The following is a 230,686-nucleotide window of genomic DNA, read 5'->3' as shown; positions in this document are numbered from 1 at the left end:
TATTACACAAGCTGGCTATATGATGCTGGATAACCGCCTTGCCGAAAAATTACGACTAGTTTGGGGTGTTAGGGCCGAGTATTATAAATATACCGAACTGCGTAACGACATTAATGTAAGGGGATTAAGTTCTTTTGCTTTGCCATACGAAAAGAAATGGAGATGGTTACCATCGGCCAACCTTACCTATAGTCCAACCAAACAGATTAATATCAGGGCTGCTTTTTCTAACACAACCATCAGACCCGAATTAATGGATAACAGCCAGTTTTTCAGGTACGATCCTTCGTTCGATGCACAGTTTGGTAACGAAGGTTTAGTGAGTACACAAATTAAAAATTACGATTTTAAAGTAGAATGGTTCCCTGGGTTAGGCGAAATCATTTCTGCAAGTGCCTTTTACAAGCGCTTTGATAAGCCTGTTGAAGTAACCTTTAGTCTTTCTAATGGTGGTGGTGGTTTTTACTATATCCTAAACTCCGACGAGGCGACGGTTTATGGTTTAGAATTCGAGCTTAGAAAAAACCTTGGTTTTATTGCCAGCGCTCCCCTATTATCGCGGTTTACCCTATATGGCAATTTAACACTGCAAAAAGCCGATGTTGTAGGTACTTATAAAGCAGCCGGGCCTGATGGAAACGAAATGGTTGTAAATACCAAAGTAAAAAGAAATATGTACGGGCAATCTCCTTACCTCATCAACGCAGGTTTACAGTATGTGGATGAGCATTTTGGGTTTAATATTGCCTACAATAAATCAGGGCGGAAAACAACACTTGTTAGTGCAGAGCTTAACCGCATCGAATACGAAAACCCGAGAGACCAGATTGACGCACAGGTGAGTTATAAATTTTATAAAAGAAGGTTCGAGGTAAAGGTAAATGCGGGCAATCTGCTTAATAAAGCATCGGTTATTTTCAGAAATACAGGAAGTTATGAGCGTAATCCCGATTACGTTCCCGGAACGGCTGACTATAGTAATTTAAACCGCTTAAAACCCGGCTTTACAAACAAATTGGAAGATGGCGATCAGGTCCTGTTCTCTCAAAAATTCGGCCGTACCTACAGTACCTCTATTACCTATAATTTTTAAAACTACCATGAAAAACAGTATAAATAAGCTTACACCATTAAAAAGGAAAGGAGGAACAAAGTTTCCTGCACGGCCATAAAAAAACGAAAGGTTGTATCAGAACCCTTCGTTTAAACCGATCATTTCTAGTGGAACGGCCAATCCAGGATAAACCTGAAATATTTTAAAAACCTAAGTTAAAAGCCAAGGGCAGCTAACAGATCTGCTTAGTTATCTATAAGAAATACTAAGATATAAAAAACATCCTATTTAGTGATATGTAGGCATTTATTTCCATAAAAAAGTAGGAATTATCTGCCCCCTGCTTCTAAATAACAAAAAAATCAACCTAAAAAACATGGATCCTACCTAAGATCCTATGAAAAACAAAAAACGAAAATGAAAAATTTCAAAAATTTAATCGGTCTTTTATCAATTGTTGCTGTTTCTTTTACAGCTTGTAAAAAAAATGAAGGTGGATCAGCTTCATTCAACAACCGCAGCACTTCAGCAGCAGATTATTCACAATCATCATTACCGGTTGTAACCGTTAGCGGAGACATTACCAGCTCTGTTACCTGGACAGCAGGAAACGTTTATGAATTAAGCGGTATAGTAACCGTTAGAAACGGTGCAACTTTAACCATCCAGGCAGGTACTTATATCAAAGCATCAGTTAATACGCCTGGTGTACAAAACGGTGTATTGGTTGTAGCAAAAGACGGTACCATTAATGCCGTTGGTACAGCTGCTGATCCAATTGTATTTACCAGCCGTTACCTTTTAGATGGTGATGCCAGCACAACAGGCAAACCTGGCGATTTTGGTGGTACAATTATTTTAGGTAATGCAACGATCAACGTTGGTGATAAACTGATTGAAGGCTTAGCAAACGAATCTAAATTCCATTACGGAGGTTCTAACGATGCCGATAACCGTGGTACTTTCCAATATGTACGTATTGAGTATGCTGGTTTCCAGTTGGCTCCAAACGTTGAGGTTAACGGTTTAACTTTAGGCGGTGTTGGTAACGGTACTACTATCGATCACGTACAGGTTTCTTATGGTCTTGATGATGGATTCGAATTTTTCGGTGGTACAGTTAACGCAAGCAATTTAATTGCTTTAGCTTCTGATGACGATCAATTTGATTTCGACAACGGTTTTACAGGTACATTAAGTGATGCAGTAGCCATAGCTGATAAAAACGCTACACACAGTACAAGCGGAGGTGCCAGTGATTCAAACGGTATCGAATCTGATAACAATGCGACTGCAGAAGATGCAACATTTAGCCTAACCCCTAAAACACACCCAACTTTAATTAACGTAAGTATATTCGGAACTGAAAATCCTTCAGGTATTGCCGGTTTAGGTTACCGTAACGGTATCCGCGAGCGTAGAGGTTCGGAAGTTGATTTGATCGATGTAATTGTATCTGGTTACAACACCGGTATTGCATTTGATGCAGATGCTCCAGCCGGTGTTTCAAGCATCAGTACTACATCTGTTCATGGTTTCGTTAACGCAATCACTACAGCATCTGGCACTTACGTTGATGGTGGTGGTAACTCATTAGTTATTAACCCAACCAACGCAAGTTATTTTGGTGTAAGCCAACCATGGTACAACACGCCAGGTTCTCCAGCTACAGTTACTTTACCAACCTGGTCAACTGGCTGGTCTAAACTAGTATTCTAATTTTTTCTCTCTTAACACAAAGAGGCTATACCCTAGGGTATGGTCTCTTTATTATAAAAACAGGCAACTGTTTTAAAATATAATGAACCTTTATATGAAACTAAAAATTTTTACCCTTTTCCTTCTTTCTGCTGTTGTAACCTTAAGTTTATCTTGTCGCAAAGCAGAACTTCTTCAACCAGAACCAGCTAAAATTATCCAGCTAAGCATTAGTGGAACAACCAGTGTTGAGCTCGAATACCTATATAAAGACAGTATAATAGCTACTCCGCCCGCAGGTGGCATCAGTTTAAAAACCTTGCTTGCCGCAAAAGACCAGAATGCCGTTTTAAAAATCAGAAAAAAGGGTACTTCCGAAATATTGCTTACCAGAACCATTATGGCTACTCCATTCGATCAGAATATTAGCCTGTTTTATGATGGGACCAAAATATATAACAACGCCATTTCATTAAGACTTAAAGGCTATGCACTATCTGGCGAACTCGAATTCCTGTTGGATGGGACTGTATTTTCTTCAGGTAACGGCGCCATAGATAAATTATCTTCCGTCCTGATCGATAAAGGTACCACAAGAGAAATCACCGTCCGCAAAAAAGGAGAAACTGCTATTCTCCTAACCAAGACAATCGAATCGGCCACGGCACAACAAAATATTGGTTTCTTTTTTGATGGCATTAAAATAGTCGATAATGTAAAAGTTGATCCCCCTGTTAATCCTGCTAACATGATGCTAACGGCTAAATTTGAAACTACATTTCCAAATCAATTTAAAAATGTTGATGTAGACCTTGTTTTCTATACCAGGCTTAAAACTGCATCGAATACAACTGCCGGAACCAAAGTAACACCCGAGCTTAGATTTACCTTACCTAAAAGCGGGTCTTTTAATTCGATAGAACTACCTCCTTTACCCGGGCCAAATTATATTTACAGTTTTGATATTGTTGAAAAAGGAACCAATACCGAGCCTTACACCCCTGGTACGCCTTTAGTGCTTAATGGTTATACGTTAAAGCCTAATGAGGGTAGAATCACTGCAGCCTTTGCTGAAAACGGGATAAATTTTGAGGCAGGAAAATCAAAGTTATTTGTAATTGCAGATGCCAGAACAGCAGTTACCACACCAACCAGATCTATTTATGTATCAGGTGGAAGATTAACAGATCTTTCTCAATATTTTCAATAGGATTTATATTATGTATAGAAAATGGGGAAAACCAAGCAATTGCACTAGGTGTTCCCTTTTTCTTATTATAATTTGCTTATTTTCCTTATTAACAATCATCATTCAACCTACAACACGATTTAAACCAGCTACCAATTCATTTATTTGAGGTCCTGAACAATCAGTAAAAGCAATACTGGTTTTACATGAATAGATTTTTATCGGCTGATTTGATGTGATTTTCTTCCAAGTATCCAGCGGTTACGCATGCAGCGGTAACACCTATAACGTTTCATGGGTAACCAGAATAACAGGGTTTTCATCATAAATGTCCTTGGAATTCTTTCCATATCCGATTTATCACCCTTACCACATGGGCATGCGCCTTGAAGATGGTCGTTGTCGATTGAATCGATTGCTGCTGTCATGATGCAAAAAATTGAAAACTTATACTAACCATATAGATAACCAAAAATACAGCGCTAATGTTAATATAAAATAACCTGTTCAATACCAAAACAGGTTTATCACCTCAGTACCAGGGAATTTTCGCAGTTATTTCCTGATCCTTCTATAAAACCTGGCTATTTTTTTAGCATCTTTTTTAAATATTTCGAGATAATCCTCTATTTCCTTCTTTGATAATGTTTCGATCTTCGCTTTAACCGCATGTTTGAAACTGCCCACTGCAAGTAGTTGGTTTCTACTATCGCGAAATTTCACATTCGGAAAAAGCTCTGTAATATGACGTTTATTTCTTTCCCTGATTTCGTTCAGTTTGGTAAAAGATTTTGAATTTGTATCGCTATTTAAATCTGTGAGCGAGTTATAATAATCATAATCATTAATGTAATTGATCACGTTAAGGGTAACCATGTTCAAATCCATATTTACTTTTGTTTCAGCTAAATATAACAGTTTGTGTTTAAAATACACAGTGCTGTTTAAAATATGTGACGCAGCAAACAAATCTAGTTCAGCAATTATTTAGGCTGCAAAAATCTAAACCAAAGCGATTTTTTGCCCGCTGATTCCTATAGATGTAATCACATTATTTCATAGCTTTACTAGCAAACAATACAACATGATGAATTTAGTGATGTCAATTATCGGGTGGTCTGGAGTGCTATTTTGTACAATGGGTTATCTTTTTTTAAGCATGAAATTAATCCGTGCCGATTCACTCTCTTTTCAGGCCCTTAACATACTGGGTGGTTTATGTTTAGCTATAACGGCGCTAGACACCCACGATCTACCAAATGCCGCTGCAAATGTACTCTGGATGTCTATTGGTTTGTATGCTTTAAGCAGGCAGTTTAGCAAACGGGAGCAGAAACAGCCTTAAGGGGTGATATAGAAAGGGTATCATATGCCTTTTGTTTATAATAGGCTAAACGATCTAAATATGCTTTTTTATCGCTTTCCATTGAAAGGTAAAAATAAGCACCATCTACCAGTACAAAAATAAAATCAGCGGTAACCTGAGGGTTCTCCACATTTGTGATCTGCTGTTCATTGCACTGTTCAATCATCAGGGCAAGACCATTACGAAGCGCATCTAAAATAAGTTTATACTTCAACTTAATCTTTTTCTCCCTGAATGCCAAAGCATAAAAGGTATAAAACAATCCATCATCAAAAAGCAGGTTCCATTTTTTAGAAAACAGCATTTCAATAGTGGCTTGTAAATCGTCTAGTTTTGCTTTCCCTTTGTTCTTTATCGTATAAATCAGTAAATACCGATCGAGTATATGATCGATCAGTTCATAAGTAAGTCCTTCTTTGGTTTCGAAATAATGAATAATAAGGCTTGGGTTAATATCCATCACCTTAGCAATCTTGGCAATAGAGGTATTTTCGTAACCCTCTTTCTTCGCCACTTGGTAAAATACCTTAATAATTTCCAGTCGCCTTGTCTCTTTTAGGCTTTTACGTCCCATCGTGCAGTTAATTTAATTAGGCAAACTAATCAAAAGTAGTTGTATTCTGCAAATTTATTTTTTTCAATAGATTGAATGAACATTCAATTAATATATTAATTTAGTCTTAACTTAACTTTAACATGATATGCTCAATTTAGCGCCGCTGAAATTGCCTATCATTCCAAATCAAACAACTAAATATTAAGAAAAATGAAAAAAAAGCTATTCTGGATGTTCACGCTGTTGATCCTATCCGCTAGTGGCTTTGCTCAAGGGATTGCCATTAAAGGCGTGGTCTCTGACGCAAAGACGGGTGAAACGCTCCCTGCCGTAAACATTACGGTAAAAGGGACAAACCTACACATCGCTACCAACAGCAGCGGTGTTTACGCCTTAAGCAGTGTAAAACCTGATGCCATCCTTATTTTTTCCTACATCGGCTACAAGCAACAGGAAATTGCCGTTAATGGCAGAACAAAAATCGATGTTTCGCTGTCCCCGGACTTTGCCAACCTCGATGAGGTGGTGGTAGTTGGGTTTGGGACCAAGAAAAAAATCAATGTTGCAGGTGCAATTGATCAGATCTCTGGCAAGCAGCTCGAATCGAGACCGGTAACCAACGTATTGCAGGGTTTACAGGGCATTAGCCCCGGGCTGAATATCACTTATGCAGGTGGTGCACCGGGCAGTGTACCTAACATCAACATCAGGGGATATACTTCCATTAATGGTGGCTCACCATTAATTGTTATTGATGGTATCCCTGCTACAAGCAATGATGATATGTTACGCTTAACCCCGTCTGATATCACTTCGTTTACAGTATTACGCGATGCAGCATCGGCTGCCATTTATGGTGCACGTGCAGCATTTGGGGTAATCCTGATCACCACTAAACAAGGTGCTGCAGGCAATAATGTAATTAGCTACAATACCTTCCAATCGTGGGCAAAACCAACTTTGCTGCCTAAACCGGTAACCGATCCGTATATTTTTTCGAGGGTTTTAGAAACCTCTACCGATAATACACCCTGGGATTATGTAAATTATAATGATGAGTATTATCGATGGGCTAAAGAAAGATCAGATAATCCTTCCATAGCCGACACCCGGTTAAACCCAACCGATCCTACCAAATGGGCTTACATGGGCAGCAACGATTGGTACAATTATTTTTTTAATAACTCAAGTTTATCCAAAAGTCATACCCTTACCTTCTCGGGAGGAGCTACCATAAACGAAAAACCTTTAACCTATTATCTTTCTGCGGATTACTCAAGAGATAATGGCTTAAATAAACTTACCGCCGATTATTGGGACCGTTACGGATTAAGGTCAAAAGTGGGCTTTTCTCCACTCTCATGGCTTAAAGTTGATAATAACCTGAATATTTATCAGACCAAAAGGGCACTTCCAAACGGAAATATTACCGATTTGTATTACCTCATGCCTACCGATGTGGCTACAAACCCCGATGGAACCTGGGCAAATACCGCTGCAGGTAAACTGGCTGCAAAACTTGTTGATGGAGGAAACAACCTTCAAAATATGTTCGGTTTCCAGAATATTACCAGTGCTACAGCTTTATTTTTAAAAGGCGATCTTCAGGTAAATGCTGATGCATCTTTTAAACGTGAGCTTTGGAAAACACATAACGATAGTAAAAAATACAAAATCGGCTATGGTCCAAATGATATCCGCGAAGAAGGTGGAAACGGTTCAGTAACCGAAAACAATGGTTACCTGTATAACAATGCCTTTAACATATATAGCACCTATAAAAAAACGCTAGGCGATCATTTCTTCAGTGCAATGGTAGGTTTTAATAGCGAAGATTATAGCTATTCTACTGTAAACGCGAGTAAAGATATCCTTATTTCTTCTTCTCTGCCATATTTATCACTTACCAGCGGTACGGCTACAGCCAGTGCAGGTTATTCGGCTTATGCAACCAATAGTGCCTTTTCGAGATTAAATTACACGTACAAAAACAGATATATCCTAGAAGCTACCGGAAGGTATGATGGTTCATCGCGTTTCCCGATAGATAGACGTTGGGGATTTTTCCCTTCTGCATCACTTGCCTGGATAGCAAGTGCTGAGGATTTCTTTAAACCATTATTATCTACAGTATCTACCTTCAAACTACGTACCTCATATGGCGACCTTGGGAACCAGAATGTTGGCGATTTTGGTTATATCCAATCTCTTGTACCAGGCACTTCAGGTTATTTAATTGGTGGCAATGGCCAGAATCAGGTAATTAATGGCGCTCCGGGACTAAGCGTTGATCCTCAAACCTATACATGGGAAAGGGTATCTACCTTAAATATGGGTACTGATATTGGATTACTGAACGACAAACTTTCTTTCACATTTGATTATTATATCCGCGAAACTAAAGGCATGCTTACTGCAGGACAGGAACTACCAGGTGTGTTAGGTACCGGTGTACCACGCCAGAATTCAGCTGATCTGCGCACCAAGGGATGGGAACTTTCGGTAACTTATAGAGATAGATTTGATCTCGGTTCGAAACCTTTCAGCTTTGATGCAAAAGTATTCCTGGCCGATTCTAAAGCCAAAATTACAAAGTTCAAAAATGACCAGAACCTATTTTCAAATTACCGTGAAGGACAGGTTCTTGGGGAGATTTGGGGACTACAAAATGATGGCGTTTTTCGCAGTAAGGCAGAGATTGCTGCTTTAGATGAGTCTGCACTTATTCCATGGGGTGCCCTTTCTATTGTTGAGGGATGGCCAAAATACGTAGATCTTGACGGCAACAAGAAAATAGAAAAAGGACTTAGCTCAAACGATCCAAAGGATTTAAAGATTATTGGAAACAGTTCTGACCGTTATACCATTGGTGCCAACCTAAATATGGATTGGGCTGGTTTTGATCTTTCTGTATTTTTACAAGGCGTATTAAAAAGAGATTTTTATCCTCACCATTATCTTTTCTGGGGGCCTTATCAACAACCATATGCCAACGTTTACCCCTGGAACCTTGATTTTTACCGTGGAGCAGCCGATTCGCCAGAGCAAAGGGCTAAACACTCGGCTTCATATATTGCTGCCGGACTTGCTGATGCCAATACCGATTCGCAATACCCGGTATTACAATCGTGGCTTGCTGATGCCAATTATGGCTCAGGGTTAGATATTCCCCAAACCAAATATTTGCTAAATGGTGCTTACTTAAGAATCAAAAATGTATCGCTTGGTTATACGCTACCGGTTCAATGGACCAAAAAATTCCATGTAAACCGTCTTCGTGTATTTGTTACAGGAGAAAACTTATATGAATTTTCTTCGATCAAGAAGTTTATCGACCCTGAAGCAGTTAATCAAGGGCCAAGTGCCTGGGCATATCCTTACCAACGCAGATATGCTTTTGGTTTAAACCTCGATTTTTAACCTAAGCCCTCACATTTAAATCATTTTAAAAATGAAAAAGTATCTATATATCGTATTTATTGCAGCTGCAGGTATGCTCGCAGCCTGTAAAAAAGCTGGGCTGGACCGTTTCCCACAAACATCCATCTCCCCCAACCTGTTCTTTAATACCGAAAGTGATCTTTCGCTTTACGTAAATGGCCTACTCTCTCAGCCAGACCGCAATACTTATCTTAACGATCAGAGTACAGATAACGTAGCCACCACCGCGGCAGTTGAGGTAAAAAATGTCATGACGGGTAACACGAATGCCCAGAATATTACATCTGGCTGGAGTTGGGGCAGATTAAGAAACATTAATTACTTTCTGGAAAACTATGGAAAAGCGCAGGTTTCTGCTGCCGTTAAAAACCACTATGCAGGTTTGGCCAGGTATTACCGTGCCGAATTCTACTTGGATAAAGTAAAGCGTTTTTCTGATGTACCCTGGTATTCAGGCACATTGGAACCAGGCGATGAAGAACTTTACAAAGCTCGTGATTCAAGGACATTGATTGCCGACAGTATAATGGCAGATCTGGATTTTGCCTATAAAAATGTACGGGAAAGCGTTCCGGTGGGTACTCCAGGGAAATGGGCAGTAGCTACTTTGTATGCACGGGCAGCACTTTACGAGGGTACTTATCGTAAATACCATAACGAACTGAATTTAAGCAGTTCAGCAAATGCCTTTTTAGAAACTGCAGCAAGAATTTCTGGTGAGCTCATCGCTGGTAAAAAGTTTAACATTTACAATACAGGAAAACCGGAACAAGATTATGCAACGCTTTTCTCTAGTCAGGATTTAACTGCCAATAGCGAAGTGATTTTGGTTAACATCTTCGACCTGAGTAAGAGCAAAAGCCAGAATGTGAATTCGACTGTATTTGGCGATTATGAGCAGGCACCAGCGAAAGATCTGTTACAAACCTACTTAATGAGAGATGGAAGTAGGTTTACTGATGTAGCAAACTACGCACAACTGGGTTTTGTAGCAGAATTTAAAAACCGTGACCCGCGAATGTCGCAGACCATGGTTTACCCGGGGTGGATAAGAGTACCCGATCCTACACCGTATATTCAGCGCTTAAATAAAAACTTTACAGGTTATCATCAGTTGAAAGGTTATGTAAACAGTACCGATAACTCGATCTTAAATAGTGTAGATTTTCCGGTATACCGTTATGCAGAAGTGCTGTTAACCTATGCTGAAGCACTTGCCGAATTAGGCACATTAACACAGACGCAGCTAGACCAATCGGTAAATTTAATTCGCAAAAGAGCAGGCTTGCCTGATCTTAATCTGGCAACGGCAAACGCCAATCCCGATCCTGCGTTGCAGTTGCAATATCCAAATGTTACCGCTAACGCAGGTGTTATACTCGAAATTAGGAGGGAACGCAGGGTAGAATATGCTTTCGAAAACATGCGCTTTGACGATTTAATGCGCTGGAAGGTGGGTAAACTGCTAACCAAAAGTCCTGAAGGCATGTACTTCGCCGGATTGGGCAAATATGATCTTACGGGTGATGGGGTTGAAGATATTATTCTGATTGACAGAACGGCAACCATACCTGGCGAAGACCAGAAAGAAAAAAACTCACTTGGGGTAAAACTTATTTATTACCGTGCAGGATTAATCGGAACTGATGCAACGGTTTATTTAAAGAACGGCAACACTGGAGGTAATATCGTAACAGAAAATGTGGTTAGAATTTTTGAGGAACCAAAATTCTATTATCGCCCTATTCCGCAACAACAAGTAATCCTAAACCCTAAGCTTAAACAAATTTTTGGTTGGTAATGATGACAGAAATAAAAAGAAGGTCTTTACTAAAGGCCATAGGGATCTCAGCAGGTGCTGCATTTTCAGGTACATTACCAGCGCTGGCTTCAGAAGCATTTTTGGATAAACCAAAAGGTAAAAAACTGATGCTTACTGTCCCACATATTACCGATGTGCACATACGTGCCGGAGAAAATGCTCCTGAGCGATTTAAAGCATGTTTAAAACAGATTATCAGCAAATATAAAGTTGATTTCTTTTTAAACGGAGGAGATTCGATTAACGATGCTTCTTACGATAATGTAGTACGCAATCAGGTAACCGAACAATGGGGTATTTGGGATGATTGCATTAAAACAATTGATAAATACGAAATACACAGCTGTATTGGCAACCATGATACCTGGTGGAAAGCGCCCACAAAAGAGGATGAAATGTATGGGAAGAACTATGTTGTGAAACGGCTGAAAATTTCTAACCGTTATTATAGTTTCTCCAAAAAGAACTGGCATTTTATCATTCTTGATGGAAATAACAGCAAAATTTCGCTTGATGATGAGCAGTATAACTGGCTTGAGCAGGAATTAAAAAACCTGCCCGCTGGCACACCTACCCTGCTCATGTCGCATTATCCAATCCTAGGCACCACCCAGGTATTGGTTGGTGGCGGACATTCGGATTGTAAAAAACTGAAAGATCTTTTCTACAAACACCGCGATAAGGTAAAAATCTGCCTGAGTGGCCATAACCATCTTTCCGATCAAACCGTTTACAATGGTGTTCGATACTGTTGCAATGGAGCCATGAGTGGTTTTTGGTGGGGCAAGGGCGATGCAGAATCGGCAGGCCCAGGTTATTATCTGGAAACGCCACCCGGATATGCAATACTTAAAATGTACGATGATGGAACAGTTGAAAATGAATATTTTCCACACACTTTCTAATACTAGAACTATGTTATTAAAGACAATTATTTTCGCTTGTTGTATTTCTTTATCCCTGTCGGGATTTGCTCAAAATAGGCCTCGTAAAGTGGTTTATGTAATAGCCGACGGCATCCCTGCCGATGTAATGGAACGTCTGGAGTTACCTAATTTCAAAAAGATCATCTCAGCAGGATCCTACTCGCGTATGCATGTGGGTGGTGATAAAGCAAGTTACAATGAAACACCAACCATATCTGCCGTTGGTTATAATAGTTTACTTACTGGAACATGGGTAAACAAACACAATGTACCAGATAACGACATTAAAGCCCCCAATTACAATTATCAACACATTTTCAGGTTGTTTAAAAATCAATACCCTGAGAAAAAAACAGGAATTTTTTCCAGCTGGACCGATAACCGGACGAAGTTGCTTGGCGACGGCCTTTCTGAAACAGGAAACTTTAAGCCTGATTTTGTAGCAGATGGTTTTGAGATAGATACTGTTCGTTTTAAACATGATAAAAATTCGGCCTACATGCACCTTATTGATGAGGAAGTAGTTAAACAGGCTGCAAACACCATTCATGATAAGGCGCCTGATCTTTCCTGGGTATACCTGGAATATACGGATGATATGGGACATCGATACGGTGATAGTCCAGCGTTTTATAATGCTGTTGAGATGCTGGATAAACAAATGGGCCAGATTTGGGATGCCATTACTTACCGTCAACAGAAATTTAAAGAAGATTGGCTGATTATAATTACAACGGATCATGGACGTGATGAAAAAACTGGCCGCGGACATGGTGGACAATCTGAGCGTCAACGTTCTACCTGGATGGTGAGCAATTATAAAAACCTGAATATTTACGCTCAATACTTCGATCTTGGCATAGTAGATATCATGCCTTCCATTGCCGATTATCTTAACGTAAAACTACCAAAAAGTGTAAAACAGGAAATTGACGGTACATCATTCATTGGCCCAGTTTCCATATCAGCACTAAAAGCAAATTATGTACAAGACCACCTCGACATTAGCTGGAAAGCACTGGAAAAGACAGGAAAAGTAAAAATTTTGCTGGCAACTACCAACGCGTTTAAAACAGGAGGAAAAGATGACTATCATTTATTAGGAGAGGTTGACGTTAGTCAGCAACATTATTTTGCAGATCTTAAAAACTACCCATCCTCTTTCTATAAACTCTTACTGGAAGCACCAGATAACATGCTCAACAAATGGATAAGCGTTAAATAATTAGTTTCATTCCTAATTCCAATAAATTATCTCTCTAAGCCCAATGGTTGATCGTGAACGATCAACCATTGGGCTTTTTAATTACTTATGGCACTTATCATATTTCCTGCAAGCTGTTTTAACTTGGTATCAGGTTACTCACAGGCGATACCCATATAAGCTTATTTATAATGTTCATTTAAAATAATCCGAACTTTTTTAACTCATTTAATGTTAGATATTTAGCTATAGCAATCAAATTAACGGCACTAATAATTTGTAAACCTTAATCCCACATAATATGAAATTATTCCGATGCACGCTAATTCTATCACTTATACTGGTTATCCAGCAGCTAAAAGCACAAAACGACAGCAGTTTTGTTAGTCTTTTGAATAAAAAATCGGTTCAGTTAAATGTAGGTACACAAGGTATTGGCGCTGAATTTATTTACGGGGTATTGCCAGAACTTGCTGTAAGAGGAGGCCTTAACTTCATCCCAATTAAAGCAAATGACGTATTCAAAATTTCAGGATTTAATTCCACATCCAATGTAGCAGCCGATTTTTACAATATTCATGCTTTTGCAGATTATGTACCGTTTAAAAATGCTGCATGGTTTCGCATGGTTGGCGGCTTTTCTTACTTTTTTAAAGCAAAGGGCAACCTTAGGGTAATTCCATCTGACGATTATAAATATGGCGACTTGGTACTCACAGAAGACCAAATCGGTTATGTAGACCTTTCAGTTGATTGGAGAGGCCTTGCACCTTACCTCGGGGTAGCTTTTGCGCACACCTTCCCCCGCAAAAAATTTAACATTAATGTAGATGTAGGGACCTATTACCTCAGCAAACCAGAGGCAAAAGTAGTAGGTACAGGTTTATTGGAAGGCAATTCATCTCAAACCTCCCAACTACAAAACAACATAAAAGATTATCGCTGGCTCCCAACTGTTCAAATCAATTTTAATTTTAAACTGTAAAAATTTAAGATCATGTTTAGAATAAATACAATGTGTATGGTACTAATAATGTGCATACTTTCTGCCTGCAAAAAGCCTACTGAAAATATAAAAATTGTAATCGATACTGACGTAATAAAGTACACCGCAATGATAAATGTTACAGATGGGCAAGATGGGAGCCCCGCTCCTGCAAATTCAACCATCACCATATCAGGCAATGCCGCCAGCAATATTTATGAACTTTCAGGTAAAAAGAATATCCAGTTAAGTGCCGGCATGGTTACCATAGGCCTGCACCCGAGTATTGCTCCCACAGCAGATCAGCCGATTAGTGTTATTGCTGAAATTAATGCCCCAGGATACAACAAAGAATCCAGACAGATTACCTTCTCGGCGGAAAAGAAACAACAGGTGGTTAACATCCAATTAACCCGAACAGGCTCAACTGCGCCGCCCGTAGTTACGCCACCACCTCCGGTTTATAATAATGTTTCTTTAACGTTTACCGGCCGATGCCCTAACCGAACGGATGTAGAGATCAGGCCAAGCGTTTATGTTTACTTTCGTGCTGCAGGCAGCAATGCAGCCTTTCAATACCTGGGCTATATGGATAAAGGAAATATCAGTACAAATTTGCTGGCACAAAATGCAAGCTATGATTTCCAGATCGTTTTTGGCGGCGAAACCTATAAGGTAAATCAAAAAATAGATCAAACGGCTTATAATTTAACCATAGATATGCCGGCAGCCTGTAATTTCTAAATCCAGAAGCGTTTAGCTTAATTGAATAACATAGACAAAAAACTATATTTTAACTTCGGAATATTCGTACTTTTTAACCAATTTTTAGGACTTATAGACCTTTTTTAGCAATGGTTCTTGAGCGAAATTTGTAATCTAACTTATCGGCAGAACCATGTTTATTAATTTTTCTAGCTGATGACAATACAAATTCAATAAAAAATGGTCAGTCCCACTATCTCATCAAGCCCCAGCGGTTTAAAAACTGCTATTATCAGATTTCTTATTTATGGTTCAATAATGGTTTTATTGTCTGAATTTCTGAAGTGGAATGTGCAGCATGAAGCAGGAAGTAATAAATTCAATGAACAATCAATTGTAGAATATGTACAGAGCTTGCTACTACTATTAAGTGCCCTTACTTACCTTTATATTTCATTTAAACATAAATCATCATTCCCACTTGCTTTTGCGTTATTTAGCTTCACAATGGCGTCTCTCATCAGGGAGCAAGACGCTTTTCTTGATGAACATGTTTATGATGGAGCGTGGCAAACCGGCGCTTTTGGTCTGCTTTTTCTTGCAGTTATTATTGTATATAGAAATAAAGGACTCTTTTTTTCTAACCTAAACGGTTTTGTAAACAAATTTTCTTTTGGGATACTGTTATCCGGAATTTTAACTACTTATATTTTCGCACGTTTATATGGTAGAAAAGTGTTCTGGATGGCCGTTATGGAAAATCAATATACCCGTGATGTGAAGAATGTATCAGAAGAATCGCTCGAACTTTTTGGCTATACACTCATCCTAATCGCTAGCGTAGAGTTTTACCTGCTTGCGAAAGCAAAAAGCAATAAGCAAGCAGTAACAATGCGCAGCAGCCAAACACCATTTAACCTTTCGGCATAATATACTGAAGGCAGTATTAGACGGATCAATGCCTGATTGCCTAATTACTAATGGCATTGATCAGGTTTTTCACAAAGTGCTTCAAACCTGTATTGCGCATTAAATAATTGAAAGAAATGATACCCAAAAATGCGCAGCTTAATCCGGCTAAAACATCAAGCGTATAATGATGACTGGTATAAACAGCCGAAAACCAGATGCCAATCATCACGGCAGCAAAAAAAATATTGATCTTACCCAACCGGTTTTTTAAGCCATAATAAACAACAATAACGGGATAAGATGAGTGCAGCGATGGCATGGCCGCAAATACATTAGAACCTTTACTGTATATGCCATGAAAAAGTGTAATGTTAAAATAATGGTCAAACCGGGCCAATCCCGCAGTATTGCCAGCAGTTTTCGCAATAAATTCGAAGCCATGTTCCTGCACATACCATGGTGGTGCAGCCGGGAAAGCATAGTACAACACAAAACCTAACAAATTTACCCAAACAAAGGTGAGTGAAAACCGAACAAACTGTTCCTTATTTTTAAAGAAAAGATAAGTAGCAAATGCCAGGGGAACTGGTACCCACATCAGGTAGAAAAACCCGGTCAATACATCCAAAAATGCAGTACTGTTTATTTTCCAATACTCGTTGGGTGTAAGTATTAAGCCATGGTAATTAATGCCGAAAGTATTTTTTTCCAAGTCATATAAATCTTCAATATGTACCGTGTTAAAAAGATAGTTTGGAAAGGCTTTCATGTAATCGAACAGAATCCAGTAGACAATAAAGATTGAAAAGCCGAGGATAAACTGCCTGGTTCCCTTCGAAATAAAAAACAGAGCATTAAAAATAAAAATCAGCACCAGCTGATCGGTTTTAAAGCCAACCAGTAGTACTGATAACAATAGATATCCAACAGATATAGCAACTGTTAGATAAATATTCCGAAGATTATAAAAACTGTTTTTAAGCAATACCTCTTGCTGCATGTTATTTTTTATCAAAATTAGACCTAAAAATATGATCCCAAAAAGTCCAGCTTACCCCATAACCCTTGGTCGAATCGGAATAATGGTGAAGCATATGGTGCTGTTTTAACTGTTTCCAGAAACCGCTTTTAAAATTGGCATGGTGAAGTGCATAATGTACCATATCGTAAAAGAGATAACCGATCATAAAGCCTGAGAAAAATGGGTAAACCACTGTATCGGGCAATAACCAATCGAAAAGAAAATAAAAACCCAAAGCCATAGGAATACTGGCTGAGGGCGGCATGACCAATCTTTTGGCATCGTTGGGATAATCGTGGTGTACACCATGAAAAATAAAATGGATTTTCTTGCCCCATTCCACATCTGGCTCGAAATGAAACACGTAGCGGTGCAAGATATATTCAGTGATTGTCCAAATGCCAAGGCCAAGCAAAAACCAACCTGCAAAGTTCAAAACAGGCATTTCGATTTCCCAAAGCGCTTTCCAAAAAAGAAAGGCAATAACCGGAACATAAACAATTAAAGGCACATAAAACCTAACTTTTGATAGGCTTTCTAAAAAGTCGTTTTTAAACATCCTGATAGATGCTGTCGAATTTGAAACAAAATTCTTTTTCATTGGTAATATTTTTAACTGGTCTTCGACTCCTCATCTAGTCCGTCATCTCGACTGGAGCAAGGCGAAATGGAGAGATCTTTAAACTGTGTTAAAGGGTCTTCGACTCCGCTCAGACTGACATTCAACTCTATTTACATTCGGTCGTCATCTCGACTGAAGCAAGGCGAAATGGAGAGATCTATCTTTTAGATTTCCCGGCTTCGTTGCACTTCGCTCGAAATGACGTGTAGAGCGGACTCCGCTCAGACTGACAAATCGATATAAATTTTAATAAATGGGTCGTCATTGCGAGGCACGAAGCAATCTTAAAGCGATCGCTATAGCCCCCATAGTTTAAGATTGCTTCGTCGGCTGAAAAAGCCTTCTCGCAATGACGAACTTTGTGAGAACGCCCTCCGCTAAACCTTAATCCTTTCAACTAACACTTTTGATGGCTCTGAAGCATCAAAACCTTTTATTTCTACATATTTTACATTCGGAAACCAAAAGGTACCGCCCTCAATCCGAAGGAATATCCGTTCTAGCTGCATTTTTTTATTGTTAATGGTGGCAAAAACATGGTATTTTTTATCTGCACCAGATTTATTTAAATACATCGGCAGTTTTTTATGCGAGGTAAACCGCAGTTCGAACTGGCCGTTACCCAGATTTTTGCTGATAATACCATAAGCAAATTTCCGCTGGATATAACTCAGTTCTTTCTTTTCACCTTTATCTCCGTAGCGCATCCAAAACACATTTACAGGTTGATCCTTATTCACTACGCCATTTTTATCTACATTTAACTGACAGATAATGGTATTGGTATTTGGATCGCGCTGTAAATAAAACAGCTGATTATTAATATCTTTTGGTGTTGGAAAAGTAATCGGAGAAGGATCTGATCCCTGCGCGTTTGCATTAAAAGAAAGCATTCCGGTTAAACTTCCCATTAATACCAAACCGGCAATTAATGCAGCTTTGTTATTTCCTTTTCGCTCATTAAATTCTTGCGCTTCGAGTCCTTTTTTGGCTTCCTGTAACCTTTTAACAGCTGTGATATTGGTTAATACCGCCATTAGGGTAATGGGCATGGTAAAAATCGACATCGTTTCGAAAACATGGAATGAAACACCTGGTACATAAACTTTGTAATTGCCGCCAATAAAATGACCTGCAATACCACAGGCTATGGCAAAAACGCCAATGGTTACTACCCTTTCCGGTCTTTGCATTAAACCGCCTTTACACTCCACACCTAATCCCTCGGCCCTTGCACGGGTATAACTCACCATCATCGAGCCGATCAATGCGATAAATGCGAATAGTGAACTTAAAAAGTAATGATGCGCAACCAGGTAATAACAGATGCCCAAAAACATGATCATTTCGCTATAACGGTCGAGCACCGAATCGTACAAAGCACCAAACTTCGAACTCATGTTGCCTAATCGCGCCACCTGACCGTCGAGCATATCGAACAGGCCTGCAAAAAGCACCAGTGCCCCTCCCCAACCGATGTAAGACATATCGCCGCGGTTCGATTTTTCGGCACCGAGCACAAAAATAACCGCCACACCGATATTCAGGATCAGGCCAATGGTCGTCACCGCATTAGGCGTTAAACCTATTTTTATCAATCCCTTTACAAAAGGGTTAATCACTTTATATATGCCCTGTTGCAGGCTGTCCCTCAGATTTTTTTCCATAGCTTTTTTTCTTATTTCTTAAAAATCAAATTTTACCCTTGCCCTTATTCCCCACTCCGAAACCTCCGGATTATTGAGGTAGTTGAACCGCTTCACCACGTCGACCCTTAATAATTTAAAGATATTGCCTACACCAACACTACCTTCCATATAGGGCTCGTTACCCAATGCATAAGTTCTTTGTGCACCATTTTCGTAAACGGGAAACTGGTACAGCCCCGATTGGAAATTTGGGTTATTTTCATTTCTCAACCCACCATATAGGGCTTTGAATGACACCACTTCCCTCAACTTTAATTTTTTGATCAATGGTACTTTATTAAAAAAGAAGCCGTTAAAATTGTGGTCGATATTGATGCTTACATAGTGATCGCTCACAAATTCAAGAAAGTTCATCAGGTTGTAAGAGTTGAGCTGATAAGCGTAAGTTTGGTTGGCACGGTGTATGGCCAATAAAGGGAAAGGCACTTTTCCGGCGATATAACCACCTTCGAAAGTTACATCGCTATAGCCTAACTGCGATAAATAAAAACGTTTATCGATGCTTCCCATTAAGTTATGGTAATTGTATTCGCCACCGAAAACGCCCTTTAAACCTGCGGTATAACGCAAATTAAATACCGGATAACGATCGGCAATGGGCACACGGTAGATCTTGCCCTGATAAAACTTTTCATTCGGCGCGTACCTTAATTGCAGGGAAATTTCACTGGTACTTAACCGGTTAACAGACTGATTTGCGCCGTTTAGGTAATTGAGTCCGCCGGCAGGCGTTTGGCTCCACTTTTTAAACCCGAGGTTATAAGAAAAGTGATTTTCGAATTCTTTAACATAATCTAAACGATAAAAATCGTTGTAGAGCAACATATCATTTACCCCACGTTTAAACGAGAGCAGGAAATTATCTTCCTGCACAAACTGGAGTTCTTGTCCGGGAATTTTTGTATCGCGCTGAAAACTGGCTCTAACGTAGTTCTGGGGGAATTCGTAGATCGATTTGTTATTCAGCGAATACGTTCCGGAAAGGAAAAACTTCCATTTCTCATCTTTAATCCCATAAGCCAAATAATTTTCGAAATAATAACGTTTACTCAGTTCAGGCGTTGTTCGGCCGCCCACCCGCAGCCTTAAGCCTTCTACATTGTTAAAGCTATAAAATGTATTTACCGGGCCAATTTCATAGGGGCCTAAATTCTGATAACCAGCAAATAAAAGCGTAACGATTTTCATCGTCCGTTTAAAAGACGGCAGGTTTTGCAGGGTATCGATATTGCCGTAAATCTTCAGCTGGTTTTTCGAAATGGTATCCAGTCTGTTTTGCTCCCAGAATTTATCGTCTTTTTTTGCTGCATCGGCCCGCACAACGGTACTTTTCCCTTGAAAAATAGTATCAGGCAGAACCGTATCAAACTGGTAATTCTTATAGGTAACGGTGCGCTCGCCGGTAAAACCTATGCCTTTGGTTTTGCCAATACCAAAATCGGCCAACAGATTACTTTTGCTCAAACTGTATTTGCCTTTGTTGTTGGCTTCAAAATCGAGATCGACTTTTAATGCACGTACAAAATTGAGGTTAATGTTTTTATTTACCCCAAATGAAGCACCCGTAACGGCGTAGTGGCTATCGTTCGTTACATAAATCTTTCCTTCGAACAACATATCGTTTGTATTGCGTGGCGTAAAAGACAGCTCGATGACCTCAGGCTTTTGATTTTTTAACGTATCGGTAATAAAAAACTTATAAAAAGCAGGTGCCCCATCCGAAATCGGACTTAGAAATTCGTTGCTGATTACAGAGATGTTATTTTTATAGATATCAATATCCTGATACATCCTATCGAAATAGGTTTTCATTCCTTTATTATCGATGTACCTGCTATCGAAGTTTACCTGTTTTTCGGCAATAACAACAGTTTTATTTCTTTCCGGATCTTTACTGAGGTAGCTATCGGCTAGTTTCTCCTGAATGTACACCGGCAAGAGGTTTTTTCCGCCAATTAAGGTCGAATCCTGTTCCTGAAATAAAAACTGATAATTTCTGAACATCTTTTTGTTCTTAAACTTTTCCGAAACATTGCTCAACGAGAACAACATCTTCTCATACTGCCTAAAAGACACCGTATTGTAACTCTTAATCCGGTTTTCATCTTTATGGGCAATTACCTGGCGGATCAATTCGACCGCCGGATTATCTTTATTGCGGTATCTCACCTTTTTTCCACCAACAATGACCACTTCATCCAGTGCTTTTGAATCAGGAACCAATGCAATATCGAGTTCCTGCGTTGCAGATGGCATAACATTTTTAAAAACTGCCCGATAACCTACATAGTTAAAAGTGATTTCGCTTTGTGGATCGGGAGAAACCAATGTATACTTTCCGTTCACATCGGTCTGTATGCCTATTTTAGTGTCTTTAAAAAAGACGGAAACATTCGGCAGTGTTTCTTTGGTTACGGCATCGCGCACCGTTCCCGACACTGCGGTTCTTTGGCCAAAAGCATTTACCTGCAAAATAAAACTGAGCACCACGAGGAGAAAAAATGAATAGATCGGTTTCATTTAACTTGAAAAAATAAACTGCTTTTGCATGATATAATTGTAGCTTACCCCGGTTAAAACTGAGCTAAGCACTTTAGCGAGAACATAATTAAGATTAAAAAAATGGGTGAGCACAAACACACCCGCGGTTACGATAATGAGATTGCCTGTCCATACCAAAATGTATTTTAAGATCTGCCATTTAATCGCTGTAGATTCACTTTCGAAAACCCATTTACGGTTCACATAAAAATTAACAGCACCGCCTGTAACCGTACCGGTAATACTTGCTGCCAGATACCACCAGCCAAAAAGATTTGCGGCAATGATGGTCACACCAAAATCTGTTGCCGAGGCCACTAAAGATGATGCCTGTGCTTTTAGATAAGTGAACATCATGGTTAAAACAGTGCTAAAACAACAACCAGTTGCAGTATAACATTTGCATAAATCCCCGCCAGCACATCATCTGCCATTACACCCCAGCCACCAGGTAATTCTTCGAGTTTTCGGATGTAAAGCGGCTTGAGGATATCAAAAAACCTAAAAAGAATAAGTCCTATAAGGGTGTATTCCCACTTTAAAGGCACAAACAAGAGGGTGATGCACATTCCCGCCACTTCATCAATCACCACCCTACCGTGGTCTTTTCCCCAAATCTCTTCTACCCGATCGGTACTCATTACCCCCAAAATCACGATGAGCATAGTGAAGAGCACCGGCCATAAATAAGGGTTGGTATAAGGGCTCTGGAAAAGATGCCAGCAGATGCAGGTTGCTATTGCAGCATAAGTACCTGCGCCCTTGCCGATATACCCGATTCCCAGAGCCGTTGAAAGAAATTTGTGGATAAACACTATACTGTTTCTATCAGTTCTTCTTCGTAATCCTGACCTAAATGGGTGATCAATTCTTCGCCCATAATGTAACGTAAGGTGTTCTGAAGTTTCATTAACTGTTTAAAAATGTCGTTTTCTGCAGGTACACCTGGGATCGTTTGTGGCGATTTCAGGTAGAATGATAACCATTCCTGAATGCCCGATAGGTTTGCACGTTTAGCCAGATCGATAAACAAAGCAAGATCTAATACAATCGGTGCGGCTAAAATCGAATCGCGGCAAAGGAAATTGATTTTAATCTGCATTTTGTAGCCTAACCAACCGAAAATATCGATGTTATCCCAGCTTTCTTTGTTATCACCGTGAGGCGGATAATAGTTGATCCTGATTTTGTGGTACATATCGCCATACAAATCAGGGTTAACCTCTGGTTTAAAGATATCTTCCAGCACACCAAGTTTGGATACTTCTTTTGTTTTAAAATTATCAGGATCGTCTAACACCAAACCATCGCGGTTACCTAAAATGTTATCAGAAAACCAACCGTTTACACCTAACGAACGTGCCGCCAAACCAGGTGCCAAAATGGTTTTCATTAAAGTTTGACCGGTTTTAAAATCTTTACCGGCAATTGGGGTATCGGTTTCTTTAGCCAGTTCGATTAAGGCTGGAATATCTACCGTTAAGTTTGGTGCTCCATTAGCGAAAGGAATTCCTAATTTTAATGCGGCATAAGCATAGATCATACTTGGTGCAATACGCAAATCGTTATCTCTTAAACCTTGCTCAAATGCAGCCAGCGATTCGTGAACTTCTGATGGTTCGAAATAAATTTCGGTAGAACCACACCACACCAATACTATACGATCGCAATTGTTTTCTGCTTTGAAGTTTTTAATATCTTCCATTACGGCTAAAGCCAGTTCGTAACGGTTATCGAGATCTTTTACATATTTACCATCAAGGTTTTTTACATAATTTCTGTCGAAAGCAGCGCGCATCGGTTTAATGGCCTGTAATTCCTCGCGTACATCGCGCAAAAGGTTCGCGTCTAATACCCGGGCATTCATTGCCGCTTCGTAAACATTATCTTCGTAAACATCCCAGCCACCGAAAACTAAGTCTTCAAGACCAGCCAGAGGCACAAAATCTTTAATTTTTGGTTCTCTTTTTTCTGTTCTTTTTCCCAAACGGATGGTACCCATCTGTGTTAACGAACCGATCGGTTTTGATATCCCTTTTTTAATCGCAGCAACTCCGGCAATCATGGTTGTTGCTACAGCGCCTAATCCTGGCATTAATATTCCCAGCTTGCCTTCAGCTGCTTTTACTTGTTGTTTCATTCTATTTTATTTAAAATCTTATAACCAATTGTTTTTACGGTACCAGTTTATGGTTTCATTAAGCCCTTGTTCGAGTCCGAATTCGGGCACAAAACCAAAGTCGTTCTGAATATTTTTAATGTCGCAGCCCCAATTGAGTGCCGTGAGTTCTTTTATCTTATCTACATTTAAAGCAGGAATCTTATTAAACATGCCATACAAACGTTCCATCGACCAGGCAAGGCCCTTAATCATTTGCACAGGTACGTTCACGGTCAACGTTTTTTTGTTTAAGGCCTTGCGCACATGGCTAGCGAGTGCAGAACGGCTATAAACTGCCCCATCAGAAATGTTATAACTTTTGCCAACAACATCAGATGCAAGTGCTTTTATAATAATATTGGCCAAATCGGTGGCGTACACAAAGCTTAGTTCCTGTTCCTGCTTGCCGATATACAGCTCCAGCCCTGCTTTAATGGTTTTAATCAATATGAAAATGTCTTTCTCCCTCGGCCCATATACTGCTGTCGGCCTGAAGGTGATTAGCGGCAGATTCGGAATCTGAGCCAAGTAGGTTTCGGCAAGCGCTTTGCTGATTCCATAATTGGTTACCGGATTTGATGCCCCCTTATCAGTCAGTTTTTCATTCTTTCTATTTAAAGGCCCCAGCGCAGCCAAACTGCTGATAAATACAAATTTCTTTATACTATGTACCGATTTTGAAGCCGCCAAAGCCAGGTTCCGGGTATAAATGGCGTTTACCTGATTGTAATCATCGAGTTTTTTTGCCTTGGTTACCGCAGCTGCATGCACGATGTAGTCATATCTTTTTTCCTCTATATTTTCCTTCAACAGGTATATGGAAGAAAGATCAAGGTCAACATAGTTGATCGGAAAATCTTTAAGATGTGCTGCAGTGGCCGATTGACGTACATTTGCATACACTTCAAGATCATTCGCCAAAGCAGATTTTATCAGGTGATACCCTACAAATCCTGTCGCTCCTGTAATCAACACCCGCTTTTTCATATCGCTTTCTCTAAAATCCTGTATTTACGATATAGTTTTCCACCAATATCTTCAATAGGTTTATTGATCAGATCGTTATGATCTAAAGTCCAGCTGGCCTCTGCATATTTCATGTTTTTAGCCTTGAAATGTTTGATGATACGACCATAAAGACAAGCTTCAATCCCCATTTTACGGTAACCATCTACCACACCAAGCAACAAAATACGAATCCCATCAATTTTCTTTTTATTGGCCAAAAGCTTGATTAAACCTGTTGGGAACAACCTACCGCGTTTAATTTTGATCAGGATCTGATTGATATCAGGAATGGCCAATGCAAAACCCACAATCTTACCGTGCTGCTCGGCCAGGATACAAAACTCTGGGTCGAGGATCAGTTTTAAGTCGTTTGCGGTATAGTCGAATTCTTTATCCGTCATCGGTACAAAACCAAGGTTTTTATCCCATGCTTTATTGTATACCTCCCTCACGGCGTTACACTCCTCCTTGAATTTTTTCATGTTGATTTTACGCAGCACGATTTCGTTACGGAGTAGGCGTTCTTCTATCCTATCCAGCAGTCTAACCGATCTTTCGCTATAATTACCCGCGGTGTAGCGGTACGCTCTTAAATCGACATTTTTCCGAAAGCCGGTTTGCTCTAAGAGCGACAGATAATATGGCGCATTATATGGCATCATGGCCACAGGTGGCCCATCGAAACCTTCAATCAGTAATCCGCATACTTCGTTGGTCGAAAAATTTACCGGACCTAAAACTTTCGTCAGTCCTCTTTCCGATAACCAATCCTGTGCAGCATTTAAAAGCTGCAAGGCAACTTCCGCATCATTTATACAATCGAAAAAACCGAAGAAACCATCATGTCCGCCGTAAACCTTATTGTGGTTTGTATTGTTAATTGCTGCAATGCGCCCAACTACTTTACCTTCGTTGTACAGCAAAAAAAGCTGTATTTCCGAATGTTCGTAAAAAGGATGTTTGCCTGGGGTAAGCAAGTCGCGTTGGGCAATAAAAAGCTCAGGGACATAGTTTACATCAGCCGCATACAATTCGTGTGGGAAATCTACAAATGCCTTTAATGCTTTTTTACCAGAAACCTTTACCAGTTCTCTCATGATTGGCTTCCTACTAATTCTACGTTAACCGCTTTAAAAGCAGCACTTAGTTTGCTTATGGCTGAATCAATTTGTTCGAAAGTATGTGTGGCCATTAAAGAGAACCTGATCAAAGATGAATCGGAAGGCACCGCTGGCGAAACTACCGGGTTTACAAATACCCCATTTTGCTGAAGGATATTCGTAATCATAAAGGTTTTGGTATTATCGCGGATGTAAATGGGAATAATCGGACTATTGCTGTGCCCGATATCGAAACCGGCCTCGAGCAATAGTTTTTTCGCATATTCTGTATTGGCCCAGAGTTTATCAATCCTTTCAGGCTCCGATTCGATGATATCCAATGCAGCAATTACACTTGCTACAGCAGAAGGCGGCATACTCGCGCTGAACATCAGTGAGCGGGCGCGGTGCTTAATATATTCAATGGTTTCGGTACTGCCCGCAATAAAACCACCTAACGAGGCCAGCGATTTGCTAAAAGTGCCCATAATCAGGTCTACATCCTCCGTAAGGTTAAAATGTGATGCCGTTCCTGAACCATTAAAACCGATTACTCCTAAACTGTGTGCATCATCCATCATAATATTGGCGCCAAATTCATTGGCAATATTTACCATTTCAGGAAGATTAACTAAATCGCCTTCCATACTAAAAATCCCATCAGAAACAATCAGTTTAGCGGCATCTTCAGGTAATCTGCTTAGTTTTCGGCGCAGATCCTGCATATCGTTATGTGCATACTTGATGGTTCGCGAGAAGGACAAACGGCTTCCATCAATAATCGAGGCATGGTCGTACTCATCAAGCAACAAATAATCGTTACGATCTAACAAACAGGATATTACCCCTAAGTTGACCTGAAAACCAGTACTAAAAAGCACTGCGGCTTCTTTGCCCACATATTCTGCGAGGCGATTTTCCAATTCGAGGTGAATATCGAGCGAGCCATTCAGAAAGCGCGATCCTGCGCAGCCAGTCCCATATTTTTCGATGGCTGCTTTTGCAGCTTCTTTTATTTTGGGATGATTGGTTAACCCTAAATAGGAATTAGAACCAAACATGAGTACCTTTTTTCCATTGATAACCACCTCGGTATCCTGGCCTGATTCAATCGACCTGAAATAAGGATATAATCCCTTTTCTTTTATTATCGCTGCATCCTTAAAAGAGGCAATTCTATCTTGTAATTTTTTACGCATGCTGAACACTTATATTCTTCAGTTTTTAAAACCCTGTTCTGAAAATTTGGCCTGTACCTGAATGCTACCGTAGCGATCAAAATCACTAGGTAGATTAAGACCGCATTAACCAAACGATTTGATAACACAATTTTAACGCGGAATTGAACCCAAAAAAAGGTTCAAATGTGGGATATATTGGTCAAAAAGTTGGATCGATGAAATGTGACATTCAGATGAATTGACCAATTGACATTCTGACTTTTATTATAAAATAGTAAAAAGTTTAAAAACAAGTACAAAACCACTAAAAACAAGATAAATACCTGTAATTAAACAGGTTAAAATACGTAAAATTCTTAATCAAAAACACCAAAATCAATCAGAAATTAGTCATTTTAAAAAAATGTTCTTGCAAAATTCGTTGCGAACATTACATTTGTCATAGCAAAATCCGACAGATAAAGGGCGAAAAACTATCCGTAAAAGGGTGGCTGAAATTGTAGTGTAAAAGATGATCGAATCTGTTAAGAAATTATTAAAAAACGCTGAACGATTTTATGCAACAAGAGTTACTCAATAAAACTTTTTCAGAAAAAAACCATGAAGAGGCGCTTTCTTTAAATGATGGATTGATGGCAAAAATTCACCATAGCAGTGATCCGCGTTATTGCAGTTCGGAACCTTTCCGGGTATCAAGTTATGCCCTAATTCTGGTCACCAAGGGAAAGATGAACCTTCGGATAAATTTTGTAGAGCACGTATTAAATCACAGAGACATTCTACTCATTTTTCCACATGCAGTTTATGAGATTAAGGACAACAGCGATGTTTCTTTCATTAGTATCCATTTTAACAAAAGTTATTTAAAAAACAAAGGTATATTCTTTAATAGCGGAGAAGCTTACAGAATGTTCCAGAACGATCCTACTCATAAATTTTCATTATCAAAAGAAGAATATACATTCATTTACTACGACATGCTTGCGCTGCACAAAAAGCTGAATGTACCTAAAGATACCCCGCAGATTAAAAATATTGTGCACAATAGCTTTCTGGAACTGCTGTACGACCTCTTTTTGTTAAAGAACAAACAGAAAGATCCAATACCTTTTGCTCATGATAGCAAGACAGAACTCACCAATCGCTTTTTATCGTTGGTATCGGAAAACTTTAAGAAGGAAAAACGTGTAATTTATTATGCCAACTGTTTACGCATCACGCCAAGGCATTTATCGCAGGTTGTTAAACAGGTAACCGATAGAACAGCGGGAGAAGTTATTGACGAAATGGTGATCAGGGAGGCGAAATTACTGTTAACCAGTCATGTTATGAATATTTCGGAGGTAGCTATGGAACTGCGCTTTAGCAACTCCTCTTTTTTCGGTAAGTTTTTTAAAAAACAGACGGGCATTACCCCATCTGAGTATAAATTATCGAATAATATTGCTGTTTAGATCAATCTCATCAGACTGCTAACTACCTTCGGTGAGCTCGGTTTACTTCGCAGCTTTCTGTTTCACTACAGGTCATGGTGACGACCGCAAGCGGGGATAACGCTGCCGGTCATTCGCCCAATATTATTAAGTTAAGCATAAGCGTTGTAAGTCTGAGGGATAATTTATTTTATAAAAATCAATATAAACGACGCATATCCTTTTTTTGTCCAGAGGCTCATTCTTGCCTCGGCTCACCGCCGCCGAAAGACTCTTTCTTTTTGGCATCAAAAAGACCAGCGTAGCTAGCTTGAATGCCATTGAAAGCATAAAAGCCCATGAAAAAACAAAAAATGCCGGCTGAAAATTTTTCTTTAAGGGCCAGTGATGTGGCTGGGTCAGCAGAATCCGAAAAATTTGTTAGGCCGGATTTAAGTGGAACGGGGATGCGGTGCTGTGGCCTAGCTGGGTGGAAATGCATAGTATCGCAAATATCTTATTAGTAAGCAATTGCAAAATAACGTTTCCTCCTTAACTTAACGGCATTGGTTACCCGCCTGCAACGGGGAGGGTTTTATTATGTCAATAGTTAAGTATTCGCCATAAATCAAAATAATTTAACCACAGATAAAAAGGATGCACACAGATATGGAAATCCGTGTTTATCTGTGTGCATCTATGGTTAAAACCCTGTAAACTTAACGATATTGGTTATTTGCGGGGTAGCGGTTTATTATACACATAATAGCAGTACTATTTCTGCCTCCTAAACCTGATCGAAGCGAGATGCCGATTTCCTTCAAATTGGCAGAAGCGGGAGCAGGACTGAACCGCCCTAAATGCTCCTGCAATTGCTTTCCAAAAAACAAATGTTAATGTTATGGATTTACACTAGTCAATTTTTTACCTGCTAGATCTTCCCATCTATAAAAATGAAAGGTTTTATCATCGCTCATAGCCACCAACAAACCGTGTTTAAAATCGGCGTTTAAAGGAACTGAAACCACATCAATACCATCCGTTTGATTGGCTGAATATTTAATGGTGGTTAACAGTGGATGTGGATGAGCAGTATTGGTTTTAGCCACCCGATCGTACACTTTTAACTGCTTAGCCCCCTGATCGGATACCATGATATATCCTTTATTCCCTGAAGTTTTATAAATAGCAATCCCCTCATTGTCGACAGCATAATCGCCCTGCCCAAACAGTGCCAGTTCTTTATTCCCTTTGGCCGGATCGGCATAATACTTGCGTACGCCAACCTGCTCATCGCAATAATAAACATAACCCAGTTCGTTATCAACAGCAATGGCTTCTATTTCCTTTTTACCACTATACTGGCCAAATTTTCGAACCAAATCTGCTTTAACATTGCCTTTTCCGTCGTCAGTTAACAGGTATTGCCAAAGATAACCTCCGTTTTTAGGTCCCGTTTTACGGCCAACAATTGCATAAATTTTTCCACTTGGATCGGTATACATCGAAATCCCCATCAAATCGCGGTACTCTGCCCCTGCTTCGCCAACAAAAACAGGAATTCCGCCATTATCTATTACTTTCATATCAGGAAGGGAAAATATGCGTAGTTTATGCGTATAACGTTCTGTGGTTATGGCAATATCTGTTTTTTTTCCAGCCAACAATAAACCATAGGCTATATCAACGTTGTTTGGGCGCTTTAAGCCTTTTACGGTTTTTGACCTGATGATTTTACCTTTCAGATCGAAAACATATAAACCGCCACTGCTATCTTTATCGGTACCGATTACCAAAGACTGCGCCGGATTATCCGGGTTTACCCAGATAGCAGGATCATCAGTGTCAAAATCGACAGGATCGGATACGTATAAGGGCTTTACTGCTGTACTACTTCCGCTTTGTGCGCCTCCATTACAAGAAATGGTCAGGCTTAGAACCGCAAAAGCGGCAAGTTTTAATATATTATTATGTTTCATTTTATATTTTAGTTCCGTATGCACCAATAAATGTTGATGGTGAAGGTGAGCTATAGGTGATACCATTTTTCATTGTAATTCCGGCCTGGTGATGGCGGGTAAAGTTAGTGATGCCTTTACCCAAAGCCGGTGAGTTACCTTGAAGGTGAAAATCCCATGCGGTATTAAAATCGGCATTGGTAACCGCAGTGTTTAATGGATAATTTACAAATTTAGGATCATTTGCTCCGGCAACATTGCTGATCACATCACTTTTACCACCCACAATATCGCCAGTTGGCTGAAACTGGTTTACAGTCGCCTGATCGAAACCATAATACCAGTTATTGCTATAAGCAGAACGGTTATCTTCAGGCTTTTTTGGATCTCTTTTTACACCAAAACGGGTATTGGCGAAAAGATTATTATACAGATCGGCACGTACTGTGCTCTCCAGCCAGATCGATCCGCCTTTGGCCGTTGGTCTTCTCCAGCCCGTATTCACCATGGTATTGTTATAGGCAATAATATAGGCTTGTGGTGTTTTATCTCCAGTGTTAGATAATTTTAAGGCATTGGTATTGGTGCTATAAACCAGGTTATAGGCCACATCTGCCAAACAGCCCGATTTAAAGTTCATGGCTTCTCCTCCTGTTACGCCAGTGGTATAAAACACATTATTGGCAAAAATAATCTTTCCACCATCAATGTAAGTACAATCTTCCTGGAGGTTTCTGAAGATGCTATTTTGAACCACTAATTTGCCATTAGCATTGGCAAACCAGAGCGCGGGTAAGTTTTCTCCGGCTTTTGCTTTATAAAGTCCCATTTTAACCGATGTTGAAGCATCTGAAGTAGTTGATCCTGCGTATTCGAGAATTACATGATCAAGCACCAGTTCATCACATGTTTGGCCGGCTAAAATACCTCCCCAAAGCTTTCCGAATTTTTTTGATGGGGTTTTATAAAACTCATTTACCGTAAACCTGATCGGATTTTCTGCAGTTCCAAGTGCGTACAGATTACCTTTTATAATAATTTCTGGTTTCGCAACTGTATCCATCAGCACCGTTACCCCCTCTTCAATCGTAAGTGTTTTCCCTTCCGGAATTACAATGTCGCCTTCAATAACCTGCGTACTGCCTTTTGCCCAAACCCCGGAAACCTCGCCAATTGCCGATCCATCAACAGCAGTGGTATCTACATCGATATTGGCTTTCTCGCATCCTGCTAAGGCCAGCACAACAAGGATTAATAATTTAAAAATCTGATTTGATTTCATGTCTTTGTTTCTTTAAATGCTATTAATTAAACTTATATCTGAAGCCAACAAGATAGTTTTGGCCATAATAATCACTTCTGATCAAGGTGTTTCCATTTTTAACCAAATCTTCTTTGATATCGTTATTTGCTGGGTTTGTACCTTTTATAAATAATTTTGTCGGCGTATTTAAGATGTTATTGGCTTTTACAAAAACACTGATGCCGCCTTTAAAACGTTTCTCTGCAGAGGCATCCACCTGAACAAATCCTTCCTGCCACAAATCGTTATTTAAGAATTGCGAAACGGTGTTGATGCGCGGTCCCGTATAGGCACCGGCAACCTGAGCATCCCAGCCTTTTTTTGTGTCTTTAAACAATAACGATAAGTTGGCAATATGCGCTGACTGACCATAAAGCGGACGTTCCTGGTTTACATTGGCAGGCTCGGTATCTCCGGTAGCGCCATTAATAACCCTGGTGGTTTTAGTGGTGTTAATGCGCGAATGGGTGTAGGTATAATTGGCCTTAACACCTATTTTACTGAAATATTTGATGTAATCTACCTCTGCTCCGTAGTTGTTGGCCGTACCAAAGTTTCCTGGACTATAATAAATATCCTGACCACGAACAGCATCGGCCTGAAAAGTATATTCAATTGGATTTTTTATCCTTTTGTAGAATGCACCAACCAATAATTGCTCTGAAGCGCCAGGAAAAAGTTCGTACCTTAAATCAAAATTATCAGCCAGTGCACGTTGCAGGTTAGGGTTACCACGTTCCTGAAATTCTTCGTTTACAACTTTTCCGGGTACAATTTCGTAAAAACCCGGACGGTTAAGTGCTTTGTAGTAAGAAGCATGCAACTGCGCTTTTTCTGTTAAAAAATATTTTGCAGTTAAACTCGGTAGTACGTCGGTATAAATCTGATTTCCTTTTGGAAAAGATTCACCTGCCGGAAAAAGCAGGTTATAGCCCTGATTGGTATGTTCTACCCTGGCACCACCAATTACTTCTAACTTAGCTGAAGTATATTTAAACATTCCATAACCGGAAGTGGTTTGCTCAGTTGCATCGTAGGTAAGGGAATTGGCCACCGCGCCTGTTGGATTGCTGACTACCAGATTCAGGTCGGTATAATTTTGGAAATTCACACCATAAATATCATTTGCATGATCTGCTCCCTGAGCCAAATTATAATTATTAAAGAAGCTGCTCCTTTTTTTATCGCGGTATAACCCTCCTGCCATAAGATCCAGTTTATGGGTCCCTGATAAAACATGGTAAGTCAAATCAAGATAACCAGCTAGATCCTCGTCGGTATTGCGTTCCCATCTGCGCGTAACCGGATTGGTATTGACTAAACTGGTGCGTTTGCGTTGAAAATTCTGCTCCAACCCATTCAGGCTGATACTGGTATTTTCGGGTACATCGTTTTTGGCCGAAGAATAAACAGCCGACCACTGGACTTTAAATTTATCATCAAAAAATTTATGGTCGCCATGCAGCGTAGAATTGTAAATCTGTTGCTCGGTTAAGCGGCTACGGGTATCATAAACCAATTCTGCATTCCCAGCTGTTGGATTATAAACCCCGTTATAAGTAGTGGTTACAGCATCTCTAACCTGTTGGTTTTTCAGATTAACGTACACATTGTAAAAACTGATCTGGTGGTCTTTGTTAAAAACATAATCAATTTTTCCATGTAAGCCTGTACGTTGTTGCTGTTCAGAATACTCGCGGTAACTTTTACTGGTAATTTTAGCATAAGCATCTGTACCAACAACTGCGTTATTGTAAAAAGTACTGTTGCTACCGCGGTAGGTATTCTGATAACTTCCTGCCAACACCACTCCTAACTTATTATCCAAAAAGCGCTTACTTAAGGATAAGCTACCAATTAAATTAGGTGCAGGATTTTTATATTTATAATCGATTGTTCCCTTACTAAAATCGTTTTGTGTAGCATTATAGTTTTTCCCGTTTATTTCGTAAGGCGATTTATAATTAATACCTGAAGCATTGTAGCTGGTAAACTTCCGGTCGAAAAACAATTGGCTATAACCTGTAGAAACATTGGCATTTACCTGCAATAAGCCTGGCGCATTTTTCATCACCATATTAATGGCACCGCCAATGGCATCGCCCTCTAAATTGGGGGTAAGCGTTTTATACACCTCTAAACGGTCGAGTAAATCAGAAGGAAAAAGGTCAAGCGGAACATAACGGTATTTATTATCCGGACTTGGGATTTTCACGCCATTTACCAAAGTATAATTGTATCGTTTATCCATCCCCCTTAAAATGGCGTATTGTCCATCGCCGTTGCTATTGCGCTCTATTGATACACCCGAAATACGTTGCATCACATTGGCTACCGTTAAATCCGGCGAAATCTCAATCGACCTTCCTGATGCGATATTCATCAGCTGTGGCGCATTTTTTTCCAGGCGCCTGGCTCCCTGATCGGTAGAACTCACTGCATTCGATTTAATGGTGATATCATCAAGGCTTTTCGAATCGCTCTCCATATAGAATTTTAAGTGATCGTTATCCTCTTTCAGTATCACTAAGGTTTTCTCGATGGTTTTGTAAGTAATGTAGCTTACACTAATTTTGGCACCACCTGCTTTTACATCCTTAAATTCGAAAGTACCATCTAATCCGGTATTGGTTGTGCGCCTTGGGTTCTCTAAAACCACTGTTGCACCTACAATGGCCTCTCCAGTTTGCTTATCGTAAACGTGGCCTTTCAGTTTTGTGGCATTTGCGGTGCCTGCACAAAAAAGAAGTAAAAACAGAATTTGTAATCGTTTATTCATTGTGTTTAGTCATGTCTTTTTATTATCGACGGGGCAAAGGTGTATACACCATTTTACACAAAGAAATTATTGAGGTTACATAAAGGCAACAGCGTTACAACAAACATATATTAAAAGGCAACACAAATATATAACACATTAATTATCAGTAAATTAAACATACATCAAAACGCCGTTATGCTTTCATTACCGTTACATTAACAAATTGTTAAGCCCGTAAAAACCAAAAAACAGGTAATAATAATATAGCTGATGTAACGGTTATAATGCCTGGATAAATGCTGATAAATTATCGCCTTGCGCCAGATTCAGCTTTTTCCTTAGCCTATATCTCGATACCCTTAAGCTATCAGTAGATATGCCAAGCAAGGTTGCGATATCGCCTGAATCGAGGTTCATTTTTAACAGTGCAATCAAGCGCATATCGCCTGAAGTTAGTTCACTGCTATATTTTTTTAGGCTTTCGAGAAACTGATGGTGAACCTGTTCGAAAGCCACCGTAAATTCTTTCCAGTTGCGCTCGTGATTAAAGCTCTGATTAATCTCCGTGAGGATCTGATTCATCTGCTTTTTCTGATCACGCTTATCCTCTTTTACCATCGCTTGTAAGGTACTCCTAAGATTTTCAAGGAATTGGTTGTGTTTAATCAGATTTAAGGTATGGGTAGACAGTTCTCTGCTTTTAACCTCCAGCAACTGTTTCAGATTTTGCTCTTCGAGCTGAAGATTTTTGAGCGCCAAACTGGTCATATCATGTTCTATCGCTTTCTGCCGCGCCAGCATCTGTTGATCTCTTAATTTTAACCTTTGTCTGCTAAAAATAACAAATCCCAAAATGACCAATAATATCACGACAATTGTGGCAGAAAAAGCAATGATCCTGTTCACCTTCCGGTCGTTTTTCAGTTTAATGATCTCATCTGATTTTTTATTGATATCGTAAAGTACCTGCAAAAAGGCTACCTGCCGGGCGCCATCTTGCGAATACAGATCGATCGTGTATTTATAGCCAAGTTTTACATAATGGTAGGCGCTGTCCATATTGTTCAACAGTTCGTAAGCCTTGCCCAAATCTCTGCAGCAGGAGCTTAACTGATAGACATTACCCATCTTTTCGGCCAGTTTTAACGCAGTTTCAGTTTGCACAATACTTTCCTTATACCGGCCTGTTTTACGGAGGATATCGCCCAAATTATTAATTACCTCTATACTTCCCATGTTATTATGATCTTCCTGATATAAATTTAGCGCTTGTTTAAAATGTACGTGAGCAGAATCGTAACGCTCCAGATCTTCATATATGCTACCCAGATTTTCGTGTATTTTTGCCGCGCCACTTTTATCATTAACCTGTTCGTTTATTTTTAAAGCGAGTTTTTGATAGTAAAATGCACTGTCGTAAAGTTGCCTTTTTTCGTATAACTGCCCAATATTGCCCAAAACGGTTGCCTGTCCGGTTAAATTATTCAATCTTTTATAGATGCCGATGGCTTTGTTATAACTGTGCATGGCCTTTTCTTTCTGCTTCATATAATAGTAGAGCACGCCCGCATCGTTAAGGTTAGCAGCCAATAAAAGCGATTGATTGGCATTGCTGAATATTTTATCGGCTTTTAAAAAGAACTCTAACGATTGACTGAAATGCCCCTGTGTATAACAAACCTTGCCCATTTGCTGTAAACATTTGCCTTCTAAAAGCTCATCATTGTCATCGATAGATTTGGCGTATATTTTTTTTAATTGAGCCAGGGCTGCAGTCGGGTCTTTTTGATTAAGGGCAATAATCGATTCGAATTTTTCTTCCTGAGCAATCGCGTTCGAAATAAAAAGCAGAAAAAGGACAAGAACACTAAAGGGTTTGATCATGTTAAAAGCATCTATATCAGGCAATGCTGAACAAAGAAAGAGCGTATATGTTAACTTAAGGTTAAGTTGAAGAATTAACCGATGGTGATGAGTGCCAAATCTAATTTCAAAACCGATTTTATATTAGTCCATTAAGTGATATTTTGTATTTTAGTAGTAAAACCTATTGATATGACCATTACCTATGAAATAGGTGTTATCCCTGCACCGGAAGAAGTAATTGAACTATTTGTCCAGGCAGGACTTAAAAGGCCAACTGAACCGGAAAGAATAGCGCTGATGTTAAAAAATGCCAACCTATTGGTTACCGCATGGCAAAAGGATAAACTTGTTGGCATTTGCAGAACCATTACCGATTGGGTTTGGTGCGCTTACCTCGCAGACTTGGCCGTATTTACAGGCTATAAAAGCGCCGGTATAGGCAAAGAAATGATTGCTATTACACGCGAAAAGCTCGGTGATCAATGTACGCTTCTTCTTTTATCAGTACCTACTGCTTTTGATTATTACCCTAAAGTGGGTTTTAACAAAGAAGATCGCGCTTTTAGTATCGAACGGATAAAATAATTTCGAAATATGAGAAAGATTATTCTAAACCTTGCTGTTACGCTTGATGGCTACATTGAAGGTCCTAACGGAGAAATTGATTGGTGCATTATGGATGGCGATGCCAATTTTAACGATTTTTTAGATGGCATAGATTCTATTTTTTATGGGCGGATCAGCTATGATCTCTGGGGAAATTACCAACCTGGAGAAGAAGAGGATGAATTGATGAAATCGATCTCCGAAAATATTAACCGCAAGAAAAAATATGTTTTTTCGGAGACCAAAACCAGCGATGATACAGGTGCCACTTTTATTCAGTCGGATATTGTACAAAGGGTTAACGAAATTAAAAACCTTTCAGGCAAAAACATATGGTTATATGGTGGTGCAAAGCTAATATCTACCTTTTTAAATGCCGGTCTGGTTGATGAGTTGCAGCTAGCTGTACATCCCGTAATATTGGGTGAAGGAAAATTACTGTTCAGCGAAATTACCAATCGGGTTTGGTTAACATTAAAAGAAACAAAAAGCGCTCCATCAGGTGTTGTACAGCTGATATATGAGGTGGCTAGATAAGTTTGGAGTTGAGGGTTGATTAGACCAGTTATTGAATGAGTGAATTTTGAATGGGTGAATGACTAATGAACCAATTGTTAGTCTGGGGTTGGGCGTTTGGCGTCCATTAATCAATTATACAAAAAACCAATTAATATTGAAATGTACTAATGACTAGTGACCGAATGAAAATGAACCAATTGTTAGTTTGGAGTTTAGAGGAGATTAACCAGTTATACAATTTAACCGATTAACCTTGAACTATATTAATGACTAGTGAACTAATGGCAAATGAACAAATGAACCTAATTACGCTGGAGTTGAAAAATTCAAAAACATGATTAAACAGTTATTAATGATCACTTTTCTTCTTGGTTTAGGTCTACTTTTTGAGCCCCTCTTTGCTCAAAATAAAGAAGAAATATCATTATCTATTCACCAAAATCCGTCGTGGACCAAAATCGGAACAAATTTTTTCCTTTATTATGAACTTCAATTAAAAAATGCTGGCACAGACACTATTGAACTAAAAATATTGAACATATCAGGAAAAAATAAGTCATACCTTAACCTAAATGGGCCAAAACTTGCCGAGCGTACAAAAAGTAGCGATCAGAAAAACAGAAATCTGATCATTCCTGCTGGCGGCTCGGGATTGATTTACATAGAACTCGAAACCGAGGTGTTAAAAGCCGAAACTATAGTAAACAAACTTGAGTTTTGGATTCACCACCGACCTAAAAATAATACAACTGCATTTATCATAACAGAATTACATCCAACAGTTACTAAACCAACCGTATTGGGCAAACCACTGCAAGCAGGTTTATGGACAGCCATTTACGACCCGGCATGGGTTTCGGGACATAGAAGAGTATTTTATTCAGAAAAGGGAAAGCAATTTCTTCCCGGCCGGTTCGCCATTGATTTTATCCGTGTAGACAGTGTAGGAAAATATGCCTCCAAAAATACAGATTCTATCCAAAACTGGTTTGGCTATCAAAATGCAATAATTGCTGTAGCGGATGGTACGGTATCTTCGGTACTCAATGATTTTAAAGAATCAACAACTGTTTCGCAGCACAAAAGCCCTGCACCCGAGCAAGCCAGCGGCAATTATATTTCCATAAAAATTGCTAACGGGCAGTATGCTTTCTATGAACACCTAAAGCCAAATAGTATTCGAGTTAAACCTGGAGATAAAGTTAAAAAAGGTGATATAATTGCGCAGCTGGGCTTTACCGGACAATCTACAGGCCCTCATCTCCATTTCCATTTAGCCGATCGAGATAACCGCCTATATGCAGAAGGATTACCTTATGTGTTTGAAAACTTTTTTCAGGCAGGTCGATATTCAAACCTTGATAACTTCGGCAATAACCCCTGGCAATACAAGGAACGGCTTAAAGTAAGGCAAGGAAGACCCTTATCAAATTCGGTAATTGAATTTTAGTTTGACTATACAGTTACCTGTATTTTTTTGCCAAAGGGATTTTCCGCAGCAAATAAGCATTTACCTAATTTAATCTTAGCAACAAAACGATTAGAACTAAAGCTCGCAGGTATAAAACAGTTAGGGTTGAGCGCAGATAAGCTATTCATATATTCATTAAAGATTGATTAACCACCATAAATCTCGATTAAAACAATTACATTAATGGTAAATTAATTGCCTTGATAAGATTAAACATCAAAAAAACGATACTATATTTTTATGGAAGAAATAAAAAACGGCGTTAAAGCTTTTTATGCCAAAACCCAGGCCGATTGGCGCCAATGGCTCGCCGAAAACCATGAAAAAGAAGTATCTGTTTGGTTAATTATCTATAAAAAAGATGCATCAGCAAATAGTTTACCACATAGCAACGCAGTTGATGAAGCCCTCTGTTATGGTTGGATTGATAGTTTAACAATGAAACGTGATGAAGAAAGCCGCTATCAATTTTTCTCCAAAAGGAAACCTAAAAGCAATTGGAGCGCAATTAACAAGAATAAGGCTTTACACATGATAGCGCAAGGATTGATGAGCCATGCGGGACTACAGTCGATCGAAATAGCTAAAGCCAATGGCATGTGGGATGCCCTGAACGATGTGGAAAATCTGATTGTACCCGATGATTTAAAAAAAGAATTTGAAGCCAACAAATCAGCACAAGCACATTGGGATAAATTTCCCCGTTCTTCAAAAAAAGCCATATTAAAATGGATATCAGAAGCCAAAAGAACAGAAACAAGAGCAACAAGGATTAATGAAACGGTTAGGTTAGCTGAAGAAAATGTACGGGTGAAGTAGCACTTAGTCCGAAGTCTTTAGCCGGGAGTCCGATTCCAGTTTCAAGTTAACCTTTAACTAAAAAAAACCAATGACCAAACAAGAATGACCAATGACATACCAGGCATTGCCGATATTTTTGGGTTACCACTTACCATTTCTCGGATTACAGGTACCGAGTAGTTTGCCTTTGATATCGATAAACAAGAATTTTCACCATTCACATGCCAGCGGGCATCTTTCCCTAAAATTAAACCTGCTTTATAAAGCACATCTGGATTCCAGATACCCATCTTAGTGTTAAAAAATTACCCCTATCTTATAAATGAATTAAACCATTGCTGATTACCCGACGTATCAATAAAGCCCGGTGCAATACCTATTGTTCTAATACCGGGGCCCGATTCTATAGCCAAACTTCTCACCAAACCCGTCAATGTAGTTTTGGCAATGTTATAAGGCGTACAGCCGGAGATACTGGCAAAAGCATGGTTTGATGCCATTACGATAATTATCCCATTATTTCCATCTAGTAACGACTTGCAGCGTTTGGCCAAACGCCAATGCGCAGAAAGGTTTAAATCCAAATTAAACTGCCAGTCTTTTTCGGTAGTATTTTCTAAACCTGTAATTACATCCTGACCAACGTTGGAAACCAAAATATCCAATCGTCCATAGTCACCGGTGATATCTGATACAAGACCATCAATATCGTCAGTTACCACCATATCAGCTTTAAAATAGTCTGTAAGTACATCAAAAGACTCCATTTCTGCTAAAAACCGTTGGGCAACATCACTCGTTTCACTTTGTTCTGCACAACCTATCACGGTACAGCCCGCTTTGGCCATCATTTTGGCAATCCCCAACCCAATACCCGAAGTAACACCAGTTACCAAAGCTATTTTCCCTTTTAAATCTATTGTTAGTGCCATAAAATCTAATTTAAAGAGGGTATCCAAACTTTTTGGACACCCTCTTAATCATTATTTATTCATTGTGTGTTGTGTATTTTCTAATATCCGCTGTTTTGCTTTAAAACCCCCTTAGAGAGATCTATCTGTGCCTGCGGGATTGGCATTAAGTATAATTTATCAGTCCAGGCTCTTTCTTGAATTGGTTTTGCGGCATCAGCAATGCTATATATCGGTTTCATTACCTGTGGAGCAATTTTCCATCTTCTGACATCCATATAACGTTGTCCTTCTATTGCCAATTCAACACGTCTTTCGTTTCTGATCAATGATCTTAAGGTCTCCTGCGTGGCATATTTAGTCCGATCAACTACAGGCATACCCGCACGCGTTCTGATTTTATCCAAAGCATCGTATACACTTGCATCAGGACCAGTTAATTCGTTCTTAGCTTCGGCATAGGTTAATAAAACCTCAGCATAACGGATTAAAATATTGTTGGCATGGTTATCAATCTGATCTCTATAAATTTTAGGATCGACCATTTTACGCACACTGTAACCAGTTAGGGAGGTGTTACCTGCACCTTCAGTCCATTTAAATGAATAATCATCTTCGATGGCATTCCATGGGTTTCCATCAAATAAAATACTGGCGTAAAAACGCGGGTCTCTGTTTTTAAATTCATTTTTAAATGCCGGATCTTTCGCTTTATACCAAGCAGTTCTTTGTGCTGGCGATGGCGGTGTAATTAAATCGCCTGTTTTATAACTTAGATAGCTGTTTACCAGTTCTTGTGTTGGTGCTATAGAGCCCCAACCACCCAGATCGCCCGAAGGCAACAAGGTATTTAAGAAATTAGCATCTTGTTGCGGGATTCGCTGTCTATCTAATATTACTTCTACATTGCCTTCATTTGCCTGGTAAAACAAAGCTTCATAACTACGGAGGCCTACACGGAATTTTTTCTCATCATCGGCATTTGCAAAATCGACCCATGCGCTATAATTATCTTTGGCATTTAGGGCATCTTCGGCTGTTACTTTAAATAAATCGTAACCCAATGTCATTACCTGGCTTGCCGCGTCAGCAGCTAATTGCCACTGGCCTTCGTACAAGTGGGCACGTGCTTTTAAAGCCAATGCTGCTCCTTTCGTAATGCGACCTTTTTCGTTTGGCTTACCTCCAGCATAACTTTGTGGTAAAATTTTAGCGATGGCATCTAACTCGTCTACCACAAATTTTAATACTTCTGCTTTTGGTGTTCTTGGTATATTTTCTCTGCCAAGCTCAACTGTTTTAGTCGATAATGGCACGTCACCAAACTTGCAAATTAACCAGAAATAAGCATTTGCTCTAATAAAACGTACCTCGGCCTTATATCGGTCTAGTAATGTTTTATCCATGCCGGTCACTTTATCAGCGTTATCTAAAAAATAATTGGCACGGCCAATTGCTGTAAAATCCCAACCTGCATCTAAAGTAGAGTTTACATTACCCGATGATACATCTGTGGCCGAACCCTCCCAGGGATACTGTGCATGGGCATTGTCTGCAGCTGCATCATCATAAACCATATCATCACCGGGTAACTGACTGTATACACCGTTAACGGCTAAGTAAACATCATTGGCGTTCTTCCAAAAGGTAGCTTCCGACACCTGGTTCAAAGGTGGTCTTTCTAAAAAGTCTTTCTTACAAGAAACAATAACACTTAATAAGAGTACACTTGTAATTATATATATCTTTTTCATTTTTAAAATCTTTTATAATCCTGCACTTAAACCAAACGACCATGTTTTAATACCCGGGTAACCTCCGCGGCCCGAAGCAGACTCAGGATCGTAATCTCCCAAACGCTTATCAGCCATAATAGTGAAAGGATTATTGGTTGTGCCATAAATTCTTAGTTTAGACAAGCCGATTTTTTTCACTGCGTTTTGAGGTAAAGTATAACCTAAAGTGATACCTCTTACCCTGAAATAAGAACCGCTAAACAGATAGAATGACGAAAGTTGATCGATATTATGTCCGGCATTTGCAGTTAATAATGTCCTCGGGAAATCGGCATTTGGATCAGGGTTTTCTTGTGTCCAGCGGTTTAATAACTGTACCTTTGCATTTGCGCCGTTAAAGAAGGGTGCTGAAGCTTCCTGGCCTAAATAGGTTTTTACTTTGGCTACGCCATAGGTAAGAATATTAAAATCGAAACCTTTATAAGCTGCGCTTAAATTAAAGCCATAGTTTACAAAAGGCACATCGTTACCAATGATGGTACGGTCGGCAGCATTAATCACATTATCACCATTAATATCTCTGTATTTAATATCTCCGGCTCTGGTACGTGCATCCTGAAAAGCATGCGAAGCAACCTCTTCATTGCTAACAAAAAGACCGTCAGCAATATAACCGTAAAAAGACCCAAGTGATTCTCCAACCCTTTGAATATACTGACCATCAAATCGATCGTTATTATTGTCTCCAATTTTGGTGATTTTGCTTTTGATCAACGATAAGTTACCACCGATGCTAAAAGTAAAATCTTTTCCGATTCTGTTGTTATGGTTTATGGCTAACTCTACACCAGTATTGCGGGTACTTGCCGAATTGGTAAAAGGCACCGTTAACGGATAGGTTTTAAGGGCTGCATTACGTAATAACAAATCTTTTGTATCCTTAATGTAGTAATCTGCGGTAATGTCCAATTTACCTTTTAACAAAGTCATGTCTACGCCAAAATCGGTCATGTATACTTTTTCCCAGGTTGTGGTTGGCCATGATCCATCGGCCTGCCAGATTCCATCTTGTGCTGTACCTTCAAAACTGTACTGAAAGCCAGCATTTAATCTGTTAAAATAGTTGCCTACAGAAACCACATCCTGATTACCTAACGAACCATAAGAGCCACGGATTTTTAAATTATCAACCCAGCTAATATTTTTCATAAAGTCTTCTTTAGAAACTACCCATCCTGCAGAAAACGATGGGAAGAAGGCTCTACGTACATCTTCGTGGAAACGTGAAGAATAATCGATACGGGCATTTACCTCTAACAGGTACTTATCGTTAAAAGCATAGTTAAAACGGCCAAACATCGATCGCATTGACCACTCTTCTGCAGCAGTTCTGTTGGCTAAGCCAAAAACTCCGCCAATAATATCATCATTATTATTATCTGATAAAATATCTTCTCCGTTACCAGAACCATTGATAATGGTACTTAAATCGTTATTGGGAAAGTTTCTTCTACCAAGAAAAGCGCTTCTAAGCACATTGCTTTCTTGCGATGCACCCACAGTTAGCTTACCATAATGTTTACCAAATGTACGCTCGTAATCTGCCGTACCTTGTATCAACAATTCTTTTCTTTTAGACCAGTACTCTCTTAAATCATTCTGTGTGCCTTGTCCGGCAGGCAGTGCAATAGGATTACCGGTTAAAAAGTTATTAATCGGTGTCATGGTATTGTTAAAGGCCGTGCTGTTGTTGTTGGTAAACTTTAACGAAACCAATCCATTTATAGATAAACCTTTTAGAGGTGTTAACGTAGCATTTGCAGCGGTTTGAAGCAAATTGTTCCGGTTACTGCCTTTCGACGATTCGGCTATCATGCGGGCCTGGTTGCGATATGGAATTGAGCTACTGGCTACAGTACCATTATTTACCGAGCCCCATTGTCCATTGCTCTGGCGGAAAACAGTAGTTGGTAGAGAACGGTTTAACTCTGTCCATGATAAATTACCCAAACGATCAAAAGCCTGGTTAATGAAAGAGATATTGGTACCTATCTTTAGTATATTCTCGATAACCTTGGTTTCGGTATTTAATTTTGCATTAAAACGGTCCTGGTCTTTATTAGGAATTAACGATTCTTGAGTTAGATAATTTAAACCCAAATAACTACTGGTTATTTTACCGGGTGCATTGATGTTTAAATTCACATCGGCCTGTGGTGAACTAGGTCTTAAAACTTCTTTATACCAATCTGTATTCGGATATAAATCTGGCTGAGAACCATTTCTGTACAACTCTATCTGAGCTGGCGTGTACATTGGGCTACGGCCAACATTGGTTAGTGCCTCGTTGTAAAGTGTTGCATAATCTACTGATCCTAAATACTTCGCGATACGAGTGGGCGATTGCCAGCCGTAATTGGCATTGAACTCGATGGTTGCTTTTTCTCCACCACCACGTTTTGTGGTTACCATAATTACACCGTTAGCCGCTCTCGAGCCATATAAAGCTGCAGAAGATGCATCTTTTAGTACTGACATGCCCGAAATATCATTTGGATTAAGTGTGGCGAATTCTTGCGAGCTGGCCGGAATACCATCAATAATATATAGTGGAGTACCTGCCCCTGCTAGGCTGCTTCTGCCCCTAATATTAACAGCAGTACCTCCTGTTGCGCTTGCACTTACATCACCAGGGCGTTGCAAAATGGTTAAGCCTGGAGAAATACCTTGTAAGGCATTTTGTATTGAGGTTACAGGTCGTTCTTTTAATTGTTTAGGGGTAATGGTTGCAATAGCTCCGGTCAAGCTCGATTTTTTCTGTGTACCATAAGCCACAACTACCACCTCATTTAAATCGTTGCTTTGCGCTACCAAAGTAACTTTTATTGTTGCTGATGCTTTTACCTCTTTGGTTTGATAACCTAAATAAGAGATTATTAAAATGGCATCATCGGCCACACCAGTCAGTTTAAAGTTTCCGCCTTCATCGCTCATCGTACCTTGCTCTTTTCCTTTTACTTTAATGCTGGCGCCAGGTATGCCTTTGCCAATTTCGTCTAAAATAGTACCAATCACATCGATAACCTTGTTTACAGGTGCGCTTTGTTCTGGCTTATTGGCAGGAACAATGTTTGCAGGCCGCTCTTTAACCACAATGGTATTGGCCTGGATGGAATAAGTTAGGGGCTGATTTTTAAAACATTGGTTTAAAGCTTCGGCCAGGGGCATATCTTTTATATCAATACTTACTGTATTTGCCTTTTTTAAATCGCTCTGGATAAAAAATACATTATAGCCACTTTGATTTTTTATTGCTTTAAGCACTTTTTGCAAAGACGCATTTTTTTCGTTAAGCGTAATGTTCTTTTGCGCAAAACTGCCCGCATTAACGTGTAAAAAGGCTACAAAAAGCAATAAGATGGTTAGCTTCATAGATAACAGAATTTTATTCTTTATACGGCTTGTACCATATAAATTAAAATCGTAAATTTTCATACATTTGTTAGGTTTTAGGTTGAGTTAAATGCCTATAGCAGTTGCTATTACATTTACAATGTTTTAACTATTTGGTTATTTGTTGGGACAATTTTAATCTAAAACTTTAAACGGGTTTCGATTGCACTCGAAATCCGTTTTTTAGATTAAAATTTCATGTGTTATTTTAAAATTTTAATCCTCCTTCCTTCTATTTTAAATTTAAACTTATCAGTAGATTCTAATATTTTTAAGGTTTCCTGCAGGTTGTTGTGTTTGGAAAAAGATCCTCCGAAATAAATCCCTTCAAAATCACCAACATATTCGATATCAACGTCGTACCACCTGGCCAATTTTTGCATAGCTTCTTTAATTCCTTCATTATTGAACATAAAAAAGCCATTTTTCCAGGCGATATATTCTTCTACATCAACATTGCTCACTTTGAAACCTGTACCGTGAAAAACAGCCTGTTGCCCTGGTTTTAGCAAACCTGTGGCCTGTGGATTAAAGTTTTTAACGGCTACCCCACCTTCTACCAGGGTTGTTTTAATTTCGGCATCATCTGCATAGGCACTCACATTAAAATGGGTACCCAAAACGCTTATTTCCTGTTTTGATGTTTTAAGTTTGAAAGGCTTGTTTTTATTCTTAGCTACTTCAAAATAGCCTTCACCAGTAAGCTCGACTATTCTATACTTGCCTGTAAAAGCGATAGGGTATTTTAATGATGATAGGGCGTTTAACCAAACTTTGGTTCCATCGGGCAGGGTAACCTGATACTGACCGCCAGCTGGTGTACTGACGGTGTTAAAACCTGGTTTAGCTAGCACTGATCTATTTTCCAGCATGGTATAAACCAATTGTCCATCAGCTATTTTGGTAATCTGAATTCCCTCCTGTTTGGCTATTGTACCATTTAACGCCTGATCTAAATTAATTTTAGTTCCATCGGCAAGTGTTAAAAAGGCTTTGTTACCGCCGGGTTTGATTAAGCTGGCTGATTTATTTATTTTTTTAAGATTGGTACGTTCACTTAGCATAAACCAACCAAATCCTAAAACGGCAATTAATGAGGCGGCAACAGCTAAACGATAAAAATACCTGCCTGGCCGTTTTTTCTCTTGCTGATCTATTTGTTGATTAATCTTACTAAAAATCTTTTCGCCAACTTCAACTTGCTCCTCTTCATCAATCTGTTTTTCTCCTGCCAAAGTAGTTTGGTTCAATTGATTATTGTACCAAGATTCTAATTTAAGACGCTCTTCTCCACTGGCAGTACCGGCTATGTATTTTTCTGTTAAACTTGTTAATTCTGTTTTTTTCAATTGCTTGTGGTTTGGTGTATGTACCCAAAACGAAGTATACCCCCCAAAAGAAATTTTAAATTTCGCATAACAAGCTATAAAACAGTTATTTAAAATTAAACAAAGTTAAGTGATTGTAAACAATCTGATTGAAATCTGCAGGAGAGAATAAGTACTGATTTATTTATCCCAAATGCCAGCCAGTAATAAAATGGCCCAAAATAAGAATTCGCCCATGTCGGTACGCAGGCGGCGTAATGCAATGGTAATCTGGTTTTCTACCGTTTTTGGTGAAAGGTTTAACCGGTCGGCTATTTCTTTTACACTAAGGTGCTCTTTTCTGCTCAGGATAAAAATTTCTTTACATTTTTGAGGCAGCAGCTCAATACTCTCATCTAAACGTTGCGCGATCTCTTTTTCAGCAAAAGCATTTTCGGCATTATGCGGACTCACCAAAAGGTCGGTATCATGAAGTAAATCGGTGCGCAATTTCCCATCTCTAATGGCTTTAAATACCTGAAAACGAACTGAAGTAAACAGATAATTATTGAGATTATCGACTAAGGTATACTCCCGTTTTAACCAAAGGCTAACAAATATTTCCTGTATAATATCTTCAGCGGCCTCCCTGTTGCGTAAAATATAATAGGCTGATAAATATAACTTGCTCCAATACCTGTTGTAAATTTTTTCGAACGCAGACCGATCATTGCTTTGCATATCGCTAACAAGCAAACTATCAGGCCATAGTTGTAAATCATCAGGTTTCATTAGTATAAGGAATATCTTTGCAATACTAAGCAAAAAAATAACGGTTCAATTTACATATTTTTCGCAAAGCAGCATAAATGTTGCATTATTGAAGAGACACGAGGAGTGAGTTATTGAAGAAATTAGTTTTTCACCACTAAGTCGCGAAGAGGGCAAAGTCAGGAATCTAGGTAGATGAGATTATTAGCCACGGAAGCCCGGAAACACGGAAATGCAACCGGGATTTTTAATCCTTAAGAAGTTAAGGAAATTAAGAATTTATAAGCTAATGATCAATATTCAATAACTAATGATCAAATGTCCTATCACGAATCAAATTGTTAGCCACGAAAGTTAGGAAACACGGAAATGCAAACTGGTTTTTTAATCATTAAGAAGTTAAAAAAATTAAGATTTAATATAAGGAAAAACTAGAAATGCATTGCTTTAATGTCTGCGCATTAGGGACAGTTAACCAATCCCCAAGGCCCTAACTCATCTCTCTAATTAACGCCTCCATTAATTCTTTGGCAGAAGTATATTTTAAGTTTACCGCGTTTTGCCCTGACCAAAAATTGTACATATCTGTTTTGCCCTGTTCAATGGCGGCGGCTCTTAACGGCCCCATTAACCGGGTTTGCAATGGAAAGGGCAATACCTCAGTTTCATAACGGATAGCACCGGATATCCGGTTAGCAATCATCCGGCCCATTCGCCCTGTTAATGATTTAGAAAGTACCGTATTTTTTGATTCTTCAGAGAAAAGTTTTGCCTTGTGCATTGGCGTTGCATTAGATTCGTCGGTTACTAAAAAGGCGGTACCCATTTGAACTGCATCTGCACCAAGCGTTAATGCTGCCCTTATACCTTTCGCATCGGCAATACCACCGGCAGCAATTATAGGTATTTTTGTTTTCGCTTTTACCTGTTGGATCAATGCAAAAGTTCCTGTTAGCGATTCATCTGCTGGTTTAAGGAATGAAGGACGATGTCCGCCCGCTTCAAACCCTGTTGCCACAATAGCATCAACCCGGGCTTCTTCGAGTGCCAAAGCTTCGTCTAATGTGGTTGCTGCCCCCACTGTTTTAATGCCTAACTTTCTTGCTTCGTTTAATATTTCTTTTGAGGGTATGCCGAATATAAAACTAAATACTGCAGGTTTCAGTTCAAAAACGGCTTCAACCTGTTTCAAAAATTTTGAAGGAATATTGGCATCAAGATCTGGCAAGGGAATACTTAACTCGTCGAAAAAAGGTTTGAATAATAGTTTAATTTCCGCTATTTTTTCTGATGGATAATTAAGTAAACGCTCATCTACATCATTTACCAAAAGGTTGATGTTGTAAGGTTTATCTGTTTTTGTTCTTACAATTTTATCGGTTTCGATAATTTCTTCAGGACTTAAGGTATATGCGCCGATGCTGCCCAAACCACCAGCGTTTGATACGGCTGCTAAAAGCTCAGGTGTTGAAAATCCACCGCCCATTGGGCCTAATAAAATCGGGTACTCGATTTTTAAAAGTTCGGTTATTTTAGTTCTGTTCCACATCTTAGTAAATTTTTACGTTGGTCAATAATTTATTCACAATCATCCAACCCTGATCAGTTTTACTTAAAGATAAAAGATCATAATAATTAAAATCAAAAATAGGCAGATGAACTTTGGCAATTGCAATAGAATTGATAATTTCTATAGACAATATTTCCATGCGGAATGTTTCATTGAGTTCCTGCGGACTTTTGCGCTTACTTACACCTTCTAAATATTCATCCAGTGTTTTAAAGTATGGAAGGCCATTTACATCACCAGCCAATATAGACTGTGGGTGAAATATTTTTCTGAGCAGTACTGTATCTCCATTAAAAACTCCCTTAAAATAAGATGACAGTACTTCTGCTATTGCATTTGCGTTTTCAGTGTAATTATTCATGGTTTTAATTTTAAGGTATGCCCGGGGCTAATTATTTCCCTTTGCATACCTGGTTTTTGTTTTAATTTTTTTATCCTTAGCCAATATGATGCCCCGCTACATGGCCCCCATCTAAATTGATGATTTCGCCCGTTACAAAATTACTTTCTGCCAGGTACAGGGCGAGTTGAGCAACATCTTCTGTTTCGCCAATACGGTTTAATAAATGTAAACCCGCAAACGCATCTGCATCACTAATGCCATTTTTGGCCTGCAAAGGACTTCTAATAATCCCAGGAGCGATGCCATTTACCCGGATGTTGTTTTTGCCGAACTCTGCAGCCAGTTGTTTAGTTAAAGCATGGATGCCACCTTTACTTGAAATGGGTGCCGTTGCAGGAAAACCTCCAATGGCATGATCTACCAATACAGTTCCGATATTAATAATAGCACCACCATCTTGTTTCAACATCTGCGTGATGGCTGCCTGAGTAGTGAAAAATGTGCCTTTTAAATTGATATTCAAAAATTTGTCCAGATGTGCTTCATCTACGGCTAAAAAAGGCTTTGGTTCAAAAATACCGGCATTATTGACCAGCACATCTACAGCACCAAAACGCGCTACGGCAGTTTCTACCAATCGTTTACCTGTGTTTATGTTGCTGATATCGCCAGCTACCATCGCCAATTGGTGGTGCGAGCCTAATTCATTGAAAGCAGTTATTAAATTGTTTTCATTTGCAGCGTTGATCACCACATTGTGACCCTGTTTCAAAAATAAAGCTGCAATGGCGCGACCAATACCTGTTGATGCGCCTGTTATAATTACGGTTAGTGTTTTCATAATTTGATTATTACTTGGTTATTTATTGTTTGCTGTTATCCCTTTTTCGCGTAATACCGATACCTGTTCGCCTGCATAGCCCCAATCATCCAATTCGATCTCTTGAATTACTACATGGGTAAGCTTTGGATCTTTATCCAATACTTCGGTAATCAGTTTGGTTATTCCACTAATTAAGGTCTGTTTTTGTTCTCGTGTAACACCTTCACGGGTTACTTCTATTTTTACGTATGGCATGGCTGTTCGATTAAATAGTTAATGATGCGGTTAATTTTACATCAAGTTCAAATTCATTGTAGATCAGGTTATCGCCAAGGTTGGTGAAAAAGTTACCTGATCTGAATTTCATGTTGTACTTCGTACGGTCGATAAAGATTTTGCCAGAAGCTGTTAAGGTATTGCCATTAACCACAACATCTGCCGCAAAAATTACAGCATGTGTAATGCCTTTGATGGTTAAATCGCCAGTAATTACGGTATTGTCTTCATTGGTTTGATCAACAGCTGTAATGACAAATGTGGCTTCAGGGAATTGATCGGTTGCGAAAAAATCTTCAGAAAATAAATGTCCGGCGAATTGTGCATTGGTTGCAGGGTCGGTAACATCTAATATTACTATAGAGGTGGTATCGATAATAAAGTTCCCGTTGCTGAGTTTACCATCGTTTAAGCTTAGTGAACCCGATTTAATCGTGATGGTTCCGTTGTGTGCGCCGGTAACTTTTTTACCAGTCCAGTTGATGCTGCTTTGAGCGCTTACAATTTCAAATTTTGTAGTTTCCATTTCTTTGTTTTATCAATCGTTAGTGATTTGACAACACAAAGTAAAGGAGGATTTTTACAGGGCTTAGGTGATGTACATCACATTCTGCAAGCGTTATTTTTGTCCGTTGTAAAGTCTGCTCAGGGTTTCTCTGGAAACACCCAAATAGGCTGCGATTAAATGTTTGGGCACGAGATTATAGAGTTGAGGATACATAGCCAAAAGTTCCTCGTAGCGGGCTTTGGTATCGTTATTCATAAACGACAACAGCCTTTTCTGCGAAGCCAGGTAGCCCCTGTTTGTTCGCCACCGGAAAAAATGTTCAGCCTGATGGATTTCACCACAGATTTTTTCGCGGTCATCGTTAGAAAGACATAATACTTCTGCATTACTAATGCAATCTACGCTTATGGTTGCGCGAGTGTGGTTGTATAGGGCGCCATAATCAGAAGTCCACCAGGTAGGCATCGCAAACTGCAGAATATACATCTTGATTTCATCGTTGATAAAAAAAGCTTTTAAACAGCCCGAGATAACAAAATATTCGTGATCTACCTTATCTCCCTCGCTAATGATGGCCTGCCCTTTTTTAAAAGACTTTAACTTGAAATGGGAAAATAAATAATCGAACTCTTTGTCGGTTAAAGTAGCGGTTTTTAAAATATGCGCTTTTAGTATTTCTTTAGGATCCATAGCTTGAAATAAAGGTAAGAATTATTGGGGTTAGTACGGAGTTCGGAGTAAAAAGTCGATGTGTCATCCTGAGGGATAATTTATTGTATAAAAATCAATATGAATGACGCATATCTTTTTTTGCCCAGAGGCTCATCCTTGCCTCGGCTCGCCGCCGCCGATGGGGCTCTTTCTTTTTGCTGTCAAAAAGAAACAAAAAACACCGGCTGAAAATTTTTCTTTCAAAGCTAGTGGGTTGGCTGGGTCGGCGGAGCCCGAAAAATTTGTTAGGCCGGATTTAAGTAGAACGGGGATACCGTGCTATGGCCTAGCTGGATGGAAATGCGACAACGGCTAAAATATTGATTAATAGCTGTTTATGAAATAACGTCAATGGTAGCTTGTCGAAGGACAGCAATAACAGAACAACACAGCACTTGATTTATAACTTTTTAAATGTAACTTTGTTGCATTGAAATACTCAGTGTACACATATCGCAAAGAAATTTTTGCCCGCATATGGGCGGTATTGCTATTGGCGGTATTTCTTAATGCAACGCTGATAGAAAGCCTGCACCATCATGGTGCCGAAAAAACCGGTTACAGCAAGCAAAGTTCTCAGATGTATCCACTGAAACAATTGAGTTCGGCAAAGCTAAAATGTAAATTGTGCGAGGTATTGAAACACCGATCGCACTTTTTCGATGTTCCTGCTCCTATTGCATTTGCTTTACCTGTAGTTAAACCAACGATTAAACCTTGCGTTTACCTCATGAGGCATCCTGTTGCTTACATCCTATGCTGCGCCAATAAAGGTCCACCTAGCCTAATGGCTTAATCTTCATACAAGAAGTTTCTTTTTCATAACCTTCAAATTTACTCTGTTTAACGCACATGCCTGTTTGGTATGCGCCAATATTTTATTATGCTTCAAGCCATTTCATTATCCAAAAATTATCAATCTTACCGGGCCTTAAATCAGCTTAATTTAACCGTTAACCCTGGCGAAGTATTTTGCCTGCTGGGCCAAAACGGTGCCGGAAAAACCACTACCATCAATTTATTTTTAGGTTTTATTGAGCCTAGTAGCGGAAAAATCTTAATCGACAACGAAGAAATCTCTGCGCACGATGACGAACGGCGGAAACATCTGGCCTACATTCCTGAGGTGGTTATGCTTTACAGCAATCTTTCGGCGATCGAAAATCTTGATTACTTTTCTAAACTGGCAGGGTTTAACTATGGTACTTCAAGCTTGATCGGTTTTTTAAAGCAATGTGGTTTACAGGAAGCTGCCCACCACAAACATTTATCGGGCTTTAGTAAAGGCATGCGCCAAAAAGTGGGTATCGCTATTGCACTGGCCAAAAACGCAAAGATTATTTTAATGGATGAGCCAACCAGTGGATTAGACCCAAAAGCCACCGCAGAATTTACCCAGCTGGTTAAACAATTAGCAACCGAGGGCAAATCAATTCTGATGGCTACGCACGATATTTTTAATGCGGTAAATGTAGGTTCGCACATTGGCATTATGAAACAAGGCGAATTGATCCATACACTTAAAGCCAGCAACATCACTGCAGCCGACCTTCAGGAATTATACTTACAAACCATTTAAAAACAATCCATTTCATGTACCCAATATATAAAGGTCTTTCTATTTTCCGTTCAATTTGTTTGTTATTGCTCTTCAGCACATTTAGCCTGGTCACTTTTGCTCAGATTAAGGTGAGTGGAAAAGTGATCGATACCCAAAACCAAGCTATCCAAAAAGCCACTATTAAATTTAAGAATGGGAAAGATCAAATGAATACAAGCAGCGATTCGCTCGGTAATTTCTCAGTTGTTCTACCTCAAATGGCCAATTATACCATCACCATTAGTGCCATAGGCTACAGCACTTTTAATCGCATTTACCCCGTTAATGGCATTGGTGATTTAAAACTGGATGCAATTGTGCTACACAGCGCCAACGAAGAATTGCAGACCGTTGAAGTGGTAGGTACCAATGGCAAAAAGTACTATGGCAACTACTCTTTTTCTGCCACTAAAACGGCTACTTTGAACAAGGACATTCCACAGGCTATTTCTTCGGTTTCGAAGGAATTAATTGCCGACAGGCAGGCGGCTGTACTGGCCGATGCGGTTAAAAATGTAACCAGTGTATCACAAAGCAGCTATTACAACCAATTTTCGATCAGAGGAATTAACCAAAACGAAGAGGGTGCTATAATTAATGGCATGCGTACCCGCCAATATTATTTTAACCAGCCTCTAACCAATAATCTGGAGCGGATAGAGGTAATTAAAGGTCCGGCAAGTGCTACATTCTCGAGTGTAGACCCAGGGGGAAGCATTAACCTGGTAACCAAAAAACCACTGACTGAAGACCGTAAAGAGATTAGCCTCTCGGCCGGAAGTTTCAGCACCATTAGAGGCGCTTTAGATTTTACAGGTCCGTTAAATGCTGATAAAACGCTGCTTTACCGGCTTAATGTAGGTTATGAAGACAGTAAAAGCTTCAGAGACCTGCAATACAGAAAGGGTTACCTGATTGCCCCTTCTTTTTCGTACATCCCGAACGATCGAACAAGCTTAAATGTAGAAGTGGTAATGAACAACAGCAATTCGAGGTTAGACCGCGGACAGGCAATTTTTGGAGCAATTGCTGGTAAAACCGATCTAAAAAGTACACCGATCAGTTTTAATATGGGCGCCAGTAACGACCGTTTTAACAGCCAGGATTTAATGTTGATGACTAATTTTTCGCATAGCCTTACACAGGATATTGTATTTAATGTGGCCTATATGAAGCAAAACTGGAACGAAGATCTTTTAGAACATAGAACCACCAATGCTTTTGGCGTTGATGAAAACAATCAACCTATCCCAACGTTAGCGGCCATGCGTGCCGTTCAGCGTCAGCAAAAATGGCGAACCGACAACCTAAGCACCTATTTCAGTATAAACACCAATACTTTTAGCTTAAGCCACAAGCTGGTAATCGGGTACGATAGAATAAACACTCAGAAACTGCGGGGCGGTGGCGAAAACTCGGCTCAGGGCTACCGTTTAAAAGATGGAACCATCGCAGCAAGGTACGATCCCACAAAAAAGGACCTCTACTTATTTAAGGTAATAAATGGTATAAATGCACCTGTGCCAAATGTAGAACACTTTAATCTAGCCAATCCAACCTATACCATTAAAAATTTAAGCGATTATGTTTTTACCAAAACAGAAATTCCGGCCGCATATAATTTGGTTAATGCAGTATACCTGCAAGATCAGATAAAATACCATCAACTTACCTTAACATTGGGTTTACGACAAGAGTGGTATGAGGATTACAGCAATTACAAATTGGCTACCGAAAAGAAAATTTATCAGCATAAGCTTTTGCCAAGGGCCGGAATTACCTATGCCATAAACACAAACATTAACCTTTACGCAACCTATTTACAAGGGTACCAGCCGCAAGGCAATACCTCAACCCTGGTTATTGTTCCACCACCTGCAGGCACCAATTTTAAACCTTTAGAAAGTGATTTAAAAGAGATTGGTGCAAAATCCGAATGGTTGAATAAAAGTTTAATGGTTAACATTTCGGTATTCGAAATCAACCAGGAAAACCTATTGATGAATGCAAATGATCCATTGGATGTAAACCGCCTGATAGAACGCGGTGCCCAACGCAGCCGTGGTGTCGAATTCGAAGCCTCTGGTTTTATCAGGTCTAACTGGCAGTTTAATGCGGGTTATAGTTATGTAGATGCCATTATTAAGGATGATTTTAATCCTGATTTAATTGGTCAAAGGGTGCAGAACACGCCAAAACATAGTGCCAGTTTATGGACACGCTACAACTTTGAAACCCTTAAGCTAAAGGGAATAGGTTTTGGAGCAGGTTTACAGTATAGTGGCACTAAACTTCCGTTGTACATCAGAGATTTTGTATTGCCTGCTTATACCGTGGTAGATGCCGCGCTTTATTATTCGCCTGCTGGTTCTAAAGTGCAACTGGCTGTAAATATGAATAACATTTTAAATAAATCCTATTGGGTTGGCGCACAAAACTATCTACGCCTTTTCCCTGGTACACCAAGAAATGTAATGTTTAACGTAACCTATAGAATATAATGCCAAATAGAATAAGCACTATAGCCAAACAAACTTTTAAAACCGCCCTTAACAACAGGGCCACCTTAGCCTTAACCCTTTTATTAGGTCTATCGCTTTGTTTGGCTACCTATGTAGGCTGGCAGAATTTTAAAACACAAAACAATCAACGCCTGCACTATAAAGAATTGGTTAGGGCACAATGGTTGGCAAAACCAGATAAACACCCACACCGGATGGCGCACTATGGTTACCTCGCCTTTCGCGAGAAACATGAACTGAGTTTCTTCGATTTTGGAATAGAAGGTTTTGCTGGTGTATCGATCTTTTTAGAAGCGCATAAACAAAACACAGTAAATTTTAGTGAAGCAGGTTTTTCTAACGGAATGTTGCGCTTCGGCGAAATCAGTGTGGCCATGGTGCTGCAGCTCCTGGTACCACTTCTCATTTTCTTCTTAGGTTACAACAGCATTTCGGCTGAGCGCGAATCGGGGACATTAAAGATCCTGCTATGCCAAAATGTAAGCTGGAAACAGCTCCTCTGGGGCAAAACATTGGGCATAATTGGTGTTTGTTTGTCGATATTTATCCCCCTTATGCTGCTTACCATTTTGTTATGGGCCTCACTAAGTCATTGGCAGATTAGTGGAGATGCCAGTTTGCGCTTAATGGTATTGATATTTAGCTATGCGATCTATTTCTTCATTGTATCTGCTGTTACGGTTTTGGTCTCGGCTTTTGCACGCAGTTCTAAATCAGCCCTAACTACTTTACTGGCCTGCTGGATATTTTTTATGGTCATTATGCCGAGGATCACCCAGGCAATCGGCGTAAAAATCCACCCCTCCCCATCTAAAATAGCGTTTGCCGATGCCATTGCTACCGACATCCATAAACAGGGCGATAGCCATAATCCAGATGACCCACATTATGCTGCAATTAAAGACTCACTACTCAAAACTTACGGTGTTACCGATGTAAAAAAACTGCCTTTTAACTATGGAGGTTATATTATGGCAGAGGGCGAAAAAATAACTTCAAAAATTTACAGCAACCATCAAAAGGAACTGAATAAAATTTTTGAAAAACAGAACAGCATTACAAAGGTAGCAGGTTTCATGAACCCTTATTTATCCCTCAAGCATATTTCGATGGCCATAACAGCCGCTGATTTTGACACCTTTGTCGATTTTCAGAACCAGGCAGAAGCCTACCGCTATCAGCTGGCTCAAAAGATGAATAAACTACAGATTGATAAGATCAGTAACATTGCCCCAGGAGAAGAAGAAAAACCTTTGGCCATTAGTAAGGCAAACTGGGCAGAACAACCTGATTTCAATTACCACTTTGGCAAATTAAGTTCAGTAATAACAAATGAGTTATTGGCACTGAGTGCTTTAACCTGTTGGTTATTGGCAACGGTTATGTTGCTACAATACACGACCAGGTGGATTAAAACGATATAGCGATTAAGGATGAAAAAAAGTATATATAACCTCGAATTTAAACTGTTTTTTAGAAACAGCTCCTCATGGATAGGCATCATTGTGCTGCTGATTACAGGCTTTGCCGGTTTGTATTTCGGCAAAACATTTATTGCCAACCAACAGGCCGTAATTGAAAAAGCAGCAATGCTACAAAAGAAAAACACCCTTAGCAATATCGATCATTTTGGTAAAGATATTGGCTTATTGTTTTACCACAATAAGTTTTCATTGGCTAATGCGCCCAATGCCTGGGCCGCCTTTGCCAATGGGCAGCGGGATATTAACCCTTATTTAATTTCGGTAACCATGTTGGGTTTAGAAGGTCAGATTTACGATACAGATATTAATAACCCAGTAAGCCTGCTTTTGGGCAACATGGACCTGAGTTTTGTGTTTATCTTTTTATTTCCCCTGGTGATTATTGCCTTTAGCTATAACTTACTTTCGGAGCAAAAAGAAAGTGGGGTTTGGTCGCTTTTAAGCGCACAGACCAATCGGTCTTTTCAGGTAATCTGGCAAAAATTTTTAGTTAGGGTAGCCGTAATTTTCTCTGTTGCTTTATTACTATTATTTGCAGCTATTCTTTATTTGCATTTGCCTGTAGATTTCATTTTCTTTTCAATAACTACACTCGTCATATTTTATCTGGCTTTCTGGTTTGCAGTTTCGTTTTTTATCATTTCTTTAGCAAAATCATCGAACTTTAATGCATCGGCATTGGTTGCCGTTTGGGTACTGATCTGCATTGTAATTCCAGCATCACTTAACCTTTTTCTTACCAGAAAATACCCCATCCCAGAAGCACTGCAAAATGTAATTAACCAACGCGAGGGTTATCACGAAAAATGGGATATGGCCAAAGAAGTTACCATGAAACCATTTTTTGAACATTATCCGGAACTGAAGCAATATCCCTTCCCACAAGAGAAAACTTTTAGCTGGTTCTGGTATTATGCCATGCAACAGATGGGCGACGATCAGGCAATAGCAAGTAGGCGCGCAATTGAGAATAAACTGGCCGCCAGACAGCGATTTACAAATACGCTTGCATTTTTCTTCCCTACGATACAAACCCAGTTGGGGATAAACAATATGGCTGGATCGGATCTTAATGCCCACCTCGATTTCCAGCAAGCGGTTAGAAAATATCATGAGCAGATCCGCTTGCATTTTTATCCCGATATCTTTCTTAATAAAACAGTGGACAGTACAGATGTTAAGGACTATAAATTGGAAAAATATAGTCCACAGCAAACGCCTTCAGTTTGGATTAATTTGCTATCTATATTGACCCTAACCGTAATCATAATTGGAGCAACAGCTTTTAACTTTAAAAGGCAGGAACAATTTTAGGTTTACTGCGACTGAACAATATAAAAATGGTCTGTGTTTTACATGGACCATTTTTTTTATCATAAACGGTTAAGAAGTTATAAATATGGAGTAGGTGATGGCCTGTCGAATAGAAATTAGCCGAAATCAAAAGCAGTAGGAGTTAATTCCACGTTGCAGCCAAATAACCTATAGAACAATGTACTAAAACCTATTAGCCAAAAAAGAAAATCATTACATCTGACTAAACCCTACAGGATGGAACAGGATGGACTAACGAAATAAAAGTTCTAATCTCGTATAACCAAGTATAATCAATTATTTTAATCGATACCTATATGAGCAAGAAAGACCATACATCAAACAATGCAATCGTTTGCACCTAATCACCCCTATACTACCACTTTAAAGCCTTAAGATTAAGAAAAGACTATTGTAGTCAAACATTAAAAACTAACTCATTTTCATTCTATAACAGATAATACATTCAGGAAAGAATGGATTAATTGCTTAATCATATGCCCTCAAAACAGGTAGCACACTCCATCTAGTATGCTATTTGGCTAAATAACCAAATATTTACATAACCAATAAAACTATGGATCTTAATTTTTATCCAGAAAATCTAAAGCGACGAAAAGGCTCTTCGTACAAAAAAATCCTGATTACGGGTATGTCGGCATTGTGCCTACTTTGTGTGGCGAACACTGCAGATGCGACCAACCTTAAAGCAACACCGGAAACTTTGGGTACAAACATTTCAACGAGCAAACGGGATGTTAACCTTAAAGGAAAAATTGTTGATGAAAAAGGTGAAACTTTGGTTGGCGTTAGTATAAAAGTAAAAGGTACAACTATTGTTGCCTCTACCGATGCCAACGGTGCTTTCTCCATCACTATTCCCTCAACGGTGAGCAATCCGGTTTTGGTAGTTTCGTACATCGGATATACGACACAAGAAGTACCTGTCGATGGAAAAACAACAATCAGCATCCAATTAAAAAGTTCCACAAATGATTTAGATGAGGTTGTAGTTGTTGGTTATAACACGGTGAAGAAAAGTGATTTAACCGGAGCGGTTGTAAGCGTGGGTGCAGAACAGATCAGATCGAGGCCGGTACAAAATGCATTACAAGCCATACAGGGTAAGGCAGCCGGGGTTGATGTTACTTCAAACGAGCGCCCAGGTCAGATCGGCTCTATTTTAATCAGAGGCGTACGATCTATAAACGCCAGTAATTCACCACTTTACGTCGTAGACGGCATTCCATTTGCCGCAGGTGGTATCGAAGCCATCAATCCAAACGATATCGAAACCATCGACATTTTAAAAGATGCATCGGCAACTGCAATTTATGGATCGAAAGGAGCAAATGGTGTTGTATTGGTTACCACCAAAAAAGGTAAAGCCGGCAGATTAACTTTAGATTATGTGGGTACGGCAACCATCGAAACCATCCAGAACAGAACACAGATGATGAATGCTGCTGAATACATCGAATTCCGTCGCGATGCTTACCGTCGTGTAGGTTATTTAAATCCTGCGGCACAGGCAAGTACTACTTATCCTGTTATACCAACACAAGCAGATGATAACCGCATATTTCCTAACGATAGTTATGTAACGGCGAACATTGCACAGGGCTGGCAAAATGGCGTTTACGATGGCAGTTTAGTGCCTACAACAAATTGGACCGATTTGGTTACGCGGACTGGTATTACACAAGACCATGTATTAAGCGCCAGTGGCGGTACAGACAAATTAAAAGCCTACGCCTCATTTGGCTACTTAAACCAGATTGGTACAGAACTTGGCCAGGATTATAACCGTTATACTTCTAAGGTAAGTGTAGAACTGAATCCGGTAAAGTGGTTTAAATTCGGGGCTAACATTACCGCATCTTATGGCTTGCAGAACTATGGATTTTCAACAGGTAATGCAACAGGTCCGAGCAGTTTATATGGTGCAGCACTTGGCATGCTTCCTGTTGCTGTACCTTTTGATGTAAACGGTAACAGGATCAATTTACCAGGTGCCGATATCAATATTCAAAATCCCGTGGGTGAAGATCAATACAATATCAACTTACGTAAAGTGTTAAGAACAATCGGCTCTTTTTATGCTGAAGTAAGCCTTTTAAAAGGATTAAAGTATCGTATTAACTTCGGCCCTGATTTTTATAATAACTACAACGGAAGATACCAGGATGCAAAATCAATCAATCGTGGCGCGGGCGAATCAGGTTCTACCAATTATGCTCAGCTTAACCAAAACAACAGATTTGCCTATACACTAGATCACTTGGTTTATTACGATAAAACAATAAAAAAACACAACTTTGGCGTTACTTTATTGCAGAGTTCATCGCTCTTTAAAGAAGAGAGCTCATCCATGACGGGAACTAAAATCCCTTTAAGTAACCCGCTCTGGTACGGCTTAGGCGGTGCCAATATTCCGAGTCTGGATGCTTTTAGTACCGATTTGAGCAGAAACACCCTTGTATCTTACATGGCCAGGGTTAATTACAGCTTTAATAGCAAATACCTGTTAACGGCATCTGCCCGTTGGGATGGTGCATCGCAATTAGCTGAAGGCAACAAATGGGACTTTTTCCCTTCTACTGCAATTGCGTGGCGTATAGATCAGGAAGATTTCATGAAAAACATTAAATGGATCGATCAGATGAAACTTCGCTTAGGTGTAGGTAGTGTAGGTAATTCGGCTATTTCTTATGGAACAACGTTAGGTAAATTACAGCCCTTAACTTATACTTTTGGTGGTTCGGTACAAACCGGATATGTAGCCTCTGATGCATCACTGGCCAGTCCGCCTACCTTACCAAACAAGGCGCTTGGGTGGGAGCATACCTTACAATATAACCTTGGTCTTGATTTTAGCTTAGTTAAAGGAAGAGTTGGCGGTTCCATAGATTTATATAAATCTAAAACCACCGACCTGTTATTGCAAAAAGATATCTCTTCGATAAATGGTTATACTTCATCTTTCGACAACATTGGAGAAACCCATAATAAAGGTGTCGACATTACCCTGAATACTGTAAACTTAAAAAACAAAGATTTTAGCTGGTCTACAACCTTAAGCTTTTCTGCAAGTAAAGATAAAGTGGTTAAACTGGCCAACGGCGATGTGATTGGTAGTTTATTGTTCATCGGTCAAAGGGTTAGAGTAGCCTACGATTTTGTAAAAGATGGCATCTGGCAAAATACGCCTGAAGACTTAGCTGAAATGGCAAAATTTAATGCTAACCTACCGGCAGCAAGCGCTTTTAAACCTGGTAGTATTCGGGTTAGGGACTTAAATAACGATTATAAAATTGATGCCAATAACGATAGAATGATAAGAGGAAGTTACACACCAAGCTGGACCAGCGGGATTACCAATACTTTTAATTACAAAAACTTCGACCTTTCTATTTTTATTATTGCAAGATATAATTTCTTAATTGCCACGGGTGCAGAATCGCTTCAGGGCCGTTTTGCCCAACGCTTGGTTGACTATTGGACACCAACCAACCCAACAAACGATTATCCTGCACCAAATTATGGAAGTGCAGCCGGCGATCCTTACAGAAGTTCTATGAACTACCAGGACGGATCTTTCGTAAAAATCAGAAATATCTCATTGGGCTATTATTTCCCGGAAAAAATTGCCAAAAAATTAGCGTTATCTAAATTAAGGGTATATGCACAAGCCATTAATCCAGGTTTAATTTATTCTAATGTAGGCTGGGTTGATCCTGATTCGGGCATCTCATCCAACAATAGCGTTACCTCAACTTTTAACAGAGGTGTAGTATTTGGTGTTAATGTTAGCCTTTAATCCTTAATCGCTATTTAAAGAAATTGATCATGAAAAAGATTATAAATATATTATCGAGTGCTGCAATATTAGGAGGATTGATGATTTTCCCTACTTCCTGCAAAAAAAGCTTCTTAGATGAAGAGGTTGTTAATGCCCGTACCACTGCAGATTTTATCACAACTGACGGCCTCGACGGTTTAACCATAGGCATGTACCAAAGTTTAAAATTTCATTTTAATTATACCTGGGCATACACTACATCCAACTATGGAGTTGACGAATTTACCGTTGGTGGAGATAGAACTGAACAAATGTGGAACTCTTACGACGCAAGTTTAAATTCCCTTAATTCGGATGTGGCCAGTGTATGGGACAATATGTACGAAAACATAAATTCGGCCAATATTCTTATCAAAAACGTACCATTATACTATCAGGGCGCAAGTAAAAACACACGCCTGGGCGAAGGTTACTTTATGCGCGCTTTCGATTACTTTAAACTAGTAAAACAGTATGGTGGTGTTCCGTTAAGGTTAGAAGCACAGGATTTCATTCAGGAAGAATTTACAAGGAACAGTGCAAAAGAGGTATATGAGCAAGTGATTCAAGATTTTACACAAGCTTATAACTTTTTGCCGCCTACGGTAACAGAAACCGGACGGATTACCAAATGGGCGGCTGCGCACTTTTTGGCAAAAGCATATTTATTCCGTGCAAGTGAAATAAACAATGCATGGAATAGCGATACCAAAACTGCAGATCTTCAGAACGCTGTAAAATATGCAGACCTTGTGATTAATAGCGGTCAGCATACCCTGGCTACCAACTTTAGCGATTTATGGAATTTCACCACCATTGATGGAGCGAACGAAACCAATAAAGAAATCATATTAGCCGCACAGTTTTCTGGCAATACAGCTACTCAGGGCCGTTATGGTAACCAGATACATTTGTATTATCCGTCTATTTACCAAAATTTACCAGGTATGCAACGTGATATCCCGGGCGATCGTGAATTCCAGCGTTTAAGATCTACAGATTATGCCCTGGATGTTTTCGACCGCGTAAACGACTCGAGGTTTTGGAAAAGCTTTAAAACACGTTATTTATGTAATAGACCTGCCGGAGCACCACTTTGGACAGCTGGAACAGCACCAACACCAGATCTTGTGGGTAAAGCAAAATTTGCTGGCGGCGAAGAATCTATTTTATACATCGTTAATAATGCAGGCGATACCAGGTATACACCCGCAGTTGCGAATGCAAACCCTGCACTTCCCACCGATATTGGCCGCCGCAAGCCAAGTATGTATGTAAGGTACTTTGCTGGTCAACCGCAAAGTTATTTGGGTGGACATGGAAATTATGGTGTAAGTCAGTTTGTTGCTTTATCTAAATTTATGGATGGTTCAAGAAATGCTGTAGCCTCACAATTTGGTCAACGAGATGGCATTTTAGCACGCCTGGCGGAAACCTACTTAATTGCGGCTGAAGCTTACGGACGAATGGGCCAGTTTGCGCAGGCCATTCCATACTTAAATAAAGTTAGAGACCGTGCTGCATATAAAGAAGGAGAAGACAGATCAGCATATGTAGATGGTGGTGCGTCATATAAAAACAACCCTGCAGCAAACACAGCGCCATTTGTTTCATACTCTGATAAAAATAGTTATTTCGAATCAAATAACATCACTGCCACAACAGCCACCACGTTAACCAATATGCACTTAAATAATGAAGCCGATATATTTAACTCCAACAAAGAGTTCTATGATAAAATTGGTGCTACCTCACAGGAAAATAAGTTTACCGCTTTTATCTTAAACGAACGCTCGAGAGAGCTAATGGGCGAGCTATTACGCTGGGAAGATTTGGCACGTACCAAAACATTGGTTGCAAGAACAGCTGCCTTTAACGATGAAGCAAAACCATCAGAAAGCAAACATTACCTACGCCCAATTCCTCAAAGTTTCTTAGATGTAATTAAGAGCGGGGGCGCGGCATTAACACCTGAACAAAAACAGGCTATGCAAAACCCTGGCTGGTAAGCCAATTAAGCATTTAAAAAAGAGCAATTTACTTTCGGGTTTATTGCTCTTTTTTATTTGGATATTACTATTTATTGTAGTGAAACCGGCATTGAATCACGGCACATTGTTGATCTTTGCCTTTGGTACCCGATACTTGACAAACCAAACGATGTTCCCCGGTAATCCGCCGTGACCAAAAGCCTTTTAAATTATGCTTTAAAGCTTCAGGTTTTCCTAAACCATGAAATGGTGTTCTTGTTATATCTTTCAGGAGTGCCCTAATTTTTCTTTCCGCTTCATCATCATTATCCATCCAATATTCAAAATCCTCCCAGGCTTCTTCAGTAAACAATATATTCATTGCTTAAAGCTCAACAGACTTTTCGTCTTCTACGGAAAATTGCTTCATTCTACCGTTTTTTAAACTCTCTATAGATTTATCTAATCTTTTGCGATTTGCTTCAGTCGACATTAAATGTGCAGTTTCGGTAAGTGCATTATATTCTTTAATTGAAATCACTACTATAGCATCATCTTCGTTGTTATTTCGCGGAACAATTAAAACATCCTCTGTAGCACTTATTTCATCAAAGTAGCTCTTCATGTTTGTTCTGAGCGAAGAAATGGTTACTGCTTTCATCTTAATCGAATTTGTACAATAAAATGTACATCTTAATGTACAAAAAACCAAATAAAAATAATAACATGATCTATGCTATTATTTCCTCTATCGCAGATTCGGCTCTGTTAAATTGTATTGCTTTTGTTACCCACCCCGCTATATCGGATAAAGTATTATTTCAAACGTTTGAAAAGCGCTAAAAGCTGTTTATCCATATGCAACCTATTTTCTACAGGATAGAGCAGGATGGCCCTCTCAATTTTAAACGCTAAACTCGTTTAAACTATTTAACCAAATATTTCTTTTTATTAGTGGCATTTTTATCCAATGGTATAGAAACGGTCCAATAATGATCAATTTGAGATGAAAAAACTCCTCCTTGCCTTTTTGATATTGTTTTCTATATGTGCTTTTGCTCAAAAAAGCAATAAAACAACACTAGTTCCCAAGCCATTGTACAGCGATCCTGTTTACGATGGCGCTGCCGATCCGGTGGTCATCTGGAATAAAGGAGAAAAGAAGTGGTTTATGTTTTATACCAACCGCAGAGCAAACGTTAAAAACCTTGATGGCGTAAGTTGGGTACATGGCACGCGTATCGGCATTGCCGAGTCGAAAGATGGTGTAAAATGGAAGTACCGCGATACCTGCGATATTCAATACCGGCTAACCGATTATACCCATTGGGCACCAGAAGTAATCGAAAATAAGGGAATTTACCACATGTATTTAACCTATGTGCCTGGCGTTTTTAAAGATTGGCGCCACCCACGGTACATTGTCCATCTTACCAGTAAAAACCTCATCAACTGGAAATTCGAATCCAAACTGAACCTTGCCTCCGATCGCAGCATTGATGCCTGTGTATTGAAATTGCCTGATAACAAAGGCTGGCGCATGTATTACAACAATGAAATGGCCGGCAAATCGATCTATTATGCCGATAGTAAAGATCTGTACAACTGGGAAGATAGTGGCAAAAAATTAATTGGCGATAAAGGCTGCGAAGGTCCAAAAGTTTTCTACTGGAAAAACACTTATTGGATGGTAGTAGACAACTGGAACGGTCTCGGCATATATTCATCTACGGATCTCCTCACCTGGAAACGCCAGCCCAAAAACATTTTACAGGCACCCGGAAAAGGAACCGATGATGGTGTAATGGGCGGTCATGCCGATGTGTTGGTGAATGGCGATAAAGCCTATATCTATTACTTTACCCATCCTGGCCGAATACCCGAAAATAAAGGGATCGATAACTACATGACTAGAAGAAGTGTACTTCAACTGGCAGAATTAGCATACGCCAATGGTGAAATTATTTGCGATCGCGATAAACCTTTATCTATTAGATTAAATCCATAACAAATATGAAGCATATTTACCTCTTTTTAATAGTTACGTTCTTGCCCTTTATCGCTTTTGCGCAACAACCGACTAATCAAAGAAAAACCTACAACTTTAATCCTGGCTGGAAACTCTTTGTAGGTGATTTACCTGGCGCAGAAAGTACCGATTTTGATGATAAGGCATGGGAGCCGATTACCCTACCCTATGCCTGGAACGAAGACGAAGCCTTCAAAAAATCTATAGAAGATTTATCAACCGGTATTGCCTGGTACCGCAAGCATTTTACCATTTCAGAAACCAGCCAAAGGAGCAAAATATTCCTTGAATTTGAGGGCATCAGGCAGGCGGGTGAATTTTACCTGAACGGAAAGTTTATTGGCCGGCATGAAAACGGTGTGATGGCTTTTGGGTTCGACATTAGCAGCTTAATCAACCAGAACAAAGAAAATGTACTAGCAGTTAGAATCGATAATGCCTGGAACTACAAAGAAAAGGCGACCAACTCTGGCTACCAATGGAACGATAAAAATTTTAATGCCAACTATGGGGGGATATCTAAAAACGTTCGCCTGCATGTTACTGGTAATGTATATCAAACACTTCCACTTTATTCTACTTTAAAAACTACGGGTAACTACTGTTACGCTAAAGATTTCAATATTAAAGGTAAATCAGCTTTAGTGGTTTCTGAATCGCAGGTCAAAAATGAAAGTGAAACAGATAAAAAACTGGTTTATGAGGTAGAACTTAAAGACCTTGATGGAAAAATAGTTAAAACCTTTAAATCCGCAGAAACCAATATCAAAGCTGGCGATACTTTAACCTTAAAAGCCGAAGCATTGGTAACCGGCTTAAATTTTTGGAGCTGGGGCTACGGCTACTTATACACGGTTACTTCAAGATTAAAATCTGAAGGCAAACTTATCGACGAGCTCAGCACCAAAACCGGATTTAGAAAAACAGCATTTAAAAATGGGATGGTTTATTTGAACGATCGGGTATTGATGATGAAAGGTTATGCCCAGCGCAGCAGTAACGAGTGGCCGGCAATCGGCTTATCAGTACCACCTTGGCTAAGCGATTATAGCAATCAACTCATGGTAGAAAGCAATGCCAATTTGGTACGCTGGATGCACATTACGCCCTGGAAACAGGATATCGAATCTTGCGACCGTGTAGGTTTGATCCAAGCCATGCCTGCCGGAGATTCGGAAAAAGATGTTACCGGAACCCGTTGGGATCAGCGAAAAGCGGTTATGACAGATGCGATTATTTACAACCGCAACAACCCGAGTATCGTTTTTTACGAATGTGGAAACGAATCGATCAGTACAGCACACATGCAGGAAATGAAAGAGATTAGAAATCTTTACGACCCAAACGGAGGCAGAGCAATCGGATCGAGAGAAATGCTCGATATCCCTGAAGCTGAATATGGTGGCGAAATGTTGTACATCAATAAAAGCGCAACCAAACCATTATGGTCTATGGAGTATTCAAGAGACGAGGCCCTAAGGAAATATTGGGACGAGTTCTCCCCTCCTTTTCATATAAATGGTGCAGGTCCGAAATACAAAGATGCCGATGCCAGCGATTACAACCGCAACCAGGATTCTTTTGCCATTGAAGATGTAATCCGTTGGAACGAATATTATGAAGAACGCCCTGGAACAGGAACCAGGGTAAGTTCTGGTGGGGTAAACATTATATTTTCTGATTCGAATACCCACCACCGCGGCGAAGAAAACTACCGCAGAAGTGGAGAAGTGGATGCGATGCGCATTCCTAAAGATGCCTTTTTTGCACACAAAGTAATGTGGGATGGTTGGGTTGACGCTAAAAAAACAGGCATCCACTTAATCGGGCACTGGAACTACAAAACTGGAGTTAAGAAGAATGTATATGTAGTGGCCAGTGGCGACAAGGTAGAGCTGATTTTGAACAATAAATCGCTTGGTTTTGGCGAAAAAAGTAATGGTTTTCTGTTCACTTTTAAAAACATAACTTACCAGTCAGGCACAATAAAGGCCATCTCTTATTCTTCAGCAGGAAAAAAACTGGCAGAAACACAATTAAAAACAGCAGGCAAACCAGTAGGATTAAAACTTACTGCAATGAAAAACCCAAGCGGTTTTAAGGCTGATGGTGCCGATGTGGTATTGGTGCAGGTTGAAGTAATAGATCAGGATGGAAACCGTTGCCCTACGGCTTCAAATATGATCAAATTTAGTTTAGATGGCCCAGCCGAATGGCGTGGAGGTTTAGCCCAGGGGCCAAATAATTATATTTTGGCCAAAGATCTGCCAGTAGAAAATGGGGTAAACAGAGTGCTCATCAGATCGACAACTACTGCCGGAAAAATTAATGTAACCGCAAAAGCAGAAGACTTACGGCCTGCAAGCCTTTCATTCGAAACTTTACCGGTTAATACTACTCAGGGATTAGCTAACCAATTACCAAGCGATGGTTTGAAACCGAATTTAAGCAAAGGTGCAACACCGCTTGATCCCTCATACACAGTTTCGCGGAAATCGATTAAAATTATTGCTTCCGAAGCAGGTGCAAACAGCGAAAAAGCCAATTTAAGCTTCGATGATAATGAATTGAGTGATTGGGTAAACGATGGAAAGATCGCTACCGCATGGATCAAATATACTTTAGCAAAAGAAAGTACAGTATCAGCAGTCTCTTTAAAATTGAATGGTTTTAGAACCAAAATTTATCCATTAAGGGTCCTGGTTGATGGAAAAGTAGTTTTCGAAGGCAATAGCAAACCTAGCCTGGGTTATTTTACTGCAAACTGCAAACCAGCAAAAGGAAAAACAGTGACCATACAGTTAATGGGTTCAGGAAAAGAAAAAGAAAACTCATATATTGGCGTAGAGGTAAATGGTAAAAAACTTGATGATGGTGTTGACCGTGCAGAAACCAAACTAAAAGGTGGTTTAAGTATTATTGAAGCAGAAATCTACGAGCAGCCATAGGCAGACTTCCGAAGTTTTGCCAGCCCCCCGTTCCGTTGACAGATTCTAATAGAAAGATCGTCATCTCGACTGAAGTGCAACGGAATGGAGAGATCTTTGAACCAAATTATTGAAATGAAATTTAAAAGATTTCTTCCCGAATCTTCAGGATCGAAATGACGACACTTCGAGGAGACAAATTAGCCCTCAGATTGACATTAAAAACACTATATGAAAACATTTAAAAAAGCTTACCTCCTACTCTTTAGCTTAACCGCTTTCATCTATACAGCAAATGCGCAGTCTAAAGCCAACATCGAGGTTAATTTCGACAAGAATATAGCACCCATGAAACCCATTTGGGCCTGGTTTGGCTACGATGAGCCGAATTACACCTATATGAAAGATGGCCAGAAGTTATTGACCGAGATCTCTAAATTAAGTCCGGTTCCGGTATATGTACGTGCGCATAACTTGCTAACCTCTGGCGATGGTACCCCTGCTTTAAAATGGGGATCGACGAATGCCTATACTGAAGATGCCAAAGGTAATCCGGTTTACAACTGGAAAATTGTTGATCAGATTTTCGATACTTACGTAAAAAGAGGCATGAAACCTTTGGCTCAAATAGGCTTTATGCCTGAGGCACTTTCAACCAAACCTCAACCTTATCAACACAAATGGAAACCTGGCGCCCGATATGATGAAATTTTAACCGGCTGGGCGTATCCGCCAAAAGATTACAAAAAATGGGGCAATTTGGTTTACGAATGGGTAAAACATTGTGTAGCACGATATGGTAAGGCTGAGGTAGAAAGCTGGTATTGGGAAGTGTGGAACGAGCCTGATGGCGCTTATTGGAAAGGTACACAGGCCGAATTCTTTAAACTTTACGATTACGCTGCCGATGGACTAAAACGTGCTTTACCTACTGCGAAAATTGGAGGTGCCAACGTAACAGGTGGCGGAACGAAGTACTTGGATGCCTTTATCAAACATTGTTTAAACGATACCAATTATGTAACGGGCAAAATCGGTTCGCCTTTAGATGCTGTTCTTTTTCATGCGAAAGGCTCGCCAAGGGTGGTTAATGGAACCGTAGTGATGAATGTAAGGGCTCAACTCCGCAATATTGATGGAAATTATAAGATCATCAGTAAATATCCTCAACTTAAAAATATCCCTGTAATTATCGGCGAATCCGATCCTGAAGGCTGTGCAGCCTGTGGCATGAGCACCAATCCTGAAAATGCCTACCGAAACGGCACCATGTATTCGAGCTATACCGCAGCCTCTTTTGCCCGGCTTTATGAACTTACAGATAAATATAAAATCAACCTGTTGGGCGCTGTTACCTGGTCGTTCGAATTTGAAAACCAGCCTTGGTTTGCAGGTTTTCGCGATTTAGCCACCAACGGCGTTGATAAACCTGTTTTAAATGTATTCAGGATGTTTGGCCAGATGAAAGGGAACCGTGTTGAAGCCACAAGTAACCGTATGTACAATTTAAATTCTATTTTAGATTCGAGCATCAGAAAACCACAAACAGACATAGGTGTTTTAGCCACTAAAGCCGAGAAAACCGCTGCTGTTATGTTGTGGAATTACCACGATGAGGATAAAGCAGATTCTAAAGATGTTGTTTCCATCTTGTTGAAGAAATTGCCCGCAAAAATGGTAACCATCACAGAATATCGCATTGATACCGAAAATAGCAATTCTTATTCAGAATGGAAAAAAATGGGTTCACCCCAAAATCCAGATGCGAAACAGATTGCAGCATTAGAAAAATCCGGCCAGCTTAAAATGATTGGTAAACCCAGAAAATTTGACACCACAGGTGGTGCTTTTGAAATGGAATTAGCCAGGCAAGGAGTAGCTTTGTTGAAGTTGGATTGGTAGCATTTAGCTTTTTTTTTGCCATGGAAACACTGAAAGCAGGAAAATAAAGAAGTATTTTTCTCTTGGTCGGCGGCTCACAGACCAAAACAATCGTTTATAACGATGTAATCGTAATGCTATTTATGCACTCGTTTGGAAACGAGCGCAAGCAATAGTAAAAGTTGCCGTGGTCTGTGTCTCCACAGACCACCTAAATATATTTTTTTCGTTCTGTGAGGACACAGACCGAGGATAAAGCATACTCATTCTACTTCCGTAGGACCTATTTGTGCTTCGGAACAGTAAATTGATATTCTGTTTAAATGTCATTGAAGTCTGTCACTAAGGTTTAACGACTAATGGCGCTCCATTTACCATTACGTTCTCAATTTTAACATCCTGATACCTGTTTTTCAAAAAAGGTGTTTTTGTAGTTACTTCCAAATCTTTAAAAAGAAAACCAGATACCTTATCTTCAGGGTTCCCATCCATTTCGCCGAATTTTGTTGCTTCTACTTTAATGTTTGAGATCTTGATGTTTCTGATTGTCCCAAATGGCTTCGCCGTGCTACCTGCCAAATCGAAAAACTGTTTCCAAGGATTTAAGTCGATAATTGCGCCGCATTTTCCTGTAATGTTTTCTACCGTAATATTTTCGTAAAGCTGAAAAGTATCTCCACGCATTTTCATTTTTAAAATCGGGCAGTTATTTTCTACCTTACAGTTTCGCATGGTAATATTGCGTGCATGAATACACTCGCTTCCCATGGTTAAAGTAGCATGTGCTTCGCCAATAGTACAGTTTTCAATTAAAATATCTTCAACAGCACCATTTTCTGGCAGTTTTTGTGCATCGGGTCCTTTACCGCCTTTAATACAAATGGCATCGTCATTTACAGAGATATAACAATTCCTGATCGTTACATTTTTACAAAAATCAATGTCAATGCCATCAGTACTTGGTGCTTTTACTGGCCGAAACGGCGAACGGATATCACAATTCTCAATTAATACATGATTAGATTGGTATAGATGGGTGGTCCAGAATCCAGAATTACGCAATTTTACCCCCTTAATATTCACATTATTGCATCCCCAGATAAAAAGTAACCGTGGACGGCTAACTTCAAGGTTTGTAGATTCCCTTCCTAATTTCTTAAGCGAATCGCGATGTGCCCAAAATGTTTTCCAGAATTTAAGGCCATTTCCATCAATAGTTCCCGGACCTGAAATACTAAAACCATCTACTTTTGTCGCATTAATTAATGCCGCAAAGTATTTAAGGCTCCTCCCTTCCATACGCGACGGAATAAAAGGGTAATCTTTTATGTTATCAGATCCTTTAAGCACAGCACCTTCTTGTAACAACAGCTTAGTTTTAGGCTTGAAAAAAAGTGCCCCGCTAAGGTAAACACCTTTAGGGATTACAATCGTTCCTCCTCCTTTTTGATAGGCTTTATCGATTACAGCCTGAATAACTTTCGTGTTTAATTTAGTGCTATCTGATCTGACACCAAATTTTGTAATGATATAATCTTGAGCCATGGCATTTATACCAATGGCGGTAAACAAAGCGAGTATAAGGAGTTTTTTCATGATAAAATACATATTGCGGTGCAAAGCTTTAAGATTCCCGCCTGCGCAGGAATGACAGTGTATGATTAGTTAAAAGCTGTAATGCTTACCGGGCCGATTAAGCCTGAAGGCATTACATTCCAGGTTGATGCATCAAAATCCTTATAGTTAATATTTACGAAATTGATTTCGTGGTAATTCCGCCATTGGTTTTTTTTGATATCCATATCACGGATGCGGTTCGCCATCAGGTTAACCACTTCAATTTTAATGGTATTAGACCCTGCTTTTAAATATTTGCCAACACGGGCCTGAAAAGGGATACTCCATAAAATGCCCACTTCCTGACCATTGATCCATACACGTGCACTCTCATCTACCTGGCTCAGGTTTAACACATATTCTTTGGCTGTTTTCGAACTCAGATTAAAACTCGAGGTGTAAACACCAGTACCAGAAAAGGCCTGTAATTTAGGATCGTTTAAAGTAGTCCAGCTTACCAGTTTAGCTAACTGCTGATCTGCAGGAAGCTCCGGTCCACCTTCGGTAAAATGTAAATTCCATGGTTGGTTAAGATTGATCGTATTAACAGCTTTGTTCAGATAAACCCAAGGTGAGCTGGTTCCATTCTGACCAACCTTTAAAAACAAACTCTCTCCCGATTTAAGCTGTACACGAACCTTTTTATTGCGTACTGCCGCCAAACCCACATTCGAACTTTGTGGATCCATGATTAAAACCTGTCCTTCTTCATTTAAGAAAAGCTCGGTATCAATATCTTTAGCAGTATGGTTAACCAGATAATAATATTTGCCAGTTGTTGTTTTCCTTCTGATAAATTTTAGCCCGTTATCGGTTAAAGTTTCTCTATTAACGCCGATTGCATTTAATGCTTTTTGCACATCGTTAGCCAATAAAATCACTCCTGCCCCAACCTTAAACTGTTTAATACCATCTGCGCCATCTGTAAAAATCAATTTAGCCAAGGTTGCTTTTAGCTGTGCACGCCTTGCTTCCAGATTATTTAATCCTGGAACATCTTTAGGCAATGCCTGAAAAATGACTTTCGCTCCGTTACTGGCCAGTTTGATCATCTGATCCAGCGTTTCCGGGCTCATCATTTCGCATTGCGGAACAATCAACACCTGGTATGGCGCAGCAGTCGCGTTGGTACTGATTAATGTTTGGTTAACCGTTGACTGCTTTAATAATCGATCGGAAGCAAAATCAAAAGAATAACCCGATTTAGAAAGTTCTTTTGATAGTTTATAAAAGGCTGTTGGGTGCAGCCATTCATCAACATCATGTACTTTTAAGGCCATATCTAAACCTTTCGCCTTGTTCCATACATCATAAACTGGCCAATAGATTAAAAGTTCGTTGTCTGGCTTTCCTGATTGAAGAATAGACTGACAACGGGCAATATAATTGTTTAATCCTTGTGCCTGTGGCCACAAACTATTGTTCGGATTCATTTCTACCGAGGCATAAAACAGCCATCCCGGCCAGGAAACATTTGCTGGCGAATTGGTGGTTCCATGATAAAAAATATGGTTGATTCCTGCCAGGAACAATTGCTCTGCTTCTGGTTTACATTGCGAAAATGAAGTTTTAAAATGCTCGGTTAGCCAGGTAAACGTTTCGGAAGACGCCAGTTTTTTGCCACCTGTGTGTGCTGCAGATGATGCAAATTTGCTCATTATCGGATCGGGATCTACGTTGCGGATATCTCCAGCCTCACGCCTAAGGCCTGGAATCGGGAAGTAACTTGAACCAAAGGTTTCCGTTTCAGGAATATCAACTGCTCCATAAAGATCGAGCAGATTGCCTGGCGAACCATGCGACTGATTTTTGGTCACCGATTTAAGCTGATGCGCCCAATTGGTCCAGTTTTGCGTAAAATTATGGAGCAAAAGTTCACTCATGGTTTCGCGATAATCAGATTTTAAACGGGCAATATTTGCATTCGTAGAATCTTTACCGGTTAATTCTTTAATGTGAGTGGACAGATCGTAGCCCCTGTTTTTCTTAAATTCCTGAAAGAAAGTTGGCGTCCATGTTGCACCATAAACTTCATAACTATCGTTAAAAAACGACCGGATACCTTGTGGTTTGCTTCCAAAAGCATCCGAAAATCTTTTCAGGTAAACATCCACTGCATTTTTATCGAGGTGATCTAAAGTAAAACCTTCCCCACCAGGTGCTGCACGTTTAACCATTTGTCTGGTTTTACCTGCAAAAGCAGCATAAATATCCCAACTCCCACTATCAGGCGACCAATTTAAAGTTCCATCAGCCTCAACTTTAGAAAGCAGATTGAGCACCTCACCATTGTTGCCGTAAGCGGTTAAAGCCTGTAACTGCGCGAAATCCTGTTTCGCTTCTTTAACTTTAATGGTTTCGGTTAACTTCTCCCCCGCCTTGAGTTTATATTGTTGGGTAATCAGTTTTGTAGCGGCGTTTTCGGGCTTAATCTGCGGACCACCAAATGGCCAGCCCGTACCAGTGTTCATATCAACACCCAAGCCCAAAGTATTGGCTTTATTAACCGTATGGTGCAATATATTCACCCACTCCGGCGATAAAAACTGTAAATATTGCTTTTCAAAACCCTTTGCGCCATAAATTGGTGTAATTTCTACACCACCAAGGCCAGCATCTGCATATTTCTTTAAAACCAGGTTCAAATTCTGTTCGTCTACAGCATTTCCCATCCACCACCAGCGGGTCCAGGGTTTCATCTGCTTTTCGATGACAGGCCAACTGCTGGTATTTTTAACAGGCTTTTGTGCTTTAGTCAAACTAAAAATTAATGTGCTTAACAGCAGAACAGAACAGAATCGTTGTAATTGCATATTTTTAATCTAAATGGAATACCATTTCTAAAGGAAATGTTTTTGGAGAATTATCGGCGTTGGTTTCCATAATATCGGCCATGTATGCCCACCATTTTTGCACAATCTGGGTACTGCCTAAATCTTGCGAGGAGCTTCCATTTTGTTGCTGCACGGCAAAAAGTGTATTGGTTTCTTCATCTAAAAAGATAGAATAATCGCTGATCCCATTTTCCTTTAACAAAGTAGATAACGCTGGCCAGATCTCATCATGGCGTTTTTTATATTCTGTTTCAAAACCTGGTTTAAGTTTCATTTTGAATGCAATTTTCATGTTTTCAATTTTATTTTTTTAAGGATTTTATCAAGTTAAAACCCGTTTTATTTCTTCCATCTGCCATGGTTCGTGTCCTCACGAACCATTTATTAATTAAATTGTTCAGTTTAAAAGGTCGTCATTCCCGCGCAGGCGGGAACCACGAAGTGCTCAGCGAAGCTAATCTTAATGCAACCTACAAGCCCCGCAGCCCATAAGAGATTCTTCACTGCGTCAGAATGACAAATCTCCGTGGTCCATGTCCCCACGGACCATTTGCTAATTAAATCGTTGTCAGTCTGAGCGTAGTCGAAGACCTATGCATTAAATAATTGAAAAGATTGTCCTTCGACTACGCTCAGGATGACATCTTTTCAATTATTCCTCCACGCCCCCCATTAATTCACTACAAAGCTCAAATCAGCACTGTTATCTCCGGCTGATTTAATCCAAAGCATCTTATTTTTTATATCATAAAACCAGCCATCAGTTTTATCCAATTGATCTGGTGTTTTTAAAACTTTCAATTTAGCACCATTTTCTGAAACACCATTAGGACCTGCCTTTCCTGTCCAATGTATTTTAGCCAGGTATTTATGTTTAGTTGGCTTAAAACTACCTGTTGGTTTAGCCACTTTCAGCGTTAAATCCGATGCTGTTAATGAAGAAGTGATCTTGGTTAAAGCAAAGTTCCCTGTTTTGTATGCAGCGCTTAAATTATCGTCTTCGTACATATCATATTTAGAAGTTCCATAAGGAAAAACATCCAGGGTAATCACATCAACCGGTTTTTCGCCACTGTAGGCCATTTCTGGCTGCATCGGAATAATGCTTCCCGCCTTTACAAACAAAGGAATGGTATCTAAAGGTGCTACCACATGGTGATAACTTTTGCCTTCATATTTTTCGTTCGTCCAATAGTTAAACCAGATACCTTCAGGTAAATAAACCGAACGGGTAATGGCACCTTTGGTGGTTACCGGGGCAACCATTAAATTGTCGCCAAACATATACTGATCGCCAATTTCGTACACATTTTCATCATCCTGATGGTTGAGTACCAAAGCCCTCATCATGGGCAAACCCGTTTCGTATTGCTGATGCATACTGGTGTACATATAAGGAAATAAACGGTAACGCAACAGATCGTATTTTTTGAAATTACGCAAAGCGTCTTCGCCATATTTCCAGGGTTCTTTATAACCGGGATGATCCATCCCAAAAACAAGTGCAATCGGACTGAACATCCCAAATTGCACCCAACGGATATACAGCTCCGGATCGGCCTGATGTTCGAAACCGCCCATACAATGCGCCCATGAACCTACGCCCGAAAGACCAACATTTAATCCAGCTTTAATTACCGGAGCAAAGTATTGCCATTCGCTAGGCCAATCGCCTGCAAAAATATATGGATAACGCTGAATGCCCGAATAACCTTCCCGGGTTTGATTTAATCCCCTAAAACCATTAAACTTTTCAAACTCCAAAAACGGTGCTTTGGCATAAGCTATAGGAAAAAGATTGTGCAAACGTTCTGCATCTTTCCCTGTTGGACCAACCTTCTCACTTTCGTTGGCTAAAGATCCAAACGCACTACCTTCATCCGTTTTTAAGAATTTAGCGCCTAATTTTGCTACCCGCATTACACCATTGTCCCACCACCATTGCGTGGCCTTTTCATCAAAAAAGTTTACAAATTCGCCGGGTTTACCATTTTCTGGATAAGTATAACCCTGCGCTCTGGCCTGATCTAACAGGTTTAACTTTTTGGCATTATCAAACCGTGGACGAAGGTGCAATCCAACCATTTTATAGTTCATGGCGTAAATGCTATCGAACATCGATTTTGGATCTTTAAAGGTTTCTCTCCATTCGAAAGAAGTGGCACCTTTACCACCATTTTCACCAAATAAACGCCAGGTAGAATCTAACCAAAGCAGATCAACTGGAATGCCTAACGACCGGTATTTTTTTGCCAGCTCAACCACATAATGATCGGAAGTTTTTGCCTCATAACCCCATGTACCTCCACTATAGGTACCTGCATGTAAGCCTAAAGCAAACTGTGGCAACATCGGCGATTTGCCTGTAATCCTGGTATAATGATCTAAAATAGCCGGAAAAGTTGGCCCATACATGAAATAGTAATCCAATTCGCCATCAGCAGCTTTAAAACTGTACTGATCTTTTTTAGAAGCGCCCATATCCCATTCGGTAGCAAAAGAATTATGCAGGAAAATGCCATAACCTTTTGTACTCATGAAAAACGGAACCGGACAATAGTTGGCTTCCAATATATTATAAGCACCAATGGCATGCGGCAAACCTTTACCACGCCCAACATTTAAAGTTACTTTTTTAAAGCGGCGATCCATAAAATCCATGCGCTCGCCAAACCCGAAGAAATGTTCATCGGCCTGCAGTTTTTTGGTTACCCCAACCTGCGTATTTTCTTTATTTACTGATCCATTGACTTCACTGCTCAGCAATTTACCTTTGACGTCAAAAACATCAATTCTGAAAGGGGTTTTATATAATTTAACCACCAATTTTGAAGTGGCAAGCAAGAAATGATCTTTTTTATCCGAAACTTTAACCGCTACATTGGCCCAGTTGTAGTTAATCACCATCAGGTTTTCCTTGGCTTCGAATTTCCCATTCCAGCTGGTTCTGATCCTGAAAATTTCTGATGTACAGAACTCCAATTTCACTTCTCCCCTTGTGGTTAAAAATGAAATGGTATTGCCCGTTTTCTTAAAACCAGATTTATAATCGCCAATATTTTGTGCCCTGGCGATGGCAAGCATAAAAATTAAGGATAGGGCAAAAGCCAAAAGTTTCTTCATCATATTTATTGTATTTCCAACTGGTTAATTACCAAGCCCGGATCCAGCATATAAATTTTCACAGTCGATTTACCTGTTTTATTAATCTCGTGTTTGGTTGTGCCCGAAGCGTAACCCTGTAATACATTCTGTTTCCAGATATTATTTTCTGAAGCGGGAGAAATATTAATGATCTGCGGCTTGTCGTTGTTTACCGAAATGGCATAACGCACTTTAATGCCATTATTAACGCCCTGGGTAGGCAAACACTTCACTTCGATCTGGTGTTCGCCCTGTGTTTTAAAATCAACTTCGTAAATAGTGAAGGCAGCATTTTGAAGCGATGTTTCCCCGAATGGCTTAAAAGTAAAAGGGTAAAGAGAAATACCATCGCCACCTAAACCAAGTCCTTTTAGGGTTTGTAAAGATAAACCCTTCGGCACTGATTTCTCGGCATATTTAGCCGCACTTACAATAATTTTATCTTCAGATTTCTCGGTAATGTCTGATGATTTCGCCGTTACAGCATCGGCCACTTTTGGCATTTTAAAAACAGCTAAATCACGTGGCTTCCAGCTCATCATTCCGTTCCACTTGCCGCCTGCAATTTCTTCATTGTATTTTTTGGTAATCAACTGAATCTGATCAAAAGCAGCTGTTGATTTTTTAGAATAAGTTAAAGCCGATTGATCGCCGTTAGCGGCTAAGACCAGACTTTTCTTTGCATATAAAATCTTCTGGTTCATCAGCAAGGCACCTTCAACAGGGTACAGGATTAATTCAAAAAAGGCATCTTTTAAACGTGCTGGCATCTGATTATTTAAACTTTTGGCCTGATCATAAATCTTTTGATATGCAGCCAAACGTTCTTCAGCCTGGGCATCAGTAAAATTAACACTGGCCATATGCTCAGGCTTAGCAGCCTGTGCCAAGCGGTAATAAACAGCTTTTATTTCGGCAATAGGTTTTGCAAATTCAGCTCCGAAAGTCTCAGCAGCCCAACTTTCGGCATATTTATTCGCATTTTCGGGTTTCCACTGGTTTACATTCCAGGCCAAATCCATGGCAAACTGCGTTTCCATTTCGGCAGGCTTAATATCACCCACATTGATAACCCAAAGTCGGTCGGCTTTATACTGGTAAGCTTTGCTTAACTCATACGAAATTAACGATGGAGAAATTGAAGAAAGCCACAAATAATCTTGTGGAGCACCCCAATAAGAGATATGGTAGTACACCCCGCTTCCACCCGAGCGTTTTTGCTCTTCAGGGTTAGAAAGCTGACGGATATAACCGTGGTTATCGTCGGCCCAAACAATGGTCACATCATCAGGTAGTTTTAAACCAGCCTGGTATAAAGATAATACTTCCTTGTAGGGGCAAAAAATCTGTGGGATAGAACTTACGGGTTTAGTAATATTCTTGCTGAGAATGGTACGTTGATCTGCAATTACCTCGCCCAATAATTTCACTTTTTCATTTTTATCTTTCGGTCCGGGCATGCTACCATCGTGAATACCACGCATCCCTACAGTATAAATTGATTCGTAATTTTTTGCTTGTTTTACACGGTCGGTCCAATAGTTTGCAATTTCATTTTTATTCAGATCGTAGCGCCATTCGCCTGGTTTTTTACCATATTCATGCTCGAAATTCTCAGCCCATTCGAAAACATTGTTCCGTAGCATGGGCTCACAATGACTTGAACCTAAAATAATGGCATATTTATCCGCCATTACGGGATTATTGCCATAATGATAAAACGCTTTGGTTGAAGGATGCATGCCTGGCCAGATGTAGTTAGCTTTTAGCCTAAGTAGCAGCTCGAATATTTTAGTATAAGTTTTTGGGCCGATATCTTTCACATCAGTATCCATCATTTTAGCAGCCCAGGGCTGGATGCCCCAATCTTCATCATTAATAAAAATACCGCGGTATTTAACCGATGGCGATTCTACCAAAGGCTGACCAGCTTTTACATATAACGATTTTTTTGTTGCAGGTTTCACATCAGCCCACCAACATAGGGGAGATACACCGAGCATCCTAGACAACTGAAAAACGCCATAAGCAGTCCCACGCCTATCGCTGCCAGCAATTACTAATGCCCTTTTTACGCCTTTTAACGGATTTTCGATTACTGAAACAGAAAAAGTTTCCCATTTACCTGATAAAGCAGTGCGGTTGATTTTCCCAGCTTTGATTAACTGATCGATATAAAACGACTGTCCTATCGTACCAATAATAATGGGATGAGCACTTAAAACGGGATTATTTTTCAAAACCTGACTTGTTGTTCCCGTTAACAAGTGAATATCACCCTTAAAAGCCTCAGCAGCGATTCCAACAACTTCAGCATCTTTTTCATCGATATAAATTGAGGCTGCTTTTCCTCCATCCACAATCGGGAAAGATGAAACACTGTTAATTTCAGAAACAGCGAGGCCCGCCCCTTGCGCCATATTTTGTTTGGGCAGCAGGAATAACAACATCACTACCGATAAGCCAGCTAGATTTCTGAAATTCATTTTAATTACTTTTTAAGCTTGTATACCTCTGTTCCGGCCAATAAGAAACAACCCAAACCATAATCTTCAAAATCGGGAACGCTGGTATAACTTACCGGCTGTCCGTCTTTCGGCTCTTTCCCAGTTCCTTGCATATAACCAATAAAACCGTTTTTTTGAACCGCATCTTTCGCCATGGCGTTCCAGGCTTTGGTGATGATAGGCAGGTAAGTAGCCTTATCTAAAACACCTTGATTTACGCCCCAGGCCATGCCATATACAAACAAAGCAGTGCCCGAAGTTTCTTTACCACCAAAATGTGTCGCATCATGCAAACTTACGTTCCAGAAACCATCAGCACGTTGAATGGGCACCAAGGCTTTGATCATCTCGTGATAGGTTTTTAAATATTCATTGCGGTGAGCTTCATTTTCAGGGATAATTTCCAATACGCGCACCAATGCGGCTACCACCCATCCGTTTCCTCTAGACCAATAACAATCTTCGCCATTAGGTTCTTTATAAGGGGGCACAAAATCTTTATCGCGCCACCAAAGACCATCTTTGACATTGTACAAACCTCCACCCTCAGTATTTTTGGAATGCATATACATTTTGTACATGTAATTGTAGTAGGTGGTATCGTTGTATAATTTACCCAGTCTGGCAAAAACAGGCATTCCCATTTGGATCGCATCAATCCAGGTCCAATCGTTTACCTTGCCCGATTTGATTACCAGATCAATAGAAGCTTTAATGTCTTTAATGCGTTCGGGTTGTTTATCAATAAGGTAAAGATCGATATAAGTCTGCCCACAGGCCTGGTCGTCAGCATTTTTTGTAGTAATACCATTTCTTAAACCCCAATTGTGTTTTTGGCCCCATTGAACGGCATAATCGTAATATTCTTTTTCATGATGGATTTTATAAAGATTCATCAATCCTTCGTAATACACTGCCCTTGTCCAGATATTGCTTGGCCGCTCCCTATTGGTTATGATTGATTTCCCTGCATCAGGCCACTTATTCATAAAATAAGCATTAGTTGATTTTAATACTTTTAAAACCTCTTTTTTATTAGGGATTTTCTGTGCCAAAACTAGTTGGAGAGATATACTGAATATTATTGCAGCGCTGAATATAAATTTCTTCATGTTGGTATTTCGCTTATCTTAATTGGTTTTTGGTTTTACTTTTAACTCATCCGGACTATCTTTCGTAAAGGTATCGAACTGAATTTTCGATGGACTTTCGAAGATATCTTTTACGGTATTAAAAGCCACTTCGTATTTTGGATTAAACTGGGCAGACATCATATACTGCTGTAAACTGAAATAAAGTTGTTGTGCAGCAGGAGCCTCTTTTAAATCAGGTGAGAGGTTGGCACTCGAAACCACTAATTTCCCCTTTCCTATCTTTGCTTCGAAAACCAGCGCCAAACGGCGATTCAAAAACCAGGTATCAATTGGTTGAATAATTGGCTTAAATCCTGAAGGAAAATCTTCGAGATTCATTACCTGCGATTTGTTTACAATTTCCCACCACTGCATATCGCTGTGGAAATCGGTCGGGAAATTGTTAAAAGCGGCGTTTTTTGGATCACATAAAATACCTAAAGTATGTGGCGGGCGCATTTTAAACCACGAAGTATTCCAAAAAACAGGCAGAAAAGTTTGCACCACTTCTTTCCCTTTCACCACTTTGCCTGCTGCATTGAGAAAAACATTGCCTCCTTCGGCCAAAACGGCCTGTGCTTTGTCGTCTAAACTGGTACAGTAGTATACATTGCTTTTAATCTGTGGCAATTGCGCAGGGTAAACCCAAAAACTCCAATCGTTGGCAAATTCAGTTCCATCAATGGTAACCTCCAGTTTGAGTTTTGTTGCTTTTGTAATATTATTTAGGGGAAATTTAATTTCTCCAATCGCAATACAGTTGGTAACAGCTAAAGTTTTAGGATTGAAAATACCTTTTGCCACATTTGTGCCGCTTTCATCTTTGAGTGTCCAGGAGAGTTTTGCATTTTCAATAGGCGCCTTTCCGAAATGTGCTACTTCTACCGCAGCTGTTAAGGTTTCATTATTGGTAAAAACAAACTTTGAAACTTTTAGCAAAGGCACTGTGCTATTAGAAAAACGTTTGAATTCTTTAGCGCTAATATAACCTTTTTCATCCCAAAAGGCATCCAATACGCCTACAAGTGCTGTTCCCTGTCCCGGATAATCATTTAGCGACAATAACTGATAGCCATTGTAATTCGGCGTGCGCAATGCTTTTTCGATTTCATTTTTATAACAAAGGGCTTGTAATTTACCCGAAGCCATTAAAAAGTCATGTCCCTGATCGCCCATATCGTGGTCTTTAAGATCTTCCTGAAACATCTCAAAGTTTTTCGCACGATAAACACCAGTATATTTTTTTATTTCATCGAAATTGGGGAAAGCACAATACTGGCCCATTTCGTGTGCTACAAAAGGCACGGTAAACTGTTCGATCTGTTTGGCATAGGTAGAAATACTTTCTGGTTTTCTGCCCCAATCTAAGCCCCTGGCACCCGCACGTACCATAAATTCGTTATTCGGAATAACTGGCCAGCTACCACCCACTGATGCTCCGGTATATAATCTTCTGGAATCTTTAGCTTTCCAATAATTATTGAATTTGGTAAGGTACTCCACTTGTTTGCCACGTGGTTCATTTCCATAGGCCATCATGCAAAAAGAGGCATAATTGCCATAGTTTTTGGTCATGCGGTTGGTTTCGTCGTAGATAAACTGATCAATCGGTTTTCCATCTCCGATAGATGAACCATGATTGGCCCAGCTTGGTCCTTCTGGCTGAAGATAAAAGCCGATTTGATCTGCAGCAATAAAAGCAGCTTCTGGTGGGCAAAACGAATGGAAACGCATGTGGTTTAACCCGTGAGCCTTTGAAATTTTAAAAATACGTACCCATGCGGCAACGTCCATTGATGGATAACCGGTTAACGGAAATTCGCAATTGTTAACCGTTCCACGTAAAAAAACCGGGCGGCCGTTAATTTCAAAAGTTCTGCCTACGGCTTTAAACTCACGCATGCCAAATTGCACCTTTTTCTCGTCTTTTTTGCCATCTTTCGATAGTAAAGTAGCTGTTAAACGGTATAATGCCGGATCGAACTCATCCCAGGTGGCTATTTTATCGCCCATTGGCAAATTGATTTCCAGAGCACCGTCACCATTAGTAATTTGATAAGCTGCTGTTACAGGCTTAACCTGAAGTGAATTTTTGGTATTGAAAGTTGTAGCAGCAAGCGTAATTTTCCCGGTAGAGGATTGCTTAGCATTAGCTTTAAGCTGGATTTTAATCTTCGCAGATTTGTTCTTTAAATCGGAATAAACCTGAATATCTTCAAAATAAACAGGCGAACCGGCAATTACCTCCATTTTTCCAACTACGCCATTCCAGTTCCCTTGAGTGTGATCGGTTAAACTATGTGAATCCTGCCCCACATTTATCGCTTTGATGCGGTTATCGATCAATAAAGTGATGGTATGTTTTCCCGCTTTTAAATTTGCCGGGAGTTCGAAATTTTGCGCAACCACAAAGGTATACTGCGTTCCGATTTCGATATCATCTATCCAAACCCTTGTTTCTGAATGGGGATATTCTAAAGATAACACCAGTCTTTTTCCCTTCCAATTGGCAGGAATTTCGATATCTTTTTGATACCATGCTGCGCCCGTATAATGTTTGGCTGGCGTTAACCAGAAAGGTATTTTTATATTACCTGGTTTACGGTATTTTTCTAAACGGGGATGAAAAAAGTATGAGCTATCATAAATACTTCCGGTCCATTTTGTTTTGAGGGTAATGTCATCGCCCTTTAAGTTTTCGGCCATTGAGCCTGGCAGATTAACGGATTCGGGAAGAACGGTTGAATACCATTTTCCTTTTACACCTTCATCTTTAGCATCAATTTTGAAACGCCATTTGCCAGCAAGCGAAATGCTCTGGGCATGCATCTGCGTGATGCTTAAGAATATAAAAGCAATGCCCAATATTACTTTGAAAACTCGGTTAATCTGTATCTGCATAAAATTGAACGGTTTATCACCGCCGGTATTTGGTTAGGCGGTTAAAATAACACAATATTGGCAGGAAAGCATCCTGTAGTATCCTGCCCGATGGCTTATTTCAGGTAGCTATTCAGTTTATTGTTTTTTAATTTCTTTAGGCCTTCTACAACAGCGGCAGCATTTAATTTCGCTCCTGCTTCGTTAGTGTGTGTATGATCTTTCTCGGTAAAAAATGCTTTTACCGCAGTCGCGCTTAAAGCAGCATATTTATCTTTAATAATCTGATTCAATGGAATGAAATCGACTTTTTCGGCTTTTGCCACCTCTTCGGCCCAACCTGCGTAACTATCGTTGGCTAAAATTACGGCATTATCTTTAACCGGATTGCGTGGAATCGGTGAACATACAATCGCTGTTGCGCCTTTAGCTTTAATATCGCTGATAAATTTGCGCAGGTACCAACCGTAGGTATACACCACTTCCTGCTTTTTCCTGATCGGGTTGTAAATTTCCTTGCTTTCCGTTCCGATGCCCTTTATGGTACCACGGGCACGGGCGGTATCGTCTAATGGGCTGCTATCGTTATGGCCAAACTGCATCATCACAAAATCGCCTTTCTTCACCTTAGCCAAAACCGCATCCCACAAACCATTGGTTTGAAAAGTACGGCTGCTGGTACCGCCAAGTGCATTGTTTTCGACATTGATTTTTTCGTTATTAAACAAATCTCCGATAAAACTTCCCCAGCCCCATAAAGCGCCATCACCTTTGCCTTTTCCGTTTTTAACAGTCGAATCGCCAATGAGGAATAGAGTGGGTTTTGACTGCTGTTTTAAGATAATGCAGGAAGAAAAAACAATAAAAGCAGTTAAGAGAATGAGGGGTAGGTATTTTGTTGATTTCATGATTATTGCCCTTCGGGGTTGATTATACGGATTAATTTATTGCAGCCTTCGGGATGATTACACCGATTGTGGGATTACACAGATTTATATTGCCTTTGGTCTTTTAGCTTTAGTCTTTCTCCTTTATTAAAGCAGATACTTTTTCAAATTACAATCTTTTAATTCCCTGATTCCTTCCACAACAGATGCGGCGTTAACTTTTGCGCCTTCTAAATTGGTATGGGTATGGTCACCTGGGAAATAGAATTTTACTTTATCTGGACCGAGCATATCATATTTATCAGCCGTTATTTTATTCAGGTCTACAAAATACGCATTTTCTTCTTTGGCTACATCAGCTGCCCATTTCCCGAAATCGTTATTGGCACGTACTACTTTACCATTTTTAAAAACATTTCTGGGGATCATGGAAAGCACAATTGGTGTGGCGCCTTTTGCCTTGGTTTCACGCACAAATTTGCGGATATACCAGCCATAGGTATGTACAGTTTCTACCTTTCCATCTGGCCAGGTTAATACTTTAGTTTCTTCGCCAGTTCCTTTTAACACACCTCTTCTACCTGCTTTTGTAGTATCAGGAACACTTCCATCATTGTGACCGAATTGCATGGTAACGAAATCACCCGGTTTTAATGTCTCCAGAACTTTATCCCACCTGCCCTCCGACAAAAACGTACGGGTACTTCTTCCGGCCATTGCATTGTTTTCTACATGGATTTTTGTGGTATCAAATAAAGAAGCAATCGGTGTTCCCCAGCCCCAGGTTTCTTTGTTCGAGTTGCGGACTGTAGAATCGCCAATGGTATGTAATGCGGGTTTATGCTGAGCGATAAAGGCAAAAGAAGAAATGACGATGATCATTCCCGCCAGGATAAAGCTATATTTTTTCATTCTTGTTCTGTTAAAATTTATTTATGGTGCACATGATTATTTTTTGGATTCAATAAGTACAATGTTAGGTTTTGGTGCTTTCTTCATTCCGAAACCGAAATAAAAACCTGTATGTGGTGGCTGGTTATAACCATCATTTTGCCAGGCAATGCTTAAGCGGTACTGCGGGTCGTGCATTAAGGTAAAGTTGCGGTATTCAGTCGGGATAGTTGTGGTGTAAATTCTAAGGCTTTGGTTATCATAAGACCTTAAAATCAATTCTTCACGCCAATCGCCAAAAATATCAGCACTTAAAGCAGGGGTAGATTTAGTTCCGTTATTAGAAACAGATCCATCTGCCGTAAAAAGCCGTCCTCCGTTGTATTTATCGATGTGGTTACCATCTAAAAGCTCCCTTGATAAATCACCATCCCAATAAATTAAAAAATTGGTTGATCGGGGCTGATTACCGATCCGATTGCCCTTGATATCAAATAATCCATTGGATCCCGACCACCACATTTGTGCACCAAAACGCGTATTATCGATATTATCGGCCACACCTCTGCCCACATCTTCATCTTGCGATCCTTCCCATAATATTTTGCCTGTTTTGGCATCATAAACCGCAACTCCTGGGCCTTTTGTACCTTCTTCTATTTCGTGTACACCAAAAACTTCCAAACCTGGGTGTTCCGGATCAAGGTCTGAAACATGAATGGCATCACCATGCCTTAAGCCCGTAGTGTACAATCCCTTTCCATTATCATCTACACACATCGAACCGTAAATAATTTCATCTTTTCCATCGCCATTTACATCTGCAACCGTAAGATTGTGATTTCCTTGTCCTGAAAATGGATTTTTAGCATCTTTAGTATCAAATACCCATCTTGAAGTTAGTTTGCCATTACGCCAGTCCCAGGCCGCCAAAACCGTTCGGCCGTAATAACCCCTGCACATCACTACACTTGGGTGGATACCATCTAAATAGGCCACGCAGGCATTAAACCGATCTACACGGTTACCCGTATTATCGTTTTTTCCGTTCCCACCTCTACCACCCCAGGCACCAATATTGCCACGGGCAGGAATATAATCTGTTGTGGCTAATGCCTGTCCCGTTTTACCGCTAAATACCGTTAAAAATTCAGGGCCATCCAATATTTTACCGTTGGGATTGCGCCAATCTTTAGTCGCATCGCCAATTACTTTTCCTTTGCCATCTACCGTTCCATCGGCAGTTTTACATACCATTTCGGCAATACCATCACCATCCAGATCGTACACCATAAATTGGGTATAATGAGCGCCTTCGCGGATGTTTTTCCCTAAATTAATCTCCCACAAAAAAGTTCCATCTAATTTATAGGCTTGAAAAATCGGCGGATCGGTAATACCGTTTGATGAATTATCCCTGCTCCGGCCAGTTTGGTGCAACACAATTTCATATTCACCATCTCCATCTAAATCGCCTACCGAAGCATCGTTAGGCGAATAACCAGCTGGTGTTTTCAAAGAAATAGTTAAATATTGCTGAATAGGTGGCTTGGCTGGCAACGTAAAAGATTTACTGGCTTCCAATTCACTGCCTTTTAAAATGGGTTTTACGAAATAGCTGTTCGGAAGATCGAATTTAACCCCTGCATCTACAAAATTGGTGTTCTTGGTAATCGGATCGTGGTTGAGTTTTATGGCTTCATTATTTCCGCTTTTGCGGTATAGGTTAAAAGCAATGTCATCGGCATCGGTACCCAACATTCGCCAGCCTACATAAACAGAATCGCTATTCTGCCGTACGGCAATTACACCACGTCCCAATTTTTCCATTTGGCGCTGAGCGAAAAGCTGTGTAGCAAAGAATAAACTGAAACTGAAGATTATAATGGTTTTGATCATAATAGCTTATCTCTGATTGGTTATTGAACTTTATAGCCTGTTTTCGCCGCTACAGCCACTCCTTTATCGGTAATTCCATCGGCTTTGATCAAAATATCGGCTTTGTTATCTCCATTAAAATAAGTGATAGTTGCTTCACCATTTTCGTTGGTTTTTACAGCTGGTGCCCAGAAAATGGTGGTACGTAAATCTTTATTTGGTGTTGCCGGGCTGCTGTAATTTGGCGAGTAAAAAGTTCTTGCGGCATAATAACCGTTTAAATTGAGGTTCAATAAGTCTAAATTTGGTCCACGTAAAGCTTCATCCTTTAAATTAAGGCTGATGAGGTACACATCTTTTCCGGTACTGTTTAATAAATGCTGAATTCTAACCTGGTTAATCTGATCCATCGTTAAACTGTAGTAATCTAGGCGTTCGGTAAAGAGCTCTTGCCTGTTGTTTACTTTAATAACCGGCCTAACTTTTTTTCCATTGGCGATAAAGGTGACTCCTTCATTACCCAAACTATCGTTATCTTCTGCCGGATAACTTCCTTTAGCCTTTGTTAACAGAAAATGTTCCAATCCCTTGTAAGAATAATCGGCTGCTGTAATGTTGAAAACTTCCTCAGGATACCCAAATGAGGTAAGTACATCCTGAAACAGTACTACCTTGTTATTCTGGGCGGCCTTAATTTCTATATCGTTTAAACTGATCGAATCGCCAAACTTGTAAGTGCGGTTATAATCCATACGTTTACCGATTTCTACGTTCAAGGTGTTCGAAATTCCAGGTGAGATTGTTTTTAACGGCGCTAAATTTAAAGGTTTAATCAGCGTATCGATCTGCAGCCAGCCACCCTTTTTCCCTTTATCATCTTTTGATGAAATTTTTACCTGCTGATTGCCATACCAACTCAACCCATCCAGAAAATAACGTCCGCTCTGATCGGTTTTCGTCGTAAAGATTTTATTACCTGTAAAGTTGGTGCCAAACAGGGTAATATTCATATTCGGAATGGGTTTATCGGCCAGTTTCTCTCTTACCATTCCTTTAATTGTTATGCCAGGTTCGGGCAAATAACTTATTTTAATAGCCGAGTCGGCCAGTTTTCTCCAGATATAATCTCTCCAGCCCTGGGTAAGCAACAATAAGTCGAGCTGTTTTAAACGAGATGGGTTTTTAGCATCAAAATATTGTGCAGCATTTTTAATATCTCCCTTTACTTCCGATTGCAGCATCAAATAAGACACGATATCATTTCCATCATCTGGAATAAGTCCATCAACAGCAGCTAAGGAAAACGCTGTTTTAGCTGGCTGACCAAGAAAATTGGTCGCTTTTACCTTAATAAGCACTTTTTCTCTTGGTTTATAAATGGCTTTGTTTGGGGTTATTGAAAAACTAACCTTATTTTCGTCTTGTATAAAAATAAGCCGTTCACAATTAGGCCTGTTCTGGTCATCTAGCAGGGTTATGCTTGCAATACCGTTCGGAAAACCTTTTGTTGGGATTGATACCGATACTATAGCTTTACTTAATTTGATCGATCCCGAATAAATGTTATCGCCTGCATGTTTAATTACAAGCGAAATGCTTTTATCCTTCAATTCGCCGAACATTAACTCGTTAGCACTAATACTTGCTTTGATATTTAAAGAATCGGTAGTAATATGTAATGAGAGGCCTTTTTTAAGGCTTAAAGGCATTTCCGAAGAAAATTTTTCTTTGCCATAAAGTCCCTCAACCTTATATTTCTCGTCCGTTTTGGGTGTAAAAGCAAAAATGCCCATGCCCGCATCGGTACTTTGAAAAGAAGTTACGGTATCTCCTTTTGATGAGATTACACTTCCTGTGGCTTTAATCCCATTTCCAATGTCATCATTGGTTTTAAAGGCTACAATACTGGTTAATCCTTCAACCAGCGAACCGCCCTCCGGGAAAAAAGCAATCGATTTTTTCGAATTGGAAACATCGTTTTTCTTGACCGGATTTCGGGTAAAATAAGAAGCGTTTTCAATAATATTATTGCTAATGTGGATCCGTTTTTGAAAAACAAAATCATCGCCAAAGTTTCGCATCCAATTGGTATAAGCCCTAATGGCGTACCAACCAGAAGGAATAGAATCTTTCAGTTTAAAATCTCCTTTTCCCAATCCACCATCCAACCTGATCATTTTCCGGTCTAAAACTTCCGATTTTGGCGAAAGCAGCTCCACATATAAATTATTGCTGGTAGCGGTTAAATTGCTACTTTTTCCATTTACCAAATAGGCGCTAAACCATACATCTTCGCCAGTGCTGTAATAACTTCGGTCTACCTGTAGGTATGATTTCTCAAAAAAGAGTTTAACCGATTGTTTATCTGTAGCTTTTTGTTGCGCCGAACCACAAAGTGTTGCTGCACTTAAAAAGCCAAGCAAAGTATATTTTTTAAGATTCATAGTTCTTTTATCAAGCATGTGAACCAGCTATTTTGCACATAAAAGCCTTGCTGAATAAAATAGTCAATATTTGAATATTGAAGAAACGAAGGCTCATCATGTGTTATTGGTTAGCGGATCATAACAGCCGCTGGGTAGCAGCCATTAAATGATTCATGTCGAATGTAAATAGTATATCTTTAAGGTGCATCCTGTAGTATCCTGCTTTTTGACGATGACAATATGTTATAAGAAAGATTTTAAAGGTTTCTGCTCAATAAATTTTAAACATCAAGTAAAAAGTTACTTTACTAAACCCTTTTACTACCTCAATCCATATTTGAGATGCTTGTATCATTTTCCCCGATGCTAAGATTGTAGAATTTACCAACAAAATAGTTGGTGAATAAAAAAATAAATGTTTAGATAACGTTTATTATTTTAAATATTTTACTTTTACCATTAGGATCTTCCAAATATTAAACCGTATGAAATTAAATTACCCTGTAAAAAGTGTGTTTTCGGCATGCCTGGTGTATGTAACAATTGGGATCGGATACATTTCCGAAGTACAGGCACAAACTGCAAAAGTGATCAAAGTTAAAACAGACCACTACATTGCCAAGGTGCAACCCAATATGTGGGGCGTTTTTTTTGAAGACATCAACTTTGGTGCCGATGGTGGCATTTACGCCGAACTGATCAAAAACCGCTCTTTCGAATTTGCAAAACCGCTGATGGGCTGGACCATCTCTAGAAGAAACCCAAGAGAAGGTGAAGTATTAGTGGTAAACCGTAAAGAAGTAAACAGCACCAATCCTAGGTATTTACAGGTAAAAAAACAAACTGATGATTTTGAGTTGATAAATGAAGGATTTAAAGGTATCGGCGTAAAAAAGGGGATGCGATATGATTTTTCTGTCATGTACCGTCAAGCAAAACCTGGTGTTAGGTTGACATTACTCTTAAAGGCGGCAGATAATAAAGTTATCGGACAGGGAAGATTAACCCCAGATCAGACCGGTGGCGATTGGAAAAAGCAATCAGCAAGTTTCACTGCGACAGAAACCGATCCAAAAGCCAGATTTTCGATTGTGTTTCAGGGAAATGGAAACATTGATCTGGATATGATTTCTTTATTCCCAGGCGACACCTGGAAAAACCGCCCACAGGGATTAAGGGCCGATATGGTACAGTTACTGGCTGATATGAAACCCGGTTTTATCCGTTTCCCTGGTGGCTGTATTGTAGAAGGTACCGATCTGGCCAACCGTTATCAATGGAAGAAAACCATCGGCCCGATCGAAAACAGGCAATTGATTATGAACCGCTGGAATACCGAATTTGCACACCGCCCTGCACCTGATTATTACCAGAGTTTTGGTTTAGGTTTTTTCGAATATTTCCAACTGGCAGAAGATATAGGTTCTGATGCACTTCCGATATTAAACTGCGGTATGGCCTGTCAGTTTAACTCGGCAGAAGTAGCTTCACTTGATGAACTCGATCCCTATGTTCAGGATGCATTAGACCTGATCGAATTTGCCAATGGCGATGTAACAACCAAATGGGGAAAAATGAGGGCAGATCTGGGCCATCCAAAACCTTTCAACTTAAAAATGATGGGGGTTGGAAACGAAAACTGGGGACCACAGTACCTGGAAAGGCTGGAGATTTTCACCAAGGCCATAAAAGCCAAATATCCCGATTTTAAACTGATCTACAGCTCTGGTACCGGTCCGGATGGCGACCGTTTTAACTTATTGAATACTACTTTAAGAAGCAATAATGCCGATTTTATCGATGAGCACTATTACCGCCCTGCCGATTGGTTTTTGAAAAATGCCGGCCGTTACGATAACTACCCAAGAAACGGATCAAAGGTTTTTGTTGGCGAATATGCGGTCCATGCAGACAATAGTATAGTTGGAAGCAACCGCAACAACTGGCAGAGTGCTTTAGCTTCAGCTTCGTTGATGACCGGTTTGGAACGCAATGCCGATGTGGTACAGATGGCCTCATATGCCCCGCTTTTCGCCCATATCGATGCCTGGCAATGGGCACCCGATATGATCTGGGTAGATAACCTGAAATCGTACGGAACCCCTGACTATTATGTACAGAAACAGTTTTCTACGAACAAAGGAACCGATGTGGTTTCAATTACGCTTGATGAGAAGAACATTATCGGCCAGGACGGACTTTACGCTTCTGCGGTAACCGATCAGACAAAAAAAGAACTGATCATTAAAATTGCCAACAACTCCGGTCAGGCACAAAACATAGATTTCGACCTGGAAGGGAAAATGAAGCTAAAAAATAAGGCCACCAATGAGGAGATAGCCAGTAGCAACTTAAATCAGTTCAACTCTTTCGAAAATCCTGAAGCGGTAAGCCCTCAAAAAAGTGCTATCAACCTAAAAGGCAAAAAACTCAACATCACTTTAAAACCTTATTCTTTTAACGTTATTAAAATTCCATTTAACCAATAGATTTAACGAGATCATGATGAAAAAACTTATCTTATCTGCGGCTGTATTCTGCAGTTCTATTTTAGTGCATGCACAAAGTGAAACCCAGTTAACCATAAAACCAGCTGGCGATCAGATAGTGAGCAAGCACATTTACGGTCATTTTTCCGAGCATTTGGGCCGCTGTATTTATGATGGTTTTTGGGTGGATGAAAATTCGACTATTCCCAATAAAGGAAGAATCCGTTTAGATATTGTAGATGCTTTAAAAAAGATAAAAGTTCCAAACCTGCGTTGGCCAGGTGGTTGTTTTGCTGATGAATACCATTGGAGAGATGGCATAGGGCCGAGAAATCAACGTCCGAAAATGGTAAACACCAACTGGGGCGGCGTAACTGAAGACAATAGTTTTGGTACACACGAATTTCTAGACCTCTGTCAGATGCTCGATTGTGAACCATACATTGCAGGTAATGTAGGCAGCGGAACCGTTGAAGAAATGGCCAAATGGGTAGAATACCTGAACTTTGATGGTGTAAGTCCGATGACGGCCATCCGCAGTCAAAATGGTAGAGAAAAACCCTGGAAAGTTTCTTTCTGGGGTGTGGGAAACGAAAGCTGGGGTTGCGGAGGAAACATGACACCTGCTTATTATTCTGATTTATACCGCAGGTATGCCACTTATGCACGTAATTATCCTGGCGCTCCGTTAAAAAGAATTGCCAGCGGTGCAAATTCCGACGATTACAACTGGACAGAAACCTGCATGAAAAACATTGGCAACCAGATGTGGGGATTAACTTTACATTATTACACCATCCCAACAGGAAACTGGGGCAAAAAAGGATCGGCTACCAAATTTGATGAGGCACAATACTTTTCGACCATGAAAAACTGTTTAAAAATGGAAGAACTGGTAACCAAACACTCCGCAATAATGGATAAATACGATCCAAAAAAGAAAGTGGCTTTAGTAGTTGACGAATGGGGAATCTGGACGGATGTAGAACCTGGAACAAACCCTGGTTTCTTGTATCAGCAGAACAGTTTACGCGATGCTTTAATTGCTGGTACAACTTTGAATATCTTTAATAACCACTCCGATCGTGTTAAAGTAGCTAACCTGGCACAAACAATTAATGTATTACAGGCCTTAATTTTAACCGAAAAGGATAAAATGATCTTAACCCCTACTTATCATGTTTTTGATCTGTACAAAGTGCATCAGGATGCCAAATATCTACCGATTGCCTTTACCAGTCCTGATTATACTGTGGGCGATCAAAAAATTCCGGCTTTAAATGTTTCTGCCTCTCAGGATGCTAGTGGCGTTATCCATATTTCATTGGTGAATTTAGATCCAAACAAGAAAATTGCCTTAAGCACCGTTTTAGATGGGTTAAAATGGAGCTCGGTTACAGGACAGATTTTAACCTCAGCCAAACTTACCGATGTAAATACGTTTAGCGATTCGAACAAAGTGCACAATGCTAAATTTAGCGGTGCAAAAAAATCAGGAAATTCGCTTAAAGTTGAGTTGCCTGCGCAATCAGTTGTGGTACTCGAATTAAAATAAATGATGAAAAAACTCATATACCTTTCTATAATCTTACTATCGGCTTTTTTTAATGCTCAGGCACAGTCGAAAAAGGAAATTTATCTCTTTGCCTATTTTAAAGGTAATGGGGAAGATGGGTTGCACCTGGCCTATAGTAACGATGCATACAAGTGGACGGCGCTTAAAAATGATCAATCGTTCCTTACGCCTACGGTAAGCAAAGATAAATTGATGAGAGATCCTTGTATTATCCGAGGAGCTGATGGCTTATTTCATATGGTTTGGACCGTAAGCTGGAAAGATAAGGGAATTGGTTATGCCAGCTCGAAAGACCTGATTAACTGGGGCGAGCAGCAGTTTTTACCGGTAATGGCTAAAGAAGATGGTGCGAGAAATACCTGGGCCCCTGAAATCACTTACGATAGCCGCACCAAGACCTATATGATTTATTGGGCTACAACGATTACGGGTAAGTTTAATGAAACGGCCTCAACAGAAGAAAGCGGTTACAATCACCGTATGTATTACGTTACCACCAAAGATTTCAAAACCTATTCGGAAACCAAATTGCTTTACGATCCAGGTTTTAACGTGATTGATGCCACTATTGTAAAAAACGGGAAACAGTTTATCATGTTTTTAAAAGACGAGACCCGTGAGCCCGCTCAAAAGAATATCAAAATGGCTTATGCCGATCAATTGATTGGTCCTTACAGCAAGGCGGGAAATCCAATTACGGGAAATTATTGGGCCGAAGGACCAACAACTTTAAAAACCGGTAATAACTGGATGGTGTATTTTGATAAGTACCGCGATCATAAATATGGCGCAATCCAATCTGCAGATTTAAAAAACTGGATCGATGTTTCTGATAAGATCTCCTTACCAAAAGGTTTACGACACGGAACCATATTAACAATTAAGGAAAAAGAACTGGAACCCTTATTAAAGCAATAGGGATTAAGAAAGCGAAAGTAATACCTGATGCTCTGTGGTCTGTGTCCGCACAGACCACCTATATTCATGAATAAGATCTCCATTCCGCTGCACTTCAGTCGAAATGACGATCTAGATTCATCGTCATTTCGACCGCAGTGGAGAAATCTACTTAGATAAATACTTCCACGCGTATGCTTGGTATAAAGCTTCAAATGGACCCTGAAACAAGTTCAGGAGGACGATCGCCTTTAAACTCATCGTCATTTCGATCAACATTCCTTGGTCTGTGTCCTCACAGACCACATCAGCCTAAGCTTATCTCACCAACCTCACCTCGTATATATTTGCAATAGCGGATCCCTGATCGGCAACAAATTTTACTTCTAAATCTGCTTTTAATAGCGCTTTTGTGATTTGGTATTCCTGTGTATAAAAAGTATCACCTTTGCTTCCATCCAGCTTTACTTTTTCAATTACAACGCCATTAATCAAAATAGAAAAGTTTTTATTCTTTTCTTTTCCGTAATAAGTTAAGCTCAGCTTATTTGCAGATAAATCTTTGTTTTTAAGCACATAACTAAACCATGCTTTTCCATTTCTAAAATGCCTTTCCTGATAAGTTCCGTTATCGGTTTGCTCACCCTTAAAATTGTGATCCGATTCTGGCTGCTGCTCTCCAGTGTTGATCAGATCGACGGTTCGCTGCTCCGTTTTCATTTTTTCTTCTTCTGCCAGCTTAATCGCCTTTGCACGATCTGGCAACGCCTCGACACTGCTGTAGGGGAAATAAACCACATACCGCTTTTCGGCAAGGGTGTAAAAAGGAACCAATTTTAAAGATTTGTATTTTGGCTGATAGATCGCATTTTGAGCACTGAAGGTTAAACTGTTTTTATCAACCAAAGTAATTTCATTTGCTAATGCATTTTTTGCTCCTGTAACGAGTGGTGCGTCACTGATCGGGAATAATGGTCCTGAAGCAATATGCCCCATCCTACTGCCATCAGCTAATAAATTAGGCTGATTTAATGTATCCATCGCTGCAGCGAGCACAACCGGTCCACGAAGAAAGGCCACCCAATCAGAACCGTCGGGCATAAACTCAGTGGTGGTGTGCATTGGCAAGGAAATGTTAATCACATCGCCGGTAGCCCAAACACGATCGATACTGGCATACCCATTCGCATTACTTTTGGTGGTTATTTTTTTTCCATTCACCAACACAGTCATTTTTCCCGCCTCTACCCAAGATGGCCGACGGAAATGTAAAACAAAACGCTGCTTGTTCTTTAACTGAAGTTTGATTGTTGTATTTTCTGCATCAGGAAAAAGTGTTTGTTGTGTAAGCTGAATACCTTTTTCCTTCCAGTTTAAGGTAGAGGGGATGAAAAGATTTACATATATGTCATTCTTGCCATGAGCATAAATCAGCTCTCCATATTTACCATGGTTTTCCAATCCCGAGCCTACACAGCACCAGAAACTCTCCTGCGGACTCGAATAAGTACGGTAATGCCCAGGCCGCATCGGTGTAAAATAGACAAAACCACCTTCTGGCCGCTGCGAAGAGAGGATATGATTATAAAGCGTGCGTTCGTAATAATCGAGATAGGTGTTAGAAGGCGTTGCCAAAAATAGCTGTTTGGTGAGTTTCAGCATGTTGTAGGAATTACAGGTTTCTGGGCCTTCCCGCGATTCGGTCATTGAAGAAAAGTTATTCGCCGGATGAAAATGCTCCCTAACACTATTTCCACCTATGGCCACCGTTCTATGCTCCACTACCGTTTTCCAAAAGAAAGCAGCTGCATTTGCCCAGGAAGGATCTTTATCCAACAAGGCGATCTGCTCAAAACCGATTACCTTAGGAATCTGTGTATTCGCATGTAAACCATTCAGGGAATCAGTATTTTTCAGCAATGGTTTTAGGATAGATTGATCTGAAAACCGCTTCGCCAATTGAAGGTATTTTTGATTACCCGTTATCGCATAAACATGGGCGAAAGTTTCATTCAACCCACCATGTTCGCTTTTTAGAAGTTCCTGTACTTGCTGATCAGATAAATTCGAGACCAGATCTACACACCAGTCGGTGAGTTTTAGGAGCATCTGCTTTGCTTTTACATTACCTGCAACCGCATAAGCATCATATAGACCTGCATAAATTTTGTGGATATTGTACAAAGGAACCCACTTTCCATTCAGCGAAAAACTTGACGATTTGATGTTGCCTGCTTTGATCTCCTTCCAGATTTCTTTTCCACCGGGAATACCTGCCAAATAGCCATCACCATTTTTTACCTGGCATTTATCCAGTTCGGCAATCATGTATTCCATTCGGTCTTTAACCTTAGCATCACCGGTTGAAGCATACATTAAAGCCAGAGCAGATAAATAATGTCCGCCGATGTGCCCATCTAAACCTGTGTTTTCCCAGTTTCCGTAAGATGCTGCTTTAGGTTTTAATCCTGCCTCCCGTAAATAAGGAGCCAAAAGCTTATCCGCATCAAGCGAAAGCATATATTTTTTGTCAGTTTCCTGAGCCTGCTTAAATGGCCCTTCGAGCAAACGTACTTCCGTTAAATTAAATGGCTGTAAGCTCGCCTGTCCGAAAGTAGTTCCATACAGGGCGGTAAACAATACAGCGGTAATTATTTTTTTCATTGTTAAATGATGATCTATTTTAAATGTTTATTTATCTCCTCAGCCATTCTTAATCCCAGGTCCCAAGTCCCCTTGGTACCAAAATGGATGTAATCTTTTGGATAAGGTGTATTTTTATCACCTGCTCTTTGGCTAAGATCATCAGTAAGTATAACATAAGCATTACGGACAGATAATGATGTTTTAGCACTCGACGCTACTTCACGCTGTCCGTTTCGAACTTCATCTATTGCTATACTCTTATTGGGTGGTGGGTACACATACCCATAAACAAACAGCATGTTGGCTGTTTTTAAATCCTGTCTCACCCGAATAATGAATTGCTTCAAGTTTTTACCGTAACTCTTGCTTATCTCCTCCCCTTTATCAGCATCGGATTCGCCCTGCTGCCACAACATCCCCTTAATCACAGGTTGATAACCACGTTTTACCAAACTATCCAACCCAGATTTAACCGTACTCATAAATATCTTATATTGTAACCCTTGGTTTATTGTATCCTCTTGATCCTTCCCTGGATTCCATTGTTTATAAAGATTGGTACCACTATGTGCATGTTTTATAATGCCTATACGAGCTTTTGGACGAAGAATTTGTAATTGTGATCCAAAACCCAGTTCCAGGCCAAAACGGTCGGGCGATTCTGAAGAAGCATGTAATGGAAACCATTGATCAGGTAAAAAATTACTATTAAGATGAGGTTTTCCTGAATGAAAAATCAAAACCCTGCGATCAACTTTCATCGAATCATCCATATTGGACAAGTATCCTTGACCAGTTGCATTCGACTGTCCACCAATTAGATAAACCTCAATTACAGGCTTTTTTTGTCCGAAACAAGAAAAGCAAATAAAAGTTAATATTAAAATTAAGTTACTTCTCATTTTAATTCCCATCTGGCTTAATTATACTGCTTTTAGGGCTCTCTGGCCAGTGCCAATCTGCAGGATTATCTGGTTTTGCCGGATTAAATTTTGGCAGATCATCTACCAGATATTTCGCAATCCCTAATTTCTGTTCTTTAATCCCTAAGATGATGCATTGCGCAATTTCATATGCCCCATACGGATTAAAGTGTGTGTTATCGGCCAATGCCTTATCCTGACCAGGATAACTGTTAGCAGGATAATGAACAAAGGCTTTTTTAGATGGCTCTTCGCCTAATGCATTAAACAAGGTCGATGTCATGGCATTCAGATCAATCAAAGCAACTTTCTCTTCAGCAGCTACCTTACGTGCAGCATCCGGAAAATCGCCAAGAGAGTTCACAATTTTTCCATCGGGGCCAAAAGACCTTCTACTGGTTGAGGTAACCACAACAGGGATTCCTCCTTTTTTCTTCACTTCCGAAATGAATGTTTTTAACCTTTCGGTATACGATTTATAGGCGCCATCGTTGGGCCCTTTATCTTTTTGATCATTATGTCCAAATTCAATAAAAAGGTAATCGCCAGGTTTCATCACACTTAAAACCTTCGCTAATCTTTTACTCCCTAAAAACGAACCCAGCGTTAAGCCAGATTCTGCATGATTGGCAATCGCAATACCAGGTTTAAAAAAACGCGGAATCATCTGTCCCCACGATGCCCATGGCTCATCATCTTGGTTCACCACAGTCGAGTTCCCTGCTAAGAAAACGGTAACCTGATCTTCAACCTTCGTAATTTCGAGCGCCTGTAGAGCGGTTTGATGGTCGAATTCTAATGTAAGCTTATCATCCCAATCGAGCTTGCTAAGTTCGCGTGGCTTCAGCGAAACCAATTGCCCGCCGGCGATATGTTTATCTTTAATATTTACAATAAAAGTTTTAGTTAGCGATTGCCCTGCTGTGGTTTTCACGTTTTCGAGCATCAACCTTCTCGATTCTGCTTTTACTGTACTTAATGCGGGGCCTTTCGGATCGCCAAGTGTAACTGTTATTTTATAATTACCTTCTGGAACGGTCACCGAAAAATAAAATGGTTTATCACTTTTTACCAGATCTGAAGTTAAATAATTCTTCCCACCATAATCTACGCCTACAACTTTCGAATCAAAATCGAAACCATAACCCTTTTCTGTGCTGTAAACATCAGTTGGCAAAACTGGTGTATAACCTTTAGCAATCTTTCCGGTACCAAAATCAAATTTGTAATTGGTTTTTTCCTGGGCCTGGGATAGATTGACAATTAAACCAAGAAAAATGAATGGCTTAATAAACTTTTGAATGCTCATATACTTAAGGTTTGACGTAGGATCTGTTTGATGACTAAATCCATCACTTTCCTAAAATCTGGTTAAATAAACGTCTACTTGACATTTATAAACGAATATATAAAAACAATTCCCAATTAAAACGAGAATGAATCGTGTATTTAAAATTTAAGCATTTTTTTAGTAAAAGCGCGTTGTCGACAAACACGAAAAACAACAAACACCCAATAATCAATACTAATTAATACTACAATCATAAACAATTCACAACGCCGCATAAATTTCTTCAATTTTTAATTAAAAATTTACAAGCCTGAGGAATATTAAGCAATAAGACCAAAAACTCCATTTCACGAACTTAAAACAACAAAAACTTGATAATTTTTAACAAAAAAATCTAAAAAAACTAAATACAAAACGTATTAAATCAATCAATTATAAAAATTAATCCGTAAATTAACCCATTATTAATACTAACTCAATATGGATAGTCTTTTTTTGTATTTGAAATTTAAATACACCACATAAAGAACCATAATTGAAGATATTAATTAGATTTTCGTTCATAAAATTCATTTTTAAATGAAATGATTGCTTAGCTTTCAAGCACTTGTTCAGTTCATTCATTTATGAATTTTTAAAACAATTTGACTTTATCAAGTCGTATATTAGTCTAATTAATCATACACATTAATTGTAGCTCTAAAAAGCTGTGTTATTGCGTATTACAGGCAGGCATAAAGAACCATTATGTTTCGCTTTTAGTCATCCATCAAACAGAAGAAGTAGAAAAATCTAAAGCCATGAACAAATACGCCATTATTGGAGTAACTCCCTTCGAAATCCCTGATAGTAGATTGGTTTCTAATCTACAAAAAGCAGATTGCTTTCCGGTTCTCAGTCTTGGACATAGCATAGCTGATGCTGAAAACGCCCTTCAATCACTTATAGTGGAGGGTATCTCCGATTTCGGTGTAAGCATCAATTCAGCTGCATTAGCTGACATTGATCTACCTACCGAGGTAAGTTTGATTATTACACCGCATGATTTCGTGCTGAAACGTAAAACATCAGCTAAAATTATCTATCAGGTTTTTGATCTTGAGTCGGCACTGGCTGCACAAGCTAATGGCGCGGATGGAATTATCGTAAAAGGAAATGAAGGCGCAGGCCGTGTGGCATACGAATCTTCTTTTGTACTTTTTCAACGGATTATTAAAGAAATTACCACTATTCCAGTTTGGGTTCAGGGTGGTGTAGGTATTCATACAGCGGCCTCTTTAATGGCCCAGGGCGCAGCAGGGATTATTTTAGATAGCCAACTCACCTTATTCCCAGAATGTTCCGCTCCTGAAGATTTAAAAACTGTTTGTGGTAAATTAAGTGGAACAGAAACAAAACTGATCGATAACGGCCGCGTATTGGCCCGTCCAAATTCACCGGCATTGGCAGAAGATATAGATTATAATGGCCTTCAAAAATATTTTAAAGGTTACGACCTGGAAACAAATTATCTTCCAATGGGCCAGGACATTGCCCTATCGATAGATCTGGTTACCAAATACAAAAAACTTGACAAGCTGGTTTTTGGCATAAAAGAAGCCATTTACGGCCATTTAAAACAGGCCAAAGCCATCAATGTGATAAAAGCGGACAACTCGCTTGCTAAAGATTTAAACATCACCTATCCTATTGCGCAGGGCCCAATGACCAGGGTAAGCGACGTAGCGCCATTTGCAGATGCAGTTTCGGAAGCTGGTGCCTTATCGTTTATAGCGTTATCCTTACTAAAAGGTGCATCGGCAAAAAACCTGATTGAAGAAACCAAAAAACTGGCTGGCGAAAAAACCTGGGGCGTAGGTATTTTAGGTTTTGCACCACAAGAGCTTAGAGATGAGCAACAGGAATATATATTAAATGCGAAACCTCCTGTTTTACTAATTGCAGGTGGAAGGCCATCGCAGGCTAAACCCTTCGAAAAAGCAGGGATTAAAACTTTTCTCCATGTACCCTCTGCTTCTCTTTTAGATATGTTCTTAAAAGAAGGCGCTAAACGTTTCGTATTCGAAGGCCGCGAATGCGGTGGTCACGTTGGCCCCCTATCCAGCATGGTATTGTGGGAAAAACAGATTGAACGTTTATTAAAAGAAGAAAATCCGGAAAGCATCAGTGTTTTCTTCGCAGGCGGCATCCACGATTCTTTTTCTGCTGCATTCATTTCAGTAATGGCTGCTCCTTTGGCTGCCAAAGGAATGAAAATCGGTGTATTAATGGGCACAGCTTATTTATATACCAAAGAAGCCGTAAGCAAAGGCGCCATTTTAGATAAGTTCCAACAGGAAGCCATGCAGGCAAACGAAACCGTACTGCTTGAAACCGCTCCAGGACATGAAACCAGGTGTTTAAATTCTTCATTTGCCACTTTCTTTAACGAAGAAAAAAAGAAACTTCAGGCAGAGGGAATGGATAAAAAAGAAATCTGGGCCAAACTTGAAACGCTAAATGTTGGCCGTTTACGTATTGCTGCAAAAGGTATAGAAAGACGCGGCGATGAACTGGTAAAAATCGACGAAGCTGAACAAACTGACCTGGGCATGTATATGATCGGTCAGATTGCACCTATGCATAAAGAGGTGATGTCATTGCTCGATCTTCATCAGGATGTAGCCGACAATAACTATACACATATTTTAGACGCAACACTTTCTTCACCTCCGGAAAATAAAGCCAAAGCACTGGATGTTGCCATTGTGGGTATGGCCTGTATCTTCCCTGGGGCTAAAAACCTCGAAGAATACTGGCGCAATATCATTCTAGGCAAAGATTCGGTAACCGAAGTACCGGATGAAAGATGGAACAAAGAGCTATATTATAATCCAGATTCTACTGCAGGAGATATGTCGCACTCTAAATGGGGCGGTTTTATCCCGAGGATAGATTTTGATCCCTTAGAATTTGGCATTCCACCACAGTCGCTTGCGGCCATAGAGCCTACCCAACTGCTTACCTTAATGGTAGCCAAACAGGCCATGCAGCATGCGGGTTATGCCGATGGCGGTGTGGATAACGAAAATGTTTCGGTAATTATTGGTGCCGAAGGTGGAAACGATCTGGCCAACAGCTACAGCTTTAGAGGTTTTTACAAACAGGTTTTTGGCGAAATGCCGGCCGAAGTAGATGCCGTATTACCAAAAACAACAGAAGATTCTTTCCCGGGTATTTTGGCGAATGTAATTTCGGGCAGGATCACCAACAGGTTAAACCTGGGCGGTCGAAATTATACGGTTGATGCGGCCTGTGCTTCATCTTTGGCAGCAATAGATCTGGCTTGTCAGGAGTTATTTTTAGAGAAATCGGATATGGTTTTGGCCGGTGGAGCAGATCTGCACAACGGCATTAACGATTACCTCATGTTCTCGAGCACACATGCCCTTTCTAAAAAAGGAAGATGTGCCACTTTTGATGCCGAAGCAGATGGAATTGCCCTTGGCGAAGGTATTGCCATGATCGTATTAAAAAGATATGATGATGCTTTACGTGATGGCGATACGATTTATTCTATTATTAAAGGTGTAGGTGGATCGAGCGACGGCAAAAGCCTTGGTTTAACTGCACCACGTAAAAACGGACAGGTAAATGCTTTAGAAAGGGCTTATAGCCAGGCTGGAATTACGCCATCACTGGTTGGCCTGGTAGAAGCACATGGTACAGGCACAGTGGTTGGTGATAAAACTGAAATCAGCGCATTAACCGACATGCTTAATCAATCGGGTGCAACCGCCGGACAAACGCATTTAGGCTCTGTAAAAACGCAGATTGGCCATACCAAATGCGCTGCCGGAATTGCAGGTTTAATTAAAGCATCGCTATCGGTTTACCATGGTATTAAACCACCTACCATCAATTTAAAAACACCAAATAGTTTCTACAATGCCCAAACAAGTCCATTCGCTTTTCATACCGAAGCTGGTTTATGGATGGAAGAAAAAAGATATGCTGGCGTTAGCGCCTTTGGTTTCGGCGGAACAAATTTCCATGCCGTATTGGAAAGTGCTCAGAATACCGAAAATAAAAACTCAATCTTAAAATCGTGGCCATCAGAACTGTTTGTTTTCAGGGGAGATACTTACGAAGAAGCCAAAAAGCGGGTGATTTCGGTAAAAAATCTCTTAGAGCTGAACGATCAGATCGAACTGAAAGATATTGCCTATAGTTTAGCAACTGCTGATACCAAACCTGTTCAATTGAGCATCGTTGCAAATCATGCAGAAGATCTGGTAATGAAAATCGACCTTGTTTTATCTGGCGTAGAAAGCAAAGACACTTACCTTACTCAAAAACAGGAAGGCAAGGTTGCTTTTATGTTCCCAGGGCAAGGCAGCCAAAGGGTAAACATGGCAAGGGATCTTTTTGTGGTTTTCCCTGAGATGAGAAAACTGCTGAAAGCTTATCCTGAATACGAAAAAATCCTTTTCCCAAATACTGTATTTAATGATGCGGATGCGAAAGCACAAAAAGAACGCATAAAAGATACCCGTATGGCACAACCGCTATTGGGTATTGTTGATCTTGCAATCGCTAACTTCTTAAAATCATTGGGCATTATGCCTGATATGGTTGCGGGCCACAGTTATGGCGAATTGCCTGCGCTTTGTTTTGCTGGTGCTTTTGAAGAAGAAGCCCTGGTGCACCTGAGTGCAGAAAGAGCAAAATCTATTTTAAATGCAGTAGAAAACGGCGATCCTGGTACTATGCTTGCTGTGAGTGCAAAACAGGAAGACCTTGCACAATATCTTGGCGACATCAAAGACGTTTATCCTGTAAACTTTAATGCACCAACGCAATGTGTTATTGCAGGCAGTACAGCAGCTATTGGCCAGTTGGCTGCAGTGTTAAAACAAGCCAAAATATCTTTCCGCCCGCTTGAGGTGGCCTGTGCTTTCCATAGTCCTTTGGTGGCCAAATCGAAACAGCTTTACCAACAAGTGCTTTCTGGTGTAAACTTTAATGATCTAAAAATTCCGGTATGGTCTAACACCACGGCAAAAGAATACCCAACTGAAGCTGCCGCTGTAAAAGAACGTTTGACCGACCATTTAATAAAACCTGTCCTTTTTGTTGATGAGCTTAGGGATATGTATGCTGCCGGCGCCAGGGTTTTCGTAGAAGTTGGCCCTGGCAAGGTGCTAAGTGGTTTAACCAAAGCCTGCATCGGTAAAGACGAAGTGATTTTACACACCGAAGATCAAGGTCAGAATAAACTCAGCAATTTGTTGGGTACACTGGCTGGTTACATGGCTACCGGCCGCGAAATCAAACTCGAAAAATTATTCGAAGGCCGTTCTGTAAAAAGCATCAAATTGGATGAACCTTCAATTTATAAAAAAAGTCCCGCTATCTGGTATGTGAACGGTCAACACGCTGTTCCATCAACGGGTAAACTTCCGGCCAATGGTGCATCTCCTATTACTAAACCGATTATCCTTATGAATAATACCTCTACATTAACTGAAAATCAACAGGTTAATGGCTCAGCCAAAGACTTAATGATGCAGGAGTACCTGCACAGCATGAAAATGCTGATTCAGGCACAACGCGATGTGATGCTTTCCTTTTTAGGGCAGGCTCCCGCGATGCCTTCGCAAATCATTAATCAACCTTTAACATCATACCAGGCACCTCAACCTGTCCGTATCGAAAATCAGATCACGGTAAAACAGGAAGTACCACAAGCACAAACCATCGAAGTAATAACACCTGTGGTTGCACAAAAAGATTTAAAACTGGTGCTTTTGCAGCTAGTAAGCGATAAAACCGGCTATCCGCAAGAAATGTTGGGTATGGAAATGGATCTTGAGGCCGATTTAAGTATCGATTCGATCAAACGTGTAGAAATTATTGGTGCTTTACGTACCGAACTAGGTGGTTTCTCTCAACTAAACCTTCCGGAAGATAAAATTATGGAACAGCTTGCCGGACTTAAAACCTTAAACAGCCTGGTAAACTGGCTTATAGAAAACACCGAACAGCCAAAAGCGGTTAGTGCACCTGCTGCAGTAGCTCCAATAATTCAAGCAGAACAAACAAAATTTTCATTAGATCAGTTAAAATCTGCCATTCTTGATGTGGTGAGTGAAAAAACCGGCTATCCAAAAGAAATGCTGGGCATGGATTTAGATCTTGAAGCTGATTTAAGTATCGATTCGATCAAACGCATGGAAATTATCGCCTCTTTAAAAGAAAAAATCGGTTTTGGCGCACAAAGTGAACAAGCTGATGATTTAATGGAGAAACTGGCCGCAATTAAAACCTTAAATGCCCTGGTTAACTGGATTGCCGATGTTGAAGCAGAAAGCTCGGAGGTGCTTACAGAAGCAAAAAAGCTTATTGAGGAGAGCATCGATGATCAAACGGTTAAAGAAAAATTATCCCGTTTAAGATTTGAGCTAACTCCTGCTGCATTGACCATTACCGAAGCAGCCATTTTAAAAGGTCAGCGTTTTGCCTTAACCGATGATGGTGGCGGACAGGCGATCAAAATCAAGAAAGTGCTCGAAAAACATGGTGCCATTGCCAATCTGGTGAGCTTTGAAGACTCATTGGATGGCTATCAAGGCCTCATCATTTTGAACATGTTCGAAGCACAGCAAAAAGTAGGCATTCTCGATCATTTCGCAACCATTAAAAAACTAAATTTTGATACCGTAAAATGGGTGTATCTGATTGCAGATACCAAACAATATTTTAACGATCAATCGGATATCTCTTTCTTAAGAAATTATCAGGGTTACTCGGGCTTCTTTAAAAGTTTAGACCGTGAATACGAACATACCAAATGCCGTTTTATCAGTCTCGAAACCAAAATGTCGCCAGATGAAATCACCAATATTACCTTAAATGAAATCCTGAATCCGGATAAACCCTCAGAGATCATTTACAACGACCATAAAAGACATATTATGGAACTTGTACCGCATCAATTGAGTACCGAAACCGATGCGCACATCCACTTGGATAAAGATGCGGTAGTGATGGTTTTGGGTGGCGCACAAGGCATTACAGCTGAGCTGATGATCCATTTTGCCAAAGATTACCCTTGCAGGTACATTTTGGTAGGCCGCTCTGCAAATCCAATAGCTTCGGCAAATGAAGCCAGTTCTTCGTTAAAAACTAAAGATGAGATCAGACAGTACCTAATTAAACAGGGTGAGATTAAAAAACCTGCCGAAATAGAGCAGGAAACGAATCGGATCTACAAAAACAACCAGATTTTACGCTGCATTGCAACTTTAGAAGAAGGTGGATCGACGGTAGTTTACGAGTCGTTAGACCTTAAAGATGAAGAAGCACTGACCCGTTTGATCAACCAGGTTTACGAAGATTATGGTCGCATAGATGGCGTGGTACATGGTGCAGGTTTATTGGAAGATAAATTGTTCCACAGCAAAACTCCTGAATCTTTCGGACGTGTTTTCGATACCAAAGTAACCCCATTAAGGGTATTGGCTGAGCAATTAAGGCCAGAAACCCAATTTGTGATCCTTTTCTCAAGCATAGCTTCTGTTTATGGAAACCGCGGGCAAACCGATTATGCCGCAGCAAACAGTGTAATGGATAAATATGCTTGGGCCTTAAAACAGAAGATTCAAGGCAAGGTAATGGCCATTAACTGGGGACCATGGAAAGGTGCTGGTATGGTTTCACCAACATTAGAAAAAGAATACCAGCGCAGGGGAATTGCATTAATCCCTTTACAGGATGGAATGGAAACTTTCCTGAACGAACTTAAATATGGTAAAGAAAGCCAGGTATTGATCATGGCCGGAAACACCTGGACATAGAAAATCGCATAACCAAACAGCAGATGAAGAAAAGCGACGTAGCAATTATTGGAATGTCATGCATTTTTCCGGGTGCAAAAGATATGCAGGCCTTTTGGGAGAATATTATCAACCGCGTAGATTCTACACAAGAGGTTCCGGCTGATCGGATTGATCCTGTGCATTTCGACAAAGCAGTTAGCGGGGTAGATCGTTTTTATTGCAATCGAGGAGGTTTTATTCCCGATCATCAATTTGATCCCCAACGCTTCGGAATTTTACCCTTGGCTGTTGAAGGTACCGAACCCGATCATCTGTTGACCTTGGATCTGGTTCACCAGGCATTAGAAGATGCATCAGTATTCGAAAAAAAATATTCCCTCGATAAAACCGGGATCATTATTGGCAAAGGCAATTATGTGGGGCCTGGGGCAACCCGCGCCATCGAAATTGTAAGAACTGGCGAGCAGATTTCGAGTATATTAAAAGACTTGATGCCACAACTTACCGATGTAGAAATTGAAAAGGTAAAACACGAGTTTCAATTGCGCAAAGGCCGTTTTAGTGCTGATACCGCAATGGGATTGATCCCTAATTTAGTAGCCTCACTGGTAGCCAATCGGCTTAATTTAGGCGGACTGGCTTTTACTTTGGACGCTGCCTGTGCCAGTTCGCTCATCGCGGTTGATCATGGCGTGCAGGAGCTGAATAGTGGTCGTTGCGATATGATTATTGCAGGAGGTGTACATTTAGGCCAGAATGCAGCCTTTTGGAGCATTTTTTCTCAGCTGGGCGCTTTATCCAAACAAGAAAAAATAAAACCTTTCGATCAAAACGCCGATGGATTGATTATTGGCGAAGGTTGTGGTTTTGTTGTACTCAAACGCCTCGAAGATGCCATAAGGGATCAGGATAAAATTTATTCAATAATTAAAGGCGTGGGCATCAGCAGCGATGGCAGCGGAACCAGCGTAATGAGTCCATCGGTTAAAGGCCAGCTAAAAGCCATAACCGAAGCCTGGAAAAACGCAGAACTGGAAAGTAAAAATATCGGCTATCTAGAAGCCCATGGAACAGGCACACCACTTGGCGATAAAACTGAGGTAGAAACCTTAAAACAGTTTTTTGGTCAGGATGCAGATCTGCCAAAAGCAGGTATCGGTTCTGTAAAATCGAATATCGGCCATGCCATGCCCGCAGCAGGTATAGCAGGATTGATCAAATCGAGTCTGGCTTTATATCATGGTATCATCCCCCCTACTTTACATTGTGATGAACCTGTAGCACAACTGGCCGAAACCCGTTTTTCTGCCGTGCAAAAAGCGATAGACTGGAACCAATCGGGTTTGCCAAAACTGGCAGCTGTAAATGCATTCGGTTTTGGTGGGATAAATGCCCATGTGGTATTAACTGCTTATGATACGCCTAAAAAAGATGAAGTATTGGTCATCGCAAGGCCAAGTCATGAGGCCTTGATCGAATCGCTCGAAAATGGAGATTATAGCATTGGGAATGGAAATTTCCGTTTGGTATTATTTAATCCAAGCTCCGAAAGGATCAAAAAAGCCTTAAAAATTGTGGCTAAAAATTCTCCCTGGAGAAATAAACAGGACATTTGGTACACCAACGCACCACTATTGGCAAACGATGGAAAAATAGCATTTGTTTTTCCGGGTTTAGATGGACTTGCAGGTGGCGAAATCAAATCGGTAGCCGATTATTTCAATATCAGTATCGACGAAAACGAAAAACAGGATGGTCTTTTAAGCGAGGCACTCAACATATTGAACAAAAGCAGCGTTTTAGATCAGGCTTTAAAGCAATTGGGCATTAAATCTGATATGAATGCAGGGCACAGCCTCGGCGAATGGCTTGCAGCAAGATCTTCAGAACTGGCAGAAGAAAGTTCGGTAATGAATTTACTGAATGTGCTTAACCCCGAAACTTTTGAACTGAAAGATTCGCGTTTTATTGCCGTGGGTTGCGGTTTAGATACACTTCAACCCATCATCGAAAGCATTCCCGATTTATACCTTTCTAACGATAATTGCCCGCAACAGGTCATCCTTTGCGGTAGCAAAATCGCACTCGATGAACTGGTTCCGATATTAAAGGTGAAACAGATTTTTCATCAGATTTTGCCTTTCCAATCGGGTTTCCATTCTCCATTTGTAGCAGATAAGCTGGGTTTGATTCTCGAAGGCATGCAGGATATGCAGTTTCGAAAAACCACTACACCGCTTTGGTCGGCCACTACTTTAGAAACTTATCCCGAAGGTTTCGAAGCCATCCGTCAGTTAAGTGCCGAACACCTGATTAAACCAGTTCGTTTCCGTGAGCTTACTGAAAAGTTATATGCAGAAGGTGCACGTGTATTTATTCAGGTTGGTTCTGGTGGTTTAGTCGGCTTTATCGACGATACGTTAAGGGGAAAAGAAATCAGTACCATTAGTGCCAATGTGCCGATCCGTTCGGGCATTACGCAGTTACAAAGAGTTTTGGCAGCACTTTTTATTGAAGGAAAAGAAATTGGTCTTAATTATTTGGGCAATATCAAATCAACCCCACCGCAAAAAAATAAAGGCATTAAACTCGAACTGGGTTCGCCGATTATCCATAACCTGCAAACACTTAAAGGCTTAACCATTAAACAAGCTCCGCCCACACAAGCTAAAACTTTTGTGGAGGCTAAACATCCGGTTTTACAAGCCTTTAATGAGAATGTGATGGAAATGATCAACATGCAGAGCGAAATGATCGAACTGTTCGAAAATGCAGCTTTACAGGTCGATCAGCCGAGCAACTGGGCACCAACCAAACCAATAAAACCCATAAGGCAGCCTTTTAGCCAAAAACTTGATGTGAGCCTGGAGAACTGCCCTTACCTGATCGATCATTCCCTATTGAGGCAACCAAAAGGCTGGCCAACGGTAGAAGATATGGATCCGGTAATTCCAATGACCATGATTTTTGAAGTGTTTGCTGAAATCGCCAACGCGCAGTCGCCTGAAGAAAAGGTACAGAAAATCATGAACATGCGGGTTTTCCAATGGATGAACGTGGTTAAACCTTTTCAGGAAACCGTAACTGGCGAATGGAAAGACGAGCAAAGGGTTTACCTTAATCTGGAACGTTTTGCCAATGCAGAAGTGCGGTTAGCTGCACAGTTAAGCCCTGCTCCGAAAAGAACTTTCGATATTGGAAAATTATTGGATATCGACCGTACTGCTGCACAGATTTACGATGCGCACATGTTCCATGGACCAGATTACCAGGGCATCAAAAAACTGATTGCTGTTGGCGAAAAAGGAATTACAGGAATCATCGAAGCATCTGGCGGAAAAGGCTCACTGCTTGATAATGCAGGTCAACTGTTTGGTTTATGGCTTCAACTTACTTTAGAAAAAGATCGGATTGCTTTCCCTGTTAAAATTCAGGAAATAGAATTTTTTGGCGATATGGCCGATCAGAAAGGACAATTCGAATGTACCTGTGTACTTACAGAAATAAACGATGAATTTGCCACTGCCGATATCGTGATGAAAAGAGATGGCATCACCTGGCTCATTATATCAGGCTGGCAGAACCGCAGGTTGGAAATAGACGAACCACTTTGGAACGTTTCGATGTCGCCACTCCACAACCGCTTATCGGAAGAGGTTGCACCTGGCGTTTTCCTTTTCGGCAATGCTTATTCGCGTGTGGTATCATGGGATTTTATCCTGAAAAGATATTTCAACCAGACAGAGAAAAAGCACCACCAAAACCTCTTACCCAATAAAAGAAGAACCTGGATGATCAGTCGCGTGGCGGCGAAAGATGCCGTTCGGAATTTATTGAATACACAGAAAAACCAGGCCTGTTACCCCATCACCTTCGAAATCTATTCGGATGAATTCCGCAAACCTTACGTTAAAGGTGGTTTAACAGATAACATCAATATCTCGATTGCACATAAAGGTACCGATGCCGTCGGCATAGCACGTTTTAACGAACCTGTTGGTATCGATATCGAACATATTGAAGAACGGAGCGCCGGTTTCTTCGATCTTGTGTTTAACGATCACGAAATGGCCCTGCTCGAAAGCCGCGACAAAACAGAATGGGCAACCCGGTTCTGGGTAGCCAAAGAAGCTTATGGGAAATACCTGGGCAAAGGTTTACAGGGCAATCCAAAAGCCTATACCGTTGAAGAAATTAACGGCGAAGAATTGCGCATCAATAACATCACAATCAAAACAATCAAACATAAAAACTATATCATCGGATGGACACTATAACTACGAAATTAAGCAGCGAAGAAATCTTCAACCTCATGAAACAATTTATCACCGAAGTAATCGGCGAAGAATTTGTTGAAGAAATGGATATCACCCCTGAAAGTTCTTTCACTAAAGATCTGGAAATGGATAGCATCGAAATTGTATCTTTTTCCGAAAAAATCAAAGCGCATTTTGGCGAACAGATCGATTTTACGGGCTGGTTATCTTCAATGGATTTAGATCAGCTGATCAACTTAAACTTAGGCATGATCATCTCTTATATCGAAGAATGCCAATCATAACGGTAAACGGCAAATCGGTTCACATTCAGGAGCTCAATAAAGAAGCTACTGAAACCATCGTCCTCGTTCACGGGATGTTCAGCAACCTGTCTGTCTATTATTTTAATATCGCGCCGCTATTGGCCACAAAATATCATGTGGTACTGTACGACTTAAAAAGTCATGGCATGAGCGAAAAGGCTTTGGAAGGGTACGACCTGGAGAGCATGACCAACGATCTGTTTGCATTAATGGAGGTTTTAAACCTTCAAAAAGTGCATTTAGGTGGTTATAGCTTCGGTGGATTAATTGCTTTAAAAATGGCCATCCGCTTTCCAGAACGCATTAACAAACTGGCAATAATTGAAGCACCAGATCCGAATGACGATAAAACAAGGGGAATTATTGATGAGTACAGTCGCGAATTTTTAGAACATTACGTTGAAAACTTCACTGATACCACAAAAGTGAAAATGGGTAAAAGGCAGATGGAGCGTAACCACCGCATGTACGAGTACCTTTTTTATCAAACTTCGATTAAAACCGACATGGAACTCGAAAAAGACTTTTTTGGCAGTCCTGCAATCGAAACCATAAAACAGTCTACCCTATTGTTGTATGGTACCGATTCCAATTGCCTTAATGCTGGTAAACATTTAGACGGAATGATTAAAAATGCCTCGTTAATTGCTATACCGGGAGATCATAATATCCCGATACAACAACCATTGGTAATCGCCGAAGCATTGTTAAACTTCTTTCAGGAAATATAAAATTAAACACACATGGCAAAATTTGTATTTGTTGTTCCTCCGCTAACTGGTCATATTAACCCTACGCTAAGTATGGGTACTGCCTTGCTTGAAAGAGGCCACCGTGTAGGATGGATTACTTTAGATGAATCATTAGGCGATAAACTTCCTGCCGGAGGCGAGTTGCTGTTGATCAGTTACAACCAAAACGACCAACAGAAAAAAGATTCAGAGAAATACCTCGATATCATCACCAAAAAGATTGTTTACGGTATCGATAGCATCAAATTTCTGTACGAGGAAGTATTGATTCCGCTTAACAGGCACAGTTATGATGGCATTGCCGAGTTACTCGATCAGTTTAAGCCAGATTTGGTGATCACAGATCATCAAATGTTTGCCGGTGCAATTGCCGCAAGCAATAAAAACTATCCTTATGTTACATCTGTTACCGCACCTGCAGCCATAAAAGTAATGGATGAACTGCCCAAAGTGCATGAATGGGAAGTAAATCAGATTGTAGCCCTGCAAAAAGAATTCGGCATAAATACCACAGATTCTATTGCCTGCTCTGATCTTGCCACTTTGGTATTTACCTCCAGAGATTTTTTTGGGGAGATGGATTTACCCGAGCATTTTAAATTTGTAGGGCCCGTTTTTAACCGCCGCAAAACTACAATTCCTTTCCACTGGGAGGCATTTCATACCAGCAAACCAAAAATACTGGTCAGCATTGGCACCACCTTCGATCATGAGCATAAAAAAGCATTTTTTGCCAAGGTAATCGAGGCTTTCGCTAATGAAGACTTACATGTAGTTGTCGTTTCAGATCCTGCTTTATTTGAGGAATGGCCAGCCAATTTTACGGTGCAGCACCAGGTACCACAATTGGAACTTTTGCCTCACCTTGATGCTGTGGTTTGCCATGGCGGACACAATACCGTTTGCGAAACCTTGATGAATGGCTTACCCATGGTCGTTATTCCAATAGCTTACGATCAAAGCCATGTAGCTGGGCGTGTTTTCAGGGTAGGTGCCGGAGAGCGTTTAAACTTTAACCGTTTTAAAGCCAATCACCTTAAAGAAGCGGTAAACAAAGTGCTGCAGAACGACAGTTACAAAATCGCTGCAGAACAAATTAAACAGTCCTTTATCGAAGCTGGCGGAACAGAAAGTGCCGCCGATTTATTGGAAGCCTTAAGCAACAAAACCTCAAACGTATTCATCAGTTAAATTATACATTATGTCAAAATTCCTTTTCGTTGTCCCGCCTTTTTTTGGCCATATCAGTCCAACTTTAAGTATTGGCGCAAGTTTATTGGCCCGCGGCCATGAAGTAAAATGGCTGGGTATTACCCCACTTGCACAGGTACATTTACCTGAAGGTGGCGAATTCATTTACCCTGAAGAAGATCTGACTGAGTATGCTGATGAAATACAACGCATTTTAAAACGTCAGGATGATGGCCCTGCGTGTTCTGGTCCGGAGGTGATGAAACTTGCCCTCGAAGAAACCTATGTTCCTTTTGCCAAAATGATGATGAAAGGGCTGAACAACTTTGTTGATGCCTGGAAACCCGATGTAATTATTAATGATTGCATAACCTTTGCCGGTGCATTAAGTGCACATTTAAAAGGCATACCATCGGTTACCACTACCCCGGTACCACCCGATGTGATGGGCGATACGGCTAACAGCGCACCGAAAATATTCGAATGGCAACAAAATTTAATTAAAGGTTTACAAAGAGAAGTAGGCATTTATAGCGATGATATTCACATCCATTCACATGAATTGAATATGGTTTTCACTTCACAGGCATTTGCAGGTTTTGAAGAAAAGCCACCACACATGCATTTTGTTGGTCCGGTAAAAGGCAGGCCAAATTTAGCCCCTTTTGATTGGGAACGTTTAAGTCAGGTCACCACACCTAAAGTTTTTGTTTCGTTGGGTACTTTGCTGGTTGATATTCGTAAAGAATTTTTCCAGAAACTGATCACTGCTTTCGAAAACCAGCCCGTAACAATCGTGGCGGCAACCAATCCTGATATTTTTGAAAAATGGCCTGATAATTTTATTGTAAACGGTTTTGTGCCACAATCAGAATTGATGCCACACATGGATGCGGTAATCTGTCATGGTGGGTTTAATACGGTAAACGATACCTTCACCAATGGTTTACCAATGTTGATTACGCCTATCGCCTACGATCATTTTCATACGGCTAAACTGATTGAGCAAGCAGGTTGCGGAGTAAACATCCGCTACAAAAGGTTACGCATCAGCGATTTAAGAGATACCGTTTTCGAGCTTTTAGAAAACCCGAAATACCGCCAGGCCGCACAAAAAATAAAAGAAACATTTATCGAAGCTGGTGGTAACGATAAGGCGGTGCAATTGTTGGAAGATTTTGCAAAAACAGCACAGGTTGTAGAAACCAACAGCTTGTAAACCTCGACCGTCATCTCGAGACCTTTCTCGGTCGACACCCTGAATTTATTTCAGGGTCTTAATAGCAGGAAAGATGCTGATCCCGAAGTTTCGGGACAGCATGACGAATCGACTAAATTAATCGCAAGCATGAAGGAACGCATCAACATAACTTTAAGAGTTGTCAACTTGCATAACCAGGTTACTAGAAAGTTGACAACTCAGAATAATAAAAAAAAATGAAGAGAAAACTGTTATTTGGCGAAAGGATGTTATACGGAGATGGAAACAGTCCGTTTAACATTGTAATACCTTTCAAAATCAGGGGAGAAATCAAGGAAGATGATTTAAAGTTTGCCTTATTCAAAATCCAAAAAAAACACCCTTGGTTAACCGCCGCAATACGTTTTGATGAAGGTAAAAGGCCTTGGTTTGTAACCAATCTTACCGAAAATTTTAGCATTCCAGTTCGCATTGTAGATAGATTAAACGATGAGCATTGGGAGGAGGAATCTACTTATGAATGGAAAACCGCTTTTGATGCCTCAATTGCACCACTTTGCCGCATTACATGGGTTAAAGGTAAAGCCGTATCCGAATTTTTGATGGTATATCACCATTGTCTTTGCGATGGCACTTCGGCACTTTCTATTTTAACAGAATTACTTCAGCTTTTAGATGACCCCGATGCCAATATTGGGAAAGAGATTCCTATTATGGATATAAAGGATGTGATTCCGAAAAAGGTATTAAACAGCTACCGCAACAGGGCCAAAAACGGATTAATCGGCAAAATTGCCACTTTAGCACTTTGGATTATCCCAATCAAAAAAGTAGCTGTAGAGCGAAAAAAAGATTTTATGCTCCGATGGAAATTCGATCAGGATTTCACTACACAGCTAATCCAGTTTTGTAAAGCCAATCAGTTCACCGTAAATACTTTGTTAAGCGCTGCTGTTTTAACGGCATTTAAAGCGGTGAGAAAAGAAAAAGCATTTAATAAAATATCATTACCGGTTGATATCCGGAACTTTAACCCGATTATTAAAAAAGACCACATTTTTGCCTTCGGATTAATGATTGTACTTTCTTTATTTCCTGAAAAAGACTTTTTAGACAACGTTAAAGCGCTACAAAAAGATGTGAACGATAAATCGGCCAAACTTAATCCTTACAGCTTGATGATGATGATGGAAGCTTGCCACCCTGCGTTAAACAACTTTACTAATTTCTTAAAATATGGAAAATCGAGTAATGATTGTATGTTTTCAAACCTGGGCAAAATAGACATCCATTACCAATATCGAAACTTCGAAGTAGAAACCATATTCAGCCCTTCGGTAATGGGCCCCTTAGGCAACACCACCACCATGATTGCCTCCACTTACCGTAATCAAATGGATTTTACCTTTGTGGCTAGCGAAGGTTATGTTCCTTTTGTAGAAGCAGAAGCCATAAAAGAAAAAGTAATAGCTATCCTTAAAGAACAGGTTGAAAAACCAATCGAGATTTTAACTGCAACTGCATGAAAAGAAGATTAATTTTAGGCGAAAGAATAATGCATGTAGATGCTAAAACACCGTTAAACTGTGTTTTTGGCGCCAAAATTTCGGGTAAAATGAGTGAAGAAAATTTGCACAAGGCACTGTTTAAAATCCAGCAGAAACATCCACTGCTGCAAATGAATATCGATGCTACAGGCAAAACACCATATTTTGTACGAAACGAAAACATCAGCAAAATACCCATTAGGATTGCTGATCGCCCAACAGATCAAAGCTGGTTGGCTCAATCAAAAATAGAGTGGTATAAACTTTTTGATGCCTCAAACGAGCCATTAGCCAGGTTAGTTTGGTTAAAAGGCGAAACCGAATCAGATCTTTTGCTCGTACTTCCACACTGTATTTGCGATGGAACGACAATTTTAAATTTAATGCGGGAGCTGATGACTTTGATTGATGATCCTGAACAAGATCTGGCTCCATATCCTTCATTTCTTTCTGTTCGCGACCTGTTACCAGAAGATTTTGTGATGAGTAAGTTGGGGCATTTTAAAGGGAAAATTTTTGCAGCGCTTGGCCGTTTGTTTTTCTTTTTTAAATCTACTTCAAACAATAATATAGACAGGAGCAATTACGCTGTTCATTGGAAAATCAGTGCAGAGGATACCAAAAACCTATTAATTAAGTGTAAGGAAGAAAACACAACTGTGCATGCCACCATCTGTATGGCCTTTATGGAAGCTTTTAAACATGTACAAGGCACTAAAGCCCATGGCAAAGTGATCTGTCCGGTTGATATCAGGCGGTTTGTAGAAGCCATAAAACAAGATACCATGTTTGCCTTTGCACCCATTGTAGAGTTAAAATTAGCGCAAGGCGAAAATGATTTCTGGACAAAAACCCGAACCTTAAAAACCGATCTGGAAGCAAAAGTAGCAGAAATGAAAGTCCACGACCTGTTAAACATGAGCGAGTATTTCCATTCATCAGTAAATAAAATGATCGGCTTTTTGAAAACAACCAAGGGCACGCACGATGTGACACTCAGCAATATGGGGCTTTTAAACATCCCGAAAGATTATCAGCACTTTTCTATTGAAACCATTTATAGTCCTACGGTTGCTTTCCCATGGAAAAATGCCAACACTTTAGTATGCAGCACTTTTAACGGACAGCTGGATTTCTCTTTTATGTCAAACGAATCATTCCTGAGGGAATTTGAAGCCTGGCAGATAAAAGAAAGAGTAATGGAACTGATTAAGGAAAATTTAAATGAACTGGTCAATGTCTGATAAAGTGGAATATGATGAGCAGGCAAAAGTGTCGAACTGGCGAAAGTTTGTGCGCAAAAACCTGCTGATACACCTTATCCCAAACACGGTATTGAATACTATAGTGCCATATTTTGCTTTTAAAGCGCAAAATTCGGTGCATTTATTTAGTGGAGAGCAAAATTTGGCCAGGTTTTTATTGCCGATGTCGTTGCTCCTGCCCTTTATGATTACCCTCGATATTTTAAAAAAAATAAAACTGCTGCAACACGCTGGCGCCATTAATTATAACATAGACGAAAAAATTACGGGTTATCCTTTTATATTGAAAAAAGCAGGTTTAAATGGCTTGTACAGCATTTTGGTGGTATTTGGATTGATGCTTGTACTGCACTTCTCCTTCCCTAAAAATCACGATTTCGGAATTACCCCATCTGCTGTATGTGCGGGATTGTTGGCTGGTTTATATTCCATTACCTTTTTTTATCTCGCCATTAGAAGGTTTAGGATCGATGCAGTAACGCAATATCATTTTGAAAACGGCTGTCATTCTGAACGCAGTGAAGAATCTGCCCAATAATGGGATTATTATTCAATGTATATATTAAATCCTTACACTGTTTGGTTACCCACCAAACACTAGAAAACCAATTTTGCCACGGAAGCGCAGAAACACGGAAACTCGACGTTGGAGTTCGTAAGTACTTTTTATACTTATGAACGTCAAATTGGTCTTCGGGGGTAGTTCTAGAATGCTATTCATGGTCTTTTTCGAATATAGCATTGTTATTTTACCATCTGAGAAATATAAGCGCATTTAAGTTTATAATCAATGACGATAATCTGAGGAGATTTAATCCTTTAAATCCTCCTATCATTATAAAATAAATTACCCTTCAGGACGACAGATCGGATAATTTTAAGTGTTTCATCGCTTAGAGATTCTTCGCTGCGCTCAGAATGACAGTACAACTACTCCAGCCAAACCATTTGTGTAAAAGCACCATTAGTGGCAATATCCCAAGCCTCTACCCTTACCCACTTACGCCCTTTTAAATTAACTGGCCAACTAAAATCCTTTTTCCCAAAAGCCTGTGTAGCATTCAAATTAATGCGGTTTCGATAAACCTTAGTTCCATCACCCGATACAATTTCGACAAAGCTTAAGGGGAATGTCCAGTCGAGGCGCATATTTATCTTTACTTTTCCGCTATTATCAACCTTCAAAGTTTCTCCTGCGCCCTTTCCATTAACATTAAAACTCGGGATCAATACCTCTCCTGTTGATACAAAAAACTTTCCTTTCCGCATTACATCTAAAACAGGTTGCCAACCATCTGCATAATTAGGTACCTTATCCAACTGCAAATAATTCACGTTTAAGTGTGCGTACATTTCATTTTGCTCAGTAATGGTAAAGATATCAGCCTCTGAGATAATGTGTTTTTTCAAACCCCAATTGGCCATATCATCCATCAGGTTCAATACCCGTTTACTTAAGGTTGGCAGCGAAAGATCTCCTGGAATGGCCTTCCAGGCTGCGCCCATAAAAGTCTCCGATTTAAAAAAGTCTTCCTCTTTATATTTGTCTGGATAACCTGTTGAAGCCTTTGTTCTGGCATGGGCAGTCCAGGCTAAGCCATGTTCTTGTTCCAATAGTTTAAGCATTTCTGCTTTATCATTAATGCGGTAAACCTTACCATATTTAGGATCGTTGGTTTCGAAAGGCTGATCGCTTTTTCTCGACATAATCCAATAAATTGGTTTAGGAAAAAATGCCAGCCAATGTCCACCATAAAAATTATTGGCTTCTTCTCCTGGTAACAATAAAAAATTTGGATCAGATAACCTTTTGGTTTGTTTAAACAAGGCATCCAATTCTTTTAAACGAACAGAATCGGGTCCTTTGGGGTGGCCTGGTCCGTGAAATTCGGCAAGCTTAATAATATTTAAACCCGCCTTTTTCAATACCTCAACAAATTCGGGCTTTTCCGGAACGGCTTTTCCGCTCAGCACTACGTCCGAAATAAACTCATTGTGGAAATGGCTAGCCATCGTTTTATAACCAGCCAAGGGCGCATAAGTATCATTGTGCGTAAACTTTTTAACTTCATCCAACGCTGCTCCTGCCTTCCCAGTGCTCAATAAACAGAAAAAATTAAGACGCTGTTGGGTATTTGGTGGTGCATTAAACCAAGGCACATAACGTTTATCGCCTAATGGATCCTGCCTGATCCCGATACCAAAGTCGGGGATTAAGTTTAAATAATTACTGCCTTTCCAGGTAAATTTAAGGTTAAAAGCTTCATCTAAGGGATAGAAATATTGATGCGGAGCAGGAAAAACGGCCAAACTTCCACCATTATTTTCGCCGATAACGGTGCGGTATTTTACTTCCAGGTTTTTACTTGGATCTGCTTGTGCTGCCTTTTCGCGCTGAAGGTTTCCTTTTACATCAGACCAGGCGATATTAGACCAGATATCTTTTTTGCTAAGCAATCCGGCATCGTATAAAATGGCTGTAGAATCTTTTGAGGTTGATACCACTGCAGCCACATTAAACAAAGGGCTTCCATTGTAAAGTGTTATTTCTAAAGCACCGCTAAAGTTTTCGCATTGAACTCCATTTATTCGCACTACAGTTTGCGAGCCCTTCGTAGAAACACTGGCTGCCCCTTTTTCGAATTTTACAACATTTGTGCTATATGGTCTGGTTGGAACCCGGTCGAAAAAAACATCCCAGCCCCCACTGTTTGGACTTAAAGTGCGTTTACCTATTCTCAGCACAAATCCAGGGTCGAGATGAGCCGCAACTTCTTTTAAGGCGCCTTGCTTACCTAACAGCAAACTTTTAAACAATGGTTTGGTACGGTCAAGATCTAAAATCATTTTACCTAAGGTTCCTTTACCAGCTGGCCAGGTGAGCACAAGTTCTTTTTGATTGGAAGAAACTGTTGTACCATTGGTTTTAAAGGCTTTTAGATTTACCTGGCTCTGCGCGCAAAATGCTGAAAAGCAAATGATCAATAATATAGAAATACTGTTTCTCATACAACTTAATCGTTTTAGTATAGATATAACGCAAGATAACAATTAAGTGCAAAACATAAAATATTCGCTAATCAGCAATACATTGCGTTCATTATTTATTTTTTAAGAAAAACATAATAACATTGCTTAACTTAAGTAAGAATTTTAAACCAAATATCTTGCATCCTATTCTCATCAGAAACAACGTTAAAATCCTTGGCGAAGGGAGCCAGGTAATTGTATTTGCCCATGGCTTTGGCTGTGCGCAAAGTTCCTGGAAATTTATTACAGATGCTTTTCTCCAATCCTACAAAGTAATACTATTTGATTATGTTGGATCTGGCGATTCAGACCTAAGCCAATACGACCAACGGAAATATGCTACACTCGAAGGATATGCCTGTGATGTAATCGATATTATAGAAGCGCTTGATTTAAACAATATTATTTTTGTTGGTCACTCGGTAAGCAGCATGATTGGCATGATTGCCGCATTACAGATGCCAGAAGCATTTAAAAAATTAGTTTTTATTGGTCCTTCGCCGAGGTACTTAAATGATCGTGATTATATAGGCGGATTTAATATTGAAGATATTGAAAACATATTTGAGCACATAGCAGATGATTATGTGGCCTGGAGCAAACAATTGGCTCCAGTAGTGATGAATAGTCCTTTAAAACCCGAATTAGCTGATTTTTTACAGGAATGTTTTGAGGCTACCGACCCAAGCGTGGCCCTGGCCTTTGCAATGGCTACTTTTAAGGCCGATTATAGAGACGATTTAAAGAATCTGGGCGTGCCAAGCCTTACCCTGCAAAGTTCGAACGATATTATGGCTCCTTTATCAGCCGGCGAATTTATCCATAAAAATACACCAGAGAATTTTTTGGTTGTAATGAAAGCCACAGGGCATTTTCCGCACATTAGCGAACCAGAAGAAACCATCAGGGAAATAAAAGACTTTATTGAAGATATCCCTTTAAAATCGGCATCTGATCACCTGTATGCCTCCTAATGATTTTTCGGCCAGCGATAAATTAAAAACCTTTCAGCAAAGAAAAAGCACCGCCATTGTTTTAAAAACACCTGTGCTTTTTCTTTAGCCTTTTTGCAGTTTATGGTAATCAGCCTACCCTTTACCGCAATGTCATTAAGTTAAGCATTTTAACCACAGATGAGTACAGATAAACACGGATTTCATATCTGTGTGCATGCCTTCCCATCTGTGGTTAAATAATTTTTTGCTGGTGTCGAATGGCACATTACCCATTACCCCAATGTCAATAAGTTAAGCATTTTTAACACAGATGAGCACAGATAAACACGTATTTTCATATCTGTGTGCATCCCTTCCCATCTGTGGTTAAATTATTTTTGCTGGTATCGAATGGCACATTACCCATTACCTCGATGTCATTAAGTTGAGCGTTTTTAACCACAGATAAACATGGATTTTCATATCTGTGTGCATCCCTTCCATCTGTGGTTAAATTATTTTTTGCTGGTGTCGAATGGCTTAACTTAATGAAATTGCCTGTTACTCTATACTAATCGACAGTTAAATTATCATCCTCAATAGCCTGTAAAGCGCGCGCTCAGTTTAGGGCCTAAACTCATTACATAAATGTTTAAAAGCATTTAGGTTATCACTGCAATTAAACTTCGCGTGGCTGGAGAATATTTTCGCGAATAAATAATGAACAAAATGAATAAAGTATATATTTGCAAAAACTATTCAAGTCTTCATCACGTATATACGCCCGTTCGTCTAGGATTTTCACCCATCCAATACCTAGATAATACCAAATTAGCTTAAAAAAACGTACATCCAGTTACAGCATCACCCCTAAAACAGAAAGAACAAAATGAACAAAATCAAAAAAATCTTCATTGCAGCATTAAGCTTGCTATGCATTTACAACGCTAAAGCACAATCTTTTAAAGAACCTGTTGGCTATAAACTCAAAAATGGCATGAACATCATCATATCAGAAAATGACAGGTCGCCAAAAGCATACTCAAGTTTTACGCTGGATAGCAAAGCTTTCGGCCATAAAAAAGATGGTGTGGTTGAATTATTAAATGCGGTATTAAACGAAAATGCAGGTAAAAACCCGAGTATTAGTTTCAACGACAATAGCGGCAAACTGGCTACACTAAATGCGGATCTTGATAAAGACCTGGCAATAATGGCTTCGGTAATTCAACATGCAAGCATCGACCAGAAAACTTTTAATACGGCTAAAGCTAAGTTAATTGCCAGTATAAAATTGCAGAATTACGATTATGACCAAACAGTAAATGAAAATTCGATCAATGCATTAACCTTGGAAGATGTTAAAAACTTTTACAGCCAGATCTCTCCAGAAAAAACATTTTTAACGATTGCCGGAGATGTTGAATTAAATACAGCCAAAGCCTCAGCTAAAAAAGCTTTTGGCAACTGGAACCCGACACAAGAACTTGCATTAACTGTGGCAAGGTAATATTAAAATTAAATTTGAGGCCCTTTGATTAGTTTCGAAGGGCCTTTTTTATGCCCAAAATGTTACAAGAGATTAGGCTTAAACCGCCTGTATTCAAGGAATCATTCAATATATTCGTTTTTAAATAAAATCATTGTTTCTGAAAAAACCGACAGATGAAAAAAATCTATACACTCCTACTTCTTGTTACCATAAGTTTACCGCTACAGGCACAAGTTGTGGTTAACCGAAATCAGGATATTGATAAAATGATTAAAGCTGTAAATCAGGATTCGCTAAAATCGTATATCAGTAAAATGGTTTCTTTCGGAACAAGAAATACGCTTAGTGATATTAAAAGTAAAACGAAAGGAATTGGAGCTGCCAGAAATTGGGTCGTAAATAAGTTTAATCAGTTTGCAAAGCAAAGTGATGGCAGGCTTACTGCATACCTGGATACCATTACATTTAAACCCGATGGCAAAAGAGTAGATCAGCCTACACTTTTGGGCAATGCTGTAGCTATATTAAAAGGCACTGATGCAAACGACAAACGTATTTATGTGGTGAGCGGACACCTCGATAGCCGGGTTACCGATGTAATGAACAGAACCAGTGATGCACCTGGAGCCAATGATGACGGCAGTGGTGTTGCGGGTGTAATTGAGGCTGCAAGAATTATGAGTCGATATAAATTTCCGGCCACCATAATTTTTGTAGCCGTAAGCGGTGAAGAACAATCGTTATTAGGCTCTGGTTTTATGGCTGCAAAAGCAAAAAAAGAAAACTGGAATGTAGATACCATGTTAAACAATGATATGATTGGCAGCAACAACAGTAGCGAAACGCAAATTATCGACAATACCAGGCTCCGTGTATTTAGTGAGGGTTTACCCAGCTTCGATCTGGATAAAAATGCGAAGAGCATCCGTCAGTTTGGTTTAGAAAACGATGGCAAAAGCCGTCAGTTGGCACGATACGTTAAAGAAATTGGCGAACGTTATGTAGATCAGTTAGAAGTTAAATTAATTTACAGGAACGATAGATTTCTCCGGGGTGGAGATCATACCCCATTCGTAGAAAATGGATTTACAGCGGTGCGCATAACTGAAATGAACGAGAACTTCGATCACCAGCACCAAGACCTTAGAACTGAGAAAGGCATTAAGTATGGCGACCTTCAGGAATTTATGGATTTCGAATATTTACGCAAAAATACAGGTGTAAATATTGCGGTTTTGGCCAATCTGGCCAAAGCTCCCTCAAGCCCTACAGAAGTAAAAGTTGATGTAAAAAACCTGAGCAACGCTACCTTTTTATACTGGAAAGCACCTGCTAATGGCACAGTAAAGGGCTATTATGTTTTAATGCGCGAAACCAGCAGTGCCGTTTGGGAAAAGAAATTTTTCACTTCTGCCACCGAATTACGATTACCTTATAGTAAAGACAATTATTTATTTGCGGTCCAAAGTATCGGAAATGACGACACTGAAAGCCTACCAGTAGTACCAGGCATTGGCAGATAAAACATTTAGAATTTTCCATTGTTTAAACTCAAATTTATAACATGAAATTTAAACCGGTAGCTTTTGTTATCAATATTGCCATCACATTGGGTGTTGGTGCCCTTGGTTCGTGGGCAACGCTTCAATCTGTTAAAACATGGTATCGTACAATAAACAAACCTTCTTTCAATCCACCTGACTGGCTTTTTGGACCTGTTTGGACTACACTTTATGTACTTATTGGCATTGCGGCTTATCTGGTATGGGTAAGGCGCGATAAAATTGTTCATTTTCCACGAACAGTGGCCATTTACCTCATTCAGTTAATTTTAAATTTAGCCTGGTCATTTATTTTCTTTTACCTGCACGAGATAGGTTTTGCCCTGTCCGAAATTATACTGTTGCTAATTATTATTGTAATTAATGGTTTAGTTTTCTATAAAATAAATAAATGGGCAGGACTGATTTTTATTCCTTATTTCCTTTGGGTAAGTTTCGCCACAATTTTAACTTATAACATTTTCATGTTGAACTAATTTAAAAGAAAACCCCTATTTTTAAGGGTGGTAACTTTTAAAAGATTTTTGCTGATCCTCTTCGTTCTGTGCTGTAACCAATTGCAGGCGCAAAAGGTAGGTCTTGTGTTTAGCGGTGGCGGTGCAAAAGGATTGGCGCACATTGGCACATTAAAGGCCTTGGAAGAAAATCACATCCCTATCGATTACATTACCGGTACATCGATGGGTGGCATAGTTGGCGCCATGTATGCCGCAGGTTATAGCCCGGCGGAGATAGAAAAAATTGCACGAAGCAACGACTTCCAAAATTGGGTAAATGGACGATACACCAGCGATTACACCTTTTTCTTTCAGAAAAATGCACCCAATGCCTCTATGCTTACCGCCAAAGTGGCTATTGATACGGGTTTTCATTTTAGCTTCCGTTCTAACCTCATTAACGATATTCCATTAAATTTTGCCTTTCTCGAGCTTTTCGCCCAGGCTTCAGCTGTTTCTAAAGACAATTTTGATAATCTTTTTGTTCCCTATCGGTGTATGGTTGCAGATGTGCTTTCGCAAAAAAGTATCACAGTAAGCAAGGGAAGTTTAGCAGAAGCAGTAAGGGCAACCATGACAGTTCCGATTATTTACCGGCCTATTAAACTGGATGGAAAATACGTTTTTGATGGGGGGCTTTACAATAATTTCCCTGCTGATGTAATGGAAAGAGACTTTAAACCTGATTATGTGATCGGCGCCAATGTTTCTTCAAAAACCTATAACGAATACCCTAAAAACATCGACGATCGTTTAATGAACCGCTTTTTGGTATACATGTTTCTATCCAAATCAGATTCTACCATGATCGGGAAAAACGGCGTGTACATCCAACCCAACCTGGCTACGTACAGCGTAACTAATTTTGCTCCTGTAGAAGAGCTGATCAAAAAAGGCTATGATGCAACAATAGCCGATATGCCAAGGATTAAAGCTTTAATCAGCAAAAGAGTGAGCGATGAAGAACTGGCACAAAGAAGGGAAAAATTTAATGCGAGAAAGCCAGATCTAAAGTTCAGCAACATCATCGTAACCGGTGTAAACAGTCAGCAGAAAAAATATGTAGAAAGGCTTTTCAAAAGCGATAAAGTTACTTTTAACCTGCAGGATATTAAACGTGGGTATTATAAACTGGTTGCCGACCAAACTTTCGAAACCGTATTTCCTAAAATTTCATATCAGGCAGCAACAGACAGTTATACTTTTGAGGTAGTGGCACAGCCGAAAAAGAGCTTTAAACTCGAATTAGGCGGCAATATATCTACAAGGCCCATCAGCAATGTTTTTTTGGGCGCCCAGTACAATTACCTCAACCGAAAATCGTATACCTTTGGAACCAGCTTTTACTCTGGCCGCTTTTACGAATCGGTACAGGTTAATGGCCGGGTAGATTACCCAACCAGACTTCCCTTGTTTCTGGCCGCGGAGTTAACCTATAATCACTGGAATTTTTATAATATCAGCCAGATATTTATCGAAAACCCACGCCCCATTTACATCGAACAATCTGACCGTAAGATTGACCTTATGATGGGAATGCCTTTAAATTACAATACCAAAATTGTACTTCATTCTACTTTTATAAATAATAACGATCGCTATAGCCCAAACAATACCTTTGCGGTAGGCGATCTGCTCGATCAAACTATTTTTAATGGGTTTAGGGGATCCTTAAATCTCGAAAAGAATTCGTTAAACCGGAAACAGTATGCCAGTAGAGGTCAAAGCTTTTCGCTAAGTTTCAATTACACCACAGGCCGCGAAAACTATAATCCCGGCAATATTTTCCGCACCACTCCAGGTTTTGTTAAAATCCCGGGCAGCAGTCATTTGCGCCAGTGGGGAAGCATAAAACTTACCCAGGAAAACTACTTTTTACACCTCAAAAAATACACATTGGGTTATATTGTGGAAGGCGTTTTCTCTAACCAGCCTTTATTTAGCAATTATTACGCTACGCTTTTAACTGCTCCGGCCTTTTATCCTTTGCAAGATAGCAGGTCATTATTCCTGGATAAATTCAGGGCCACAACCTATGCTGCCGGCGGAATAAAAAACATTTATAATGTTAAAAAAAATCTCGATTTTAGATTGGAAGGTTATTTATTTTTACCCCATAAGGAGTTTGAGCGGAATAATTTTCAGGATGTAGATTATGCCAAAGCCATCACAAAAATACGCTATGCAGGTACTGCAGGTTTAGTTTACCATTCACCGCTCGGCCCTGTAAGCCTAAGTTATAATTTATATAATGATGCAGTTAAAAGAAATGGTGTATTATTGCATATCGGTTATTTAATTTACAATAAACGTTCTATCGAATGAAACGAATCTTACTCTTGCTTTCGCTGTGTTTAACCGGGTTTTTCAGCCATGCACAAACCGCAGCAATCAATAATTTTCTGGTAAAAGAAAATTTGCTTAAAAACAATAAACTGGCCATAATAGCCGCCGATTCATTAAACAACCCCAACGAAAATATAAACGGAATCTATACCTTTAGCGTAAGTGGTTTTACACAGGTATTAAAATTTAACGATGGCATAGCGGTGTTACCTTTACCCATCGATAAATCTACCTTCGTTTACATCAAACATCAGAACGACTCTGGCACCCACAGTAAACTGGTGTATGTGTATAAAAAAGATACCGATTTAAGTCCGTATGCCATAAATAGTTTATGGCTTTTCATCATTCCAATTATACTGGTAATCATTGCCTTTGCCTTCCGCAAACTGATCATATTTGTGGTCATTGTTTTTCTGGTATTTGTGTATTTTAACCACAGTAATGGCTTAAACCTTTCTACCTTTTTCGAGAGCATATTCGATGGATTAAAAAACCTCGTCTGACGTTTTTGAATTAATTTTTCATCACGAATCGTCATTGCGAGGCTGGACAAGCGCGAGCCGAAGCAATCTCATGCTATAAATTCTCTTTCTTTTTAGAAAAGCAAGGCCTGTGGTGCTTCGGTTATACCAGTCCCGCCCTTTGCTTAATCCCGATAAAATTATAATAATAAAAAATCACCTCAAATCGGGATAACGCTGTCGGTCGGGTTTATTTTACCACGGATAGCAGTACTGTTGTAGCCCCCTAAGCCCGATCGAAGCGAGATGCCGATTATTTCAATCGGCAGAAGCGGGAGCGGGACTACAGAGAGCCAATAGCTTCTGCAATTGCCTTCCAATAAAAAATCTGAAGTTAAGATATGTTTATATGTTCTAAATAATGAAATTGTTATTGCGAGGCAGAACAAGCTTCATGCTCACGCTCGTTTCTAACGAGTGTGTAGATAACAAATCGTTTTTTAACGATTAACTCTATCTAATTCTTTTCTTTTTAGAAAAGCAAGGCCTGTGGTGCTTCGGTTATACCAGTCCCGTCCTTTGCTTAATCCCGATAAAATTTAAACGATAAAAAAAATCACCTCAAATCGGGATAACGCTGTCGGTCGGGTTTATTTTACCACGGATAGCAGTACTGTTGTAGCCCCCTAAGCCCGATCGAAGCGAGATGCCGATTATTTCAATCGGCAGAAGCGGGAGCGGGACTACAGAGAGCCAATAGCTTCTGCAATTGCCTTCCAATAAAAAATCTGAAGTTAAGATATGTTTTTATGTTCTAAATAATGAAATTGTTATTGCGAGGCAGAACAAGCTTCATGCTCACGCTCGTTTCTAACGAGTGTGTAGATAACAAATCGTTTTTAACGGTTCATTATTACTTTTTTACTAAAATTTTTAGTAAATTTGATTCATGGAAAATCTATTTTTAGTGTGTTTAGTCCCTCCCGTTTCTGTTGTAGAAGACATAGATGAGATTAGAACATACATTTCAGAGAAATTTAATGTGTATGAATCATTAAAACGTCCGGCACACATCACCTTATACCCTCCGGTAAAACTATCAGCTTACGATGCAGAAGAAAGATTTTTTGATGCTTTAGCAGATGCTTCATTCAGTGAGCCATTTACACAGGTACTCCGAAACTTCAATTCATTTCTGGAGCATACCTTTTATCTTGATGTTGAACAAAATGAGGGCTTAATGAGCCTGGAAAAACAGATTACTAAAGCTTTACAACCTTTAAAACTGATAGCGAAAAAAGAAAAATTCAATCCACATTTAACTTTAGCGTTTAGAGATGTAAAACCTCCCATTTTCAAACAGCTTTCTGCCGAGTTTAAAGACCGGAAATTTAAACGCGAGTTCCCGGTTTCATCCTTTTCTGTTTACAAACACATGGATAAAAGATGGCAACCCTTTAAAGAATTTTCATTTAAAGATCCGGATACCAAACCTAAAGCATTAAGCCTTTTCGGTTAATTTAGAATGGCATACCAATACCAAAGTTGTACTGTAGAAAACGATAGGTATCAGGCCCGTGTGTAGCGTTATAGCTATTTTTAAAATCTCTTGCCCCAGATAAAAATTTGCTGATTACCCACTGGTCTGATCCGATAAACTGAGGATCTTTAAGTTTTAGCCCCACATCAAACCTGAAAACAAAATACTGAACATCGTACCTTAAACCAACACCTGTACCAATAGCAATTTGCTTAGCCAATTTACTAAGTTTAAACACGGTCAGTTCATCCAACTCAGGGTATTCAAGTGTAATCGACTCCCCTCTGCGGATATTCCAGATATTACCGGCATCAACAAACGCAGCTCCTTTCAAAGTAGCACCGAAAAATTTCCGGGCAAGTGTAAACCGATACTCAAAATTAGTTTCTATCCGTAAAGTACCCAATTGATCTAGCCCAAAAACAGCTTTCCGTACTTCATCGCTGGCAAGTACCTGTCTATTATAATTACCCGGACCAATTGTTCTGGCTTGCCAAGCCCTTAAGCCGTTAGATCCACCGGCGAAAAATTGCTTTTCGAAAGGAATACCTGTTAAAATTGAATTACCATAAGCGTAGGCTAATCCGGTGTTTAAACGGGCAACAAATTGCCGCTCACCACCCAAATGTTTATACCACCTAATATCTACCTCTGGCCTGGTGTACTGGTTAAAAGGCAAGCCTAATATCTTTGCCGGGTCGTTGTTTGCCGGATCATGCTTTGAACCTGTTAGCTTAGATATGCCTTGCAACATATTACCTGCAATATCCATCCCTGCTCTTAAATAAACAAAAGTTCTCAGTTGGTTTAACTTATCCGCATTCAAGGTGTAGGTATATTTCATACCCAGAGTTAAATCTTTACGATCTAGTAGTGAAGAATAATAAAGGTTGTTAAAGCGGGTAATTGCATCCACTTTTGATGTATCGAGGTTGCCAAAACGATACTCAAAATTTAATGGGGTAAAAGAGTGCAGCTTAGATTTGGTTTCAAACCAATCATAAGTAATGGAGTTGATAAAAATCCTCCTTACCGAAACATCTTTTTGTAAGGCATAAATGTAACTGGTTGCAAAAGTAGTGTGCGGCATTCCGTTTCCACCTAAAACAGGGTTATAAAAAGGGATCATCAATCTAGGTACCGAAATACTCGCACTGATTGAAAAATCGCGCTGATAAATATCACTAAAAACCTTGGCACCGTTACCTATCCGCGATTGCAAACCACCTTTTACCTGGAGTTCGAATCGTTCTGCCCCTCTAAAAATATTGTTATTTGTATAGGTATTTCCGATGGTAAACCCAACGGTACCACCATTAAACGGAACTTCGCCCTCCACGCGGTTACTCATTACCTTTTGGGGGGTGAGCAAAATGATTGCATTGATTTTATTTGAGGTACTGTCCCTTCTGAAATAATCGATCTTTACGTTTTTGAAAACATTTAGCTCATATAAGCGATCGTAGGTAAGATTTTCATTCCGGATGTCATAAAGATCACCTTGCTTCAGAAAATCGTAACGAACGATCGGATTACGCCTGTAGCGCTTAGAGAAATCGGTATAAATAATCCCGTTCAAAGTATCTTTGCTTAATTTATACCTTGCCGAATCGGGCAAGCCATCAGGATTTGGCGCAATTAACAAATGTGTGTAACCAATATTAAACTGTTTATGCGGGCCATTTGCAGGATCTGTTACATTAAGATTCAAATCTATTTTGTTAGTCTTAGAGCTGGGTTCAGCACCATATACATCGAAATTTACATAAGGCCTTAAGAAATAGAAATATCCATTTTCTTTCATAATGCGATAAATCTGCTCTCTTTCATAAGTTAAAGAGTCTTCATCGTACTGCATTCCCTTGTGTAAATGGGATATTTTAGCCTTATTCGATTCGTAAAGGTTCCTGATATTTGCATTTGGGATCGAATCAGAAATTTTCTCAATAAAATAAGCAGGCCCGGGTTTTGCACTGAATACAATTTCGGCCTTTTTATCTGCAATCTTGATGGCAGAAGTTACTTCGGCCTGGCGGTAACCCTTACTTTTTAAAAACTTCTGTATCTGTGTTCTGGAAATTTCGACCAATGTACTATCTAAAATAGCAGGTGGTGTACCAAATGGTTTAATATCGCTTGTTTTATATCGACCATCTTTTGTATTGAACAAATTGTACAAAGGCACATTGATACTCAGCTTAGATGCCGGCCTGATATCTTTCTGAACATAATTGTAAGCCTGTTCTTCAAATTTAGCATCAACACTATCAATAGTTACCTTTTTCACTATCGATTGATAGTCGGCAATGTATTTAGTTGACGAGCAGGCCTGAATTAAAACAATAATAAATAGTAATATTGCAGTGCTTTTCAGTTTAATATTTATTGAGTTTTGGTATGCTTTCAAAATCACAGATTAGTTTTATAAAGTCGTTACATCAAAAAAAATACCGTAAAGAACATGGTTTATTTATTGTTGAAGGTATAAAATCCATAAAAGAATTTTTTCAGTCAAGCTACCAGATCCATACTATATTTTACAACAGCGAACAATACAATTTGTTACCCAAATTGCCTGCAAATATAAACTTATTTGAAGTAAAGAACGCCGAATTAGATAAGATTAGTACGCTGCAAACGCCACAAGGCTTTTTAGCGCTCATTCATATCCCAAAAAACAGAGAATTAGCGTTAACAGCGCTAAAAAATCAGTTCACTCTGGTTTTAGATGGCGTTCAGGATCCAGGTAACATGGGTACCATTATCCGAACGGCAGATTGGTTTGGCTTTAAAAACATCATCTGTTCTGCCGACTGTGTAGAAGTATTCAATCCAAAAACCGTACAGGCCACAATGGGTTCTTTGGCGCGGGTAAATATTTATGAAGCAGATCTGCCAGCCTTGCTAGCGGAAAATACCATCCCTGTATTTGGGGCATTGTTAGATGGCGAATCGATTTACAAAACGCAATGGGGAGCTGAAGGATTGGTGATTTTGGGCAATGAAGGAAAGGGAATATCGGCAGAAGTGATCAAAAAAATAAATAAACCGGTAACCATTCCGAGAATTGGCGAGGCCGAATCGTTAAACGTGGCAGTAAGTGCGGCAATCTTTTGTGCTGAGTTAGTGCGAGTTCGAAATTAAATTAAGATATTATTTGCGGGCTAACTAATAATTGCTATTTTTGCAGCCTTGAATTTAAGGGTCGAGTGGCCGAGTGGCTAGGCAGAGGTCTGCAAAACCTTCTACAGCGGTTCGAATCCGCTCTCGACCTCCATTTGTACAAATAAAATAATTAAAAGGTTATTACCATGGCAGTTACCAGATTAAAAAGAAAAGACAGAAGAAATAAAAATACAGCTCACCAAGAGGTAGCATTTTTAAAGAGAGCAACCAACATCGAGTTGGGAAGCCGCTCTGCCCAACCTAAAAACGATCAATTAGCTAAAAACAATGCTGTTTTAGCTGCTTTGGCAAAATAGTTTTTAGAAATTTCTTCTTAAAGAATTTAAAGCATCCTTCTGATCAAAGGATGCTTTTTTTATGCCGTTTTTTTTATCTTCAAATAAATTTAACACTCTAAATATGAATACTAAAAAAAATTTATCGCTTTTAATTATCGCTTTGTTGGGTTCGCTAGTTGCAGAAGCTCAATACTCTAAAGAAAACGTAGAAACCAACCTAAATTCGTTTTCAACTATTAATGGACAATGGATGGCAGTTAATCCAGCAAACAATACACTTGGGTCCAATTTTTACCACGGGTTAAATTTTGGATTTGACAGCAATAACTATGTGAGTATTACCAATCCAATTTCTACAAACGAACTTTATTTCGGTCGTTGGGATTATTCATGGAAAAATTGGAACAGGATTTGGCATTCAGGGAATCTGAACAATACAAATACTGATTTTAGTGCCAAAGCATTGGATTGTTCCAAATTACTTTTAAATATCCCAGGCGGTACAGATCAAATTAATGGATTAACGATTGATGTAGCATCTTTTGGGACTAATGAAAATGCTGTAAGAAGTTCATTTTTCAAAGTTAGGGATATTGGTGCAGGCAATAATATTCCTTTTATTATACGGGGCGATGGAAATGTTGGTATCGGTGTTAGCAACCCAAATGTAAAACTAGATGTAAGCGGAACAATCAGGGCTCAAGAAGTAAAAGTATGCATAAACCAAGGCTGCGATTTTGTTTTCAATGATGATTATAAATTAATGAAACTAGAAGACCTGGAGAAGTTTGTAACAACAAAACAACATCTCCCTGAAGTTGCTTCAGAAAAAGAATGATTAACGATGGATTAAATATGAAGGACTTTCAGCTGAAACTTTTGCAAAAAATGGAAGAAATGACACTCTATGTAATTGATCTTAACAAAAAAATAGAAAGCCAAAATCAAAAAATAAAATCTCTTCAATCAAAACTGAAACACCAAAAGTAAATTAATGTACCAACCTATTTATAACTTCCCGTTAAATCAATTCTAGACATTAAGTCTTAAGAAAACCCTTAACTTTATTCGATTTTTATGGAGAACGCATGAATCTTACAGAAACTCTTTCAAAACTAGAATCGCTCGGCGAAGAGAAAGTCCGCGCCATGCACATTAAGAACGGTGCCAGAGAAAATATTTTTGGCGTTAAAATGGGCGACATCAGGGCAATAGCCAAAAAGATCAAAACCGATCATGAGCTTGCACTTCAACTCTGGGAAACTGAAAATATTGATGCCCGATTGCTGGCCATCTTAATCCTTAAACCAAAAGCGCTGTCTGCAGAACAGATTGAGCAAATGGTAGCTTCAGAAAATTTTACCTGGGCAGCTGATTGGTTTTACAATTACATTGTTAAAGAATACCCTGATAAGGAACAATTCAGGGAGAAGTGGATGAATTCGGGAAATATTATGCTGGCCCGCGCAGGCTGGAGCTTAACCAGCGGACGTATAACCAGGGCACCTGAAGGAATAGACATCCCAGCAATTCTCGATCGGATTGAAAAAGAAATGCCTAAAGCAGCACCAGAAATCCAATGGACGATGAATACCGCATTGGCTCAGATTGGCATCAACCATCCTGATTATAGAGAAAGAGCCTTAGCCATCGGCGAAAAACTTGGCATTTACCGCGATTATCCTGTTTCTAAAGGCTGTACTTCTCCGTTTGCACCAATCTGGATTAATGAAATGGTAAGCCGGCAGAAATAAGTTATTTAGCCCGTAACGCAATATGTTTTCGATTAGTAAAGGTTTCGATAGGCTATCAATGGCAGATACCAATAGAGTGGCCGTCTTTCCCGGGCAGCCCCTCGTGTGGACACATCTTTTGTTAATTCTATATTTGTTTTTAGTGCACATTAATTAAGGCGGTCGTCATGCTGAACTTGTTTCAGCATCTTTCATGCAAGATAGACCCTGAAATAAATTCAGGGTGACGACTGGATTTAAACCAGCTCTTTACAGATGCTTTTGATCAACCCTGGTCCTTCATATATAAAACCAGTATACAATTGAACCAAACATGCGCCGGCATCTAATTTTTCTTTGGCATCTTTTGCCGAATGAATACCACCTACCCCGATAATTGGAAATGCTTTGTTCGATTTCTCCGAAAGATAACGGATTACTTCAGTGGAGCGCTCTTTAACAGGTTTACCGCTTAAACCACCTGTTTGCGTAGTCAAGTCTTTTTCTGTAGCCAGATTTTCTCTGCTAATGGTTGTATTGGTGGCAATAATACCAGCAATTTTGGTTTCTGCAACAATCTCAATAATATCATCCAGCTGCGCATCCGTTAAATCAGGTGCAATTTTCAATAAGATCGGACGTGAAATATCGTTTTTACGATTTCGTTGCTGTAAGGTATTGAGGATTTTTTTTAACGGTTCTTTTTCCTGCAGCTCGCGTAAACCCGGGGTATTGGGCGAACTTACATTCACCACAAAATAATCCACCACATCAAAAAGACGGTCGAAACATTTAATATAGTCGTTTACTGCGTCTTCATTTGGTGTAGCCTTGTTTTTACCGATGTTTCCACCAACTACAATATCAGGATGTTTATCTTTTAGCAAACGCAAACGTTCAGCCATTACATCTACGCCCTTATTGTTAAAACCCATCCGGTTAATTAAAGCTTCATCACTAGGTAAACGGAACATACGGGGTTTATCATTTCCGGGCTGTGGCATTGGCGTTACCGTACCCACTTCGATAAATCCGAAGCCTAAATTGCTAAGCGGCTCTACATATTCGCCATTTTTATCAAATCCGGCGGCTAAACCAACAGGATTTCTAAATTTTATGCCGAAAACCTCACGTTCTAAACCTTTAATGTGAACATCAAAGCTGCTACGGATAATAGTTTTACCTAGTGGAAATTTATCATTAAACCATTTTAACCGCTTAACTACAAAATAATGTACGTTTTCGGGGTCAAATTTGAAGAATATTGGTTTAATAAGGCGATACATGGCACGAAGATAAGAACTTAATACTAATTATGAAAAAAGGTTAATTGGTTCATTAGTTCAATAGCCATTCGTTCATTTGTCTAAGTGTCTAAATCCAACCCTGCTCCTAACGTTGTTCATGGTCAATGGTTTTTATGCCTATGATCGATAACCTAGCAAGCTTGTTGACCATGAACCATCAACCCCTAGGCAATCTGCCGCCCACCAATGACCAATGAACTGATGACTAATGAACCAACTGCTCTAATATGCTGCCGTAAACTGCTCCTGGTGGTGTGCCTTATTTTCCAGCTCATCGGCAATAACGATTGCTAAATCTTCTACCGATAAAATAGAACGGCCTTCTTCATTAAAAACAGGGCTTGTTTTACCCAAGCGGTATTTCCCTGTACGACCGGTGGTGATGCCCTGGTGCATTTCAATAGCCGGACTAAAAAATAACCAATCTAATTCCTTCTCCTGTTTTAGCGTATTGAAATAATCTCTTACCGCTGTTGCACCTGGCTTGTATTCGGCAGGGAAGTTCGGTCCGTCTACAATTTGGTGACCATCAATCTGCAAGGTACCCGCTCCGCCGATAAAAATGTAACGTTTAACGCCCGATGCTTTTACTGCAGCCTGAATAGCCTCTGCTCCCTGTACAGTATCATTATATAAATTCGGATTGGTCCAACCTGCGTTAAAAGCACTTACCACTGCGTCGGCACCTTTTAAAACCGCTGCTAATTTTTCAGTATCCAAAACATCGACTGCGATTTTACTTACCTGATCATTGTTATTTTCAATTTTAGCGGTATCGCGTGCAATGGCGATCACTTCGTTTCCACGACTTACCAATTCGTTTAAAATGGCTTTGCCTACAAATCCAGAGGCTCCAATTAATGCTACTTTCATGTTATTTAATTTTTAAAATTTATTAATCTAATTAAAATTGTAATATTTTTTGTTACAGTTATATTCAAATTTTTTTATTTAAAACTTGCACTAAAATCTTTTAATGTTTTAGCTGATAAACTTTTAACCAAAGCGGTTTCGGCTTCATCATATAAATCGTTTAAGTGTTGGGTAATCTGCCTCCCTACCGGACAATTGGGATTAGGTTCATTTTTGCTTTCGCCTAACAGTTTTTTCTGTTTAACAGCCCAATACACATCCCCCAGGTTAATATCGGCAGGACTTTTTGCCAAAGTAGAGCCTCCGCCCTTCCCTTCTTTGCTCTGCACAAAACCATGTTTATGCAGGTTGGCCAATTCTTTTCTTACCAAAACAGGATTACAGTTAATGCTTCCGGCAATATATTCAGAATTCAATAGTTGCCCCTTCACCTGATCGAGCAGTGTAAGGATGTGAAGCGATATAGAAAAATGACTGCTGTTCATACTGTAACTATTTTTATTACAGAACAAAGGTATAAATATATTTTCTAATACAAAAATGTTAAATCTTTATTCCTAATTCATCTAAAGACTATCTTTGTCGCTGAACGTGCCCTTAAATTAAAATCTTGAAAAAGTTCCTAAAAATATTCGCGATTACGATCGTTTCCTTAATAGTTTTTCTAATTGTCGTTCCCTATTTAATTCCGCAGACCATTACCAAAGAAATCACACAGGTTATTAATAAAAACATAAAAGGTGAGGTAAAGTTTGAAAGCACCAACATTTCCTTTTTCAACCATTTCCCTTCTTTAACTTTAAACCTGAACAACTTCTTACTAAAAGGTTCTGCCCCGTTTCAACAGGATACGCTCATTTACACCAAAAAGTTAGCCCTGGCCATAAACCTGCTTTCGTTATTCTCTAAACAGATTAAAATTGATCAGTTCTATTTAGACGATGCCCGCATCAATATCCTCAGCGATGAAAAAGGTCATGCGAATTATAATGTCTACGAAAGCAAAAAGGAAAATACGCCGGATACCAGCGAAAGCAATACTGCAATAAAAATTGAAGGGATTTTCATCAACAACAGCAACCTTACTTACAGCGACCGTTCAATTCCTATGCTCATCAGGACCAAAGGGCTTACTTATACAGGAAAAGGCGACCTCAGCAATGCGATATTTGACTTAAAAAGTAATCTTTCTATCAATGAAATGGATGTTTATTATGCCAATACCCCCTATTTGATCAAGAAAAAAATAAATGCCAATCTGATCACAAAGGTGAATACCAACTCCCTTAATTTGATTTTCGATGAAAACAATTTAATGATCAACTCGCTTCCAATCCGTTTTGTTGGCCATTTTTCATTTTTAAAGGATGGTTACGATATCGATTTCAGAACCAGGGCTAAAGAAACAGATTTACAGAATATTTTCACTGCACTACCTTCAGAAATTGCCGATAAACTGGAAAAAACAAAGGTTAAAGGTTATGCAGAGATTGATGCTTCTTTAATCGGGAAATACATTGCCGCCACCCACAGCATGCCTACACTTTCGTTTAACATGAAAGTAAGAGATGGCTCTATTTCTAATCCAAATGCGCCAGAACCAATCAGCAACTTGTTTTTAAATTTAAAAACAAAACTCCCTGGCTTGAATACGGATAGCCTATTGATTAATATGGATAGTCTTTACTTCAATATCGGAAAAGATTACGTGGCCTCGGTTACAAAAATAAAGGGTTTTAAAGAACCCGAAATCTACACAGATACCCGCTCGAATATCGACTTAGAAAAATGGGCAAAAGTTGTTAATCTTGATGCCTTACAACTAAAAGGCAGATTGAATATGAACATTAAGGCAGATGGAAAATACAGCAAAAAAATTGTCCGCTCTGGCAAAAGGCAGGTTGATACGGTAATTGCAACCGTACCTAAGTTTTCGTTAAAAGTAGCCTTAAACAATGGCTACTTTAAATATGCTGCTTTGCCCATTGCTGTTAATAAAATCAATTTCGATGTGCTAGGTTCAAATACTGATGGAAATTACAAAAGCACTAAATTAGCTATCGAGAACATCGATATCCAGGCCTTAAGCAATTATATTAAAGGTTATGCAAAATTACAGACCACAGAAAATATGCCTTTAACTGTTCAACTTAGATCGATAATCAATTTTGCCGACCTGAAGAATATTTACCCGATAAAAGGTTACGAACTGAATGGTTTACTGAATATTGACCTGCAAAGCAATGGCCCTTTCAATAAAGCGAAAAAGCTTTTTCCTGTTACCACCGCGACCATTAAACTTAACAATGGTAGAATAGTGACAGGAAACTTTAATTATACCATGGAAAACATCCAGGTTGATGCCGATTTAACCAACAACGATGGTACGCTGAAAAACACCAGATTAAACATTAAACCCATTTCCTTTCGAATGGGCGGGCAGCCTTTTACACTGAAAGCCAATGTGCATAATTTCGAAAATATTACTTATAGTGTTTCATCAAAAGGCACCATAGATATTGGTAAAATGTATAAACTGTTCGGGGTAAAAGGTTATCAGGTTAACGGTTTAATTTTCGCAGATGTTTTATTTAAAGGCTCACAAAGCGATGCAATGGCCCGCAGATATAACAAATTACAAAATAGCGGTAGTTTAGGCATTAAAGACTTAAATCTCCAATCGGATTTATTCCCTAAAAGCTTTTTAATCAAAAACGGTGTATTCTCTTTTCAACAGGATAAAATGAATTTTGATAAATTCAATGCCACCTACGGGCAGTCTGATTTTCAACTGAATGGAAGCTTAAGTAATGTAATTAATTACGTTTTAAATGAAAAAGCCAGGCTTACCGGCAATTTCAAATTGATCAGTAAAAAAATATATGCTGATGAATTTATGGTCTATGCAGACAAGGCACCTAAAACAGCTTCAACTACAGCAAACGGTGTGATCATTATTCCTGATAATCTGAATGTTAATTTTGCTGCAAATGTTGCTGACGTCATGTACAATGGTTTAAATATCAAAAATGCAAAGGGAACAATGTTATTAAATAATGGAACACTTGCCCTAAAACAAACAGGTTTCAATATTGCTGGTGCACAGGTTGATATGGATGCGAATTACAAGAGCACAAGTACAAAAACTGGCTTATTCGATTTTCACCTTACTGCTAAAGAATTTGATATCGACAGGGCTTATAAAGAAATTAAGCTATTTAGAGAGATGGCCAGTTCGGCATCGAAAGTAAAAGGCGTGGTTGGCTTAGATTATCAACTCACAGGAAAACTGAATGCAGAAATGTTTCCGGTATATCCATCGTTGAAAGGCGGAGGTGTGCTGAGCTTAAAAAAAGTAAGTTTAATGGGCTTCAAAATGATGAATGCCGTGAGTAAAGAAACAAAAAGAGACAGTTTAACCAATCCCGATTTATCTGATGTTCAGATAAAATCAACCATCAAAAACAATATTATCACCATCGAGCAGACCAAAATGAAGGTGGCAGGTTTCAGGCCACGTTTCGAAGGTCAGGTGAGCTTCGATGGCAGGTTAAATTTGAGCGGTCGCTTAGGCCTCCCTCCTTTTGGTTTATTTGGCATCCCATTGAGCATAACGGGCACACAGGAAAAACCGATTGTGAAACTAAAAAGAAATAAAGAAAGCAAGCTCGAAGAAACGGGAGAAAATAAATAGCATTATCAACAAAGGACAAAGCCTTAAAGGTTGTTGTATTGCTTTTCCAAAAAGCTAAGGCAAAACCACGGGCTTATCCTATTTGACATTCCAGCTGAAAAAAGCCTTTAAATTTCGTACTTTTGCAGCCGAAATGATTTCAATAAATAATTTAACCTTCCTGATTGGCTCAAGGGCCCTATACGATGACGCGAACTGGCACATTAAACCTGGCGACAGAGCTGGTTTAATCGGCGCCAATGGAACAGGAAAATCAACACTTTTAAAAATAATTGTAGGCGAATATGCACCAAGTTCGGGTACTGTTTCCATGTCTAAAGACCTGAAAATTGGCTACCTAAACCAGGATTTACTTTCTTACGATTCGCACCATAGCATTTTGCATGTGGCCATGGAAGCTTTTGAGCGCCAAAACCAATTGCACGATGAGATTGAGGAACTGCTTAAAAAAATCGAAACGGATTATAGCGAAGAGGTTTTATTTAAGTTAAGTGATAAACAGCAAGAGTTTGAAGCCTTAGATGGCTATAACATCGAATACAGGGCAAACGAAATTTTGGCTGGTTTAGGTTTTAGTACAGCAGATCAATTGCGCCCGTTAAATACCTTCTCAGGAGGTTGGCGGATGCGTGTAATGCTGGCTAAAATATTACTGCAAACGCCTGATATCCTATTACTGGATGAGCCTACCAACCACATGGATTTACCTTCCATTAAATGGTTGGAAAACTATTTAATGGGCTTTGAAGGTGCCATTGTAATCGTATCTCACGATAGGTACTTCTTAGATAAGATTGTAAACCGTACAGTCGAGTCGCGCAAAGGAAAATTAACCGTATACGCAGGCAACTATAGCTTCTATGTTGAAGAAAAAGCATTACGTGGCGAAATCCAAAAGGGCGAATTTAAAAACCAACAGGCTAAAATAAAGCAGGAAGAGCGTTTAATTGAGCGTTTTAAAGCGAAGGCGAGCAAGGCTAAAATGGCGCAATCGCGGATGAAAGCTTTAGATAAGATGGAGCGTATTGATGATGTAGATGATGATAATCCGACCGTAAATTTCGCTTTCAAATTTTCTAAACCATCGGGCAGGCACGTGGTGCGTATAGAACACGCCAATAAGAGCTATCCAAATGTGCACATTTTAGATGATGCAGAAGGTGTAATTGAAAAAGGTGATAAAATAGCCTTGATCGGTGCAAACGGTAAGGGTAAATCTACTTTATTGAGAATGATTGCCGGAACCGAAAAATTTGAAGGTTTCTGCGAAACTGGTCATAATGTTACCACCACTTTCTTTGCACAGCATCAATTAGAATCGCTGCATTTAGAAAATTCGATTTTAGAAGAATTACAGGCATTTGCCCCAAAACATAGCGATACCGAATTACGTAGTATTTTAGGTTGCTTCCTTTTTACGGGCGATGATGTTTTCAAAAAAATCAAAGTGCTTTCGGGAGGAGAAAAATCGCGTGTGGCCCTGGCCAAATCATTAACAACAGATTCAAATTTCCTGATTCTGGATGAGCCTACCAACCACTTGGATATCCAATCGGTTAATATTCTGATCCAGGCTTTAGATCAGTTTGAAGGTACTTTTATTGCCGTATCCCACGATAGGTATTTCTTAGATAACGTAGCCAACAAAATCTGGTTTATCGAAGGCGGAAAAATTAAACAATACCCTGGTACTTATGCCGAATATGAAGAATGGAATAGCAAAAGAATAATTCCTGTAGCTAAACCTATTCCGGTTAAAATGCCAGAGAAACAAAAGGAACAGCCAAAAGTTGTTACGCCAAATACGGCCAACCAATTAAAAAAGCTGAACGACGAACTGCAGAAAACAGAAAAGCTGATTACAGAACTGGAGCAGAACGTTAAAAATATTGAAGCAGAATTGGCTGACGAGAATGTTTACGCCAAAGCCGATAAATTAGCTGAAGCCAACAAACGTTATTTAGCAACAAAACAGGAGTTAGATGCCAGCCAAAATAAATGGGAAAGTTTAGCTGCTGAGATTATGGAGTTGGAAGGATAGTTTTAACCCCATTAAAGCATATTTAAAGCCACAGAAATTCTGTGGCTTTTTTTGTTGCCACGGAAGCACAGAACACGGATAACAACATTTAAGACTATGTCATGCTGAGGCACGAAGCATCTGCAACCTAAGTGTGTTAACGGATGCTACCATCTGACTTTGTTTATGAATTCATCATTTAGTGCCAGATAGCAATATCTGACACCACAAAAAGATTTCTCGACTGCGCTGTACTCCTCTACCATTGACGTTATTTGGTAATTATTATTAATCAGGGGTTTATTGTTTATGCATTCCACCCAACTAGGCCATAGCACCATATCTTCGTTCTACTTAAATCCGGCCTAATAAATTTTTCGGGCTCCACTGAACCAGCCATCCCACTTGCTTCGAAAGAAAAATTTTCAGCCGGTGTTTTTTGTTTCTTTTTGACAGCAAAAAGAAAGAGCCAATCGGCGGCGGTGAGCCGAGGCAAGGTTGAGCCAAGGGGCAATAACCAAATATATACGTCATTCATATTGATTTTTATACAATAAATTAGCCCTCGAAATAACGGCACACGGGGAATCTTCCGTGTCCATCCGTGCTTCCCTGGCAACCATCCACAATTCGGTTTTGCCACTTCCCAATAAAACTTTACTTTTAGCCATGCAGAAAATATTAATTCCGATTTTATTTTTCATTTCTACCCTGGCCTTTGCGCAAAACGACAAAACGTTTACCAACGGGAATAAAATTTATCTTCCAAATATTAAAACTGTACTTTGCTATAACAGCAATAAAGAGCAGAGCCTACCTGTAATTATGCTCAATTCGTCAGAAACGATCACTTTTTCATTCGACGATTTACTTGCAGGCACCAAAAACTACTGGTATACCATAGAGCACTGTACCGCAGAATGGGAGACTTCGAAAATCTCGAGCATCGATTATTTGGGGAGCTTTAACGACGACCGCATCATCAATTACCGCTATTCTTCCAACACCACAAGAAAATACACTCATTACGAAATCAGTTTACCCAACACTCAAATCCAACCAAAAATTGGGGGTAATTATGTGTTAAAAGTTTATTTAAATGGCGATAAAAACCAACCTGTTATTTCGCAACGCTTCTACATCCTCGATAGTCAGGTTGCCGTAGCAGCAGAAGTAAACAATTCCATGCAAGTGGAAAACAGGAACTACAAACAAAAAATCAATTTCACCATTAACCATGCTTTTCCCATCCCAAACCCCTACCAGGATATAAAAGCAGTAGTGATGCAAAACTTCAATGCCAATACGATCCAGGTGAATACTAAACCATCTTTTGTAAGACCAAACCAATTGGTTTATAACGACCTCAATACGAATGATTTTTGGGGAGACAACGAATTTCGAAAATTTGATACAAGGAGTTTGCGTTACAAGGCTGATAATGTTAAAGATATTTATCGCGATAATCAATCCGTAAACGTGATGCTTTTTCAGGATGCGCCCAGAACTGTTGGTGCATTTGCCAATCAGTACGATGAAAACGGAAACTTTTTTATCCGCAATACCGATGGACGTGACGATAAAACAGAAGCAGAGTACATGAGTGTTTTATTTACATTAAATGCTCCGGCACCCAGCCCGAATGGCGATGCTTATGTTGTTGGCCGGTTTAACAATTATACCATGAGCAATGAAAATAAACTGTTATATGATGCCAACAGGAAACAGTTTTACGGTAATGTTATACTTAAACAGGGCCTATACGATTATGAGTTTGCCTGGTTTAATAAAGACACCAAGGTAATGGAAACCAAACCTTTCGAAGGTGCATTCTTCCAGACCGAAAACAGCTACCAGATCTTTGTTTATTATCGCCGCCCCGGTGCGCGATGGGATACGTTGATTGGTTATACCAACCTGAGCAATAAGGTTACCGATAGAAGATAAGTCAGCTTTCAATGATGATGCATCAAAATGCAAGGAAATATAGGCTTATGACCTCATATTCTTGATGTGGCAAAAGACCTTTCACCTACTCTTAGACAATTAATTATACTAAGATTGACTTAAAAGATCTTCGCCAATTAGATCCTGAAACAAGTACCATTGACAGAATCTATAGAAAGGTCGTCATTGCGAGGAACGAAGCAATCTTAAAGCGCACGCTAGTAGCGATCGTTGTAAGATTGCTTCGTCGGCTGAAAAAGCCTTCTCGCAATGACGATTCCTCGTAGCCTATTACTCCAAAAAAGATCCTCTGTCATCTTTATTGATTTTTACAAAATAAATTATCCCTCAAGATGACGATAGCTTTAATTGTCAGTTTGACTTTTAATGTTACATTTCTTACCTTTATTGTTACATAAGTTTTCTTTGTTTTAAATGTGGTTATTTACTTTAGTGTTTCAGAAAGTAACCAGATAAACACTTAGAAAACAAGTGTATCTAACCAAAAATTATGTTTAAAAAGTTAATTGCCGTAGCATTAATCTCCTATCCTTGTGCACAGATTTCAGCACAAACTTCTAGTGACTCGTACACACAATCCATTAATGGAACAAAATTAAAATTCGATATGCAGGCTATACCAGCAGGCAAATTTAAGATGGGAAGTAAAACAGGCAAACCTGATGAACAACCCGTTCACGAGGTTAAACTCGATGCTTTCTGGATTGGAAAACATGAAGTAACCTGGGATATTTTCGAACCTTTTCTTTATCGCGATTACGAAAAACAAGCCAGCACAAGTGCTATTCCAGCTGAAGTGGATGCGGTAACCAGACCTACAAAACCCTATCTCGATATGACTTTTGGCATGGGCAAAGAGCACCAGCCAGCGGTAGCAATGACACAATATAATGCCATCCAGTTTTGCAAATGGCTTTATGTGCGTACAGGTATTTTTTACCGTTTACCAACAGAAGCCGAATGGGAATATGCCTGTAAAGCAGGTACAGAAACCAATTATTCTTTTGGCAATGATGCAACCAAATTAGGAGATTATGCCTGGTATAAAGACAATAGCGACAATAAAACGCATCAGGTAGGGCAAAAAAAACCAAATGCCTGGGGATTATTTGATATGCACGGAAATGTTAGCGAATGGACTTACGACCAATACATCGCTGATTTCTATAGTCAAAGCAAGGATAAAATTGCAGAAAACCCTGTGGCAGTTCCCGAAAAACTCTACCCCAATGTAGTTCGTGGTGGCTCTTATGATGAAACGCCAAACAACCTGACATCAACAGTTAGGTTAGCGTCTGATCCATCATGGAAACAATTAGATCCACAGATTCCGAAAAGCAATTGGTGGTTCCCCGAAGCGCCATTTGTAGGCATGCGTTTAGTACGACCAGCTAAAACGCCATCAAAAGCCGAAATTGATGCTTATTACAATAAACAACCTATAAAAGACTTTTAACCGACACTATCTAACCAAAATAAAAACTAAACACATGAAAAAACCAATCAACCAACAAGATCGTCGCGATTTTTTAAAAGCGACAGCAATGCTCGCAGGCGGTGCAATGTTAAGCACTATCCCACTGGCCGGAGCTTATGCTTCAGGATCAGACACGATTAAAATTGCCTTAATTGGCTGCGGCGACCGTGGAACAGGAGCCGCTTTCCAGGCCTTGAGCACTAAATTCAACATTAAACTGGTGGCTATGGCCGATGCTTTTCAGGATCGCCTGGACAGCAGTTACCAATCGCTAAGCGGAAAATTTGCAGCAAAGATGGATGTTCCAAAAGAACGCCAGTTTGTAGGTTTCGATGCTTATTTAAAAGCCATTCCATTAGCCGATGTAGTGCTATTAACAACTCCTCCGGGCTTCCGCCCGATCCATTTCGAAGAAGCGGTTAAACAGAACAAACAAGTTTTCATGGAAAAACCTGTTGCTGTAGATGCACCGGGCATTAGAAAGGTATTGGCCGCAGCCGAAGAAGCTAAAAAGAAAAAATTAAATGTTGTAGTAGGTTTACAGCGCCGTTATCAGACCAACTATCGTGAGTCGATGAAACGCATTAACGATGGCGCCATTGGCGATATCATGTCTGGTCAGGTATACTGGAACAGTGGTGGCGTTTGGGTACGTCCGCGTAAAGCAAACCAAACCGAAATGGAATACCAAATGAGAAACTGGTATTATTTCAACTGGTTATGCGGCGATCATATCGTTGAGCAACATGTACACAATATTGATATTGCCAACTGGATAAAAAATGGGCATCCGGTTTCGGTACAGGGAACAGGTAGCCGTGCCTGGAGAACAGGAAAAGATTACGGAGAGATTTACGATAACCACTCCATCGAATTAACGTATGCAGATGGCGCGGTAATTAATAGCCAATGCCGACATTTCGAGGGTATCAGTAACCGTGTGGATGAATCTTTTCAAGGTACCAAAGGCAAAATTTATCTTTCAGGCAGCAATCAGGCCATTATGAAAGATTACAGTGGCAAAGAACTATATAACCACAATACCAAAGGAAACGCAAATCCTTACCAGACAGAACACGACGAACTGTTCGATGCAGTTTCTAAGGGAGAATATAAATTCAGTAATGTAGACTATGCTGCAACCAGCACATTCTCTGCAATTATCGGTCGTTACGCTACTTACTCTGGTCAAACCATTAAATGGGACGAGGCTTTAGCTTCGAACATCAGTTTAATGCCGGAGCGTTTTGCATGGGATGCGAACCCAAGGTTAATGCCTGATGAAAAAGGGCTATACCCTATCGCCATGCCCGGACAAGCAAAGGTGATCTAAAACTAAACTGATGCGTTATAGGTTTTTGCTTTTCCTTTTACCACTGATTTTTGCTTTCTCCTTGAAAAAAGAAGTGAGGCAATACAAAATCAATGGTTATGCACAGGGAACCGATTATGCTATAATGTACTATGCCACTGATAGTTTAGCCACTAAAACAGGTATAGATAGTTTATTAAATGAAATTGATTTATCGATGTCGCTTTACAAAAAGGGATCATTGATAAATCAATTTAATGCGGCTAAAAAAGAAATCAAAACCGACCGTTTTATAAACGATGTGCTCAAAAGGAGTTTCGAGATCAATCGGGATACAAAAGGTGTTTTCGATATTACGGTTGCTCCATTGGTACAGGCCTGGGGTTTTGGGCCAAAAGAGGCTAAAAACGAGCCCGATCCGGCAGTCATTAAATCGATACTCGCCTGCATAGGCATGAAAAACCTAAAATTAAAGAATGGTTTATTAAGCAAACTAAAGCCTTGCGTGCAGATCGATTTAAACGGAATTGCCCAGGGTTACAGTGTTGATTTAATTGCCGATTATCTCGAAAAAAAAGGAATTAAGCAGTACGTGGCCGAACTGGGAGGCGAAATTCGGATTTCAGGACCTAAACCCAATGGCGAAACCATGAAAATCGGTATTGAAGGCCCGGATAAGGACGGAACGCCGGTAATCAGGCATATTGCCGCCATCAACTCAGGAGCAATCACCACCTCTGGTAACTATCGGAAATTTCACCAGAGCGGAAAGAAAAAGATTTCACATCTGATCGACCCCAAAACAGGTTATCCGCTGGATAATGAAATGATCAGCGTAACAGTGTACGCTAATGATGCCATTACAGCCGATGGCTACGACAATGCCTTGATGGCCATGCACCTTAAAGATGCCATCGCCTTCGTAGAAAGCAGAAAAAGCCTCGAAGCTTATTTTGTATACCATCAAAAAGATGGCAAAGTGGCTGATACCTTAACTACAGGGTTCAAAAAATTAATTACACATTAATATCTATCCGTTTAAAACCAAACCGATGAAAAGAAGTGAATTTATAAGAAACAGCTTATTCACTGCTGGCGCAATTGCCACTGGAGCAGGAATTAACAATACTTTTGCAGCTGAAAAGCATAATACATTAAGTGATAAGGTTTTTAACATGGATTATGCCCCACACCAGGGCATGTTCGAAAACCATGCGGGCAAAAGTTTTTTAGATCAGATCCAATTTATGTACGATAAAGGTTTCCGATCTATCGAAGATAATGGCTACTTAAACCGCTCAGTAGAAGAACAGGAAAAAATTGGAAAGCTATTGGCGAAACTGGGTATGCGCATGGGCGTTTTTGTGGTAGATGGTGGCGATAACTGGAAAACCTCTTTAACCACAGGCAAAAAGGAATTTAAAGACAAATTTGTAGAAACCTGCAAAAAATCGGTTGAAGCGGCAAAACGTTGTAATGCAAAATGGCTTACCGTAGTACCTGGGTTTTATGAACGCAACCTGCCTTATGGCAATCAATTTGCCAATGTAATTGATGCCATGCGTGCCGGAACCGAAATTTTTGAGCCCCACGGTTTGATTATGGTTTTGGAAACCTTGAGCGATACCCCGGAGCTTTTCTTGCAAAAAACAAATGAAACCTATGCCGTTTGTAAAGCGGTTAAAAGCCCTTCGTGTAAAATTCTTTACGATATTTATCATATGCAGCGAACAGAAGGCGACTTAATTAAAACCATCGACCGTTGCTGGGATGAAATTGCCTACATCCAGATTGGTGATAATCCGGGCAGAAAAGAACCTACAACCGGAGAAATCAATTATAAAAACCTATTCAAACACCTGCATAAAAAAGGTTATAAGGGTGTGATGGGCATGGAACATGGCAATTCGAAAGGCGGAAAAGAAGGCGAACTGGCTGTTATTTCTGCTTACAGGGCTGAGGATAATTTTTTGTAGATAATGTTCAAAGAAGCGTCGTCATTGCGAGAAGGCTTTTTCAGCCGACGAAGCAATCTTAAAACGATCGCTACTAGCGAGTGCATTAAGATTGCTTCGTGCCTCGCAATGACGATTTATTGAGAGTTACCCCACCTTCAACACCCAAACCGATACACTTCCGGCATTGCAGTGAAATTCTGCCCAACCATTTTCATCAATGACTACTTCCTGCTGGCGATAGCCTAACGCATCAACAAAGGTTTTTCCGGCAAAATGTTTACCGATTTCCATTTCTTTATAACCTTCTTCTCCTGTGCTTAATAATACCGCCAAGCCACTATTTTCATGTTCCTCATCACCTGCACGGGTCCATCCTACGCAAATGCCGTGGTCAAAATAATCGCGTTGCTCACCGTAGGCTAAGGCTGTACGTATTTTACTCATGGTTTCTACTGCAGGAATTGCCACTAACTCCACATGCACCTCGTCACCTTCTTTGTCCTTATCATCATAAATTCCTCCATAAAGATCAGGGAAGAACAAACAGGGAATCCCCTGTATACGCAACAGGATGATGGCATAAGCCAAAGGTCTGAACCAAAAATCGACATAAGATTCCAGTGCCTGCAAAGGTTGCGAATCATGATTATCAACAAATGTTACGGCCAGATCTGGCTTTACCTGAACCAGGGTTCCATCAAAAATCGTCCGCATATCAAAGTCCTCTTCCTTACTCGCCAGGAAAAAATTATGGTGCAAAAGTGAGTCAAATATTTGCGTCCGGCCACCTGTAATTTCAATATATTTTAATTGTCCTTCTCTATCCACCACATTCCAATCTTCGGCAACAATAAAAAATTCGCGGTTAAATTTTTGGTTCAGGTGATCGATCCACTCTACAATAAAATCCGGATTGATGTGTTTAACGGCATCCAAGCGAAAACCATCTACTTTGGTGGTTTCAACTATCCATTCGCCCCAATATTTTAATTCTTCAATTACTGCCCTGTTGCGGTAATCGATATCGTTAAACATCAGATAATCATAATTGCCCAATTCGGTAGAAGGGACCTCTTCAAAACCTTCTCCCAAATAATTCTGGATCGAATAAATCGCCGTTTTTTGGAGGTCTTCGGCCCAGTCTACCCCACTAAAACACTCATGATTCCATATAAATTCAGAATATTTACCCTGTCGCGCTGGGAAAGTAAACTTCGTCCAGGCTTCTATTTCGAAAACATCGCTGGTAAATTCGTTTCTATCTTCTGGATTTACAGTTCTAACGGGTATTTTTTCGAGTTCATCGCCCCCAGCTTTATGGTTAAAAACCGCATCGGCCAAGACTCCAATTCCATTATCGTGCAGGGCTTCAATTGCTTTGATATATTCATCTTTGGAGCCATGTTTGGTATTCACACTTCCTTTCTGATCGAACTCGCCCAAATCGAAAAGGTCGTAAACCGCATAACCAACATCGTAAGCCGCATTGTTTGATTTATAAGCTGGTGGCAACCAAACAGACGTTATACCAATTTCTTTTAAATGACCCGCTTCGGCAGCTACTTTAGTCCACAAATTTTGTTCTTCATTATAATACCAATGGAAAAATTGGATCAGGGTCTGGTTTTGCATTAATTCGATTTTTTGTATGGATAACATGATTCTTTACGAATTGTTTTTTGGGTTTACAGCCCCTACAAGCTTTTCCCGCTGATTTCGCTGATACCCGCAGAAAAACAAATAATAAGAGCCTGTTTAAAATTAAATAAAATTTATTTCGTGTGTCAGTCTGAGCGTAGTCGAAGACCATTTCAACGCTTTAATAAAGCACTTCGACTATGCCATCATTGACACTATTCTACAATCATTATTATCAGAATTTTAACCGCTTTTGCATTTCCGCCCAACTAGGCCGTAGCACCATATCTCCGTTCTGCTTAAATCCGGCCTAACAAATTTTTCGGGCTCTACTGACCAAGCCCTATTACTAGCTTTGAAAGAAAAATTTTCAGCCGGCATTTTTTGTTTCTTTTTGATGCCAAAAAGAAAGAGCCCTTCGGCGGCGGTGAGCCGAGTCAAGACTTGTGGCAAGGAAAAAAGCCCACTCATATTGATTTTATACGATAAATTACCCCTCAGTGTGACTGACTGCCTATACCATTTTACCCACATTTTACTTACTTTTGCCATCAAATGAGTCTAAAAAAGAAATTTGCCAGAGAAAGTTTTACCATCATGAACGAATTGGTATTACCAAACGATACCAATACCTTAAACAACTTAATGGGTGGGCGTTTGCTCCATTGGATGGATATTGCAGCGGCAATTTCGGCTCAAAAACACTGTAACCGTATTGTAGTAACAGCTTCGGTTGATAACGTTTCTTTTAAACAACCCATTAAATTAGGTGATGTAATTACCATTGAGGCCAAAGTAACCAGGGCCTTTAATACTTCAGTAGAAGTTCGTTTAGATGTTTGGGCAGAGAATATTCCAAGTGGTGCACGCCAAAAAAGTAATGAGGCGTATTATACTTTTGTTGCGGTAGATCAGAGTGCCCGTACCATCCCTGTGCCAGAATTAATACCAGAAACACCCGAAGAAATTGACTTATTTGACAGCGCTTTACGCCGCAGGCAATTGCGTTTGGTTTTAGGTGGAAAAATGAACCCTGATGATGCCAGCGAACTAAAAGCACTTTTCTTTAAAGCGTAATTTTTACATTAAATTTCTTTCTGCTTAGCATGATTGTTTTATTTTAGCGGCTTACCTTACGCTGAAAAATATGACAACTTATACCATTCTTATTATTTTAAGCGGATTAGTAATTTTCTCTTATCTGTTTGATTTAGTGGCAAGTAAAACCAAAATACCATCGGTTTTATTGCTACTTCTTCTAGGTATTGGTTTACGCCTGCTGGTCGATAACCTTAAAATACAAACCTTCAATTTCCTCTCCATCCTGCCCACATTGGGTACTGTAGGCTTAATTTTAATTGTTTTTGAGGGTTCGCTCGAGCTTAAATACGACCGGCATAAAAACAAGGTTATACGCAGTGCTTTTTTCTCTGCTTTAACCATTTTAATGGGAACTATCGTAGTAATCACCAGTATTATTTACCAGATCACCCATCACGATTTATATACCTGTATTGCAAACGCCATTCCCTTTAGTGTAATCAGCTCGGCTATTGCCATCCCTTCCGCAGCGGCATTAAACAATATCGATAAAGAATTTGTAATTTATGAATCCTCTTTCTCTGATATTTTGGGGATTATCATCTTCAATTTTGCCATTACCAACCATTCGATCAATACATCTGCTTTTATTGGCTTAGGTTTAAGTACCTTCCTCATCATTTTACTATCGGCCATTGCCTGTGTGGTGTTGTTGTACGTAATGGGCCGATTGGTACACCACATTAAATTCTTCTTAATTATAGCCATACTGATACTGGTGTATGCCATTGGTCAGTCTTACCACCTATCCTCTCTGGTGTTGATTTTAAGCACAGGCCTATTTCTGAACAATGCCGATACCATTGAGAATGCATGGTTTAGAAGTGTTTTTTTATACAAAAATTTAACAGCCGATTTATCCCAGCTTTATCAACTATCAGCAGAGAGCGCTTTTATTCTGCGCACTTTTTTCTTCGTTATTTTTGGTTTTACCATGAATATTGGCGACCTGAACAACAAAATTGTACTGGCCAACGGCTTTTTCATTTTAATATCGATTTACATCATCAGAGTGGTATTCCTTAAAATATTCAAAAAAGAAAACCTCAGTCCGATTTTATACATTGCACCCCGCGGCTTAATTAGCATTTTGCTTTATTTCAACCTGCCAGCTTCCTTAAAAATAGCCGAGGTGGGTACGCCATTCCTGTTCCTGGTTGTACTGGGATCGAGTATTGTAATGACACTGGGGATAACCTTAAGTAAGAGAAATAGTGTGGTTCAGTAGTTCATTGGTTCATTTGGTTAATTGTATAAACTGGTTAATTGAGACCTGATCATTGGTTCATAGCCAGTTCCGTCATCGATAGCTATCGGATGCGACGCTAGAATTGAGCAAGCCAGCCTGTCCACAACTTTTCCTTTTGTGTAGACACATCTTTCGGTTTAGTTTTTTATACGTTTTGCTAGCTTGCTTTAATAAATTACAGGCTTTACCGAAGAACGCCGTCAATCCCAAGGGCCAGGAGAATCAAAAAAACAGTTGCAGAATAGCCCAAATGGCACTACCAAACCTAAAACGCAGTGGTTTTGTGTTCATAAACGAGAATTTAAAACTTTAATAAGTATTGAACACAAAACGAAGTGCCGCTGTTTTTTTGATGTGTGTAGGATTGTGCAAAAAGCCCATTGCTGGATTGACAAAGCGCTTTGGGTACTTTGGCGCTCCAAAGTACCATGCCCCCGCGGCATAGAGCGGAAAAATGAATATTTGTGTTTAGAGTTATTAATAATCTGTTAATCCACTCCAAACGCCCAACCCCTAAGGTTTAAACGAAGATGAAATGCTTTTTAGCTGGTTCAGCTCGGCCAGCACATTTGGATTGGCCTGGTAGTAAATGGAATAATAACTGAGTTCGTTTAACTTATTTCTATCTATTTTATTAAAGTTAAAACGTGCCAGATTCGGATTAATGGCATGAATAGGCAGTGCAACAGCATTTGCCATTGCGGTAAAAACCACAGAGAATGCAGTTGCTGCCGCGTCTTCCCTCAGACCCGGCTCTTCCTTGCCCCATTTATCAACCATTTTACCAGCTGTATTCATTTTATACTCTTCCGCCCGATCTTCACCTATTTTAATAAAGCTCATTCCTTCATAGCCCTTTTTAATCGTCCTGATCTGCACGGTTTTAATTTCATTAATCGGAACCTTAATAAATTCGCCATCATGATTTAGGATCGCATTTGCCGAATCAACTTTATATAAAATCCCTTTGTATTTGCCATTTTCGGTTTTAAGAATGGCGATGTAAGGTTTTATGCTTTGAGCCATTGCTAAGCTTAGGGAAAAGAAAAAGAGGAGTGTAAAATAGATGGTTTTCATGTTGAGGTATTAAGAGACAGTTAAATTTAATACAATATTTTAATATTTAACATTCTGTCACGGTGAGCGGAGTCGAAATGCTTTTAATACATTCCAATGGAGGCTTGGACTATGCTACCAATAATGTTGTTTTTAATAAGCTTTGTGTGTACCGTATGAACTTCCACCCAGCTAAGCCAAAGCACTGTATCTTCGTTCCACTAAATCCGGCCTAACAAATTTTTCGGGCTGCACTGTTCTGGCCTAACAACTGGCTTCAAAAGAAAACGGCGAAGCCCTCATGAATGCAACTAAAAGTTACAAACAACAAATGAATAAATTTTCAACCGGTGTTTTTTGTTTTTTCATGGGCTTTTATGTTTTCAATGGCATTCAAGCTAGCTACGCTGGTCTTTTTGACACAAAAAAGAAAGAGCCCTTCGGCGGCGGTGAGCCGAGGCAAGACCGTGGGGTATGGCAAAGAAATTAATTATACTTCACTCACATTGATTTTTTATACAATAAGTTAACCCTCAGGATGACAATTTATCAAATAAACCAACTTCACTGATTAATGAGTAACGGGTTAATTATTTAAATCGGTTAACTGAATTCGAACTCGCAAATCGACTAAAGACTACCGACTCTAGACTTTGGACTAAGCTCCCATTTCTAGAATCTTATCAAATTCTTCCGCTTTTAATGGCATTACCGATAAACGACCTTGTCTAACCAATGAAATATCAACCAAACTGGGTTCTGCTTTGATCTGCTCTAAAGAAACCGGATTTTTCAGGCTTTCTACAGGTGATAAATCAACCACTACCCAGTTGGCATCATCGGTAGTTGGATCCTGATAAAACTCCCTTACTACTTTTGCAATCCCCACCACATTTTTACCTTCGTTACTATGATAAAAAAGCACTAAATCTCCTTCCTGCATCGCTTTTAGGTTATTTCTGGCCTGATAATTACGAACACCATCCCAAAAGGTACGGCCATCCTGATTAAATTTTTCCCAACTGTATTTAAAAGGCTCTGATTTTACTAACCAATGGTTCATGCTAATTGTATTATTTCGATTATTTTATCCTCAAAACTAAGAAAAGGGAATGGATTAGGAAATAGGTTGGAGAGAATGAGTTTTCAATTATCAAAAATTGATTAGTTTTTCGAAAATATCATTTCAATGAAAATCAATATCTTGTGGACATAAATTAACAATCACAAAATAACAGAAATGGCAGATTACACTTTACCATATTTCGGAATTTTACGGACAGAAAACTTCGAAGAATATTATGATGTTGATATTGAATTAAATGGAAATGAAATTCAAATAGACCTTAATTTTGATCACAAAACCATTAACACATTAATACTAGACAAAGTAAAAAATTTCATTGAAAAACTTGAAGAATTTGACAAGTTGAATAAGACATATATTCTCAATGACTATAATGACGAAGATGGCGACACAGTAAAATTTTACTTAGAACACCATCTTGAGGAAGTTGATAAAGAAGAACTTACAAAACTTGTAAACTTTGACGACACGATAATAGAACCTGAACAGCAACTTTTGTCAAAATTGAAATTAGTTAGAGTTGGACTTTATCCCGATAGTGAAAATAACTTCGCGGTTTTTGACTATTCAATTGGAAAAGATATAACAGATCAGTTGTAGTTGTAAATACTGATGAAAACGGGCAACTGGAATATTTAACAATGGAAAGCTAAATACCTATTGCCTCCATCCATTACTAGCGCAAGTCTTAGCGTTTAAGCAAGTGGACTGGATGACTTCTGCTTAGCAGAGATTAAATTGACTGATTTATCTAGCACAAGTCAGATCTATACTCTGGCTAGAGGCACTAAGACTTTTGCTAAATGTGGACTTAATTAGCTAGAGCACAAGCACAGCTCTAGCAGAAGTGATTAGTTGATTTGATGTAATCCAACTTTAGTGGAAGATTACTCGCTATTGTTTACATTATCTGAATCTGAACTCATTATATTATTAGCTATCGTTTGAAAAGATGAAACTGGAGGATTTCTTCGTAAGATATCAGTGTAACTTTTATTAAATGTTTTGAGAAATTTTCTGAGCAACCCCAATCTACTCCCATTATGGGAAAAGGCGACTATTGGAAGGAATTCTTCTATTTCTATTAATACTCCTTCAATATCGCCCAAGGTACTATAACCATTATTTTTAAGTTCCTTAATCAAAACCGGAGGAATGGTCTCTTGAACAGGTAGTGTATTAAAAGTCGGATGAGTATTCAAGTAGTCCAGTAAGATATGGGATTTTGCTATAGACATTTCCATTTCCCAAACATTACCAGGTCCTTCATATTTTGGGACAAGTGATTCAAAAGAAGTATTTTCAAATAGGTCAGTTAATACACGGTCAGAATTTAAAATGTAAATCATCTGATCAGTATTTTCGTTAAAGTTTTCCAAGTAATGTAAATGTTGGGTGCCGTCTTTTCTGATCCAATCTCCTTTTGTGGTATCATTGGTCAGGAAGATGATATCTTTTTTTTTGTTTTTAGAGTAAAGCATCATTTCATGGAAAACAATGTAATCTCCCGTAGGATCCTCTTTACCTTTTTCTGCGCAACCAGGGAACACATTCATCGAGTAGTTTTCTGTGGCGTTGTCTCTATCTGGAGAATATCCTTTCTTCAGCTTATCGTAATCTTCTTTGATTTTGATGATAAGAGTAGGGTCAAAAGGATCAACAACCTGCAACCTTGCGACGATATCTAAGAATTTATCTTCTAAAACTAATTTATTTGCAATTCCTTTTTTATCTTCAATTTCCTTACAGATTTTTTCGTTGAGTTCCTTAATCCCTTTTTCGATTTTACTTAACTCTTTCTGAATGGCGCTATAATCCTCCAGTTTCTTTTTGTTCTCGTTTTGAAAGTGTTGGAACTTATTTATTACATTCGATTGGAAATCCCTTGGCAGCTGTTCGGTGACTGCAGTCTGAAATGAATGAATGATTTTTTCGCGGTTCTTTATAAATTCGAATTGTACCTGGGCACTCAATACAATTCTAGCTTTGTATTTCTCAAAAAATTGCATTATCTTCTCCCTAGCTGAAAAAGAAACTTCATAGTAGTTTAATAACACATTCGTATCTACAAATATAGGTAGATCATCAGCTAAAGTTTGTGCCTTTTCTTGACCTGCTTTATATTCGTCCAGTACTTTTTTATAGACTTTGAGGTTATTGATTCCTTGTTTGGATAAATAGGATACCGTCAATTCAATTTTATCTTTTAGTCTAACCATGTGATTGCGCTAATTAGCCCTTGCAATATAGGGAAGTTCATTTGAAGAATTCAAATTTTGCATTTATCCACTAGATATTTTGGTAAGTTTTAAGCATATATCACTAAGACAAGTTATTCAAGGTGTTCTTGAACCTTGATTTTAAAAGCAGTTGAATGATGGAATTAAAATCAGGTGGTTATTTCTCTAAAATCCATACAATTCTGTATTTTTATTTTTAAAATTAAGCTTTCAATCCTTGATATATTCAAAAAATGACTTCCAAAATCTTGATGACAATGCTCACAGCATCGCAGTCAGTAGATACTTGACCAAGATTTTACGAGGAGAGACTAAAAAGCTACTCCCGCATGAATGCGAATTTATTTGCTCTTTTTTAAACCATCTTTATTTAGATAAGGATGTCACCAAGCCAGCTCATGACGTATATCAATTTGATTTTCTAGGTGAAGCACTATTTAAAAGGCTAGTGCTTGTTTATTTAGATAATCTCGACTTCCTAAAGCCCGTTTCCATTGGCCATAGAGATTTAACTGTCGAGGAAATTTTAAGGGACAGACTAAAATTTAATGAATTACTTGCAAACTGGGATATAAAGCTACGTACAGTTTCTAGTAACATCTACCTACATGAAGTCAGAATTGAATATCATAGAAAATTGAAAATTCTTAGCGATCAATTTAAACAACTCTATTTCGGACGCAGGTTGTATGAACGTCGAATATTAGAGCAAAAAGTAGCGGCTTTTTACAAATACTTTATAACAAAGTCCTTTTTCAAGAACAATAAACAAAACTGGGTACAGGTTGATGAAATGGGAAAAAGTTTTGTAATAAATCCATACAGCTATGTACACATTATTTCCAGACATTATATGCCAAAATTTAATAGTATGGAACTTGGCAAAAGCTTTAATAACGAATTAAGTTGCATAGATCCATTTAATTTACCTAATACCTTAAGAGATCTAATTGTGGACTATTTTAACCATGCGCCAGCAAAATTTGTTTTGGATAAGGAATACATGATTTTCAGCCAAGATGCCGATTATTATATGGTTTGGTGGAAACAGAAACAACTTAATGAGTTAAACCAGCAAATTGGCTATGAAATAAGAACACTGTATAAAATTGACCAACAAAGGGACCACACTAAAATAAACCATTCTCTATTCTATGAAGCAAATAATCGTATTAAATACTTCTACTAATGATTAATTGATCCATCTATTTTCAAATTGAAAATAAAAGATTCCTATAGCATAGCTGATTTTTCTAAATTTGATCCTGAAACCTTAGGAACAACCAAAGAAGCTTTATTTGAAAGTTTATATCATTCATTTAAAAATAAATTAAAATAACATGGGCAGGACAAGAAAGGTAGAATTTACACACGGCGATGTATACAAAGATGTAGATTTTGGTACTTATGCTTTAATGATGTACTATGCTAAACAATTAAATTCAACGAAAGCCGAAATTTTTTTTAATGCTACCATATCTGAATGGAATTATAGGGTTGAACATGATTTGCCTGAAGGGGATTTAGATGCAATTGACGATTTGGAAGTACATTTTATCCCTAAAGAGATACGCGAGACTATTATTTTTATAGATAATGAACTTATACCAGCACTTAATAATGAAACTTTGAATCTAATTGAAAAATATGGTGGTAGAGATAATTTTTATAAACTTTTCTATACTAATCCTGGTTATTTAATTGCATTGGGATTAAATGATGATGAATTTTATTTTGATATACCAAGCTCAATTGTTGCTTTTTTAGGTCGTTTAAAAGTTGTATTAGAACTTGCTTTAAATGCCAATACGCCTTACGAAGTTTTTATTCATTAAATCCCGCACGTGTACAGTATTAAACCCTCGGAGGCTTACACGACCATGTGTGTAATATATTACAACAATTCACTACTTTTATCAAAGAGCTCGTAATTCCAGCGGTCCATTACTAGCGCAAGTCTTAGCGTCTATGCTAGTGGGTTGGATGACTTGTGCTTAGCAGAGATTTAATTGACGGATTTTTAACACAAGTCGGGCCTATACTTGACCCAGGCGCGCTAAGACTTACGCTGGATGCGTATATTTAGGAGCGATGCTTGTGCTAGTGCGAGTTTTTAACTCGTACTAATATAAATTCTAAAATTTAGAAAGTCGCAATCCCAAACTTTCATAATTTTCGAGGCATAATATATTCACAACAAAAGCAGTTGATGCAGGTTTATAACAGAAGATTACCATTTGAAGTATAGTAGTGCAATAGATTTTTCTGGAGAAAAGGGCTTATTAGAAATTGATTTAATTTGGATACGAGCTTCAAGCTCGCACCAGCTTGGGCGCTAAGACTTGCGCTAGATGTGTATATTTAGGAGCGATGCACCATTTTTAGAACAACCGAACCCTGACAAATGAAAATAGATGAGGAATTAAGGCATAGAATTGGACTTTCACTCAATGAAGCAACATTACTTGGAGTTGAATTTGACAGAGAGAAAAACTTGGTAGCCTGTTCATTTTCATTGGTTGCTATCGCCAAGGACGGCAATGTTCCCCAAGACAACCGAGTCTTGTTTATCTTTAAATCGATTGGACGATTTGCAGCTTCATACCGAAACGGACATTGGGACAACAAAACAGCAGAAGTTGAAAAATTTGAGCCAGAAAAAATTTCAGAAATAGTTCAATGTTTTGAAGAACTTTCAATTTACGGATGGGACTTTATCAACTGTGGCGACAATGATTTTGACACTTGGAAAGATAGGCTAAGTTTTGATTATTCATCAGGAAATGAAAGTGGCTTAACAAACACAATTGACCTGTTCCAAGAAGGAGGTAACAGGCATATAGACATAAGAATTTGGTTTGACGAATTTGAAATCTTAACTCCAACTCATCAAGCTGTAGAATTAGAAAATTTTTTAGCGAACGGAAAACGTGGTTGGGACGCCGTTTATGCAAACAATGATAAAATAGGCAATTTTGGAATAATACCTTCTACAACTGACAACAAACAAAAGCTAAAAGAAACAACAACAGGAGTGATAGGGAATAGCGAAACCAAAAATTGGTGGACTGAAATAACAGATAAGTTCAAACGACGAAATGAAAAAGGAACTTGAACAATTTAAACAACAGAAGCAAGAGACGATTGACGAGAATAAGCCTTGGTGGAAGTTTTGGCAGTGACAAAAATCATAATATTAAATGGAATTCCTGAAAAAGATATTTTCAACAAAGATAAAAGATAACGATATGCCGTTACCAGAACGGTATCCTGAAAATTCTATTGGAGATTTTTATGTAGAGAACCAGGTTTGTATTACTTGTGGTGCACCTGAAGCAGAAGCACCAGACTTAATAGAACATTCTAAACTTGAATATGGACATTGCTACTTTAAGAAACAACCTACTACTGCTGACGAATTAGACCGAGCAATTAATGCAATGCAAGTGTCTTGTATTGCAGGTATTAGATATGGCGGTAAAGATAAAGGATTACTTAAGAGACTTTATGATTTAGGTTTAGAAGCAGAATGTGATTATAAACTGGAGGATTTAGAATGACTCCATTACTAGCGCAAGTCTTAGTGTCCTGGCAAGCGGGCCGGATGACTTGTGCTTTAATTAATAAGGATGTTACTAGGATTTTACAATAGCGCATGCAAATAATTTGCAGTATCGATAAGTCCATTCCTACGCAGGCTTTCCAGCACTTGATATTCATCCATTGCAGGATTCTTCCGGTTCAGTACCATCTCGCGGAAAGCCTTAATTGCCTGCTCCTGATTCAGATCGATAATATCGGTAAGAAAATCATCGGCACTTTTGGCCTTTAGACCGAAAGTGTCCAGATATTCCTCTGGAAAATCCTTGAGGTTATTAGTAACGATCACATTTGCGTTCGTTTTAATTGCAGCCGCAAGCACATGACGGTCATCCTCATCCGGTAGCTGAAGCTGCGAAATAAGACCTTCATAATTACCCACCAAAGCATCCGGGAAAGCCTGGTTTGCCTTTTGCACCCGCTTTTCAGCTTCGCTCTCTTCCACGCCATGCCTGAGCATCACTTCTTTCCACTCACAGAAAATATTAGTACCCCACTTTGGCGTATAAAGATCATAATGCGCAAACCAGAAAAGCAGGTCTCTGATCACAACTGGATAGATGACATTGGTATCCAGTACTGCCTTAAACCTTACACTATGAATCATACAATCCGAGTTCCTCATCAGCGCCCATGATGTCGATAATATTGTTCTTCTGCTGCACTTTCATTTTTTCCCTGTAAGCCACAACATCCTCGAATTTTATCCTCCGGTGCTTACCCACCTTGATAAACTCAATAGCTCCCTCTTCTAGTAATTTTACTAAATATGGTCTTGAACATCCCAATATCTCGGCTGCCTTTTGGGTAGTTACCTCTGTTGCCACCGGAACTATAGAAACAGGCTTACCTTCACCCATAGCCTTTAAAATATCGCCAAGAAATACCAAAGCCCTGGCAGGTATCTTAATTCGGTCGCCCGTCTCCTCAATCTCAATCTCAGTCTGTTCAGAATGGATGTTGGAGAGTATCGATGATAAAGCTGGTAAAGATTCTATGGCCATCTTCTGCTCTGCTTTGGAAGGACGGCGTGTTTGATCAGTTGAAATCATGCTGCAATTTTCTACGAAGTTAAACAAAAAAACAAACGAAATAAACGAAATAAATAAAATAAACAAAAAACTAACAAACCAAATAGACCAATAGTTTGAAAGAAGAAATACATACTAACAGTTACGAACCCAAAAACTGTAAAAACTTAAGAATACAAAAACAGGGAGAAATGAAATTTAACTATAGCAAAGAACAACTAATAGTGGTTTGCAAAGTCTGAACTACCAACTGCAAAGTCTGAACTATCGACCGCGAAGTCTGAACTATCAACTGCAAGTATAGAACTGCGAACTGAAAGTATAGAACTATAAACTGCAAGTTCAAAACTATCAACTGCAAGTACAGAACTATGAACTGCAAGGTCTGAACTATCGCCTGCAAGGTCTGAACTACCGACTGCAAAGCCTGAACTGTCGACTGCAAGGTCTGAACTACCGACTGCAAAGCCTGAACTATCAACTGCGCCATCTGAACTACCGACTGCAAAGCCTGAACTATCGACTGCAACATCTGAACTATCAACTGCAAGTACAGAACTACTAGCTGCAAGTATGGAACTGCCTCCATTTACGCGTTATTATTCGAAAAGATTTCGTTAATTATTTTATTGTATTTATCTTAGTGGTGCAGATTAATAAATAACATATTTTTTCACCTAGCTAAGAGAGATCAATTTTCACAATTAAATTTTAAAAATATTCCTGGACGAGCGTTTTAGAAACGCATTTTCTAATTTCTCTGAAAAGAGTTATTTGTTAGTCTGCAGCGTCCAGGAACTTTAATTTTAATGTTATGCAGACTAACAATTGTAAAAACCCAAACACACAGCTCCCAGATCAGGTAGCAGCTGTAACAGCATTCCGGAAACTGATTGAAGCCTATTTCGATATGATTGGTTTATCTGATGTGAATCAATTCCTTACTGAAATGCTTAGCGCAGCTATCGGGCCCGATCCGCGCTCTGGCAAGCACAAACCCATTACCATTGCCAACGCCCTTTATGATGTAAACAATATCATCAGCCTGCTTACCAAAACAAAACTTTTGGCCAATGAAGAAACCTTTCAACATTATGCCATAAACCTGGGTTATAACCTACAAGCTGTTGGCCAATTTGATGTAGAGCATCTATCTGAACTATTATATGTTGGATTAAATGCCTATATCTTTCAGGAGGATGATTTTGAAGGCGCAACCTTAAAATTTTCTGCCGAAATTACTGCTGCCTATAAAATGATTTATGATTGGCTGTCAGACTGCGATGCCTGGTGTAATGCTGTTGAGTGTTATGAATATAATGAAACTATCGGTTTAGCAGCTACACTATAAACGTAAAAAGTTTAATTGGCCATTTACCTTATACAGCTATGAGGGAAAACTCCCCTCCTGATTTAGGAGAGGTGCCCAAAGGGGCGGGGTGGTTACACCATTGCTAGCCCAAGCCCTATGTTATTAAGTTAGGGTTTTTAACCACAGATGTACACAGATAAACACGGATTTTTATATCTGTGTGCATCTTTTTTATCTGTGGTTAAACTATGTTCATTACCAGCGCATGTCTTAGCGCCTACGCTAGTGGGCTGGATGGCTTGTGCTTAGCAGAGATTTAATTGATGGTTTAAAACACAAGTCAAGCCTATACTTTGCCCAGGGGGCGCTAAGACTTGTACGAGATAAGTTTAATACACATTTCAAATCAAACAAAACCCTATTCCCCACGCGTTAACACCTCATCTATCATTCCAAATTCCTTTGCTTCAATGGCGGTCATCCAATAATCGCGACTGGCAATTTCATTTATTCGCTCATAACTTTGTCCGCTATGTTTCGCCAAAATATGGTACAGATCCGACTGGACTTTTAACACCTCTCTGATCCTGATATCCATATCAATGGCGGTTCCCTCTGCCCCACCCGAAGTTTGATGAATCATCACCCTCGAGTGCTGCAGGGCCGAACGTTTACCGGCAGCTCCCGCGCACAACAATACCGAACCCATAGAAAGTGCAATGCCAGTACAAATGGTGGCCACATCAGGCGCGATATACTGCATGGTATCATAAATACCAAAGCCAGCATACACCGATCCACCAGGCGAATTGATATACAATTGGATGTCGCTTTTGGTATCAACCGACTGCAAAAAAAGCAATTGTGCCTGTATCACATTTGCATTCCGCTCATCAACGGCTTCCCCTAAAAAAATAATCCGGTCCATCATTAACCGTGAAAAAACATCCATCTGTGCCACATTCAGCTGGCGCTCTTCGGTAATATAGGGCGTCATGGCAACAGGCATGGCATGAGCAGCTGTTCTGCCCATATACTGATCTACATAAAGGCCGTTTAAGCCCTGGTGTTTTACCGCATAAAGGCGGAATTCTTTGTTGATATCCATCATATTGATTTTAAATTTTAGGCATAACAATGCCCCTACCCCGATAATAGGGCATGATTGATAAATTAAATTGATTGTTTATTTGCTGAACAAACGCATTACCTTTTGCCTGAAGCTTTGGTGCGCATCGGTATTAAACAACGTTTGGTGTATGTTTTCGATTTCATTTTTCAGCTGCTTCCGGCCGTAATTACGCACCATTTGATAGGTTTTGTCTTGCCAGTAAACCTGCTGCTTGAGATCAGGCTGTAGGATCATTTTGGCTTCGAGCAGGAAACTTTCTCCATCCTTATCGTCCGACAGCAGGTAATGCTCTATCAAACGGAGCTCATTCAACGATGTCTTCATATTTTAAGGATTTTGCTTTAACTGTTTCTTTTACTTTTTCGAGGCATTTAAATTTCTGAGCGGTTGCAGAACGTGCACCCGAAAAGCCAAAGCGCTGTGCGAGTGTTTCCATATCCAGTTTTTCGTAATAAAAAGCACTGAGCAACCGCATACATTTCTGCCCGGCCTGCTCCAGTAAATGCATCAGTTTCCCCGAAGAAACTTCCTCATATCCGATATCTGCCAAATCGATCTCTTCATTAAGAATAAGGTCAAGCTGATTAAAGGAAACATTCTTGTCGCTTTCTTTATAACGTTTGATCCATAAATATTTGGCAATCCCAAATAAATAGGCTTTCTCCTGATACTTCAGCCTCAGCCCCGAAACCTGTACTTTCTCGTAGTACACCACCAGCGCATCCTGAAAAATATCTTTCGCCTCCTCAAATGATCCTCCCATCTTACTTACGTGCCTTGCCACCAAAGGAAAAGCTTCTTTGTAGAGTTTCATAAAAAGTGCTTCGCGCTGGCTGGGCTGCCCTTTAGTGGCTGTTGCTATCATGATTACTATGCTTTATACAGTATGTGGCTATTTTTGAACAGATATCACCTAAAATTAACAATTATTTTTTTTGGGCCTTAAGTCTATCTTGAAAACTCACATAGTAAAAATTGTTTGGAGCCTCATGCCAGCTTACTTCGAAAAAACACAATCTTTACCGAAGCACGCCAGTCAATCCCAATCTTAATATTAAATCCTACTGTGTGGACAATTCTCTTTTAAGGAAAGTTTAGGCGTTATGCTAGCTTGCTTTGAAATAACTCAACCCTCACCGAAGCACGCCCGTCAATCCCAAGAGCCGGGGAAATCAAAAAAACAGGTGCAGTTCAGGTAAATTGGCACTAACAAACCTGAAACGCAGTGGTTTTGTGTTCATAGCGATGATTTAATTTTAAAAAATATTGAACACAAAACGAAGTGCCGCTGTTTTTTTGATGCGCATAGGATTGTGCAAAAGGCTCATTGCTGGATTGACGAAGCGCTTTGGGTACTTTGGCGCTCCAAAGTACCATGCCCCGCGGCATAGAGCGGAAGAAGAATCCACCCTGTACCACATTAATCAATTCCCATCTTAAGCCTTCAACTTACCCGGCGTAACTGCAAATTTCTTTCTGAAAGCATTGCTGAAGTGCTGTACAGATGAATAACCAAGCATAAATGCCACCGATTTTATGGATAGCCCCTCAAGCAGCAGCTCTTTTGCATGGTTAAGCCTGTAATCACTCAAATAACCGAATATGCTGTTATCAAACAGTCCTTTAAAGCCCTGTTTAAGTTTAAATTCGTTAATACCACATACTTTAGCCAGTTCTGCAACCGATGGCGGCTGGTGGATATTGGCAATAAGGTAATCCCTTGCCTGATAAAGACAATCCCTATCGTAGGCAGAATGTAAAACTGCAGGCTGTTTTTGGCTAATGGAACGTTCAAAAGCTTCGGCCTGGAGTACCAGCAGTTCAATGCATTTCGATTCGATAAACATACGTTTCAGGCCCTCGGGGTAACCACAATCGAGAATTTCGCGGATGCAGTGCTGCATGGCCCATGAAATAGGAAGGTTTTGTTCAGCCAGTTCCGTATAGCGACCGGTATCGGCATAATCTGCCAAAACCTGCAATGCTTTGGTGGAATGTTCTGCCAGTTGCAAAAACTTCTCCTTAGCAAAATGTACCTCAAAAAAACAGTAGTTATGGCGGGTGTCATATTCGCCTGTACCATCAAGTTCAGGCATGTAAATAATATTCTGCTGGTTGGAATTAAAGATGTACTGTTTGTTATTTACCCGGTTAAAGATAGTGCCATTGCCGGAGAGCGTAAAACGCAGTTTAACCATATCCGGGACATCGTAAGTGGGCCTGAAATACATCTGTTGCTGTTTAAACCTGATATCGCCATACACGATGTAAATACCGGGGATATTGATCTGTACCAATTCGGCATCGCTAAACGAAAAACTGTATTTCTCCTTTCTTTCTGTTACCAATCCTCCCCGGGCAGGAAGATCACCAAAGCTGCCTCCTACCTTTTTCCAGGCGCCATAATCCTTACCAACATTGATTCCCATAAAGGCAATTATCACAAAAAAAGCCGAACTACAGTAATGGCGTTATCCACAATTCGGTTTTTTGTAAAAGAAAATCCTTTTGATGTAAAAGCGTACGCCTGCTATTTTTCAATTTTGCCCAATTGCGAAATGCACCGCAAGAGACTAATCACGATACCATGGAGGAGCAAGAAGACCTGAACACATTAACGCAAGATCAAAAAACAGACGTTCTCCCACCCAAAAACACCCTAATTTTTAAACTCTTACAAGATTTACCGTTAAAAGCGGAGGAAAAAGTATTGGAAATCGGCCCAGCCGGCACCGAACACCTCTCTTATTTGTTTCAAAAAGCAAAAAACATTAGTTATTCTGGTACTTACCCTACTGAATCTGCGATGAAAGAAGCCTCTTTAACTTACAAGGCGGATGGTAACGCTGCAGAGTTCATTAAAACAACGGATAACAAACTCAATTTTCAGGATAATTTCTTCGATTATTGTTTTACGGCGAATACCATTTATTTTTGGCCGGATCCGCTAAAATACTTAGCTGAAAGCTACCGTGTGTTAAAACCAGGGGGAAAAACGGACCTTGCCTTTGTTGAAAAAAACTCTGGTGGCGACCTGCCCTGGACACAGCTCGATTTTACATTTTATGAGATTGATGAAGTAAAATCGTTTTTCGAACTATCGGGATTTGCGAATATCGAAGTAAAAAAAATGATGGAAATGGTAATGGATCAAAACGGAAAGGAAATCAGCAAACCGTTTATCGTAGTGTCTGGACGGAAATAGTGGATGATCTGGTTAAATTTAACAAAACATTTTCCTTAAAAAACTGGACACAGGATTTTGAAAAATTGCATTATTGAAGGCTCTATATATAGCCAATAAAAACACAAAACAGCCAAATGCGCTCAATAGCGCATTGGCCTTCGACATTAAATTATTGGCAACAACCTCAGCAGATATTTAAAGTTCTGCCATAATACTTTTGGCATCCTGGTCGTCATATTGATCGATAAGCTTGTTTAATTTGCCTTTTAATTGCGCAACAATACCTGCATATCCTATTTTGCCATATAAATTATTTTCTTCTGAGGGATCATTTTTTAGATCGTACAATTCCCAGGTATTCACGCGTTTGTAAAAGCGGATTAATTTATATCGTTCGGTTCTAACACCAAAATGAGGAGATACCGAATGTTCACCATTTTCATAATAATGATAAAACATAGCATCCCTGAATGCTACTTTTTTTGATTGAAACAAAGGCAGCATCGATTTCCCTTGCATAGCTTTTGGTATTTTAAGCTTTGCGGCGTCAAGCAAGGTTGGCGCAAGATCGAGATTCATTACAAATGTTCCGTTTTGACTTCCTGGCTTAATTACCCCAGGGTAACGCATGATCATTGGTGTTCTGAAAGATTCTTCATACATAAAACGTTTATCAAACCAACCATGCTCGCCTAAATAAAAACCTTGATCTGAAAGGTAGATTACAATGGTATTTTTGGTAAGATTGTGTTTTTCAAGGTAATCAAGCGTACGGCCAATATTCCGGTCGAGCGATGCTGCTGTGCTTAAATAATCGCGCATATAACGTTCATATTTCCACTCTACCAAAGCTTTGCCTGTTAAATTCCCGTTTTTTAAATCTGCTTCGATTGGCTTGTAGTAGGCATCGAACCTTGCTCTTTGTGCTAAGTTCATGCGGTTAACGCTCCCCTCTCCATTTTTGCTATAAGAAAGCATTTTCAGGTCGTAGCCCATTAACATGGTTTTATCAATGGTCATATCCTGTGCTTTTGCCGCTTCCCGGTTTACATAATTGTCGTAAAAATTTTTAGGCAAAGGGAATTTCACTTTATCAAATTTCCCCATATCAGCCGTATCCGGAAGCCAGGTGCGGTGCGTAGCTTTGTGCCCAATAACCAAACAGAACGGCTTCGATTGGTCTCTATTATCTAACCACTGCTCGGAGGCATCTTCAATCAGATTGGTTACATAACCTTCTTTATGCACGGTTTTACCATCCATGCCGATAAAATCGGGGTTGTAATACTGCCCCTGATCTGGCAGAATGCTGTAATAATCAAATCCCTGAGGTTTATCGCCCAAGTGCAACTTACCTATCCAGGCGGTTTGATATCCGCCAGACTGAAGGTGTTTGGCAAAATTATCCTGTCCATGATCAAAATGGGAGGTTTCATTATCTTTAAAGCCATTTTTATGGCTATACAAACCTGTTAATATAACGGCCCTGCTTGGTCCGCAAATAGAATTGGTTACATAAGCTTTGTTAAAAGTTACCCCCGACCGGGCAATACGATCGATATTGGGTGTTTGCGTTAATTTACTACCATAACTGCTTATTGCCTGAAAAGCATGATCATCAGAAATGATGATTACAATATTGGGTTTTTGCTGGGCATAGCCTATTTTGCAGCATAGCAGCGCAGTGATTAATATTATTTTTCTCATTGATGATTTTGATATGAATCGTATATAAAAGGCTTATCATTAACGTTTTTAGCTTCTTGCTAAAGCTGGGTATGATGCGTGCCGTATACCCGTAAATTTACAAAATGCCTGTTATTTTATATACTTTGGTAAAACGGAATTTACTATCTACCCTAACAGTTATGATTAATTTATCGTTATGTTGCTTAAAAATGATCTTCTTTGCATCTCCAGGTACTGTAACGTGTGGTACAAAATATACTTTAATTTATACTGATGCATCGTGTATTTTGGCGTGCCCCCAAGCTGAGCAAGGGGTCGGGCTATGCGCTGCAAGTCCTCGCTCGTTGCCTCGCTGTGGGCTTTTCGCTTCTATCCCTCACGCTTAATAACATCAGCTTAGTCCTTTGCTTACTTTGCGAAACCCTTAGCGTTCTTTGCGGTTAATTCATCATTCTAGTTAAGGATATTATTCATATCCATTTTCAAAAACGATGGTCTGCCGTTTTTTCAGGCTCACTTCGGCAATTCCATCATCGCCCATTTTTACACTTCCAGCAGGTATATCTCTTACTACATAGGTTTTAAAAGGCAGTTTAATTCTAAGTACGCGCGCTTTTTCTGCATATACTTTTACTTTTGTTGGCACACCGTTTTCCTTATTCCCGCTTACTAAAAAGCCGCCTTCAGCACGTAAATCATTAAAAGCTACATCTTTCCAGCTTTGTGGTACAGCTGGGAATGCCTGTATATAACCATTTCTGCTTTGCAATAAAAGTTCCTGAACACCCTGTGCAAAGGCAAAATTGCCTTCTAAAGTAAAAGGGCGGTAGGTAAAACCAGAATACTGCCCTCCTTTTTGATCGCCATTTAAATGAAAACTGTTGGACGAACAGAAATTGGATGCAAAAATTTCCAGTTGTTTTACCGCCTTATCGGCCTGGTAAGCCCTTGCATATAAAGAGGCCATCCAGCTAAAAGAGTAACCACACCATGCCCTTGTACCAATTTCTTCTAACCGTTTTAAGGAATTATCAATAATGGTTTTGTCTTGCTTGTTGTTAACATCCAATAAATCGAGCGGATATATGGCCATATACTGCGAAAAATGCCTATGAGAGCTCGTTAAATCAGATCCAGGGGCAATAGTAAAACCGGTTTCATTTATTTCATAACCCGGTAACTGATTCAGCATTTCCGTCCAATGTTTGCTTTCATCTGTCTTGCCTTTTGCCTTGCTTACTTCGGCCGCAGCTTTAAATAAAAATTTAGCTAACGATAAATCATAGTTGGTCCAGTTTAAGAACCAGGCTTTAATACTGTTATCGTTAAATTCAGGACTAGAGCTTAAAGGCAGTGAACGTTTGCCTTCTTTCAACCTGGTAATGTTCTCCAGGTAGGTTGCAGCTTCATGAATATATGGATAGGCTCTCCTTTTAAGAAACCTATCATCCATGCTATATTTCCACTGCCAATAAAAATGTTGCGAAGTCCATGCGCTTACAGTTGGCGAAAGCGAATACTGGATCCATCCGCCCATCGGATCGCCATTTAAAGTAACTACACCAGGAACATTTAAGCCTTCAACACCAAAATACTGTTTGGTATAAATAAGGTTATTTTTTCTGATTTTCCATAGCCAATCTGTAAAAGTGGCACCTTCAGCTAAATGGTTAGCGCTATATGTTGGCCAATAACTCAATTGGGTATTTAAATCATTGTGGAAATCGCCTTTCCAGGGTGGCAAGCTACCGTTATCGGCGGTCCAAACGGCTTGTAAAGTTATGGCAGGTGCCCCCTTTCTGGCTACACACCCTAATTTATACATTTCTAAATAGTATTGTTTTTGAATAAGCTGATCCGGTACAGCGATATTCGATTTATTCCAGAAATCTTTCCACCATTTGGTATGAGCATCCCAGCCCGTTGGCTCTTTCGCTGTTGAAGAAATACCAGGTAATTTTGCAGCTTTATCATTACTAATGGTCCAGGAACCGATTACATTGCCATTAGCCATTGTTTTCCATTTAACCAACACTTCATAATAATGTCCATCATAAGTAGGCTGACGATAACGGACACTATTCATCGTATTGGTAACTGTTCCTTTTGCATAACCCAGTTTTTGCAAACCCTCACCTGCATGGCTATTATCGCCTTTTTCTATCAGATTATTGGCGTAATTATGCACAATCAAGTTAGGCACGATTGCCGTAGATTTAAGATTTTCGAAACTAAAATATCCCCGTTGCCGCTTTGCATGAATGTAACAGTTAAAAACAGTACCATTTTCAAATTTTACCGTGTTTAAGGCTGTTTCGATATCCAATTCATTCGATACTACTTTACCTAGTTTAGCGATATCAAATTCCATTGCCGCTGCAGGCAATTTGGTTGGATATGGACTGTTATCATAAGGTTCATCGCCTATTTTTTGAACGGCAGCGTAGTTATTTTGATGAACCTGCTCTTCTACCCATTTAAAATTAAGCTTCGAGATATCAAGCGACTTACGTTCGTCCCACAGATCTGCACGATCTAAAGAAAGACGTAGTTTATTGTTTTTTTTCCATATTAAAACACCTAACATACCATTTCCCAAGGGCATAGCTTCATCCCACCTGTTAGCGAGTTTAGGAAAGGAAAGATTATAAGGTTTTAATGATTGGGCATAAATAAAGCTCCCAATGCATTGAAGCAATAACAGTAAAAAGATTTTAGTTTTCATTTGTGTTTAGAAATGGTTAGCGCCTGTGGTAGCGTATCAATTTCTAAAATAATGATATTAAATTACAATAAAACCGCTAAAATTTGCGCAAACGTTTGATGGGTAATATAAAACAGGCAATTGCGAAAAAAAGATTAGTGTACAATTTTGAAAACGAGTTCTTTTAAGAGTTCTCCATCTTCAACATTTCCCGTACTATCTAAACCTTTGCTTTTTAAATCGTATTCGCGGAGTAAACCGATCACCTGGAAAACTTTTCCGGTGTTGTAATTTCTTGCAGCTACCTCATAATCTTTAACAAAGAATGGAGGCACGCCCAACGCTGATGCCGCATCGGCCTTATTTGGGATATAATGGTATTTTAGAAGTTTAGTAAAGTAACCACCTAAATTGGCCAGAACCATTACTGTTGGATTGGCTTTAGGGTTGCTGGCGAAGTAATTGATAATTTTATTGCATTTCAGCACATCGCGGATGGCCAGTGCTTTCTGTAATTCGAAAACATTATATTCTTTACTAATGCCTATATTTTTCTGAACCAGATCGGTATTAATGGTTGTCTCTTTCGGAACATTAAGCATTAATTTTTCGATCTCGTTGGCAATTTTAGAAAGGTCAGTTCCTAAATATTCGGCCATTAAAGCCGATGCCTGCTGATCGATCTTGTAACCTTTATCTTTAATAAATTCTTCAATCCAGGGTACCAGTTTATAATCGCGTACAGGATCTGACTGAAAAATCAATCCACTTTTATTAATGGCCTTGTAGATTTTTTTACGCTTATCGAAATTGGCATATTTAAAAGCCAATACCAAAATGGTACTTGGCAAAGGTTTTTCAAAATAATTGAGCACAAATTCGCCCTCTTTACTACTCGAATCTTCTTTGCCCCACTTTAAATCCTGTGCTTCCTTAACAATTACCACCTGATAATCCGACATCATCGGGTATCGCTTTGCAGCACCCAAAACCGTAGCCATATCGGTATCTTTACCATACAAAACCGTTTGATTGAAACCTTTTTCGGCATCGTTCAATAACTTATCTTCAATATAATCTGTTACTTGATCGATATAATAAGATTCTTCTCCATGTAACAGGTATACAGGTTTGAATTTTCGGGCTTTGATATCTTTAATAATTTCGGCAGCAGTCATTGCCCGTAAAATTACGATTTAGGTTTAACGATTTGGATAAATGTTTATAATTTAAGAGATGTGAGATTTGAATACTAGATGTGAGACATGAGACACTAGATTTGAGATTTGATTACATATCTAAAATTAAACTAACTTTGAAGCCGTAATAATTGATAAATTGTTTATTGTTGCATGGTTAACTGCCAATTGCAAACTGATAACCACCAACTGAGAAAATGTTTACCCCTACTCCGCTTAACCTACCGCCCTATCCATTTAAAATTACCCAAAAAGATGATCTGGTTTTTATTTTCGATGAGTTGAGGAAAAAGCACCTCGTACTTACACCTGAGGAATGGGTCCGTCAGCATTTTATACAGAACCTGATTTTGGAAAAGAAATTCCCACGCACGTTGATCCAGATTGAAGGTGGTTTGGTGCTAAACCAATTACAAAAGCGGAGTGACATTTTAGTGTATAATACGGCTGGCGAAAAGCTGATGTTAATTGAATGTAAGGCACCCAAAGTAAAGATTACGCAATCGGTTTTCGATCAGGCATCACGATACAATTCTATACACCAAGCCAAATGGATTGTGCTAACCAATGGTTTGCAACATGTTTATGCGAAGATGGACCTTGAAAAAGGTAAGTTTAACTTCGTACAGGAAATGCCTGAATATTTGGGGCTGTAGCTTTTTGCCACGGAAACACGGAAAATCACAGAATAGAATTACTCCAGTTTTAAATAATGTTATCCATCTATCGGTTGGTGTCCCACCGACCGAAACTTAATCGGCATCCACAAAACGAAAGTAGAATCACAGTTCTTCTTGGTCGGTGTGACACCAACCAATAGAAAAATCTTTTTTTGTCACCCTAAGGGTTAATCTATTGTATAAAAATCAATATTAATGACAGTTTTTTTTTGCAAATCATAGGCTGCGAGGAATCGTCATTCCCTCCAAGGGAGTTCCTTTGGAACAACTTGATTGGGAACCACGTAGTGCTCATGAATGCCTCTAAATAAAAGGAAAGCTTATGAATAATCGTAATGCAAGCGCTTTAAGATTAGCTTCGCTGAGCACTCCGTGGTTCCCGCCTGCGCGAGAATGACGACCGTACTGATGGATTCTGTCAATGGTAGCGTAGTCGAAGGGCAAAAAAGATTGGAGCAAAAAGCAGGACGGAGGTTAAAAAGATCCACTGCAATTGCTTTCCATAATAAAATGAAAGTAGAATAATTATCTTCTTGGTCGGTGTGACACCAACCAATAGAAAGGTCCTTCATATCTATAATTGACAGATTGTAGAAATCGGTCGTCATTTCGACTGAAGCGCAGCGAAATGGAGAAATCTTTGAACTATTCAACAAACATAGTTCAAAGATTTCTCCACTGCGGTCGAAATGACGATTTATCTTAACCTGTCATCCCACCGCGTTTTTTTTCAAAAACTGATCCTTAAGGTAACAATCACTTTAATTGCGTTTTCTGAATCATGCTATGCAATCTTCAATAGTAGCAAAAACCTTCCGATTTTAAACCTGATTGACGCGAAAATCCTTTTTTGTCACCCCGAGCGTAGTCGAAGGGCAAAAAAGATTGTAGCAGAAAGCAGGGCTAACTTTAAAAAGATCTACTGCAATTGCTTTCCAAAAAAAATTAGGAGCATTAAAAATCCTTTCATTTTCCGTCAATCGCGAGGAGGAACGACGAAGCAATCTTACAACGATCGCTATTAATCTATCTTTTAGATTGCTTCGTCGGCTGAAAAAGCCCTCTCGCAATGACGATTTTGTGCAGATGACAGATTACCTAAACACTATATTCCGTCTTCCAAACCTGTTTATTCCCGCTATAAATGGCCTCGTTACACATGGCCACACAAATAGCCGCTTGCGTTCCGGTATTGATATTTGATGCTGGTTCTTTCTTGGTTGTTATCGATTTATAAAATTCATCCAAGGCATAATTTGTACCATCAATGGTGGCTTTATCCAAAATCGGGATTCCACCATCTTTATTTACCACAATTTTTGTGGCCCCAGTTACGCCATCAACAATACCTAATTTTTTTTTAGCACTTTCTTCAGGATAAAACAAGCCGGTATTGGTAAGCAAAGAAACTGAACCTTTGGTACCCTTAATCTTAAACAGGTAACCATCATGCGCATTGCCGCAAGTAGCTCCAAAATTGCCGATCATGCCTTTTTCGTTATAACGGAGAATAGCCTGAATATTATCGTAGGTTTCGCGCCCGTCTTTAAATACATCTATCCCACCAGATCCCATAATTTCATCAGGCTGCGTTTCGAAAGCCCAATTGATAAAATCAATCTGGTGCGATAAAAGTTCGGCGGCTAATCCGCCAGAATACTCTTTATACATCCGCCAGTTGATCTTACGTTCTAAAGCCGGATCTGGCACTGCCCTACGCCAGTTGCCATTACGGTCCCAACGGCAATCGATCTGGCTAACCTTGCCCAAATAACCACTTTGGATCATATCCTTCACCTTAAAATACAAAGGCGAATAACGGTACTGATAACCCACCTGAAAAACCTGATTGGGATATTGTTTCACCAGTTTTTTAAGTTCGAGTGCCTGGGCAATATTGTATGTCATGGTTTTTTCTACATACACATGTTTGCCAGCCAGTACTGCATCTTTGGCAATTCTGAAATGTTCACTTAAAGGTGTGGCAATAAAAACCGCGTTGATTGTTTTATCGTCTAAAACTTTGTGATAATCTTTTATGGCCTTTGCATCTGCAGGAACATACTTTTCGGTTTCCTTAAGCCTAAAATCGAGTAAATCGCAATAGGCTTTAATTTTATACTTTGCAGGCATTGATTTAATTACCGACAAAACACCTTTGCCACGATCGCCACAACCAATCATTGCCACATTAATAACTTCATCAGCCACTAAATTAGCAAAGCCCTGGTTACCCAAAAGTAAACCAGAGCCTAACAAAGCTGATGTTTTAACAAACGATCTGCGCTGCATCTATAATGTTTTAATTTTAATCGTCCTGAAATCTACTTTGTTACCATGATCCTGAAGGAGGATATGTCCTTTTGGTGCTTCACCAAAGTTTTTCCAGTCTTTATATTTACTAATGGCAACCAGTTTTTTAAATTCTTCAGAGCCGCGGGTATATTCTAAAACTTTAACGCCATTTAAATAATGCTCTACTTTGTTATTTGGATACACCACCAAACGGCCATTGTTCCAGCTTCCAATTGGGCGTAAATAACGCGCTTCTTTTTTCGAAGTCATTAAATCGTATAACGAAGCTAAAGTTCTGTTTCCATCTCTACCTAATTTTGCATCTGGATGTAAAACATCATCTAAAACCTGATACTCTAGACCAATAGCAGAACCTGTATTTTTTTCGCTCAGGGTAACAAAATATTTTACGCCACTGTTGGCACCTGGGGTAAGCTTAAACTCGAACGACAAATCAAAAGCGGCATATTCATCCTTGGTTACAATATCGCCGCCGTTGGTCGATTCTGCACCACCCGATGGCTCTACACTGATAATGCCATCGGCAATCTTCCATCCTTTGGCAGGAAAAGTAGTTTTATAAGCACCAACCCAACCTGCATTGCTTTTACCATCGAACAAAAGTTTATAACCTTCCGATTTTTCGTAAGCAGATAAGGTATTGGGTGTTAAATTAACCGTATAAATTCCTTTTGGAAAAGCTTTGGCTTTTAAGCCGGCTGTTTGAATGTTAATGTTTTTGAAATAAACTTTCTTGCCATCATTATCGAGGTTATTGCCAATGCCATGAACCTGCAAACCGATAAATCCTGATTTATCCAAAGTATCGATCACGTAGGCAACAGGTGTTCCATTTACCCAGGTTTTGGTTTCGTTACCAATACATTCTATTTTGTAATGGTTAAACTCATTCTTTTTATACAGTGATTTTGCCGATGGGTTAAGTTCTAAAGGATATAGCCATAATCTTCTGGCCTCGTCGTAAATCCCACCTGTCCATGCCCTTGGTGTAGGGTCTATTTCTACCTGCCTGCCAAAAACCAATCCTTTACCGTTGTTTCCTTCTGGTTTAATATGACTGCGTGTTTGTACGCCGGAGTTGGTGGTTTCACCTTCCAGCTTCACATCGAGTTCTAAAATGAAGTCGCCATATTCTTTTTCAGTGATTAAGAATGAATTTGGTGTTCCTTTGGTCATCGTTCCGATAATCATTCCGTCTTCAACTTTGTATGGCGCGGCTCCTGCAACTGCTTTCCAACCGGTTAAGGTTTTACCATCAAATAATGGTTTTGCTTTTTGGGCAGCGGCTGATAAACTGATTAGCGAAAGGGCTAGAATACTATACTTTTTAAAATTTAACATGATTGGTTTTGTCTTGCTGTCATTGTGAGGAAGAATGACGAAGCAATCTTTTTTTTTAAGTAGACTTCTTCATTCCTCGTAATAACGATATGCTGTGATTAATATTTAAATACTTTTCCGTTTGCGAGTACTTCTTGTCTGCTTTCATCGAAAATTGCTTTTGCACCTGTTCGTACCGCAGCATTGGTCATGATATTGGCAATAGAGTGTGAATAACCAGCTTCAACGGGCGCATTTGGTGTTTTACGGCTACGCACACATTCCATCCAGTTGCGCATATGTCCAGAGGTTAACGCATCGCCACCCATATTGGCTCCTGTAGCCGCTTTAATTTCAGTTTTACTTAAATCAAATTCAGGCAAAAGATTGGCTTTTAAGCCCATGGCTGCAGCCTCTCTCTCCTTTAAACCACCTTTTGGCGATACTTTATTGGTGATTAAATTCAGCTCGCCACCGTTAGAATAGTAAACCTCGCCCACATCGCCTACACTATTCTGCATTCTTGAGGTAAAAGTAACCTGGAAACCATCTGTTGTATCGGGCTGACCATAATCGAATACGGCAACCATCGAATCCCAGTTTCTACGGCCATCTTTCCAGGTGTAAATACCTCCGTTTGCCACTACACTTCGCGGATGTTTTAAATTAGTAAACCAATGTACGGTATCAATCTGGTGCGACATCCATTGCCCTGGCATACCTGAAGAATATGGCCAGAACAAGCGGTATTCTAAATATTTTCTTGGATCGAAGGCTTCGTTTGGTCGGTTCAATAAGAATCTTTTCCAATCGATATCTTCTTCTTTTAATTTGGCTACTAAATCTGGTCTGCGCCATCGGCCTGGCTGGTTTACATTCCATACTAAATCTACAGCAGTTATCGGCCCAAATTTTCCATCCTGAATAAATTTTGCTGCATTGGTATAATTCTCTCCACTCCTTCTTTGCGAACCAATCTGTACAATCTGTTTACTTGCTTTAACGGCTTTAAATGCAGCTTTGGCATCGTCCATGGTTTCGGCAAAGGGTTTTTCTACATAAGCATCACAGCTGGCTTTTACGGCCTCGATGGTGTGAAGTGCATGCTGAAAATCGGCGGTACTGATAATCACCGCATCAAGATCTTTTGTGGCATAAAGCTCATCGTTGTTACGGCAGGCTTTAATATCGTGACCAAACTTTGCTTTTAAATGGGCAATTCCTAAATCTCTCCGGTAGTTCCATAAATCAGAAAGACCAACGATATCGAAATTGAGTTCCTTGTTGTGGTTCAGGAAACAAGGCAAAAGGGTGTCTTTAAAGCGATCAGAAAATCCAACAACGCCCACGCGTACCCTATCATTTGCACCGATGATACGTCCATAACTTTTGGCGCTCATGCCCATGGCACCTGCATAGGTTGCTGCAGCAAATATTGCCGATTGCTTAATAAATTTTCTTCTGGAATTTTCCATTTGAGGATATTAGGTTAGATTAACGCTTAAATAGTGTACGATCTGACAGATCGTTTTAACAAAATCTAAAATATGGTTAATAAAAACAAACCTTAAATATTCGAAAGTAATATTTTTGAAACCTTATCTTGAAATAATGGCTTACAATCATATTAACCTTAAATAAATGGCCAGAAAACCATTATTTAAGTGAATAGCATACTTTTATAAATATGTAGGAAAACGTTTGAAATAATTTATTCAGGTAACTTACCGGAATATTAAAAAATTAACTGAAGGGCTTTTATAGCCTCCAGTTATTCGTTGTTGTTTGAATAAGCAAAGTATCACGGTCTTGTAGCTCATTTAAGAAACGATCATTGAAATCGCCAAACAGATGACCGCTAGAAAGGGCAGCTCTATTATACAAGCGCAATTTATAAAGATAACCAGGGATAGTAAGGGCCTTTTTGTTCCCAGTAGCTTTAAATCCTAAATCTGCCCTGTAAATAACGGAAGGCATTGATGTTGGCTGACTGATTACCCTCACAGGCTGGGTATAAATACTCGTTCTATATATTAAAAAAGACCGGTCTAGTGATGCCTGGTTTCCGAACACATTCCCAGGAAATAGATGAACATCTCCCTTAAAATCAATATTTGCAGAATCTTTTACTTTATAAGTCCAAAATCCTTCTAATGCGCCTGGATATCTAATTTCAGCAGAATCGGGTTTGGTAAATTTTATCTGATAAAAATCTGCATCAAAAGAATTAACAAAGGCATTTCCCGCGAAATTAGCAATTTTCGGTTGGTCCAAAACTTCACCATCTCTGGTCCACATCCTCATTTTCCCCCTACTATAAGATTTATAATTTAAGGAAATCGGATATTTCAGTTCTTCTTCCTTATCGCTTTCTTTTTTACAGGAAACAATAAATAATAACAGGCAGGAAAAGATGCATAATAAATTTCGAGAGCACATCATATTTTTAATTAAAGACCTACAAGGCTTTTAAAGCCTTATAGATCTGTTACGGTTATTATCCTAAAACCGCTAAGCTTTCTTCAATAATTTTGATTTTAGCTTCAGCGTCGGCTTTTTTATTCCGCTCGTTTGCAATAATTTCCGGTTTTGCATTCTGTACAAAGCGTTCGTTGCTCAATTTAGCATCTACCGACTTTAAAAAGCCCTGTAAATATGCTAAATCGGCATTTAAACGCTCACGTTCTGCTTCCACATCAATATTTTCGGTCAGCGGGATGAAAAATTCATCTTTGCCCGCCATAAAAGCAGTTGCGCCAACAATTTTGTCGTTTACAATTTCGGCTTCTAATACATTGGCCAATTTGAAAACAATATTCAACCATTTTTCATAATCAAGATCAGAATTTATTTTGATACTTAAAGGCAAAGCTTCTTTAGGAGAAATTTGCTTCTGGTTCCTTACATTTCTAATTTCGGCTACCACGGTTTTAATTACCTCCGCATCTTTCAATAATTGCACATCAAAAGCCCCGCCTTTCGGGAATTCGGCAACAATACAACAGTCCATTTCTCCACGTTCGGCAAACAGATCGTCATGCCACAGCTCTTCAGTTAAGAAAGGCATGTTCGGGTGCAATAATTTGATGATATTTTCGAAGAAACCGACTGTAGCTTTAAAACTCTCCGCATCAATCGGTTGCTGATAAGCTGGCTTAACCATTTCTAAGTACCAGGCACAGAAATCATCCCAAACCAGTTTGTAAGTGATCATTAATGCTTCTGAAAGGCGGTATTGTTTAAAGTTAGCTTCAATTTCTACCAAAGCTTCGTTAAAGCGGTTTTCGAACCAGGATATGGCCTGGGTATTTGGGTTTGCTAAGTTTTCGTCAACTTCCCATCCTTTTACCAAACGGAAAGCATTCCAGATTTTGCTGGCGAAATTACGCCCCTGTTCGCAATAACTTTCATCGAACATTAAATCGTTTCCGGCAGGTGACGACATTAACATCCCCACACGTACCGCATCGGCACCATATTTTTCGATCAATCCAATTGGATCAGGTGAGTTACCCAACGATTTAGACATTTTACGACCTAATTTATCGCGTACAATACCTGTTAAGTATACATTTGTAAATGGTTTTTTACCCATAAACTCATGTCCAGCCATAATCATACGGGCCACCCAGAAGAATAAAATTTCAGGCGCCGTAACCAGATCGTTGGTTGGATAATAATAATTGATGTCTTTATTTTCAGGATTTTTAAAGCCATCGAAAACTGAAATCGGCCATAACCATGACGAAAACCAGGTATCCATCACATCGTCGTCCTGTCTTAGAAACGGCTCTAACTGATGTTTGAATCCAGCTTTTTCTGTTTCTGAACAGCTTTCATCCAAATGTTTTTTCTTCCAGAATTCTTCTAATGCTTCATCTTTAGTTTTGGCAACCACCCAATTTCCTTTATCATCGTACCAGGCCGGGATCCGCTGTCCCCACCACAGCTGGCGACTAATGTTCCAATCGCGGACATTCTCCATCCAATGGCGGTACGTATTTTCAAATTTATTTGGAATCAGGTTTACTTCTCCATTTAATACATCATCCAAAGCTGGTTGTGCCATTTCTTTCATCTTCACAAACCATTGCATGGAAAGTTTTGGTTCGATAGCGGCATCTGTACGTTCAGAAAAACCAACCTGCGATTTATAATCTTCAACTTTGTCCAAATGCCCAGCTTCTTCCAGCATTTTGGCGATTTTTTTACGGGCAACAAACCTGTCTTCGCCCACTAAAATAACCGCTAATTCATTTAAAGTTCCGTCATCGTTTAAGATATCTGTAACTGGTAAATTGTGCTTAACCCCCAACTCATAATCATTCAGATCGTGCGCTGGTGTAACCTTTAAACAACCTGTACCAAACTCAATATCAACGTACTCATCCTCAATAACCGGAATTTCATGATTAATCAAAGGCACAAAAACCTTTTTACCTTTTAAATGTGTAAAACGCTCGTCGTTCGGGTTGATACAGATTGCTGCATCGGCCATAATCGTTTCCGGACGGGTTGTAGCTACAACAAGATAGTCAGGAGTCTGAAGTCCGGAGTCCGAAGTCGTATTGCCTACAATGGTATATCTAATATAATATAGTTTTTGATTTACTTCCTTACGGATTACTTCTTCGTCAGAAACCGCAGTTTTACCGGCTGGATCCCAATTTACCATACGGATACCACGGTAAATCCAGCCTTTTTTGTACAAGTGGATAAATGAATCGATCACCGCTTCAGAAAGATCTTCTTCCATCGTAAAACGGGTACGGTCCCAATCGCAACTTGCACCCAGTTTCTTTAACTGTTCTAAAATAATGCCGCCGTATTTCTCTTTCCATTCCCAGGCATACTTCAAAAATTCTTCCCGTGAAAGATCTTTTTTATTAATCCCCTGCTCCTTCAACATCGCCACAACTTTTGCTTCAGTAGCAATAGAGGCATGGTCGGTTCCAGGTACCCAACATGCATTTTTACCTTGCATACGGGCTTTACGAATTAAAACATCCTGAATGGTATTGTTAAGCATATGCCCCATGTGCAGCACACCGGTGACGTTTGGAGGCGGAATGACGATGGTGTAAGGTTCGCGTTCATCGGGTTCGGAGTGGAAAAATTTCTTCGATAGCCAATAGCTATACCATTTATCTTCTGTTTCTGCAGGATTGTACTTGGTGGATATGCTCATGAATGATATTAAAAGTCCAAAAATAGCTAATTAAGCTGAAAGACCAAAGCAGCGTAAGCCGAAACGTATCCTTATGCGTTTAATTATTCCCCTCTTTTAGAAGGGTGTCCGTAGGACGGGGTTTATTTTTTGGAAAGCAAGTGCTGCATACCATTTAATTTTGTGCTCATAGGCGTATTAACCGCCATTATACTCTTTAATGCTGATCCAAATGGTATTATCCAAAAATCAAAAGCGAAAAAATAAGTTAATCGATATCATCAAAAACATCATCTAATTCCAATTCAAAACCTGGTAGTACCGATGAAGTGATTTTTTCGCTATGGGTAAATATTTTGGAAGGCTGAAATTTGCCCGAATCATTAAGGGTGTAAATGAGGATGCTTTGATCGCTTTGGCTAACCACCCAATATTCTTTAACACCAAATTCTTCGTAAACGCGGTATTTATTAAGCAATTCCATTTTGGTATTGCCAGGAGATAAAATTTCTATAACAAGATCGGGAGCACCAATACAACCGCGGGCATCTAGTTTGCTTTTATCACAAACAACACAAATATCGGGCTGTAATACCGTATATACATCCTTATCAGCTTTACTTTCTTTTGGAAAACGGACATCAAATGGAGCTGAATAAACTTTGCAGGGTTTACCCTTTAAAAAATTGACTATAGGATTTAATAAATTGATAGAAACTTCCTGATGTACCCTTGAAGGTGCAGGACTCATTTTAAAGATTTTACCTTTAATCAGTTCTACTCTTTCAGGAAAAAGCCAGTTTAAATAATTAGAGTAGCTATAAGTTAATGACGCATCAAGTTCATTGAATTGCCTTACGGGTTCATCATCGTTTAAAACCGGATATGGAATAGGCTTAGACATAAACGAATATACTAATTTTTATAGTATTCTGCCTTTCTATTTCTCAACATATCTTGCTTACTATCAAGAAGTTTTCAGTTGGCAATTGGCAGTTATCATTGGACTAATGAAGCGTAAATCAATATTTTAATCTAAAGTCGCTACTCCAAGTTCAGTTAACCTACTAACCAATTTAAACAATTAACCAACTAAGGAAACTTCATTTTCTGTATCCTCACCGCATTTAAAATGGCCAAAAGTGCAACGCCAACATCGGCAAAAACGGCTTCCCACATGGTGGCAATACCACCTGCACCTAAGATTAAAACCAATGCTTTTACCGCGAATGCCAATACTATATTCTGGATCACCACCTTTTTGGTTGCCTTTCCGATTTTAATAGCAGTTGCAATTTTAGAAGGCTGATCGGTTTGGATAACTACATCGGCTGTTTCAATAGCAGCATCGCTCCCCATTGCCCCCATGGCAATACCAATGTCGCTAATGGCCAATACAGGCGTATCATTTATTCCATCGCCAACAAAAGCCACTACCTTGCTTCTGTCACTTTTAATTTCTTCAAGCCTGTCTACTTTATCTTCAGGTAATAAATCACCAAAGTAAGCATCAATACCTAAACCTGTTGCTACTTTTTTAACAATTGAAGTTTTATCACCGCTCAGCATCACGACCTGTTTTATTCCATTTTCGTGGAGCTGCTTGATGGCCTCTGCGGCGTCTTCTTTTATTTCATCGGCAATTAAAACATACCCTACATATTTTTCGTCAACGGCAACAACCACAATACTTTCTTCAATAGCTGTAATCTTGACATCAAAGGCAATATTAAATTTCTCTAAAAGCCTTGTGTTCCCTGCCAAAACCGCTTTGCCATTTACAGATCCCTTTAAGCCCATTCCAGCAATTTCCTCAATATTTTCGGCTGGATGAATTTCTTTCTGGCCTGCGTATTCTACAATGGCCTTGGCAATTGGATGGGTTGATTTTGCTTCAACAGCAGTTAATAAATTCAAAAATGTTGCTTCATCGATACTACTTTCTACTTTCTGAACCTTAAAAACACCTTTTGTCAGGGTTCCAGTCTTATCCATTACAACAGTATTCAGCTTGGTAATTAAATCGAGGAAGTTAGAGCCTTTAAAAAGAATTCCATTTGCCGATGCAGCACCAATGCCTCCAAAGTATCCTAATGGAATAGAAATCACCAGTGCACAAGGGCAAGATATTACCAGGAAAACCAGTGAACGATACAACCAGGTTTGGAAATGATATTCGCTTCCTAAAACAAAGATCGGGACAGTAACCAGCGCAAGGGCTAAAAAGAAAACAATTGGTGTATATATTTTAGCAAACTTGCGGATAAAGAGCTCGGTTTTAGCTTTACGTGTAGTGGCATTCTGAACCATTTCCAAAATGCGCGACAATGTACTATCGGCAAAAGCCTTGGTTACTTTTACTTCGATTACTTTATCGAGATTAAGCATCCCCGCCAAAATCGATTCGCCCTTAATAATTGTACGCGGTTTACTTTCGCCCGTTAAAGCAGCGGTATTAAAACTGCTTTTATCGCTGACCAGTTCTCCATCCAGGGGGATTTTCTCACCAGCCTTTACTTGTATCATTTCGCCAATTTCTACCTTTTCAGGATTAACATCTTCGTATTTCTCATTACGGAATACATGTGCTACATCTGCGCGAACATCGAGCAATGCTTTAATATTCCTTTTGGCACGGTTTACTGCAGCCATTTGAAACAACTCGCCAATGGTATAAAAAAGCATTACCGTTACGCCTTCCGGATATTCGCCAATGGCAAACGCACCAATAGTAGCGATAGACATTAAAGAGAATTCGGTAAAGAAATCTTTGGCTTTAAAAGTTTCCCAAACCTCACGTAAAACCGGAATACCCACAGGTAAATAAGCTACTACATACCAATAAGGCCTGATGATCTGAAATGCAGGAACTGTAAATAGATTATCAAATGCAATTCCGATCAGCAGCATAACCAATGTTACAATGGCTGGCAGATAAGTTTGAAAGGCCGACGGATCTCCACCATGGTCGTGGTCGTGTTCGTCGCCTTCTTCGTGTGCATGATCGTGGTTATGTTTTGGAGTGGAATGTACTTTACTGCTGCAACAGCTATCTTCTTTATCGTGTGAGTGGCTCATTATATCTATTGTATGCTAAACATCATTTTTATTTATTATCGATAAAACCTCGCAGGTTTAGATAACCGTTTTCAAATTTATGGAAAATAAAATGCTTTATCCTGAATCGTTCTTGATAGCAATAATTTTTACAAGCGCACAATAAATTCTGTTAAAAAATGTTAATAGTGTATAAAAGATTTAAAATCATGAAATCTATTAAAATTTCTTTTTCAGCGTCCGAACTTATCAGGCGACTTGGTTTAGCAAAAATTTACTACTGGTTTAACAAGTAATATTCTTAATATATAACACCAGTATTAATTAGTATTTCATAAATTTCGCATAATTACTAACTTATTAAGCGAATGAAATACCAAAATTTGAAAAGATGTTTTGCGGCGCTAGGTATAGTCGCTGCAGGCTTTTCTGCAAATGCACAAACCAAAAAATTTATCGACCCTGCTAACATGGATCTTTCCGTTAAGCCAGGCGACGATTTCTACACCTACGCAAGTGGCACGTGGATAAAAAACAATCCTGTTCCTGCTAAAGAAACGCGTTGGGGTTCATTTAACGAACTTCGCGATTTCAACATCAATGCTGTTAAATCTTTAGTAGAAGATGCAGCTGCTGATAAATCTGCTCCTGCAGGTTCGGTCAAGCGTAGAGTTGGCGATTTTTATACGGCTGCCATGGATAGTGCAACCATAGAAAAACTAGGCTATATGCCAATAAAAGCCGATTTAGAGAAAATCAAACAGATTAAAACCATTCAAGGTGTGCTCGATCAGGTGGCTTACATGCGAACCAATGGTTTGGGCGGTGGAATGTTCGGCCTGGGTGTTGGTCAAGACCGCAAGAATGTAAACAAGTATATGGTGAATATTGGTCAGGGTGGCACAACACTTCCCGATCGTGATTATTATCTGAAAGATGATACCCGCAGTGTTAAAATCCGCGAGGCTTACAACACCTATATGGTTACGCTATTTACCTTAACAGGAAGTACCCCTGAAGAAGCAAAACAAAAAGCAGCAATCGTTTATAAAATTGAAAAGCAATTTGCCGAAGCGCAGATGAGCCGTTTAGAAATGCGTGATCCTTACGCCACCTACAACAAACTTACTGTTGCAGAACTGAACAAAAAAACGCCAGACATTAACTGGACAACCTATTTACCTAAATTCAAAATCAAAAATCAAGATACTGTTCTGGTTTCATCGCCTAAATTTATGGCAAGCCTGGACGGGATGTTGAAATCGGTTCCGGTTACAGATTGGCAAACTTATCTGGAGTGGAACATTTTAAAAGGTTCTGCCTCTAGTTTAAGTTCTCCATTTGTTAAGGCAAGTTTCGCTTTCACACAGGCACAAACTGGCCAGAAAGTACAAACACCACGTTGGCAAAGGATGTCATCTTTAACTGATGGCACTATTGGCGAATTACTAGGCCAGCTTTATGTAGCCAAGTATTTTAAGCCAGAAGCTAAAGAACGCATGAACCAGATGATTGTGAATTTGCGGAAAGCATTCGAAATCAGAATCAATGGTTTAGAGTGGATGAGTCCTGAAACCAAACAAAAAGCTTTGGCTAAGCTCAATGCATTTACACCAAAAGTGGGTTATCCGGAAAAATGGAAAAACTACGATGGTTTAGTAATTAATAAAGATACCTACTTCCAAAACTTACGTAATGCAAGCGTTTGGGGTTACAATGAAATGGTTGGTCAGTTAGGTAAACCTGTAGATCGCAAACGTTTTGGTATGACTCCTCCAACAGTTAATGCTTACTACAGCCCTACCCTGAACGAAATTGTTTTCCCTGCAGGTATTTTACAGTTTCCTTTCTTCGATCCAAATGCCGATGATGCCGTTAACTATGGAGGTATCGGTGCGGTAATCGGTCACGAAATGAGCCATGGTTTTGATGACAGCGGAAGTCAGTACGATGCTGCTGGTAATTTAAAAAACTGGTGGACAGCTGAAGACAAAGCTAAATTTGATGCTAAAACAAAAGCTTTAGGTGAGCAGTTTGATGGCTATACCGTATTGGATACGGTTCATGTAATCGGTAAATTGACTATGGGCGAAAACATAGGCGATTTAGGGGGCTTAAACGCGGCTTATACTGCTTTTAAAATGACTAAACAAGGTCAAAGCAATGAGAAAATTGATGGTTTTACACCAGATCAGCGTTTCTTCCTTGCCTGGGCGCAGGTGTGGAGAGGTAATATTTTACCAGAAAGTGCCGCTCAGCTAATTAAAACCGACCCACATTCGCCAGGCCCGTACCGTACTATCGGTGCACCTGTAAATATGGATGCATGGTACAATGCTTTTGATGTTAAACCTGGCGATAAATTATATAAAAAGCCAGAAGACAGAATTAGAATGTGGTAGTTTTAAGGTGGAGGGCTGGAAGGCAGAAGGTGTAAGGTTTTTCCACTCAATAGTTTAAAATCAATTATTTATCATCCCTATATTACAAGCGCCCCGATTTCATTGGGGCGTTTTGTTTTATTAGCGTGGTATCAGATGTAGCCATCTGACACTGGCTGAAATTATCAATTCAATTCACCGAATTAATCAATTCTTTGTAGATATTGAATAAATTAGTTGGATGTTACCATCCGACTGCACGATTGCTCACACTCCTTGGTTTGTGTCTCCACAAACCAACAATTAAACCAAGCTCAATATTTCTTCCAATTCAAAAAATTAATCAATCTCCTTTCAACAATTCTTAATTATCATTCTATCTTTGGAAAAACATAAGCCCCTATTTCATGAGAAGCGCATTCAAAACAATTCTTATCCTAAGTTTAACTTTATTCTCTTCAATAACCTTTGCTCAAGAGAATAAGTTAATCAGTCTCGAAGCACTGGTAAATAAAACCGATCCGGCCTGGCCGTTGGTAAAAAAGTGGATCGATTCTGCCAAAAATAAGGTGGAGATTTTGCCAGTTGATTCTGCAAAAGCAAAAGAAGTTTTATATCACTCGCAAATGACTACCTATGCTACACTTGGTTCGGTAATTTACAATACCGGAGGCATTATGGTTGATAATGGCTGGATTAGAATTTTAGGTTCGGGCAGCGAAAGATTAAGCCGAAATATTGCCGAATGGAACAAAGGAAAAACCATAAAAGAATATGGCGATAACATTCCCTACCTATTAATTGCTGATGACGCTGTAGGTGGTTTCTTTGCCATTAATTATGGTGGCTTGGGTAAAGACATTAAAAACGTGTATTACCTAGAACCAAATACCTTAACCTGGCAACCACTTGGTGCGGGATATGGAGAATTTCTTGTTTTCTGTTTTGATAGTGATCTTTCTAAATTTTACAAAGGTTTGCGATGGAGCAATTGGAGCCAGTTTATTGCGAATTTAGATGGCACCAAGACTTATAGTTTCCGTCCATATTTATGGCAAGAAGGAACAGATATTGAAAAGTGTACCAGAAAACTGGTAGGCATTGAAGACATGTACCGTTTTAATATCATGAAGTCGAAAGAACTGAATGCAGATAAAGGCATAAAAAAAGATGATACACAAAAGAAAGAAACCAAAGAAGAAACCAAAAACGAGCAGTAAGTTACTGTCTATAAAATAATTAATGCCTAATACACTTGCCACCATCACCCAGATTAAAAATACCAGGGCTTTCATATTGGAACTGGTAAAAGATTTGAGCACTGAACAGTTAAATAAAATCCCTACAGGTTTTAACAATAATATTATCTGGAATATTGCGCATTTAACTGCAACGCAACAAAACATGTGTTATATAAGATCTGGACTTGAGATAACTGTTGAGGAAAAATATTTCAGCCCTTTTTTAAGCGGAACAAAGCCTGAAAAGTTTATTGGACAGGAAGAGATCAATTCTATTTTCGACGCACTCTTAAACAGTATGGATCGTTTAGCATCTGATTATTCGAGTGATATTTTTCTAAAATTCGACCCTTGGGATAAACGTTATGGCATGAAATTAAACTCAATAGAAGATGCAATAAACTTTATCCCTTTCCACGAGGGTATGCACATCGGCTACATCATGGCCTTAAAGAAACTTGTATAAAAATCTTACATTGAAGATATCCGCTGCTTTAATGCTTCTATGGCAGAACTTAAGCGTACTTTGCCTGTGTTTTTTTAGGTAATTTAGCTAAAACCATCGCCCTCGAATCGGCCACCCTTTTTTTCAGTTCTGTTTCGTTAAACACCTCCAGATTATCAACACGGATCCATTGTCGTTTAGCCATATGGTGTGCCTGTTGTATGCCATCTCTGGCCGTTAATGCATCAAACTCTTCGGGATCACACTTTATAGAGAAACTGTTATCTTCATCAATAGCGATAATGAAATACATTTTTTCTTCAATCATGAAGCACAAATGGCCCCATTTCATTCCCTCGGTTGTACCAGGTAAATTCAAACAATATTCTCTGAAAGATTCAATATCCATTTTTAGGGTTTAGGGTTTAGGGTTTAGGGTTTAGGGTTTAGGGTAAGACCAAAGCTAAGAACAAAAGATTAAAGCTGAAAGGACAAAGAGAAAATTCAGAAGTCGGGGTACGAAGACTAAAACTAAAAAACTAAGGACTAAAGCGGTTTAACTTCACCTCCTATCTCTGGCTAATTTATCCCTAAATCCAGAAATCGTTTAAATGCTGCATTCATGTCTACACCATGATCCTGAAATCCAAAAATCATATTAATCCTATATCTATATTTGCACTACGATCTTGAAATCCAAGAATCATATTAATCCTGTATCTATATTTACATCATGATCTTGAAATCCAAAAATCACATTAATCCTATATCTATATTTGCATCATAATCTTTAAATCCAACAATCCTTAAAATCCTAGCTCATGAACATTATAACGCCTACTGCTGATGGTTCGAATACACTTTACAATGAAACTATAGGCGAACATTACCACAGTAAACATGGCGCATTACAGGAAAGCAGACACGTATTTATTGATGCAGGATTAAAATTCGCTTCAACTAATTTAACTGAACTTTCCATTTTGGAAGTTGGTTTCGGCACGGGACTGAACTTTATTTTAAGTTTCGAATATTGTGCTGCAAATAACATTAAACTTAACTATACCAGTATCGAAGCCTTTCCGCTCACTACAGCAGTAATTGAGCAAACAGGTTACGCTGCATATGTTCCCGAAATAATATGGGCCGATTTTATATCAAATTACCCTGAAGCGTTAAAAACACCTCAAAAATTAACTTCGCTTTGCACCTTAGAAATTCCGCATACTACATTGGCCGAATACCAGAGCGACCAAAAATTTGATGTGATTTATTATGATGCCTTTTCTGTGCAGCACCAACCCGAAATGTGGAGTGATGAAATTATTGCACATGCCTGCAGTTTCTTAAAACCAGGCGGAGTTTTTGTAACCTACGCCATTACCGGAAAGCTGAAAAGAGCCGTTAAAGCCTGCGGATTTACCATCGAAAAATTACCTGGCGCTCCAGGGAAAAGGGAAATGCTTAGGGCCACCAAAGGTTGAAGGTTAAAAGGTTGAGGGCATAAGGTTCGGCACGCCCTTGTCCAGCCTCGCATCCGATAGCCGTCGGATAATGATTTGTTGTTTAAAAAGCTAAAACATACCCTAACTTAAGGTTCTTTTTGTGGAAAGCTTAATAGAAGCTATTGGCTCTCTGCAGTCCCGCTCCCGCTTCTGCCGATGAAATATCGGCATCTCGCTTCGATCGGGTTTAGGTGGCTAAAACAGTGCTACTATCTGTGGTAAAATAAACCCGACCGACAGCGTTATCCCGATTTAAGTATTATTTTATTTATTGGTTTATCTATCGGGATTAAGCAAAGGGCGGGACGGGTTTAACCGAAGCACTACAGCCCTTGCTTTTCTAAAAAAGAACACATTTTAATCTATGGAAAAAGATTGCTTCGGCTCGCGCTTATCCTGCCTCGGCAATGAACTGACTAAAATAAACCGACCTAAAGAAATAACTTTAAAATTGGTGGTTGACTGCTTTCCAAAAAACTACTGACATAATTCAGACTTCTGCACCAAACCTCAGTCCATATAATTTGTTAGCATAATATTAACATTCATATCATGGAAAAAAGAATCTTAGGAAAAACCGATTTAAATATTGCACCCATTATATTTGGAGGAAACGTATTTGGCTGGACAATCGATGAGCAAAAATCGTTTGAAATATTAAACCAGTTTGTAGAAAATGGATTTAACTTTATCGATACTGCCGATGTATATTCGCGTTGGGCACCCGGAAATAAAGGTGGAGAATCAGAAACAATCATCGGCAATTGGCTTAAACAACACAACAAACGCCACGACGTAATTATTGCAACAAAGGTAGGTTCTGATATGGGCCAGGGTAAATCGTTAAAGAGAGATTATATTATAAACGAAGTAGAACATTCTTTAGCGCGACTTCAGACAGATTATATCGACCTCTATTTCTCTCATTACGATGATGAAAATACCCCAGTCGAAGAAACCTTAAGTGCTTACGAAACTTTAATTAAAGCAGGCAAAGTACGGTGGATCGGCGCATCAAACTTTTCTGCTGAGCGGTTAAAAGAATCTTTGATTTATGCTACTGAACACGGTCTGCCTCGTTACGAAGTTTACCAACCAGGATACAACCTCTATGATAGAGAAAACTTTGAACAGGAGCACGAAAAAATCTGTCTGGATTATGGCTTGGGCGTAGTAACCTATTATTCATTGGCCAGCGGATTTTTAACAGGAAAATACCGCAGCGAAGATGATTTAAATAAAAGCCAGCGTGGCGGCGGCGTTAAAAAATTTCTGAATGAACGTGGCTTTAAAATTTTAGCGGCATTGGATGAGGTTGCTGAAAAACACCATGTTGAGCCGGCTTCGGTAGCCCTAGCCTGGTTAATTTATCATCCCTCAATTACAGCGCCGATTGCAAGCGTTACGGATTTAAGCCAGTTGAAGTCTTTTACGGATGCAGCGAATTTGAAATTATCGCCAGAAGATATTTCACTTTTAGACAAAGCGAGTATCTATTAAAAATAATCTCTTATATTTAAATGCCCGATTGGTGAAACAATTAATCGGGCATTTTGTATTAAACAGGATTTAAAATTATATGAAAGACAAATTATCGTTCCTCCCCAAGCTTGCCTTGGTTCTTTTCTGTTTAATAAGCTTAACCTATATCGCCATTTTAGGGCAATCGTTGTTGGCACCGCTGCTTTTCTCTTTTTTAATGGCAATTTTATTGTTGCCCGTGGGCAATTTTTTAGAGCAGAAATTTAAGTTTAAACGAAGTTTATCCACGCTTGTTTCAGTAGTGCTAATGATCGCTGTAATTGGTGGAATTATATATTTTTTCGGCAATCAGTTGAGCGATTTATGGGCCGATTGGCCATTGTTAAAAGAGAAAGCCAATGTTTCGTACCACGAACTGCAGAAATGGATTTCGCATACCTTTGGTGTAAATTCGCAGAAACAACTCGATTATTTAAATGATAGTACCGAAAAAGCTTTGGCTACCAGTGCTGCAATTGTTGCTACAACCTTGGCCACACTATCTTCTACCCTATTATTTTTGGGTTTCACACTTTTGTTCACCTTCTTCATTTTAAATTACCGCCGTGTTTTATTCACTTTCTTAACGGCTGTTTTTAAAGAAGAACACAAAGAAAAAGTTTCTGAAATTGTTAGTCAGATTCAATATATCATTAAAAAATACATCATCGGTTTATTTCTGCAGATGCTTATTGTTACGGTATTAATGATTACCGTACTGAGCTTATTAGGTGTTAAATATGCGGTTCTGTTAGGCCTGGTGGCCGGTATTTTTAACGTGGTTCCTTATTTGGGGATATTTTTTGCGCTGTTAATAAGCTGCCTGATTACTTTTGCAACAGCAGGGGCAGGTAAAGTACTTCTGGTTTTGATTGTTTTTGTTGGCGTACATGCGATAGATGGAAATGTGCTAATGCCGCTGGTAGTGGGTTCGAAAGTAAAAATTAATGCACTCTTTGCCTTTATTGGTATTGTAGTTGGCGAAATGATCTGGGGGATATCGGGCATGTTTTTATGTATCCCTTATCTGGCCATATTAAAAATAATCTTCGATAGAGTGGATAATTTAAAACCTTGGGGCATTTTAATGGGAGAAGAGCATAAGCCCGACAAAAAGAAACGCGTTTACCGCATTACGAAAAAAATTAAATTAGAAGAAAAGGATTAGTATGGCCGAAAATAGATCGCCTCATATTTTAAGCACTTCTGCCAATCTGTTGGGCATCTGCTTTATTGTGCTTACTTCTTTAAAAAAACTCGCACTTACCGATGGTTCCATAATTGATGAATTTGCCGTAGCTGCCGTAATGTTTTTTATGACCAGCTGTATCTTATCTTTTATCTCTATGAGAAGAGAAAGAAACACAAGTCAAAAGTTAGAAAAAGTTGCCGATTTTGTCTTTCTATCAGGCTTGGTTATCTTATTCATAGCAACGATTTTAATAGCCTTTAATTTGATCAAGTAAGTAAAAATTATAATAAATGAAACCTTTATTTGTATTACTTATCGTTTATATCGCCCTATTAGCTTTTGGCGGCCATACCACATTTGATAAAGGAAATATTTTTGCAGGCAATATCGCCATGGGCGTGATGTTACTTTTTACCGCTATAGGGCATTTCAAGTTTAAAACCAGCATGGCTGCTATGGTTCCCCTGTTTATTCCTAAAAAAGTAGAAATTGTGCTTTTAACAGGTGTCTTGGAAATCTTATTTGCCATTGGCCTGGCTATTGAAAGCACCAGGTATTTTACCGGGATAGCCCTTATTATTTTTTACATTGCTATTTTACCTGCCAATATTTACGCTGCCAAACACCGCATCAATTACGAAGATTTGCATAAGCCAGGGCCGGGACCAAAATATTTATGGTTTAGAATACCCTTTCAGCTTTTCTTAATCGCTTGGGTTTGGTACTTTAGCGTTCGATAAATATAGCTCAACCATAAATATGCCTAACAATCCAATTCCTGCCAGTGCCAATAATCCAGCTGATGCTTTTACACGTTTACTCACTGTTTTAGATACGCTGCGTACACAATGTCCCTGGGATAAAAAACAGACCATGGAAACATTGCGCCATTTAACGATAGAGGAAACTTATGAGTTGAGCGATGCTATTTTAGAGGGCGATTTAGACGAAATTAAAAAGGAACTTGGCGATGTGATGATGCATTTGGTTTTTTATTCTAGAATTGCTTCCGAAACCAATGATTTTAATATTACAGATGTTTTAAACGGGGTTTGCGATAAACTGGTAAACCGACATCCACATATTTATGGCGATGTTGAGGTGCAGAACGAAGAAGATGTAAAACGCAACTGGGAGCAGATTAAACTCAAAGAAGGCAACAAATCGGTTCTGGCCGGTGTTCCATCTTCGTTACCAGCTTTGGTTAAGGCTGCCCGCATTCAGGAAAAGGCCCGCGGCGTAGGCTTCGATTGGGAAGATAAAAATCAGGTTTGGGAAAAAGTAGAAGAAGAATTACAGGAGTTTAAAACTGAATTTAACGTTGCCGATAATACGGCCATCGATATTGAAAAAGCAGAATCAGAATTTGGCGATGTACTTTTCTCTTTGATCAATTATGCACGTTTCATTAACATCAATCCTGAAAATGCATTGGAGAAAACCAATAAAAAATTTATCAAACGTTTTCAGTATCTCGAAACCAAAGCAAAAGAAGATGGAAAAGCCCTGGCTGATATGACACTAGCAGAGATGGATGTATATTGGAATGAGGCAAAGAAAATATAGCCATAAGGAGTAAAATCGCAAATTTTATATTAATTCTGCGAATGGAATCGCAAATTTTGTATGAATTTTGCGATTTCGTTCTTATTCATAAAATTCTCCATCCACATAATACCATTTCCCATCTTCTAACCTGAAATTCGATTTTTCATGCAATACTTCTGTTTGGAACTTTTTATTCAGATAATAGGCCTTAAACTCAACGACATCAAAATCAGAAAAAATAATTTCGAGTTTTAGCCATTTGGTGTTTTTTGCACTGCTTAGATAAGCATTTTTCGAATGCCCTTTTCTTTTACTGCTATGCATGGTGTCATAAAGATAAGCAGCATCAGCTACTACAAAAGCCGAATATCTGGAACGCATTAAGGCCTCTGCAGTTGATGCTACCTTCACTTTTAAATGATAAGGCTGGCAACAATGGCTAAACGCAGCTCCACTCCCGCAAGGACAGTTTATTAAATCCATAATTAAATTTACCACACAAAAGTATGATTTAATATTCCTGCTGCTAAAATTTCCGTAAAATTGCAGCTGAAAAATGAGGTATTTCTTTCACATTGCCTATCAAGGCCAGTACTTTAGTGGATGGCAAAAACAGCCTGGGGTAAAAAGCGTTCAGGAAGTTATTGAACAAACCCTATCGAAGATTCTAAAATCGCCGATTGCGATTAACGGCTGTGGGCGAACAGATGCGCATGTACATGCCAGTCAGTTTTTTTTTCATACCGATATTGAAAAAGAGATTGATTTCGATCTGCTTTACATCCTGAATAAAGCCTTACCTTATAATATCGCAGTATTCGACATTATTAAAATGGAGGGGAAACCGCATGCCCGGTTCGATGCTGTACAACGGAAATATGATTATTTTATCCATACCTATAAAGATCCTTTTTTAAGCACCCAAAGTTCCTTTTATCAATTAAACAATTTAGATTTTGATAAAATGAAAGCCGTTGTAAAATTATTACCCCAATACAAAGATTACAGGGCTTTTTGTACGCATCCTGATAAATATGAGCATACCATCTGCAATGTAATGGAAGCTGATTTATTTGTAAATCCAAAAGGCGACAGGCTCAGGTTTCATATTGCCAGCAACCGCTTTTTGGGCAAAATGATCCGCATTATTATGGGTAAAATGCTCATGGTTGGCAAAGGAGAACTCAGCTTTGATGAATTTGAAAGCGGACTGATTACCCTGCAATCCTCAAAACTATCATTGCCCGCTCACCCAACAGGCTTATACCTTTCGAAAGTCACTTATCCATATTTAAACCTCGAACCACGGACTGAATTTATCCATAATACACAAGGTATAGACTGGATTTCAATTTAATTGTAGCGTTTTCATTTTGAACTCCGTTTAAGGGGTATGAAAGTTCAAATCTGTATTTTCCTTTTTGCCCTGATCCTATCATTAGGCTGTAAAAAATCTACAACCGTGGATGTTTTATTGGATGGCAACTATACAGGTGTGTTGGTAATAACGAATAGTGCTAGGTCTGTGCCGATAACCAGACCAATTTCAATCTCGTTACAGGATGGAAAATTCATCATTACTCCAAGTAATGATGCTAACCTAAAACCATCGGGAGGTAAGGGAACCTATAATTTTAAGAACGGGATCGGATATTTTACCGATGAGGTCGTTTGGACAGCAGATTTTGATTGGAATATGATTTTAAACGGTGAATACGATATTAGAAGCAGCGGAGTAGATTTAACCCTTAGAAAAAGGTTTAAGCCTCAAACAGATCTTTCGCCGGCTACCTCTTATGCTACCGTAGATTATGAATACATTTTAAAAAGAAGCAATTAATCCTCATCTAAATGAAAAATTTAACATTCTTCTTTATTGTCTTATCTATTTTTGTTTTTGGATGTGAGAAAAAATCTGAAACAAAAACGACGAATTACGAATTTGAAATCAATACGTCAAAATCAATCGGTGCATCTACATTAGTATTAAAATCGATTAGCGATAGCCGTTGCCCAATAAATGCTGATTGTATTGGCGCTGGTGGTGCAAAAGCTTTTTTCAAATTAACATCTAATAACATTGATCAGGAAATTATCTTATGCAAAGGAGATTGTGGCACCTTAGCCGGTGTAGCAAACCTTAAAATTAACGGCATAGATTATTCACTCAAATTAATTGACATCACACCATACCCTCAGCTTCAGAAAAGTGATAACACACAAACTGTAAAAGTTGAGTTGACAAGAGCTTAAGTTTAGGTTTGCTTGGGCATCGGAAAATGATCTGTCCGGTGACCCAAGTTTTTTCCTTACTTAAATCTAATGGCTTTAAGCGGAGAAACCTTGCTGATCAATAGCGAAGGGATAATCAAGACCGTTAAACATACCACTACCGTAACGATATTAAGGAGCAGCACATCAATAAAATGAAATTCTATTGGTGCATAAGCTAAAAAGTAAGAGGCCTGGTTAAGCTTGAAAATGTGAGTTGCCTGCTGTAAAAAACCAAGTCCTAAGCCCAGAATATTCCCCAGTAATAAGCCAATACCAATTAAATAAGCCGCATTGTAAAGGAAAATTTTCATAATGCTCCAGTTGCTGGCCCCGAACGATTTTAGCATCCCGATCATATTTGTCTTCTCCAAAATCATAATTAACAGTGCCGTAACCATGTTAATTACACCTACAATTAACATCAGGATTAACAGCACATTGGTGTTCACATCAAGAAGACCTAACCAGGTAAATATATTAGGAAAATTTTCTTCGATAGAATACGAGCGCAAATTGCGTGGAAGCTTTTCATAAATATTATTGGCAATAGGCTTAAGTCTGTTAAAATCATTGATCCTAATTTCTATACCACCAATTTCGTTGGCCTCCCAGTTATTCAGGCGTTTAATGATATTCAGGTTGCCCAGCACAAAACCCTTATCTATATCTTCTACACCAATATCGTAAATGCCTACTATTTTAAATTTACGCGGTCGCAACTGGTTTTGAACAAAATACATGATAAAATCATCACCGGTTTTGAGTTTTAAACGATTAGCTGTATAATTCGAGATGAGCAGTTCTTGCATGGCAGCCGTACTGTCAGAAAAATCGATAATGGTTCCGCTGATAATATGCTGTTTAATGTAATCCCACTTATAGTTTTTGTCTATCCCTTTAAAATTAATGCCTTCAATTTCATTATTGGCCGAAAGGATAGCGGGTTTTGTAGCAAAAGGATAATAATATTCAATATCTGGATTGCTTTTGAGCATTTTTTTTGTTTCTCCATCTAGTACGAAGGGAGAATGCTCAAAAGAATTATTCAGATCGTAACGGGTAATCTGCACATCGCCCAAATAGCCCCTTACTTTATCCTGAATTTCAGTTTTAAAGCCTTTAATAATGGCTATAGAGAGAATCATAACAGCCAAACTCAACATCACGCCTGCTATTGCAATACGGACGATAAGTTTTGAAAAAGTACGCTCAGATTTAATGGCTATCCGCCCAGCTATGAAATATTCGAAATTCAATTTAATCAATTTGTATTAACAAAAATGCTCAATTCCTTTTTAAAAATGGCATTTTCGAAAATAAATAACCAACTTTAAACATCAATTTTTAAGTTGTAACAAGAAAATACCAATAGCATAATTGAAATATATTGTAAATTGTTTTGTTATAATACCGGAAGATTAGAATAATACTCAAAATGAAAAATTACATCAGCTTTGCTTTAACCAGTTTAATTGCATTATCGGCCTGCGGACAACCCAAACCACTTGAACAGGAAGTTCTTGGAAAGAAAAGCCCTGAAAACAGAAAACTGATGATCAGGAATGTTAAACTGCCATCGACAATTAAAACCGGTGCGGAACAGACCGAAAAATACCTCCCGCTTTTAAAAGGAAAACGTGTGGGTATGGTGGTTAACCCCACATCGATTATCGGTACACAGACTTCGGTTGATAGCCTGCTGAAACGAGGTGTTAAAATTCAGAAGATATTTGGTCCTGAGCACGGTTTTAGAGGCAATGCCAGCGCTGGTGTTACAGTTAATGATGATGTTGATACCAAAACAGGTATAAAAGCCATCTCGCTTTATGGCAAACACAGTACACCAACGGCTGAAGATTTAGCAGATATCGACATTATGGTGTTTGACATCCAAGATGTTGGTGTTCGTTTTTATACTTATATCAATACCTTACAGCACGTTATGGAAGCTTGTGCAGCAAACAATAAAACGTTGTTGATTTTAGATCGCCCCAATCCAAATGGTTATTTAATTGATGGGCCGATTTTAGACCCGAAATTTAAATCAGGCATTGGCGTGCAACCTATCCCTATTGCACATGGCTTGACGGTTGGCGAATATGCACAGATGTTAAATGGCGAAGGCTGGTTGAAAGATAAGGTGAAATGCAAGATTACGATTATCAAAAATGCCAATTACCATCATGATATGGAGTATATTTTACCAGTTAAACCCTCTCCTAACCTGAATACGCAGCAATCTATTTTACTTTACCCATCTACCTGCTTATTTGAGGGCACCTATCTAAACCACGGCCGCGGAACAATGTTTCCTTTTACTGTTGTTGGGGCACCCTACCTTAAAGGGAAATTCGATTTCAGTTTTACGCCGAAAAGTATAAAAGGAATGTCTGAAACACCATTGTTTCAGGATCAGGTTTGTTATGGCTTAGATTTAAGAACCTATGATACTTCGAAACTGGTAAAATCGAAACAGGTAAACATTAGCTGGTTAATTGAACTGTACAAGGCATCGCCAAGAAAAGAAGATTTCTTTAACACCAAGCTGAGTAAAGAAATGGGTACTATCGAAAGGTTAGTTGGTGTGGCAGATTTCAGACAACAGGTAATCGACGGAAAAAGTGAAGCAGAAATTAGGGCGAGCTGGGAACCAGGACTAAGTGCGTACAAAACCATGCGGAAGAAATATTTGCTATACAATTGATTATTGAATGATGGAATGATGGATTGAATGACTGAATGATTGGATTGCCCCTTGCAATTATTTTCAAACTTAACAGATAGCGATTTGTTATTATTAGATAATTGATAGGCAATGTGCTATTCAAAATTCATTCATCCAAACATTCACTAATTCAATCATTTTAGCTATGAGCGGTCCAAAAATTAAAAGTGATAAACCAGGAAGCAATTACCAGGAAGAAGTGCCCAAAGGCAGGGAGCCTGTTGACCATAAAACGGTGAGGCATAAAAACGACAGCACACCTAATAAAGCACCAAAAACGAATAACCCTGCTAAACAGCGCGAGCTTGAAGAGCAACCCGTTCATCCGATAAAAAAGGCCCCTAAAGAATAACTTTCAAAGGGCTATTGTAACTGGAGTATAGCTTAATACGGTCGTTTAAAACAGATTTTTCGAGCGGACCCGATAGCTATCGGGTCCGCTCGAAACGACGATTTTTTATATCAATTTGTCTATTTACTACTTGCTTTTAAAAACGACAATAAAACTTTCTCATCGTGTGCTAAACCTAATTTACCGGTTGTTTTGTTATTATTCATTTTTTTCATGTATTTACCAAGCTCATTGTTTTCGTAAGCGGTGAGCAATAACGGATATACATAAGAACTCTTGCAAACAGCCCTGGTATTGCCTAATTTTTTCGCTACACAATCTAAAACCGTTACAATTGTTTTTTTGGAGTTTAAGTTAAAACCCTCATCAGCGCTGCACTTCGAAAATTGGCGCAACGCTTCTAAAGTACCGCCCCAGGTTCTAAAATCCTTTGCCGTAAAATCATCGCCTGTAATTTCTTTAATGTAAGCGTTTATTTTGCCAGAATCGATACTTTTATGTTCTTTCCCGTTCGAATAAAACTGAAATAATTCCTGTCCGGGAATGTCCCTGCATTTCTTAACTAGTTTTGCCAGCGACCGATCATTTAACTCTACTTTTTGCCGAACACCTTTTTTCCCAACAAAATCCATGGTAATTTTACTTCCTTCGATCTTAACATGCTTATCGCGAAGGGTAGTTAAGCCAAAAGAGCCGTAAAGCTGTTTATAACTTTCGTTACCCACACGGATTAGTGTTTTTTGCAGTACATCTACAGAAATGGCCAATACTTTGCGTTCATCGAAATCTTTTCTGCGGAGGTCTTTTTCCAGGTTTTTCCGTGCATTGGGCAATGCTTTTCCAAATTCCAATAAACGGAAATATTTAGCCTCCGATCGGCGGCTGGTCCACTTTGCGTGGTATTTATATTGTTTCCTGCCTGCAGCATCAATACCCGTAACCTGTAAATATGCATTTGGCTTACTGGCAATCCACACATTTTGCCATGCGGGTGGGATAACTAAGGCCTTTATCCGGTCGAGGTGTTTCTCTTCGGTAATTTTGTTGCCCTCTTTATCTTCATAATAAAATTTACCAGGTTTTCCTTTACGGTAAATGCCAGGCATGGTATCAGTTACGTACACCAATCCACTTGCCTGAACAACATCTTTGCCTTGTACCATTTTTTGCCTTAAGTATGGGTTTATTTTTAGTTATTTTGCAAAACTTAAACGTGGGTAGCCACGTTATTTTTAGAAACACAACACTTTCTTTATGAAAATAGTTTTTATGGGTACGCCCGATTTTGCGGTAGCCTCTTTAGATGCCCTGGTACAAGCCAATTTCGATGTAGTTGCAGTAGTTACTGCACCAGATAAACCTGCAGGCCGTGGCCAAAAATTGAATGAAAGTGCAGTAAAAAAATATGCCGTAGAGAAAGGTATTCCTGTTTTACAGCCTGAAAAGTTAAAAAATCCTGAATTTATTGAAGAACTAAGATCTTACCATGCCGATTTACAAGTGGTAGTGGCTTTTAGGATGCTACCAGAGATAGTTTGGACTATGCCGGCTAAAGGAACCATCAATTTACATGGTTCGTTGTTACCGCAATACCGTGGTGCAGCCCCCATTAACCATGCTATTATAAATGGCGAGAAAGAAAGTGGTGTAACTACGTTTTTCCTTAAACAGGAAATTGATACCGGTGATATTATTCTTAGCGATAGTGTGCCCATTGCCGACGACGAAACTGCGGGTGAGTTGCATGATAAACTGATGGTTGTTGGCGCAAATCTTCTGGTAAAAACACTACGTGCTATCGAAGCCAATAATGTAACCGAACAGCCGCAACCGCAAAATGACGATTTAAAACATGCGCCGAAGATTTTTAAGGAAGATTGCAAAATCGACTGGAACAGCCCGGTGCAAACCATCCATAATTTAATCCGCGGTTTAAGCCCTTACCCAACTGCTTTTACCTTACTCAATGAGAAAAATTTAAAGGTATTTAAGGCCGAAATAGAAGATAAAGAGCCAGGTATAGTTGCTGGCGGTTTTTTAACCGATGGTAAAACTTATTTAAAATTTGCGGCGAAAGATGGGTTTATCAAGCTTCTAGACATCCAGTACGAAGGAAAAAAACGAATGCTGATCGAAGACTTTTTAAGGGGAATGCGGTTGTAATAATTAATACAGATCTCTCCATTCCGTTGCACTCCAGTCGGGATGACAACTGACAAAAGATACGTCATTTCGAGCGGAGTGCAACGAAGTCGAGAAATCTATTTAGCTGTATCGGATATGAATCAACTTCAAAGATCCCTCCATTCCGTTGCACTTCAGTCGGGATGACGATCGACTTAAGTTATTCTTTTTCGGAAAACATTTGCAGTAGCTTTTGGGTTATTTCAGCCCCCGCTCCCGCTTCTGCCAATTAGAAGGAAATTGGCATCCCGCTTTGATCGGGTTTAGGTGGCCACAGAAGTGCTGCTGTTTAGGGTTAAATAAACCCGACCGACAGCGTTATCCCGATTAAGAACTCTTTGTCTTGTGAAGCAAATTTATCGGGATTAAGCCAAGGGCGGGACCGGCCCTAACCGATTAGCACAGGTATTGCTTTCCAAAAAATTGAACAGTTTTTAAGGACATGATAGATGCTGAACTAAATCCGATAACTATCGGATCAGCATGACGACCAAGGTAAACCGTGCACTACAAATCGTGTGATAGCACTATAAATTATTCAATTTCTCAATCAAAAACTTCGATATCTCGTTAAAATAACGCTTCCTGCCGTAACCCATTACCCATTGAATGCCTTGTGTGGCGTTGGTAATAAACACTTCTTCGGCTTCTTTTAATATTTCGGGATTGATCTGCGCTTCGATTAAAGGCATATCGTTCATTTTGCACAACTGCATAATGGCTGTACGCATTACACCACTTATACAACCTTCAGCTAGCGACGGCGTATAAATCTGTTTGTTATATACGACAAAAACATTGGCACTGATACTTTCGCAAAGAAAACCATATTGGTTCAGGATCATTGCCTCATCCAAACGGTTTTGGCTTTTAAAAATTCCGGCCATGACATAAAGCAGCGCATTGGCTGTTTTAAAATTCGAGAGTTTATTAACCGGTTTAGTTATTTCTCCAAAAACATCGATGATTAAACCTTTGCTGTTCAACTCGTATGTGGATGCTTTTAAAGGAATACCTTCTAAAATGTAGCCTGCTTTATTAATTTCGGGTGTATAAACGCCAGCTCCACCCCTGTATACAGAAAGGCGAAAACGGACATTGCCATTCCACTTGTTCCTTTTGGCCAGATCGGCAGTTTTTTGGCGCAGAAAATAATCGTCCATTAAAGCATGACCGTCGATTTTAAGCGCTTTCATGCCAGCCGTTAATCTATCGGCATGTAAATCGGCAAATTGCAGCTTATTATTAATCATTCGCATGCTTTCGAACAGTCCATCGCCAAATTTAAAGCTTCTGTTCGAAGCCGTTAAAATCGGGGCATCTACCGCCTGAAATTCATCATTAAACAAAAGGTACTCCTGAAGCATATTTTATGATGTAGCGATATAATTTTCCCATTTGGTTAAGCCAGCTTTAAAATCGGGTGGCAATGGCGATTCAAAATACATATACTCTTTAGTAGTAGGGTGGATAAAACCCAAACTTTGCGCGTGTAAAGCCTGACGGGGCAGTAATTCAAAACAATTATCTACAAACTGTTTGTACTTATTAAACGTAGTCCCTTTTAAAATCTTATCACCACCATACATTGCATCGTTAAAAAGTGGATGACCAATATGTTGCATATGCGCCCTGATCTGGTGCGTACGACCCGTTTCTAACTCACAACTGATCAAAGTAACATAACCTAAACGCTTTAATACTTTATAGTGTGTTACAGACCATTTCCCTTTTTCTTCATCATCGTAAATATCCATCACACGGCGGTCTTTCACACTTCGGCCAATGTAACCGGTTACCGTTCCATCATTTTCGATATCGCCCCAAACCAGTGCAATATATCTACGAGTAATGCTGTGGTCGAAAAACTGACGTGCAAGGTGCGTAATCGACTTTTCATTTTTACTGATCAGCAATAAACCTGAGGTATCCTTATCAATGCGGTGCACCAAACCTGGTCGGCCATCATTGCCAGGTAACTGAGGCAGTTGCTCAAAATGGAATGCCAAAGCATTAACCAAAGTTCCGGTATAATTATTAAAACCAGGGTGTACAACCATTCCCGCAGCTTTATTTACGATCAAAAGATCACTATCCTCGTAAATGATATCAAGCGGTAAATCTTCAGGATAAACTTCGGTATCGCGTGGTGGGTGAGGTAAAACAATAGATATTTCATCATAAGGTTTAACCTTGTAACTCGCTTTTATCTGTTTCTGGTTAACCAATACATTACCTGCATCAATTGCATTTTGAATACGGTTTCGGGAGGCATTTTCTACACGCACCATCAAAAATTTATCAATACGAAGCAGCGATTGCCCCTTATCAACAATAATTTTTAAATGTTCATATAATTCCTGCTCTTCTGATTCCTGCAATTCGACCACATTTTCCATGGCGCAAAAATAAACTTTTAACTTCAAGAATTTTTCAATGATTGCAGTTTTCGAAAAAACAGCCTTATCTTTACTCACAATCAAAACTTTCTAAATTTTTTATATGAAAAAATGCTACGCTTTAAAGGCCCTGTGTGCCTTATTTTTATTGGTGATGGCTCAAAAAGCAAGTGCCCAACAAGATGTTGGAGACTTGTTTGTGGGCGGGCCAGCAGATGCGACCAAACTGGTTAATGCCTATTTTGATCCTTTGTACAAAGGTTTAGGTCTGGGTTTAACCGATGGGTGGTCTAACACTGCTCAATCAAAAGGTTTTTTAAAATTTGATGTCAGGGTTTCGGTCTCCGGGGCTTTTGTTCCACAATCGGCCAGAAGTTATGATGTAAATACCTTGGGCTTAAGTAATATCAAACCTGCACCTGGTGCATCATCGATAGGCCCTACTGCATTTGGCGATGACCATGAAGGTGGTAAAATGCAAATTTATACAAGCAGTGGCGTTCCTACAGGTAAATTTTTCAACTTACCTCAGGGAGTGGGGTTTCATGTAGTGCCTTCTGCGCAGATACAGGCCACTTTGGGTTTACCCAAAAACATTGATGTTACTTTGAGAGCAATGCCGAAGATTAAATTAGGTAACGACCTGGGAAGCTTATCGATGATCGGCTTCGGTGCAAAAGTTGAACTTTTACCCTTATTTATGGGTTCGACAACAGAAAAACTGATTCCTGTAGACATTGCCATTGCCGGTGGTTTTACGCAGTATAAATATAATTTGCCTTTGAATATCAATAATACTTCCAATTCAGATCAACGTATTGATGCTAAATTCAATGGCGTAAATTTTGATGCCATTGTTTCTAAGAAAATTATGTTTTTCACGCCTTTTGCCAGCATCGGTTACCAAACCTCGAACACCAATTTAAAAGCGCTTGGTACTTATAAATTTGAAGATGGTGCAAGCAATGCAACTTATGTAGATCCAATCTCGGTGAAACAAACCGATATTGACGGCGTAAGAGGTAGTTTAGGCTTTCAACTGAAATTTGGTTTCTTTAAATTTTACGGCTCATATACTCAGGCAAAATACAGTATGGTTAATGCAGGTATAGGCCTTGGCATCGGCAAATAATTAATTTTCGAATATAATAATGCTTAAAACACCTGAAATACTCAGGTGTTTTTTATTTTTACACGTGCTCGAAGAAATATATAGTCCAATACAAAAAATAGCTTTTTCTCCTTTAAACAACCTGTTTGTTAAAAGGGATGATCTTATCGATCCTTATATTTCCGGCAACAAATGGCGTAAGCTCAAATATATTTTAGCCAAGGCTAAAGCTGATCACAAAACGCATCTGGTCACTTTTGGCGGTGCTTATTCCAATCACCTTGTGGCAACTGCCGCCGCAGCATCAAGATCGGGCTTAACCGCTACTGCTTTTGTACGTGGAGAAGAAGTAAAAAATGAGATGTTGCTGTTGTGCAGTTTATTTGGAATGAAACTCATTTTTACCGACCGTGATAGTTATCGGGATAAACACCAATTGTTTGATCAATATTTTGCGTCTGATGCGCAAGCCTATTTTATAAACGAAGGGGGTGCATCACCTGAAGCCACTATTGGTTGTGCAGAGGTAATCAGCGAATTAACAGAACCATACGACCACATTTTTTGCGCTGCCGGAACAGGAACCACAGCTGCAGGTTTGTTGAGAGGAATTCAGCAACAACAGTTAAATACAAAGTTACATATCATCCCCGTTTTAAAGGGTGCTTCATTTATCAAAGCAGAAATAGCACATTATACCCCCATATCGAGCCACCTCGAACTTTATCTTGATTATCATTTTGGAGGTTATGCAAAAACCACCCCTGAACTGATCAGCTTTATCAAAACCTTTACTGCAAAAACCGGATTGTTACTAGACCCTGTTTATACGGCGAAAATGTTTTATGCCATTCAAGATCTGGAAAAACAAGGAATTATTGGTAAAGATGAAAAAGTATTGGCCATCCATACCGGAGGGCTAATGGGCATTTTTGGCATGAAGGATAAATTTTAATATTTCCTAAAACTTAATTAAGATATGCGGATAATCCACATGTAAAGATTCTCCCCTTCTAATTTTAATCTGAACTATCTTCTATTATTTCCGGATTGATGCTGATCCCTAAGCTTCGGGACCATGAAGTAGCATAAGATAAAACCCAGCTCAATTTGTCAGAATAAATCAATAATTCAAACAAAATTTAAAAGTAAACAAACGTTTACTTACTTTTGAATCATATTAATTAAACGAGTTATGCGGCCCAAAAATTTAGTCAAAGAAGAAGCCATCAGATCGATCGCCCTACAGATTATTTCTGAAGAAGGATTGGAAAACCTGAGTATGCAGAAACTGGCAAAAGCAGCCAATATATCGCCGCGTACCATTTATATCAAGTATGAAAATAAAGAAGATCTATTGATAAAACTTTTTATCGAAGAAGTATTGGGCAATTATGAAAAAGCGATATTGGAAAATTTTGATCCAAAAATGGCTTTTGCTGATGGTATGAAAAGGTTATGGCTAAATACCTTTCATTACCTTAAAAATAATAAACCTGCTTTCTCTTTAATCCGATATGGAAAATCTTCTCCTTTGCTGAATAAGGCTTTTCAAGAGAAAAACATACAACAAGGTGCATTTTTCGCACCCATTCATACCTTTTTAAAAACAAATGTTCAAACGGGATTGATTGCAGATTTACCTCATGATGTACTCAGCGCGCTCCTATTTTCGCCCATCCAAGATCTGGTAGCTGAATATTTAGACCATTTAAATCGGCCCTTACAAATTATTACTGAGGAAGTTATTTTAACCTCCTGCGAAATCGTAATTAAAGGCATCCTTAAATAAAAAATAATGAACAATATTAAAGATAAAAAAATCGCCATCATTGGTGCTGGCCCGGGAGGTTTAACCCTAGCCAGGCTTTTGCAAATGGATGGCTTCAAGGTAAAAGTTTACGAACGCGACACTGATGAAAATGCACGACCGAAAGGTGCTACATTAGACCTACATGAGGAATCTGGTTTAGCTGCCTTACGTAAAGCCAAACTCATGGATGCTTTTATAGCAAACTATCGTCCAGGTGCAGATCGTACACGTATTATTGATCAGCACGGCAATATCGTTTTTGAAGATAGCGACATACAAAACAGAGAAGCTTTCCGGCCTGAAATAGACCGCGGTCCATTACAAAAGATCCTTTTAGATTCGCTGGTAAAAGATACTGTAATTTGGGATAGCCATTTTGAAGCAGTAACCCCCAACGACGGTTCATGGCTGATCGGATTTAAAAATGGAACTTTAGCGCAGGCCGATATTGTAATTGCCGCAGACGGGGCTAATTCAAAAATCCGTCCATACATTACACCCATTAAACCTTTCTATTCGGGGATTAGCATTGTTGAAGGTGCCATTTATTCATCGGCAACTGCTTGTCCGAAAATGCATGCGCTTTTAAACGGCGGCAAAATATTCGCTATGGGTGATGAAAAATCACTGATCGTAAGTTCAAAAGGTGATGGCAGTTTGGTATTTTATACTGGTTGTCATACGCAAGAAAACTGGGCAAAAGCGTCGGGTATTGATTTTGCAAATAAAAACCAAGTGATCGACTGGTTCAAGAATGAATTCTCCACTTGGGACTCAATGTGGTTGGAATTATTTGAAAATGCATCAACAGCTTTTATTCCCCGGCCTCAATATTGCATGCCTTTAGATCAGCGCTGGGAAGCCGTCTCCAATTTAACCATGCTAGGCGACGCAGCCCATTTAATGCCTCCTTATGCTGGCGAGGGTGTAAATATGGCTATGCTCGATGCTTTAGAGCTAAGCCAATGCTTTAAGGACAACTGCTTTAATACACCTAAGGAAGCGATAGCAGCCTACGAAAAACAAATGCTAAAAAGAGCTTCGGAAACTGCAGATATTACAATGCAATCTACAATGGCACTTCATTCTACAGATGCAATTAGCTATATGCTCAACATTATGGGCCCTGAATAAAAAAAGGGCCCTCATCGCTGAGGAACCCCAATAAGATCTCTAAATCGTCCCGTTGATTTGATTCTTATGGTAAAAGTATCGCTACTTTCTTTCGAATGAAATAAAAATAGAGCAAGCCCGCTAAATAATAGATGAAGATGCACGATCTATACACATTGAACAATAAACCCTCCAAAACAACCGGCTTTTAGTTCTTTTTTACAGGTTCAATTAACTCATTTACAATTTTCCGGCGGCTTTCTTACCAGAAGCGCTGGAAAATTGGTTTTCCACAACCATGAAGTATCAATTTAGCTTTCCTGAATTTAATTCTAGTATTATTCTATCGATTAATCGTTTTCGCGCACTTTGTTCCAGATATCTCTGTAAAGTTCCTCATGGCGTTTAAATTGAAGATGCACATAAGGGCACAGTGGAATTACCTTCAGGTTATTTGTACGGACATAATTTACCATGGCATCCAGCAATAGTTTTGCGTAACCTTTGCCTTCTTTTTCGGGATCAATTTCGGTATGATAAACCGTTAAATTTTCTCCCTGAATATCAAAAACCATTTCTCCATATTTTTCTCCCTCATCATAAAGTTCGAATGCACTAGGTTCTTCTTTTTGGATATTTAATTTAACTTCTGCCATAATAATTAACTCGATATAATTTTAAAATTTGCTAATCAACTGATGCAGCAAATAGCTGCCAAATCAATTAAAGGTAACCAATATCTGCTGATTTATGTATAATCATAATTAACGGTTTTATGATCTACTCTTCTTTAGCGCTTTATTCTTCTTGCCCCAAGCACTTAATTGACAAAAAATCGGAAGAAACTCTAGTGCTATCGAAGTCAGTTCATATTCTACCCTCGGGGGAACCGCTGCATAAACGGTTCTTTTAACCAGTTCATCCTGTTCCAGTGCACGCAACTGTAAGGTTAGCATCCGTTCTGATATATATGGAAATTCCTTTTTCAGTTCGCTAAACCTCAGTTTTCGGTCTCCAAGTTTATCCAATATTACAATTTTCCATCTCCCTCCTATTTTGTTGGCCGCATAAGTCAGATCGCAATCCGTTATAAATTTTTCGTTGAGGGTATAAGTCGAATTTTCTTTTCGTGCCGTCATTACTTACAAATTTGTTTGTACCATACAAATGGTAGTACATGCTATAAAAATACGCGGTACAGGTTATTATTGCAAGGTCATTTTAATCACAAGAAAATATGGACTTATATTTAACCGGAAAAACGGCATTGGTAACCGGGGCCTCTAAAGGAATAGGTAGCGCAATAGCAAAAGAGTTGGCAAGGGAAGGTGTAAAAGTTTTTGTAACGGGCCGTAACCAGCAATCATTAGATAATCTTTCTAGTGAGATCGTTGCTGAAGGCAACCTTGCTCCTATTGTTTTTGCACAGGACTTGCTAGCACCTAACGCGCCTCACGAAATTGCTACTGCGGCCTTAGCTGCACTTGGCCATATCGACATCCTCATCAACAACGCGGGGCAAAGTCAGCCTGTAGATGTTGCAGGGCCAGAAGAACCTTGGACTAGATCGATGGCCTTAGATTTTGAGCGCCCCAGGTTGCTCACTCAAGCGCTATTGCCACATTTCATTGCCAGGAAAGAAGGTACAATACTCAATTTAACCAGTACTTACGAATTACGCTCGTTAAATGTTTCTGCTATTGCCAAGGCCGCAATGGCAATGTGGTCTAAACAGCTTGCAGGTCAATTGGGCAAATATGGAATCAGGGTGAACTGTTTACAGCCGGGACTTATTGATACTGAAAACATCCGGCCTTATTTCCCTGGCGATGAGCGCCGTAAGTATGCTGAAAGTGAAATACCTTTGCAAGATTTTGGTGAAGTGCAAGATATGGCGAACATGGCCGTTTTCCTGGTTTCTCCACGTGCTAAATATATAACAGGAACGGTTTCGGTGGTGGATGGTGGAGGAACGCGTTCGGCATTCTAATTTTTAATCGACAAAACAACTTAAACACTTATATTCAATATATTATAATCGAATCCTGATTTATGTATTTCAACCTACCGCAAGAGATAAATGATTTAAAGTATCAAAAAAGCACAAGCAATCAACTTGAGCTGTAATAGGAATAATTTTTACACAATTAACCTGTAACAGAATTTTATTCTAAATCAATCAGATAGTATATATATTAGTGCTTTAGATAAGTTTTTATACGTGAAGAAAGTTTCTCAACCTTAAAATATTTCAATGGAACCCCTTATTATCAGAAAAGCACCTTTAAACCTTTATGTTATATTAGTGCTGTCCATAATATCGGTACCCTTTTTTATTTATATATTTTATGGTGAATTTTCAATTGTAACAGTAGGCATGATAGCTGTTTTTAGTATATTCCCTATATGGCTTTTTATTTATGCACTTCGCGAGCTGATCAAAAAAACACCTCATATTACTTTTACGAAAGACGAACTAATCATTAAAGACCGTGATTTTTACAATTGGGAAAACATAGAGGGTTTTGCATTCAGCATAGAAGAAGTAGGACGTGATAATGCCGGGAGTATATATAAAAATTACATCACCCTATTATTAAAGGGTGGCACTTCTGCAAAAATTCCGGTATCACATCTTGACAGAAAGGCAGACGAAATTCTGTATTTACTTAATGAATATAAGCGGGAATCAGATGATGCAAAAAGGCCTTCTCAACAATAAAGCTAATATCTTCATTGCATGACATCATTTACTGGCTTACTATCCACAAACTGCTCAAAACTTATGATTTTACGGTCTTTCAGTTTCCATATGTGGGCCACTCTTGCCGTAAAAGGCTTATTTGTCTTTTTATAGGTACCAGAATAAGTTCCATACGCTACCACTTTGTCTTCATTGGCAACATAATCTTCAGGCGTAAATTTATAGTCAATCCATTCGCTTCCTAGTCTTGCAAAAACATTTTTTTTAATGTTTTCCAAGCCTATATAAGTTCCTGCGCACGGAAATCCTTCTGCTTCTGTCCAAGAGATATCTTCAGCAACATATTTTGCTAAGTTTCCCCCATTTTCTTCCGAAGTTTTTCCTTCATAGGTGCTTTTTATAATTTCTAGATTTGTCATTTTATTGGAATTTGAGAAACAGCTTGTCAGCAACATACCTGCGACCAACAAACTGGATGTAATTGTTTTCATTTCTTTTCTGCTGTGCTTTTGCAAAAAAACAATCCCAAGGAGAAATAATGATTTAAAAGTTTTTTTGTCTTTAAGATCGCCACGAATAAATTAACTTAAAATTTATTCCTGGCAATTTTAATTCTACCATTTCATTTCGCCGGTATTTACTTTTGCTCCAATCTGCAAGGCGGTTTCGAAAGTTAAGGTTGGATATTGTGCTTTAATTGCTTTGATCAACTCTTCAGAAGTTCTGTTGGTTTTTAAAGCCTCTTCATAAAACTGGATATAACTTTTGGTATGTTTTATTGCACTAACGTCAAATGGGCTTGCATTGTTGGCATGTGCAGGAATAACGATTGAAGGATTTAAGGCTTCGATTTTGTCTAAAACAGCAATCCAATTTTTACGGGCTTCCGGCGTTTGTGCATCTGCCATCCATAGGTTAAATGTAGTTCCGAAAATATTGATACCACCTATTACTGCTTTGATTGAAGGAACCCAAACAAATGTTTTTGCAGGAAATTCTTCCAAGCCAACAACTTCAAGTTTCTGACCTTCCAAATCAATGCTATTTCCCTTTATAACCTGTGGTAATACGACATTAGAAGTAATGGCCTTGCCTAATCTTTCCCCCCAAACATCCAGTTTTTTCTGTGCAGAGCCTTTGATAGCTTCCACAGTTGCCGGTGAGGCAAAAGCCGTTACTTCCGGGAAATATTTCTTAAAAACTTCCAATCCGAAGTAATAATCAGGATCGGCATGGGAAACATAAATTACAGTTAATTTTTTACCAGACTTTTTGATTTGGCTGGCAACCTTTTCGGCATCATCCAAAGTAAATTGTGCATCAATTAAAACGGCATCTGTTTTGCCCGAAATGATTACGGATGCCACGCCAAAAGCATTCTCTGATGCGTTATAAACTTCGAGTTTTAAATTAGCTGTTTCAATTGTTTTGAAACCTTGTGCATTTGCTTCCATTTTTAATAAGATTAGAATAGTTAGAAATAATGTTGAAATAATTGATTTCATGTCTTTATGTTATTTGATAACACAAAGATGCACAGGACACCAAGACAAAAAGATTGAACAAGTTCAATAAATACAGGTAAGCTAGCTACCGGTTACAATTTTCTTTCTGATCTTACTCAAAAATTCATGACTAATGCCTAAATAAGCTGCAATCTGAAGGTTGGTCAATCGTTGTTGGAGCTGCGGATATTTTTTAATAAAATCAAGATAGCGCTGGTCTGCAGTTTTACTCAAATTATCGATCATCCTCCTTTGTAGGGCAACATGGGTTTTTTGGGTCATTATCCTGAATAGTTTCTCAATTTGAGGAAGATTGATGTAAGCAAATTCTTTGTCCTTCTTAGAAATGAGCAGTACTTCACTATCTTCAAGAGCCTCTATATAGAGCTGGGAAGGCGTGTTATTGGTGAAACTATCAATATCGGTAATCCACCAGTTTTCAATGGCAAAATACAATATGTTTTCGAAACCATTTTGGTCGACATGATAGACGCGGAAAAGTCCTTTGATTACAAAACCTTCAAATTTACAGGTTTCACCCGCCTGCAGTAAAAAACGCTTTCTTTTAACCAATTGATGTTTGAACAGGTTACAGAATCTATCTCTTTCCTCTTCCGGAATAGTTACATGGTTGGAAATATGCTGATGGAGAAGTTCTTTCATAAGGTTTTACAATATCAGGCTTAAAACCCATAGATAGTTCATATTTATTTAGATTTAATTTGCGCTGTAGTAAGAATTTTCGAAAAAAGTTTTCCACATCTGTGAAGTCCAAAACGCGATTTTGTCTATAATCATACTTTAAACTGTTTAAACCTATTTTTTATGTAAAGCGTACAAAAAGTGCTTAAATTTTGATTTTAGGCACATTTAACTAAATTTGGATTATACCAAAACCAAGTTTATGTATCAATTAACAGTACCTGCAGATCGCGTTAACGAATCGTTAAGTAAGCACATTTTGGCCGATGGTTTCGACCTGACTTATGATATGGAAAAAAGTCATGGTGCTTACATTTACGATGCTAAACACAACAGAACTTTACTCGATTTTTTCACTTGTTTTGCTTCCGTCCCTTTAGGTTATAACCATCCTAAAATGATCAACGATGAAGCGTTTAAAAAAAATCTTCTCCTCGCTGCATTAGCCAATCCATCGAACTCTGATGTTTACACCCAGCAGTATGCACAGTTTGTTGAAACATTTTCCAAAGTCGGTATTCCTGATTATCTGCCACATGCTTTTTTTATTGCCGGTGGTGGCTTAGCAGTAGAAAATGCAATTAAGGTAGCCATGGATTGGAAAGTTCAGAAAAATTTTACGAAGGGATATACTGAAGAAAAAGGTTTTAAGGTTTTACACTTTGAAAGGGCTTTTCACGGTAGAACGGGTTATACTTTAAGCTTAACCAATACCCTACCCGATAAAACGAAGTGGTTTGCCAAATTCGATTGGCCAAGGGTGGCTGTTCCGGAAGTTAAATTTCCACTTTCTGGAAATAATTTAAGTCATGCCATTCAGACCGAAGAAACATCTTTAGCGCAGATCAAAAAGGTTTTTGCAGATAATGAAGACGATATCTGCGCGATAATTGTAGAACCAATCCAATCTGAAGGTGGAGATAACCACTTACGTGAAGAATTTTTGATCCAACTTAAGGCCTTAGCCGATGAAAATGATGCCTTTTTGATTTATGATGAAGTACAAACTGGCGTTGGGTTAACCGGCAAATTCTGGTGCCATCAACATTTTAGTGAAAAAGCTCGGCCAGACATCATCGCTTTTGGAAAAAAAATGCAGGTTTGCGGTATCCTTGTCGGCAATAAGGTAGACGAAATTGAAACCAATGTATTTAAAGTGCCAAGCCGCATTAACTCAACTTGGGGAGGCAATTTGGTTGATATGGTTCGTTCTACGCAGATCTTACAAATTGTAGAAGAAGATCAGCTTTGTGAAAATGCAGCAAAAGTAGGTGTGTACTTAAGAGATCAACTGGAAAACCTATCGAATAAATTTGATCAAATGACAAATGTTCGTGGAAGAGGTTTGTTGTGTTCTTTCGATTTCCCGACAAAAGAAATGCGTAATGCATTTATTGGGAAAGGATTGGAAAACAATGTGATGTTTTTGGGCTGTGGTGAAAAAACAATACGCTTTCGTCCGGCACTTTGCATTGAGCAAAAGCATATTGACGAAGGCTTGACGGTTATGGAAAAAATATTGCCTTTATTGTAGGCATGAATAGAAAATGGTTAGTTTATTTCTTAGTTGCAGGCATTTTAGTAGTGATCTTTTTCATGGTTAAGGCTGTTTTTGATCAGCCTGGGATTGAGGACATGAAAGCCGGTTTTAAAGAAGTTGCCAAGTATAGAAATGCAAACAATACTGGTCCGGTACAGCGCATTTATGTAGTTACGGTTAAAGATTCGGTATGGAAAGAAATGGAAGATTATGGCAATTTAATGCCCCATACCAAATACGGCAATACAAAAGTTTACTTCTTTATGGAAAATGCCAATGTTCCGAAAACTTTGGAGCCTGGAGAAGTAAACTTCGATTCTCAATATAATAAATCCTGTATAGCGCTATTCGAAAAAAGTGCAATGAGCCAGGTAGCATTTAATAAGTATCCGTTTTAGACATAGATTTTTTTTGTATAATTACAAATGAATCGTGATTATAGTTCGATAAGTCCATCAGCAAAATCGCTTTTACTTGCCAAAAGTTTAACGGATATTCCCTTTGTTGCTGATGCTGTTAAGTTAATTTACGGTAACGACGCCCTTGAAAAATTATATGATAAAGATTTTGATGAGGTATTTTTAAAACGCTTGGTGCATTTTGAGAGTAGATATTTATCTCTGGATAGCTTACTTTTTGCATCAGGCTCTTTAAATATTATAGAAATTTCTTCTGGTTATTCTTTCAGAGGCTTGGATCTGGTTTTAAGGCATCCGACTATCTATTATTTGGATACTGATTTACAAGGCGTAATCGATATCAAAAAAGATTTGGTCGATCGGCTAATTATTGATGAGAAATTACAACTAAAGGGTAAACTCAAAATCGAAGCTTTAAATGCTTTGGATGAAGACGCCTTTTCAAATGTTATAAATCAAATGCCTCTCGGCCCGATTAGTATTATAAATGAAGGTTTATTGGTATACTTAAATAATGAAGAAAAGATATCACTATGTAAAACCATCCATAAATCATTAAAACAAAGAGGTGGTTATTGGATCACTGCTGATGTATATGTTAAACGAGCAGCACTTAAAAATGAAACCAATGATCATTTTTCTCAGTTTCTGGAAGCACATCATGTAGAAGATAATAAGTTCGATAGCTTTGAACAGGCAGAACATTTCTTTCTTGAACAAGGTTTCAAATTGACAACTAAAGCAACTTCAGTTTGGCATCAACTTTCCTCGCTAAAATATATTGATATTGAATTATTAAAAAAAATGAAAGAGCAGGCGGATAAAATTGGGAGAATCCGAGAAACCTGGGTGTTAAAAGCGATTTAATGAAGTGAAGCAAGGCTACAATACGCTATTCCAATTCTAAAATACTTTTTCTTGTAGCGCTATGCCTGTGCAAAACATTAAGTTCCTTCCCGTTTTACGCTTATACGCTTCGCTGCCTCGTACCTCGTTGCTGCAGGGTATCGCTTCAAACAGGGCTAAATGGCCAAAACAGTATTTCATTTTTGAGGTTGCAGGGGCCACTAACTTTTGTTCAATAAACCTGACAGCAGCGGCAGCTCCCGACTTCTCGTCGGGACTACAGCGAATGGCAGGACTACAGCACCCATGAAATGCTGACATTCATTTCCTAACCTAAAAAATCCTGCTATTTATCTTACTATATCAGCCTTCGACTACGCACAGACTGGCAAGCAACTAATTACTCCAACTCAAAACTCACGAAGTTTCCCAAGCTGCTCTTACCCTTTCAAACTTCATGAGTTCCCTCCACCTAAACAAATGCAGAGAAACCCGTTATGGCTCTACCTACAATCAGCGTATTAATTTCTTTTGTACCCTCATATGAATAAATTGCTTCAGCATCGGCCACAAAACGTGCTACATTATATTCCAATAAAATGCCGTTTCCACCCATTACCTCACGGGCCTTACTCACCACATCACGTGTACGTAACGAACAGAATACCTTGGCTAACGAAGCGTGTTCGTCTTTCAACAAGCCCTGATCCTGTAATTGTGACAACCTAAAACATAATGTTTGCATTGCTGTTAAATTAGACAACATCTCAACCAAATGGTTTTGAATCAATTGAAAAGATGCAATAGGTTTACCAAACTGTTTTCGGGTGCGGGTATAATCCAATGCATTTTCGTAAGCGCCACGTGCGCAGCCAACAGCCTGCCAGGCCACCCCTGCCCTTGTCATTTGCAATACCTTTGCTGTATCTTTAAATGAGTTTGCATTTTGTAAGCGATCGGCTTCTTCTACTTCACAATTGGTTAAAGTGATAATTCCATTCTGCACAATCCTGAGGGCCATTTTATCCTGCATTTTTTCTACCGCAAAACCCGGATTATCCTTTTTTACAATAAAGCCCTTCACTTCTCCACTCTCTTCATCTCGCGCCCAAATAATTAAGATATCGGCAAAAGTGGCATTACCGATCCATTTTTTCTGACCATTTAATATCCATTTGCCATCTACTTTTTTGCAGGTTGTAGTGAGTCCTCCAGCAGCAGCAGAGCCCACTTCCGGTTCAGTTAGTCCAAATGCACCGATAATTTTAAATTGCTGCATCAATGGCAACCATTGCTGTTTTTGTTCTTCCGATCCACATAAATAGATCGATCCCATTGCCAAACCACTCTGTACACCAAAAAAAGTAGAAATTGAGGTATCTATCCGCGCCATTTCCATCGCTAAAATCCCTTCCATCAAATTCGATTTCCCCGGACAGCCATAACCTTTATAGGTTAAACCACAGATATTAAGTTCAGCAAGTTTTGGAATAATTTCGAAAGGAAATTCGGCTTTGTTCCAGTAATGGTTTACAATGGGTTTTACTTCTTTTTCTAAAAAAACACGCACTTTTAACTGGAGTTCGCGATCCTCATCGTTGAGCGCTTCGTCGCCTAAATGGTAAAAATCACCTTCAATTGGTGGTAATTCTCTCTTTTTACCCGGTCCACCCATCATTTTCATCATTCCCTGAATCTGTTTATCATCCAGATTGGATATGGTTTCGACCATTTTGGGTAAATCGACTTTTTTCGATAAAGCTTCTAACTTACCGAAATCTATATGTTTGAAAAGGTTGTACGCATTTTTGAGAGAAGAGAATATATTCGCCATTATTATTCGTTTTGAGAATAACAAACGAAGAGCGGTTTTGTTGGACTGTCAAAATAACCGCAAAGGGCGCTAAGTTTTTCGCTAAGGAAAAGAAAGAGAAATCTTAGTAAGACAAATCCCTACAGCTTTGCGTACTCTGCGGAACACTTCTTTTCTTTGCGGTTAAAAAAAGTTACCTTAAATCAAACAAACTATCAACACCCAATAATTTCCTTGAGGTAAAACCTTCGCCAAAAGTGGTACCAATGCTTTTACCAAATTCCCTCGAACGGCCAATTACGCTTTCGAAAAACTCTGGTGAAGAAATATAGGTTTGCAAGCCATCTACATCAGGATTATAAAATTGTGTTTTAAAAGCTTTGATCGATTCAATTTTCTTATCCATATGGTCAGATATATCCACAATGATATCAGGTTTTAAGTACCTGTCTTGAATATATTGCAATAATAACCTTGGGCGGTGCGCTTCTTGTTTAACGCCATCTATCGATGTTTCTATTTTTGGCAAGCCTGATAAAAAAACCGAATCGTACACCAAATCGCCTGCACGTCCATGATCAGGGTGACGGTCTTCCAGCGCATTGCTTAAAATAATTTCTGGTTGGTATTTCCTGATGGCTTTAATTACTTCTAAACGGTGAAATTCATCATTCTGAAAAAAGCCATCCCTCATTCTCAAATTCTCGCGAACATGTAAACCTAAAATTTTTGCAGAGTCTGCGGCCTCTTCATCCCTTGTTTCTGCAGTGCCACGCGTACCCAGCTCGCCTCTCGTTAAATCTACTATTCCAACTTTTTTACCAAGGGCAATATGTTTTAAAATAGTACCTGAACAGCAAAGCTCTGCATCATCAGGATGCACGGCTATAACTAAAATATCTAACTTCATGATGTAATTATTGGGTATTTTGGCTCAGCAGTTGCTGAATTTTCTTTTTAATTTTCGAACTCAATGGCTTGGTGAAGGGTAAGAAATAATCTTCCAACTCGCCATTTTTGTTCACGATATATTTATGAAAGTTCCAACGGGGTTTCGAACTTAATTTTGAGTTTTGTTTTTTATCGCTCAGAAATTGATAAAGCGGGTGGGCATGTGCACCACGTACCATAATCTTATCAAAAACCGGAAATTTTACACCATGGTTAATCTCACAGAAAGATGCAATATCGGATCCATTAAGCGGTTCCTGCTTTCCAAAATCGTTGGTCGGAAAGCCCAAAATTTCAAAATCAGGGCTATTAATCTCGTCTTTTAACTGTTGTAATTCTTTCAATTGTGGCGTAAAACCACACTCTGATGCGGTATTTACAATTAAAACAACTTTGTTGCGGTAGGCTGATAATGGCTGCTCTTCGCCATTAATTTTTTTAACCTTAAATGAATAAATATTCGGAATGCGTTCCTGCATTATATGTTATTGATAAAATCCTGAGGTACGGATAATAGATTCTATATCCCTATCCTCGTTCGGATCGTAAGTGCTTTTTAAATTATGTCCTACCACTCGGGCCACAATCTGATAAGAAAACGCAGCGAAACCGCCTTTGGTCTGCTTTACAATATCATATGTTGTTCTGCCCACTTCACGATCGATCAGTTTCGTCAAAATCTGACCTTGAGTAATGGTTAATTCTTTAATTTCGCGGTTAAACATATCTTTAATTTCTTTATCACATTGTTTAACCAGTTGTTTTTGTTCCTTTTTCTCCGGCGTACGGGCAATATCCTGCTCTAATTGCTCATATCTGCGCTTTGCAAATAAGGCGTAGGGCATTACTTTTAATACATTATACCTTAATCGGTTATATGCGGCCTGTTCTGCCGGCGATTTCCAGATTCTAGCCGCGTAAATAGATACTTCGTTAAGCTGCATCCATGGAATCATTACACCATTATCATTTGTTGAGGCTACTCTTATTGTATCGCTTTTACCCAATTTAGGGAATATTGGCGCAGCAGGATCCTGAGCCCGTAGCGAAATGCTACAAATCATTACAATACAAAGAAAAAAGAGCCCTTTAATTTTCATAAATTTATACTTTTACAAAGTTAGGTGTTATTTCATATATTAGGTGTTTCACAAAACTAATATAAGTTTTATTCATAAATAAGACGCAATTTTTACGCAAAAAATACAAATGAAAACAGAGTTAGTGATTGATTTAGAGGCGGAAAAGCAAGAGATTCTAAAAAGATATAGGGCATTACTACGGGCAAGTAAATCTACTTTACAAAAGGGCGATAAAAAAGAAATCAGGAAAGCTTTCGATATGGCACTGGAAAGCCATAAAGATATGCGCCGAAAGTCTGGCGAACCTTATATCTATCACCCTATTGCTGTAGCGCAGATTGCTGCTGAAGAAATTGGCTTAGGAACAACCTCTATTGTATGTGCCTTATTGCACGATGTGGTAGAAGATACCGATATCACTTTAGAAGATATTGAACGAGAATTTGGCAAGAAAACCGCTAAAATTATCGACGGTTTAACCAAAATATCTGGCGTTTTCGACACCAATAGCTCTTTACAGGCTGAGAATTTCCGTAAAATGTTGCTTACCCTGGCAGATGATGTGAGGGTAATCCTGATCAAACTTGCCGATCGTTTGCATAACATGCGTACAATGGATTTTATGCCCCGCCACAAGCAGCTTAAAATCGCTTCAGAAACCATTTATTTATATGCACCATTAGCCCATAGATTGGGTTTATATGCCATAAAATCAGAGTTGGAAGATCTTTCGATGAAATATCTCGACCCTGACACTTACAAATTCATTGCAAAAAAATTAAACGAGAAAAAAGCTGAACGTGCGCTTTTCATCAAAAAATTCGTCGAACCGATTGATGAAATTGTTCACGAACAAGGATTAGTGGCCGATGTTTACGGCAGACCCAAATCAATCCACTCCATCTGGAACAAGATGAAAAAGAAAAATATTCCTTTCGAAGAGGTTTACGATCTTTTTGCCATCCGGATTATTTTGGACTCGGCACCTGAAAATGAAAAGGCCGATTGCTGGAAAGCGTATTCTATTGTTACCGATTTATATCGTCCAAATCCTGATCGTTTACGCGATTGGGTTTCCTCTCCAAAAGGAAATGGCTACGAAAGTTTGCATACTACGGTAATGGGACCACGCGGACAATGGGTTGAGGTACAGATCCGTACACAACGCATGAACGAAATTGCAGAGAAAGGTTTTGCTGCACACTGGAAATACAAAGAATCGAGTAATGATAACGGTCTGGATCAGTGGATCCAGAAAGTCCGCGAAATGCTGAGCAACCCGGAAGCCAATGCTTTAGATTTCCTTGACGATTTCAAGATGAACCTTTTCTCGGATGAGATTTTTATTTTCACGCCAAAAGGCGCCTTGATTCAGCTGCCTTTAGGTGCTACCGCGTTAGATTTTGCTTTTGAGATCCATACCGATGTAGGTGCAACCTGTATAGGCGCTAAAGTAAATCACAAACTGGTTCCTATTTCGTATAAGCTTCAAAATGGCGATCAGGTGGAGATTATCACCTCAAGCAAACAAACACCTAAAGAAGATTGGCTAAATGTGGTGGTTACTGCCAAGGCTAAATCGAAAATTAAATCATCTTTAAAAGAAGAAAAGCGGAAAATTGCCGAAAATGGGAAGGAAATCTTAGAAAGGAAGCTAAAATCGTTAAAAATCACCTACAATACCGACAATCTACAAAAGCTAAGTTATTTCTTTAAACTGCCTTCTACACAAGAGCTTTTCGTTAATGTTGCTTTAGGAAAAATCGAACTGAAAGATATAAAAGAGTATCTATCGAGTGAGAAAGAAGTTGAAAACCGCGGACCAGAACGTCCTGAAAATCTTTCAGTTGACGGAATCAAGAGTAAAATTAAAGGCGGTGAATCTGATATTTTATTGATTGGCGAAGACATGCAGCGCATTGATTATACCCTGGCTGCCTGTTGTAACCCGATTCCCGGTGATGATGTTTTTGGCTTTATTACCGTGAGTGAAGGTATTAAAATACACCGTACCAACTGCCCTAACGCAGCACAGCTAATGGCTAATTATGGTTATCGCGTGGTGAAAGCTAAATGGAACAAACAGCAGGAATTAACTTTCTTAACTGGCTTACGCATTGTAGGCATTGATGATGTAGGTTTGATCAATAACATTACCAGGGTTATTTCTACCGACTTTAAAGTAAATATGAGATCGATTACTGTTGATACCAATGAAGGGATTTTTGATGGTTCGATTATGATTTTCGTAAATGATACCGAACACCTGGAAAATCTGATTAAAAATTTATTAAAAGTTAGAGGTGTTACAGGAGTAACGAGGTTTGACGCCTAATTAGTCCGAAAGTCGGAAGTCCGGAGCTAGAAGTCTAGATGCTAAGTTACACGCTATTTGCAGATTGAACTCCATAACTCCAGCTTATTACAACAATCAAAAATTACCAAATCTATGTAATCATTTCATCGGTGTAATCGTTTTTCAAAACAATTTACCTACCTTTGAATGGAGTTTAAAAACTATGTCTGAACAAAAAACAAATGAGCTCGTTCGCAAGATTTTTGAGGCTTATTTAGAAAACAAAAATCTACGTAAAACACCAGAGCGTTTCGCTATATTGGAAGAAATATATTCAAGAAACGACCACTTTGATGTAGAAACCCTTTATATCCACATGAAAAACCAAAAGTACCGCGTAAGTCGTGCTACGGTTTATAACACATTGGAGTTACTGGTTTCATGCGATTTAGTTACCAAACATCAGTTTGGTAAAAATATGGCACAATTCGAAAAATCTTATGGTTACCGCCAGCACGATCACGTAATCTGTATCGAATGTGGTAAAGTAGTAGAATTCTGCGATCCACGCATCCACCAGATCCAAACCATGGTTGGTGATCTTTTAAAATTTGATGTAAAACACCATTCGTTAAATCTTTATGGTTTCTGCTCTGATTGCAGTATGGCCAGAAAAGTAAACGAAAGCGCAGTAACAGCCGCAAAAATTGTACAAAATTAAATCAAAATACAAATAAAACCAGCTTAATTTATTAAATAATGACGCAAGTAGATGTACTTCTCGGCCTGCAATGGGGTGATGAAGGAAAGGGAAAAATCGTTGATGTACTAAGTCCAAAATATGATCTTATTGCCCGTTTTCAGGGTGGCCCAAATGCCGGACATACTTTAGAGTTCGATGGCAAAAAATTCGTTTTAAACACAATCCCTTCAGGAATTTTTAACGAAAAAACCATGAATCTTATTGGTAATGGTGTAGTAATCGACCCTATTATCCTAAAAAGAGAGTTAGATAATTTAAAAAAAGCTGGTCATGATCCTGTTGCCGATGGTAAATTGGTGATTGCCCGTAAAGCGCACTTAATTTTACCAACCCACCAATTATTGGATGCTGCAAACGAAGCGCGCATGGGTAAAAATAAAATTGGATCAACCCTAAAAGGTATTGGTCCGACTTATATGGATAAAACTGGCCGTAACGGTTTACGCGTTGGTGATACTACTCTACCTGATTTCAAAGAACGTTATGCCAAATTGGTAGAAAAACATACTGAAATCCTTTCTCATTACGAAGGTTTCGAATATGAATTGGCTGAGAAAGAAGCATCATTCTTTGAAGCAATCGAATTCTTAAAAACCATCCCTCATGTTGATAGCGAACATTATGTGAACGGTTTCTTAAAAGAAGGAAAAGCTGTTTTAGCAGAAGGTGCCCAGGGAACGTTATTAGACGTAGATTTTGGTTCATATCCTTTTGTAACTTCTAGTAACACCACAACTGCAGGTGCCTGTACTGGTTTAGGTATTGCACCAAATAAAGTAGGTGCTGTTTATGGTATCTTCAAAGCATATTGCACACGTGTTGGTGGCGGCCCTTTCCCTACTGAATTAGATAACGAAGTTGGCGAAAATTTACGCGCTTTAGGTCACGAATTTGGCGCAACTACAGGTCGTGCCCGTCGTTGTGGCTGGATCGATCTTCCTGCATTAAAATATGCCATCATGTTAAACGGGGTAACCGAATTAATTATGATGAAAGCTGATGTTTTGGATACTTTCGATACCATTTATGCTTGTACGCACTACGAATACAATGGCGAAACGATCGATTACATGCCATACGACATCATTTCAATCGAACCAAAACCAGTATTGAAAGCAATTGATGGTTGGGCTACTGATGTAACTAAAATTACTTCTGTAGATGAAATCCCAGCTAAATTAACTGATTATATAGCGTTCTTAGAAAAAGAATTAGAAGTGCCGATCAAATTCCTTTCAGTAGGACCAGATAGAGCACAAACTTTGGAGTTACGTTAAAACATAAGATTCCGTCGTCTAGAAATAAATTCAGGTTGACGGTTCATAAAAGAAAAGCAACCCACAATCGGGTTGCTTTTTTTGTTTACGTCGCCTATTGCTCTTTACGATCGTCTTCGTTTTTAACGATGATACAGGAGGTCCACATTTTTAATGTGATTAATGGATTAAGTGGTAACATTGCTTTTCTCACTAATCTAATAGCCAAAATAAATTGGAGAAAACATATTTAGCTCCTTTCGGAATTACAAGATCCCGAGGAACAGAAACAACAATCTCTTTTGGAATGCTAGTTTTAATATCGCTTTTCATAATGCAAACATTATTGTCAAAAGGAATACTTTTCTCGGGATCACAATCAGCGAAGACATAAAGCGTATCTCCAGTAGATTGTTGTCTGCATAAATATAAGTTTGCTAATTGTTTATTTGTCTCATCCTTTTGTGTGTTTGGAAAATATTCTATAATATCTACTATAGCACATGAATCATCCGTCATATCCATTTTTACTTTTGCCTTCTGGAGTTCGTACAAATGAATTTTTCTATGCTCAATCCTCGAGCATCCCAATATTAATAAACTGATACATAGACAAAACAGATACTTTACTTTCATAACATAATTATCATTCAAGATAAAAATTAATTTCTTACAATTATCAACGCTATTTTTACCTTTGCCGCAGCTTGAAAACCACACAAAACATATCCAATTTTAAACAAAAAGCTTTGCATTGGGCCAACAAGTTCGAGGTTTGCTGCTTTTTAGATTCAAATAACTACAAAGATGCCTACTCGGCCTACGATTTCATTATCGCAGCTGATGCACATCATGAACTAAAATGCGCGGTAGGTAATGCGTTTGATCAACTAAAAAGCTTTTATGCTACGCATAAACAGTGGATTTTTGGCTTTTTCAGCTACGATTTAAAAAACGAAATTGAAGAGTTAAATTCTAATAATTCTGACAACTTAGACTTCCCTGATCTTTACTTTTTTGTTCCAAAATATTTAATCGCCTTTAAAGATGGCAAGGCGGAGGTTTTGCTTGGTCATCCTTCCATTTTAGCAGATATCGAATCCTTTCAGCTTCAGGTAAAAAATCAATCGAAAGCGATAACAATAGCACAAAGATTATCAAAAAATCAATATATCCATAAGGTCGAGGCTTTAAGAGATCATATTATTCGTGGCGACATTTATGAAGTTAACTTCTGTCAGGAGTTTTTTGCTGAAAATATAGAAATAGATCCCGTTCAAACTTTCGAGGTGTTAAACCAGGTTTCTCCTACCCCATTTGCTGGTTATTTTAAAGTTCAGGGTAAATATATTTTATCTGCTACGCCAGAACGTTTTTTGTGCAAACGTGGATCGAAACTCACTTCACAACCAATAAAAGGCACTGCAAAACGAAGTTCTGATCTGGCAGAAGATGAAGCCATAAAGCTGCAACTCAGGAATGATATTAAAGAGCAGGCAGAAAATGTAATGATTGTTGATCTGGTACGCCACGACCTCACTAAATCGGCCGTTAAGGGTTCTGTTACTGTTGATGAATTATTTGGCATCTACAGCTTCCCACAGGTCCATCAAATGATTTCTACCATTAGCTGTAAACTAAATCCAGCGGTTCACTTTATCGACGCCATTAAAAATGCATTTCCAATGGGCTCTATGACAGGTGCGCCAAAGGTAAAAGCAATGAAATTAATTGAAGAATATGAAGTAACCAAAAGAGGTATTTATTCCGGTTCCTTTGGCTGCATCAGTCCAGATGGTGATTTCGATTTTAACGTGGTTATCCGTAGTATTTTGTACAATGCTGAATCTGGTTATTTGTCCTTTCAGGTTGGGGGAGCCATTACCTACCAAAGCAATGCCATTTTAGAATACGAAGAGTGTTTGTTGAAAGCCAGTGCAATTTTGAAGGTACTGGGTAGTTAATTTGTCAGTTGTCATTAATTCATTGTTTTTTTTATAGGATGTCATTCTGAGCACAATGAAGAATCTTTAACCCAAAATTTTCTAGCTGTAGCGTCTTTTATAGTTGTAGCGTCCCCAATGCTATTAAGTTAAGCTATTTATATGCTTGGTGCAACCTGCTTTTATTTTGCCGAACTTTAATTCTGGGAAAGCTTCTTGTTGGCTTTACCGCAACTACAGTTTTAGAAATTTGCTCTATTAGCTGTTTAATTATTGTTTTCAGTTTTGATCCCATTACTAACTCAATTAGGCTGTTCCTGACAAATCTGAATGCATTTTGCCAGTTGAAGATATAACCGTATCTTCTTTTATC

General features: G+C 39.2%; 183 protein-coding genes and 1 tRNA gene (1 of these 184 cut by a window edge). 96 read left to right on the top strand and 88 right to left on the bottom strand.

Going from position 1 to position 230,686, the window contains the following annotated elements:
• The 3 genes from LQ227_RS20120 to LQ227_RS20110 form a co-directional block, all read left to right on the top strand.
• Nucleotides 1-1,093: the 3' portion of a TonB-dependent receptor gene (locus LQ227_RS20120; RefSeq protein ID WP_230150728.1), read on the top strand. 2,159 nt of this gene lie to the left of the window's left edge; only the last 1,093 of its 3,252 coding nucleotides appear in the window; its start codon lies beyond the left edge, outside the window; it ends in the stop codon at nt 1,091-1,093.
• A gap of 378 nt (nt 1,094-1,471) precedes the next feature.
• Complete coding sequence (locus LQ227_RS20115; RefSeq protein ID WP_230144980.1) at nt 1,472-2,773, top strand: hypothetical protein; 1,302 nt, start codon at nt 1,472-1,474, stop codon at nt 2,771-2,773.
• 94 nt (nt 2,774-2,867) lie between these two features.
• Nucleotides 2,868-3,962 (top strand): hypothetical protein, encoded by a 1,095-nt coding sequence (locus LQ227_RS20110; RefSeq protein ID WP_230150726.1) that lies wholly within the window; start codon nt 2,868-2,870, stop codon nt 3,960-3,962.
• A 534-nt stretch (nt 3,963-4,496) separates the two neighbouring features.
• Here the strand turns inward: LQ227_RS20110 and LQ227_RS20105 are convergent.
• Nucleotides 4,497-4,877 carry a hypothetical protein gene (locus tag LQ227_RS20105; protein ID WP_230146673.1) on the bottom strand — a complete coding sequence of 127 codons (381 nt, stop codon included), beginning with the start codon at nt 4,875-4,877 and terminating at the stop codon, nt 4,497-4,499.
• A gap of 223 nt (nt 4,878-5,100) precedes the next feature.
• Here LQ227_RS20105 and LQ227_RS20100 point away from each other — a divergent pair, with 223 nt between their 5' ends.
• On the top strand, nt 5,101-5,286 hold the full coding sequence (locus tag LQ227_RS20100; protein ID WP_051691743.1) for a hypothetical protein: 186 nt from the start codon (nt 5,101-5,103) through the stop codon (nt 5,284-5,286).
• Here the strand turns inward: LQ227_RS20100 and LQ227_RS20095 are convergent.
• Nucleotides 5,258-5,881 carry a TetR family transcriptional regulator gene (locus tag LQ227_RS20095; protein ID WP_230144976.1) on the bottom strand — a complete coding sequence of 208 codons (624 nt, stop codon included), beginning with the start codon at nt 5,879-5,881 and terminating at the stop codon, nt 5,258-5,260. The genes LQ227_RS20100 and LQ227_RS20095 overlap by 29 nt on opposite strands.
• A 192-nt stretch (nt 5,882-6,073) precedes the next feature.
• On the opposite strand from LQ227_RS20095, the gene LQ227_RS20090 reads away from it, so the two are divergent.
• From LQ227_RS20090 to LQ227_RS20060, 7 genes are all read left to right on the top strand, one after another.
• Nucleotides 6,074-9,283 (top strand): TonB-dependent receptor, encoded by a 3,210-nt coding sequence (locus tag LQ227_RS20090; RefSeq protein WP_230150724.1) that lies wholly within the window; start codon nt 6,074-6,076, stop codon nt 9,281-9,283.
• A gap of 31 nt (nt 9,284-9,314) precedes the next feature.
• Complete coding sequence (locus LQ227_RS20085; protein WP_230150721.1) at nt 9,315-11,105, top strand: RagB/SusD family nutrient uptake outer membrane protein; 1,791 nt, start codon at nt 9,315-9,317, stop codon at nt 11,103-11,105.
• On the top strand, nt 11,105-12,031 hold the full coding sequence (locus LQ227_RS20080) for a metallophosphoesterase (protein WP_230144973.1): 927 nt from the start codon (nt 11,105-11,107) through the stop codon (nt 12,029-12,031). The genes LQ227_RS20085 and LQ227_RS20080 overlap by 1 nt, the downstream gene beginning before the upstream one ends.
• A gap of 10 nt (nt 12,032-12,041) precedes the next feature.
• Nucleotides 12,042-13,277, top strand: coding sequence for an alkaline phosphatase family protein (locus LQ227_RS20075; protein ID WP_230150720.1), 1,236 nt, complete (start codon nt 12,042-12,044; stop codon nt 13,275-13,277).
• 280 nt (nt 13,278-13,557) lie between these two features.
• Nucleotides 13,558-14,241: a hypothetical protein gene (locus tag LQ227_RS20070; protein ID WP_230150719.1), complete on the top strand. Its 684-nt coding sequence runs from the start codon at nt 13,558-13,560 to the stop codon at nt 14,239-14,241.
• Between the two features lie 36 nt (nt 14,242-14,277).
• Nucleotides 14,278-14,985 (top strand): hypothetical protein, encoded by a 708-nt coding sequence (locus tag LQ227_RS20065; protein ID WP_230144970.1) that lies wholly within the window; start codon nt 14,278-14,280, stop codon nt 14,983-14,985.
• 288 nt (nt 14,986-15,273) lie between these two features.
• Entirely contained in the window at nt 15,274-15,876 is a 603-nt protein-coding gene (locus LQ227_RS20060; protein WP_230150718.1) for a hypothetical protein, read from the top strand.
• A 40-nt stretch (nt 15,877-15,916) separates the two neighbouring features.
• Here LQ227_RS20060 and LQ227_RS20055 read toward each other — a convergent pair whose 3' ends face one another.
• The 10 genes from LQ227_RS20055 to LQ227_RS20010 form a co-directional block, all read right to left on the bottom strand.
• Nucleotides 15,917-16,858 carry a phosphatase PAP2 family protein gene (locus LQ227_RS20055; RefSeq protein ID WP_230144968.1) on the bottom strand — a complete coding sequence of 314 codons (942 nt, stop codon included), beginning with the start codon at nt 16,856-16,858 and terminating at the stop codon, nt 15,917-15,919.
• A 1-nt stretch (nt 16,859) separates the two neighbouring features.
• Nucleotides 16,860-17,480 carry a sterol desaturase family protein gene (locus LQ227_RS20050; protein ID WP_230144967.1) on the bottom strand — a complete coding sequence of 207 codons (621 nt, stop codon included), beginning with the start codon at nt 17,478-17,480 and terminating at the stop codon, nt 16,860-16,862.
• Between the two features lie 398 nt (nt 17,481-17,878).
• On the bottom strand, nt 17,879-19,168 hold the full coding sequence (locus LQ227_RS20045; protein ID WP_230144966.1) for a DUF4833 domain-containing protein: 1,290 nt from the start codon (nt 19,166-19,168) through the stop codon (nt 17,879-17,881).
• A gap of 18 nt (nt 19,169-19,186) precedes the next feature.
• Nucleotides 19,187-21,730, bottom strand: a complete 2,544-nt coding sequence (locus LQ227_RS20040) for a DUF5686 and carboxypeptidase-like regulatory domain-containing protein (RefSeq protein WP_230144965.1) — start codon at nt 21,728-21,730, stop codon at nt 19,187-19,189.
• Nucleotides 21,731-22,108, bottom strand: coding sequence for a GtrA family protein (locus LQ227_RS20035; RefSeq protein WP_230144964.1), 378 nt, complete (start codon nt 22,106-22,108; stop codon nt 21,731-21,733). It abuts the gene before it with no gap.
• Between the two features lie 2 nt (nt 22,109-22,110).
• The gene (locus LQ227_RS20030) at nt 22,111-22,566 is read right to left on the bottom strand and encodes a phosphatidylglycerophosphatase A (protein WP_230150717.1); all 456 of its coding nucleotides are present in this window, start codon (nt 22,564-22,566) and stop codon (nt 22,111-22,113) included.
• Nucleotides 22,566-23,891: an inositol-3-phosphate synthase gene (locus LQ227_RS20025; RefSeq protein WP_057933740.1), complete on the bottom strand. Its 1,326-nt coding sequence runs from the start codon at nt 23,889-23,891 to the stop codon at nt 22,566-22,568. Before LQ227_RS20025 ends, LQ227_RS20030 begins: the two co-directional genes overlap by 1 nt.
• An 18-nt stretch (nt 23,892-23,909) precedes the next feature.
• The gene (locus LQ227_RS20020; RefSeq protein ID WP_230150716.1) at nt 23,910-24,899 is read right to left on the bottom strand and encodes an NAD(P)-dependent oxidoreductase; all 990 of its coding nucleotides are present in this window, start codon (nt 24,897-24,899) and stop codon (nt 23,910-23,912) included.
• Nucleotides 24,896-26,017 carry a hypothetical protein gene (locus LQ227_RS20015; RefSeq protein WP_230144961.1) on the bottom strand — a complete coding sequence of 374 codons (1,122 nt, stop codon included), beginning with the start codon at nt 26,015-26,017 and terminating at the stop codon, nt 24,896-24,898. The genes LQ227_RS20020 and LQ227_RS20015 overlap by 4 nt, the downstream gene beginning before the upstream one ends.
• Complete coding sequence (locus tag LQ227_RS20010) at nt 26,014-27,219, bottom strand: aminotransferase class I/II-fold pyridoxal phosphate-dependent enzyme (RefSeq protein ID WP_230144960.1); 1,206 nt, start codon at nt 27,217-27,219, stop codon at nt 26,014-26,016. Before LQ227_RS20010 ends, LQ227_RS20015 begins: the two co-directional genes overlap by 4 nt.
• Before the next feature lie 539 nt (nt 27,220-27,758).
• On the opposite strand from LQ227_RS20010, the gene LQ227_RS20005 reads away from it, so the two are divergent.
• The gene (locus LQ227_RS20005; RefSeq protein WP_230144959.1) at nt 27,759-28,655 is read left to right on the top strand and encodes a helix-turn-helix domain-containing protein; all 897 of its coding nucleotides are present in this window, start codon (nt 27,759-27,761) and stop codon (nt 28,653-28,655) included.
• Nucleotides 28,656-28,872: 217 nt separating this feature from the next.
• Here LQ227_RS20005 and LQ227_RS20000 read toward each other — a convergent pair whose 3' ends face one another.
• The 5 genes from LQ227_RS20000 to LQ227_RS19980 form a co-directional block, all read right to left on the bottom strand.
• Complete coding sequence (locus LQ227_RS20000) at nt 28,873-29,115, bottom strand: hypothetical protein (protein WP_230144958.1); 243 nt, start codon at nt 29,113-29,115, stop codon at nt 28,873-28,875.
• 397 nt (nt 29,116-29,512) lie between these two features.
• On the bottom strand, nt 29,513-30,592 hold the full coding sequence (locus tag LQ227_RS19995; protein WP_230144957.1) for a phytase: 1,080 nt from the start codon (nt 30,590-30,592) through the stop codon (nt 29,513-29,515).
• A 1-nt stretch (nt 30,593) separates the two neighbouring features.
• The gene (locus LQ227_RS19990) at nt 30,594-31,853 is read right to left on the bottom strand and encodes a right-handed parallel beta-helix repeat-containing protein (protein WP_230150713.1); all 1,260 of its coding nucleotides are present in this window, start codon (nt 31,851-31,853) and stop codon (nt 30,594-30,596) included.
• Between the two features lie 22 nt (nt 31,854-31,875).
• A complete protein-coding gene (locus LQ227_RS19985) occupies nt 31,876-34,653 on the bottom strand; it encodes a TonB-dependent receptor (protein WP_230150712.1) in 2,778 nt (925 codons plus the stop codon).
• Nucleotides 34,654-34,914: 261 nt separating this feature from the next.
• Nucleotides 34,915-36,519 (bottom strand): tetratricopeptide repeat protein, encoded by a 1,605-nt coding sequence (locus tag LQ227_RS19980; protein WP_230150709.1) that lies wholly within the window; start codon nt 36,517-36,519, stop codon nt 34,915-34,917.
• A gap of 171 nt (nt 36,520-36,690) precedes the next feature.
• Between LQ227_RS19980 and LQ227_RS19975 the strand changes: the two genes are divergently transcribed.
• The 4 genes from LQ227_RS19975 to LQ227_RS19960 all read left to right on the top strand — a co-directional run bounded on the left by LQ227_RS19975 (nt 36,691) and on the right by LQ227_RS19960 (nt 39,916).
• The gene (locus LQ227_RS19975; RefSeq protein ID WP_230144953.1) at nt 36,691-37,086 is read left to right on the top strand and encodes a GNAT family N-acetyltransferase; all 396 of its coding nucleotides are present in this window, start codon (nt 36,691-36,693) and stop codon (nt 37,084-37,086) included.
• A 9-nt stretch (nt 37,087-37,095) separates the two neighbouring features.
• Nucleotides 37,096-37,644 (top strand): dihydrofolate reductase family protein, encoded by a 549-nt coding sequence (locus tag LQ227_RS19970; protein WP_230144952.1) that lies wholly within the window; start codon nt 37,096-37,098, stop codon nt 37,642-37,644.
• Between the two features lie 334 nt (nt 37,645-37,978).
• Nucleotides 37,979-39,076 carry a M23 family metallopeptidase gene (locus tag LQ227_RS19965; protein WP_230150707.1) on the top strand — a complete coding sequence of 366 codons (1,098 nt, stop codon included), beginning with the start codon at nt 37,979-37,981 and terminating at the stop codon, nt 39,074-39,076.
• Nucleotides 39,077-39,337: 261 nt separating this feature from the next.
• Complete coding sequence (locus LQ227_RS19960) at nt 39,338-39,916, top strand: YdeI family protein (RefSeq protein ID WP_230144950.1); 579 nt, start codon at nt 39,338-39,340, stop codon at nt 39,914-39,916.
• Nucleotides 39,917-39,969: 53 nt separating this feature from the next.
• Here LQ227_RS19960 and LQ227_RS19955 read toward each other — a convergent pair whose 3' ends face one another.
• From LQ227_RS19955 to LQ227_RS19900, 12 genes are all read right to left on the bottom strand, one after another.
• The gene (locus LQ227_RS19955; RefSeq protein WP_230144949.1) at nt 39,970-40,188 is read right to left on the bottom strand and encodes a hypothetical protein; all 219 of its coding nucleotides are present in this window, start codon (nt 40,186-40,188) and stop codon (nt 39,970-39,972) included.
• A gap of 21 nt (nt 40,189-40,209) precedes the next feature.
• Complete coding sequence (locus tag LQ227_RS19950; protein WP_230144948.1) at nt 40,210-40,830, bottom strand: SDR family NAD(P)-dependent oxidoreductase; 621 nt, start codon at nt 40,828-40,830, stop codon at nt 40,210-40,212.
• A gap of 80 nt (nt 40,831-40,910) precedes the next feature.
• A complete protein-coding gene (locus LQ227_RS19945) occupies nt 40,911-42,563 on the bottom strand; it encodes a RagB/SusD family nutrient uptake outer membrane protein (RefSeq protein WP_230150704.1) in 1,653 nt (550 codons plus the stop codon).
• 12 nt (nt 42,564-42,575) lie between these two features.
• The gene (locus LQ227_RS19940; RefSeq protein ID WP_230150702.1) at nt 42,576-46,040 is read right to left on the bottom strand and encodes a TonB-dependent receptor; all 3,465 of its coding nucleotides are present in this window, start codon (nt 46,038-46,040) and stop codon (nt 42,576-42,578) included.
• A gap of 161 nt (nt 46,041-46,201) precedes the next feature.
• A complete protein-coding gene (locus tag LQ227_RS19935; RefSeq protein WP_230150700.1) occupies nt 46,202-47,347 on the bottom strand; it encodes a FecR family protein in 1,146 nt (381 codons plus the stop codon).
• A 159-nt stretch (nt 47,348-47,506) separates the two neighbouring features.
• Nucleotides 47,507-48,097 carry an RNA polymerase sigma-70 factor gene (locus LQ227_RS19930; RefSeq protein ID WP_230144944.1) on the bottom strand — a complete coding sequence of 197 codons (591 nt, stop codon included), beginning with the start codon at nt 48,095-48,097 and terminating at the stop codon, nt 47,507-47,509.
• 469 nt (nt 48,098-48,566) lie between these two features.
• Nucleotides 48,567-49,625, bottom strand: coding sequence for a nitronate monooxygenase family protein (locus LQ227_RS19925; RefSeq protein ID WP_230144943.1), 1,059 nt, complete (start codon nt 49,623-49,625; stop codon nt 48,567-48,569).
• Between the two features lies 1 nt (nt 49,626).
• The gene (locus LQ227_RS19920; RefSeq protein ID WP_230144942.1) at nt 49,627-50,007 is read right to left on the bottom strand and encodes a nuclear transport factor 2 family protein; all 381 of its coding nucleotides are present in this window, start codon (nt 50,005-50,007) and stop codon (nt 49,627-49,629) included.
• Between the two features lie 76 nt (nt 50,008-50,083).
• Nucleotides 50,084-50,830 (bottom strand): SDR family NAD(P)-dependent oxidoreductase, encoded by a 747-nt coding sequence (locus LQ227_RS19915; protein ID WP_230144941.1) that lies wholly within the window; start codon nt 50,828-50,830, stop codon nt 50,084-50,086.
• 18 nt (nt 50,831-50,848) lie between these two features.
• The gene (locus LQ227_RS19910) at nt 50,849-51,067 is read right to left on the bottom strand and encodes a 4-oxalocrotonate tautomerase family protein (RefSeq protein ID WP_131531439.1); all 219 of its coding nucleotides are present in this window, start codon (nt 51,065-51,067) and stop codon (nt 50,849-50,851) included.
• A 10-nt stretch (nt 51,068-51,077) separates the two neighbouring features.
• The gene (locus tag LQ227_RS19905) at nt 51,078-51,614 is read right to left on the bottom strand and encodes a YceI family protein (RefSeq protein WP_230144940.1); all 537 of its coding nucleotides are present in this window, start codon (nt 51,612-51,614) and stop codon (nt 51,078-51,080) included.
• A 93-nt stretch (nt 51,615-51,707) separates the two neighbouring features.
• Nucleotides 51,708-52,286, bottom strand: a complete 579-nt coding sequence (locus LQ227_RS19900) for a Crp/Fnr family transcriptional regulator (RefSeq protein WP_230144939.1) — start codon at nt 52,284-52,286, stop codon at nt 51,708-51,710.
• A 451-nt stretch (nt 52,287-52,737) separates the two neighbouring features.
• On the opposite strand from LQ227_RS19900, the gene LQ227_RS19895 reads away from it, so the two are divergent.
• The 7 genes from LQ227_RS19895 to LQ227_RS19865 all read left to right on the top strand — a co-directional run bounded on the left by LQ227_RS19895 (nt 52,738) and on the right by LQ227_RS19865 (nt 65,077).
• Entirely contained in the window at nt 52,738-53,103 is a 366-nt protein-coding gene (locus tag LQ227_RS19895; RefSeq protein WP_230150697.1) for a hypothetical protein, read from the top strand.
• Between the two features lie 87 nt (nt 53,104-53,190).
• Nucleotides 53,191-53,886 carry an ABC transporter ATP-binding protein gene (locus LQ227_RS19890; RefSeq protein WP_230150695.1) on the top strand — a complete coding sequence of 232 codons (696 nt, stop codon included), beginning with the start codon at nt 53,191-53,193 and terminating at the stop codon, nt 53,884-53,886.
• A gap of 14 nt (nt 53,887-53,900) precedes the next feature.
• Complete coding sequence (locus LQ227_RS19885) at nt 53,901-56,408, top strand: TonB-dependent receptor (RefSeq protein WP_230150694.1); 2,508 nt, start codon at nt 53,901-53,903, stop codon at nt 56,406-56,408.
• Nucleotides 56,408-57,853 (top strand): DUF3526 domain-containing protein, encoded by a 1,446-nt coding sequence (locus tag LQ227_RS19880; protein WP_230150693.1) that lies wholly within the window; start codon nt 56,408-56,410, stop codon nt 57,851-57,853. Before LQ227_RS19885 ends, LQ227_RS19880 begins: the two co-directional genes overlap by 1 nt.
• A 9-nt stretch (nt 57,854-57,862) precedes the next feature.
• Entirely contained in the window at nt 57,863-59,227 is a 1,365-nt protein-coding gene (locus LQ227_RS19875) for a DUF3526 domain-containing protein (RefSeq protein WP_230150692.1), read from the top strand.
• A 577-nt stretch (nt 59,228-59,804) separates the two neighbouring features.
• A complete protein-coding gene (locus LQ227_RS19870) occupies nt 59,805-63,047 on the top strand; it encodes a TonB-dependent receptor (RefSeq protein WP_230150691.1) in 3,243 nt (1,080 codons plus the stop codon).
• Nucleotides 63,048-63,076: 29 nt separating this feature from the next.
• On the top strand, nt 63,077-65,077 hold the full coding sequence (locus LQ227_RS19865; RefSeq protein WP_230150690.1) for a RagB/SusD family nutrient uptake outer membrane protein: 2,001 nt from the start codon (nt 63,077-63,079) through the stop codon (nt 65,075-65,077).
• A gap of 67 nt (nt 65,078-65,144) precedes the next feature.
• Here the strand turns inward: LQ227_RS19865 and LQ227_RS19860 are convergent, their stop codons facing one another.
• A complete protein-coding gene (locus LQ227_RS19860; RefSeq protein ID WP_230144931.1) occupies nt 65,145-65,420 on the bottom strand; it encodes a Txe/YoeB family addiction module toxin in 276 nt (91 codons plus the stop codon).
• Between the two features lie 3 nt (nt 65,421-65,423).
• A complete protein-coding gene (locus LQ227_RS19855; protein WP_230144930.1) occupies nt 65,424-65,699 on the bottom strand; it encodes a type II toxin-antitoxin system Phd/YefM family antitoxin in 276 nt (91 codons plus the stop codon).
• 345 nt (nt 65,700-66,044) lie between these two features.
• Here LQ227_RS19855 and LQ227_RS19850 point away from each other — a divergent pair, with 345 nt between their 5' ends.
• The 3 genes from LQ227_RS19850 to LQ227_RS19840 all read left to right on the top strand — a co-directional run bounded on the left by LQ227_RS19850 (nt 66,045) and on the right by LQ227_RS19840 (nt 71,896).
• The gene (locus LQ227_RS19850) at nt 66,045-67,046 is read left to right on the top strand and encodes a family 43 glycosylhydrolase (protein WP_230144929.1); all 1,002 of its coding nucleotides are present in this window, start codon (nt 66,045-66,047) and stop codon (nt 67,044-67,046) included.
• A gap of 5 nt (nt 67,047-67,051) precedes the next feature.
• Nucleotides 67,052-70,015 carry a sugar-binding domain-containing protein gene (locus tag LQ227_RS19845; protein WP_230150688.1) on the top strand — a complete coding sequence of 988 codons (2,964 nt, stop codon included), beginning with the start codon at nt 67,052-67,054 and terminating at the stop codon, nt 70,013-70,015.
• 210 nt (nt 70,016-70,225) lie between these two features.
• Complete coding sequence (locus LQ227_RS19840) at nt 70,226-71,896, top strand: beta-xylosidase (protein WP_230144927.1); 1,671 nt, start codon at nt 70,226-70,228, stop codon at nt 71,894-71,896.
• A 321-nt stretch (nt 71,897-72,217) separates the two neighbouring features.
• Here LQ227_RS19840 and LQ227_RS19835 read toward each other — a convergent pair whose 3' ends face one another.
• The 11 genes from LQ227_RS19835 to LQ227_RS19785 all read right to left on the bottom strand — a co-directional run bounded on the left by LQ227_RS19835 (nt 72,218) and on the right by LQ227_RS19785 (nt 92,090).
• Nucleotides 72,218-73,471 carry a glycoside hydrolase family 28 protein gene (locus LQ227_RS19835; RefSeq protein ID WP_230144926.1) on the bottom strand — a complete coding sequence of 418 codons (1,254 nt, stop codon included), beginning with the start codon at nt 73,469-73,471 and terminating at the stop codon, nt 72,218-72,220.
• 65 nt (nt 73,472-73,536) lie between these two features.
• Nucleotides 73,537-76,305: a glycosyl hydrolase gene (locus tag LQ227_RS19830; protein ID WP_230144925.1), complete on the bottom strand. Its 2,769-nt coding sequence runs from the start codon at nt 76,303-76,305 to the stop codon at nt 73,537-73,539.
• 4 nt (nt 76,306-76,309) lie between these two features.
• The gene (gene rhaM / locus LQ227_RS19825; protein ID WP_230144924.1) at nt 76,310-76,618 is read right to left on the bottom strand and encodes an L-rhamnose mutarotase; all 309 of its coding nucleotides are present in this window, start codon (nt 76,616-76,618) and stop codon (nt 76,310-76,312) included.
• A gap of 380 nt (nt 76,619-76,998) precedes the next feature.
• Nucleotides 76,999-79,452 (bottom strand): glycoside hydrolase family 31 protein, encoded by a 2,454-nt coding sequence (locus tag LQ227_RS19820; RefSeq protein WP_230144923.1) that lies wholly within the window; start codon nt 79,450-79,452, stop codon nt 76,999-77,001.
• Between the two features lie 2 nt (nt 79,453-79,454).
• The gene (locus tag LQ227_RS19815; protein WP_230150686.1) at nt 79,455-81,956 is read right to left on the bottom strand and encodes a glycosyl hydrolase 115 family protein; all 2,502 of its coding nucleotides are present in this window, start codon (nt 81,954-81,956) and stop codon (nt 79,455-79,457) included.
• Between the two features lie 5 nt (nt 81,957-81,961).
• Complete coding sequence (locus LQ227_RS19810; RefSeq protein ID WP_230150684.1) at nt 81,962-83,089, bottom strand: glycoside hydrolase family 88 protein; 1,128 nt, start codon at nt 83,087-83,089, stop codon at nt 81,962-81,964.
• An 18-nt stretch (nt 83,090-83,107) separates the two neighbouring features.
• Nucleotides 83,108-86,011, bottom strand: coding sequence for a sugar-binding domain-containing protein (locus tag LQ227_RS19805; protein WP_230150682.1), 2,904 nt, complete (start codon nt 86,009-86,011; stop codon nt 83,108-83,110).
• Nucleotides 86,012-86,106: 95 nt separating this feature from the next.
• Nucleotides 86,107-86,898 carry a rhamnogalacturonan acetylesterase gene (locus tag LQ227_RS19800; RefSeq protein WP_230150680.1) on the bottom strand — a complete coding sequence of 264 codons (792 nt, stop codon included), beginning with the start codon at nt 86,896-86,898 and terminating at the stop codon, nt 86,107-86,109.
• 126 nt (nt 86,899-87,024) lie between these two features.
• Complete coding sequence (locus LQ227_RS19795; RefSeq protein ID WP_230150678.1) at nt 87,025-87,789, bottom strand: rhamnogalacturonan acetylesterase; 765 nt, start codon at nt 87,787-87,789, stop codon at nt 87,025-87,027.
• Between the two features lie 36 nt (nt 87,790-87,825).
• On the bottom strand, nt 87,826-89,667 hold the full coding sequence (locus LQ227_RS19790; protein ID WP_230150676.1) for a rhamnogalacturonan lyase: 1,842 nt from the start codon (nt 89,665-89,667) through the stop codon (nt 87,826-87,828).
• A 20-nt stretch (nt 89,668-89,687) separates the two neighbouring features.
• Entirely contained in the window at nt 89,688-92,090 is a 2,403-nt protein-coding gene (locus tag LQ227_RS19785; protein ID WP_230144916.1) for a carboxypeptidase-like regulatory domain-containing protein, read from the bottom strand.
• Nucleotides 92,091-92,557: 467 nt separating this feature from the next.
• On the opposite strand from LQ227_RS19785, the gene LQ227_RS19780 reads away from it, so the two are divergent.
• Genes LQ227_RS19780 through LQ227_RS19770 form a run of 3 tightly spaced genes read left to right on the top strand, consistent with a single transcriptional unit; the run spans nt 92,558 to nt 97,055 of the window.
• Nucleotides 92,558-94,561, top strand: coding sequence for an alpha-L-arabinofuranosidase C-terminal domain-containing protein (locus LQ227_RS19780; protein ID WP_230144915.1), 2,004 nt, complete (start codon nt 92,558-92,560; stop codon nt 94,559-94,561).
• 16 nt (nt 94,562-94,577) lie between these two features.
• A complete protein-coding gene (locus LQ227_RS19775) occupies nt 94,578-96,116 on the top strand; it encodes an alpha-N-arabinofuranosidase (RefSeq protein ID WP_230146668.1) in 1,539 nt (512 codons plus the stop codon).
• Nucleotides 96,117-97,055 (top strand): glycoside hydrolase family 43 protein, encoded by a 939-nt coding sequence (locus LQ227_RS19770; protein ID WP_230144913.1) that lies wholly within the window; start codon nt 96,117-96,119, stop codon nt 97,053-97,055.
• Nucleotides 97,056-97,352: 297 nt separating this feature from the next.
• Here the strand turns inward: LQ227_RS19770 and LQ227_RS19765 are convergent, their stop codons facing one another.
• From LQ227_RS19765 to LQ227_RS19755, 3 genes are read right to left on the bottom strand one after another with little or no spacing between them, the layout of a single operon-like run.
• Nucleotides 97,353-99,698 (bottom strand): glycoside hydrolase family 127 protein, encoded by a 2,346-nt coding sequence (locus tag LQ227_RS19765; protein ID WP_230150674.1) that lies wholly within the window; start codon nt 99,696-99,698, stop codon nt 97,353-97,355.
• 14 nt (nt 99,699-99,712) lie between these two features.
• On the bottom strand, nt 99,713-100,582 hold the full coding sequence (locus LQ227_RS19760) for a sialate O-acetylesterase (RefSeq protein ID WP_230146666.1): 870 nt from the start codon (nt 100,580-100,582) through the stop codon (nt 99,713-99,715).
• A 1-nt stretch (nt 100,583) separates the two neighbouring features.
• Nucleotides 100,584-101,912 carry a rhamnogalacturonan acetylesterase gene (locus tag LQ227_RS19755; protein ID WP_230144910.1) on the bottom strand — a complete coding sequence of 443 codons (1,329 nt, stop codon included), beginning with the start codon at nt 101,910-101,912 and terminating at the stop codon, nt 100,584-100,586.
• A gap of 782 nt (nt 101,913-102,694) precedes the next feature.
• Here LQ227_RS19755 and LQ227_RS19750 point away from each other — a divergent pair.
• The 9 genes from LQ227_RS19750 (at nt 102,695) to LQ227_RS19710 (ending at nt 120,790) form a co-directional block, all read left to right on the top strand.
• Nucleotides 102,695-109,732 (top strand): type I polyketide synthase, encoded by a 7,038-nt coding sequence (locus LQ227_RS19750; RefSeq protein WP_230150672.1) that lies wholly within the window; start codon nt 102,695-102,697, stop codon nt 109,730-109,732.
• A gap of 23 nt (nt 109,733-109,755) precedes the next feature.
• Nucleotides 109,756-113,991, top strand: a complete 4,236-nt coding sequence (locus LQ227_RS19745) for a type I polyketide synthase (protein WP_230150670.1) — start codon at nt 109,756-109,758, stop codon at nt 113,989-113,991.
• A 35-nt stretch (nt 113,992-114,026) separates the two neighbouring features.
• Entirely contained in the window at nt 114,027-114,275 is a 249-nt protein-coding gene (locus LQ227_RS19740; RefSeq protein WP_225876570.1) for a phosphopantetheine-binding protein, read from the top strand.
• Nucleotides 114,263-115,027, top strand: coding sequence for an alpha/beta fold hydrolase (locus LQ227_RS19735; protein WP_230150668.1), 765 nt, complete (start codon nt 114,263-114,265; stop codon nt 115,025-115,027). Before LQ227_RS19740 ends, LQ227_RS19735 begins: the two co-directional genes overlap by 13 nt.
• A 12-nt stretch (nt 115,028-115,039) precedes the next feature.
• A complete protein-coding gene (locus LQ227_RS19730) occupies nt 115,040-116,239 on the top strand; it encodes a glycosyltransferase (RefSeq protein ID WP_230150666.1) in 1,200 nt (399 codons plus the stop codon).
• A gap of 10 nt (nt 116,240-116,249) precedes the next feature.
• A complete protein-coding gene (locus LQ227_RS19725; RefSeq protein WP_230150664.1) occupies nt 116,250-117,458 on the top strand; it encodes a glycosyltransferase in 1,209 nt (402 codons plus the stop codon).
• A gap of 218 nt (nt 117,459-117,676) precedes the next feature.
• Nucleotides 117,677-118,966, top strand: a complete 1,290-nt coding sequence (locus LQ227_RS19720) for a condensation domain-containing protein (RefSeq protein WP_230144904.1) — start codon at nt 117,677-117,679, stop codon at nt 118,964-118,966.
• A complete protein-coding gene (locus LQ227_RS19715) occupies nt 118,963-120,231 on the top strand; it encodes a hypothetical protein (protein WP_230150662.1) in 1,269 nt (422 codons plus the stop codon). Before LQ227_RS19720 ends, LQ227_RS19715 begins: the two co-directional genes overlap by 4 nt.
• A complete protein-coding gene (locus tag LQ227_RS19710; RefSeq protein WP_230144902.1) occupies nt 120,224-120,790 on the top strand; it encodes a hypothetical protein in 567 nt (188 codons plus the stop codon). Before LQ227_RS19715 ends, LQ227_RS19710 begins: the two co-directional genes overlap by 8 nt.
• A 392-nt stretch (nt 120,791-121,182) precedes the next feature.
• On the opposite strand, the gene LQ227_RS19705 is transcribed toward LQ227_RS19710, so the two are convergent.
• Entirely contained in the window at nt 121,183-123,261 is a 2,079-nt protein-coding gene (locus LQ227_RS19705; protein WP_230150660.1) for a hypothetical protein, read from the bottom strand.
• A gap of 158 nt (nt 123,262-123,419) precedes the next feature.
• Here LQ227_RS19705 and LQ227_RS19700 point away from each other — a divergent pair, with 158 nt between their 5' ends.
• The 7 genes from LQ227_RS19700 to LQ227_RS19670 all read left to right on the top strand — a co-directional run bounded on the left by LQ227_RS19700 (nt 123,420) and on the right by LQ227_RS19670 (nt 132,097).
• The gene (locus LQ227_RS19700) at nt 123,420-124,256 is read left to right on the top strand and encodes an alpha/beta fold hydrolase (protein WP_230144900.1); all 837 of its coding nucleotides are present in this window, start codon (nt 123,420-123,422) and stop codon (nt 124,254-124,256) included.
• 850 nt (nt 124,257-125,106) lie between these two features.
• Complete coding sequence (locus LQ227_RS19695) at nt 125,107-125,727, top strand: hypothetical protein (protein ID WP_230150658.1); 621 nt, start codon at nt 125,107-125,109, stop codon at nt 125,725-125,727.
• A gap of 155 nt (nt 125,728-125,882) precedes the next feature.
• Nucleotides 125,883-127,232 carry a M28 family metallopeptidase gene (locus tag LQ227_RS19690; protein ID WP_230150656.1) on the top strand — a complete coding sequence of 450 codons (1,350 nt, stop codon included), beginning with the start codon at nt 125,883-125,885 and terminating at the stop codon, nt 127,230-127,232.
• A gap of 41 nt (nt 127,233-127,273) precedes the next feature.
• Nucleotides 127,274-127,747, top strand: coding sequence for a TspO/MBR family protein (locus LQ227_RS19685; RefSeq protein ID WP_230150654.1), 474 nt, complete (start codon nt 127,274-127,276; stop codon nt 127,745-127,747).
• A 48-nt stretch (nt 127,748-127,795) separates the two neighbouring features.
• A complete protein-coding gene (locus tag LQ227_RS19680) occupies nt 127,796-130,093 on the top strand; it encodes a patatin-like phospholipase family protein (RefSeq protein WP_230150652.1) in 2,298 nt (765 codons plus the stop codon).
• Entirely contained in the window at nt 130,090-130,620 is a 531-nt protein-coding gene (locus LQ227_RS19675) for a hypothetical protein (RefSeq protein ID WP_057933568.1), read from the top strand. Before LQ227_RS19680 ends, LQ227_RS19675 begins: the two co-directional genes overlap by 4 nt.
• A 907-nt stretch (nt 130,621-131,527) precedes the next feature.
• Nucleotides 131,528-132,097 carry a 2'-5' RNA ligase family protein gene (locus LQ227_RS19670; protein ID WP_230150650.1) on the top strand — a complete coding sequence of 190 codons (570 nt, stop codon included), beginning with the start codon at nt 131,528-131,530 and terminating at the stop codon, nt 132,095-132,097.
• A 1-nt stretch (nt 132,098) separates the two neighbouring features.
• On the opposite strand, the gene LQ227_RS19665 is transcribed toward LQ227_RS19670, so the two are convergent.
• Nucleotides 132,099-134,531, bottom strand: a complete 2,433-nt coding sequence (locus LQ227_RS19665) for a BamA/TamA family outer membrane protein (protein WP_230144893.1) — start codon at nt 134,529-134,531, stop codon at nt 132,099-132,101.
• Here LQ227_RS19665 and LQ227_RS19660 point away from each other — a divergent pair.
• The 5 genes from LQ227_RS19660 to LQ227_RS19640 all read left to right on the top strand — a co-directional run bounded on the left by LQ227_RS19660 (nt 134,516) and on the right by LQ227_RS19640 (nt 137,336).
• Nucleotides 134,516-135,262, top strand: coding sequence for an RNA methyltransferase (locus tag LQ227_RS19660; RefSeq protein ID WP_230150648.1), 747 nt, complete (start codon nt 134,516-134,518; stop codon nt 135,260-135,262). The genes LQ227_RS19665 and LQ227_RS19660 overlap by 16 nt on opposite strands.
• A 59-nt stretch (nt 135,263-135,321) precedes the next feature.
• Nucleotides 135,322-135,395, top strand: a tRNA-Cys gene (locus tag LQ227_RS19655).
• A gap of 34 nt (nt 135,396-135,429) precedes the next feature.
• Nucleotides 135,430-135,600, top strand: coding sequence for a hypothetical protein (locus LQ227_RS19650; RefSeq protein ID WP_029275070.1), 171 nt, complete (start codon nt 135,430-135,432; stop codon nt 135,598-135,600).
• Between the two features lie 103 nt (nt 135,601-135,703).
• On the top strand, nt 135,704-136,420 hold the full coding sequence (locus LQ227_RS19645; protein ID WP_230150647.1) for a hypothetical protein: 717 nt from the start codon (nt 135,704-135,706) through the stop codon (nt 136,418-136,420).
• A 250-nt stretch (nt 136,421-136,670) separates the two neighbouring features.
• On the top strand, nt 136,671-137,336 hold the full coding sequence (locus tag LQ227_RS19640) for a DNA alkylation repair protein (protein WP_230150646.1): 666 nt from the start codon (nt 136,671-136,673) through the stop codon (nt 137,334-137,336).
• A gap of 236 nt (nt 137,337-137,572) precedes the next feature.
• On the opposite strand, the gene LQ227_RS19635 is transcribed toward LQ227_RS19640, so the two are convergent.
• The 3 genes from LQ227_RS19635 to LQ227_RS19625 form a co-directional block, all read right to left on the bottom strand.
• On the bottom strand, nt 137,573-138,601 hold the full coding sequence (locus LQ227_RS19635) for a quinone-dependent dihydroorotate dehydrogenase (protein WP_230144890.1): 1,029 nt from the start codon (nt 138,599-138,601) through the stop codon (nt 137,573-137,575).
• Nucleotides 138,602-138,844: 243 nt separating this feature from the next.
• Nucleotides 138,845-139,495 carry an NAD(P)-dependent oxidoreductase gene (locus LQ227_RS19630; RefSeq protein WP_230144889.1) on the bottom strand — a complete coding sequence of 217 codons (651 nt, stop codon included), beginning with the start codon at nt 139,493-139,495 and terminating at the stop codon, nt 138,845-138,847.
• Nucleotides 139,496-139,569: 74 nt separating this feature from the next.
• The gene (locus LQ227_RS19625) at nt 139,570-139,980 is read right to left on the bottom strand and encodes an Rrf2 family transcriptional regulator (RefSeq protein ID WP_230144888.1); all 411 of its coding nucleotides are present in this window, start codon (nt 139,978-139,980) and stop codon (nt 139,570-139,572) included.
• Nucleotides 139,981-140,105: 125 nt separating this feature from the next.
• Here LQ227_RS19625 and LQ227_RS19620 point away from each other — a divergent pair, with 125 nt between their 5' ends.
• Together LQ227_RS19620 and LQ227_RS19615 are read left to right on the top strand one after the other, a co-directional pair.
• Nucleotides 140,106-143,189, top strand: coding sequence for an AsmA family protein (locus tag LQ227_RS19620; protein WP_230150645.1), 3,084 nt, complete (start codon nt 140,106-140,108; stop codon nt 143,187-143,189).
• Nucleotides 143,190-143,322: 133 nt separating this feature from the next.
• Nucleotides 143,323-145,230, top strand: coding sequence for an ABC-F family ATP-binding cassette domain-containing protein (locus tag LQ227_RS19615; RefSeq protein ID WP_230150644.1), 1,908 nt, complete (start codon nt 143,323-143,325; stop codon nt 145,228-145,230).
• A gap of 286 nt (nt 145,231-145,516) precedes the next feature.
• Here LQ227_RS19615 and LQ227_RS19610 read toward each other — a convergent pair whose 3' ends face one another.
• Together LQ227_RS19610 and LQ227_RS19605 are read right to left on the bottom strand one after the other, a co-directional pair.
• Entirely contained in the window at nt 145,517-145,747 is a 231-nt protein-coding gene (locus tag LQ227_RS19610) for a hypothetical protein (RefSeq protein WP_230144885.1), read from the bottom strand.
• Nucleotides 145,740-145,880 carry a hypothetical protein gene (locus tag LQ227_RS19605; RefSeq protein WP_230144884.1) on the bottom strand — a complete coding sequence of 47 codons (141 nt, stop codon included), beginning with the start codon at nt 145,878-145,880 and terminating at the stop codon, nt 145,740-145,742. Before LQ227_RS19605 ends, LQ227_RS19610 begins: the two co-directional genes overlap by 8 nt.
• Between LQ227_RS19605 and LQ227_RS19600 the strand changes: the two genes are divergently transcribed.
• From LQ227_RS19600 to LQ227_RS19580, 5 genes are all read left to right on the top strand, one after another.
• Nucleotides 145,879-147,156 carry a DUF5103 domain-containing protein gene (locus LQ227_RS19600; RefSeq protein WP_230150643.1) on the top strand — a complete coding sequence of 426 codons (1,278 nt, stop codon included), beginning with the start codon at nt 145,879-145,881 and terminating at the stop codon, nt 147,154-147,156. The two genes, LQ227_RS19605 and LQ227_RS19600, sit on opposite strands and share 2 nt — an antisense overlap.
• A 511-nt stretch (nt 147,157-147,667) precedes the next feature.
• A complete protein-coding gene (locus LQ227_RS19595) occupies nt 147,668-148,633 on the top strand; it encodes an SUMF1/EgtB/PvdO family nonheme iron enzyme (RefSeq protein WP_230144882.1) in 966 nt (321 codons plus the stop codon).
• A 34-nt stretch (nt 148,634-148,667) separates the two neighbouring features.
• On the top strand, nt 148,668-149,987 hold the full coding sequence (locus LQ227_RS19590) for a Gfo/Idh/MocA family oxidoreductase (RefSeq protein ID WP_230144881.1): 1,320 nt from the start codon (nt 148,668-148,670) through the stop codon (nt 149,985-149,987).
• Between the two features lie 10 nt (nt 149,988-149,997).
• Nucleotides 149,998-150,993 carry an FAD:protein FMN transferase gene (locus tag LQ227_RS19585; RefSeq protein ID WP_230144880.1) on the top strand — a complete coding sequence of 332 codons (996 nt, stop codon included), beginning with the start codon at nt 149,998-150,000 and terminating at the stop codon, nt 150,991-150,993.
• A 25-nt stretch (nt 150,994-151,018) separates the two neighbouring features.
• Entirely contained in the window at nt 151,019-151,942 is a 924-nt protein-coding gene (locus LQ227_RS19580) for a hydroxypyruvate isomerase family protein (protein ID WP_230144879.1), read from the top strand.
• Between the two features lie 126 nt (nt 151,943-152,068).
• Here the strand turns inward: LQ227_RS19580 and LQ227_RS19575 are convergent, their stop codons facing one another.
• Nucleotides 152,069-153,556 carry an alpha-amylase gene (locus LQ227_RS19575; protein WP_230150642.1) on the bottom strand — a complete coding sequence of 496 codons (1,488 nt, stop codon included), beginning with the start codon at nt 153,554-153,556 and terminating at the stop codon, nt 152,069-152,071.
• 561 nt (nt 153,557-154,117) lie between these two features.
• Here LQ227_RS19575 and LQ227_RS19570 point away from each other — a divergent pair.
• Nucleotides 154,118-154,639: an acyl-CoA thioesterase gene (locus LQ227_RS19570; protein ID WP_230150641.1), complete on the top strand. Its 522-nt coding sequence runs from the start codon at nt 154,118-154,120 to the stop codon at nt 154,637-154,639.
• Between the two features lie 70 nt (nt 154,640-154,709).
• Entirely contained in the window at nt 154,710-155,891 is a 1,182-nt protein-coding gene (locus LQ227_RS19565; RefSeq protein ID WP_230150639.1) for a cation:proton antiporter, read from the top strand.
• A gap of 534 nt (nt 155,892-156,425) precedes the next feature.
• On the opposite strand, the gene LQ227_RS19560 is transcribed toward LQ227_RS19565, so the two are convergent.
• On the bottom strand, nt 156,426-156,989 hold the full coding sequence (locus LQ227_RS19560) for a hypothetical protein (protein ID WP_230150637.1): 564 nt from the start codon (nt 156,987-156,989) through the stop codon (nt 156,426-156,428).
• Nucleotides 156,990-157,269: 280 nt separating this feature from the next.
• On the opposite strand from LQ227_RS19560, the gene LQ227_RS19555 reads away from it, so the two are divergent.
• Nucleotides 157,270-157,458, top strand: coding sequence for a hypothetical protein (locus LQ227_RS19555; RefSeq protein WP_230150635.1), 189 nt, complete (start codon nt 157,270-157,272; stop codon nt 157,456-157,458).
• A gap of 168 nt (nt 157,459-157,626) precedes the next feature.
• Here the strand turns inward: LQ227_RS19555 and LQ227_RS19550 are convergent, their stop codons facing one another.
• Nucleotides 157,627-158,031 carry an EVE domain-containing protein gene (locus tag LQ227_RS19550; protein ID WP_029275089.1) on the bottom strand — a complete coding sequence of 135 codons (405 nt, stop codon included), beginning with the start codon at nt 158,029-158,031 and terminating at the stop codon, nt 157,627-157,629.
• 177 nt (nt 158,032-158,208) lie between these two features.
• On the opposite strand from LQ227_RS19550, the gene LQ227_RS19545 reads away from it, so the two are divergent.
• Nucleotides 158,209-158,655 carry a DUF2004 domain-containing protein gene (locus LQ227_RS19545; RefSeq protein ID WP_230150633.1) on the top strand — a complete coding sequence of 149 codons (447 nt, stop codon included), beginning with the start codon at nt 158,209-158,211 and terminating at the stop codon, nt 158,653-158,655.
• Nucleotides 158,656-158,942: 287 nt separating this feature from the next.
• On the opposite strand, the gene LQ227_RS19540 is transcribed toward LQ227_RS19545, so the two are convergent.
• Nucleotides 158,943-160,274 carry a PIN-like domain-containing protein gene (locus LQ227_RS19540; RefSeq protein WP_230150631.1) on the bottom strand — a complete coding sequence of 444 codons (1,332 nt, stop codon included), beginning with the start codon at nt 160,272-160,274 and terminating at the stop codon, nt 158,943-158,945.
• Nucleotides 160,275-160,512: 238 nt separating this feature from the next.
• On the opposite strand from LQ227_RS19540, the gene LQ227_RS19535 reads away from it, so the two are divergent.
• The 4 genes from LQ227_RS19535 to LQ227_RS19520 all read left to right on the top strand — a co-directional run bounded on the left by LQ227_RS19535 (nt 160,513) and on the right by LQ227_RS19520 (nt 163,855).
• A complete protein-coding gene (locus tag LQ227_RS19535; protein ID WP_230150629.1) occupies nt 160,513-161,484 on the top strand; it encodes a hypothetical protein in 972 nt (323 codons plus the stop codon).
• Between the two features lie 151 nt (nt 161,485-161,635).
• Nucleotides 161,636-162,130, top strand: a complete 495-nt coding sequence (locus LQ227_RS19530) for a hypothetical protein (protein ID WP_230150627.1) — start codon at nt 161,636-161,638, stop codon at nt 162,128-162,130.
• 569 nt (nt 162,131-162,699) lie between these two features.
• On the top strand, nt 162,700-163,410 hold the full coding sequence (locus tag LQ227_RS19525; protein WP_230150625.1) for a hypothetical protein: 711 nt from the start codon (nt 162,700-162,702) through the stop codon (nt 163,408-163,410).
• A gap of 85 nt (nt 163,411-163,495) precedes the next feature.
• On the top strand, nt 163,496-163,855 hold the full coding sequence (locus LQ227_RS19520) for a ferredoxin (protein WP_230144871.1): 360 nt from the start codon (nt 163,496-163,498) through the stop codon (nt 163,853-163,855).
• An 83-nt stretch (nt 163,856-163,938) separates the two neighbouring features.
• Here LQ227_RS19520 and LQ227_RS19515 read toward each other — a convergent pair whose 3' ends face one another.
• Together LQ227_RS19515 and LQ227_RS19510 are read right to left on the bottom strand one after the other, a co-directional pair.
• Nucleotides 163,939-164,502, bottom strand: a complete 564-nt coding sequence (locus LQ227_RS19515) for a PIN domain-containing protein (RefSeq protein ID WP_230144870.1) — start codon at nt 164,500-164,502, stop codon at nt 163,939-163,941.
• Nucleotides 164,492-164,899: a helix-turn-helix domain-containing protein gene (locus tag LQ227_RS19510; RefSeq protein WP_230146663.1), complete on the bottom strand. Its 408-nt coding sequence runs from the start codon at nt 164,897-164,899 to the stop codon at nt 164,492-164,494. Before LQ227_RS19510 ends, LQ227_RS19515 begins: the two co-directional genes overlap by 11 nt.
• Before the next feature lie 841 nt (nt 164,900-165,740).
• On the opposite strand from LQ227_RS19510, the gene LQ227_RS19505 reads away from it, so the two are divergent.
• On the top strand, nt 165,741-166,277 hold the full coding sequence (locus LQ227_RS19505; RefSeq protein ID WP_230144868.1) for a hypothetical protein: 537 nt from the start codon (nt 165,741-165,743) through the stop codon (nt 166,275-166,277).
• 379 nt (nt 166,278-166,656) lie between these two features.
• Here the strand turns inward: LQ227_RS19505 and LQ227_RS19500 are convergent, their stop codons facing one another.
• From LQ227_RS19500 to LQ227_RS19485, 4 genes are all read right to left on the bottom strand, one after another.
• Nucleotides 166,657-167,346: an ATP-dependent Clp protease proteolytic subunit gene (locus tag LQ227_RS19500; RefSeq protein ID WP_230145369.1), complete on the bottom strand. Its 690-nt coding sequence runs from the start codon at nt 167,344-167,346 to the stop codon at nt 166,657-166,659.
• A gap of 78 nt (nt 167,347-167,424) precedes the next feature.
• A complete protein-coding gene (locus tag LQ227_RS19495) occupies nt 167,425-167,694 on the bottom strand; it encodes a hypothetical protein (protein ID WP_230150623.1) in 270 nt (89 codons plus the stop codon).
• A complete protein-coding gene (locus LQ227_RS19490) occupies nt 167,675-168,235 on the bottom strand; it encodes an RNA polymerase sigma factor (protein ID WP_230144866.1) in 561 nt (186 codons plus the stop codon). Before LQ227_RS19490 ends, LQ227_RS19495 begins: the two co-directional genes overlap by 20 nt.
• Before the next feature lie 571 nt (nt 168,236-168,806).
• Complete coding sequence (locus LQ227_RS19485; protein WP_230144865.1) at nt 168,807-169,799, bottom strand: AraC family transcriptional regulator; 993 nt, start codon at nt 169,797-169,799, stop codon at nt 168,807-168,809.
• 158 nt (nt 169,800-169,957) lie between these two features.
• On the opposite strand from LQ227_RS19485, the gene LQ227_RS19480 reads away from it, so the two are divergent.
• Entirely contained in the window at nt 169,958-170,575 is a 618-nt protein-coding gene (locus LQ227_RS19480; RefSeq protein ID WP_230144864.1) for a class I SAM-dependent methyltransferase, read from the top strand.
• 177 nt (nt 170,576-170,752) lie between these two features.
• Here the strand turns inward: LQ227_RS19480 and LQ227_RS19475 are convergent, their stop codons facing one another.
• The 3 genes from LQ227_RS19475 to holA all read right to left on the bottom strand — a co-directional run bounded on the left by LQ227_RS19475 (nt 170,753) and on the right by holA (nt 176,128).
• On the bottom strand, nt 170,753-172,264 hold the full coding sequence (locus LQ227_RS19475; RefSeq protein ID WP_230150621.1) for a sulfatase: 1,512 nt from the start codon (nt 172,262-172,264) through the stop codon (nt 170,753-170,755).
• 448 nt (nt 172,265-172,712) lie between these two features.
• Nucleotides 172,713-174,971 carry a glycoside hydrolase family 95-like protein gene (locus LQ227_RS19470; protein ID WP_230144862.1) on the bottom strand — a complete coding sequence of 753 codons (2,259 nt, stop codon included), beginning with the start codon at nt 174,969-174,971 and terminating at the stop codon, nt 172,713-172,715.
• Nucleotides 174,972-175,105: 134 nt separating this feature from the next.
• Nucleotides 175,106-176,128 (bottom strand): DNA polymerase III subunit delta, encoded by a 1,023-nt coding sequence (holA, locus tag LQ227_RS19465; protein WP_029275124.1) that lies wholly within the window; start codon nt 176,126-176,128, stop codon nt 175,106-175,108.
• Nucleotides 176,129-176,346: 218 nt separating this feature from the next.
• Between holA and LQ227_RS19460 the strand changes: the two genes are divergently transcribed.
• On the top strand, nt 176,347-176,805 hold the full coding sequence (locus LQ227_RS19460; protein ID WP_230144861.1) for a type I restriction enzyme HsdR N-terminal domain-containing protein: 459 nt from the start codon (nt 176,347-176,349) through the stop codon (nt 176,803-176,805).
• A 1,122-nt stretch (nt 176,806-177,927) separates the two neighbouring features.
• On the opposite strand, the gene LQ227_RS19455 is transcribed toward LQ227_RS19460, so the two are convergent.
• The 7 genes from LQ227_RS19455 to LQ227_RS19425 form a co-directional block, all read right to left on the bottom strand.
• The gene (locus tag LQ227_RS19455; RefSeq protein WP_230150619.1) at nt 177,928-179,121 is read right to left on the bottom strand and encodes a Gfo/Idh/MocA family protein; all 1,194 of its coding nucleotides are present in this window, start codon (nt 179,119-179,121) and stop codon (nt 177,928-177,930) included.
• Nucleotides 179,122-180,486 (bottom strand): DUF1080 domain-containing protein, encoded by a 1,365-nt coding sequence (locus tag LQ227_RS19450; RefSeq protein WP_230144859.1) that lies wholly within the window; start codon nt 180,484-180,486, stop codon nt 179,122-179,124. It abuts the gene before it with no gap.
• Between the two features lie 98 nt (nt 180,487-180,584).
• Nucleotides 180,585-181,940: a Gfo/Idh/MocA family protein gene (locus LQ227_RS19445; RefSeq protein ID WP_230144858.1), complete on the bottom strand. Its 1,356-nt coding sequence runs from the start codon at nt 181,938-181,940 to the stop codon at nt 180,585-180,587.
• 283 nt (nt 181,941-182,223) lie between these two features.
• A complete protein-coding gene (locus LQ227_RS19440) occupies nt 182,224-182,907 on the bottom strand; it encodes a hypothetical protein (protein WP_230144857.1) in 684 nt (227 codons plus the stop codon).
• A gap of 55 nt (nt 182,908-182,962) precedes the next feature.
• Nucleotides 182,963-185,653 carry a valine--tRNA ligase gene (locus LQ227_RS19435; protein ID WP_230144856.1) on the bottom strand — a complete coding sequence of 897 codons (2,691 nt, stop codon included), beginning with the start codon at nt 185,651-185,653 and terminating at the stop codon, nt 182,963-182,965.
• 247 nt (nt 185,654-185,900) lie between these two features.
• Complete coding sequence (locus tag LQ227_RS19430) at nt 185,901-186,536, bottom strand: Uma2 family endonuclease (RefSeq protein ID WP_230144855.1); 636 nt, start codon at nt 186,534-186,536, stop codon at nt 185,901-185,903.
• A gap of 188 nt (nt 186,537-186,724) precedes the next feature.
• A complete protein-coding gene (locus tag LQ227_RS19425) occupies nt 186,725-188,710 on the bottom strand; it encodes a heavy metal translocating P-type ATPase (RefSeq protein WP_371824750.1) in 1,986 nt (661 codons plus the stop codon).
• 347 nt (nt 188,711-189,057) lie between these two features.
• On the opposite strand from LQ227_RS19425, the gene LQ227_RS19420 reads away from it, so the two are divergent.
• The 3 genes from LQ227_RS19420 to LQ227_RS19410 all read left to right on the top strand — a co-directional run bounded on the left by LQ227_RS19420 (nt 189,058) and on the right by LQ227_RS19410 (nt 192,777).
• Nucleotides 189,058-191,091, top strand: a complete 2,034-nt coding sequence (locus LQ227_RS19420; protein WP_230150618.1) for a M13 family metallopeptidase — start codon at nt 189,058-189,060, stop codon at nt 191,089-191,091.
• A gap of 386 nt (nt 191,092-191,477) precedes the next feature.
• Nucleotides 191,478-192,290, top strand: a complete 813-nt coding sequence (locus LQ227_RS19415; RefSeq protein ID WP_230144853.1) for a DUF2625 domain-containing protein — start codon at nt 191,478-191,480, stop codon at nt 192,288-192,290.
• A 22-nt stretch (nt 192,291-192,312) separates the two neighbouring features.
• Complete coding sequence (locus LQ227_RS19410) at nt 192,313-192,777, top strand: DinB family protein (RefSeq protein WP_230144852.1); 465 nt, start codon at nt 192,313-192,315, stop codon at nt 192,775-192,777.
• Between the two features lie 49 nt (nt 192,778-192,826).
• On the opposite strand, the gene LQ227_RS19405 is transcribed toward LQ227_RS19410, so the two are convergent.
• Nucleotides 192,827-193,165 (bottom strand): MmcQ/YjbR family DNA-binding protein, encoded by a 339-nt coding sequence (locus LQ227_RS19405; protein ID WP_029279813.1) that lies wholly within the window; start codon nt 193,163-193,165, stop codon nt 192,827-192,829.
• Nucleotides 193,166-193,577: 412 nt separating this feature from the next.
• On the opposite strand from LQ227_RS19405, the gene mnmD reads away from it, so the two are divergent.
• The 6 genes from mnmD (at nt 193,578) to mazG (ending at nt 198,540) form a co-directional block, all read left to right on the top strand.
• On the top strand, nt 193,578-194,240 hold the full coding sequence (gene mnmD / locus LQ227_RS19400) for a tRNA (5-methylaminomethyl-2-thiouridine)(34)-methyltransferase MnmD (protein WP_230150615.1): 663 nt from the start codon (nt 193,578-193,580) through the stop codon (nt 194,238-194,240).
• A gap of 573 nt (nt 194,241-194,813) precedes the next feature.
• On the top strand, nt 194,814-195,761 hold the full coding sequence (locus LQ227_RS19395; protein ID WP_230144850.1) for an aldo/keto reductase: 948 nt from the start codon (nt 194,814-194,816) through the stop codon (nt 195,759-195,761).
• A 79-nt stretch (nt 195,762-195,840) separates the two neighbouring features.
• The gene (locus LQ227_RS19390) at nt 195,841-196,950 is read left to right on the top strand and encodes an AI-2E family transporter (protein WP_230144849.1); all 1,110 of its coding nucleotides are present in this window, start codon (nt 195,841-195,843) and stop codon (nt 196,948-196,950) included.
• A gap of 1 nt (nt 196,951) precedes the next feature.
• The gene (locus LQ227_RS19385; RefSeq protein WP_215130811.1) at nt 196,952-197,248 is read left to right on the top strand and encodes a hypothetical protein; all 297 of its coding nucleotides are present in this window, start codon (nt 196,952-196,954) and stop codon (nt 197,246-197,248) included.
• Between the two features lie 16 nt (nt 197,249-197,264).
• A complete protein-coding gene (locus LQ227_RS19380) occupies nt 197,265-197,714 on the top strand; it encodes a hypothetical protein (protein WP_230144848.1) in 450 nt (149 codons plus the stop codon).
• A 19-nt stretch (nt 197,715-197,733) separates the two neighbouring features.
• The gene (gene mazG, locus LQ227_RS19375; protein WP_230150613.1) at nt 197,734-198,540 is read left to right on the top strand and encodes a nucleoside triphosphate pyrophosphohydrolase; all 807 of its coding nucleotides are present in this window, start codon (nt 197,734-197,736) and stop codon (nt 198,538-198,540) included.
• 81 nt (nt 198,541-198,621) lie between these two features.
• Here mazG and LQ227_RS19370 read toward each other — a convergent pair whose 3' ends face one another.
• Nucleotides 198,622-199,005: a YchJ family protein gene (locus LQ227_RS19370; RefSeq protein ID WP_230144846.1), complete on the bottom strand. Its 384-nt coding sequence runs from the start codon at nt 199,003-199,005 to the stop codon at nt 198,622-198,624.
• A 73-nt stretch (nt 199,006-199,078) separates the two neighbouring features.
• Between LQ227_RS19370 and LQ227_RS19365 the strand changes: the two genes are divergently transcribed.
• Genes LQ227_RS19365 through LQ227_RS19355 form a run of 3 tightly spaced genes read left to right on the top strand, consistent with a single transcriptional unit; the run spans nt 199,079 to nt 200,775 of the window.
• On the top strand, nt 199,079-199,879 hold the full coding sequence (locus tag LQ227_RS19365; protein WP_230150611.1) for a tRNA pseudouridine(38-40) synthase TruA: 801 nt from the start codon (nt 199,079-199,081) through the stop codon (nt 199,877-199,879).
• 36 nt (nt 199,880-199,915) lie between these two features.
• The gene (locus LQ227_RS19360; RefSeq protein WP_230150609.1) at nt 199,916-200,362 is read left to right on the top strand and encodes a hypothetical protein; all 447 of its coding nucleotides are present in this window, start codon (nt 199,916-199,918) and stop codon (nt 200,360-200,362) included.
• An 11-nt stretch (nt 200,363-200,373) separates the two neighbouring features.
• Complete coding sequence (locus LQ227_RS19355; RefSeq protein ID WP_230144843.1) at nt 200,374-200,775, top strand: hypothetical protein; 402 nt, start codon at nt 200,374-200,376, stop codon at nt 200,773-200,775.
• Between the two features lie 56 nt (nt 200,776-200,831).
• Here the strand turns inward: LQ227_RS19355 and LQ227_RS19350 are convergent, their stop codons facing one another.
• Nucleotides 200,832-202,052, bottom strand: coding sequence for an FtsX-like permease family protein (locus LQ227_RS19350; protein WP_230144842.1), 1,221 nt, complete (start codon nt 202,050-202,052; stop codon nt 200,832-200,834).
• Between the two features lie 179 nt (nt 202,053-202,231).
• Here LQ227_RS19350 and LQ227_RS19345 point away from each other — a divergent pair, with 179 nt between their 5' ends.
• Nucleotides 202,232-203,500: an exo-beta-N-acetylmuramidase NamZ domain-containing protein gene (locus LQ227_RS19345; RefSeq protein WP_230144841.1), complete on the top strand. Its 1,269-nt coding sequence runs from the start codon at nt 202,232-202,234 to the stop codon at nt 203,498-203,500.
• Nucleotides 203,501-203,666: 166 nt separating this feature from the next.
• Complete coding sequence (locus LQ227_RS19340) at nt 203,667-203,873, top strand: hypothetical protein (RefSeq protein ID WP_029279784.1); 207 nt, start codon at nt 203,667-203,669, stop codon at nt 203,871-203,873.
• A 119-nt stretch (nt 203,874-203,992) separates the two neighbouring features.
• Here the strand turns inward: LQ227_RS19340 and LQ227_RS19335 are convergent, their stop codons facing one another.
• Nucleotides 203,993-205,036: a DNA topoisomerase IB gene (locus LQ227_RS19335; protein WP_230150607.1), complete on the bottom strand. Its 1,044-nt coding sequence runs from the start codon at nt 205,034-205,036 to the stop codon at nt 203,993-203,995.
• Between the two features lie 91 nt (nt 205,037-205,127).
• Between LQ227_RS19335 and fmt the strand changes: the two genes are divergently transcribed.
• Complete coding sequence (gene fmt / locus LQ227_RS19330) at nt 205,128-206,036, top strand: methionyl-tRNA formyltransferase (protein ID WP_230150605.1); 909 nt, start codon at nt 205,128-205,130, stop codon at nt 206,034-206,036.
• Nucleotides 206,037-206,584: 548 nt separating this feature from the next.
• Here fmt and LQ227_RS19325 read toward each other — a convergent pair.
• A complete protein-coding gene (locus LQ227_RS19325; RefSeq protein ID WP_230150603.1) occupies nt 206,585-207,424 on the bottom strand; it encodes an aminotransferase class IV in 840 nt (279 codons plus the stop codon).
• 3 nt (nt 207,425-207,427) lie between these two features.
• Nucleotides 207,428-208,456 carry an RluA family pseudouridine synthase gene (locus LQ227_RS19320; protein ID WP_230145367.1) on the bottom strand — a complete coding sequence of 343 codons (1,029 nt, stop codon included), beginning with the start codon at nt 208,454-208,456 and terminating at the stop codon, nt 207,428-207,430.
• A gap of 103 nt (nt 208,457-208,559) precedes the next feature.
• Between LQ227_RS19320 and LQ227_RS19315 the strand changes: the two genes are divergently transcribed.
• From LQ227_RS19315 to LQ227_RS19300, 4 genes are all read left to right on the top strand, one after another.
• Nucleotides 208,560-209,588: a DUF6588 family protein gene (locus LQ227_RS19315; protein WP_230150601.1), complete on the top strand. Its 1,029-nt coding sequence runs from the start codon at nt 208,560-208,562 to the stop codon at nt 209,586-209,588.
• 19 nt (nt 209,589-209,607) lie between these two features.
• The gene (locus tag LQ227_RS19310; protein WP_230144836.1) at nt 209,608-210,522 is read left to right on the top strand and encodes a 1-aminocyclopropane-1-carboxylate deaminase/D-cysteine desulfhydrase; all 915 of its coding nucleotides are present in this window, start codon (nt 209,608-209,610) and stop codon (nt 210,520-210,522) included.
• Nucleotides 210,523-210,762: 240 nt separating this feature from the next.
• Complete coding sequence (locus LQ227_RS19305) at nt 210,763-211,359, top strand: TetR/AcrR family transcriptional regulator (protein ID WP_230144835.1); 597 nt, start codon at nt 210,763-210,765, stop codon at nt 211,357-211,359.
• 6 nt (nt 211,360-211,365) lie between these two features.
• A complete protein-coding gene (locus LQ227_RS19300; protein ID WP_230150599.1) occupies nt 211,366-212,514 on the top strand; it encodes an NAD(P)/FAD-dependent oxidoreductase in 1,149 nt (382 codons plus the stop codon).
• 329 nt (nt 212,515-212,843) lie between these two features.
• Here the strand turns inward: LQ227_RS19300 and LQ227_RS19295 are convergent, their stop codons facing one another.
• Nucleotides 212,844-213,149: a GNAT family N-acetyltransferase gene (locus tag LQ227_RS19295; protein WP_230144833.1), complete on the bottom strand. Its 306-nt coding sequence runs from the start codon at nt 213,147-213,149 to the stop codon at nt 212,844-212,846.
• Between the two features lie 117 nt (nt 213,150-213,266).
• Entirely contained in the window at nt 213,267-213,632 is a 366-nt protein-coding gene (locus tag LQ227_RS19290; protein ID WP_230144832.1) for a helix-turn-helix domain-containing protein, read from the bottom strand.
• A gap of 98 nt (nt 213,633-213,730) precedes the next feature.
• Here LQ227_RS19290 and LQ227_RS19285 point away from each other — a divergent pair, with 98 nt between their 5' ends.
• A complete protein-coding gene (locus tag LQ227_RS19285; protein ID WP_230144831.1) occupies nt 213,731-214,483 on the top strand; it encodes an SDR family NAD(P)-dependent oxidoreductase in 753 nt (250 codons plus the stop codon).
• 264 nt (nt 214,484-214,747) lie between these two features.
• Nucleotides 214,748-215,215, top strand: a complete 468-nt coding sequence (locus LQ227_RS19280; protein ID WP_230144830.1) for a hypothetical protein — start codon at nt 214,748-214,750, stop codon at nt 215,213-215,215.
• 11 nt (nt 215,216-215,226) lie between these two features.
• Here LQ227_RS19280 and LQ227_RS19275 read toward each other — a convergent pair whose 3' ends face one another.
• The 3 genes from LQ227_RS19275 to LQ227_RS19265 form a co-directional block, all read right to left on the bottom strand.
• The gene (locus LQ227_RS19275; RefSeq protein ID WP_230150597.1) at nt 215,227-215,688 is read right to left on the bottom strand and encodes a nuclear transport factor 2 family protein; all 462 of its coding nucleotides are present in this window, start codon (nt 215,686-215,688) and stop codon (nt 215,227-215,229) included.
• 123 nt (nt 215,689-215,811) lie between these two features.
• Nucleotides 215,812-216,702, bottom strand: coding sequence for an MBL fold metallo-hydrolase (locus LQ227_RS19270; RefSeq protein WP_230150595.1), 891 nt, complete (start codon nt 216,700-216,702; stop codon nt 215,812-215,814).
• 81 nt (nt 216,703-216,783) lie between these two features.
• On the bottom strand, nt 216,784-217,365 hold the full coding sequence (locus LQ227_RS19265; RefSeq protein ID WP_230150593.1) for a Crp/Fnr family transcriptional regulator: 582 nt from the start codon (nt 217,363-217,365) through the stop codon (nt 216,784-216,786).
• Nucleotides 217,366-217,606: 241 nt separating this feature from the next.
• Between LQ227_RS19265 and lat the strand changes: the two genes are divergently transcribed.
• From lat to LQ227_RS19250, 3 genes are read left to right on the top strand one after another with little or no spacing between them, the layout of a single operon-like run.
• Nucleotides 217,607-218,938 carry an L-lysine 6-transaminase gene (lat, locus tag LQ227_RS19260; protein WP_230150591.1) on the top strand — a complete coding sequence of 444 codons (1,332 nt, stop codon included), beginning with the start codon at nt 217,607-217,609 and terminating at the stop codon, nt 218,936-218,938.
• A gap of 2 nt (nt 218,939-218,940) precedes the next feature.
• A complete protein-coding gene (locus LQ227_RS19255; protein ID WP_230150589.1) occupies nt 218,941-219,342 on the top strand; it encodes a hypothetical protein in 402 nt (133 codons plus the stop codon).
• Between the two features lie 27 nt (nt 219,343-219,369).
• Nucleotides 219,370-220,230, top strand: coding sequence for a hypothetical protein (locus LQ227_RS19250; RefSeq protein ID WP_230144824.1), 861 nt, complete (start codon nt 219,370-219,372; stop codon nt 220,228-220,230).
• 451 nt (nt 220,231-220,681) lie between these two features.
• On the opposite strand, the gene LQ227_RS19245 is transcribed toward LQ227_RS19250, so the two are convergent.
• From LQ227_RS19245 to LQ227_RS19230, 4 genes are all read right to left on the bottom strand, one after another.
• Nucleotides 220,682-222,043: an acyl-CoA dehydrogenase family protein gene (locus LQ227_RS19245; RefSeq protein WP_230144823.1), complete on the bottom strand. Its 1,362-nt coding sequence runs from the start codon at nt 222,041-222,043 to the stop codon at nt 220,682-220,684.
• 172 nt (nt 222,044-222,215) lie between these two features.
• On the bottom strand, nt 222,216-222,932 hold the full coding sequence (gene bshB1 / locus LQ227_RS19240; protein WP_230144822.1) for a bacillithiol biosynthesis deacetylase BshB1: 717 nt from the start codon (nt 222,930-222,932) through the stop codon (nt 222,216-222,218).
• A gap of 7 nt (nt 222,933-222,939) precedes the next feature.
• Nucleotides 222,940-223,452 (bottom strand): glutathione peroxidase, encoded by a 513-nt coding sequence (locus LQ227_RS19235; RefSeq protein ID WP_230150587.1) that lies wholly within the window; start codon nt 223,450-223,452, stop codon nt 222,940-222,942.
• Between the two features lie 6 nt (nt 223,453-223,458).
• A complete protein-coding gene (locus LQ227_RS19230; RefSeq protein ID WP_230144820.1) occupies nt 223,459-224,073 on the bottom strand; it encodes a DUF4294 domain-containing protein in 615 nt (204 codons plus the stop codon).
• Between the two features lie 109 nt (nt 224,074-224,182).
• On the opposite strand from LQ227_RS19230, the gene LQ227_RS19225 reads away from it, so the two are divergent.
• The 3 genes from LQ227_RS19225 to LQ227_RS19215 all read left to right on the top strand — a co-directional run bounded on the left by LQ227_RS19225 (nt 224,183) and on the right by LQ227_RS19215 (nt 228,391).
• Nucleotides 224,183-226,390, top strand: a complete 2,208-nt coding sequence (locus LQ227_RS19225) for a bifunctional (p)ppGpp synthetase/guanosine-3',5'-bis(diphosphate) 3'-pyrophosphohydrolase (RefSeq protein WP_055906427.1) — start codon at nt 224,183-224,185, stop codon at nt 226,388-226,390.
• Between the two features lie 184 nt (nt 226,391-226,574).
• Nucleotides 226,575-227,072 carry a Fur family transcriptional regulator gene (locus LQ227_RS19220; protein WP_230144819.1) on the top strand — a complete coding sequence of 166 codons (498 nt, stop codon included), beginning with the start codon at nt 226,575-226,577 and terminating at the stop codon, nt 227,070-227,072.
• Between the two features lie 38 nt (nt 227,073-227,110).
• Nucleotides 227,111-228,391, top strand: a complete 1,281-nt coding sequence (locus LQ227_RS19215; protein ID WP_057933642.1) for an adenylosuccinate synthase — start codon at nt 227,111-227,113, stop codon at nt 228,389-228,391.
• Between the two features lie 192 nt (nt 228,392-228,583).
• On the opposite strand, the gene LQ227_RS19210 is transcribed toward LQ227_RS19215, so the two are convergent.
• The gene (locus LQ227_RS19210; protein WP_230150585.1) at nt 228,584-228,925 is read right to left on the bottom strand and encodes a hypothetical protein; all 342 of its coding nucleotides are present in this window, start codon (nt 228,923-228,925) and stop codon (nt 228,584-228,586) included.
• A 152-nt stretch (nt 228,926-229,077) separates the two neighbouring features.
• Here LQ227_RS19210 and LQ227_RS19205 point away from each other — a divergent pair, with 152 nt between their 5' ends.
• A complete protein-coding gene (locus LQ227_RS19205) occupies nt 229,078-230,334 on the top strand; it encodes an anthranilate synthase component I family protein (RefSeq protein ID WP_230144817.1) in 1,257 nt (418 codons plus the stop codon).
• Nucleotides 230,335-230,686: the final 352 nt, after the last annotated feature.

Source organism: Pedobacter sp. Bi27 (genome assembly GCF_918698255.1).
Lineage (GTDB): Bacteria > Bacteroidota > Bacteroidia > Sphingobacteriales > Sphingobacteriaceae > Pedobacter.
The sequence above is the reverse complement of the archived record's forward strand: the minus strand, read 5'-3'. Positions and strand labels throughout refer to the sequence as shown.

Excerpts from the sequence above, each read along its gene's own strand:
- LQ227_RS20115 (WP_230144980.1), top strand. The coding sequence starts at position 1,472 with ATGAAAAATTTCAAAAATTTAATCGGTCTTTTATCAATTGTTGCTGTT.
- LQ227_RS20110 (WP_230150726.1), top strand. The coding sequence starts at position 2,868 with ATGAAACTAAAAATTTTTACCCTTTTCCTTCTTTCTGCTGTTGTAACC.
- LQ227_RS20100 (WP_051691743.1), top strand. The coding sequence starts at position 5,101 with ATGAAATTAATCCGTGCCGATTCACTCTCTTTTCAGGCCCTTAACATA.
- LQ227_RS20095 (WP_230144976.1), bottom strand. The coding sequence starts at position 5,881 with ATGGGACGTAAAAGCCTAAAAGAGACAAGGCGACTGGAAATTATTAAG.
- LQ227_RS20090 (WP_230150724.1), top strand. The coding sequence starts at position 6,074 with ATGAAAAAAAAGCTATTCTGGATGTTCACGCTGTTGATCCTATCCGCT.
- LQ227_RS20085 (WP_230150721.1), top strand. The coding sequence starts at position 9,315 with ATGAAAAAGTATCTATATATCGTATTTATTGCAGCTGCAGGTATGCTC.
- LQ227_RS20080 (WP_230144973.1), top strand. The coding sequence starts at position 11,105 with ATGATGACAGAAATAAAAAGAAGGTCTTTACTAAAGGCCATAGGGATC.
- LQ227_RS20075 (WP_230150720.1), top strand. The coding sequence starts at position 12,042 with ATGTTATTAAAGACAATTATTTTCGCTTGTTGTATTTCTTTATCCCTG.
- LQ227_RS20070 (WP_230150719.1), top strand. The coding sequence starts at position 13,558 with ATGAAATTATTCCGATGCACGCTAATTCTATCACTTATACTGGTTATC.
- LQ227_RS20065 (WP_230144970.1), top strand. The coding sequence starts at position 14,278 with ATGGTACTAATAATGTGCATACTTTCTGCCTGCAAAAAGCCTACTGAA.
- LQ227_RS20055 (WP_230144968.1), bottom strand. The coding sequence starts at position 16,858 with ATGCAGCAAGAGGTATTGCTTAAAAACAGTTTTTATAATCTTCGGAAT.
- LQ227_RS20050 (WP_230144967.1), bottom strand. The coding sequence starts at position 17,480 with ATGAAAAAGAATTTTGTTTCAAATTCGACAGCATCTATCAGGATGTTT.
- LQ227_RS20045 (WP_230144966.1), bottom strand. The coding sequence starts at position 19,168 with ATGGAAAAAAATCTGAGGGACAGCCTGCAACAGGGCATATATAAAGTG.
- LQ227_RS20040 (WP_230144965.1), bottom strand. The coding sequence starts at position 21,730 with ATGAAACCGATCTATTCATTTTTTCTCCTCGTGGTGCTCAGTTTTATT.
- LQ227_RS20035 (WP_230144964.1), bottom strand. The coding sequence starts at position 22,108 with ATGATGTTCACTTATCTAAAAGCACAGGCATCATCTTTAGTGGCCTCG.
- LQ227_RS20025 (WP_057933740.1), bottom strand. The coding sequence starts at position 23,891 with ATGAAACAACAAGTAAAAGCAGCTGAAGGCAAGCTGGGAATATTAATG.
- LQ227_RS20020 (WP_230150716.1), bottom strand. The coding sequence starts at position 24,899 with ATGAAAAAGCGGGTGTTGATTACAGGAGCGACAGGATTTGTAGGGTAT.
- LQ227_RS20015 (WP_230144961.1), bottom strand. The coding sequence starts at position 26,017 with ATGAGAGAACTGGTAAAGGTTTCTGGTAAAAAAGCATTAAAGGCATTT.
- LQ227_RS20010 (WP_230144960.1), bottom strand. The coding sequence starts at position 27,219 with ATGCGTAAAAAATTACAAGATAGAATTGCCTCTTTTAAGGATGCAGCG.
- LQ227_RS20005 (WP_230144959.1), top strand. The coding sequence starts at position 27,759 with ATGCAACAAGAGTTACTCAATAAAACTTTTTCAGAAAAAAACCATGAA.
- LQ227_RS20000 (WP_230144958.1), bottom strand. The coding sequence starts at position 29,115 with ATGCATTTCCACCCAGCTAGGCCACAGCACCGCATCCCCGTTCCACTT.
- LQ227_RS19995 (WP_230144957.1), bottom strand. The coding sequence starts at position 30,592 with ATGAAACATAATAATATATTAAAACTTGCCGCTTTTGCGGTTCTAAGC.
- LQ227_RS19990 (WP_230150713.1), bottom strand. The coding sequence starts at position 31,853 with ATGAAATCAAATCAGATTTTTAAATTATTAATCCTTGTTGTGCTGGCC.
- LQ227_RS19985 (WP_230150712.1), bottom strand. The coding sequence starts at position 34,653 with ATGAATAAACGATTACAAATTCTGTTTTTACTTCTTTTTTGTGCAGGC.
- LQ227_RS19980 (WP_230150709.1), bottom strand. The coding sequence starts at position 36,519 with ATGATCAAACCCTTTAGTGTTCTTGTCCTTTTTCTGCTTTTTATTTCG.
- LQ227_RS19975 (WP_230144953.1), top strand. The coding sequence starts at position 36,691 with ATGACCATTACCTATGAAATAGGTGTTATCCCTGCACCGGAAGAAGTA.
- LQ227_RS19970 (WP_230144952.1), top strand. The coding sequence starts at position 37,096 with ATGAGAAAGATTATTCTAAACCTTGCTGTTACGCTTGATGGCTACATT.
- LQ227_RS19965 (WP_230150707.1), top strand. The coding sequence starts at position 37,979 with ATGATCACTTTTCTTCTTGGTTTAGGTCTACTTTTTGAGCCCCTCTTT.
- LQ227_RS19960 (WP_230144950.1), top strand. The coding sequence starts at position 39,338 with ATGGAAGAAATAAAAAACGGCGTTAAAGCTTTTTATGCCAAAACCCAG.
- LQ227_RS19955 (WP_230144949.1), bottom strand. The coding sequence starts at position 40,188 with ATGGGTATCTGGAATCCAGATGTGCTTTATAAAGCAGGTTTAATTTTA.
- LQ227_RS19950 (WP_230144948.1), bottom strand. The coding sequence starts at position 40,830 with ATGGCACTAACAATAGATTTAAAAGGGAAAATAGCTTTGGTAACTGGT.
- LQ227_RS19945 (WP_230150704.1), bottom strand. The coding sequence starts at position 42,563 with ATGAAAAAGATATATATAATTACAAGTGTACTCTTATTAAGTGTTATT.
- LQ227_RS19940 (WP_230150702.1), bottom strand. The coding sequence starts at position 46,040 with ATGAAAATTTACGATTTTAATTTATATGGTACAAGCCGTATAAAGAAT.
- LQ227_RS19930 (WP_230144944.1), bottom strand. The coding sequence starts at position 48,097 with ATGAAACCTGATGATTTACAACTATGGCCTGATAGTTTGCTTGTTAGC.
- LQ227_RS19925 (WP_230144943.1), bottom strand. The coding sequence starts at position 49,625 with ATGTGGAACAGAACTAAAATAACCGAACTTTTAAAAATCGAGTACCCG.
- LQ227_RS19920 (WP_230144942.1), bottom strand. The coding sequence starts at position 50,007 with ATGAATAATTACACTGAAAACGCAAATGCAATAGCAGAAGTACTGTCA.
- LQ227_RS19915 (WP_230144941.1), bottom strand. The coding sequence starts at position 50,830 with ATGAAAACACTAACCGTAATTATAACAGGCGCATCAACAGGTATTGGT.
- LQ227_RS19910 (WP_131531439.1), bottom strand. The coding sequence starts at position 51,067 with ATGCCATACGTAAAAATAGAAGTAACCCGTGAAGGTGTTACACGAGAA.
- LQ227_RS19905 (WP_230144940.1), bottom strand. The coding sequence starts at position 51,614 with ATGGAAACTACAAAATTTGAAATTGTAAGCGCTCAAAGCAGCATCAAC.
- LQ227_RS19900 (WP_230144939.1), bottom strand. The coding sequence starts at position 52,286 with ATGGATCCTAAAGAAATACTAAAAGCGCATATTTTAAAAACCGCTACT.
- LQ227_RS19890 (WP_230150695.1), top strand. The coding sequence starts at position 53,191 with ATGCTTCAAGCCATTTCATTATCCAAAAATTATCAATCTTACCGGGCC.
- LQ227_RS19885 (WP_230150694.1), top strand. The coding sequence starts at position 53,901 with ATGTACCCAATATATAAAGGTCTTTCTATTTTCCGTTCAATTTGTTTG.
- LQ227_RS19880 (WP_230150693.1), top strand. The coding sequence starts at position 56,408 with ATGCCAAATAGAATAAGCACTATAGCCAAACAAACTTTTAAAACCGCC.
- LQ227_RS19875 (WP_230150692.1), top strand. The coding sequence starts at position 57,863 with ATGAAAAAAAGTATATATAACCTCGAATTTAAACTGTTTTTTAGAAAC.
- LQ227_RS19870 (WP_230150691.1), top strand. The coding sequence starts at position 59,805 with ATGGATCTTAATTTTTATCCAGAAAATCTAAAGCGACGAAAAGGCTCT.
- LQ227_RS19865 (WP_230150690.1), top strand. The coding sequence starts at position 63,077 with ATGAAAAAGATTATAAATATATTATCGAGTGCTGCAATATTAGGAGGA.
- LQ227_RS19860 (WP_230144931.1), bottom strand. The coding sequence starts at position 65,420 with ATGAATATATTGTTTACTGAAGAAGCCTGGGAGGATTTTGAATATTGG.
- LQ227_RS19855 (WP_230144930.1), bottom strand. The coding sequence starts at position 65,699 with ATGAAAGCAGTAACCATTTCTTCGCTCAGAACAAACATGAAGAGCTAC.
- LQ227_RS19850 (WP_230144929.1), top strand. The coding sequence starts at position 66,045 with ATGAAAAAACTCCTCCTTGCCTTTTTGATATTGTTTTCTATATGTGCT.
- LQ227_RS19845 (WP_230150688.1), top strand. The coding sequence starts at position 67,052 with ATGAAGCATATTTACCTCTTTTTAATAGTTACGTTCTTGCCCTTTATC.
- LQ227_RS19840 (WP_230144927.1), top strand. The coding sequence starts at position 70,226 with ATGAAAACATTTAAAAAAGCTTACCTCCTACTCTTTAGCTTAACCGCT.
- LQ227_RS19835 (WP_230144926.1), bottom strand. The coding sequence starts at position 73,471 with ATGAAAAAACTCCTTATACTCGCTTTGTTTACCGCCATTGGTATAAAT.
- LQ227_RS19830 (WP_230144925.1), bottom strand. The coding sequence starts at position 76,305 with ATGCAATTACAACGATTCTGTTCTGTTCTGCTGTTAAGCACATTAATT.
- rhaM (WP_230144924.1), bottom strand. The coding sequence starts at position 76,618 with ATGAAAATTGCATTCAAAATGAAACTTAAACCAGGTTTTGAAACAGAA.
- LQ227_RS19820 (WP_230144923.1), bottom strand. The coding sequence starts at position 79,452 with ATGATGAAGAAACTTTTGGCTTTTGCCCTATCCTTAATTTTTATGCTT.
- LQ227_RS19815 (WP_230150686.1), bottom strand. The coding sequence starts at position 81,956 with ATGAATTTCAGAAATCTAGCTGGCTTATCGGTAGTGATGTTGTTATTC.
- LQ227_RS19810 (WP_230150684.1), bottom strand. The coding sequence starts at position 83,089 with ATGAAGAAATTTATATTCAGCGCTGCAATAATATTCAGTATATCTCTC.
- LQ227_RS19805 (WP_230150682.1), bottom strand. The coding sequence starts at position 86,011 with ATGCAGATACAGATTAACCGAGTTTTCAAAGTAATATTGGGCATTGCT.
- LQ227_RS19800 (WP_230150680.1), bottom strand. The coding sequence starts at position 86,898 with ATGAAATCAACAAAATACCTACCCCTCATTCTCTTAACTGCTTTTATT.
- LQ227_RS19795 (WP_230150678.1), bottom strand. The coding sequence starts at position 87,789 with ATGAAAAAATATAGCTTTATCCTGGCGGGAATGATCATCGTCATTTCT.
- LQ227_RS19790 (WP_230150676.1), bottom strand. The coding sequence starts at position 89,667 with ATGATCAAAACCATTATAATCTTCAGTTTCAGTTTATTCTTTGCTACA.
- LQ227_RS19785 (WP_230144916.1), bottom strand. The coding sequence starts at position 92,090 with ATGAATCTTAAAAAATATACTTTGCTTGGCTTTTTAAGTGCAGCAACA.
- LQ227_RS19780 (WP_230144915.1), top strand. The coding sequence starts at position 92,558 with ATGAAATTAAATTACCCTGTAAAAAGTGTGTTTTCGGCATGCCTGGTG.
- LQ227_RS19775 (WP_230146668.1), top strand. The coding sequence starts at position 94,578 with ATGAAAAAACTTATCTTATCTGCGGCTGTATTCTGCAGTTCTATTTTA.
- LQ227_RS19770 (WP_230144913.1), top strand. The coding sequence starts at position 96,117 with ATGATGAAAAAACTCATATACCTTTCTATAATCTTACTATCGGCTTTT.
- LQ227_RS19765 (WP_230150674.1), bottom strand. The coding sequence starts at position 99,698 with ATGAAAAAAATAATTACCGCTGTATTGTTTACCGCCCTGTATGGAACT.
- LQ227_RS19760 (WP_230146666.1), bottom strand. The coding sequence starts at position 100,582 with ATGAGAAGTAACTTAATTTTAATATTAACTTTTATTTGCTTTTCTTGT.
- LQ227_RS19755 (WP_230144910.1), bottom strand. The coding sequence starts at position 101,912 with ATGAGCATTCAAAAGTTTATTAAGCCATTCATTTTTCTTGGTTTAATT.
- LQ227_RS19750 (WP_230150672.1), top strand. The coding sequence starts at position 102,695 with ATGAACAAATACGCCATTATTGGAGTAACTCCCTTCGAAATCCCTGAT.
- LQ227_RS19745 (WP_230150670.1), top strand. The coding sequence starts at position 109,756 with ATGAAGAAAAGCGACGTAGCAATTATTGGAATGTCATGCATTTTTCCG.
- LQ227_RS19740 (WP_225876570.1), top strand. The coding sequence starts at position 114,027 with ATGAAACAATTTATCACCGAAGTAATCGGCGAAGAATTTGTTGAAGAA.
- LQ227_RS19735 (WP_230150668.1), top strand. The coding sequence starts at position 114,263 with ATGCCAATCATAACGGTAAACGGCAAATCGGTTCACATTCAGGAGCTC.
- LQ227_RS19730 (WP_230150666.1), top strand. The coding sequence starts at position 115,040 with ATGGCAAAATTTGTATTTGTTGTTCCTCCGCTAACTGGTCATATTAAC.
- LQ227_RS19725 (WP_230150664.1), top strand. The coding sequence starts at position 116,250 with ATGTCAAAATTCCTTTTCGTTGTCCCGCCTTTTTTTGGCCATATCAGT.
- LQ227_RS19720 (WP_230144904.1), top strand. The coding sequence starts at position 117,677 with ATGAAGAGAAAACTGTTATTTGGCGAAAGGATGTTATACGGAGATGGA.
- LQ227_RS19715 (WP_230150662.1), top strand. The coding sequence starts at position 118,963 with ATGAAAAGAAGATTAATTTTAGGCGAAAGAATAATGCATGTAGATGCT.
- LQ227_RS19710 (WP_230144902.1), top strand. The coding sequence starts at position 120,224 with ATGTCTGATAAAGTGGAATATGATGAGCAGGCAAAAGTGTCGAACTGG.
- LQ227_RS19705 (WP_230150660.1), bottom strand. The coding sequence starts at position 123,261 with ATGAGAAACAGTATTTCTATATTATTGATCATTTGCTTTTCAGCATTT.
- LQ227_RS19695 (WP_230150658.1), top strand. The coding sequence starts at position 125,107 with ATGAACAAAATCAAAAAAATCTTCATTGCAGCATTAAGCTTGCTATGC.
- LQ227_RS19690 (WP_230150656.1), top strand. The coding sequence starts at position 125,883 with ATGAAAAAAATCTATACACTCCTACTTCTTGTTACCATAAGTTTACCG.
- LQ227_RS19685 (WP_230150654.1), top strand. The coding sequence starts at position 127,274 with ATGAAATTTAAACCGGTAGCTTTTGTTATCAATATTGCCATCACATTG.
- LQ227_RS19675 (WP_057933568.1), top strand. The coding sequence starts at position 130,090 with ATGAAACGAATCTTACTCTTGCTTTCGCTGTGTTTAACCGGGTTTTTC.
- LQ227_RS19670 (WP_230150650.1), top strand. The coding sequence starts at position 131,528 with ATGGAAAATCTATTTTTAGTGTGTTTAGTCCCTCCCGTTTCTGTTGTA.
- LQ227_RS19660 (WP_230150648.1), top strand. The coding sequence starts at position 134,516 with ATGCTTTCAAAATCACAGATTAGTTTTATAAAGTCGTTACATCAAAAA.
- LQ227_RS19650 (WP_029275070.1), top strand. The coding sequence starts at position 135,430 with ATGGCAGTTACCAGATTAAAAAGAAAAGACAGAAGAAATAAAAATACA.
- LQ227_RS19645 (WP_230150647.1), top strand. The coding sequence starts at position 135,704 with ATGAATACTAAAAAAAATTTATCGCTTTTAATTATCGCTTTGTTGGGT.
- LQ227_RS19640 (WP_230150646.1), top strand. The coding sequence starts at position 136,671 with ATGAATCTTACAGAAACTCTTTCAAAACTAGAATCGCTCGGCGAAGAG.
- LQ227_RS19635 (WP_230144890.1), bottom strand. The coding sequence starts at position 138,601 with ATGTATCGCCTTATTAAACCAATATTCTTCAAATTTGACCCCGAAAAC.
- LQ227_RS19630 (WP_230144889.1), bottom strand. The coding sequence starts at position 139,495 with ATGAAAGTAGCATTAATTGGAGCCTCTGGATTTGTAGGCAAAGCCATT.
- LQ227_RS19625 (WP_230144888.1), bottom strand. The coding sequence starts at position 139,980 with ATGAACAGCAGTCATTTTTCTATATCGCTTCACATCCTTACACTGCTC.
- LQ227_RS19615 (WP_230150644.1), top strand. The coding sequence starts at position 143,323 with ATGATTTCAATAAATAATTTAACCTTCCTGATTGGCTCAAGGGCCCTA.
- LQ227_RS19610 (WP_230144885.1), bottom strand. The coding sequence starts at position 145,747 with ATGAATGACGTATATATTTGGTTATTGCCCCTTGGCTCAACCTTGCCT.
- LQ227_RS19600 (WP_230150643.1), top strand. The coding sequence starts at position 145,879 with ATGCAGAAAATATTAATTCCGATTTTATTTTTCATTTCTACCCTGGCC.
- LQ227_RS19605 (WP_230144884.1), bottom strand. The coding sequence starts at position 145,880 with ATGGCTAAAAGTAAAGTTTTATTGGGAAGTGGCAAAACCGAATTGTGG.
- LQ227_RS19595 (WP_230144882.1), top strand. The coding sequence starts at position 147,668 with ATGTTTAAAAAGTTAATTGCCGTAGCATTAATCTCCTATCCTTGTGCA.
- LQ227_RS19590 (WP_230144881.1), top strand. The coding sequence starts at position 148,668 with ATGAAAAAACCAATCAACCAACAAGATCGTCGCGATTTTTTAAAAGCG.
- LQ227_RS19585 (WP_230144880.1), top strand. The coding sequence starts at position 149,998 with ATGCGTTATAGGTTTTTGCTTTTCCTTTTACCACTGATTTTTGCTTTC.
- LQ227_RS19580 (WP_230144879.1), top strand. The coding sequence starts at position 151,019 with ATGAAAAGAAGTGAATTTATAAGAAACAGCTTATTCACTGCTGGCGCA.
- LQ227_RS19575 (WP_230150642.1), bottom strand. The coding sequence starts at position 153,556 with ATGCAAAACCAGACCCTGATCCAATTTTTCCATTGGTATTATAATGAA.
- LQ227_RS19570 (WP_230150641.1), top strand. The coding sequence starts at position 154,118 with ATGAGTCTAAAAAAGAAATTTGCCAGAGAAAGTTTTACCATCATGAAC.
- LQ227_RS19565 (WP_230150639.1), top strand. The coding sequence starts at position 154,710 with ATGACAACTTATACCATTCTTATTATTTTAAGCGGATTAGTAATTTTC.
- LQ227_RS19560 (WP_230150637.1), bottom strand. The coding sequence starts at position 156,989 with ATGAAAACCATCTATTTTACACTCCTCTTTTTCTTTTCCCTAAGCTTA.
- LQ227_RS19555 (WP_230150635.1), top strand. The coding sequence starts at position 157,270 with ATGAATGCAACTAAAAGTTACAAACAACAAATGAATAAATTTTCAACC.
- LQ227_RS19550 (WP_029275089.1), bottom strand. The coding sequence starts at position 158,031 with ATGAACCATTGGTTAGTAAAATCAGAGCCTTTTAAATACAGTTGGGAA.
- LQ227_RS19545 (WP_230150633.1), top strand. The coding sequence starts at position 158,209 with ATGGCAGATTACACTTTACCATATTTCGGAATTTTACGGACAGAAAAC.
- LQ227_RS19540 (WP_230150631.1), bottom strand. The coding sequence starts at position 160,274 with ATGGTTAGACTAAAAGATAAAATTGAATTGACGGTATCCTATTTATCC.
- LQ227_RS19530 (WP_230150627.1), top strand. The coding sequence starts at position 161,636 with ATGGGCAGGACAAGAAAGGTAGAATTTACACACGGCGATGTATACAAA.
- LQ227_RS19525 (WP_230150625.1), top strand. The coding sequence starts at position 162,700 with ATGAAAATAGATGAGGAATTAAGGCATAGAATTGGACTTTCACTCAAT.
- LQ227_RS19520 (WP_230144871.1), top strand. The coding sequence starts at position 163,496 with ATGGAATTCCTGAAAAAGATATTTTCAACAAAGATAAAAGATAACGAT.
- LQ227_RS19515 (WP_230144870.1), bottom strand. The coding sequence starts at position 164,502 with ATGATTCATAGTGTAAGGTTTAAGGCAGTACTGGATACCAATGTCATC.
- LQ227_RS19510 (WP_230146663.1), bottom strand. The coding sequence starts at position 164,899 with ATGGCCATAGAATCTTTACCAGCTTTATCATCGATACTCTCCAACATC.
- LQ227_RS19505 (WP_230144868.1), top strand. The coding sequence starts at position 165,741 with ATGCAGACTAACAATTGTAAAAACCCAAACACACAGCTCCCAGATCAG.
- LQ227_RS19500 (WP_230145369.1), bottom strand. The coding sequence starts at position 167,346 with ATGGATATCAACAAAGAATTCCGCCTTTATGCGGTAAAACACCAGGGC.
- LQ227_RS19495 (WP_230150623.1), bottom strand. The coding sequence starts at position 167,694 with ATGAAGACATCGTTGAATGAGCTCCGTTTGATAGAGCATTACCTGCTG.
- LQ227_RS19490 (WP_230144866.1), bottom strand. The coding sequence starts at position 168,235 with ATGATAGCAACAGCCACTAAAGGGCAGCCCAGCCAGCGCGAAGCACTT.
- LQ227_RS19485 (WP_230144865.1), bottom strand. The coding sequence starts at position 169,799 with ATGGGAATCAATGTTGGTAAGGATTATGGCGCCTGGAAAAAGGTAGGA.
- LQ227_RS19480 (WP_230144864.1), top strand. The coding sequence starts at position 169,958 with ATGGAGGAGCAAGAAGACCTGAACACATTAACGCAAGATCAAAAAACA.
- LQ227_RS19475 (WP_230150621.1), bottom strand. The coding sequence starts at position 172,264 with ATGAGAAAAATAATATTAATCACTGCGCTGCTATGCTGCAAAATAGGC.
- LQ227_RS19470 (WP_230144862.1), bottom strand. The coding sequence starts at position 174,971 with ATGAAAACTAAAATCTTTTTACTGTTATTGCTTCAATGCATTGGGAGC.
- holA (WP_029275124.1), bottom strand. The coding sequence starts at position 176,128 with ATGACTGCTGCCGAAATTATTAAAGATATCAAAGCCCGAAAATTCAAA.
- LQ227_RS19460 (WP_230144861.1), top strand. The coding sequence starts at position 176,347 with ATGTTTACCCCTACTCCGCTTAACCTACCGCCCTATCCATTTAAAATT.
- LQ227_RS19455 (WP_230150619.1), bottom strand. The coding sequence starts at position 179,121 with ATGCAGCGCAGATCGTTTGTTAAAACATCAGCTTTGTTAGGCTCTGGT.
- LQ227_RS19450 (WP_230144859.1), bottom strand. The coding sequence starts at position 180,486 with ATGTTAAATTTTAAAAAGTATAGTATTCTAGCCCTTTCGCTAATCAGT.
- LQ227_RS19445 (WP_230144858.1), bottom strand. The coding sequence starts at position 181,940 with ATGGAAAATTCCAGAAGAAAATTTATTAAGCAATCGGCAATATTTGCT.
- LQ227_RS19440 (WP_230144857.1), bottom strand. The coding sequence starts at position 182,907 with ATGATGTGCTCTCGAAATTTATTATGCATCTTTTCCTGCCTGTTATTA.
- LQ227_RS19435 (WP_230144856.1), bottom strand. The coding sequence starts at position 185,653 with ATGAGCATATCCACCAAGTACAATCCTGCAGAAACAGAAGATAAATGG.
- LQ227_RS19430 (WP_230144855.1), bottom strand. The coding sequence starts at position 186,536 with ATGTCTAAGCCTATTCCATATCCGGTTTTAAACGATGATGAACCCGTA.
- LQ227_RS19425 (WP_371824750.1), bottom strand. The coding sequence starts at position 188,710 with ATGAGCCACTCACACGATAAAGAAGATAGCTGTTGCAGCAGTAAAGTA.
- LQ227_RS19420 (WP_230150618.1), top strand. The coding sequence starts at position 189,058 with ATGAAATACCAAAATTTGAAAAGATGTTTTGCGGCGCTAGGTATAGTC.
- LQ227_RS19415 (WP_230144853.1), top strand. The coding sequence starts at position 191,478 with ATGAGAAGCGCATTCAAAACAATTCTTATCCTAAGTTTAACTTTATTC.
- LQ227_RS19410 (WP_230144852.1), top strand. The coding sequence starts at position 192,313 with ATGCCTAATACACTTGCCACCATCACCCAGATTAAAAATACCAGGGCT.
- LQ227_RS19405 (WP_029279813.1), bottom strand. The coding sequence starts at position 193,165 with ATGGATATTGAATCTTTCAGAGAATATTGTTTGAATTTACCTGGTACA.
- mnmD (WP_230150615.1), top strand. The coding sequence starts at position 193,578 with ATGAACATTATAACGCCTACTGCTGATGGTTCGAATACACTTTACAAT.
- LQ227_RS19395 (WP_230144850.1), top strand. The coding sequence starts at position 194,814 with ATGGAAAAAAGAATCTTAGGAAAAACCGATTTAAATATTGCACCCATT.
- LQ227_RS19390 (WP_230144849.1), top strand. The coding sequence starts at position 195,841 with ATGAAAGACAAATTATCGTTCCTCCCCAAGCTTGCCTTGGTTCTTTTC.
- LQ227_RS19385 (WP_215130811.1), top strand. The coding sequence starts at position 196,952 with ATGGCCGAAAATAGATCGCCTCATATTTTAAGCACTTCTGCCAATCTG.
- LQ227_RS19380 (WP_230144848.1), top strand. The coding sequence starts at position 197,265 with ATGAAACCTTTATTTGTATTACTTATCGTTTATATCGCCCTATTAGCT.
- mazG (WP_230150613.1), top strand. The coding sequence starts at position 197,734 with ATGCCTAACAATCCAATTCCTGCCAGTGCCAATAATCCAGCTGATGCT.
- LQ227_RS19370 (WP_230144846.1), bottom strand. The coding sequence starts at position 199,005 with ATGGATTTAATAAACTGTCCTTGCGGGAGTGGAGCTGCGTTTAGCCAT.
- LQ227_RS19365 (WP_230150611.1), top strand. The coding sequence starts at position 199,079 with ATGAGGTATTTCTTTCACATTGCCTATCAAGGCCAGTACTTTAGTGGA.
- LQ227_RS19360 (WP_230150609.1), top strand. The coding sequence starts at position 199,916 with ATGAAAGTTCAAATCTGTATTTTCCTTTTTGCCCTGATCCTATCATTA.
- LQ227_RS19355 (WP_230144843.1), top strand. The coding sequence starts at position 200,374 with ATGAAAAATTTAACATTCTTCTTTATTGTCTTATCTATTTTTGTTTTT.
- LQ227_RS19345 (WP_230144841.1), top strand. The coding sequence starts at position 202,232 with ATGAAAAATTACATCAGCTTTGCTTTAACCAGTTTAATTGCATTATCG.
- LQ227_RS19340 (WP_029279784.1), top strand. The coding sequence starts at position 203,667 with ATGAGCGGTCCAAAAATTAAAAGTGATAAACCAGGAAGCAATTACCAG.
- LQ227_RS19335 (WP_230150607.1), bottom strand. The coding sequence starts at position 205,036 with ATGGTACAAGGCAAAGATGTTGTTCAGGCAAGTGGATTGGTGTACGTA.
- fmt (WP_230150605.1), top strand. The coding sequence starts at position 205,128 with ATGAAAATAGTTTTTATGGGTACGCCCGATTTTGCGGTAGCCTCTTTA.
- LQ227_RS19325 (WP_230150603.1), bottom strand. The coding sequence starts at position 207,424 with ATGCTTCAGGAGTACCTTTTGTTTAATGATGAATTTCAGGCGGTAGAT.
- LQ227_RS19320 (WP_230145367.1), bottom strand. The coding sequence starts at position 208,456 with ATGGAAAATGTGGTCGAATTGCAGGAATCAGAAGAGCAGGAATTATAT.
- LQ227_RS19315 (WP_230150601.1), top strand. The coding sequence starts at position 208,560 with ATGAAAAAATGCTACGCTTTAAAGGCCCTGTGTGCCTTATTTTTATTG.
- LQ227_RS19310 (WP_230144836.1), top strand. The coding sequence starts at position 209,608 with ATGCTTAAAACACCTGAAATACTCAGGTGTTTTTTATTTTTACACGTG.
- LQ227_RS19305 (WP_230144835.1), top strand. The coding sequence starts at position 210,763 with ATGCGGCCCAAAAATTTAGTCAAAGAAGAAGCCATCAGATCGATCGCC.
- LQ227_RS19300 (WP_230150599.1), top strand. The coding sequence starts at position 211,366 with ATGAACAATATTAAAGATAAAAAAATCGCCATCATTGGTGCTGGCCCG.
- LQ227_RS19295 (WP_230144833.1), bottom strand. The coding sequence starts at position 213,149 with ATGGCAGAAGTTAAATTAAATATCCAAAAAGAAGAACCTAGTGCATTC.
- LQ227_RS19290 (WP_230144832.1), bottom strand. The coding sequence starts at position 213,632 with ATGACGGCACGAAAAGAAAATTCGACTTATACCCTCAACGAAAAATTT.
- LQ227_RS19285 (WP_230144831.1), top strand. The coding sequence starts at position 213,731 with ATGGACTTATATTTAACCGGAAAAACGGCATTGGTAACCGGGGCCTCT.
- LQ227_RS19280 (WP_230144830.1), top strand. The coding sequence starts at position 214,748 with ATGGAACCCCTTATTATCAGAAAAGCACCTTTAAACCTTTATGTTATA.
- LQ227_RS19275 (WP_230150597.1), bottom strand. The coding sequence starts at position 215,688 with ATGAAAACAATTACATCCAGTTTGTTGGTCGCAGGTATGTTGCTGACA.
- LQ227_RS19270 (WP_230150595.1), bottom strand. The coding sequence starts at position 216,702 with ATGAAATCAATTATTTCAACATTATTTCTAACTATTCTAATCTTATTA.
- LQ227_RS19265 (WP_230150593.1), bottom strand. The coding sequence starts at position 217,365 with ATGAAAGAACTTCTCCATCAGCATATTTCCAACCATGTAACTATTCCG.
- lat (WP_230150591.1), top strand. The coding sequence starts at position 217,607 with ATGTATCAATTAACAGTACCTGCAGATCGCGTTAACGAATCGTTAAGT.
- LQ227_RS19255 (WP_230150589.1), top strand. The coding sequence starts at position 218,941 with ATGAATAGAAAATGGTTAGTTTATTTCTTAGTTGCAGGCATTTTAGTA.
- LQ227_RS19250 (WP_230144824.1), top strand. The coding sequence starts at position 219,370 with ATGAATCGTGATTATAGTTCGATAAGTCCATCAGCAAAATCGCTTTTA.
- LQ227_RS19245 (WP_230144823.1), bottom strand. The coding sequence starts at position 222,043 with ATGGCGAATATATTCTCTTCTCTCAAAAATGCGTACAACCTTTTCAAA.
- bshB1 (WP_230144822.1), bottom strand. The coding sequence starts at position 222,932 with ATGAAGTTAGATATTTTAGTTATAGCCGTGCATCCTGATGATGCAGAG.
- LQ227_RS19235 (WP_230150587.1), bottom strand. The coding sequence starts at position 223,452 with ATGCAGGAACGCATTCCGAATATTTATTCATTTAAGGTTAAAAAAATT.
- LQ227_RS19230 (WP_230144820.1), bottom strand. The coding sequence starts at position 224,073 with ATGAAAATTAAAGGGCTCTTTTTTCTTTGTATTGTAATGATTTGTAGC.
- LQ227_RS19225 (WP_055906427.1), top strand. The coding sequence starts at position 224,183 with ATGAAAACAGAGTTAGTGATTGATTTAGAGGCGGAAAAGCAAGAGATT.
- LQ227_RS19220 (WP_230144819.1), top strand. The coding sequence starts at position 226,575 with ATGTCTGAACAAAAAACAAATGAGCTCGTTCGCAAGATTTTTGAGGCT.
- LQ227_RS19215 (WP_057933642.1), top strand. The coding sequence starts at position 227,111 with ATGACGCAAGTAGATGTACTTCTCGGCCTGCAATGGGGTGATGAAGGA.